Raw genomic sequence first — 182896 nt, forward strand, 5'->3', positions numbered from 1 at the left:
TTACCGGCTCGATCAAGTTCGACCTGACCATCGATCCCGAGCTGCCGGTGCGGGCTGCCGCCCTGCGCGAACAATGGGGCGCCGCTGAGCGTCCGGTGTGGATCGCTGCCAGTACCCACGAAGGCGAAGATGAAGTGGTGCTCGCGGCCCACCGCCAACTGCTCGAAAGCTACCCCAACGCGTTGCTGATCCTGGTGCCGCGTCATCAAGAGCGCTTCGGCCCGATGTTCGAGCTGTGTACGCAACAAGGGTTTACCACTGTGCGTCGCTCAAGTGGCGAGGCCGTTACCGCACAAACGTCGGTGTTGCTCGGCGATACCATGGGCGAACTGCTGTTTCTCTATGCCTTGGCCGACAGCGCCTTTGTCGGCGGCAGCCTGGTGGCGACCGGTGGGCATAACCCGTTGGAACCGGCGGCGCTGGCCAAGCCGGTGATGATGGGGCCCCACGTGTTCAACTTCCTCGACATCACCGCGATGATGCGCGAAGCGGGTGCGTTGCGAGAGGTGGAGGACGCAGAAGGGTTGGCCGAGGCCGTACGACAGCTGTTCGAGCTGCCGCAGGATGCACGCCGGATGGCGCAGGCGGGGCTCAAGGTGATGCAGGCTAATCAGGGGGCGCTTAAGCGCTTGCTGGATGGCTTGGGCCGATTGATCTCTCACTGACCCAACACCGATCCAAATGTGGAGTGTTCAATAGCCCGGGCGGGCCTTGAGTTGCTCGGCGGCCGCCTTGGCCAGGTCCGGTGGCAGAAAGTCACGATCCGGGTTGTAGTCCGCCTTGAGGTAACGCGTCAGGTCTTGCAGGTCCCCTGGGTTCAAGGTGCCCGCTGCCTGCTTCAAGCGCAGGTTATCGAGGATGTAGTCGTAGCGGCTGTTGTTGTAGTTGCGCACCGACGAGTACAGCTGGCGTTGTGAATCCAGCACATCGACGATATTGCGCGTCCCCACCTGATAACCGATTTCCGTGGCTTCTACCGCGCTCTGGTTGGAGATGATCGACTGGCGGCGCGCCTGTACCTGCTCCACATCGGTGTTCACCGCACGGTGCAGGTTGCGCGTATTTTCCACCACCTGACGGCGCAGGCCTTCGCGTTGCTGCTCGGTCTGGCCCAGGCGCGAGTACGACTCACGCACTTGCGAGCTGGTGAGGCCGCCGCTGTAGAGGGGGATGTTCAGGCGCAGGCCGATGGTGCGCTGCTCGACATCGCCACGATACGGCGTGCCAAAGGCATTCGGGTTGCTGAAGCCAAGGGCGTCGTTGTCACCTTTTTCGTACTGCGCGACGGCGTCCAGGGTCGGCGCGTGGCCGGCCTTGCGCTGCTTGAGGGTCTCTTCGGCGGCCGTGACGGCGTAGTTGCTGGCCAGCAGGTTCAGGTTCTGGCGGCCGGCCGTCTCGACCCAGGCCTTGGCGTCGTTGGGCAGCGGCGGCAACACCGGCAGCGTGTGGACAATGCCCTGGATCGAGTTGTACTGGCGGTTGGTCAGGGTAACCAGTGCTTCAAAGGCATCGTCCACCTGACGCTGGGCCAGGATCCGGTTCGCCCGTGCAGTGTCATAGCTGGCCTGGGATTGCAGCACATCGGTCTTGTCCGACAGACCGACGTCGAAGCGCTCGTTGGATTGATCCAGCTGGCGCTTGAAGGCATTTTCCTCGGCCTTGGTGGAGGCCAGGTTGTCCTGGGCGCGCAGCACGGCAAAGTAGCTCTCGGCGCTTTGCAGGATCAGGTTCTGTTCAGTGGCCGAGAGTTGCAGCGCCGCCTGTTCATTGGTGGCCTCGGCGGCTTGCAGTTGGAACCAGCGATCGGCGCGGAACAGCGGCTGGCTCAGGGTCGCGCGCCAGGAGTGGGCGTCGCGGTTGGCAGTCGCCGCCGGTGTGTCGATCTGGGTGCGCACGTTATTGATGTCGGCACCGCCCGACAGGTTCGGCAGCAACCCCGCTCGAGCCTGGGGCACGACTTCTTTCTGCGCGCCGTATTGGGCGCGGGCGGCGGCCAGGTCGGCGTTGTTATCCACTGCTTCCTGATAGACGCTGACCAGGTCAGTTTTGGCGGACAAGGGCGCTTCAGCTGCCCAGACCATTCCGTTGGTCGCACAAGACACGGCGAGAGCCAGTGAAAGTTTGCGCAGCATGAGGCGATCCCTAGTGTGAATATTATGGTGATAATTTAGCGCTCAAGGCTACGGCTGGCCAATCCTGGCGTCAAGCAGTGAGGCGGCTCTCGAGTGTAGTGGCGAGATCCCCGGGCAACAATCCCGCAATCACGCCATTCATCACGCTGAATACACCGCTATTGGCAATTTGCCCGCGGCATGGTCTAGACTGGCCGCGTTCTTGTCGGGGTGCCTTGTTGGAAGGCTGAGATCGGTAAATACCGGATCCCGTTGAACCTGATCAGGTTAACGCCTGCGTAGGGAACAAGATTTCTCGTCACCCGGCGAGTCCTCTTGTGCTTCGTCCGGGATGTTGTTCGACCTTCGAACAACCCTCGTGCACCAAGCACAGCACTGCTTCCAGTGCGTCCATCCGTCACAGGTTCGCTCCGACAAAAATCCACCGCCTGGATAGTTGGAGAGCCCGTGATGAGTACAAAATTAAAAAACACCGTGCACTTGAGTGAATCGGCCAAGGTCGACTCCGGTTCCGTACAGCCGTTTACCCGCTCGCAAAAAATCTACGTGCAAGGCACCCGCCCGGACATTCGCGTGCCGATGCGTGAAATCAGCCTCGACGTGACCCCAACCGACTTCGGCGGTGAAATCAACGCGCCCGTGGTGGTCTACGACACCTCCGGCCCCTACACCGACCCCAACGTCATCATCGACGTACGCAAAGGTCTGGGCGATGTACGCTCGCCGTGGATCGAAGTTCGTGGCGACACCGAACGCCTGAGTGGCCTCAGCTCGCATTTCGGCCAGCAACGCCTGAGCGATGCCGAGCTGACCGCGCTGCGCTTCGCCCACGTGAAAAACCCGCGCCGCGCCAAGGCCGGCGCCAATGTCACGCAGATGCACTACGCGCGCAAAGGCATCATCACCGCCGAGATGGAGTACGTCGCCATCCGCGAAAACATGAAGCTGGAAGAAGCCCGCGCCAGTGGCCTGCTCGACCAGCAACACGCCGGCCACAGCTTCGGCGCCAGCGTGCCGAAAATCATCACCCCTGAATTCGTCCGTGAAGAAATCGCCCGTGGCCGCGCGATCATCCCGGCCAACATCAACCACACCGAACTGGAACCGATGATCATCGGCCGTAACTTCCTGGTGAAGATCAACGGCAACATCGGCAACAGCGCCCTGGGTTCGTCCATCGAAGAAGAAGTGGCGAAACTCACCTGGGGCATTCGCTGGGGCTCGGACACGGTGATGGACCTGTCCACCGGCAAGCACATCCACGAAACCCGTGAGTGGATCATCCGCAACTCGCCGGTGCCGATCGGTACCGTGCCGATCTACCAGGCCCTGGAAAAAGTCGGCGGCGCGGCCGAAGACCTGACCTGGGAGCTGTTCCGCGACACCCTGATCGAACAGGCCGAGCAGGGCGTCGACTATTTCACCATCCACGCCGGTGTGCTGCTGCGCTACGTGCCGCTGACCGCCAAGCGCGTGACCGGCATCGTGTCCCGTGGCGGCTCGATCATGGCTAAGTGGTGCCTGGCGCACCACAAAGAGAACTTCACCTACACGCATTTCGACGAAATCTGCGAAATCATGAAGGCCTATGACGTCAGCTTCTCCCTCGGCGACGGCCTGCGCCCGGGCTCGATTGCCGACGCCAACGACGCCGCGCAGTTCGGCGAGCTGGAAACCCTCGGCGAACTGACCAAGACCGCCTGGAAGCACGACGTGCAAACCATGATCGAAGGCCCTGGCCACGTGCCGATGCAGTTGATCAAGGAGAACATGGACAAGCAGCTCGAATGCTGCGACGAAGCGCCGTTCTACACCCTCGGCCCATTGACCACCGACATCGCGCCGGGCTATGACCACATCACCTCCGGCATCGGTGCAGCGATGATCGGCTGGTTCGGTTGCGCCATGCTCTGCTACGTCACGCCCAAGGAGCACCTGGGCCTGCCGAACAAGGATGACGTGAAGACCGGGATCATCACCTACAAGATCGCCGCCCACGCGGCGGACTTGGCCAAGGGGCATCCGGGCGCGCAGATCCGCGATAACGCCTTGAGCAAGGCGCGCTTCGAGTTCCGTTGGGAAGACCAGTTCAACCTTGGCCTGGACCCGGACACCGCGCGTTCCTACCACGACGAAACCCTGCCGAAAGATTCGGCCAAGGTCGCGCACTTCTGCTCGATGTGCGGGCCGAAGTTCTGCTCGATGAAAATCACCCAGGAAGTGCGCGAGTACGCGGCCAACCAGCGCATTGAAGCGGTGGATGTGGATGTGGCCAAGGGCTTGGCGGAGCAGGCGGAGCGGTTCAAGCAGGAAGGCAGTCAGCTGTACAAGAAGGTCTGATCCAGAGACGGCGGTGCCTGTACCGCCGTCATCGGGGCGGTGCGACGACTCGACAAGCCCCCTCCCACATTTTGACTGAGGTATGCACAGTTTTTGTGTTCACAGCAGATCCAATGTGGGAGGGGGGCTTGCCCCCGATAGCAATCTTTCAAACAAAAAATGCCCCTCAGAGATAACACCCTTGAGCATTCAACCCAGCACCTACTCCCCCGACATCGCGGTGCCTGCTGACAAACGCGTCTTCGGCGCCCGCGACCTGTTCTCCCTGTGGTTCTCCCTCGGCATCGGCCTGATGGTCCTGCAAACCGGCGCCTTGCTCGCGCCGGGCCTGGGCTTGTCCGGTTCATTGCTGGCGATTTTCCTCGGCACCCTGGTCGGCGTGCTGTTGCTGGCTGCCGTCGGCGTGATCGGCAGCGACACCGGCCTGTCCGCCATGGCCGCCCTCAAGCTCAGCCTCGGAGCCAAGGGCGCGAGCCTGCCGGCGTTGCTGAACCTGCTGCAACTGATCGGCTGGGGCTCGTTTGAAATCATCGTGATGCGCGATGCCGCCAGCCTGTTGGGCGCGCGGGCGTTGAGCGACGGCAGCCTATTGGCCAGCCCGTTGTTGTGGACACTGTTCTTCGGTGGCCTGGCGACCTTGCTGGCGGTCAGCGGGCCATTGACGTTCGTACGGCAGATTCTGCGCAAATGGGGGATCTGGCTGCTGCTGGCGGCCTGCCTGTGGCTGACCTGGAACCTGTTCGCCAAGGCTGACCTCGGCGCACTCTGGGCTCGGGCCGGTGACGGTTCGATGCCCTTTGCAGTCGGCTTTGATATCGCCATCGCCATGCCGCTGTCGTGGCTGCCGCTGATTGCCGATTACTCCCGCTTCGGCAAGCGCGCCAAAAACGTATTCGGCGGCACCGCTCTTGGCTTCTTTATCGGTAATTTCTGGCTGATGAGCCTGGGCGTGGCCTACACTCTGGCGTTTGCGCCCAGCGGTGAAGTGAATGCGCTGCTGCTGGCACTGGCCGGGGCCGGCCTGGGGATTCCGCTGCTGCTGATCCTGTTGGACGAGTCGGAAAACGCCTTTGCCGATATTCACTCGGCGGCGGTGTCCAGCGGGATTCTATTGCGCTTGAAGGTCGAGCACCTGGCCCTGGCCATCGGTGTGATCTGCACCCTGATCGCCTGTTTTGCCCCGTTGGCGCAATACCAGAACTTCCTGCTGCTGATCGGCTCAGTGTTTGCGCCGTTGTTCGGCGTGGTGCTGGTGGATCATTTCATCCTGCGCCGTCGTGGTCAGGGTGTGATTGCCAGCCTGCGTTGGCCGGCACTGTTGGCCTGGCTGGGCGGTATCGGCACTTACCACCTGTTGGCCAACCTGTACCCGGATATCGGCGCAACCCTGCCGGCGCTGGCGCTGGCAGGGTTGTTGCAATTCATCCTGGGACGGGCCTTCAGCGGCGCGCGGGCACCAGCTCAGGCTTGAGGATGCCTTCCAGGCGCGAGTAGGGAATCTGCAACTCGACATGGCCCAGGGCGTACGGCGCGATGGTGCTGGTGGGGTACTTGAGGATCACGCCACCATTCGTCAGCGCCACATTCGGGGTTTTCTGGAACGGGTAGGTTTTCACGAACTCCGGTTCCAGGCTCAGGCGGGTGCTGATCAGCCAGCTGTTGTGCGCCACCTGGGCGGCTTTCCAGAACGCGTCTTCCTTGCCGGGCAGCAGCATGTCGCTCAGCCACAGGGCCTTTTGCTGCTGGCGCGAATAGTTGATGAACGCGCGGCCTGGCTCGCCGTGGGTGGCGCCCTGGTCCAGGTAGCTGGACAACTCGATGATTACCAAACCGTCATGCTGCTCCCGTACCTTGGCCTGCAAGTACATGCTGTTGCGTGGGGCTGCGGTGCTGAGGAATTGCTCGCGGTAAGACTCAAGGCTCGACGGCAGCGGGTCGCCCGCGTTGGTACGGGTCATTTCCAGCAGGCGTTGCTCGATCAAGGCATCCAGCTTGGGTTCCTTGGCAAAGTGCACGGTGTCGATATTCACCAGCGGGCAATCGCTGCTGGCGCAGCCTGGCTTGCTCTGCTCGGTGGCGTCGCGGGTGGCTTCCAGTGGAGTGCGATAGCTGGGTTGGAACAGGCTTTGGCAGGCGCCGAGGGTCAAGGCGATGCAGGCCACGGATGCGATTTTTAAAAGCGACATGGATGTCCTTCGTCTATCGATAAGAGCGAAATTTGTGGAGCTTCGACTACCGGCAGGGCAGTCAGTTCGCCACTAAGCTGATTGAGCGTGAGTTTGACCTCCTCCGTCTGGCCCGGCAACCGCAAAGGGGCTGCATCAATGGGCAGGAGCGCGTTAGGATGGCGCGAATTGCACCGGACATGATGAGGAAGGGTATGACGGACATTGCGAAATCGACGCCGAGTACGATCGAGATTGTTCAGCGCGACAATGCCTACAAGGGCTTCTACCAGCTCGATCGCGTGCAACTGCGTCATGAAAAGTTCGATGGCGGTATGAGCCGAGTGATCAATCGCGAAGTGTTCGTGCGCCATGACGCGGTATGCGTGTTGCCCTACGACCCGCAGCGCGATGAAGTGGTGCTGATCGAGCAGTTTCGCGTGGGCGCCATGGGCCGCAGCAATAACCCTTGGCTGGTGGAAATGGTCGCGGGGCTGATCGACAAGGACGAAGAACCGGAGGAGGTTGCACACCGCGAGGCCGAGGAGGAAGCTGGGCTGACGTTCTCCGCACTGTGGCCGATCACCAAGTATTTCCCGTCGCCCGGTGGCAGTACCGAATTTGTCCACTTGTACCTGGGCCGCTGTGACAGCACGGGGGCGGGTGGTGTCCATGGACTGGAAGAAGAAGCAGAGGACATCCGCGTTACGGTCTGGGCATTTGAAGACGCCCTGCAAGCCGTTCGCGATGGCAAAATTTCCAACGCAGCCAGCATTATCGCCCTGCAATGGCTTGCGCTTAATCGCGCGGAAGTGAGGGGGTTATGGCAGTAAAGGCACGGGAACGATATCGAGTCGACCTGATCGGGCTGCAAGCCGCCTGCGAGGCCAACTATGCGCGGCTGATGCGCCTGCTGCCCGACATGCGCCACGCCCCGGAGGCGCGGCGCATCGGCGTGACCCATGGCGACCAGATGCTGGGCGTGCTGGCCCTGGAAGTCATCGTCAATTGCCCGTACACCACCACCCTGCGCGTACGCCAGGAACACAGCCTGCCGTGGCTGCCGGTGCCGCAACTGGAAGTGCAGGTGTACCACGATGCGCGAATGGCCGAAGTGATCAGCGCCGAACATGCGCGGCGCTTTCGCAGCATCTATCCTTACCCGAATGTGTTCATGCACCAGCCCGATGAGAAAGCACAGCTCAATGTGTTCCTCGGTGAATGGTTGAGTCATTGCCTGGCCCTGGGCCATGAGTTCGAAGTCGTGCGATAGATGTGAACTGCGTCGGCTTCCTGGGTTTCCTCTTTGCGTTCTGCCCCAGCATAATCGCTCCAACTCTATATTCCTGTGATTGCCTTGGGAGAGCGCCTTGCCGAGCGTATCCACCTTGAACCCCGATGCGCCGGCGTTGCTGGTGCAGCTGTCCGACAGCCACCTGTTTGCCGAGGCCGACGGCACGCTGTTGGGTATGAACACCTGCGAGAGCCTGCAGCGGGTGATCGAATTGGTGCGCGCGCAGCAGCCTCGGATCGATTTGCTGCTGGCCACAGGAGATTTGTCCCAGGACGGCACGCTTGAGTCTTATCAACAGTTTCGCGATATGACCCGGCAAATCGATGCTCCGGCACGCTGGATTCCCGGCAACCACGACGAACCGCAGATCATGGCGCACGCTGCCGCGCACAGTGACCTGCTGGAGCCCGTAGTGGACGTCGGCAACTGGCGTATCACCCTGCTCGACTCCGCCGTGCCCGGCTCGGTGCCGGGCTACCTGCAGGATTCGCAGCTGCAATTGCTGGCTCAAGCCTTGAGCGAAGCTCCGAACCGCCATCATCTGGTGTGTTTCCACCATCACCCGGTGCCCATCGGCTGTGCGTGGATGGAACCTATCGGCTTGCGCAACCCCGATGCGTTGTTTGCCGTGCTGGACCGTTTTCCGCAGGTGAGGGCAGTGCTCTGGGGCCACGTGCACCAGGAGATCGACCGCGAGCGCAACGGCGTGCGCCTGCTGGCTTCGCCGTCCACCTGCATCCAGTTCGCGCCGGGCAGCGAGGATTTCAAGGTCAGCGAGCAAGCACCGGGCTATCGTTGGTTGCGTCTGCATGCCGACGGACGGTTGGAGACCGGGGTGGAGCGCCTGGTCGGCTTCGCGTTTACGGTGGATTACGGTAGCAACGGCTACTGAGATTTACCTGTAAACTGCGCCTCTTTGGCTGAAGCACGGAGAGCCCGGCATGTCCGCTTCGATCCTGTATATCCACGGTTTCAACAGCGCGCCTGCGTCCAACAAGGCCAGCCAACTTATCACCGTGATGGACACCCTCGGCCTGGCCGATCAACTGCGCGTGCCGGCCCTGCATCACCATCCCCGTCAGGCAATTCCTCAATTGGAGGAAGCCATTGCCCAGCTGGGGCGGCCACTGCTGGTCGGCAGCTCACTCGGCGGCTACTATGCAACCCATCTTGCTGAGCGCCATGGCCTCAAGGCGCTGCTGGTCAACCCGGCCGTCAGCCCTCATCGGATGTTCGACGGTTACCTGGGCACCCAGAAGAACCTCTACACCGATGAAACCTGGGAATTGACCCACGACCACGTCACGGCGCTGGCTGAGCTGGAAGTACCGGCGCCCCAGGACGCCGCGCGTTACCAGGTGTGGTTGCAGACCGGCGATGAAACACTGGATTATCGCCTCGCCCAAGCGTATTACCGTGCCTGTGCCTTGCGCATCCAGGCTGGTGGCGACCATGGTTACCAGGGGTTCGCCCAGCAATTGCCGGCGTTGTTGAGTTTTGCCGGTATTGGCGCAGATCAGTATCAATCCTTCGATTTCTCGGCACTGTAATTGCCTTGGAAATCGCAGGTCACTTTTTAATCGAACGACTCACGACGAGACCCCATGGCCACTCCCAGCGCTAGCTCTTATAACGCCGACGCCATCGAAGTCCTCTCGGGCCTCGACCCGGTGCGCAAACGCCCCGGCATGTACACCGACACCAGTCGGCCGAACCACCTTGCCCAGGAAGTCATCGACAACAGCGTCGACGAAGCCTTGGCGGGGCACGCCAAGTCGGTGCACGTCATTCTCCACGCTGACCACTCGCTGGAAGTGTCCGACGATGGTCGCGGCATGCCGGTGGACATTCACCCGGAAGAGGGCGTGTCGGGCGTTGAGCTGATCCTCACCAAGCTGCACGCCGGCGGCAAGTTCTCCAACAAGAACTACCAGTTCTCCGGTGGCTTGCACGGTGTGGGTATTTCCGTGGTCAACGCCCTGTCCACGCTGGTACGGGTCAAGGTCAAGCGCGACGGCAACGAGTACGAGATGACCTTCGCCGATGGCTACAAAGCCACCGACCTGCAGGTGATCGGCACCGTTGGCAAACGCAACACCGGCACCAGCGTGTACTTCGCGCCGGACCCCAAATACTTCGACTCACCGAAATTTTCCATCAGCCGCCTCAAGCACGTGCTCAAGGCCAAGGCCGTGTTGTGCCCGGGCCTGTTGGTGACCTTTGAAGACAAAGGCACTGGCGAAAAGGTCGAGTGGCACTACGAAGACGGTCTGCGTTCCTACCTGGAAGACTCCGTCAGCGATTTCGAACGCCTGCCCAACGAGCCGTTCTGCGGCAGCCTGGCCGGCAACAAGGAAGCCGTCGACTGGGCGCTGCTGTGGTTGCCCGAAGGCGGCGACAGCGTGCAGGAAAGCTACGTCAACCTGATCCCCACCGCCCAGGGCGGCACCCACGTCAACGGTTTGCGCCAGGGCTTGCTGGATGCCATGCGCGAATTCTGTGAATACCGCAGCCTGCTGCCGCGTGGCGTGAAGCTGGCGCCGGAAGACGTGTGGGAGCGCATTGCGTTCGTACTGTCGATGAAAATGCAGGAGCCGCAGTTCTCCGGCCAGACCAAGGAGCGCCTGTCGTCCCGCGAAGCGGCGGCATTTGTTTCCGGTGTGGTCAAGGATGCCTTCAGCCTGTGGCTCAACGAGCACCCGGAACTGGGCCTGGCCCTGGCGGAACTGGCAATCAACAACGCCGGCCGTCGCCTCAAGGCCAGCAAGAAAGTCGAGCGCAAGCGCATCACCCAGGGTCCGGCATTGCCCGGCAAGCTGGCCGATTGCGCCGGGCAGGACCCGATGCGCTCCGAACTGTTCCTGGTCGAAGGTGACTCCGCCGGTGGTTCCGCCAAGCAGGCGCGGGACAAGGAATTCCAGGCGATCCTGCCGTTGCGCGGCAAGATCCTCAATACCTGGGAAGTCGATGGCAGCGAAGTCCTTGCCAGTCAGGAAGTGCACAACATCGCGGTGGCCATCGGCGTCGACCCGGGCGCGGCGGACATGAGCCAGTTGCGCTACGGCAAGATCTGCATCCTCGCCGACGCCGACTCCGACGGCCTGCACATCGCGACCCTGCTGTGCGCGTTGTTCGTGCAGCACTTCCGCCCGTTGGTGGATGCCGGTCACGTCTACGTCGCCATGCCGCCGCTGTATCGGATCGACCTGGGCAAGGAGATTTTCTACGCCTTGGACGAAGCCGAACGCGATGGCATCCTCGACCGCCTGGTCGCCGAGAAGAAACGCGGCAAGCCGCAGGTCACCCGATTCAAAGGTTTGGGTGAAATGAACCCGCCGCAACTGCGTGAAACCACCATGGACCCCAACACCCGGCGCCTGGTGCAGTTGACCCTGGAAGACTTCGCCGCTACCTCGGAAATGATGGACATGCTGCTGGCGAAGAAACGCGCACCGGACCGCAAGTCCTGGCTGGAATCCAAAGGCAACCTCGCCGAGGTTCTGGGCTGATGCGCACAGGTTTCGCCCTGGCGATCCTGATGTTGAGCGGGCTGGCAGCGACTCAGGTCGCCGCCGCGCCCGTGGCTGAGCTCAAGCTGGTGTCCGAACACCCGGTGGACGGCATGCGCGGCGGTAACCTGTCGGGCCTGGCGCAGTGTGGCAAGGAGTTGTGGACGGTTTCCGATCGTGATGACGACCAGATCTATCGTCTCGATACCCGTGCGCCGACCTGGCAAGCCGAAGCGGTAAGCATCGATGTACCGCCGGTGCCGGAATCCGGGCTGCCCTGGGGGCTGCGTTCGCGCACCAAGGCTGCGTCGTTCATTCGCGGCGGCGACCTGGATTTTGAAGGCATCACCTGCGATGCCGCGGGCAATCGCTATATTGTCAGCGAAGCCCATGCGGCGGTGCTACAAGTGCCGGTGAACGGTGCGCCTGAATGGTTGAAGATCGCCCCGGGCATGGTGCGTGAAGCACGGGCCAGTGGCATGTTGCTGCACTTCAATGCGTTGTTCGAAGGCCTGGCAATCAACCCTGGGGGTAATCAGATCTGGCTGGCTGCGGAGCGTGAGCGGCGCGGCCTCATCTCCATCAAGCGTCCGCAAAGCCTGTGGGATTGCGATGGCCCTTGCGTATTGCTGAGCGAGGCCGGCCAGGAGATGCAGCCGGCCAATTTCATCGGTGCCAAGGCGGTGTCCAAGGATTTCGCCGATCTGTCACTGTTCAGCGGCAAGCTGTTTACCCTGGAACGCAATGCGTTCCAGATCTGCCGGCGCGATGCGGTCACGGCCAAGGTCGAGCTGTGCTGGTCGTTCGCTGACGAAACCCTGACGCCCGAGCGGCGTTACGCCCAGCCCTATGGCCTGGCCGAAGCCCTGGTGGTGGACGCAGACGGTGCCTGGCTGGGCATCGACAATAATTTCGGCCCGCGCGCCGATGGTGAAAAACGCCCCATGGTCTATCGTTTCGCCGCCCCCGCCGGCGGCTGGAGCGCCCAGCCATGAGCCGCTACTTTTTTGAATCGATCCGGTGCGGCGGCATTTCCGCTGCGCCTTACCAAACAATGATGAGGCCCGCATGAGTGACATCCTCGCAGACAGCTTAGATGGCGTAGAACGCCGGTCGCTGGCTGACTTCACCGAAAATGCCTACCTCAACTACTCCATGTACGTGATCATGGACCGTGCCTTGCCGCATATCGGCGACGGCCTCAAGCCCGTACAGCGGCGCATCATCTACGCCATGAGTGAGTTGGGCCTGGACGCCGACTCCAAGCACAAGAAGTCGGCGCGTACCGTCGGTGACGTGCTCGGTAAATTCCACCCCCACGGCGATTCGGCCTGCTACGAAGCCATGGTGCTGATGGCTCAGCCGTTCAGCTACCGCTACACCCTCGTCGATGGCCAGGGCAACTGGGGTGCGCCGGATGATCCCAAGTCCTTCGCTGCCATGCGTTACACCGAGGCGCGCCTGTCGCGCTATTCGGAAGTGTTGCTCAGCGAGCTGGGCCAGGGTACGGCGAACTGGGGGCCGAACTTCGACGGCACTCTCGACGAGCCGCTGGTGTTGCCCGCACGTTTGCCGAATATCCTGCTCAATGGCACCACCGGTATCGCGGTCGGCATGGCCACCGACGTACCGCCGCACAACCTGCGCGAAGTCGCCACCGCCTGCGTGCGCTTGCTGGATGAGCCCAAGGCCACGGTCGAGCAGCTTTGCGAGCATATCCAGGGCCCGGATTACCCGACCGAAGCGGAAATCATCACGCCGCGCGCCGACCTGCTGAAGATGTACGAGACCGGCAAGGGCTCGGTGCGCATGCGTGCCGTGTATCACATCGAAGACGGCGACATTATCGTCACCGCGCTGCCGCACCAGGTGTCCGGTGCCAAGGTGCTGGAGCAGATTGCTGCGCTGATGCAGGCCAAGCCATCGAAATTGCCCCAGGTCGCTGACTTGCGTGACGAGTCCGACCACGAAAACCCATGCCGCATCGTGATCATCCCGACCAACAGCCGGGTCGACCACGAAGTGCTGATGCAGCATCTGTTTGCCAGCACGGAGCTGGAGTCCAGCTACCGGGTCAACGTCAACATCATTGGCCTGGACGGTAAGCCGCAGCTGAAAAACCTGCGCAACCTGCTGGTCGAGTGGCTGGAGTTCCGGATACAAACCGTGCGTCGCCGCCTGCAGTTCCGCCTCGACAAGGTCGAACGCCGCCTGCACCTGTTGGACGGCTTGCTGATTGCCTACCTCAACCTGGATGAAGTGATCCACATCATCCGTACCGCCGAGCATCCGAAAGCCGAACTGATCGCGCGCTTCGAGCTGAGCGAGATCCAGGCCGACTACATCCTCGACACCCGCTTGCGTCAGTTGGCACGCCTGGAAGAAATGAAGCTGCGCGACGAGCAAGACGCGCTGCTCAAGGAGCAAGCCAAGCTGCAGGCCCTGCTGGGCAGCGAAGCCAAGCTGAAGAAGCTGGTGCGCACCGAGTTGATCAAAGACGCCGAAACCTATGGTGACGACCGCCGTTCGCCAATCGTGCAGCGTGCCGAAGCCAAGGCGCTGACAGAGACCGAACTGCTGCCGAACGAGAAAATTACCGTCGTTCTGTCGGAAAAGGGTTGGGTTCGTTCAGCCAAAGGGCATGATATTGACGCCACTGGCCTGTCGTACAAGGCGGGTGATGGCTTCAAGACTGCCGCAGCCGGGCGTTCCAACCAGTTTGCGGTGTTTATTGACTCCACCGGGCGCAGTTATTCGGTGCCGGCCCATACCTTGCCCTCGGCGCGGGGGCAGGGCGAGCCGTTGACCGGTCGCCTGACGCCGCCACCTGGGGCGAATTTTGAATGTGTGCTGCTGCCGGATGACGATTCGCTGTATGTGATCGCTTCCGACGCGGGCTACGGGTTCGTGGTCAAGGGTGAAGACCTGCAGGCCAAGAACAAGGCGGGCAAGGCATTGTTGAGCCTGCCGAACAACGCCAAGGTCATCCTGCCGCGTCCGGTGGAAGACCGCGAAGGCAACTGGCTGGCGTCGGTGACCACCGAAGGGCGCTTGCTGGTGTTCAAGATCAGCGATCTGCCGCAGTTGGGCAAAGGCAAGGGCAACAAGATTATTGGTATTCCCGGCGAGCGGGTGGCCAGTCGCGAAGAGTACGTGACCGACATCGCAGTGATCCCGGAAGGTTCCACCCTGGTGCTCCAGGCCGGCAAGCGCACGTTGTCATTGCGCCCTGACGACCTCGAACACTACAAGGGCGAGCGTGGTCGTCGCGGTAATAAATTGCCTCGCGGCTTCCAGCGTGTGGATGCTTTGCTGGTGGAAACGCCGGTTTAAGGCGTATTAGAGCCCTCGATCTACGATTTAAAGCGTAGATCGACGCTTTGGCGCTGGAGTCATGGCGCATATTCACGGATGATATGGCCTTTCCAGCGCCGGCGTGGCCGAGCGTGTTTAGGTTATTTTTAGTATTACATTGTGGTTCGCCTTGTGGCAGCCACCTGGATGGGATGATGACTGCTCCACGCGTTCCTCTATTTTTGATGCTCGCTGGCCTTTTGGGGTTGGCGGGTTGCAGCACACACAAGCCTGTGTCGCTGTACCAGCTGGACAGCGGAAGTCCAGCTCAGCCAGCCCAAACCGCTGGCATGGCCGTTTTGCTCGGGCCGGTGGTCGTGGCCGACTACCTGCAACGCGAAACCCTGCTGCAACGTCAGAACGATGGAAGCCTGCAAGGTTCCACCGATGGTCGTTGGGCAGGCAGTTTGTCGTCTGACATCAGCCAGTTGATGTTGCGTCAGGTGGCCGGTCAGTTGGACAGCCAGCGTGTGGTCCTGGCGCCCGCGCCCACCGGCTTCAGCCCGGATGTGCAGGTCTTGCTGACCATTACCCGGCTTGATTCCGGTAAATCGCAACCGGCGATCCTCGATGCGCAATGGCGCTTGATCGACCGTCGCGGCCAGGTGCGTGATAACCGCATCGTGCACCTGCAGGAAGAGCACGCCGGCACCACCGCGTCCCAGGTTCAGGCCCAGGGCGTGCTGCTGCAGCAATTGGCGCAGCAGTTGTCGGTGGCCCTCAAGCCATTGGCCAACCAGCCGCCGATTGCCGAGGCGCCACGCAGGCAGGCTCCGGCCCAGGCCAAGCCGGCAGAACCGCAAAAGCCGAAGATGCCGATGGCTACGCCGATCCGTACGGATATGGAAGTGTTCAGGTTCTGATCTGAAAAAGCTCCAACAAAAAAGGCCCGCTGACTCAGCGGGCCTTCTTGTGTGTGGAGATATAAGTCACGGCGCAGATCAAGTGTGGGAGGGGGCTTGCCCCCGATAACGGTGGTTCAGTCAATGATGTGCTGACTGATACTCCGCAATCGGGGGCAAGCCCCCCTCCCACATGTTCTTCAGGGCTTTGCGCGGGTCTCATGCATTCGCGCCAACTGCCGCTCCAGCATCGAGGGATACGGCTCCATCAGCCTTTCCACGCAGCTTGCCCCCTCAGGGCTGGCAATTGGGCGGATACGCGCGCGCTGGCGGATCAGCGTGTCTTCACTGATCTTGCGCTCCACCAGCAGCAGGTTACGGCTGTGTTGGGACAAGGCCAGTGCGTCCTGGGCGTTTTCAGTCAACAGCAGGTCGATCTGGCTCATGCCGAACAGATCATCGCCCACGGTGAGGCCCAGTTGCAGTTGCAGGGTGATGCCGCTGTCGGCGACTTCGATCTGCAATTCATGGCCCAAGGCGCGCAGCAACTCACCGCAGCAAATCGCATTGGTCAGGTAATCTTCGCCGCTGTCTTCGCTGTGGAACAGCATCAGCGTGCTGCCGTCGTTCAGGGTGTGCAGTTCGCTCTGGTACAGCGAGGCGGCCTGGTCGAGGCAGTCACGGTAGCGCTCCAGCAGTTCGGTCAGGCGAGCACGGGGCAGGCGGCGCAATTGGTCCTGGGCACCCAGTTGTACGGCGAGCACAGCGCTGTACTGCGGCTCGCTGCTGCGTACCGGCGGCGCCTTGGGGGCGATTGCGGGGCTGTCGGCTGACGTATCGCGCAGGTCGGCGAAGGGGTCTTCATCGTCCAGGTCGTCTTCTTCGGCCTTGAAGGCATGACGCGGTGCAGGCTTGAGGCCCGCCACCGGCGGACGCTCGTCGAAGCCAGGGTCACGCAGGTTGCGCACTTCGAACTCTGGCTCGTCGTCGTAATCGGTGTCGTCGTATTCAGGCTCTGGCTCGACTTCGGGCACCACCGGTTCCGGGGCGAAGCTGGCGTGCAGCTGGCGGGCAAGGTCGCCGATTTCATCCTGGCGGTCGGTAGCCGGGGTGTGTTCGTCGATGTCCCGCAGCCAGATGCGCAGTTGCATGAGCGGCGTGGAGATATGCCGGCCCAGACGCAAGCTCAGGGCCAGGGCCAACGCCAGCAGGATGGCGCTGAGGATACCCATGCTTTGCAGGCTGATGGTCATCGGCTGCTGGAACTGCTGCATGTCGAGGCTGATACGCAGTTGGCCGGCCTTCACGTCCTGAAACGTGATATTGCTCTGGTACAGGCCTTCGGCTTCGCCCAGCAGGCCGTTTTTCGGGCGCTGCCCGGCTTCGGCCATGATGCGGTTGTCCACGCTGTAGATGGCGGCATGGGCCACGAGCGGGTTCTTTGTCAGGTTGTTGAGCAGCACGTTGAGGCTGAGGATGTCGTTGGACACCAGCAGCTCGGTCGCCGAGGTGGCGGTTTGCGTGGTCAGGCTCTCGCCCAGGGCGTCGGCTTGCTCGTGCATGGCCTGCTTGAATTGCAAACCCATCACGCAGGCGTAGATCACCAGGGCCAGGGCGACCAGGATCACGTTATGGCTGGCGATGCGTAATGCGATCGGTACACGGCGGTGGCGCAGTGCCCGGAAGATCAGCAGGAAGAAGTTGTCGGTTTTTACTGGCGTGGGCCGGTTCACTTGAGCTCGGCTCTTGGTCCGTGAAGTTGACGCGCAGTATAGCGACAGGCCCAAGACCGGCAAAGCGCTGGCTGTGCCCGATGGTCACTGAAAGTGGGTAGAATGCGGTTTTTTTCCAGCCTGGGGGTGCGCCTTGCGCGAAATTGTCCTGATTAACATCACTGGGGAAGACCGCCCGGGTCTTACCGCAGCCATTACCGGCGTTCTGGCCCAGGGTGGTGTGAACATTCTCGACATCGGCCAGGCGGTGATCCACGACACGCTGTCGTTCGGCATCCTGGTGGAAATTCCCAGCACCGAGCAGGCCTCGTCGGTGCTCAAGGACATCCTGTTTACGGCGTACAAGCTCGATCAGCAGGTGCGTTTCACCCCGGTATCCGAAGAGGATTACCAGCAGTGGGTGGCCGGCCAAGGCAAGAAGCGCCATATCGTGACGCTGCTGACCCGCAAGGTCACCGCCGAACAACTGCAGCGCGTCAGCTCCATTACCGCGCAATATGGTTTGAATATTGACCATATCGACCGTCTGTCGGGTCGCATGCCATTGGACACCCCGGCCGACAAGGGCAAGGGCTGCATCGAGTTCTCCGTGCGTGGTGAGCCGGCCGACCCTCAGGCCCTGCGCGCCGAATTCCTCAGCGTGGCCCAGGAACTGAATGTCGATATCGCCTTCCAGGAAGATTCGCTGTTCCGTCGTAACCGTCGCCTGGCGGTGTTTGACATGGACTCCACGCTGATCGAAGCCGAAGTCATCGACGAACTGGCCAAGGCGGCCGGCGTGGGCGAGCAGGTTTCCGCGATCACCGAGCGCGCCATGGCCGGGGAATTGGATTTCCGCGCCAGCTTCAAGGAGCGCCTGGCCTTGCTCAAGGGCCTGGATGTGAGCGTGCTGGACTCCATCGGTGCGTCGCTGCGCTTGACCGAAGGTGCCGAAACCCTGTTCGCCGAACTCAAGCGCCTGGGCTACAAGACGGCGATCTTGTCGGGCGGCTTCACCTACTTCGCCAAGCAGTTGCAGGCCAAGCTGGGCATTGACTATGTGTTCGCCAACGAACTGGAAGTAGTTGATGGCAAGGTGACCGGCGTCGCGGTCGAGCCGATTGTCGACGCGCAGCGCAAGGCGGATCTGCTGAAGGAATTGGCCCATAAGGAAGGTTTGCGTCTGGAACAGACCATTGCGGTCGGTGACGGCGCCAACGACTTGCCGATGCTGGCAATCGCCGGTTTGGGCGTGGCGTTCCGCGCCAAGCCATTGGTCAAGCAATCGGCCAAGCAGGCGATTTCGACCTTGGGGTTGGATGGCGTGCTGTATCTGCTGGGCTTTCGCGACCGCGACGGTCAGCTGTAACTGACTAAATGTGGGAGGGGGTTTGCCCCCGATGGCAGTGGTTCAGTCACTGATGTGTTGACTGATACCCCGCTATCGGGAGCAAGCCCCCTCCCACATTGGGTTCGGCGTCAGGCTTTAGGTAAAGCGATGCCTTGGCCCATCTGCACCGGCGAACCCGCCACCAGTTCCTCAGCCCACTTCACCTGATCCGGCCCGAACAGCACGATCGCAGTGGAGCCCAGCTTGAAGCGACCCAGCTCCGCACCCTTCTCCAGGTGAATCGGCGCGCGGGCGGCTTCGTCATAGCGGAAGGTTTTCAGCTCGCGCTTCGGCGGAGTCACCAGGCCGGCCCATACGGTTTCAATCGACGCGACAATCATCGCCCCCACCAATACCACCGCCATCGGGCCGCGTTCGGTGTCGAACAGGCAGACAACACGCTCGTTACGCGCAAACAATTCCGGCACGTTTTCGGCGGTGGTCTGGTTTACCGAGAAAATCCGCCCAGGCACGTAGACCATCTCACGCAGGGTACCGGCCAGTGGCATATGCACCCGGTGGTAGTCTTTCGGCGACAGGTAGATGGTGGCGAAATCGCCGCCCATGAACGGCGCAGCGACCGCGGCATCACCGCCCAACAGTTCCAGCACGCTGAAGCTGTGGCCTTTGGCCTGGAACACACGACCGTGCTCGATGGGGCCAAGCTGGCTGACTGCGCCATCGGCTGGGCTCAATACTGCGCCAGGGGTCTGGTCCAGTGGGCGGGCGCCGTCTTTCAGGGCGCGGGTGAAGAAGGCGTTGAAGTGCTCGTAAGCGGTCACGTCCTCCACCAGCGCCTGGGACATGTCCACTTCGTAGCGCTTGGCAAACCAGGTGGTGAAGGCATTCTTGAGCCAGCGCACGCGGCACTCGGCGATGCAGCCGGCCAACCGCGACAGCAGGTGGTGCGGCAGCAGGTACTGGCTGAGGATAAACAACTGCTTTTTCATTGACTGTCCTTAAACCTTAAATCTCGACGGGGGTGTCGGGGTGGTTGCCCCATTCGCCCCAGGAACCGGCATAACCTTTGACTCGCGGATAACCGAGCGCCTTGGCCACCAGGTAGGTGAAGCCAGAGCGGTGATGAGTCTGGCAGTGGGTGATGATTTCTTTGTCTTTGGTCAGCCCGAGGCCTTCGAGAATCTGCGGCATGTCACGGCGGATGCGCAGGTTGCGCTCTTTGTCCATGCCGGCCGTCCATTCGAAGTTCACCGCGCCGGGGATATGGCCGCCTTTGGCCGCAAGCACCTTCTCGCCGGAATATTCCAGCGGGCCGCGCGCATCCCAGATCCCCAGGTCGGCAGCGCCGAGACGGCTTTGCAGGTATTCGCGGGTAGCGGTGGGGCCGTCGTGCAGCGTGAGACTGACCGGGCCGCCAGCCGGGGCGGGCACGTCGGTGGAGAGCGGGTGCTTGCCCTCCAGCCACGCCAGCAGGCCGCCGTCCAGGTAGTGGTACTTCTGGTGGCCGATCACGTCGAGCATCCAGATAAAACGCCCGGCCCAGCCACCGCCTTCGTCGTCATAGACCACGTAGGTAGCGTCAGGCGTGTGGCCCAGTTCGCCGAACAGTTTCTCAAGATCGGCCTTGCCGGGCAGCAGACCGGGTGCCGGCGCCTGGCCCAGTTGGGTGCGCTTGGGGTCAACGAAATGCGCGCCGGGGATGTGCCCTTCGGCGTAGCGGGCGGCACTGGTGAGGTCCACCAGAATCAGGTGTTCGGCATCCAGTTGACCGAGCAGGTCACTGGATTCGATCACCAGCGGCAAGCCAGAGAAGTCAGGCATGTGAGGTCTCCTGGGCACAAATGTTGGCGATAAAGGACGGCGATTGTAGCGCAAGCATCAAGCGCTGCGGTTGGTAAAGCTGTGCAGGGCTTTCTCGATGCATTGGGCGGTTTTACCGAAGGCCTGCACGGTGGTTTCCGAGAACGGCCCGCCGCCCTGGTCGGCGACCATTACCATCACCACGCGCCCGTTGCAGCTCATGGAGCGCAACAACAGGTGCTCGCCGGTGAACAGGCGGCGCAGGATCGGCGGCAGCAGTGCCGAGAACTGGGCGTGGTTTTCCGGTGTGAGGCGCACCTGGGCGGACTTTTCCAGCAGGCGCTGCAGCAGCGTGCTGTTGACCACATCCAGGCTCAGGTTGGCGGCGTCCTTCGGCAGGCCGTCGGCCTGATGCACACGCAAGGTGCTCAGGGCACGATCGGCCATGAACAACAGGACGCGCTGCATGCCGCTGGCCACCAGGGCTTCCTTGGCGCACGTAGTCAAATGCATGGCGTTGGCAAAGCGGCTCGGCTCCACCAGCAGTTCGGTACAACGCTTGCGCCAGACGGCCAGGGCTTCGGCGGTGGGCGGTGGTGCGGGCAGCAGGCCGCGATGAATCTTGTGTACATGCCAGGGCCAGATCAGCGACAGCGCCGGGTGCCAGAGATCGGGCATCAAGGTGTCGCGGGCACTGGTGACGGCTTGCTGGTGCACCTGTTGCTGCACGTCGCTCAGGGGCTGTTGCAGGTACAGCGCGGAGAGGTATTGCCAGCGCTCGGTGTGGGGGCAGGTCCAGGATTCCTGGGCCGACATCGCCAGGCCGTTGGCCAGCAGCACCGTATTGGCCGGCTGATTCAGCCAGCGGCGCAGGTTGGGTTCGGCGTCGAGCAATTGCTGGTGGCGCAGGGGGTCGTCTTCGCGGGCGATATGCAGGGCCTTGACCAGCAAGCGCTGCTCGGTCCGCAGCAGGGTATACCCCTGGGACACCCAAATCGGCAGGTGCCAGGTCTCGGTCAGGCCGAGGCACAGGTCCAGCAGGCGCACGCCGAACAATGCCTGTTCGACCTTGCGTGCCGACTCGCCCTTGTGGATGACCCGCAGTTCCCACTCCTCCAAAAGCTTGGGGTAGGCAACGGCCATCGGCCACAGCGGTGAAAGAAACAGTAGGCTGCCCCAATGAATGTCCTGCCACAGCCGCGCCAGGCGGCTGCCGAACAATCCATTGGCTTGTTGCGAGGCGTGCTGGCTGACCAGCAACAACTGGCGCAGCGCTACGGGAATTTCATGGGCCGGCACCGACGGCAGGCGTGCCAGCAGTTCCTCGGCGCGTTTGAGGCCCAGACGGTTAAGCGCCACTTCGAGGTTTTCCGCCGGCGCTGTCAGGCTGCCATGGGTGTGACTGTTGGCCTCGCGCATGACGCTGAGTACGAGGGCCGGGCTGTTTTGCATCAGCTCGGCAATATCTCGCAACGAACTGCGGCTATCGCGGATGGCTTTGCATACGCGGTCATGGCTGGCCTGTGGAACAGGCAGCAGCACCTCGTCCAGGCGCTTGATCCAAGCGGCTAGAGAAGTAGGTTTTGCAGTTGGGACTGTCGTTTCATTAGCCATGATTGGGGCGCGATCATCACTTGCGGTCAACACACCCGGAGCGGGCCGAACTGGCTTTTCGCCTTAACGGGCTATAGTCTGGCGCAGTTTTGCCGATAAGAGGAACAAGAGTTTTTCAGTTCCCCCAAATATGTCCATGAACCCGACGGCGCAAGTACTCATCTCCTATGGCTAAAATTATCGGCATTATCGTCGTCTTCGCGAGCGTGCTCGGCGGCTACGTCCTGTCCCACGGTAAAATTGCGGCACTGATCCAGCCTTTCGAGGTGCTGATTATTGGTGGTGCGGCACTGGGTGCCTTTCTGCAGGCGAACCCCGGCTACATGACCATGCACGTGGTCAAGAAGTCGCTGGCAATGTTCGGTTCGCGTTTCACCCACACCTTCTACCTGGAAGTGTTGGGCCTGGTTTACGAGATCCTCAACAAGAGCCGCCGCGAAGGCATGATGGCCATCGAGGCCGATATCGAAGACGCTGCGGCCAGCCCGATTTTCGCCAAGTACCCGGCCGTGCTCAAGGATGAACGCATGACCGCCTACATCTGCGATTACCTGCGCATCATGTCTTCCGGCAACATGGCCCCCCATGAGCTGGAAGGCCTGTTCGACATGGAATTGTTCAGCCTCAAGGAAGAGCTGGAGCATCCCTCCCATGCAGTCACCGGTATCGCCGACGGCATGCCCGGCTTCGGTATCGTCGCGGCGGTACTGGGTATCGTGGTGACCATGGCCTCCCTGGGCGAAGGTGATCAGGCGGCTATCGGCATGCACGTAGGTGCGGCGCTGGTGGGGACCTTCTTCGGTATTCTCGCGGCTTACGGCTTCTTCGGCCCGCTGGCGACCTCCCTGGCCCATGACGCCAAGGAAGAAATCAACCTGTACGAATCGATCAAGGCCAGCCTGGTGGCATCCGCTTCCGGCATGCCGCCATCGTTGGCGGTGGAGTTCGGTCGCAAGGTCCTGTACCCGAAGCATCGCCCAAGCTTCGCCGAGCTGGAACAAGCGGTTCGCGGTCGCTAAGCCATGGAAAACAACCAGCCGATAATCATCAAGCGCGTCAAGCGCTTCGCTGCGGGGCACCATGGCGGTGCCTGGAAAATCGCCTTCGCCGACTTTGCCACGGCGATGATGGCGTTCTTCCTGGTGCTGTGGCTGATGTCCACGGCCACGCCCGAACAGAAGATCGCCATCGCCGGCTACTTCAAAGACCCGATTGGCTTCTCGGAAAGCGGTACGCCGTTCGTGATCGACCTGGGCGGCTCGCCGCAACTGGCGCCTGAGCGCACCATCAACCCGGAAGTCAAAACCGAAGCGCCGCAGGAAAAAATCCCGATCGAGCGCGATACCGTCGAAGCCATGGCCGAGCAGGTCGAGCACGAACGCCTTGAACTGTTGCTGCAAGAGTTGCAGAACAAGGTCGAGGAAAACCCGCAACTGCTGAAGTTCAAGGATCAGATTTCGTTCGAGATCACTCCGGATGGCTTGCGCATCCAGATCACCGACGCCGCCAACCGGCCGATGTTCGACTCTGGCAGCGCACGCTTGAAACCGTACTTTGAGGACATCTTGTTGGCCATGGCCGACACCATCAAGGCGGTGCCGAACAAGATCAGCATCAGCGGCCACACCGATGCCAAGCCTTACTCGGGCCAGGGTGACTTTGGCAACTGGGAGCTTTCCGCCAACCGCGCCAACGCGGCGCGTCGTGCGCTGGTGGCCGGCAGCTATCCGGACCCGCAAGTGGCGCGGGTGGTGGGTTTTGCGTCCTCGCAACTGTTTGATGCGAAGGATCCGTTCAACCCGATCAACCGTCGCATCGATATCGTTGTGCTGACCAAGAAGGCTCAGCGTGCGATTGAAGGTGATCAGCCCGCGCCACCACCGGTCCCAACTCCGGGAGCGGGTGCGCCAGGTGAGGTGCCGGCCGACCCAAACGCCATTCCGCCCGGCCAGGAGCCATTGCCGGCCCATGAGCTGCGGCAGAAGCTGAACCTGTTTGATGAGGGTGGGGTGAAAGACCCTACGGTGCCTGGGACGGGTTCCTAAGTCACCTACAATAAGGCCGCGATGATCGCGGCCTTATTGTTTCGCAAGTTTAGTAACTACTTTCCGGCAAGCTCGCAATAATCGACCGATAGCTGTTCATGCGCTGCTGCTGCACGCGGCCATCTTCCAGCGCCTTGAGCAGGGCGCAGCCCGGCTCGCGATCGTGTTTGCAATCGCGGAAGCGGCAGGTGCCGATCAGGTCGTTGAATTCGATAAAGCCCGCTTCCACGTCGCTGCGGCTGACGTGGCCGAGGCCGAATTCACGGATACCAGGGGAGTCGATCAACTCACCGCCGCCCGGGAAGTGGAACAGCCGCGCCGTGGTGGTGGTGTGGGTGCCCTGGCCGGACAGCTCCGACAGCGGCCCCACGCGGGTATCGACTTCTGGCAGCAGGCTGTTGACCAGTGAGGATTTGCCTACGCCCGACTGGCCGACAAATACGCTGATACGCCCGTCCAATTGCTGTTGCAGCTGTTCCATGCCGTTGCCGTGGTGGGCCGAGACTTCCAGCACCGGGTAGCCCAGGGTGCGGTAGACCGCCAGCAGCGCGTTGAGCGCCGGGGCATTCTGCTCGTCGATCAGGTCGAATTTGTTCAGCAGCAACAGCGGGCGAATGCCGGCATGCTCGGCCGCCACGAGGTAGCGGTCGATCAGGTTGGCGTGGGGCTCGGGCAGCGGTGCGAACACGATCACGATCATGTCGACGTTGGCCGCTACCGGCTTGAGCTGGCCGCGGCTGTCGGGGCGGCGCAGTTCGGTGGTGCGCGGCAGCTGGGCGACGATCACGCCGATGCCTTGGTTGCCGGCACGCCAGACCACCTTGTCGCCGGTGACCAGCGCAGGCAGGTTGGCACGCAAGTGGCAGCGGAACACCTGGCCCGCGAGTTCGCCTTCCAGCGCCTCGACTTCGACCTGTACACCAAAGTGCGCGATCACCAGGCCCGTCTGTTCGGGGCCCAGGTCGCCGCCCTCGAGCGCGTCCACGGCGGAGGATTCACGTTTGGCGGCGCGTGCAGCGCGTTCACCTTGAATCTTTTCGATGCGCCAGTTTTGGCGACGATTGAGCTGGCGTTTGGCCATTGGTGTTCCGTGTCGATAATGCAAAGGTTAGGTAAAACGGTCGCGAGTCTAGCACGGCCCCGCCTGCTAAACTGCGCAGCTACGCCAAGGTGCCAAGAGAATCAAGCCATGCAAAACCCACAGAACCTGATTTGGATCGATCTGGAAATGACCGGTCTGAACCCTGACACCGACGTCATCATCGAGATGGCGACCATTGTCACCGACAGTAATCTCAATACCTTGGCCGAAGGTCCGGTGATCGCCATCCACCACAGCGATGCCGTGCTCGCCACCATGGACGAGTGGAACACCCGCACCCACGGCAACTCCGGCCTGACCCAGCGTGTGCGTGACAGCCGCATCAGCATGGCCGAAGCCGAAGCCGAAACCATTGCCTTCCTGGAAAAGTGGGTGCCCAAGGGCAAATCGCCGATCTGCGGCAACAGCATCTGCCAGGACCGCCGCTTCCTTTATACCCACATGAAGGCGCTGGAAAGCTACTTCCACTACCGCAACCTGGACGTGTCCACGCTCAAGGAGCTGGCCGCGCGCTGGGCGCCGGAAGTCAAAGACAGCTTCCACAAAGGCAGCACCCATCTGGCGCTGGATGATATTCGCGAGTCGATCGCCGAGCTGGAGCACTACCGCAAGCATTTCATCAAGGCTTGAAACGCAGGCTGCTGACCGGGCGCCTTCGCAGGCAAGCCAGCTCTCACACTTGAATGTATTCCCAGGTCCAAGTGTGGGAGGGGGCTTGCTCCCGATGGCAGGCAACTCGATTTATCGCCAGGCGCCCCCTTTTGGTGCCATCAGCAAATGATTAGACTGCCGGCCTCTTTGCAAGGATCGCCATCATGCTGCTGATGCTCTACCTCATCGCCATCACCGCCGAAGCCATGACCGGCGCCTTGTCCGCCGGCCGGCGCGGCATGGACTGGTTTGGTGTGGTGCTGATCGCCTGCGTGACGGCGCTGGGCGGCGGCTCGGTGCGCGATGTGCTGTTGGGGCATTACCCGTTGACGTGGGTCAAGCATCCGGAATACCTGGTGCTGACCTCCGTCGCGGCGCTGGTGACGATCTTTATCGCACCGTTGATGCGTCACCTGCGCTCGCTGTTCCTCGCGCTGGATGCCGTGGGCCTGGTCGCGTTCACGCTGATCGGCTGCATGACCGCCCTGGAAATGGGCCACGGCATGCTGGTGGCATCGGTCAGCGGGGTGATCACCGGCGTCTTCGGTGGCATTCTGCGGGATATTTTCTGCAACGACATTCCGCTGATCTTCCGCCGTGAACTGTACGCCAGCGTGTCATTCCTCGCCGCCTGGTTCTACCTGCTGTGCCTCTACCTGGAACTGCCCAGCGAGCAGGCAATTCTACTGACGCTGTTCAGCGGCTTTCTATTGCGCCTGCTGGCGATTCGATTTCACTGGGAAATGCCCAAGTTCGTCTACAACGACGACGTGCACTAGCGCGCCGCGTGCTGGTTCAGCGCCCATTCCACATGCTCGCGCACCAGCTCCGACGGATAATCCCGACGCGCCTTCAAGGCTTCCAGTACCGGGATGCTCGACGGCGCGTTGCCCAGGCCCACCGCCAGGTTGCGCAGCCAGCGTTCATAACCGGCACGGCGCAAAGGTGAACCTTCGGTACTGCTGAGGAATTTATCCTCATCCCACAGGAACAGCTCCGCCAGTTCTGCGTTATCCAGGTTGTGCCGTGGCTTGAAATCGCTTTCGGCGGTAGGTCGCGCGAAACGATTCCACGGACAAACGATCTGACAGTCATCGCAGCCGAATACCCGGTTGCCGATCAGCGGGCGCAGGTCTTCAGGGATTGCGCTCTTGAGTTCGATGGTCAGGTAGGAAATGCAGCGCCGGGCGTCCAGCACATAGGGGCCGACAAACGCATTGGTGGGGCAGATATCCAGGCAGGCGGTGCAGCGGCCGCAGTGTTCGGTACTGTGCGGTGGATCGACCGGTAGCGGCAAATCCACAAATAGCTCGCTCAGGAAGAAATAACTGCCGGCCTTGCGATTGAGCACCAGGGTGTTTTTACCGATCCAGCCAAGACCGGCTTGTTCGGCAATGGCTTTTTCCAGCACGGGCGCGCTGTCGACAAAGGCACGAAAGCCGAAAGGCCCGATCTGCGCCTGGATACGGTCGGCCAACTGTTGCACGCGTTTGCGGATCAGCTTGTGGTAGTCGCGGCCCAGGGCGTAGCGCGAGATGTAAGCCTTTTCCGGTTTTGCCAGCAGTTGCGCCATCTGGGTATCGCCGGGCAGGTAGTCCATGCGCAGCGACACCACGCGCAGGGTGCCCGGCACCAGTTCGTCCGGGTGCGAGCGTTTGCTGCCATGGGCGCCCATGTAGTCCATCTCGCCGTGGTAGCCCGCGTCGAGCCAGCGTTGCAGATGGTGTTCATGCTCAGCCAGGTCAAGGCCGCTGATGCCGACTTGTTGAAAGCCCAGCTCGCGCCCCCAGTCTTTGATCGATTGGGCGAGGGCGGGCAGATCGGAGGTAATAGCGGGCATGAGACACGGGAAACCACAGGTTAGATGCGTATAATTCTGCCAGACATCGGAGCTTGAAGACGCATGCCGCAGACAAAACACGAAATAACCGACGTTCAGCCTTTGTTGCATGGCCATTTGCCGCAACTGGCTGCGCGTTCACCGGACGCCCATAAAGGCCAGTTCGGTCACCTGCTGATGATTGGCGGCGACCGGGGCTTTGGCGGCGCCGCGCTGCTCGGCGCCGAAAGCGCCTTGCGCAGTGGTGCGGGCATGGTGTCCCTGGCCACTCGCCTTGAGCATGTGCCGGCCGCGCTGGCCCGTTTGCCGGAAGTCATGACCGTCGGCGTGAGTTCGGCCAACCAGTTGATGGGCTTGCTGGAAAAAATCTCGGTGATCGTCATTGGCCCCGGCCTGGGCGAAGCCGCCTGGGGTAAAAGCCTGTTGTCTGTCGCAGCCAATGCACGGCAGCCGCAGGTCTGGGACGCCGATGCACTCAATCAACTGGCGACTGGCAGCGTGAGCTTGCCAGCCCATTGCGTGATCACCCCGCATCCGGGGGAGGCGGCGCGATTGCTGGGGATTTCGACAGCCGAGGTTCAGGCCGACCGTCTTAAGGTGGCGCGCGCGTTGAGCCAGAAATTCAAGGCAGTGGCCATCCTCAAGGGTGCTGGCAGTTTGATTGCCAGTCCGGACGGGCGCGTTTCGCGCTGCGATCAAGGCCATCCGGCGATGGCGACGGCGGGCCTCGGTGATGTTTTGGCCGGCCTGGTGGGTGCGCTGCTGGCCCAGGGCATGCCGGCCTATGAAGCAAGCTGCCTGGCCGTCTGGTTGCACGCCACGGCAGGGGATCGCCAGGGCAGCTTTGGTCGCGGGCTGGCCGCCAGCGACCTAATACCCGCCATTCGTCAATTGCTGGAGGAACAGTCGCCGTGTCTGAAGTAATCCTTTTCCTGGCCGATGAAGAGGCCATGGTGGCGTTAGGTCAGCGTATTGCGCAGGTCACGGCCGGGTCAGGGCTGATTTTTCTTGAAGGCGACTTGGGGGCAGGCAAGACCACACTGTCCAGGGGCATCATTCGCGGGTTGGGCCACACGGGGGCGGTAAAAAGTCCCACGTTCACTCTGGTTGAACCCTACGAGATCGGCGCAGTGCGGGCTTTCCACTTCGACCTCTATCGCCTGGTGGATCCCGAAGAACTCGAGTTCATGGGCATCCGTGATTACTTCGATGAGGACGCGCTGTGCCTGATTGAGTGGCCAGATAAAGGCACAGGCTTTTTGCCAAAGCCGGACCTGACCATTACCATTACGCCGCATGATCACGGACGTCAGCTGAAGTTGTTGCCCCAGAGTGCGCGCGGTGAGTCGTGGTGCGCTGCTCTGGCTTTGGAATTCAAATAATTGGTGGGGTTAGGTATGCGCTTTCGCGCGTTGGTTGCTGTCGTAGGGGTGTTGCTTGCGGCAATGACTGTCAATGCTCTGGCTGCTTCACAGGTGAAGAGTGTTCGCCTGTGGCGAGCGCCGGATAACACGCGACTGGTGTTCGACCTGTCTGGCCCGGTCCAGCACAGTGTCTTTACCCTAACGGCGCCTGATCGGCTGGTGATCGACATCAACGGTGCGACCCTGGCCGCGCCGTTGAACGTGTCCACCGCCAATACGCCGATTACCGCCATGCGCTCGGCGCAGCGCACGCCGACTGACCTGCGGGTAGTCATCGACCTGAAAAAGGTCGTGACCCCGAAAAGCTTCTCCCTGGCGCCAAACGCCCAATACGGCAACCGGCTGGTAGTCGATCTGTTCGACAACGCCGCCGATGCCGCGCCGCCGCCTGCGCCAACTCCAGCCGTGGCAACAGTGCCGGCAGTACCGGTCAACCCGTCCCAACCCCAGGTCAAGCTGCCACCGCCGCCGCCAGCCCCGGCCGGCAAGCGTGACATCATCGTGGTGATCGATGCCGGCCACGGCGGCGAAGACCCGGGCGCCTCTGGTTCGCGCGGCCAGCATGAGAAAGACGTGGTGCTGGCCATCGCCCGTGAACTGCAGCGCCAGGTCAACGGCATGAAAGGCTACCGCGCCGAACTGACCCGTACCGGCGACTACTTCATTCCGTTGCGCGGTCGTACCGAAATCGCCCGTAAGAAGGGCGCCGACCTGTTTGTCTCGATCCATGCCGACGCCGCACCTTCGGCCGCCGCCTTCGGTGCTTCGGTGTTTGCCCTGTCGGATCGCGGCGCCACGTCCGAGACCGCCCGCTGGCTGGCCGACAGCGAAAACCGTTCCGACTTGATCGGCGGGGCTGGCAACGTGTCCCTCGATGACAAGGACAAGATGCTCGCCGGTGTACTGCTTGATCTGTCGATGACGGCTTCGCTGACCTCCAGCTTGAACGTCGGCCAGAAGGTGTTGAGCAACATCGGCCGTGTGACCTCGTTGCACAAGCAGCGCGTGGAACAAGCCGGGTTCATGGTGTTGAAGTCGCCGGACATCCCATCGATCCTGGTGGAAACCGGGTTTATCTCCAACGTCAACGAAGCCTCGAAGCTGGCCAGTGCCAGGCACCAGCAGGCCTTGGCGCGTTCCATCAGCGCCGGTGTCCGCCAGTTCTTCCAGCAGAACCCGCCGCCGGGCACCTACATTGCCTGGTTGCGCGATTCCGGCAAAATCGCCCAGGGCCCGCGTGATCATCGCGTGCAACCGGGCGATACGCTGGCCATGCTGGCGGTGCGGTTCCAGGTTTCGGCCGCGTCCTTGCGCAGCGCCAACAACCTGAAGACCGATGAGTTGAAGGTCGGCCAGGTGTTGACCATCCCTGGCACTGAATTGGCGGCACAGTAATGAGCGAATCAACCTTGAACAGCGGGTCGCGCATTGAATTGCTCAGCCCGCGCCTCGCCAACCAGATTGCGGCGGGCGAGGTCGTCGAGCGCCCGGCATCGGTGATCAAGGAGTTGCTGGAGAACAGCATCGACTCCGGCGCCAAGCGCATTGATGTCGACGTGGAGCAGGGCGGCGTGAAACTGTTGCGCGTGCGCGACGACGGCAGCGGGATCTCCTCCGATGACCTGCCGCTGGCCCTGGCCCGCCACGCCACCAGCAAGATTCGCGACCTGGAAGACCTTGAGCGCGTGATGAGCCTGGGCTTTCGCGGTGAAGCATTGGCCTCCATCAGCTCCGTGGCGCGCCTGACCCTGACGTCGCGCACCCGTGATGCCGAGCAGGCCTGGCAGGTGGAAACCGAAGGCCGCGACATGGCGCCTCGGGTCCAGCCGGCTGCGCACCCGGTGGGCACCTCGGTGGAAGTGCGCGACCTGTTCTTCAACACCCCGGCGCGGCGCAAATTCCTCAAGGCCGAAAAAACCGAATTCGATCACCTGCAAGAAGTCATCAAGCGTCTGGCCCTGGCGCGTTTCGATGTGGCGTTTCACCTGCGCCACAACGGCAAGACCATCCTCAGCCTGCACGAAGCCCACGACGACGCCGCGCGCGCTCGCCGGGTGTCGGCCATCTGCGGAGCGGGTTTCCTGGAGCAGGCGCTGCCGATTGAGATCGAACGCAATGGCCTGCGCCTTTGGGGTTGGGTGGGCTTGCCGACCTTCTCCCGCAGCCAGGCGGACTTGCAGTATTTCTTTGTGAATGGCCGGGCGGTACGCGACAAACTGGTGGCCCACGCAGTGCGCCAGGCTTATCGCGATGTGCTGTTCAACGGGCGGCATCCGACCTTTGTGCTGTTTTTCGAGGTCGACCCTTCGGTGGTCGACGTCAACGTGCACCCGACCAAACACGAAGTGCGCTTCCGTGACGGGCGCATGGTGCATGACTTCCTCTATGGCACCTTGCACCGTGCCCTGGGCGATGTGCGCCCGGATGACCAGTTGTCTGCGCCCATCGTGACGGCGGTGGTGCGTCCGAGCGGCCCCGAAGCGGGCGAGTTTGGCCCTCAAGGCGAAATGAGCCTGGCGGCAAACCTGCTGCAATCGCCGCAACCCCAGCCGAGCTACACAGCGCCGGGCTCTGGCTCGGGAGCGGGTTATCAGTACCAATACACACCGCGTCCGCAATCGGCTGTGCCGGTCGCCGAAGCGCAGGCTGCCTATCGTGAGTTTTTTGCGCCGTTGCCAGGGGCCGAGCCGGGCGCAGTGGCCTTGCCGGAAGGTGGCGGTGATATTCCACCGCTGGGCTACGCGTTGGCGCAGCTCAAGGGCATCTACATCCTCGCGGAAAATGCCCATGGCCTGGTGCTGGTGGACATGCACGCCGCTCACGAGCGGATCATGTACGAGCGCCTGAAGATCGCCATGGCCAGCGAAGGCCTGAGTGGCCAGCCGTTGCTGGTGCCCGAATCCCTGGCCGTCAGCCAGCGTGAGGCCGATTGCGCCGAAGAGCATCACGCTGTGTTTCAAAAACTGGGCTTCGAGTTGCAGCGCCTGGGTCCGGAAACCCTGGCCATTCGCCAGATTCCCGCACTGCTCAAGCAGGCCGAGGCCAACCGGCTGGTCGCCGATGTGTTGGCTGACCTGATGGAGTACGGCACCAGCGACCGTATCCAGGCACACATCAATGAACTGCTCGGTACCATGGCCTGCCACGGCGCCATCCGCGCCAATCGCCGCCTGGCCTTGCCGGAAATGAACGGCCTGCTGCGCGACATGGAAAACACCGAACGCAGCGGTCAGTGCAACCATGGCCGTCCGACCTGGACCCAGATGGGCCTGGACGATCTGGACAAACTGTTTTTGCGCGGCCGTTGATGAGCGCCTTGCCCCCCGCGATCTTCCTGATGGGCCCCACGGCCGCCGGCAAGACCGACCTGGCCATCGAGCTCACCAAGGTGCTGCCGTGCGAACTGATCAGTGTCGATTCTGCCCTGGTTTACCGGGACATGGACATCGGTACCGCCAAACCCTCAAAAGAGCTGCTGGCGCAGTATCCGCACCGGTTGATCGACATTATCGACCCGGCCGAGAGCTATTCCGCAGCGGATTTCCGCACTGACGCCCTGGCCGCCATGGCAGAGATCACTGCGCGGGGCAACATCCCGTTGCTGGTGGGCGGCACGATGCTCTACTACAAGGCTTTGCAGGAAGGGCTGGCCGACATGCCGCCCGCCGATGCCCAGGTGCGCGCCGAGCTTGAAGAAGAGGCCGCGCGCCTTGGCTGGCAAGCCCTGCACGACCAATTGGCAGTGGTTGACCCGGTATCTGCCGCGCGCATTCACCCCAATGATCCCCAGCGCCTCAGTCGCGCCCTGGAAGTCTGGCGGGTCAGCGGACAGACCATGACTGAACTGAGGCTGAAACAAACTGCGCAAAGTGCTGACGCAGGCGCATCTGGACAGTCACAATTGCCCTATACTGTGGCGAATCTGGCCATCGCTCCGGCAAATCGCCAGGTGCTGCATGAACGAATTGCACAAAGATTCACAATTATGTTGGAACAGGGGTTTGTGGACGAGGTCGTAGCACTGCGTTCAAGAGGTGACCTGCATCCAGGGTTACCTTCGATACGTGCTGTAGGCTACCGCCAAGTCTGGGATCATCTGGATGGCAAGCTGACGTCAGCTGAAATGCAGGAGCGCGGCATCATTGCCACGCGCCAATTGGCGAAGCGCCAGTTCACCTGGCTGCGCAGCTGGAGCGATTTGCACTGGTTGGACAGCCTGGACAGCGACAATCTGTCACGCGCCTTGAAATACTTGGGAACGGTCTCCATATTGAGCTGAGTCCTTGCAATTGCCGTCTATCCTTGGGGGTGTGGCGGCCATAAGCTATCTATTTTCCGATTTTTTATTATTGATCCTTAAAGGAGTGCGGCACATGTCAAAAGGGCATTCGCTACAAGACCCTTACTTGAATACTTTACGTAAAGAGAAAGTGGGGGTTTCCATCTACCTGGTCAACGGTATCAAGCTGCAAGGCACGATCGAGTCGTTCGACCAGTTCGTGATCCTGCTGAAAAACACCGTCAGCCAGATGGTCTACAAGCACGCTATCTCGACAGTGGTTCCAGTTCGTCCAATCCGTCTGCCGAGCGCAGCCGGTGATGATGCAGCTGACGCTGAGCCAGGTAACGCCTGATAGGAGTCTCCTTTGTTCTTTGAGCGCCACGGTGGTGGTGAGCGAGTAATCCTCGTTCACTTGGATGGACAGGACCCTGAGGCGCGCGAAGATCCGCAGGAGTTTCAGGAGTTGGCAAATTCGGCCGGCGCCGAGACCGTTGCGTTTTTTAACGTGCCGCGTCATCGGCCAACCGCCAAATTCCTGATTGGCAGTGGCAAGGTCGAGGAGCTGCGCGACCTGGTCCATGCCGAAGAAGCCGATCTGGTGATCTTCAACCATACCCTCACGCCCAGTCAGGAACGTAACCTCGAACGTGTATTCGAGTGTCGCGTGATCGACCGCACCGGTCTGATTCTCGATATTTTCGCCCAGCGCGCCCGTACCCATGAGGGCAAGCTCCAGGTCGAACTGGCCCAGCTTGACCACATGAGCACCCGGCTGGTTCGCGGTTGGACTCACCTTGAGCGTCAGGGTGGCGGTATTGGCATGCGGGGCCCGGGTGAAACCCAGTTGGAAACCGACCGGCGCCTGCTGCGGGTTCGCCTGCGTCAGATCAAGGGCCGGCTGGAGAAGGTGCGTAGCCAGCGCGAGCAATCGCGACGTGGCCGTTCACGTGCCGATATTCCTACCGTGTCCCTGGTGGGCTATACCAACGCCGGCAAGTCCACGCTGTTCAACAACGTGACGAAATCGGACGTGTATGCGGCTGACCAGCTGTTCGCTACCCTCGACCCGACCTTGCGCCGTCTGGATATTGACGACCTGGGGCCGATTGTCCTGGCCGACACCGTGGGTTTCATTCGTCATCTGCCCCATAAGCTGGTCGAGGCGTTTCGGTCTACGCTCGAAGAGTCGAGCAACTCCGACCTGCTGTTGCACGTGATCGATGCGGCCGAACCGGATCGCATGTTGCAGATTGAACAGGTCATGGTCGTGCTGGGCGAGATTGGCGCCCAGGACTTGCCGATCCTTGAGGTCTATAACAAACTCGATTTGCTTGAAGGCGTTGAGCCACAAATCCAGCGCGACGAGAACGGCAAGCCCCAGCGGGTCTGGCTGTCGGCGCGCGATGGCAGTGGTTTGGAGCTGCTTGAACAAGCCATTGCCGAGTTGCTCGGCAGCGATTTGTTCGTCGGCACCTTGCGCTTGCCTCAGCGTTTTGCTCGACTGCGTGCACAGTTTTTCGAGCTGGGCGCGGTACAGAAAGAAGAACACGACGAAGAAGGTGTCAGCTTGCTGGCCGTTCGGTTGCCGCGCTCGGAGCTCAATCGGCTGGTCAGCCGTGAAGGCGTAGTACCGACAGAGTTCATCGAACAACACACTTTGCAATAAAAGCCTGAGAAAGCGGTTGTGCCGCAGTAGCAGGCATTCTGTAGCATTGGTCGGCGCGCCGTGGGTGCGTCTTTGCTTTATCAGATGGAGAGCGCTATGGCTTGGAATGAGCCGGGTGGCAACTCGAATAATCAGGATCCTTGGGGTGGTAAACGCCGCAATAATGGCGACCGCAAGGGGCCACCAGATCTCGACGAGGCCTTCCGAAAGCTGCAGGAAAGCCTGAATGGGTTGTTCGGTGGTGGAAAAAAACGTGGTGGTGACGAGGGCGGTCGTACGAGCAAGGGCGGCGGCTATGGCCTGCTGGGCCTGGGTCTTGTCGTGCTGGCGGCTGTATGGCTGTACAGCGCCGTATACGTCGTGGACGAGCAGGAGCAAGCCGTGGTGCTGCGCTTCGGTAAGTACTACGAGACTGTCGGTCCTGGCCTGAACATCTATTTCCCGCCGATCGACAAGAAGTACATGGAGAACGTCACGCGTGAGCGTGCCTACACCAAGCAGGGCCAGATGCTGACCGAAGACGAGAACATCGTCGAAGTGCCGCTGACCGTGCAGTACAAGATCAGCAACCTGCAGGACTTCGTGCTGAACGTAGATCAGCCGGAAATCAGCCTGCAACACGCAACCGAAAGCGCCCTGCGCCACGTGGTGGGTTCCACCGCCATGGACCAGGTGCTGACCGAAGGTCGTGAGTTGATGGCCAGCGAAATCAAGGAGCGCCTGCAACGGTTCCTCGATACCTATCGCACCGGTATCACCGTCACCCAGGTGAACGTACAGAGCGCAGCGGCACCGCGTGAAGTGCAGGAAGCCTTCGACGACGTGATCCGCGCCCGTGAAGACGAACAGCGTTCGCGCAACCAGGCTGAAACCTACGCCAACGGCGTCGTGCCGGAAGCCCGTGGCCAGGCTCAGCGTATCCTTGAGGATGCCAACGGTTACCGTGACGAAGTGGTCTCCCGTGCCAAGGGTGAAGCGGATCGCTTTACCAAGCTGGTCGCCGAGTACCGCAAGGCACCTGAAGTGACTCGTGAGCGTCTGTACCTGGACACCATGCAGGAAGTCTTCAGCAATACCAGCAAGGTCCTCGTGACCGGCAGCAAGGGTGGGCAGAACAACCTGCTGTACCTGCCGCTGGACAAGATGATCGAAGGTGGTCGTAGCAGCTCCAATGCACCGTCCACCGGCTCCAATGCCGCTGCCAACGAAGCGAGCGCCCGTGCGGCCGCTGACTTGTTGCAACAGCAAACACGTACCAGGGAGAGTCGTTGATGAGCAATAAATCGCTGACCGCCCTGATTGTGGGCGTCGTCGTGGTCATCGCTGCCTGGAACTGCTTCTACATCGTGGCTCAGACCGAGCGTGCGGTGCTGCTGCAATTCGGTCGTGTGGTCCAGGCGGATGTCCAGCCGGGCCTGCATGTGAAAGTCCCCTACGTCAACCAGGTGCGTAAGTTCGACGGCCGCCTGATGACGCTGGATGCACCGACACAGCGCTTCCTGACCCTGGAAAAGAAAGCCGTGATGGTTGACGCCTACGCCAAGTGGCGCGTCAAGGATGCCGAGCGCTTCTACACCGCCACCTCCGGCCTCAAGCAGATTGCCGACGAGCGTTTGTCGCGTCGTCTGGAATCGGGCCTGCGTGACCAGTTTGGTAAGCGCACCCTGCACGAGGTGGTGTCCGGTGAGCGTGATGCGCTGATGGCGGATATCACACGTTCGTTGAACACGATGGCGGAAAAAGAGCTGGGCATCGAAGTTGTCGATGTTCGGGTCAAGGCCATCGATTTGCCGAAGGAAGTGAACCGCAGCGTGTTCGAGCGTATGAGCACCGAGCGTGAGCGTGAGGCCCGTGAGCACCGTGCCAAGGGTAACGAGTTGGCTGAGGGTATCCGTGCGGATGCCGACCGTCAGCGCCGTGTACTGCTGGCAGAAGCCTATCGCGAGTCTGAAGAGGCCCGTGGTGATGGTGATGCTCAAGCCGCGTCGATCTACGCCAAGGCTTACGGCCAGGACCAGGAGTTCTACGCGTTCTACCGTAGCCTGCGTGCCTACCGTGAAAGTTTCGCGAACAAAACCGACGTCATGGTGCTGGACCCAAGCAGCGACTTCTTCCGCTACCTGGAAAAGTCCAAGTAACCAGCCCGTGATTTTGTAGGGCGCACTCCGTCGGGCGGCTAAAACGCCTGGCGGGGTGATCCTTTCAGAAAACGGGTGTATGATGCGGCAGCCGGGAAATTCCCGGCTTTTTTGCGTCTGCATGTTTGATTCGGCAGGCGTGACAGGTTTTTCGAGGAAAGTGCCCGACGAGGCCGTTAACAGGTCGTTCGTCACGTCGCTCTTGCGCGTGGTTTATGCAGGGGGCGGGTATTTTCTGCTTCACTCAAGGCTCGGCCGAGGGCTGGCCGCCCGGATCATAGGGGAATGGCGTAATGGCAACGGTAGACCGCTGGCTGCTGCCAGATGGCATCGAAGAAGTACTGCCACCAGAAGCTGCGCGCATTGAAGTAGCGCGTCGCCAGGTGTTGGATCTGTTCCAGAGCTGGGGTTACGAGTTTGTCGTGACCCCCCATATCGAGTACCTGGAATCCCTGCTGACCGGCGCGGGCCAGGACCTGGATCTGCGCACCTTCAAGGTCATCGACCCGCAATCGGGCCGGCAAATGGGGTTCCGTGCCGACATCACGCCGCAAGTGGCGCGCATCGATGCGCACACCTTGCGCCGCGAAGGCCCGAGCCGCCTGTGCTACGCCGGCAGCGTGCTGCACGCTCAACCGCGTGCCTTGTCGTCTTCCCGCAGCCCGATCCAATTGGGTGCGGAGTTGTACGGTGATGCCAGCCCGAGCAGCGACGTTGAAGTGATCAGCCTGATGCTGGCCATGCTGCAACTGGCTGATGTCCCAGATGTTCACATGGACCTCGGTCACGTGGGGATCTACCGTGGCCTGGCCCGTGCGGCCGGTTTGTCCGGTGAAGTCGAGCAACAGCTATTCGATGCCCTGCAGCGCAAGGCGATCGATGAAGTCATCGCCCTGACTGCTGGCGTGCCTGCGGATCTGGCCGACATGCTGCGTGCATTGGTCAACTTGTGTGGCGGCCGTGAAGTGCTGGTGGCTGCACGTGAACGCCTGGCCAAGGCACCGGCGCCGGTATTGGCTGCATTGGATGACGTGCTGGCGATTGCTGAGCGGTTGTCGGCGCGCTTCCCGCAGTTGCCGCTGTATTTTGATCTGGGCGAGTTGCGCGGCTACCACTACCACACCGGTGTGGTGTTCGCGGTGTTTGTACCGGGTGTTGGCCAGGCCATCGCCCAAGGTGGTCGTTACGACGACATCGGCGCCGACTTCGGTCGTGCGCGTCCGGCCACCGGCTTTTCCACCGATTTGAAAACCCTGGTGACCCTGGGGCGTGCTGAGGTCGAGCTGCCGTCTGGTGGCATCTGGATGCCCGACAGTACGGACGCAGCACTCTGGCAGCAGGTTTGCCAGTTGCGCAGTGAGGGTCAGCGAGTTGTCCAGGCATTGCCCGGGCAGCCATTGGCCGCCGCCCGTGAAGCGGACTGCGACCGGCAATTGATTCTGCAGAACGGGCTTTGGCAAGTATCGCCACTGGCTTCTTGAGTTTTCCTGCCGGCCATCGCCGGCACCAAGTTTGCGCGAATGAGGACAAGTGTTATGGGTAAGAATGTCGTAGTCCTGGGCACCCAATGGGGTGATGAGGGCAAAGGCAAGATCGTTGATCTGCTGACCGAACATGCTGCCGCCGTAGTGCGCTACCAAGGCGGCCACAACGCTGGCCACACCCTGGTCATCGATGGCGAAAAAACCGTCTTGCACCTGATCCCGTCGGGCGTCCTGCGCGAAGGCGTGCAGTGCCTGATCGGCAATGGCGTCGTGGTTGCACCGGATGCCCTGCTGCGTGAGATCACCAAGCTGGAAGAGAAAGGCGTACCGGTGCGCGAGCGCCTGCGTATCAGCCCGTCCTGCCCGCTGATCCTGTCCTTCCATGTTGCGCTGGACCAGGCCCGTGAAAAGGCCCGTGGCGAGCTGAAGATCGGTACCACCGGTCGCGGCATCGGCCCGGCCTACGAAGACAAGGTCGCGCGTCGCGGCCTGCGTGTGGGCGACCTGCTCAACATGCCGCGCTTTGAAGACAAGCTGCGTGAACTGGTGGATTACCACAACTTTATGCTGGTGGGTTACTACAAAGAGCCGGCCATCGAATTCGACAAGACCCTGGCTGAGTGCAAGGAATACGCTGAGCTGCTCAAGCCGCTGATGCTGGATGTGACCGCAGAGCTGCACGACCTGCGTCGCGCCGGCAAGGACATCATGTTCGAAGGCGCCCAGGGTTCGTTGCTGGACATCGACCACGGTACCTACCCGTACGTGACCAGCTCCAACACCACTGCTGGCGGCGTTGCTACCGGTTCGGGCGTTGGTCCTATGTTCCTGGACTACATCCTCGGCATCACCAAGGCCTACACCACCCGTGTAGGTTCGGGCCCGTTCCCGACTGAACTGTTCGACGAAGTCGGTGCGCACCTGGCCAAGCAAGGTCACGAGTTCGGCGCGACCACCGGCCGTGCTCGTCGTTGTGGCTGGTTCGACGCCGTTATCCTGCGTCGCGCTATCGATGTGAACAGCATCTCGGGCATCTGCTTCACCAAGCTGGATGTACTCGACGGCCTGGAAACCATCAACATCTGCGTCGGCTACAAAGATGCCGAAGGCAAGGACGTTGCCCCGGTCGACGCCGACAGCTACGTGGGCCTGCAGCCAGTGTACGAAGAAGTGCCGGGCTGGAGCGAGTCGACCGTGGGCGCCAAGACCCTGGAAGAGCTGCCAGCTAATGCCCGCGCCTACATCAAGCGTGTCGAAGAGCTGATCGGCGCGCCGATTGACATTATTTCGACGGGCCCGGACCGCAACGAAACCATCGTTCTGCGTCACCCGTTCGCTTAATAAGTTGTTGATGTAAAAAGCAAAGGGCTCCTTCGGGAGCCCTTTGTCGTTTCTACTGCCTGAGCGGCACGACCCTTGCTTCGCTTCTCTCTTTCGCGGTGCTATCAAATTAATGGCACCCGTGGTGGAGGGATTCCCGATGTCTGCCGTTCTCTCATTGTTACAAAGCCGTCTGTTGCGGCCGGTGTTCGTTACCCTAGGTATCGCTCTTTTGGTGCAAGTGCTGGTGGCGGTTGCCCTCACCCGGAGCACAGTCACGGCGCTGGAAGCCGATTTAGGCAGTCGCCTGGGCATCGACAGCCAGAAGCTGTCCGGTGAATTGGCCCAGGCCGGCAAGGAAGTCACGTCGAGCCTGGACAGCTTGTCCAACAGTACCCGTCAGCGTCTGACCGCCGGGCTTTCCGAGCGCCTGCAGGCTGAGCAGAAGCAATTGCGTGCCACGCTGGAAAAAGACCTGCAGGACTCCGCCAATGATATGGCGCAGTTACTCGCCTCGGTGGCGCCCCGTGCCATGTGGGACAGTGACGTGCCGACGCTGTCGGAGTTTGCCCGGCGTGCACAGCGCAATCCCAACGTATTGTTCGTGGTTTATGACGACGCAGCGGGTGAGCACCTGACTCGTTATCTGAATCGCGAAAATCCGATCAACAAGGCGTTGCTGGAAAAAGGCCAGGGCGATCGCGCCCTGGACAAAGTCCTGAACGCTGCGAAGAACGATCCTTCGGTGTTCTACGTCGAGGCTTCCATCAGCCCTAACGGCGTGGAGATTGGCAAGGTGCTCATGGGGGTGTCGACCGCGTCGGTCGAGGCCGATCTGCAAGCGCTGGACAAGCGTTTTGCCGCATTGATTGCCAGCGGCGATCAGTTGGTCGGCGACAGCCTCAAAGGTGCCGCGGCGGATAGCGCGGCGGCCATGGGCGCTCGCCTGCAGTCGGCGCAAGCCACTGCGACCCAGATGACCGTCAACACCACCGGCGCCGTGCAGGAGGCTGCCGGCACCTTGCGTTGGCGCATCGGCATGGGGCTGGCGGGGGTTGGTTTCGGCGTATTGCTGCTGATCGCCGTGGTTCTCGGCCGTCGCGTGGTCAATCGCCTGAAACTGCTTATCGCGGCCATGGATGACCTGGCCGCGGGCGAGGGCGACCTCACCAAGCGCGTTCAAATCAACAGCAAAGACGAAATCGGCGACATGGCCTCGGCGGTCAATCGCTTTGTGGATAAGTTGCAACCCATCGTGCGCGAGGCGGGCGATGTGGCGCAGCGTACCGGCGTGGAAATCGGCGCCATGACCTTGCGCAATGCCGGCGCCGATGCGGCAGCTGGCTTGCAGCGTGATGAGGTGGCGGAGAGTTTGCGCGCGCTGTCGCAAATGGCCGACGAGGCCCAGGCCGAAAGCCACGCCATGCAGGCGGCGTTGCAACAGGTGGTGGATATTCGTCAGGCGACGGACGAGAACTCGCGCACTTCGGCCGAAGTCGGCAGTTTGATCGAGGCACTGGCGGGGCAAGTGCAGGCCGGTTCGCAGGTCATCGAGCGTCTGGCCCAGCAAAGCGAGCAGATCGAAGTGGTGCTGACGGTCATCCATGGCATCGCCGAGCAGACCAACCTGCTGGCGCTCAACGCGGCCATCGAAGCAGCGCGTGCCGGCGAAACGGGGCGTGGCTTTGCGGTGGTGGCGGACGAAGTGCGTGCGTTGGCCAGCAAGACCCAAAGTTCTACTGGCGATATCCAGGCGCATATCGTCGCGTTGCAGCAGGGCGCACGCGAAGCGGTCGAAACCATCGGCAAGGCCGGGCGTCAGGCCAATGAAGGCTTGCTGGTGCTGCGCGACAGCGTGCGCTTGCAGCAGACGGTGCAGGCCTCGGTGGAGCAGGTGCATGCGGCGATTGGCCTGGCTACCCGCGCAGCCGAGCATCAAGCCCAGGGTGCCCATGCGGTGCGAGGCCGGGTCGAGGTGATCCATGCCCAGGCCGAGCGTGCGGCGCAGGCGGTGGTGGAGACTACCGCCAGTGGCAAGGTGCTGGACGGGTTGGCGGCGCAGTTGAAGGCGAGTCTGGGGCAGTTTCGGGCTTAGCGTCGTCTGTTCTGGCCTCATCGGGAACAAGCCCCCTCCCACGGGTTGAAGTGCATTCAAAATGTGGGAGGGGGCTTGTCCCCGATAGCGATCTCAGCGGCTCAAGTACATCCGGGTTGTTAACAGATAGACCGGCAGCCCCGACACCACTATCAACAACGCCGCATAAGGCGCCGCCGCCGCAAACTCCACATTCGAGGTGTGCGCCCACACGGCAGTCGCCAAGGTATTCAGTCCGGTCGGACTGAGCAGCAACGTCGCCGTCAATTCCTTCATGGCGTCCAGGAACACCAGCGCAAATGCCGCCCCCAATGCCGGAAAAATAATCGGCAGCGTCACTCGGCAAAATGCACTGAACGACGATGCCCCCAGCGTGCGTGCAGCCTCTTCCAGTTGCGGTGCGGCTTTGTTCAAGGCTGTGCGGATCGGCGCCTGGGCCAATGGAAGAAACAACAACGCATAGGCGATCAGCAACAACGCCGACGTCTGGTACAGCGCCGGCACGTAATGCAGGGCGAAATACACCAGCGTCAACGCAATCACCAGGCCGGGCAGGGCGTGCAGCAGGTACGGCAGGCGTTCGGCCCAGATCGCCAGTTGGCCTTTGTAGCGCACCACCAGCAGTCCCACCGGTACCGCCAGCACCAGGCATAGTGCCGCGCCACCCAGCGACAGCGTCAGGGAGGACAGCAATGCCTCACCAATCTCGGCCACCGGAAACGCCGCCGAGGAACCTACCGCCAACCAATAGCCGAGCATGCCCAAGGGAATGCCGCTGCCGATGATCGCCAGCGTCAGGCAATACACCTGGCCCAGTGGCGCCCACTTGCCCAGTCGCACCTGCGCCGCATGTCGCGCCGCGCCCTGCCCGATGCGCACATGCCGGCCCTTGCCGCGCACGCGCAGCTCCAGCCATAGCAGGGTCAGGCACATCACCAGCAATACCGCCGAAAGCATCGCGGCATTGGCGTTACTGAATTCCAGTTCGAATTGCTGGTAGATCGCAGTGGTAAAGGTTTGCAGGCCGATGATCGACAGCGCGCCGAACTCCACCAGCATATGCAGCGCGATCAAAAGTGCCCCGGCCAGCAGCGACGGCCACAGCAAGGGCAGGGTGATGCGAAAGAATACGCCCCAGCGATTCAGGCCCAGAGTGCGGGCCGATTCTTCAAGGGAGGGGTCCAGGTTGCGCAAGGTCGCTGCCACCGGCAAAAACACCAGCGGGTATTTGGACAGGGTCATCACCAGGATCGCTCCGCCGAGCCCTTCGAAGTTGGCGCTCAGCGATACCCAGGTGAAGCTGCTGACAAACGCCGGCACCGCGAACGGCAGGCACAGGATTACGCCCCAGATGCGGCGCCCCGGCAGATTGCTGCGTTCCAGCAGCCAGGCCAGGGATAGGCCGATTACGCCGCACGCCACCGTCACACCGATCATCAGCGCCAGGGTGTTGCGCAGCAGTCCGAATACGTAGGGTCGCCAGAGCAGATGCACCGCCTGCGCCCAGCCCGCCTGCCAGGCCTTCAGTCCGACGTACACCAGTGGCAGCAGGCTCAGGCCAACCAGTAGCAGGACGGGGAGCAGTAGCCAGATCGAAGGGCGCTTGCGGCGTGGGCTGAACCCCCCGCGCAAGGCGGGGGTGGGTAGCGATGGGTTCATCAGTTCAAGCCAACCTCACGTTCCAGCTCCAGGGCTTCTTCCGCGTTGCCCAGGTCGGCGGGGGTGACTTTCGGCGGTTGCAGTTCGCTGAAAGGCTTGAGGCCGCGGTTGGATTCCATGCCCTTGCGCAGCGGGTACTCGGCCGAGGTGTTGGTGATCACGCGCTGGCCTTCTTCGCTGGCCATGAACGCCAGCAGTTGCTGGGCTTCTTTTGGATGCTTGCTGGATTTCAGCGCGGCCGCCGAAGACACGGTGATCAGGCCGCCGGCATCGCCGTCGGTGAAGTAGTGCAGTTGGGAGTCCAGGTTGGTTTTTTCTTTCTTCAGGGCAAACCAGTAGTAGTTGTTCACCAGTACGGTGGCGACTTCGCCATTTTCCACGGCTTTAAGGGCAACCATGTTGTTGCTGTACACCTTGCCGAAGGCGCGCAGACCGGTCAGCCATTCTTCAGCGGCTTCGCGACCGTGCAACTTGATAATTGCCACGGCCTGTTCCTGGAACGCGCCGCTGGTGGGTACGAAGCCGACCTTGCCTTGCCACTCGGGGCCGGCGAAATCCAGTACCGACTTGGGCAGGTCTTTCTCGGCAATCAATTTCGGGTTGAAGGCCACGACGCGCGTGCGTGCGGTTACGCCCATCCAGTCGCCTTTGCGGCCGACGTAATCCTTGGGGAGCACGTCGAGCGTGCCAGCGTCGATCTTGGCCAGCAGGCCTTGCTCGCCAAGTTTGTTCAGTGGCGGCGATTCTTCGGTGTAGATCACGTCGGCAGGGGAGCGGTCGCCTTCTTCCACGACCTGGCTGGCCAGTTGGTTGCTGCTGCCTTTGCGTACGTTGACGTGAATGCCTGTCTTGGCTTCGAAGGCATTGGCGAGTTCGTCGCCGACTTCTTTGTGTTGGCCGTTGTACAGGGTCAGGGAGACCTTGTCGGCGGAATAGGCGGCGGGGGAGAGTAGGGTCAGGCCGAGCAGAGTGATGGTCAGGCCGCGCAGAAGGGATGTCTTGAGACGGGTATCGCGGATCATCATCCGGAGGTTTCCTCGCTTGAGTGCAACAAATCATTGCAAGGATAAACGATAAAACTTCTCAAGTGCGGCGCGGGAAGGAAATTGCAGGCGGAGTTTTCAAACCCCTGAAACGAAAAAACCCGCTTTCGCGGGTTTGATCTGAATTTGGTGCCCAGGAGAAGACTCGAACTTCCACGACCTTGCGATCACCAGCACCTGAAGCTGGCGTGTCTACCAATTTCACCACCTGGGCATTATCAAGCAACGTTGCCGCTGTTGATGGGGCGAACTATACGGCGGGCTTTTTAATCTGTAAACCCCTGATTCGAAAAATATAAATCAATTTTCTCGTTAAAAATCAGAAGCCTGAAACGAAAAAACCCGCTTTCGCGGGTTTGATCTGAATTTGGTGCCCAGGAGAAGACTCGAACTTCCACGACCTTGCGATCACCAGCACCTGAAGCTGGCGTGTCTACCAATTTCACCACCTGGGCAGCATCAACAACGTTGCCGTCGTCGATGGCGCGCACTATACGGAGCCGTTTTTTAGCTGTAAACCCCTGCTATGAAAAAAACCTGGAAAATTTCGCCAATGGTCGTGCAAGGTGCGCGGCGAGGGCTGTAAAAGGCTTTTAAACGCTTGTTGATGCCTGAAATTTCCCGTTTCAATACGCGTATGCCAAACTAACCCGCATATAGACAAGGTGAAAAATCTCTAATGGCCGATTGGCAGTCCCTCGATCCCGAGGCCGCTCGTGAAGCGGAAAAATATGAAAACCCTATTCCTAGCCGCGAACTGATCCTGGCGCACCTCGCCGATCGGGGTTCGCCTGCTAGCCGCGAGCAGTTGGTTGAAGAGTTCGGTCTGACCACCGAAGACCAGCTCGAAGCCCTGCGCCGCCGCCTGCGTGCCATGGAGCGCGATGCTCAACTGATCTACACCCGCCGTGGTACCTATGCACCCGTGGATAAGCTCGACCTGATCCTCGGCCGCATTGCCGGCCACCGTGATGGTTTCGGCTTCCTGATCCCGGATGACGGCAGTGATGACCTGTTCATGAGCCCAGCGCAAATGCGCCTGGTGTTCGATGGCGACCGTGCCCTGGCGCGCGTTTCCGGTCTGGACCGCCGCGGTCGCCGTGAAGGCGTGATCGTCGAAGTGGTGTCCCGCGCCCACGAGTCCATCGTCGGCCGTTACTTCGAAGAAGGCGGTATCGGCTTTGTTGTGCCGGATAACCCGAAGGTCCAGCAGGAAGTGCTGATTACCCCGGGCCGCAATGGCGCTGCCAAGGTCGGCCAGTTCGTCGAGGTGAAAATCACCCACTGGCCAACTGCGCGCTTCCAGCCCCAGGGCGATATTGTTGAAGTGGTCGGCAACTACATGGCGCCGGGCATGGAAATCGACGTCGCGCTGCGCACCTACGACATTCCTCACGTCTGGCCTGACGCTGTGCTCAAGGAAGCCGCCAAGCTCAAGCCGGAAGTCGAAGAGAAGGACAAAGAAAAGCGCATCGACCTGCGTCATCTGCCGTTCGTCACCATTGACGGTGAAGATGCCCGCGACTTCGACGATGCGGTCTACTGCGAAGCCAAGCCCGGCAAGCTGCGCCTGTTTTCCGGCGGCTGGAAGTTGTTCGTCGCGATTGCCGACGTCTCCAGCTATGTGAAAATCGGTTCGGCCCTGGATAACGAAGCCCAGGTACGCGGCAACTCCGTGTATTTCCCTGAGCGCGTGATCCCGATGCTGCCTGAGCAGCTGTCCAACGGCCTGTGCTCCCTGAACCCGAAAGTCGACCGTTTGGCCATGGTGTGCGAGATGACTATCTCGAAAACCGGCGAAATGACCGATTACCAGTTCTACGAAGCGGTGATCCACTCCCAGGCGCGCCTGACCTACAACAAGGTCAGTACCATCCTGGAGCAGCCGAAAACCGGCGAAGCCAAGGCGTTGCGTGGTGAGTACGGGCATGTCGTGCCGCACCTCAAGCAGCTCTACGCGTTGTACAAGGTGTTGCTGGGTGCCCGTCATGTGCGTGGCGCGATCGATTTTGAAACCCAGGAAACCCGGATTGTCTTCGGTTCCGAGCGCAAGATCGCCGCGATCACTCCGACCACCCGTAACGATGCGCACAAGCTGATCGAGGAATGCATGCTGGCGGCCAACGTGGCCACCGCTGAATTCCTGAAAAAGCACGAAATCCCTGCGCTCTACCGTGTACACGATGGTCCGCCACCGGAGCGCCTGGAAAAACTGCGCGCGTTCCTCGGAGAGCTGGGCCTGTCCCTGCACAAAGGCAAGGACGGCCCGACGCCGAAGGACTACCAGGCACTCCTGGCCAGCATCAAGGACCGTCCGGATTACCACGTGATCCAGACCGTGATGCTGCGTTCCCTGAGCCAGGCGGTGTACAGCGCCGACAATCAGGGCCACTTCGGCCTGAATTACGAGGCGTACACCCACTTCACCTCACCGATTCGCCGTTATCCGGATTTGCTCACGCACCGCGCAATCCGCAGCGTGATCCATTCCAAGCAGAACACCCCGCACGTCAAGCGTGCCGGTGCCATGACCATTCCAAAGGCGCGGATCTATCCGTACGACGAAGCGGCCCTGGAACAGTTGGGCGAGCAGTGCTCCATGAGCGAGCGCCGCGCCGACGAAGCCACCCGCGACGTGGTGAACTGGCTCAAGTGCGAGTTTATGAAGGACCGCGTGGGCGAGTCGTTCCCGGGCGTGATCACTGCCGTGACCGGCTTTGGCCTGTTTGTCGAGCTGACCGACATCTACGTCGAAGGCCTGGTGCACGTCACTGCCTTGCCGGGCGACTACTACCACTTCGATCCTGTGCACCACCGCTTGGCGGGTGAGCGTACCGGTCGCAGCTTCCGTCTGGGCGATACCGTCGAAGTGCAGGTCATGCGCGTCGATCTCGACGAGCGCAAGATCGACTTCGGTATGCCTGACAAACCTGCCGAGCCGGCGGGCCGTAAAAAACGAGGCAGCGAACCTGCTGCGCCAGCAAGCAAAGGCAAGGGCGTTCCTGCGAAAGCTGCTGCCGCCGAGCCTGCGCCAGCCAAGGCAGGTCGTCGTTCGTCTTCCAAGGACAAGGCTCCCGAAGCCTACCGCCCAAGCGACGCGGCGGCGAAAAATGCCGAATTGCGCAAAAGCCGTGAATTGAAGCAGCAGTTGCTCAACGAAGCCAAAAGCGGTGGTAAAGCGGCGTCTGGGGGAAATTCCCAGGGGGCGGAAAAGCCGTCGAGCAAGCCAAGTAAACACCGTAAAGGCCCGCCAAAAGCGGGTTCGGCCCCCGCGAAAAGCGGCGGGTCGCGCAAACCTAAGGCCAAGTCATGAGTCTGGAAAAAATCTACGGCGTCCACGCCGTAGAAGCACTGCTGCGTCACCACCCTAAGCGCGTCAAGCAAGTGTGGCTGGCCGAAGGCCGCAGCGAGCCGCGCGTGCAGGCGTTGGTCGAGCTGGCCAACCAAAACAAAGTCGCCATCGGTCAGGCCGAGCGTCGTGAAATGGACGTGTGGGTCGAAGGCGTTCACCAGGGTGTGGTGGCGGACGTCAGTCCGAGCCAGGTCTGGGGCGAAGCGATGCTCGATGAGCTGCTCGACCGTACCGAAGGTGCGCCGCTATTACTGGTGCTGGACGGCGTGACCGACCCGCACAACCTCGGCGCGTGCCTGCGTTCGGCCGATGCTGCGGGTGCGCTGGCGGTGATTGTGCCTAAAGACAAGTCGGCTACCTTGACGCCGGTTGTGCGTAAGGTCGCCTGTGGCGCGGCGGAAGTGATTCCGCTGGTGGCCGTGACCAACCTGGCGCGCACCTTGGAGAAACTCCAGCAGCGCGGCCTGTGGGTCGTGGGCACGGCGGGAGAGGCTGAGGTCAGCATTTATGACCAGGACCTCACCGGCCCGACCATCCTGATCATGGGGGCCGAAGGCAAGGGCATGCGTCGCCTGACCCGTGAACATTGCGATTACCTGGTGCACCTGCCGATGGCCGGTAGTGTCAGCAGCCTGAACGTGTCGGTCGCGACCGGCGTGTGCCTGTTTGAGGCCCAGCGTCAGCGTGGGGCCAAGCCCAAGGCGAAGAAGTAGTTCTAAGCCTGGAATAGAACCAACATGTGGGAGGTGGCTTGCCCCCGATAGCGGTGTTTCAGCTACAGATGCTGTGACTGACCCACCGCTATCGGGAGCAAGCACCCTCCCACATTTGCTTTTGAGGTGTTTGGGGAGATTGTTCAAATAATCACCAATCACCTTGCGCCCGTTCTTCCCCTTCTCTACAATTGCGCCCCTTGCCTTCCTGGCAGGCACCGATGTGCCTCCCTGCGGCAAGATCCATAAGTGTCATTCACTCCTTGTCTGACCGTTTTTGAGCGGCAGGCTACAACCCGTAAGGAGCATTCATGCGTCATTACGAAATCATCTTTTTGGTCCACCCGGATCAAAGCGAGCAAGTCGGCGGCATGGTTGAGCGTTACACCAAGCTGATCGAAGAAGACGGCGGCAAAATCCACCGTCTGGAAGATTGGGGTCGTCGTCAACTGGCCTACGCAATCAACAATGTTCACAAGGCTCACTACGTGATGCTGAACGTTGAGTGCACTGGCAAGGCCCTGGCCGAGCTGGAAGACAACTTCCGCTACAACGATGCAGTGATCCGTAACCTGGTCATCCGTCGCGAAGAAGCCGTTACCGGCCAATCCGAGATGCTCAAGGCTGAAGAAAACCGCAGTGAGCGCCGTGAGCGTCGCGACCGTCCTGAGCACGAAGGCGCTGATAGCGCTGATAGTGATGACAGCGACAGCAGCGATAACGCTGACGAGTAATCCACGGACCTTATTAAGGAGCCTATCAAATGGCACGTTTCTTCCGTCGTCGTAAGTTTTGCCGCTTCACCGCTGAAGAAGTGAAGGAGATCGATTACAAAGATCTCAACACTCTGAAAGCCTACGTATCCGAGACCGGCAAAATTGTTCCAAGCCGTATCACCGGTACCAAAGCACGTTATCAGCGTCAGCTGGCCACCGCTATCAAGCGCGCCCGCTTCCTGGCCCTGCTGGCCTACACCGACAGCCACGGCCGCTGAGACCGGGCAGTCGACAAGTAGTAAGGGATTGAATGCATGCGCGCCTTAGCTGAGTTCATCATGCGCGGTCGTGTGCAGGCCACTCTGGTAGTGGCTGGATGTGCGGCATTGCCGTTGCTTTATTGGTTGGGTGCTGCCGCAGGTTGCCTTGTGCTGCTGCGGCGCGGTTTGCAGGATGCCTTTGGCATCCTGGCCCTGGGACTGGTAGCCGCCTTGATCTGGTGGCTGCAATTGGGCGAACCCAAGGTACTTTTGGTGCTGCTGGGGTCGACGAGCCTTGCGTTGGTTTTGCGCGCAAGTGAGTCCTGGGTCCGCACGCTGCTGGTCAGCGTGGCATTGGGGTTGGTGTTTTCGGTGTTGATTGACGCGGCTTTCCGCCCGCAAATCGAGGCGCTGGCGCAGGAGATCGTCAAGATCCTGCCGCTGGCCCTCGGGGAACTCTACCAGCAGCTTTCGGTAGATGAGCGAGCGCATCTTGCGACACTGGTTGCACCGGCCCTGATCGGCCTGATGGCGGTAATGATGCAGATCGTCAGCGTGCTGAGCCTGATGCTTGGGCGTTATTGGCAGGCGTTGTTATACAACCCGGGTGGTTTTGGTCGCGAATTTCGCAGTATCAGAATCCCTGTGGGCCCGGCGATGTTGCTGCTGGCACTCATGGTTGTCGGACCGAACCTCGGTTCGCAGATGGCCTTGACCGTGCTGTTTTGCAGCGTACCGCTGGTGTTTGCCGGGCTGGCCCTGATTCACGGGCTGGTCGCGCAGAAGCGCCTGGCCAGGTTCTGGCTGGTGGGGTTGTACGTAACGATGTTGCTGTTCATGCAGCTGATCTATCCGTTACTCGTGGTTCTGGCCATTGTCGACGGCCTGATTGATTTTCGCGGTCGTCTGGCGCCGAAAGACGCCGATAACGCGAACGGTGAAGGTTAAAAGTTAGAGGATTTTCACATGCAACTGATCCTTCTGGAAAAAGTCGCCAACCTGGGCAACCTGGGCGACAAAGTGAACGTTAAGGCCGGCTACGGTCGTAACTACCTGCTGCCTTACGGCAAAGCCACCGCTGCAACCGCTGCCAACCTGGCTGCGTTTGAAGAGCGTCGTGCTGAGCTGGAAAAAGCAGCAGCAGACAAAAAAGCTTCGGCCGAAACTCGCGCTGCCCAACTGGCTGAGCTGGAAGTGACTATCACTGCCACCGCCGGTGACGAAGGCAAGCTGTTCGGTTCGATCGGCACCCACGACATCGCTGATGCACTGACCGCCTCCGGCGTTGAAGTGCAGAAGAGCGAAGTTCGTCTGCCGAACGGCACCATCCGCAACGTAGGCGAATTCGACGTAGCCGTGCACCTGCACGCCGAAGTTGAAGCCACCGTACGCGTTGTCGTGGTAGCAGCTTAAGCAACACCTAACTGACTGGCACCTCGCGTGTCAGGCAGTTAACATCGGGCACGATCCTGTTTACAGGTCGTGCCTTTTGTTTTTCTACAATCCCCTAATTCCAAGTGGCCATGAACGATATTTCAGCTCCTGAGCAATACGATCTGCAAACCGCTGCCCTGAAGGTGCCGCCGCATTCCATCGAGGCCGAACAGGCCGTGCTCGGTGGCCTGATGCTGGACAACAACGCCTGGGAACGCGTGCTGGATCAAGTCTCGGACGGTGATTTCTATCGTCATGACCACCGCCTGATCTTCCGTGCCATCGCCAAACTGGCCGACCAGAACTCGCCAATCGACGTGGTGACCCTGGCCGAGCAATTGGACAAGGAAGGCCAGACATCCCAGGTCGGTGGCCTGGGCTACCTTGGTGAATTGGCAAAAAACACGCCGTCCGTCGCCAACATCAAGGCCTATGCCCAGATCGTTCGCGAGCGCGCCACCCTGCGCCAACTGATCGGCATCAGCACCGAAATCGCCGACAGCGCCTTCAACCCCGAAGGCCGCACCGCCGCCGAAATCCTCGACGAAGCCGAGCGCCAGATTTTCCAGATCGCCGAGGCGCGCCCGAAAACCGGTGGCCCGGTCAGCGTCAACGACCTGCTGACCAAGGCCATCGACCGCATCGACACCTTGTTCAACACCGACAACGCCATCACCGGTATTTCCACCGGCTACACCGACCTCGACGAGAAGACCAGCGGCCTGCAGCCTTCCGACCTGATCATCGTCGCCGGCCGTCCATCCATGGGTAAGACCACCTTTGCGATGAACCTGGTGGAAAACGCCGTGTTGCGCAGCGACAAGACCGTACTGGTGTACTCCCTCGAGATGCCAGGCGAATCGCTGATCATGCGTATGCTGTCGTCTCTGGGCCGTATCGACCAGACCAAGGTCCGTGCCGGCCGCCTGGAAGACGACGACTGGCCGCGCCTCACTTCGGCTGTCAACCTGCTCAACGACCGCAAGCTGTTTATCGATGACACCGCCGGTATCAGCCCGTCCGAGATGCGCGCACGTACCCGTCGCCTGGTACGTGAGCACGGCGATATCGCCCTGATCATGATCGACTACCTGCAGTTGATGCAGATCCCAGGTTCCAGCGGCGATAACCGCACCAACGAGATTTCCGAGATCTCCCGGTCCCTCAAGGCCCTGGCCAAGGAATTCAACTGCCCGGTAGTTGCCCTGTCCCAGCTCAACCGCTCCCTGGAGCAACGCCCTAACAAGCGTCCGGTGAACTCCGACTTGCGGGAATCCGGAGCGATCGAGCAGGATGCTGACGTGATCATGTTCGTGTACCGCGACGAGGTGTATCACCCCGAGACCGAACACAAAGGCATTGCTGAAATCATCATCGGCAAACAGCGTAACGGTCCGATCGGCTTTATCCGCCTGGCATTCATCGGCAAATACACGCGTTTCGAGAACCTGGCGCCGGGCAGCTACAACTTCGACGACGACGAATAACCCTTCTGTTCAATTCCGACCATTACCGTCGGAATTGGTCAAAATTTGTGCTATATTCCGCGCCCGCGATTTTTCATCTCAACACCGGTCACCGTCATGCAAACAGCCAAGCCGTTATTTGACTATCCCAAGTACTGGGCCGAATGTTTCGGTCCTGCGCCATTCCTGCCGATGAGCAGGGAGGAGATGGATCAGCTTGGCTGGGATTCGTGCGACATCATCATCGTCACCGGTGATGCCTACGTGGACCACCCGTCGTTCGGCATGGCCATCATCGGCCGGCTGCTGGAGTCCCAGGGCTTCCGCGTCGGGATCATTGCGCAGCCGAACTGGCAGTCCAAAGACGACTTCATGAAGCTCGGCGAGCCGAACCTGTTCTTCGGCGTCGCGGCCGGCAACATGGACTCGATGATCAACCGCTACACCGCCGACAAGAAAATCCGTTCCGACGACGCCTACACCCCTGGCGGCATGGCCGGCAAGCGTCCGGACCGCGCCAGCCTGGTGTACAGTCAGCGTTGCAAGGAAGCCTACAAGAACGTGCCGATCGTACTCGGCGGCATCGAAGCGTCCCTGCGCCGTATCGCCCACTACGACTACTGGCAGGACCGCGTGCGCAACTCGATCCTGATCGACGCCACCGCCGATATCCTGCTGTACGGCAACGCCGAGCGGGCCATCGTTGAAGTCGCCCAGCGCCTGTCGTGGGGCCACAAGATCGAAGACATCACCGATGTGCGCGGTACCGCGTTCATTCGCCGTGACACGCCCGAAGGCTGGTACGAGGTGGACTCCACCCGTATCGACCGTCCGGGCAAGATCGACAAGATCATCAACCCGTACGTGAATACCCAGGACACCCAGGCCTGCGCCATCGAGCAGGAAAAGGGCCCGGTTGAAGACCCGGAAGAAGCCAAGGTCGTACAGATCCTGGCCAGCCCGCGCATGACCCGCGACAAGACAGTCATTCGTCTGCCGTCCGTGGAAAAAGTCCGTGGCGACTCAGTGCTGTATGCCCACGCCAACCGCGTACTCCACCTGGAAACCAACCCAGGCAACGCCCGCGCCCTGGTGCAGAAGCACGGTGACGTGGACGTGTGGTTCAACCCGCCGCCCATTCCGATGACCACTGAAGAAATGGACTACGTGTTTGGCATGCCTTACGCCCGTGTTCCGCACCCGGCGTACGGCAAGGAGAAGATCCCGGCCTACGACATGATCCGTTTCTCGGTGAACATCATGCGTGGCTGCTTCGGCGGCTGCACCTTCTGCTCGATCACCGAGCACGAAGGCCGGATCATCCAGAACCGTTCCGAAGAGTCGATCATTCGCGAAATCGAAGAGATCCGCGACAAGGTGCCTGGCTTCACCGGTGTGATCTCCGACCTCGGCGGTCCGACCGCGAACATGTACCGCATCGCCTGCAAGAGCCCGGAAATCGAATCCGCGTGCCGCAAGCCGTCGTGCGTGTTCCCCGGCATCTGCCCGAACCTGAACACCGATCACTCGTCGTTGATCCAGCTGTACCGCAGCGCCCGTGCGTTGCCGGGTGTGAAGAAGATCCTGATCGCTTCCGGCCTGCGTTACGACCTCGCGGTCGAGTCGCCGGAATACGTCAAGGAGCTGGTGACCCACCACGTCGGTGGCTACCTGAAGATCGCCCCGGAACACACCGAGGAAGGTCCGCTCAACCAGATGATGAAGCCGGGCATTGGCAGCTATGACAAGTTCAAGCGCATGTTCGAGAAGTACACCAAGGAGGCGGGCAAGGAGCAGTACCTGATCCCGTACTTCATCGCGGCCCACCCCGGCACCACCGATGAAGACATGATGAACCTGGCCCTGTGGCTCAAGGGCAACGGCTTCCGCGCCGACCAGGTGCAGGCGTTCTATCCGTCGCCGATGGCCACCGCCACCGCGATGTACCACTCGGGCAAGAACCCGCTGCGCAAGGTCACCTACAAGAGCGACGCGGTGACCATCGTCAAGAGCGAGGAGCAGCGCCGCCTGCACAAGGCGTTCCTGCGCTATCACGACCCGAAAGGCTGGCCGATGCTGCGTGAAGCGTTGACTCGCATGGGCCGTGCCGACCTGATTGGGTCGGGCAAGGACCAACTGATCCCGCTGCACCAGCCGACCACCGACAGCTACCAGAGCGCCCGTCGCAAGAACTCGACGCCGGCCGGTAGCCACAAGGTCGCCAAGGAAACCACCACCAGGATCCTTACCCAGCACACCGGCCTGCCGCCCCGTGGCAGCGACGGCAGCAACCCGTGGGACAAGCGCGAACAAGCCAAGGCTGCGGCGCAGGCACGTAACAAGCAGGCAGCTAAAGAACGTAGCGATGCAGCCAAGGGCAAGGGCGGCAAGCCAGCCCGCAAGCCGGTCGTGCCGCGTTGATCGCAGCGTGAATATGCAAGACGCCAGCCTCGTGCTGGCGTTTTGCTTTCTAGGCGGTGGGGAGTCTGTTTGTTAAGGTGGCGCCCATTAAATCGCTATCGGGGGCAAGCCCCCTCCCACATTTTGAATGTATTCACACATCAAGTGTGGGAGGGGGCTTGCCCCCGATAGCATCAGTCCAGTCACCACCCCTTCAAGGATGAACACCCCCATGAGCAACCCCCTGCTCAACATCGGCATGGACTCCAACCGTTCCCAGTTCATGGCCCGCCAGCGCATTGAAAGCCAGATCAACCTGCCGAGCCTGTTCGCCGCCATCGACGCCGACCCCGGCATCGTCGGCGCGGGGGTGGTGTATATCGACGCTGACTTCAATGTCATTACCCTGCGCGAATTCAAGCCGATCTGCAGCATCAAGCCCAAGCGCATCATTTTGCGTGAGGCGCAGAGGTACATTTCGCCGGCGCAGTTTGCCAATCAGGTGGCTAACAACCCGCGTGAGTCCCGGTTGGTGGGCGAAGCAGTCAATACGACCCTGTCTTGTGCGGGCGCAATCCTCGGTTGGATTGTTGTGTTCAGCGGTACAGTCGCCGTGCCTTTCACGGGTGGCGCGAGTCTGGTGGTGGCGGGCATCGGTGCAACGGCTGCAGCGGCCAGCACTGCGCAATGTGTCGTCGGGGGGGTGAGAACTATCAACGAACTCAATGACCCGGCAGCCAACGACGATATGGATAGCGAGGACTGGTATCGCTATGCAATGCCGGTATTGGACGCCGCTTCACTGCTGGGTGCCGGCGCCTCTACTCTGACCACTCTTCGGCTCCTGCAGGCTCGAAAGGTGACCACTGGCAGAAGTTGGTACGAGTTATCCAAGGGGTTGACCCGCCAGCAACGCAAGGCGCTCACCAAAGAGTTGCTGAGCCTGAAAGATCCAAGACTGAGCAATAAACTCTTGAAACTGCGCCAACGCTCCGGTGAGCTGGCCAAGCGCTATTCAGCTAGCGAGATCAATCACGCTACTGTGACGCAGATCAGAGACTCCCTCGGGGCTGCCGTTGGTCTTACCGGGAGCGCTATATCAGGCAACATTCGAACGATTGCAGTTGGCCTCTATGAGGAGGTTGAGTGATGGATCGTCCGGGTTCATTGAGAGCTTTTTTGGCGCAATATTTTCCAGCGTTTATATGCGCGTTCTTCCTTGCCTGCTTCTCTCTCTCCGCCGCTATTTCATTGGCATCAAGTACATTTTTTCGCAGTGACCCAGAGCGGGCGCGTTACTCTTTTCTGGCGGCAGTTTTATTGGGCTTGCTCTTGGCGTTCAGCCATTTCGTCATGATCAGAGGGCGAGAATGGGGGGCTTGGGCTATCGCAGCCTTCTACGTTGTATGTTTGCTGGTCGTGTTGCCAACCTATAGCTATCGGCCACATATGGCAGCGTATGTAATAGGGCTGCTGTTTCCGCTGTTGGGGTTACTGCTGCTCAATAGCAAACGCCACCGCGAAATGCGCAAAAAACTGTCCGAGATACGCCACCTGCGCCAAGCCGTAATCGCAAAGCGCAAAACCCGTTGATTGGGTAGATTCGCCACCCATCCTCACATTAACGCCACAAATATGTGCGGCGCCTGCACCACGACACCACCGTTGGCGCCGTTTTGGTGCTGTACTGCACCGGGTCTTACGATAAAGCGCAATGACCGCCGCTCTGGCATAAGTCTTGCGCGCTTTGTGTCCATGCCCTGGCTCGCAGGAGGCCGCCGTGTCGATTCATGTCGCGTTGCACCACGTTACGCATTACCGCTACGACCGCGCGGTCGAACTCGGCCCGCAGATCGTACGTCTGCGCCCGGCGGCCCACAGCCGCACGCGGATTTTGTCCTATGCACTCAAAGTGCTGCCCGAGCAGCATTTCATCAATTGGCAGCAGGACCCCCAGGGCAATTACCTGGCGCGTCTGGTGTTCCCGGAAAAGACTGACGAGTTGCGCATCGAAGTCGACCTGGTCGCCGAGATGGCGGTGTTCAACCCGTTCGACTTTTTCCTTGAGCCCTACGCCGAAAAAATCCCCTTCAGCTACGCCGCCGATGAGCAGCGCGAGCTGGCGCCGTACCTGGAAACCCTACCGCTGACGCCGAAGTTTGCCGCCTACCTGGCCGGCATCGACCGCACGCCGCTGCCGGCCGTGGATTTCCTGGTGGGCCTCAACCAGCGCCTGGCCGCCGACATCGGCTACCTGATCCGCATGGAACCGGGCGTGCAAACCCCGGAATTCACCCTGGAAAACGCGTCTGGCTCCTGCCGTGATTCGGCCTGGTTGCTGGTGCAATTGCTGCGCAACCTCGGGTTGGCGGCGCGGTTTGTGTCCGGTTATCTGATCCAGCTGACCGCCGACGTCAAAGCCCTCGACGGCCCCTCCGGCACCGATGTCGACTTCACCGACCTGCACGCCTGGTGCGAAGTGTATTTGCCCGGCGCCGGCTGGATCGGCCTGGATGCCACTTCCGGGCTGTTCGCCGGCGAAGGGCATATCCCGTTGGCCTGTAGTCCTGATCCATCGTCTGCTGCACCGATCAGTGGGCTGGTGGAGCCGTGCGAGTGCGAATTTACCCACGAGATGTCGGTTGAGCGCATCTGGGAAGCGCCACGGGTGACCAAGCCCTATACCGAAGAGCAATGGCTGGCGATCCAGGCCCTGGGCCGGCAGATCGATGGCGACTTGCTCAAGGATGATGTGCGCCTGACCATGGGCGGTGAGCCGACCTTCGTTTCCATCGACGACCCTGACGGCGCCGAGTGGAACACCGCTGCCCTCGGCCCGGATAAACGACGCTTGTCCGCCGAACTGTTCCAGCGCATGCGCAAGCACTACGCACCCAAGGGCCTGGTGCACTTCGGCCAGGGCAAGTGGTACCCCGGCGAACAGCTGCCGCGCTGGTCGCTTAACTGCTACTGGCGCCGTGACGGCGTGCCCATCTGGCACAACAGCGCGCTTATTGCCGATGAACAGCAGGACTACGGCGCCGATGGCGTAATGGCCGGGCGCTTCCTGGCCAGCGTCGCCGAACGCCTGAAGTTGCCGGCGCGCTTTGTGTTCCCGGCCTTCGAGGACAACTTCTACTACCTGTGGCGCGAAGGTGCGCTGCCGCAAAACGTCACCGCCCAGGACCCGCGCTTGAGCGACGACCTGGAGCGCGAGCGCTTGCGCAAAGTGTTCAGCCAGGGCCTGGATAAAGTCATCGGCCAGGTGTTGCCGCTGGCACGCACCGCCGCCAATGATCGCTGGCAGAGTGGGCGTTGGTACCTGCGCGATAACCATTGCCGCCTGGTGCCGGGGGATTCGCCGCTGGGCTATCGCCTGCCGTTGGCCTCGCAGCCGTGGGTGACGGCGGCTGAGTATCCGTTCGTGCACCCCACCGACCCTAACCAGGATCAGCCGGAACTGCCGACCAGCACGCAACTGCAAAGCCATGGCGAACCTGCGCCGAGCGACGAGCGTGTGCCCAAGGTCGACGAGTCCGCCGACTGGCTGACCCGCACCGCCCTCTGCGCCGAAGCGCGGGAAGGGCGCCTGTACCTGTTTATGCCGCCGCTGGAGCGCGTCGAGGATTACCTGGAGCTGGTGGCCGCCATCGAAGCCACCGCCGAGGAGCTGCACTGCCCGGTGCTGCTGGAAGGCTACGAACCACCGTTCGATATGCGCCTGAGCAACTTCCGTGTTACGCCGGATCCGGGTGTGATCGAGGTCAACGTGCAGCCGTCTGCGACCTGGGACGAGTTGGTGGAGCGCACCGAATTCCTCTACGAGGAGGCGCGGCAAACCCGGCTGACCACCGAGAAATTCATGATCGACGGCCGCCACACCGGCACCGGCGGCGGTAACCACTTTGTGCTGGGGGGCGCGACGCCCAAGGATTCGCCGTTCCTGCGCCGGCCCGACCTACTGCGCAGCCTGATCAGCTATTGGCACAACCACCCCTCGCTGTCGTACCTGTTTTCCGGCCTGTTTATCGGCCCGACCTCCCAGGCTCCGCGGGTGGACGAAGCCCGTAACGACGCGCTGTATGAGCTGGAAATCGCCTTTGCCCAGATGCCGCAGCCGGGTGAAGAATGCCCGCCGTGGTTGGTGGATCGCCTGCTGCGCAACCTGTTGATCGACGTGACGGGCAACACCCACCGCGCCGAATTCTGTATCGACAAACTCTACTCGCCCGACGGTGCCACTGGCCGCCTGGGCTTGCTCGAGTTGCGCGCCTTCGAAATGCCGCCCCATGCGCGCATGAGCCTGACCCAGCAACTGCTGCTGCGGGCGCTGGTCGCGCGCTTCTGGCGTGAACCCTATGCACCACCGAAATTGGCGCGCTGGGGCACCGAGTTGCATGACCGCTTCCTGTTGCCGCACTTTATCGAGCAGGATTTTGCCGATGTGATCGTCGAGTTGAACGCCGCCGGTTACCCGTTGCGCGCCGAATGGTTCGCCGCGCACCTGGAGTTCCGCTTCCCCAAGGTGGGCGATTACGCCGTCAGCGGGATCGAACTGGAACTGCGCCAGGCCCTGGAGCCTTGGCATGTACTGGGCGAAGAGGGTGCGGTGGGCGGCACGGTGCGTTATGTGGATTCGTCCCTGGAGCGCTTGCAGGTGAAGTTGAGCGGGCTGCCGCCGCAACGCTACCTGTTGACCTGCAATGGCATCCCGGTGCCGCTGCAACCGACCGGGCGCATCGGTGAGTTCGTCGCCGGCGTGCGTTACCGCGCCTGGCAACCGGCCAATTGCCTGCAACCGACTATCCCGGTCCATGCGCCGCTGGTGTTCGACCTGCTGGACACCTGGATGCAGCGCTCGTTGGGCGGCTGCCAGTACCATGTTGCACATCCGGGCGGGCGTAACTACGACAGCTTGCCGGTGAACGCCAATGAGGCTGAGAGTCGGCGCATGGCACGGTTTTTCCGTCTCGGCCACACGCCTGGGAAGCTCACCGTGCCGAGTGTTGTGATCAATGACGAATTCCCGATGACCTTGGATCTACGGCGTCACCCCAATAATAATGACTAAATGCGATCCAAATGTGGGAGGGCGCTTGCTCCCGATTACGGTGAATCAGCCGATACATAGGTTGACTGACCCACCGCGATCGGGAGCAAGCTCCCTCCCACGAGGATTTGCAGTGTTTGTTAGGTTAATCTGAGCCCCTTTGCCTCTGCCGAGCGTTCCATGCCCGACTTGCTCGACCAATACCCGCTGACCGCGGGTACTTATCACGAACTGCTGGACGACAGTGGCGCGGTGCGCGCCCATTGGCAGCGCTTGCTTGATCACCTGCAACGCAGCACGCCCGCGCAACTGGCCCAGCGCCAGGCGCTGCTGACCCGGCAGATCCAGGAAAACGGCGTGACCTATAACGTCTACGCCGACCCCAAGGGCGCCGATCGCCCCTGGGAACTGGACCTGCTGCCCCATGTGCTGGCGGCCGATGAATGGCAGCAGCTGTCAGCCGGTATCGCCCAGCGTGCGCGCTTGCTCAACGCCGTACTGGCGGACCTCTACGGGCCGCAACGTTTGATCAAGGAAGGCCTGCTACCGGCCGAGCTGGTGTTCGGGCATAACAATTTCCTGTGGCCGTGCCAGGGTATCCAACCGCCTGACGGTGCGTTTCTGCACCTGTATGCGGTGGACCTGGCGCGTACCCCGGATGGCCGCTGGTGGGTCACCGCCGACCGGACGCAGGCGCCTTCGGGCGCCGGTTATGCGTTGGAAAACCGCACCATCGTGTCCCGCGCCTTCCCGGACTTGTACCGTGATCTGCAGGTGCAGCACCTCACCGGTTTCTTCCGCACGCTCCAGGAAACCCTGGCCCGCCAGGCACCGAGCGATGACCAGCCACCGCTGATCGTGCTGCTCACCCCTGGGCGTTTCAACGAGAGCTATTTCGAACACCTGTACCTCGCGCGCCAGCTCGGCTACCCGTTGGTGGAAGGCGGCGACCTCACGGTACGCGACAGCACGGTGTTCCTGAAAACCCTGAGTGGCCTGCGTCGGGTGCACGCGATCATGCGTCGCCTTGATGACGACTTCTGCGACCCGCTGGAGCTGCGCACCGACTCCGCTCTCGGCGTACCCGGGCTGCTCGACGCCGCGCGCCAGGGCAATGTGCTGGTGGCCAATGCCCTGGGCAGCGGCGTGCTGGAGTCCCCCGGATTGCTCGGCTTTCTGCCCAAGATCAACCAGTTCCTGTTTGGCGAAGAGTTGATCCTGCCGTCCATCGCCACCTGGTGGTGCGGTGAGGCGCCGGTGCTCGCCGAGGCCCTGGAGAAGCTGCCCGAACTGCTGATCAAACCCGCGTTCCCGTCGCAAAGTTTCACGCCGGTATTCGGTCGCGACTTGAGCGACGAACAACGCCAGGCCCTGGCCGAACGCATGCGTGCTCGGCCGTACGCCTACGTCGCCCAGGAGCTGGCGCAACTGTCCCAGGCACCGGTGTGGCACACCGTGGATGATCACTTGCAACACCGCGCCATCGGCATGCGCGTGTATGCCGTGGCCAGCGCGGAGGGCTACCGTGTACTGCCCGGCGGCCTGACCCGCGTGGCGGCCGATGCCGATGCCGAAGTGGTGTCGATGCAACGCGGCGGCGCCAGCAAGGACACCTGGGTGCTGGGCGAACGTGCCACCGGTGGCGAGCATTGGCGCGCCCAGCGCGCGATTAGTGCGCATGACCTGGTGCGCCGCGACCCTTATCTACCGTCCCGCGTGGTGGAAAACCTGTTCTGGTTCGGCCGTTACTGCGAACGCTGCGACAACAGCGCCCGCTGGCTGCGGATCGTGCTGGCGCGTTATGTCGACGGCGATGACCCACTGGCGTTGCAGGCGGCGGTCGAGTTGGGTGAAAACCTGCGCCTGCTGCCGGAGGAGGGCGAGTTGCCCGAGCGTTTGCAGGCGGCCTTGCTCGGTGATGATTGGCCGTCGAGCCTGCGCGCCAACCTGCAACGCTTGCAGTGGGCGGCGTCCCAGGTGCGCGGCAAGTTGTCCCGTGAGAACTGGCAGGCCCTGGTGGAGCTGCAGCGTGAAGCCCTGGAGCTGGAAAGCGAAAGCCCGGATTTTGGTGAGTTGCTGGATTTCCTCAACCGCCTGGTGATGTCCCTGGCGGCGCTGTCCGGGTTTGCCCTCGACGACATGACCCGCGACGAAGGCTGGCGTTTCCTGATGATGGGCCGGCGCATCGAGCGTCTGCAATTTCTCAGCAGCAGCCTGGCGGCATTCCTGCGCGGCGTGGCGGTGTTCGACCAGGCGGGGCTGGAGTGGTTGCTGGAGCTGGGCAACAGCAGCATCACCTACCGCTCGCGCTACCTGGCGGTGCCGCAGCTGATTCCGGTCCTGGATTTGTTGTTGCTGGATGAACAGAACCCCCACGCGGTGCTGTTCCAGCTGAAACTGGTGAGCCGTACCCTGCGCCGTCTTAACGATGATTTCGGTGTGCCACGGGAGGCCGGCTTGGCGCCGTTGGTGGAGCGCCTGGCGCGTTTCGACCTGAGTTGCCTGGAGAACCCGTTGTTTGGCGAATCCAGCGTGCATGCCGCGCTGGAAGGCCTGGCCGACCTGCTGCAAGCGGTCGCCGATGAGAGTGGGCAAGTGTCGGATCGTCTGGCCTTGCGCCACTTTGCCCATGTGGATGATGTCAGCCAGCAAACGGTGTCGGTGTGATGAGTGCGCGCTACCAGATTTTCCACGATACCCATTACCACTACGACAGCCCGGTGTCCCTGGCCCAGCAGCTGGCGCATTTATGGCCGAGGCCGTGCGCCTGGCAGCGTTGCAGCGACCAGCAACTGGATATCAGCCCGCAGCCGTCTTCACGCCGGGATGAGCTGGACGTGTTCGGCAACCCGATTACCCGCCTGGCGTTCGAACGGCCCCACGATGAATTGCTGGTCAATGCCGGTTTGACTGTGGAAGTACTGGCGCGGCCGGTGCTGGATTTCCAGCACTCGCCCGCCTGGGACCAGACCCGCGACAGCCTGACCTACAGCAGCCAGCCGCTGTCGCCCGAGTTGATTGAAGCCTGCCGTTATCGCTTCGAATCGCCCTACGTGCACCTGAAGAAAACCTTCGTCGAGTTCTCGGAAAGCTGTTTTCCCCCTGGCGCGCCCTTGTTATTGGGTGTGCAGGCCTTGATGGAAAAAATCTTCAGCGAATTCACCTTCGATGCCGAAGCCACCCAGGTTGCCACGCCACTGGTGGAAGTGCTGGAGCGCCGCCGCGGCGTGTGCCAGGACTTCGCCCACCTGATGCTCGCCTGCCTGCGCTCGCGCGGCCTGGCGGCGCGTTACATCAGCGGCTACCTGCTCACCCAGCCACCGCCCGGCCAGCCACGGCTGATCGGCGCCGACGCGTCCCACGCCTGGGTCTCGGTGTATTGCCCGGTATCGGGCTGGGTGGATTTCGATCCGACGAACAATGTGCAGCCGGCACTGGAGCACATCACCTTGGCCTGGGGCCGGGATTTCTCCGATGTGTCGCCGTTGCGTGGGGTAATTCTGGGGGGAGGGAGCCATGACCCTGAGGTACGGGTGACGGTGATGCCGCTGGTGTAGGAGCGAGCAAGCTCGCTCCTACAGTAAATAATTATTCAGCTGGATCTTTTGGTGTTTCAGTCTCGTCGCTCGTTACTTCACCATCAGCATCCGGGTTGAGTGCGCCGGCTTCTTCATCTACCGCGGCTTTCTTGCGTTGCAGCTTTTCCTCTTTCTTCTGTTCCTTGGCCAAGTCTCTCTGACGTTTGGCGAAGGAGTAATTAGGTTTGGCCATGGGCGATCCTCTAGGGTCGAAGGTGAGGGTGGCGGCGCGCAGCTGCCTTGGGACGACATGGTAGCAGCTTCAAGGGGCGCTTGGCCTTCACTTACCGCAGGCGTACGCGGCCAGAAGGCCATTGAACAGTTGGTTGAGGTGCATGGCTCGGACTCCAGTGGGTGATGGGCCGATCATAGGCAGGTGCTGCGACTTTAGCTGGTAGATTGTGTCGATAAGTCTGATAGCCTAAAGTTGTATACAATCTGTTGATTCAGATCATAAGAATTTAAGCCTGCTTGAGGCACCCTTGTCGCAATACGCGTTTTTAAACCCTGCCTTGGAGATTCACATGTTTGCCAAACTCGTTGCTGTTTCCCTGCTGACGCTGGCTAGCGGCCAGTTGCTTGCTGCAGAGTGCAAGGTCACCGTCGACTCCACCGATCAGATGTCCTTCAACACCAAGGAAATCACGATCGACAAGAGCTGCAAGACGTTCACCGTCGAGTTGACTCACTCCGGCAGCTTGCCGAAAAACGTCATGGGTCATAACTGGGTGCTGACCAGCGCCGCCAACATGCAGCCGGTTGCCACTGACGGCATGGCCGCTGGCATCGACAAGAACTACCTGAAAGAGGGTGACGACCGCATCATCGCCCACACCAAGATCATTGGCGCCGGCGAGAAGGATTCGGTGACCTTCGATGTATCGAAACTGGCCGCCGGTACGGATTACGCATTCTTCTGCTCGTTCCCGGGCCACATCTCGATGATGAAAGGCACTGTGGTCGTCAAGTAAGACCGCGTTATCGTTCATCGGGGGCTTGCCCCCGATGACTGCCTGCCAATCAACACACCACTATCTGGCCCACCTCACGGCGCAAACGGCATCACCCGTTTGTGTTCTGTCTTGCGGTACGTCTCGCAAATAATCCGGAACGCTTCCTCACGCACCGGCTCACCGTGCAGGAATGCATCGATCTCGGCATAGGTCACGCCATGTGACGCCTCATCCGGCTTGCCCGGCGACAGGTCTTCCAAGTCGGCCGTCGGCACCTTCTCCACCAACGACTCCGGTGCTCCAAAGAACCGCGCGATGGCGCGTACCTGATTTTTCACCAGCCCGCTCAACGGTGCCAAGTCGCACGCGCCATCACCGAACTTGGTGAAAAAGCCCATCACCGCTTCCGCCGCATGGTCGGTGCCGATCACCAGGCCGCTGGCCGCGCCGGCGATGGTGTACTGCGCCACCATGCGCATGCGCGCCTTGGTGTTGCCGAGCACGAAGTCGCGGGACACCGCTGCCTTGCCTTCAAACGCCGCCACTTCATTGGCCAGGGATTTCACCGCCGGGCCGATGTTCACGGTGTGGCGCTCGTCCGGGTCGATAAAATCCACCGACGCCTGGGCATCGATTTCATCGAACTGGGTTTCGTAGGGCAGGCGTACGGCGATAAAGCGGTAGGCCTCGTCGCCGGTGCTGGCGCGCAGTTCCTGTATCGCACGTTGGGCCAGGAGGCCTGCGGTCAGGGAGTCGACGCCGCCGCTGATGCCCAGCACCAATGTCTTGAGCCCGGAATTGCGCAGGCAGTCCTGGATAAACGCCACGCGCCGGGCAACTTCGGCCTCGAGGGCGGCCTGGTCCTTGAACGGTGCTTGGACCTTGAGCTGCTGCGCAATCTCACGCTGTACGGCTTGCATGATTCACTCCTTGCTGGAAAGGGCAGGTACTTTGAAAACATGACGCAAATAGGCGACAAAATTCGGGTCGGTGCAGTGGGTCTTGCCCGCTTCATCGGAGATCTTCGCGACGGGCTGGCCATTGCAGGCGGTCATTTTAAGCACGATGCTCATCGGTTCCACCCCTGGAATATCGCAGGTCAGGTTGGTGCCGATGCCGAAGCTCACATTAATGCGACCACGCAGCGCCCGGAATATTTCCAGGGCCTTGGGCAGCGACAGGCTGTCGGAGAACACCAGGGTCTTGCTCATCGGCTCGATGCCCAACTTATGGTAGTGGGCGATGGCTTTTTCCGCCCACTGTACCGGGTCGCCGGAGTCATGGCGCAGGCCATCGAACAGCTTGGCGAAGTACAAGTCGAAGTCGCCGAGGAAAGCGTCGGTGGTGATGCAATCGGTCAGGGCGATACCGAGCAGGCCACGGTATTCGCGGACCCAGCAGTCGAGAGCGGCGATCTGGCTGTCGATCAGGCGCGGGCCGAGTTGCTGGTGGGCCATGATCCATTCGTGGGCCATGGTGCCAAGCGGCTTCATATCGAATTCGCGGGCCAGGTGCACGTTGCTGGTGCCGACGAAGCGCCCGGGGAAGTCATGCTTGAGCACGCTGACCACTTCTTCCTGCACGCGGTACGAGAAGCGCCGGCGCGTGCCGAAGTCGGCCACTTGCAGCTCGGACAGCTCTTCGCTGCTGGCGTTGGCGGTCAGCCAGTCGAACTTGCGATACAGCTGCTCGCGTGCCTGTTCGAGGATCACGGTCTGGTAGCGGTAGCGGTTGCGCACCTCGCTGACGATCGCGAGCATCGGCACTTCGAAGAGGATTACATGCAGCCACGGCCCGCGCAGGCGGATAAACAGCTCGCCGTTCTCGATGCCGGTCTGCACATAGCGCAGGTTGAAACGAAACAGTCCAAGGAAGCGCAAAAAATCCGGCTTCATAAAGCTGATGCGTTCCAGGAAGCCCAGTTGGTCCGGGCTCAGGCTCAACTCGGCAAGGCGCTCGATCTGGTAGCGGATCTCCGCCAGGTACGGGCGCAGGTCTTCGCTGTTACGGCAACGAAACTCCCATTCAACTTCCACGTTGGGGTAGTTGTGCAGCACCGCCTGCATCATGGTCAGCTTGTAGAAGTCGGTGTCGAGCAGGTTCTGCACGATGCGATCGGCAAACACACTCTCGCTCATAACGGGAATCTCCAGACGGGTCGGCGATGGGCGCCGGCCTTTACGCACAATTAAGGAAGGGGGCTAGTGGCGCATAGACCTGTAGGGTTTTGCCAGTGATTTTTTTCGGTTAGACCACTGGCCTCATCGGGAGCAAGCCCCCTCCCACACGTGGAATGTGTTTCAAATGTGGGAGGGGGCTTGCTCCCGATAGCGGTATTCCAGGCACTAAAGAACCTGCTCCATCATCCACTTCACAAACTCCCGCACCTTGGGCACTTCCGCCGAATGCTCGGGATAGGCCAGGTAATACGCGTCCTGGCTCGGCATCGCATGCTGCCAGGGGATCACCAGCTTGCCGTCGGCCAGTTCCTCTTCCACCAGGAAGCGCGGCAGCAGCGCCACGCCACAGCCCACCTGCGCCGCACGAATGCACATATAAAAGGTGTCGAAACGCGGGCCGTGGTAGCTGTGCTCGGTGTGATACCCCTGATCGGCAAACCAGTCATGCCAGCCCTGGGGGCGCGAGGCGTTTTGCAGCAGCACCAGGTCGCTCAGTTGCGTGGGGTCGGTGAACGGCTGCGCCGGCAGGCTTTCCGGGGCGCACACCGGCACCAGCTCTTCGCTGAACAGTTTCAGGCTCTCGGTGCCGGGGCGCGAGCCCTGGCCGAAGTAGAAGGCCATGTCGGCCTTGCCTTGCAGCAGTTCGTCCGGCTCCTGTTCGTTGCACAGGTCCAGGTGGATCTGCGGGTGGCGCAGGCGCCAGCCCTTGAGGCGCGGTACCAGCCAGCGCGCGCCAAAGGTGTAGGGCGTGGACACGCGCAACACTTCGGTCTCGCCGCCGTAGGAGCGCAGGTAGTGGGTCGACATCTCCACCTGCGTGAGGATCTTGCGCACTTCCACCAGGTACAGGTCGCCCGCCGGGGTCATCTGCAAGCGGCGGCGTACGCGGCGGAACAGCAGGTGCTGGAGCAGTTCTTCCAGCTGCGCGACCTGTTTGCTCACTGCGCTTTGCGTGAGGTTCAGCTCCTCGGCGGCGCGGGTAAAGCTCAAGTGGCGGGTGGCGGCCTCGAAACACTGCAGGGCGGTGATCGAGGGCAAATGTCTTCTGTTCAGCACGGCACGCCTCTTTTTATTCTTTGCATGAATAAACGGAATGATATCTCGCCTAATCGTCGTTTGTTGGCAAGTCTTGGGCCAGCTACAAATAAGGCCTGGATCGCCGTGCGTGCCGCGGTGCGATTTTTTGTTCGAAGATTAAAGGAGTGACCCATGGTTGCCGCATTGCTTGATCGTCTCGGGGTAAACCCGGCGCTGTACCAGGCGGGTAAACAACCCGTGCATTCGCCGATTGATGGCAGCCGTATCGGCAGTGTGCACTGGGAAGGTGCCGCCGAGGTGGAGCAACAGGTCAGTCGCGCCGAGCATGCATTCGAGGCCTGGCGCAACGTGCCGGCACCGCGTCGCGGCGAGTTGGTGCGCCAGTTCGGCGATGTACTGCGCGAATACAAGGCCGATCTGGGCGAGCTGGTGTCCTGGGAAGCCGGCAAGATCACCCAGGAAGGCCTGGGTGAAGTGCAGGAAATGATCGACATCTGCGATTTCGCCGTGGGTTTGTCCCGCCAGTTGTACGGCTTGACCATCGCCTCCGAGCGCCCAGGCCACCACATGCGTGAAACCTGGCACCCGCTGGGCGTGGTCGGGGTGATCAGCGCCTTCAACTTCCCGGTGGCCGTGTGGGCGTGGAACACCACGCTGGCGCTGGTATGCGGCAACGCGGTGATCTGGAAACCTTCGGAAAAGACCCCGCTCACCGCCCTGGCCTGCCAGGCGTTGTTCGCGCGCGTGCTGAAGAACTTCAAGGACGCCCCCGAGTACTTGAGCCAGGTGATCATCGGCGGCCGCGATGCCGGTGCTGCGCTGGTGGATGACCCCCGCGTGGCGCTGATCAGTGCCACCGGCAGCACCCGCATGGGCCGCGAAGTGGCGCCGAAAGTTGCCGCGCGGTTTGCCCGCAGCATCCTCGAACTGGGCGGCAACAACGCCATGATCCTCGGCCCGAGCGCCGACCTGGACATGGCCGTACGCGCCATCCTGTTCAGCGCCGTCGGCACCGCCGGCCAGCGTTGCACCACCCTGCGTCGGCTGATCGCCCACGAGTCGGTCAAGGAAGAAATCGTCACCCGCCTCAAGGCCGCCTATTCCAAAGTGCGCATCGGCCACCCGCTGGAAGGCAACCTGATCGGCCCGCTGATCGACAAGCATGGCTTCGACAACATGCAGGACGCCCTGGAGCAGGCCTTGAGCGAAGGCGGCAAGGTGTTCGGCGGCAAGCGCCAACAGGAAGACACGTTCCCCAACGCCTACTACGTATCGCCGGCCATCGTGGAAATGCCTGAGCAGAGCGATGTGGTGTGCACCGAAACCTTCGCACCGATTCTGTATGTCGTCGGCTACAAGGACTTTGCCGAAGCCCTGCGCCTGAACAACGCCGTGCCCCAAGGCCTGTCGTCGTGCATCTTCACCACTGACGTGCGCGAGGCCGAGCAATTCATGTCGGCAGTGGGCAGTGACTGCGGGATCGCCAACGTCAACATCGGCCCTAGCGGCGCGGAGATTGGCGGCGCGTTTGGCGGAGAGAAAGAGACCGGTGGCGGTCGTGAGTCAGGTTCGGATGCATGGCGCGGGTATATGCGCCGCCAGACCAACACCGTGAACTACTCGCTGGAATTGCCGCTGGCGCAGGGTATTACCTTCGACTAAATACCTGCCGGAACGCGGAAAAAATGTGGGAGCGGGCTTGCTCGCGAATGCGATGGATCAGCTGTATATCTGTTGACTGATCCACCGCTTTCGCGAGCAAGCCCGCTCCCACAGTTGATTGGATTACCAAGTCAAAACTGAATTTAGATGTTTGTTAGGTCTCATCGGAGTCTGGCAATGGCATTGCGCGAAACATGTTTGTGGGAACACCTAACCCCCGGCCGACCGGAGCGTGCGGCGCTGGCGGGCGAGGTCAAAGTGGATGTGTGTGTGATCGGCGCCGGCATCACCGGATTGTCGGCCGCCATTCACTTGCTGGAACAGGGTAAAAGCGTCGCCGTGCTGGAGGCTCATCGCACCGGTCACGGTGGTTCGGGGCGCAACGTCGGGTTGGTGAATGCCGGCCTGTGGATCCCCCCGGACGAGATCGAAGCCGGTTTCGGCGAAGCGGTGGGCAGCCAGCTCAACCGCATGCTCGGCGCGGCACCGTCGCTGGTGTTCAGCCTGATCGACAAATACACCATCGATTGCCAATTGCGCCGCGAGGGCACCTTGCACATGGCGCATAACGCCCGTGGCGAGGCGGATTTGCGCAGTCGTGAAGAACAATGGAAGCGCCGTGGCGCGCCGGTGGAATTGCTCACCGGCCAGGCCTGCGAGCAAGCCACCGGCACAAAAAAAATCGCCGCCGCCTTGCTGGACCGGCGTGCCGGCACCTTGAACCCGATGGCCTACACCAGTGGCCTGGCGAATGCTGCCGTGGGGCTCGGCGGGCAGTTGTTCGACCATTCGCCGGTCACCCGGTTGGAGCGCCAAGGTGCGAGCTGGTCAGTTCAGACCACCAGCGGTTCGGTGCAGGCTGCACAAGTGGTCATCGCCTCCAACGCCTACACCGAAGGTGAGTGGACCGAGCTGCGACGCAATTTTTTCCCTGGCTACTATTACCAGGTCGCCTCCGCGCCGCTGACCGACGCCGCCGCCGAGCAGATTCTGCCCGGCGGCCAAGGCTCATGGGATACGCGCCAGGTATTGAGCAGCATCCGCCGCGATGCCGATGGCCGCCTGTTGCTCGGCAGCCTGGGCAACGGCAACCAGAAACCGGCGTGGTTTCTCAAGGCCTGGGCCGATCGGGTGCAACAGCATTACTTCCCGTACCTCAAATCGGTGCAATGGGAGTTCACCTGGACCGGCTGCATCGCCTTCACCCCCGATCACCTGATGCGCCTCTTCGAGCCCGCCCCCGGCCTGGTGGCAGTAACGGGCTATAACGGGCGCGGCGTGACCACCGGCAGCGTGGTCGGCAAGGCGTTTGCCGACTATTTGTGTCACCAGAATCCCCAGGCGTTGCCGATTCCGTTTGCACCCATGCAACCGCTGGCCGGGGTGGGCCTGCGCAGCTGCCTGTATGAAGCCGGATTTTCGCTGTATCACGCCGGGCAATGCCTGAGGATCGTGATCTGATCACCGAAATACCGCTCAGAAGCCTGCATTTTCTTAGCCGGCTACTAATCTGTATTGGTGCAGGTCGTAGCAATCGCGCACTGTAAATGTGCAGTTCCGTTACGCAGCCTGTTACAGCTGTAGGAACTGTCGTTTATTGCTTTGGTTGCAGGTGCGACCCGTCAGGGTTGTACTTTTTCGGTCAATGGGTTGCACCTATTGATGCCAGAGGGTTGCACGTCCTGGCGAGCGGAGCCGAAAGGCCTGTAATAACAATGACACCGTGTCTTTTTGAAGAATAAAAACGTAATGGCACGAGGCTTGCTCTGGGCTTTCAGTGAAAAGTTTGAACGCAAGTTGTAGTGCCAAAAATCAAAAATATCGGAGCACCACTCATGTCCCAGACGTTTTACAAGAAAGGTTTTCTGGCCCTCGCCGTTGCAGCGGCGCTGGGTGTTTCTACGTTTGTTCAAGCTGATGTGAAGATTGGCGTTGCGGGGCCGATGACCGGCGCCAACGCGTCGTTCGGTGAGCAGTACATGAAGGGTGCCCAGGCGGCAGCCGAGGTGATCAACAAGGCCGGCGGCATCAACGGCGAGAAAGTTGTGCTGGTGGCAGGCGATGATGCCTGTGAGCCGAAACAGGCCGTGGCCGTGGCCAACCGCCTGGCGGACCAGGACAAAGTGATTGGCGTGGTCGGGCACTTCTGCTCGTCGAACACCATCCCGGCCTCCGAGGTCTACGACGAAGCGGGCATCATTGCGATCACCCCAGGCTCTACCAACCCACAGGTCACCGAGCGCGGCCTGGGCGCCATGTTCCGTATGTGCGGCCGTGATGACCAGCAAGGCATCGTCGCCGGCGATTACATCGTCGATGTGCTCAAGGGCAAGAAAGTCGCCGTCATCAACGACAAGGACACCTACGGCAAAGGCCTGGCCGACGCCACCGCTGCCCAGTTGACCAAGCGCGGCGTCAAGCCAGTGCTGGAAGAAGGCCTGACCCGTGGCGAGAAAGACTTCAGTGCCCTGGTCACCAAAATCCGCTCCCTGGGCGCCGACGTCGTGTACTTCGGCGGCCTGCACCCGGAAGCCGGTCCATTGGTTCGCCAGATTCGTGAAGCCGGCCTGAAAGACGTCAAGTTCATGTCCGATGACGGCGTGGTGACTGATGAACTGGTGGCCACCGCTGGCGGCGCGCAATACGTCGATGGCGTCTACATGACCTTTGGTGCCGACCCGCGCCTGCTGCCTGACAGCAAGGCCGTCGTGGAAGAGTTCCGCAAGGCTGGCTACGAGCCTGAGGGCTACACCCTGTACGCCTACGCTTCGCTGCAGGCCCTGGCCGCCGGCTTCAATGGCGCCAAGTCCAACAAGGGCGAAGACGCGGCCAAATGGCTGAAAGCGCACCCGGTCAAAACCGTGATGGGCGAGAAGACCTGGGACGCGAAGGGCGACCTGAAAGTCTCCGACTACGTGGTTTACCAGTGGGATAAAGACGGCAAATACCACCAGCTGGAAAAGCAGAAGTAATCCAAGTGGGAGGGGGCTTGCTCCCGATGCGGTGGGTCAGATGGACAATTGTTGACTGACACACCGCTATCGGGGGCAAGCCCCCTCCCGCATTGGGACAGTGTTGTTATTGAGATCTGTCTTTTCCTCCAGAAGCGCCGCACACCGATTGGTGTGCAGGTGCTCACCGCGTGAGATTGCGTTATGGATGGTATTTTCCTGCAGCAACTGGTCAACGGCCTGACCCTCGGGTCGGTCTATGGCCTGATCGCCATCGGCTACACAATGGTCTATGGCATCATTGGCATGATCAACTTCGCCCACGGCGAGGTTTATATGATTTCCGCTTACCTCGCGGCGATCAGTCTGGCACTGCTGGCTTACTTCGGCATCGAATCCTTCCCGCTGCTCATTCTCGGCACCCTGATCTTCACCGTAGTCGTCACCGGCGTGTACGGTTGGGTTATCGAACGGGTCGCCTACAAACCGCTGCGCAACTCCACCCGACTGGCTCCGCTGATCAGCGCCATCGGGATTTCCCTGATCCTGCAGAACTACGCGCAGATCGCCCAGGGCGCCAAGCAACAAGGTATTCCAACCCTGCTGGCCGGGGCCTGGCGTGTCGATATCGGCACAGGCTTCGTGCAGCTTACGTACACCAAAGTGTTCATCCTGGTCGCGGCATTCGCCGGCATGGCCTTGCTCACCTACATCATCAAGTACACCAAGCTCGGCCGCATGTGCCGCGCTACCCAGCAAGACCGCAAGATGGCTTCGATCCTGGGGATCAACACCGACCGCGTCATTTCCTACGTATTTGTCATCGGTGCTGCCATGGCGGCCCTGGCCGGCGTGCTGATCACTCTCAATTACGGCACGTTCGACTTCTATGCCGGCTTCATCATCGGCATCAAGGCGTTTACCGCAGCGGTACTCGGCGGCATCGGCTCCCTGCCAGGGGCGATGCTGGGCGGGATCATCCTGGGTATTTCCGAGTCGTTGTTCTCAGGGTTGATCAACTCTGACTACAAAGACGTGTTCAGTTTCTCCCTGCTGGTGGTGATTCTGATTTTCCGTCCTCAGGGCCTGCTTGGTCGCCCACTTGTGGCGAAGGTGTAAACATGTCTGCTGCCAAACCCATCGATATCAAGAAAAGTGTGGTCGATACGGTCCTCGCCGGCCTTATTTCGCTGATCGTGTTCGGTCCGATCGTCGGCGTGGTCCTCGACGGCTACAGCTTCAACCTGGAACCTGCGCGCGTGGCCACGTTGGTCGCCATCGTGATGGCCGGGCGCTTTGCCCTCAGCCTGTTCCTGCAAACCCCCAAGGGCCTGAAGGTTCTGCAAGGCTTCGAAAGGAGCGGCTCCGGCGTTCATGTACTGCCACCGGACTACAAGTCGCGGCTGCGCTGGATCATCCCGGCGCTGATCGTGATCGCCATCGTGTTCCCGATCTTCGCCAACAAGTACCTGCTGACCGTGGTGATCCTCGGGCTGATCTACGTGTTGCTGGGCCTGGGCCTGAACATCGTGGTCGGCCTGGCCGGGCTGCTCGACCTGGGTTACGTGGCGTTCTACGCCATCGGTGCCTACGGCCTGGCGCTGGGTTATCAATACCTCGGCCTGGGCTTCTGGAGCGTGTTGCCGCTGGCAGCCATCGCGGCGGCGCTGGCGGGGTGCATACTCGGCTTCCCGGTGTTGCGAATGCACGGTGACTACCTGGCCATCGTGACCCTGGGCTTCGGTGAAATCATTCGCCTGGTCCTCAACAACTGGCTGTCGTTCACCGGCGGCCCGAACGGTATGCCGGTGCCTTCGCCGACCTTCCTGGGCCTGGAGTTCGGGCGCAGGGCAAAGGAGGGCGGGATTCCGTTCCACGAGTTCTTCGGCATCGATTACAACCCCACCATCAAGTTCGTGTTCATCTACATCGTGCTGTTCCTGGTGGTGCTGGCCGTGCTGTACATCAAGCACCGCCTGACCCGCATGCCGGTCGGCCGCGCCTGGGAAGCCTTGCGCGAAGATGAGATCGCCTGCCGCTCCATGGGCCTGAACCACGTGCTGGTCAAGCTCTCGGCCTTCACCATTGGCGCGTCCACGGCCGGTTTGGCCGGGGTGTTCTTTGCCAGTTACCAGGGCTTCGTCAACCCGTCGTCGTTCACCTTCTTCGAATCGGCGCTGATCCTGGCCATCGTGGTGTTGGGCGGCATGGGCTCGACGGTCGGCGTGGTGATCGCGGCGTTCGTATTGACCGTCGCCCCTGAACTGCTGCGCAGCTTCAGCGAATACCGCGTGCTGCTGTTTGGCGTGTTGATGGTGGTGATGATGATCTGGCGACCGCGCGGCCTGATCCGGATCAGCCGTACCGGTGTGACCCCACGTAAAGGAGTGGCGCCATGAGCAAGGAAGTCGTCCTCTCTGTGGAACACCTGATGATGCACTTCGGTGGCATCAAGGCCCTGAGCGATGTGAGCCTCAAGGTCGAACGCAACTCGATCTTCGCCCTGATCGGCCCCAACGGCGCGGGCAAGACCACCGTGTTCAACTGCCTCACCGGCTTTTACAAAGCCAGCGGCGGCAAGATCGAACTCAATATCCGTGGCAAGCAGACCAACGTGATCCAACTGCTCGGCGAGCGCTTCAAGGCCGTCGACTTCGTGTCGCCGAAGAGCTTCTTCAGTCGCGTCTACTACAAGATGTTCGGCGGCACCCACCTGGTTAACCGCGCCGGCCTGGCGCGGACCTTCCAGAACATTCGCCTGTTCAAGGAAATGTCGGTGCTGGAAAACCTGCTGGTGGCCCAGCACATGTGGGTCAACCGCAACATGCTCGCGGGCATCCTCAACACCAAGGGCTACCGCAAGGCCGAAAGCGATGCCCTCGACCACGCGTTCTACTGGCTCGAAGTGGTGGACCTGGTGGACTGCGCCAACCGCCTGGCCGGTGAGCTTTCCTACGGCCAGCAGCGCCGCCTGGAAATCGCCCGCGCCATGTGCACCCGGCCGCAGATCATCTGCCTGGACGAGCCCGCAGCGGGCCTCAACCCCCAGGAAACCGAAGCCCTCAGCGCGATGATTCGCCTGCTGCGCGACGAACATGACCTTACGGTGGTGCTGATCGAACACGATATGGGCATGGTGATGAGTATTTCCGACCACATTGTGGTGCTGGACCACGGCAACGTAATCGCCGAAGGCGGGCCGGAAGCGATCCGCAACGACCCCAAAGTGATTGCCGCCTACCTGGGCGCAGACGAAGAGGAGCTGGTATGAGTGCGCCTATCCTCGAAATGAAGGACCTGGACGTGTTCTACGGCCCGATCCAGGCCCTGAAAAAAGTCTCGCTGCACATCAACGAAGGCGAAACCGTCAGCTTGATCGGCTCCAACGGCGCGGGTAAATCCACGCTGCTGATGTCGATCTTCGGCCAGCCACGGGCCGAGTCGGGGCAGATCATCTACAACGGCGTCGACATTACCCACAAGTCGTCCCACTACATTGCTTCCAACGGCATTGCGCAGTCGCCGGAAGGGCGGCGGGTGTTCCCTGACATGACCGTCGAGGAAAACCTGCTGATGGGTACCATCCCGATTGGCGATAAGTTCGCCCAGGAAGACATGCAACGCATGTTCGAGCTGTTCCCACGGCTCAAGGAACGGCGTAACCAGCGGGCCATGACCATGTCCGGTGGCGAGCAGCAAATGCTTGCCATCGCCCGCGCGCTGATGAGCCGGCCCAAGCTGTTGCTGCTGGACGAACCGAGCCTGGGCCTGGCGCCGATTGTGGTGAAGCAGATCTTTTCCACCCTGCGCGAGCTGGCCTCCACCGGGATGACCATCTTCCTGGTGGAGCAGAACGCCAACCACGCGCTGCGGTTGTCGGACCGGGCGTATGTGATGGTCAACGGTGAGATTCGCCTTACCGGCACCGGCAAGGAGCTTTTAGTGAACGAGGAAGTGCGCAACGCCTACCTCGGTGGCCACTGATCTAAATAACAACGCAGTACCCCTGTGGGAGGAGGCAAGCCCCCTCCCACATTTGTTTTGTGTCGCCTGCAAGGGGCGATCCCAAATTGTGGAAAACAAATCCAGCCCCCCTCCAAAGCGCGACATATAGCCGCCGCAAATCCCTGTTTTGTCACAGTTTTGACTTGTCCCCATCCACTGTGGAACCGGCTGTGGGTAACGTGGGAGTAGCTGGCTGAACGCCTTTAAAACCGTGGCTTTCAGCTGTGTGGTTGTTTTTTGATCAGTGGCTTTTTCGCGGCCGATCGAGGGGTTTGTCAACCTGTTTAAAGACACAGGTATATGACTGAAATATGTCCCGCCAGCCTGTGGATAAGTCTGTGATTAAACTCTGGAAAGACGGCCGCAGAGGCCGGAATGACTGGCCTGGAGCCATCGTTCGTTTTCCCCCGCTGCCCGTAGGCCTACATACGCCTGTGTCCAGGTCAAGCAAAAAACTTTCTAAAACTGCCTGAAAGCCTTGTACACAGCGGCCTGAAGCGTTTTGCACTTGCCCCCAAAGACTGTGGGCGCAGCTGTGGATAACCTGCGCGCATATGGCTGCAAGCCACGGTTTATAAGGCTTTTATAACTATGGTTAAAAAGTGATCAGGTGTGCGCGACGTTATGTGCATAGCGGTTGCCGCAACCGCAGCGTAAGGGCATTCTGCTGGCTGATTTTTTTCCCGATGCCCGCAAGGAGAACACCATGTCCAACACGCTGTTTATTACTGGCGCTACTTCAGGTTTCGGCGAAGCCTGCGCCCGTCGGTTTGCCGAAGCCGGCTGGAAACTGGTGCTCACCGGTCGTCGTGCCGAGCGTTTGAATGCCTTGGTCGAAGAGCTTTCCAAGCAGACCGAAGTGCACGGCCTGGTGGTCGACGTACGGGATCGCAAAGGCATGGAAGACGCGATCGCCAACCTGCCGCCATCGTTCGCCACCTTGCGCGGGCTGATCAACAACGCCGGCCTGGCCGTGGGCACCGACCCTGCGCCCAAGTGCGACCTTGACGATTGGGAAACCATGGTCGACACCAACATCAAAGGCCTGCTGACCACCACCAGCCTGCTGCTGCCGCGCCTGATCGCCCACGGCCGTGGTGCCGGGATCATCAACCTGGGCTCCATCGCTGGCAGCTACCCGTACCCGGGCAGCCATGTGTATGGCGGTTCCAAAGCGTTCGTGAAGCAGTTCTCCCTGAACCTGCGCTGCGACCTGCAAGGCACCGGCGTACGTGTGACCAACATCGAGCCGGGCCTGTGCGAAAGCGAGTTCTCCCTGGTGCGCTTCGGCGGTGACCAGGCGCGCTACGACGCCACCTACGCCGGCGCCGAGCCGATCCAGCCGCAGGACATCGCCGACACCATCTTCTGGGTGCTGAACACCCCGGCACACGTCAACATCAACCGCCTGGAGCTGATGCCGGTGAGCCAGACCTGGGCTGGGTTTGCGATTGAGCGTGGGGCCAAGTAAGGCTTTAGACCGAGTTGCTGCCATCGGGAGCAAGTCGAATCGTCGCACCGCCCCTCCCACATTGGGTCGTGTTCACACATTCAAATTTGTGAATACGGTCAAATGTGGGAGGGGGCTTGCTCCCGATGAGGCCCTGCAGGTCACCCAAGATGCTGGATCAGCCCCTGGTAGCAGGTTGCCAAATGATAGGGGGTGGTAGAAGGCATATCCCGCCGGCTCACCGCACCCTTGGCATCCAGGCATTCATGCCAGCCTTTTTCATGCAGGAAATGCTGTTGCAGCGCGAGCAATTGGCGCTGCAGCACCGCCTCACTGCCAGGCCGCAAGGTCAGTGCCCGCAGGTATTCCGCCTGGGCCCAGATACGCTGGGTGCCGTCGCGCACGCTGCCGTCGAGTGCCAACATGCCGCTGACCGCTCCGGACGCGTTATCCACACCCTTGTGCTCTGCGTAGGCAAACGCCCGCGTCAGTGACGCATGCAGCGGCGTGCCGCGCAGCACGGGCGAGGATTCGAGCAAAAAGAACCACTCGAACTGGTGCCCCGGCTCAAACCAGTTATCCACAGCGCCCAGCGGTTTTTCCATCATCACGCCGTGCTGGCGGTCGATGAAACGCTGCTGCATGGCCGTCGCCAAGGCCAGCAGGGCTGCTTGCACAGGGGCATCCTCGCGCACCGCGAGGGTAGCGAGGAACGCTTCGGCCAGGTGCATCAACGGGTTTTGCAGCGGGCCGGACTGGAGGGACGACCAGTTGCGTTCCAGCACCGCCTCGTACAGGCCATCCTCGGTGGCGAAGCGCTGGGCGACTACTTCCAGGGCGGCGTTGAGCACCGATTCCACCAGCGGCTCACGCACCTTGGCCCAGTAATGGGCGCAGGCAAAGATGATGAAGGCGTGGGTGTAGAGGTCTTTGCGCTTGTCCAGCGGCTGGCCGGCGGGGTCGATGCTGTAGAACCAGCCGCCGTGTTCCGCATCGTGGAAATGCCGTTGCAGGGAGCGGAACAGCACGGCCGCGCGCGCTTCAGCGAAGGCCGCGCCTGGCTCGCCGATCAGGCTGGCAAACAGGTACAACTGCCGCGCGCAGGCCATGGCGCGATAGCGTTGCGGGGGCAGTGGGCGGTGATCGGCGTCCAGCGCCTCATAGGGCAACGCCAATTCGGCATTCCAGCCCGGGCCCTGCCAGAGCGGCACGATCAGGGTGTGGAAGTGCGTGAGCACGGCATTCAATGAAGGCTGAGGGGCGGAGCTTGGAGCGATGGGCATCGGCTGGCGTCGTCACGGCAGGGGTGTAGGCGCGCATGGTAGCAGAGGGGCAGCGTTAAGTTGTGAGCGGCAAGCTGCAAGTAAGAGCGGTTCGGCGTTTACTTGCAGCTTGTAGCTTGCGACTGTTAGCTGGCGAGCAACCACACCCCAGTCGCCGCCGAAGCCGCTCCGGCAATCCGCACCAACGGTGCCGCCGCAGCCGGCAGCCAGCGCACCAGCGCATACCCGGCAGCGTGCAGTGCAGCGGTGGCGCCGACAAACCCTGCGGCATACGCCCAAGGGCTCGACATCTCCGGCAACTCCAAGCCATGGGCCACACCATGGAACAGCGCAAACAACGCCGTCGCACCCATGGCCATGAACAACGGCGGACGCACCGCCAGTGCCACCGCCAGGCCCAGGGCCAGCACCGAGGCGGCAATCCCGCTTTCCAGCGCGGGCAATTGCAGACCTTCAAAACCGAGGATGCCGCCGATCAGCATGGTGCCGACAAAGGTGCACGGCAGGGCCCAGCGCGCGGCACCTTTTTGCTGAGCGGCCCACAGACCCACCGCAACCATGGCCAGCAGGTGGTCGAGGCCGCCCAGCGGGTGGCTGATACCGGCCACCAGGCCGTTGTCGCCGTGGCCAGGATGAGCGAAGGCCAGGGCGGGCGTGAGCAGCAGGGCGGCGGCTGCGAGGAGTTTGTTGAGGTTCATAAACAGGTTCCTTATGGGTTGATCAGGCGGCGGTCAGCAGGCCTTGGCGTTCGATAAAGGCGACGATTTCTTCCAGGCCTACCCCGGTTTTCTGGTTGCTGAACACGAAAGGCTTGCCGTTGCGCATGCGCTGGGTGTCGCTGTTCATCAGCTCCAGCGAGGCGCCGACCAGCGGCGCCAGGTCGATCTTGTTGATCACCAGCAGGTCGGATTTGCAGATACCCGGCCCGCCTTTGCGCGGCAGCTTGTCGCCGGCGGACACATCGATCACATAGATGGTCAGGTCCGACAGCTCCGGGCTGAAGGTGGCCGACAGATTGTCGCCACCGGATTCCACCAGGATCAGGTCCAGGCCGGGAAAGCGACGGTTGAGTTGGTCCACCGCTTCCAGATTGATCGAGGCGTCCTCGCGAATCGCCGTGTGTGGGCAGCCGCCGGTTTCCACGCCGATGATGCGCTCCGGCGCCAGGGCCTGGTTGCGCACCAGGAAGTCGGCGTCTTCGCGGGTGTAGATGTCGTTGGTGACCACCGCCAGGTTGTAGCGATCGCGCAGCGCGAGGCACAGGGCCAGGGTCAGGGCGGTCTTGCCGGAGCCGACCGGGCCGCCGATACCGACGCGCAGGGGTTGTGTGTTCATCTGATTCTCCAAAATAAAAGGCCCAAAATTTAAAGCCCTAGGAACGGAACAGGCGGCTGTACTGGCGCTCGTGGGCCATGCTCGCCAGGGACAGGCCGAAGGCGGCGCTGCCGAAATGGTGGGGGTCGATGCAGGCGGCGTCCTGCTGGGCTTGTTGCAGCAGGGGCAGCAGCTCGCTGGTGAGGCGTTGCGCGGCTTGTTGGCCCAGGGGCAGGGTTTTCATCAGCACGGCCAATTGGTTTTCCAGCCAGCTCCAGAGCCAGGCGGCGAGGGCGTCGTCGGCGCTGATCGTCCAGGCGCGCGCGGCCAGGGCCCAGCCCAAGGCCAAGTGCGGTTCGCTGCGTTGCTCCAGGAAGCTGTGGGCGTCGCTGTCCAGTTCCGGCAGGCCATTGAGCAACTGCTGCAGGGAATAACCCATCTGCCGACTTTCCTGATACAGCTCCCGGGTTTCGCGGCTGGCTTGATGCGCTTCGCACAGCTGTGCCAACGCTGGCCAGTCCTGCTCTGCGGCGGCGCGACAGTGGGCGAGCAACAACGGGGCTTCGAAGCGCGCAAGGTTGAGCAGCAATTGGTCGCTGATCCAGCGGCGAGCGCTGGCGGCATCGTTGACGCGGCCGTTCTCCACGGCCATTTCCAAACCTTGGGAATAGCTGTAGCCGCCAATCGGCAATTGCGGACTGGCCAGACGCAACAGCGCCCAGGCTGGGTTCATAGACGCACGCCGAACTGATGCAGCTTGGGCGGGTAGTTGAAATCTTCATCGCCATGACGGGAGTGATGGTGGCCACCGCCGTAGGCGCCGTGTTCCGGTTGGAACGGCGCTTCGATGGTTTCGGTGTGGGCGCCCAGTTGCTCAAGCATGGCCTTGAGCACGTAGTCGTCGAGCAGGCGCAACCAGCCATCCCCCACTTGCAAGGCCACATGGCGGTTGCCGAGGTGGTAGGCGGCGCGGGTCAGTTCAAAGGCGTTGCTGCAGGTGACGTGCAGCAGGTGTTCAGGGCGTGCGCACACGCGTACGACACGTCCGTCTTCGGCTTGTAGGAATTCGCCATCGTGCAACGGCGGCTGGCCGCGCTCCAGAAACAGGCCGACGTCTTCACCGTCGGCACTGAAACAGCGCAGGCGGCTCTTGCTGCGTGCTTCGAAATTCAGCAGCAGCTCAGCGGCCCAGAGGGCTTGGGGGGCGATTCGGCGGTGGATCACCAGCATCAGGAAGCTTCCAGCTATGAGCGATGGAAGTGCTACAGCAAGGGGCTTGCCAACCCGGTCAAGCGTAGGAATTGCCTGTAGGCAGGCAAGACGGTGCTACTAAACGGGGCGTGGGAAGGGTTTTTGAGTGGGCCAAAATGGTGCGATTTGCTGTTGTGCGCACTGGTCTCGGGCGTTTTCGGATTTGTCCTACGCGTGATCAGGAATCGGCGTTCAAAACATTACGTGCCGTGTCTTTAGGCTATGCGCCGTGTTTAATCCACTGCGACGTTCATCATGTTCAAGTCATTTTTTTGCTTGGTTATTGTCAGCCTGTCTTTGGCCATTTCATCGGCCTCGGCCAATTTGCAGCCACGTTCAACCTTCACCGTTTCGGTTAAGGAGGCCCCTATCAATGATGTGATCGACCGCGCCCACGAACTGCTGGGCACCCCCTACAAGTGGGGTGGTTCTTCAGCAGAGCAGGGGTTCGATTGCAGCAGCTTCCTGGTTTACCTGTTCAAGACCCAAGCCAATATCCAGATACCGCGCACCACGGTGGCGATGCACCGATCAACGGCCCCGACCATCCAACGCACGGCTTTAAAACCAGGGGATGCGGTGTTTTTCAAAGGCAATGGGCGCGGCCAGGTCAGCCATGTCGGCCTGTATATCGGCGAGGGTAAATTCATTCATTCACCGCGCACCGGCAAAAGCATCCGCATCGATTCACTGAGCAACAGCTATTGGAACAAGCACTACACCACCGCCAAGCGTTTTCACACGGCGGGTTGACGGCTTATTCGGTGCTGCCCAGGCCTTGCCAGTGTTTGAGGCCGATAAAGATAAAGCGCAGTTGCTGGGTGATTTTCGCCTGGGGCGTGAGGTGGGCAGGCAACGCCTGGGCAGGCGGGTCGATGATGTCGGGGAGGGTGGCAAACACGCTCTTGACGATCAGGTCCGCCATCACGTGCAAACCTTCGGCATCCAGGTGCTGCAGTTTGGGCATCAGCGTCAGGTCTGCCGCCAGGTCGCGGGTGATGTCTTCACGCAGGGCTCCGATGGCTTGGCGCACCGCCAGGCAACCGCCGTATTGCTCACGGGCCAGGAACAGGAATTGCGAGCGGTTGGCCGAGACCACATCGAGAAAAATCCGCACTGAGGCATCGATAATGCCGCCCATCACGAATTCGTTGTGGCGCACCAGGCGAATGGTGGCGCGAAAGGTCTGGCCCACCTCACTCACCAATACAAGTCCAAGTTGGTCCATATCGGCAAAGTGGCGATAGAAACCGGTGGGGACAATGCCTGCGGTCTTGGCCACTTCACGCAGGCTCAGGCTGCCAAACCCACGACCACACTCCATCAGATGGCGGGCAGCGTCCATCAGGGCGAGGCGGGTCTGTTGCTTCTGTTCGGCGCGGGGCAGCATGGGCAGGCGGGCTTTGTCGGCGAGTACAGCGACGCACTCTAGCAAAACAGCTTCGTTGACGTCGAACTTGGCGGGGGATAGATGAGGAGGTTGCGTGACAGGCTCTACAAAAAGTCAAAAGCCCGGTCGGTAGATCGGGCTTTTTTGTGGGCCACCACGGGGTCAGCTCTGAGCTTGATGCAGTTCTTGCAGGCGATCAGCACCACCTTCGGCGACACCTTCAGTGTAGGCACGTTCGTTGGCTTGTTCCGCGCCACCTTCAACCAAACCTTTCTGTTCCAGGCGGTTACGGCCGTTTTCGGTCAGGCCTTCGGTGTAGGCGCGTTTGTTGGCTTGTTCCGAACCGTTTTCAGCAACAGCGCCTTTGGCGTAGTCACGGTTCTCGTCTTCTTGCGAACCGCTGCGGGCCAGGGTCTGGTTGAAGTGAACGGCGTCGGCTTTGACTTGTGGGGTAACCTGTTCGGCGGCAGGCAGCGCAAATGCGCTGGAAGCCAGGATGGATAACAGGACGGTAGCGAGTACTTGGCGTTTCATGATGGGTTGCTCCTTGGGAGGGCGATAAAGTGGGTACGGGGCTAATGCTACTCTCGATAAGTCGATATAAAAGTTCATAAACGCAATGGTAATAATCAACAGAATTGATTGTTCCCGGCGGAGGCTCTAGAACAAGCCTCTCAAGCACGCGGTTTTGCACCGTGGTGGGTATTTTCGACACGAACCTGGGTAACAATGGTGCGTCGTTGATGGCCAGAATGTGTCTGGTTGGTCAGGTAAATGGCTTTTTGCGGTTAAATCGGTGATCGGGTTAAACCCCCGGTCGGTTTGCCAGTCGTAGTTTTATAAGCTGTCTTAATGGCTGTAACCCGGCCAGTCGTATTCAGGAGTCCTGTGCAATGACGCGCACTCGTAAAATCGTCACTTGGAGCTGCGCCAGCTTCGTTGTGTTAATCGCTGTGGTGGTGCTGGTCCTGGTGTTCTTCGACTGGAACCGCATCAAGCCCCCGCTCAATGCCAAAGTCTCCGAAGAGCTGCATCGTCCGTTTGCCATTAACGGCAACCTGGCGGTGGTGTGGGCACGTGAGCCCGATGAAGGCGGCTGGCGCGCCTGGGTGCCGTGGCCCCATGTGATTGCCGAGGACCTGACCCTGGGCAACCCCGACTGGTCGAAAAAACCGCAGATGGTCACGCTGAAAAAGGTCGAGCTGCGTATTTCGCCGCTGGCGTTGCTGGTGCAGCGCGTGGTGATCCCGCGTATCGACCTCACCGAGCCCAGTGCCGAGTTGCAGCGCCTGGCCGATGGGCGCGCCAACTGGATGTTCAAGTTCGATCCCAAGGACCCCGACGCCGAACCTTCCAACTGGGTGGTGGACATCGGCGCCATTGGTTTCGACAAGGGCCACGTGACCCTCGACGACCAGACCCTCAAGACTCAGTTGGACGTGATCATCGACCCCCTGGGCAAGCCGATCCCGTTCGGCGAAATCGTCGGTGACGCCGATGCCAGGAAGTCCTTGGAAAAAGGCTCCGCGCCCCAGGACTATGCGTTCGCCCTCAAGGTCAAAGGCCAGTACCACGGGCAGAAGCTCGACGGCAGCGGCAAGATCGGTGGCCTGCTGGCCTTGCAGGACGCGGCCAAGCCGTTTCCGCTGCAAGCCCAGGTCAAGATTGCCGATACCAGCATCGCGCTGGCAGGCACCTTGACCGACCCGTTGAACCTCGGCGCCCTGGACCTGCGCCTGAAACTGTCCGGCAGCAGCCTGGGTAACCTCTACCCGCTGACCGGCGTCACCTTGCCGGATTCACCGGCCTACTCCACTGACGGCCACTTGATCGCCAAAGTGCACGAGGCCAGCGGCGCGTCATTCAGCTACGAAAACTTCAACGGCAAGATCGGCAACAGCGATATTCACGGCAACCTCGCCTATGTCGCCAGCCAGCCACGTCCCAAGCTCAGCGGTGCGTTGGTGTCCAACCAATTGCTGATGACCGACCTTGCCCCCCTGATCGGTGCCGACTCCAACGCCAAGCAAAAAGCGCGTGGCGGTGAGAGCAAACAGCCGGCGACCAAGGTGCTGCCGGTGGAGGAGTTCCGCACCGAGCGCTGGCGCGATATGGATGCCGATGTGGAATTCACCGGCAAACGCATCGTGCACAGTGCCGAATTGCCCTTCAACGACCTGTACACCCACTTGGTGCTCAACGACGGCGAACTGAGCCTGGAACCGCTGCGATTCGGCGTCGCCGGCGGCAAGCTGGATGCGCAGATCCGCTTGAACGGCCGCACCACGCCGATGGAAGGCCGCGCCAAATTCACTGCGCGCAACTTCAAGCTCAAGCAGTTGTTCCCGACCTTCGAACCGATGAAAACCAGCTTTGGTGAACTCAACGGTGATGCCGATATTTCCGGGCGCGGTAACTCCGTCGCGGCGCTGTTGGGCACCTCCAACGGTGACCTGAAGATGTTGATCAACGACGGCGCCATCAGCCGTGGCCTGATGGAAATTGCCGGGCTCAACGTGGGCAACTATGTGGTGGGCCGCCTGTTTGGCGACAAGGAAGTGAAGATCAACTGCGCGGCGGCGGACTTCGGGATCAAGACCGGCCTGGCAACCACACGGTTGTTTGTGTTCGATACCGAGAACGCGATCATCTATATCGATGGCACCGCCAACATGGCCACCGAACAGCTCGACCTGACCATCACCCCCGAGTCCAAGGGCTTCCGCCTGTTTTCCCTGCGTTCGCCGTTGTACGTCAACGGCCCGTTCATCAAACCCAATGCGGGTGTAAAAGCCATCCCCCTGGCTCTGCGTGGCGCGGGTATGGTGGCTCTGGGTGTGATCGCCGGCCCGGCAGCGGGTCTGTTGGCGCTGGTGGCACCAAGCGCCGATGCGCCGAACCAGTGTGCACCGTTGTTGCAGCAGATGAAGGAGGGCAAGGCACCGAAGACGGTGAAAGGCTAGCGGACAGAACACAAACCCAAATGTGGGAGGGGGCTTGCCCCCGATGCGTCGTTTCAGCCACTGCATCCGGTGGCTGACACTCCGTCATCGGGAGCAAGCCCCCTCCCACATTTTTTTGAATTGCGCGGCTTACAGGCTTTCGAGAATATCCGCCATATCGTCCGCATGCTCTTCTTCCTGAGCCAGGATCTCTTCAAACAGACGACGCGTGGTTGGATCCTTATCACCGATGTACTGGATGATTTCACGGTAGCTGTCCACCGCGATCCGCTCGGCCACCAGGTCTTCGTAGACCATTTCCTTCAAGCTGTTACCGGCCACGTATTGGGCGTGGGAGTTTTTCGACAGCAGGTCCGGGTTGAACTCCGGCTCGCCGCCTAACTGCACGATGCGTTCGGCGAGTTTGTCGGCGTGCTCGGCTTCCTGGGTGGCGTGTTCGAGGAACTCCTGCGCGGCGACGGCAGCTTTAACGCCGCTGGCCATGAAGTAGTGGCGCTTGTAGCGCAGCACACACACCAGCTCAGTGGCCAGGGAGCCGTTGAGCAGGCGGATAATCTCTTCGCGGTCGGCGTCATAGCCCTCGGTCACGGCACCGTTTTCGACGTTTTGGCGGGCGCGGCTGCGCAGGGTCGCAACGTCAGTCAAGTTTGCTTCAGTCATCTCAATCTCCTGGGGCTAATCCGGTTTTACGCCACGCTCTGTCGGCGTGATCGCTCCCAGTTGTGAGTCACGGGCGCAGCAAAAAGTTTTATTGGATTTGCCCGGCGTGTCATCAGCGCGTCGCTGGAGTTGCGCTAGCCTGCCATCATCCTTTCTTGATCCAGGGCGTTCGCTACATGTCGCAGTTGTTAGCCACGCGTTACCCCTTGGTGCTGGTGCCTGGCATGCTGGGGTTCGTGCGCCTGGGGTTCTTCCCTTACTGGTACGGCATTGTCCCGGCACTGCGGGCGGGTGGGGCGCAGGTGTTTCCCATCCAGGTGGCGCCGCTGGATTCCAGCGAGGTGCGTGGCGAGCAGTTGCTGGCGCAGATCGAGCGGATTCGCCTTGAGACCGGCGCCGACAAGGTCAACCTGATCGGCCATAGCCAGGGCGCGCTGACCGCCCGTTATGCGGCGGCCATGCACCCGGAGTGGGTAGCATCGGTGACGTCGGTGGCCGGGCCCAATCACGGCTCGGAACTGGCGGACCATATCCACGCGCATTATCCGGCCGACAGCGTGAAGGGGCGGCTCATGAGCGCGCTGTTTCATCTGGTTGCAGCGGTGATGAGCCTGCTGGAAACCGGCTATCGCGGCCCGCGCTTCAAGGCGGACTTGCAGGCGTCCCACCACTCCCTGACCAGTGCAGGCGTGGCGCTGTTCAACCGCGAGTATCCCCAAGGGCTGCCGCACACCTGGGGCGGGCACGGGGCGGAGGTGGTCAATGGCGTGCGCTACTACTCATGGTCCGGCACCTTGCAACCGGGCAAGACCGATCGCGGGCGCAACCTGCTGGACGGGACGAATCGCAGTTGCCGAGTGTTCGCACGCAGCTTCGTGCGCGAGAAGGGCCAGTGCGACGGCATGGTCGGGCGCTGCAGCTCGCACCTGGGGCGGGTGATCGGCGATGACTACGCCCTGGACCACTTCGATATCGTCAACCAGTCCATGGGCCTGGTAGGCAAGGGCGCCGAGCCGATCCGGTTGTTCGTCGAGCATGCCCAGCGCCTGAAGGCCGCCGGGGTTTAAGCCTGGCGGCGCACCGGTGTGGTCCAGCGCTCGGACAAAATCACCCCGCCCAAGGTCAGCAAGCCCCCCACCAGGTGATACAGCGCCAACTCTTCCTTCAACACCACGGCGGCAATCAACGCGGTGATCAACGGCAGCAGGTTGAAAAACAGCGTTGTGCGGCTTGGTCCCAGGGTCTTCACCGAATGCATCCACGCCAGCGGCGCGAGCATCGAAGCCAGCAAGCACGCATAAAGCACCAGTGGAATATTCGCCCAGCCCAGGCCGGCTTTTGCCGAAAACAGAAACAGCGGAAACAGCACCACCACTGCCACCAGCACCTGTAAATACAGAAGCACCAGCGGCGGCAAGCGCAGTTGCCATTTTTTCAGCAGGGTGCTGTAGACCGCATACGCCAGGGTCGCGACCAGCATCATTGCGTCGCCCAGGTTCACGCCGTGCTGCAGCAACGCGCCGAGGCTGCCGGCCGACACCACCACCACAACCCCGGCGAACGACAGCACCGCACCCGTCAGCGCACCAAACGTCAGGCGCTGGCCCAGGCTGATGATGGCCGCCGTCAGGGCCATCAACGGCATCAACGACAGGATGATGCCCATGTTGGTGGCGCTGGTCAGCGAAGCGGCGTAGTACGCCAGGCTCTGGTACACCGCCATGCCCAGCACGCCGAGGATGCAGATCTTGCCCAGGTTCGGGCGGATCAGCGGCCAGTTGGCGATGACCGGTTTGAGCATGAACGGTGTAAACAGCAGTGCTGCCAGCAACCAGCGGTAAAAGCCGATTTCAGCGGGGAAAATCGAACCCACGGCCAGTTTGTTGACCACGGTGTTGCCGGCCCAGATAAAAATGGCCAGCAAGGGATACGCGTATTGCATGACATCGCCGTACAGAGGAATGAGCGGGGATTATCCTCTCTTCGCGGGAATGTGTAACAGGATTTGGCTACACTCTCGGAAGGCTGCGCTCCTCGGCGCGGTAACAGGGAGAAAACTTCATGAAGATGTTGCGTGTTCCGTTGATGATGTTAGGCCTGCTGCTCTGTTCCCAAGGCTTTGCCGCCACCGCGCAGCAAAACAAGATGACCACCTGCAATGCCGAAGCCACCACCAAGACGCTCAAGGGCGACGAGCGCAAGGCATTCATGAAAACCTGCCTGTCGGCTCCGGCGGCCAATGATGCGAAGACGCTCACGCCGCAGCAGCAGAAGATGAAGGATTGCAATGCGTCGGCGAAAACCAAGGCGCTGACCGGCGATGCGCGCAAGACGTTCATGAGCACCTGCCTGAAGAATTGATAGCCCCGGGCCCTAGAAGGCTGCGACACTCGCACACAGCCCACCTGTAGGAGCGAGCTTGCTCGCGAAGAACACAATTACCCCGCGTTTATTCAGAATAAACGCGTTATCGTTGGCGACCTTCGCGAGCAAGCTCGCTCCCACACATCCTTTAATGCCGTTCGTTTTGAGGCTGTATGCCAACGTTTTCTCAGCGTCATGTGTTGTTGCTGGCCAGCTACATCATCATTTTCGGCGGGTTGCTGCTGGTATTGCCGCTGAAATTGCTGCCCAGCCTGTTGGCCGGCCTGTTGGTCTATGAACTGGTCAACATGCTCACCCCCCAACTGCAACGGTTGATCGAAGGGCGCCGCGCGCGCTGGTTGGCGGTGGCCTTGCTCGGCACCCTGATCGTCAGCGTGCTGACCCTGATCTTCGCCGGAGCCATCAGCTTCCTGCTCCACGAAGCGGAAAACCCCGGGGCCTCCCTCGACAAGTTCATGGGTGTGGTCGACCGGGCACGCGGCCAGCTGCCGCCGTTCCTCGATGCCTACCTGCCCGCCAGCGCCGCCGAATTCCGCGTGGCCATCGGCGACTGGCTGAGCAAGCACCTGAGCGAACTGCAACTGGTCGGCAAAGACGCCGCCCACATGTTCGTCACCCTGCTGATCGGCATGGTGCTTGGCGCGATCATCGCCCTGCAGCGCGTGCCGGATCTGACCAAGCGCAAGCCTTTGGCCGCCGCGCTGTTCGACCGCCTGCACCTGCTGGTCCAGGCGTTTCGCAACATCGTTTTTGCACAGATCAAGATCGCCGCGCTCAACACCGTCTTTACCGCCGTGTTCCTCGCCGTGGTATTGCCGTTGTGCGGCATTCACCTGCCGCTGACCAAAACCCTGATCGTGCTGACCTTCCTGCTCGGCCTGCTGCCGGTGATTGGCAACCTGATGTCCAACACCCTGATCACCATCGTCGCGCTGTCGCTGTCGATCTGGGTGGCGGTGGCGGCGCTGGGGTATTTGATCGTGATCCACAAGGTCGAGTACTTCCTCAACGCGCGCATCGTCGGCGGGCAGATCAGTGCCAAGTCGTGGGAATTGCTTCTGGCGATGCTGGTGTTTGAAGCCGCGTTTGGTTTGCCGGGGGTGGTGGCGGGGCCGATTTACTATGCGTATCTGAAGAGTGAGCTGAAGCTCGGCGGGATGGTTTAAGGCGTGTGTTGCCTGGGCGGGCCCCATCGGGGGCAAGCCCCCTCCCACATTTACTGTGTTTACATAGGTCGACTTGTGAACACTGTCAGTGTGGGAGGGGGCTTGCCCCCGATGAAGTCACCACGGTATTTCAGGTGAAACTCAGCAGCCGTAGCGCTTGCTGGCTTCAATCGCCAAACCGCTGCCGATACTGCCGAAGATATTCCCTTCCACATGCCGGGCATTCGGCAGCATTGCCGAGATGCTGTGGCGCAGTGCTGGAATACCGCTTGAACCACCGGTAAAGAACACCGTGTCCACCTGGGCCACCGACACCGAGGCATCGGTGAGCAACTGCGTCACGCTGTTGCGCACGCGTTCCAGCAAGCCATCGATGGCCGACTCGAACAGTGCGCGGCTCAGGTCCACGCTCAACCCCGGCTCAACCCGGTCCAGCAGGACGTGGCGGCTGTCGTCATGGGTGAGTTGGATCTTGGTCTCTTCCACTTCCATGGCCAGCCAGTGCCCGGCGCGCTGTTCGATCAGCTTGAACAGGCGGTCGATGCCGCCGGTGTCTTCGATGTCGTAGCGCATGCTGCCCAGGGCCAGCTGGGATTTCTGCGAGTACACCGAGTTGATGGTGTGCCAGGTCGCCAGGTTCATGTGGTGGCTGGTGGGCATGTAGGCGCCGCTTTTCATGCGGCTGCCGTAGCCGAACAGCGGCATCATGCCGGCCAGGGACAGTTGCTTGTCGAAGTCGGTCCCGCCGATGTGCACGCCGCCGGTGGCGAGGATGTCGTCCTGGCGGTTGTCGTTGTGGCGGCGGTCCGGGGACAGGCGCACCAGCGAGAAGTCGGACGTACCACCGCCGATGTCGACGATCAGTACCAGCTCTTCTTTCTCGATGGTGGACTCGTAGTCGAACGCGGCGGCAATCGGTTCGTACTGGAACGAGATGTCCTTGAAACCGATCTTGCGCGCCACGTCGACCAAGGTGTTTTCGGCTTCCTGGTCGGCCATAGGGTCGTCATCGACGAAGAACACAGGGCGGCCCAGCACCACTTCTTCGAACTCGCGGCCGGCGGTGGCTTCGGCGCGGCTCTTGAGTTGGCCGATAAACAGCGCCAGCAGGTCGGTGAACGGCATCGCCGTGCCCAATACGCTGGTGTCGTGCTTGATCAACTTGGAACCCAGCAGGCTCTTGAGCGAGCGCATCAGCCGGCCTTCGTAGTTTTCCAGGTATTCGTGCAAGGCCAGGCGACCGTAGACCGGGCGGCGCTCCTCGAAGTTGAAGAACACCACCGACGGCAGGGTGATCTTGTCGTCCTCCAGCGCGATAAGCGTTTCCATGCCGGGGCGGATCCAGCCGACGGTGGAGTTGGACGTGCCAAAGTCGATACCGCAGGCACGGGCTGGGGATGGGTTTTTCATGTCTATCGGGTTCCGGTTGAAAAACGGCCGCGCAGTGTATGCCAGTCGAGGGCGGATGCGTAGGCCGACCATCCGTTAAATCGTGCTTGAAAGTTCAGCATTTGCCCCCACATCTGGTGCATACGGCAAGCGCCGATAACACTTTGACGCACCCCCAGGCCACGACACTCTACAGGTGCAAAGCAACGCACGTTGTGCCCCGGGCTGTGCGATCTCGATTAAGGATGGTGAACCGCCGATGGATTTCAAAGACTACTACAAGATTCTGGGTGTCGAGCCGACGGCCGATGACAAGGAAATCAAGGCCGCCTATCGCAAGCTCGCGCGCAAATATCACCCGGACGTGAGCAAGGAAAAAGACGCCGAAGCCAAGTTCAAGGACGCGTCCGAAGCCTATGAAGCGCTTAAAAGCGCCGATAAGCGCGCCGAATACGACGAGCTGCGCAAATACGGCCAGCATGGCCAACCGTTCCAGGGCCCGCCAGGCTGGCAGAGCCGTGGCGGTTTTGGCGGTGGCCAGGGCACCGAAGACTTCTCTGACTTCTTCAGCTCGATCTTTGGCGGTCGTGGCGATGCCTTTGGTGGCGGCCAGCGTCGTCCGACCGGGCGCAAGGGCCAGGACGTGGAGATGCAGCTGTCGGTGTTCCTCGAAGAGACGCTGTCCACCGAGTCCAAGCAGATCAGCTTCCAGGTGCCGCAATACGACGCCTCGGGCCGGCATGTCAGCAATACCACCAAGAGCCTGAACGTGAAGATCCCCGCCGGCGTGGCCGACGGTGAGCGTATCCGCCTCAAAGGGCAGGGCGCACCGGGCATTGGCGGTGGGGCCAATGGTGACCTGTACCTGATCGTCAAGTTTGCGCCGCATCCCAAGTTCGAAGTGGATGGCGAAAACCTGATCATCAACCTGCCGCTGGCGCCGTGGGAATTGGCGCTGGGCGCGGAAGTGGCCGTGCCGACCCTGACTGGCAAGATCAACCTCAAGGTGCCGGCCGGCAGCCAGAACGGCCAGCGCATGCGTGCCAAGGGCCATGGCTTGCTGAACAAGGCCGGGCAGCGTGGCTTCCTGTACGTGCAGCTCAAGGCGGTGATGCCACCGGCAGGCGATGACGACGTGAAAGCCTTGTGGCAGGAGCTGGCAAAAAAAGCCGCGTTCAATCCGCGCGAGCAGTTCTAAGGGGATTTGTGGTGAGGGCACAAGCTCCCTCACCACAGGTTCCAAGTCAGAACAGGAAATACCGCTGCGCCATCGGCAACACATCCGCCGGCTCACACCACAGCAGCACCCCGTCGGCCTTGACCTGATAGGTCTGTGGGTCCACCTCGATATCCGGCAGGTAATCGTTGTGGATCAGGTCGGTTTTCTGCACGTCGCGACACCCTTTCACCACCTCAATCTGTTTCTTCAGGCCCAGCGCTTGCGGCAAGCCTGCGTCCAGGGCTGCCTGGCTGATAAAGGTCAGGCTGGTGGCATGCAGTGAGCTGCCGAAACTGGCGAACATCGGGCGATAGTGCACCGGCTGCGGGGTGGGGATCGACGCATTGGCATCGCCCATCAGGCTGGACGCAATCGCGCCGCCCTTGAGGATCAGGGTCGGCTTGATGCCGAAGAACGCCGGGCGCCACAGCACCAGGTCAGCCCACTTGCCCACTTCGATGGACCCGACGATATGGCTGATGCCATGGGTGATCGCCGGGTTGATGGTGTACTTGGCGATGTAGCGCTTGGCGCGGAAGTTGTCGTTGCCGGGGCCGTCACCGGGCAGGGCGCCACGCTGTTTCTTCATCTTGTCGGCGGTCTGCCAGGTGCGGGTGATCACTTCACCAACGCGGCCCATGGCCTGGCTGTCGGAGCTGATCATCGAGAACGCGCCGAGGTCGTGCAGGATGTCTTCGGCGGCGATGGTCTCGCGGCGGATGCGGCTTTCGGCGAAGGCCACGTCTTCGGCAATGCTTGGGTCCAGGTGATGGCAGACCATCAACATGTCCAGGTGTTCGTCGATGGTGTTGCGCGTGAACGGCCGCGTCGGGTTGGTGGAGCTGGGCAGCACGTTGGGAAAGCCGCAGGCCTTGATGATGTCCGGCGCGTGGCCGCCACCGGCACCTTCAGTGTGGTAGGTGTGGATGGTGCGGCCCTTGAGCGCGGCGAGGGTGGTTTCGACAAAGCCGGATTCGTTGAGGGTGTCGCTGTGGATCGCCACCTGCACGTCGTACTGGTCGGCGACGTTCAGGCAGTTGTCGATGCTGGCGGGCGTGGTGCCCCAGTCTTCGTGCAGCTTCAAGCCGATGGCGCCGGCCTTGACCTGCTCGATCAACGGCTCGGGCAAGCTCGCGTTGCCCTTGCCGGTAAACCCGATGTTCATCGGGAACGAGTCGCTGGCCTGCAGCATGCGCGCCAGGTGCCAAGGCCCGGAGGTGCAGGTGGTGGCGTTGGTGCCGGTGGCCGGCCCGGTGCCGCCGCCGATCATGGTGGTGACGCCGCTGGTCAGCGCCTCTTCGATCTGCTGCGGGCAGATGAAATGCACGTGGGAGTCGATGCCGCCGGCGGTGAGGATCATGCCTTCACCGGCGATCACTTCGGTGCTGGCGCCGATGGCCATGGTTACGCCGGGCTGGATGTCCGGGTTGCCGGCCTTGCCGATCGCGTGAATGCGGCCGTTCTTCAAGCCGACGTCGGCTTTGACGATGCCCCAGTGGTCGATGATCAGCGCGTTGGTGATCAGGGTGTCGACGACTTCATGGGCGAGCAATTGGCTCTGGCCCTGGCCGTCGCGGATGACTTTGCCGCCGCCGAATTTCACTTCTTCGCCATAGACGGTGAAGTCCTGCTCGACTTCGACGAACAGCTCGGTATCGGCCAGGCGGACCTTGTCACCGACGGTGGGGCCGTACATGTCGGCGTAGGCTTGGCGGCTGATTTTCATAGGTGTGTGCCCTGAGAAGAATGTGTTGAATGTGACACCGCTATCGGGAGCAAGCCCCCTCCCACCTTTGATGTGTGAACACGGTCAAAATGTGGGAGGGGCGGTGCGACGATTCGACTTGCTCCCGATGAGGCCCTAAAGGTCGCCCATGATTCGTCCGGCAAACCCGAATACCCGCCGCCCGCCGCTCAAATCAACCAGCTCGACCTCACGGCTCTGCCCCGGCTCAAACCGCACCGCCGTGCCCGCCGGAATATTCAGGCGCATGCCGCGGCTCAATGGACGGTCAAACGTCAGCGCGTCATTGGTCTCGAAAAAATGGTAGTGCGAACCCACCTGGATCGGCCGGTCGCCGCTGTTGGCCACGCTGAGGGTGACGGTGCGCCGGCCGACGTTGAGTTCGATCTCGCCAGGCTGGATCTGATATTCGCCAGGAATCATGCAGGTTGCCCCAGGGTCTTGAAGTAGATGGCGGTCGGGCTGTAGCGCCCGTCCGGGCTTTGGCAGTAGTCGGGCAGTTCACCGAGCTTGGTGTAGCGCAGCGACTGGTAGAAGGCTTCGGCAGGCGAGCCGGCTTCGGTGTCCAGGTACAGCAGGCCGCGCTTGTGCTGGCGCGCGGCGAGCTCCAGGGTGTTCATCAATTGTTGGCCCAGGCCGTGGCGCCGCGCGCTGCTGTGCACCAGCAGCTTTTGCACTTCGGCGCGGTTCAGGCCGTTGGCTTTCTGACACAGTGCCAACTGCACGCTGGCGATCACCTGCTCATCGCGCACCACCACCCACAGCAACAGGCTGGCGTCTTCAATGCTCGCCTGCACGCTTTCCAGATAGACGCGGGCCTGGGCCTCATCGAAGTCGGCCATAAAACCAACCGACGCACCCTGCTTGACCGCATCCAGCAACAGCTCGATCAGGCCCCGGCGGTAGTGGGCAAAACTTTCAGCATTGACTCGACGCAGTTGCGCGGCATTCATCGAACTCACTCCTTGGGCGGTTGCGCGCCCGGATTCAATGTCAGTTGCATAAAGGTCAGGTCCAGCCAGCGGCCGAACTTGATGCCCACTTGGGGCATTTGCCCGGTGGTGACGAACCCCAGGCGTTCATGCAGGCGGATCGACGCCAGGTTGCCGCTTTCGATAGCCGCCACCATCACATGCTTGCCACAGGTTCTGGCGCGTTCGATCAGGGCCTGCATCAGCAGTGGGCCAAGGCCTTTGCCGCGCTGGTCGTTGCGTACATACACCGAGTGCTCGACGCTGTAGCGGTAGCCTTCGAACGCGCGCCAATCGCCAAACGAGGCATAGCCGATCACTTGCTCATTTTCGGTCGCCACCAGAATCGGATAGCCCTGGGCCTGGCGTGCACTGAGCCAGGCCTGGCGGTTGCCGAGATCCACCAGTTGTTCGTTCCAGATCGCCGTGGTGTTGAGTACCGCGTCGTTGTAGATGTCGCGGATCGCCGGCAGGTCCTGCTCGGTTGCATCACGAATCATGGCCGTGCCTCACGCGATGGGTTGGTGGACAGTCACCAGTTTGGTGCCGTCGGGGAAGGTGGCTTCCACCTGGATATCCGGGATCATTTCCGGGATGCCTTCCATCACCTGTTCACGGCTGAGCAGGGTCGTGCCGTAGTGCATCAGGTCGGCCACGGTGCGGCCATCGCGGGCGCCTTCCATCAAGGCTGCGGAGATATAGGCGATGGTTTCCGGGTAGTTGAGCTTCACACCGCGCGCCAGGCGCCGTTCGGCTACTAAGCCGGCGGTGAAGATCAGCAGTTTGTCTTTTTCCCGTGGGGTCAGGTCCATGGTTCAGTCCGTCGTGAAATACATTCGTAAATACAATGGAGATTAAGTGTGGGAGGGGGCTTGCCCCCGATAGGGCAGTGTCAGGCAATACATCTTTCACTGACCCACCGCTATCGGGAGCAAGCCCGCTCCCACATGTTGATCTTCATGTGCTCCAGATTCGTGGTGCGACCGCCTCTCGCCCAAACATGGCGGGGCGTAACAATTTCCATAAATCAATCAACCAGCCCCGCGCCAGCAGCGCTTCGCTGGCCAGGCAGCGGGCGACCAGCAAGCCGGGCAGTTGGGTCAGGTCGCCGCGCACGGCGTGGGGCAGGGCGCGGCAGTGTTCGAGTAATTCAGGTTCTATATCGCCGGTCACCAGCAGTGTGGCGAACACCGGTTGGCCGTCCAGGCCGATGGGCGAGTCGAGCAGACCGTCGGCGCCCACAATGCGCTGGCGCTCGTGCCAGAGCAACTGGCCGTCGCGGCGGATATCCAGGTGCGATTGAAAGTGCCCCAGGTCGAAACGCTCGCCACTGGCCGGGCGTCCCAGGGCGATCACGTCCCAGTAGAACAACCGGGCATCGCCGTGCAGGTCGATGCGGGTGCTGAGTTCGGCCTGGGCGGCGCTGAACACGATGGTTTCCTGGGGCAGCCATTCCAGGGTCGCGCCGGTTTCCACGGTCAGGTCCAACTGCTGAAACGCCGGGCCGCTGGCGCGATACCACTTGGCTGCGCCGGGGCTGGTCAACTGGGCCCAGGCGCCCTCGGCGACATGGGCGCGGATGTCCAGGCGATCACCGCCGGCAATCCCGCCAGGTGGGTGCACGATGATGTGCTGGCACACCTCGGAACCTTCGGCGTACAGGTGCTTTTGCACCCGCAGCGGGCCGAGATGGCGGCGCATCACCGGGCGCGTGGTGTCGCCGAAACGCGCATAGCCGAGTTCCAGCTCGGCGTGCCAGCTGGGCGTGAACAGGGCAGGGGAAACGGGCAGGTTCATGGTTTCTTGTGCTTATCGTCAGGACGCTACAGGTTAGATGGTAACCAAGCCGCGCACACCCTCGCTTTCCATATTTTCACCGCGGCCCTGCTGCACGATTTCACCGCGCGACATCACCAGGTAGTGGTCGGCCAACTCGGCAGCAAAGTCGTAGAACTGCTCCACCAACAGGATCGCCATGTCGCCGCGCGCCGCGAGTTTCTTGATCACTGCACCGATCTCCTTGATTACCGACGGCTGGATGCCTTCGGTGGGCTCATCGAGGATCAACAGGCGCGGACGGCTGGCCAGGGCCCGGCCGATGGCCAGCTGTTGCTGCTGGCCGCCGGACAAATCGCCGCCGCGCCGGTGCTTCATTTGCAGCAAAACCGGGAACAGTTCATAGATAAACGCCGGCACTTCCTTGGCTTCCGAGCCGGGAAAACGCGACAGCCCCATCAGCAGGTTTTCTTCCACCGTCAGCCGCCCGAAAATCTCCCGGCCCTGGGGCACATAGGCGATCCCTGCGTGCACCCGCTGGTGCGGCTTGAAGCCGGTGATGGCCTTGCCTTCCCAATTCACCGCGCCTTCTTTGGCCGGCAGCAGGCCCATCAGGCATTTGAGCAGGGTGGTCTTGCCCACGCCGTTACGGCCGAGCAGGCAGGTGACTTCGCCGATCTTCACGTCGAAGGACAGCCCACGCAGGATGTGGCTACCGCCGTAGTACTGGTGCAGCTTGTCGACTTGCAGCATGTTCAGTTCTCCTTAGCGACCGAGGTACACCTCGATCACCCGCTCATTTTCCTGCACCTGTTCCAGCGACCCTTCGGCCAGCACACTGCCCTGGTGCAACACGGTCACGTGGTCGGCAATCGAGCCGACAAAACCCATGTCGTGTTCCACCACCATCAACGAATGCTTGCCCGCCAGGCGCTTGAACAGTTCGGCGGTGAATTCGGTTTCGGCGTCGGTCATGCCCGCCACCGGTTCGTCCAGCAGCAACAGTTGCGGGTCTTGCATCAGCAGCATGCCGATTTCCAGGAACTGCTTTTGCCCGTGTGAGAGCAGCCCGGCGGGCCGATGCACCGAAGCGGTGAGGCGGATGGTGTCGAGCACTTCATCGATACGATCCTTTTGCTCACCGCTCAGGCGTGCACGCAGGCTGGCCCACACCGACTTGTCGGTCTTCTGCGCCAGCTCCAGGTTTTCGAACACGCTCAGGGCTTCGAACACCGTGGGTTTCTGGAACTTGCGGCCGATGCCGGCCTGGGCGATCTGCACTTCGCTCATGCTGGTCAAGTCGAGGGTTTCGCCAAACCAGGCCTTGCCGTGGCTGGGCCGGGTCTTGCCGGTGATCACGTCCATCAGCGTGGTCTTGCCCGCGCCGTTGGGGCCGATGATGCAGCGCAATTCGCCGACCCCGATGTACAGGTTCAAGTTGTTGAGCGCCTTGAAACCGTCAAAGCTGACGCTGATGTCTTCGAGGGTCAGGATGGTGCCATGGCGGGTGTTCAGGCCGGTGCCTGCGGCCTGGCCGATGCCGATCGCATCGCGGCCGCTGCCCGCATCAAAAATAGGTTCGAGCATGACGTTCCTCATTTCTTCAACAGCCCGATAACGCCCTTGGGCAGGTACAGGGTGACGATGATGAACAGCGCCCCGAGGAAGAACAGCCAGTACTCCGGGAAGGCCACGGTGAACCAGCTCTTCATGCCATTGACCACGCCCGCGCCGAGCAACGGCCCGATCAGCGTGCCACGCCCGCCCAAGGCCACCCATACGGCGGCTTCGATGGAGTTGGTCGGCGACATTTCACTCGGGTTGATGATGCCCACTTGCGGCACGTACAACGCACCTGCCAAGCCGCATAACACCGCGCTCAACACCCATACGAACAGCTTGAAGCCGCGCGGGTCGTAGCCGCAGAACATCAGGCGGTTCTCGGCATCGCGCAGAGCGGTCAGCACCCGGCCGAACTTGCTCTGGGCCAGGCGCCAGCCGATGTACAGGCTCGCCACCAGCAACCCCACTGTTGCCACGAACAGCACGGCACGCGTGCCTGGTTCGGTAATGCCAAAGCCGAGGATGCTGCGGAAGTTGGTGAAGCCGTTGTTGCCACCGAACCCGGTCTCGTTGCGAAAGAACAACAGCATCCCGGCAAAGGTCAGCGCCTGGGTCATGATCGAGAAATACACGCCCTTGATCCGCGAGCGGAACGCGAAGAAGCCGAACACCAGCGCCAGCACCCCCGGCGCCAATACCACCAGGCACAGGGCCCAGAGGAAGTGCTCGGTGCCGACCCAATACCAGGGCAATTCGGTCCACGACAAAAAGGTCATGAACGCCGGCAGCTCATCGCCAGAGGCCTGGCGCATCAGGTACATGCCCATGGCATAACCGCCGAGGGCAAAGAACAGGCCGTGGCCCAGGGACAGCATCCCCGCATAACCCCACACCAGGTCCAAGGCCAGGGCGACGATGGCGTAGCAAAGGATCTTGCCCACCAGTGTCAGGGTGTAGGCCGATACATGCAGCGGGTTTTCCGGCGACAGCAGCGAACACAACGGCAGGGTCAGCAGGAGCAACAGCACCACCGCGCCGACTGCAATCGTCACCTTGGGGCCGGCCTTTTGTGCGGCCGTGAGCATCAATGGCTGGTTCATCAGTCAATCACCCGTCCTTTCAGTGCGAAGAGTCCCTGCGGGCGTTTCTGGATAAACAGAATGATCAGCGCGAGGATCAGGATCTTGCCGAGCACGGCACCGATCTGTGGTTCCAGGATCTTGTTGGCGATACCCAGGCCGAACGCTGCCATCACGCTGCCGGCCAACTGGCCGACACCGCCGAGTACCACCACCAGGAACGAGTCGATGATGTAGCTCTGGCCCAGGTCCGGGCCGACGTTACCGATCTGGCTCAGCGCCACGCCGCCCAGCCCGGCAATGCCGGAGCCCAGGCCAAACGCGAGCATGTCCACACGCCCGGTGGGCACGCCGCAGCAGGCGGCCATGTTGCGGTTCTGGGTGACGGCGCGCACGTTGAGCCCCAGGCGCGTCTTGTTCAGCAGCAGCCAGGTCAGCACCACCACAAACAGCGCGAAAGCGATGATCACGATGCGGTTGTACGGCAGCACCAGGTTGGGCAGCACTTGAATGCCGCCCGACAGCCACTGCGGGTTTGCCACCTCGACGTTCTGCGCACCAAACACCAGGCGCACCAGTTGGATCAGCATCAGGCTGATGCCCCAGGTGGCGAGCAGGGTTTCCAATGGCCGGCCGTACAGGTGACGAATCACCGTGCGCTCCAGGGCCATGCCGATGGCGGCGGTGACGAAAAACGCCACCGGCAGCGCGATCAGCGGGTAGAACTCGATGGCCGCCGGCACGTAGCGCTGCATCAGTAGTTGCACCACGTAGGTGGAGTAGGCGCCGAGCATCAGCATCTCGCCGTGGGCCATGTTGATCACACCGAGCAGGCCGAAGGTGATCGCCAGGCCCAGGGCCGCCAGCAGCAGGATCGATCCCAGGGACATGCCGCTGAAGGCCTGGCCGAGAATTTCACCCATCATCAGTTTGCGTTTGACCTGGGCCAGGCTGGTCTCGGCGGCGGTGTGCACGGCGGCGTCGGTTTCCACACCGGGCGCCAGCAGCGCTTCGAGGCGGGTGCGGGCCAGCGGGTCGCCGGTACTGCCGAGCAGGCGCACCGCAGCGAGGCGCACCACCGGGTCGGTGTCCACCAGTTGCAGGTTGGCCAGGGCCAGGCTGAGGGCGGTGTGCACGTCCTCGTTGGTTTCGGCGGCGACCTGCTGGTCGAGGAATTTGAGTTGCGCAGGTTGCGCGCTTTTTTGCAGGGTTTGCGCAGCGGCCAGGCGCACCTTGGGGTCGGCGGCGAGCAGTTGCTGGCTGGCTTGTACGTTATCGATCAGGCCACGCAGGCGGTTGTTCAGGCGCACGGTCTTGGTTTCACCGTTGAGCGTGAGCTTGCCTTGTTGCAGGGCGTCCACCAACTCGATGCGCGCCGGGTCGGGCTGGGCGGCCCAGTCCTGGAGGAGCTTGGCTTGTTGCATCGGGTTGGCGGCCAGGAAGTCTTCGGCGTCGCCGGCATGTACTGCCAAGGGCAGCAATAGCAGCAATGCCAGGAGATAGCGATTGAGGGCAGCGGGCATAAACAAATGTCCTAGTCATGCGCGGACAGTGTGGGAGGGGGCAAGCCCGCTCCCACAGTTGACCTGTGGTCGGGCTTTAGTTGCTCTTCACCGCATAGTCCGGCTTCTTGTCATTGCCCGGAATGTAAGGGCTCCACGGCTGCGCCCGGATCGGTTCCTGGGTCTGCCACACCACCGAGAACTGCCCATCAGACTGGATCTCGCCGATCATCACCGGCTTGTGCAGGTGGTGGTTGGTCTTGTCCATGGTCAAAGTGAAGCCCGACGGCGCGGCGAAGGTCTGGCCGGCCAGCGCTTCACGCACTTTGTCGACGTCGGTGGACTTGGCTTTTTCCGCCGCCTGCGCCCACATGTGGATGCCCACGTAGGTGGCTTCCATCGGGTCGTTGGTCACGGCTTTGTCCGCGCCCGGCAGGTTGTGTTTCTTGGCATAGGCTTTCCAGTCGGCGACGAACTTGGTGTTCACCGGGTTCTCCACCGACTGGAAGTAGTTCCAGGCCGCCAAGTTGCCCACCAGCGGCTTGGTGTCGATGCCGCGCAGTTCTTCTTCGCCCACGGAGAAGGCCACCACCGGTACGTCGGTGGCTTTCAGGCCCTGGTTGGCCAGCTCTTTGTAGAACGGCACGTTGGAGTCGCCGTTCACGGTGGAGATCACCGCTGTCTTGCCGCCAGCGGAGAACTTCTTGATGTTGGCAACAATGGTCTGGTAATCGGCGTGGCCGAATGGGGTGTAGACCTCTTCGATATCTTTATCCGCTACGCCTTTGGAGTGCAGGAACGAGCGCAGAATCTTGTTGGTGGTGCGCGGGTACACATAGTCGGTGCCGAGCAGGAAGAAACGCTTGGCGCTGCCGCCTTCTTCGCTCATCAGGTATTCCACCGCCGGGATCGCCTGCTGGTTCGGCGCCGCACCGGTGTAGAACACGTTCGGCGACATCTCTTCGCCTTCGTATTGCACCGGGTAGAACAGCAGGCCGTTGAGCTCTTCGAACACCGGCAATACCGATTTGCGCGACACCGAGGTCCAGCAGCCAAACACCACGGCGACCTTGTCCTGGGTCAGCAACTGCCGGCCTTTTTCCGCGAACAACGGCCAGTTCGACGCCGGGTCCACCACGACCGGCTCAAGCATCTTGCCATTCACCCCGCCCTTGGCGTTGATCTCGTCGATGGTCATCAGCGCCATGTCTTTGAGGGACGTTTCGGAGATGGCCATGGTGCCGGACAGCGAGTGCAGGATGCCGACCTTGATGGTCTCGGCGGCCTGCACGGTCCACGTCATGCCCATGGCGACAATGGAGGCGGACAGGGTGAAAGCCTTGATCAAGCTGCGACGCTTCATGGTGCGGTCTCCGTAAACGTTTAGTTTTTTTTGATAGGCCGATGTGAACGCTGAACAGGTACTAGCAAAGGCTGTGCCCGATGGCGAAATGCCCGGTTTTACTGGAGAAAAAGCCCGGCAGCGGTTGTGTGCGCACCAATAGCGGGCAGGCACGCATAGGCGGTGCAGGCGGTGCGCCTAAAGAGTGCTGCGCCCCCAGAGAACTGGATAACTATGCAGTGCCCTCGCTGTGATCCAAGCGAGGACGCTGTTGGGTGGCTGGCGTTCTGCAGGCCCGGTGCGGGTGAGCACCGACAATGAGCGTGATCAAGGAAGTGTCATGGAAGAGTATTTACCCAGAGAAAAACGAGCGGCCGCCTCGGCGGTGAGAGGTATTCAGTACAAGCTCAGTCCTGCATTTATCAGTGCCGACGATGCCGCGCGTTATGTGCACGCGCGCATCGGCAACAAGCGTGACAAGGAATACGGCGGCGTCATTCTCCAGCGCTTGGCGGATAACAAGGTCTTTGCCACCGAGCCGATTCCCGGCAAGGCGGTGACCTTCGATTTTTCATTGCTGCTGGCGCGTGGGGCGCGCAACGAGTTTCTCGCCCCGACGGGTTATAAACTGGTGGGCGGGGTGCACTCCCACCCTGAGCAATTTGCCGATTTGAAGGCGAAGAACCCACGGTTCCGCGATCTTCAGGTGCGTATTTTCAACAGTTTTTTTTCTGAGCGGGACGTTGTCTTCAATCACTATGAAGGGCGCGCGTTTGGCGCTGCCTACCTGTCGGGCCCCAATGGTGTACTGCTCAAGTACCTGCCCAGCTTCTCCGAAGCCGAGCGCAGGTTTGTCGATTGGATCGATAACGTCAGTACCGCCGTGCCTGAGGATGGGCACGACGGCTCGCTGGAAGGTTTCATCAAGAAGGTGGCGTCTTTGGGGCGCCTGTCATTGTTGGTCGCCAACGCGGATTGGGGCGGCGTCAGTGGCGTCATCGATCATCTCTGGCAGCCTTACCTGCCCTTGAAGGCAGGGCGTGAGACGATTGCGTGTGGCGGGCTCTACCCTGATGTGACGCGGGCACTGAATGCTGCGCAGGCCCGCATGAGGCGCACGCCCAACGTGCACCAGATGGCAATGGTGCTCAAACATGAGTTGCGTGATGAGTTCGTCGCTACCCAGGCTTTTTCCCTCAGCAGCGCAGCGCAATTGCCGGTCGATAACCAACTGCCGTTGCTCGCGGGCGGGCCGTTGTTGCCGGAGGGCTTTCACCTGCATGGGTTCTTCTATTTGTCGCGGCCGGTGCCGGCGCTGTTCCCCACGGTAGAACCCTGGCTGTACCAGCAGTTCTTCAGCCCCGAGGAGCTGGCAGCCTACATCGCCACATCCCGTCGCTACCTGCATGCGTCGCCGTCTGTGCTGGGTATCTCGTTGTACCTGCGCACCCGGGACAATGCGCTGTTGCGCTACCGGTTCAGTGGCTCGCCGGCGGAAACCCGATTGCTCGGTACTGAGCAGGCAGACCTTCAGCAGGCGTTGACCCCGCGTCAGTTTGTGGCGCGGGTGGCCGAAGCCGGTGAGTTGAGCGTCGAGCAAACCAGCCCGCTGTGGGATGTGGAAGGTGTGGTCGAGAGTGGCTGGGTACCCTACGCAACCTTCCCGTTCAAAAAACCAACGCTGGGCCAATCGTTTTCGTCGGCCGACAAGGCGGCGCGGTTCGCCCATGCGCAGGTGGGCGCGCGGCGTGAGCGTGAATATGGGGCGCTGATACTCAAGCATCCCGACCAGCATTACGTGTTGACCGAACTGCTGGAAACGGGTGCCAACCCTTTTGGGTTCGAGGGTTTCTTTCCCTGGGATACCTACAGCAAACAACTGGCACTGCCCGATGGTTACCAATTGCAGGGCTGGTTCGGCTCACACAGGGCGGTGTCGTCCGCGGACCTCGATAGCGCGTTCAAGATGAGGTGGACTCAGGACGATATCAGCGTCCACGCCCAGAGTTTCTCGGATGTCGAGGCATACCGTGTTCATCAGTTGCAAGTGCCGGGCTATCTCTCGGGCGCTGTGGACAGCCTGGTCGTGCTGGAACCCCAGGCGCCGGACCAGGCCGAGTTCTCCCGTTTTTTTGCGCCGGCGACCCAAGGCAGCTTGATTTCCAGGCAGTTGGCGGACGGTACCTACAAGCCCGCCGATGTCGTACGCAAGCTGGCAGAGGTCAGCCGATTGCGGGTTGTGCTGGGCAATGGGTTATGGGGGGTGGCCGGCGTTGTCGACCGACACTGGAAACCCTTTGCGGCAGTACCGCCGCCCAAATCCCGGCCGGGCGGCGTCGACAGGGTGGTGGCCCTGCCGACCTTGAGTCCGGCGTTTATTTCGCCGGATGACGCGGCGCTCTGGGCCCACCGACGTATCGGGGCGCGACGCGAACGAGAGTACGGCGGGGTGATTCTGCAAAGCCCTGGCGGCTATTTTTTCGCCACCGAACCGGTGCATGGCAAAGAGCTTGAGTTCGATGTGCGCGAGGTGTTGAGCACCCATGCCGATGGCAGCTTCTTGTCGATCCCTGGGTATCAGCGGGCTGCGCTCTACCATTCCCACCCGGCGGACCATGAGGTGGTAGCGAGCAGCAATCCGAATTTTTCCCCTCAGCAGGTGAAAGCACACCTGAATTTTTTCTCCACGTGGGACGCCGCCGCCGACATCGTCTGGCAAAAAAACTTCGCGCTTTCGTACGTGTCCGGGCCGGATGACTCACTGATTCGCTATCGACCCAGTGGCACATTTGCGGAAAAACAGTACGCCAAGTGGCTGTTGGGAGAAATTGCCGATGGCCCTTTCGGCAGCGATGGGACGCTGGAGGGTTTCATAAAAAAAATGCAGATGCTGGGAGAACTGAGTTTTGTCACCGCCAGCGCCCTGTGGGGCGGTTCTCGAGGCGTGGTGCCGGCAAACTGGCAACCCTACCAGGCATTCGCACACACGCCGACGGGGATGCGGCCTTTGCTGTCTGCCGTATGCACCGCGCCCACCGATGCCATCCAGGCTGCCGTGGAGGGCTTGCCTGCCAGTCAGGACACCTGGCGCATCGGCCTGATCCTCAAGCGTAGTGGCCAGCCGGAATACCTGGCGACCCCAGCGCTGGCCACTCAGCAACCGCGGTTCTCCATGACGGACTTTCTGATGTGGAACCAGGACGGTCGTTATGTACTGCCTGACGGGTTTGTCATCGAAGGGTTTTACTGCGACGCGCCCCCGGCGCGATCCCGGGTACCGGAGGCACAGCCGTGGCTGTATCGCAGCTTTTTCCCGGCGTTGGGGTTGGCGACGGCGGCGCAGCAGGCGCGTCTGATCCCCAGTGAGCAAGTGGCGGAGCAGGGCGTGAGTCTTTATCTACGGGCCCCGGACGACGCGGTGCTTGCGTACCGGTTTTCCTATTCGCAGAAGGAGGCTGGCCTTTATCGCGTCCAAGGCACCACGGTGGACGATCACGGATTTGAAAGCGCGCTGTTGACGGGTGTGCTGACCCCGCAGGCTTACGTCCACAAGGTGGCAATGGCCGGGACGCTGCAGGTGCTCAGTACCAGCCGGATCTGGGACCAGGCCGGGGAGGTGATGGATAACTGGCGGCCTTTTTCGAACATTCCCGAACCGGAGGTCGGCCCCGCCTTTGCCTTGCCCGATGACGCCGCCTACTGGGCTCACACCAGTATTGGCGAGCGGCGGGACAAGGAGTACGGCGGCGCGATCCTCAAGCGCGATAACCACTATTTCGCCACGGTGCCGGTTGCGGGGGACGGGGTGCGGTTCGACTTCCAGCGCATCCTGGCCACCGATGATCAGGGGCACTTCATCGCCCCGGCTTCTTATGAGTGCCAAGGTCTCTATCATTCCCACCCCGCCGACACCGGCGAGGTGAAGCAGCACAATCCCAGCTTCAACCTGGACCAGGTGGCGCTGTTCACCAGTTTCTTCTCGAATGCCGATCAGGTGTTTGCCCTGACCCACCGTGATTTCACTCCGGTGCATTATCTGTCCGGGCCTGACGGCTCGTTGCTCAAGTACACCAGCAGTGGTTCGAACGAAGAGCAAGTGTTATTGCGACAGATGACCGGGGCCGAGCCAGTGGTGCCGTTCACGGCATTTGAAGGTGCCGTGTGGAACCTGGCGCAAGCCGGAGACTTGCGGGTGGTGGTCGCCAACAAAGTGTGGGGCGGGATTCGTGGTCGCGTGGTAAAGGGCTGGACGCTGGGCAGCCCGGTCAGCCGTGAGGCCACGGTACAGGACCAGCCGTTTTTTAGCCCTCAGACCAGCATGGGGCACACCGCTGTGTTGGTTGCCCTGAACAGTCGCGATCTATCGGGGCGTGCCGCCGTGGGGTTTGTACTCAAGCACCGAACGGCCCCGAGTTATATCGCCACGTTGCCGGCGGCTCCGGGCACCACCTTGGGCAGCTTGTTTCCTGTGCGTGAAAACGGCCAGCCGAAGCTGGTATCGAACTACCGCCTGGTGGGGTTCTATTACGCGAACTCGGCCCAGGCACCGCAGAAACTGCCGCCCGAGGACGCGTGGCTGTATAAGCGCTTTGCGTCCCCTGCGCTGCTGGTGGATGTGATGACGCAGTCGCTGGCCACCACAGGTATCCAGATCGCCTCCCTCGGGCTCAAGCTCTACCTGCGAACCGCTGACAATGCCTTGCTGCACTGGCAGGTCCCGAGTGCCGAGTCCGCCCAGGAGCTGTTTACCCTCGACGGCCAAACCGTCACCGACAAAGGCAATGAAGCAGCGTTGCTCGACGGCTCGCTGTCACCCCGGGATTTTGTTCGCCGGGTGGCCCGTGCCGGCGACCTGGTGGTGGTTCAGCGAGGCGGGCTCTGGAGCACGCTGGGGCCGGTGCATGACAGCGAGGCATTACCACTGGGCTCGACTGCAGTGTCACTGAGTGCCGCGTTCCTCACCGCCGATGATGCCGCACGTCATGCCCACGAGAAGATCGGCTTTCGCCGGGGAACCGCCTATGGCGGTTATATCCTCAAGGGCACAACGGGGCGATTTGTGTTCACCGAGCCCATGATCATTCACGGCGATGGATTCGCCACCGACCTGCTGACACCCATCGTGGGCAATGGGGCACTGGTGCCCCCCGCAGGCTACCGGATTCATGCGCGCTATGCCTCCCACGCGGCGTTGTCTGCGGGTGATCGGGAACGCCAGCAGCGATTGAAATGGACGCTGACCGACCTGGAGGTCAACACCACGTTGTTCTCGGATGTGGAGATCCGCTCGGTGATTCAGTCGCGGTTGCCGGCCTATTTGAGCGGTTCGCCCAATAACCTGATCAGCTACACCCCCAGTGGCTCGGACAGGGAGTTGCTGGTACAGAGCAATACCACCCGCGAGCCGGGCAAAAATGGCTATTTCGAGCGGCTGGAGTCGGGCGCGCTAAAACCCGTGGACATCGTTACCCGGCTGGCCGATGCGGGCAGTCTGCAGGTGCTTGTGCAGAGCCCCCTGTGGGGCCCGCGCGGCAGGGTCTACAACGACTGGACGCCGAACTTCGAGTACGCCGCCGCTGCGCCGCAAACCCCGGCGCTGGGTGCGGTGTTCAGCAGCCAGGACGCGGCCGCGATCAATGCCCATGTTCGCGGGTACGGCAGGAACCTGGATGCCCAAGGGTGTACCGCGTACATCCTCAAGCACCCGCAGGCGGATGAGTACGTGGTCAGCGAACTCTTACCCATGAGTACCAACGGGCGTTGGTTGAGCGATGCTTCCAGGGGGAGTGGCTACCTGGGGGGTGGAAGTTTTGTGCAGAATTTCGTGCTGGTGGGGCTGCTCTATTCACAGCAATGGCAACCCTCGGGATTACCGACCCTGGAGGCCTGGCTGACGCAGTTTTTTGTCACGCCCGAGGTGCTGTTGCGTGCCGAAGAAGATGCCCGGTACCTGCCTCGCGCGTCCACCAACGGTGCGCTGCCGGTCTACCTGTCAACCCTGGATGGTGCCCTGTTGCGTTACCAGCCCCAAGCTTCCACCCTGCTCAAGGCGCCAAGCGCTGACGAGGGCGTGACGATTGAAGGCATGAGCCTGCGCAATGGCGCGTTCGATACGCGCCGGTATATTTCACTGGTCGCCCGCGCCGGTGACCTGCGGGTGCTGTACAGCAGCCAGTGCTGGGACCGACGAGGCGCGGTGAGCCCCGGCACCGAACAATGGCGACCGTATGCCAATTTCATCCGCCGTCGTCTGGGCCCGGCGTTCCACGATCAGGACGACGCGGCACGCCATGCGCGCTCGCTGCTCCAGAGTAACGGGTTGATGGGCGGCTTGATTCTCAAGCGTCCGGATGGTTTGTTCGTGACCACCGAACCCCTGAAAGTACCTCGGGAAGACTTTGACCCCAAGTGGATTTTCCCTGACGAAGTGGTCAGTACCGGCGGCTTCCCGGGGGGCCATACCATTGTCGCGCGCTACCGCTCAAGCTCGCCTCGCGACCTGCCGTTTGCGCTGGAAGCCCGGCAGGAGAGCCTCTACCGCAACATGCTGTCCACCCGGGTGATTTCTGCGGCTCTCTCGGGCCAGGATGCCAGCCTGGTCCGCGAGTACCTGTTGGGCTCCGATGGTTGTGTACTGAGCTACACCCGCAGCCATACCACCCTGGAAGAACAACTGAAAAAGGACCTGGTGCCGCTGAACCGGGTCCGCGGGGACCGCTTGGAAAACCGCATCGAACGTCAGATTCGCACAGGCGAATTGACCCCCGCCGAGTTCGTCACCCGCCTGGGCAATGCCGGTGTATTGCGCGTGGTGGAGGGCAGCCAGGCCTGGGGGATCCCACGCAGGATAACCGGGGCGTTCGTGGCGGTTCAGGTCGAGCCGTTGATGATCAGAAACGCGCTGGCAGACCCGGCGTTCAGTCCGATCTTCACCCAGCAGAAGGATGCGGTGCGTTATGCCCATGAGCACCGCAGGCATGGCGAACACCTGCAATTCGGCTACGTCTTCAAGTCGAAGAAAAACGGGCGCTACATGGCCAGCCTGCCCTTGGTACGCCAGAGCTATCGTGACTTTGGGCAAGTCTTTCCCCATGGCCTGCTCCCCCAGGACTATGGACTGGAGGGTTTCTATCTGTGTGCCAGCAACGAAACCCAGGCCCCCGTCGGTGATCCGCTGCGCCAGGCGTTCTTTTCTCCTACGGATATCGACACCGGCATCCGCTTCGCCTTGCAGGGGGTGAAGGACAAGCAACTGGCGTTTTACCTGTCGTGCCAGGACGGAGCCTTGCTTCAGTATCAGTACCAGGGCACCGATGCTCAACTGGACAGTTGGGGGCGACTGGTCGAGCTTCGGCAGCAGTTGCGCGATGGCGTGAGGACGGTGCTCAGTTACGTGCATGACCTTATCGCAATCGGCCAGTTGGACACCCTTGTGCCGGGGCGAATCTGGACCACGCGCAATCGTATCGATCAGTTCTGGCAGCCTGGCGTAGCCGAGATCTTTGTCCCACCGTGGGCGGCGGCCTGTGGGCCGGTGTTTTCCCACGGCGATGACGCCGTGCGCGACCTCAAGCGCCGACTGTCGCCCTATCAGAGTCAGCAGTACCTCTCTGCGGTGCTTGCCAATGGCGGGGGGGCTTCGTTCCTGGCCACGTTGCCGGTCGCCGCAGGGCTTGCCGAGTCGCTGATTCTGCGCTTGTTCTACAGCGGGCCCCAGGGTGCGGTCCAACCGGCGGTGCCACCTGCACCCATGCCGGACTTCCCGTCAGGCTACGCTGTTGCAGGCGTTCACCTGTTGTTCAGCAGCATGCCGGCCACGGACAGCCGTGAAGCCAGGGACCAAGCCCTGATCCGCAACTTTGTGGCACCGTCCTCCGTGAGCTATTTCATTCGCGTATTACGGGGCGGCGCTCGTCAGCCCGCGGCGCTGTACCTGTCGTGTCTGGGCGGTGGGTTATTGAAGTATCTGCCGAGCTTTTCGCCTCAGGAAAGCCAGGTGCTGGTGGCGGGTCCGAACGTGTATCCCAGCGTTTTTCTGAAGGGCTTGGTCAAGGTCGGGAAGCTGTTTGTCCTGGATAAGGATGATTTCTGGATGAACGAAGGGCAGTTGTCTGAACAACAACTGGAGCGTTCCAATGGCCCGGAAATCGAGGGCCCGGAAGAGGATGAACCGCTGAGCATTCGTGACCGCGATGAGCTGTAAGCGTTAGCGCGTCAGGCCGATAAAGCACAGACCACGGGGCGACAGCGAGAGGGTGCTGTCGCCCCGTGGTGTTCAGTGCGAGGGCATCTCACCTGGTTCATGTCGAACCTGTGGTGGGTTGACGTTGCGTAAACAGCCGCGACAACACCAGGCGATCCAGTGCCCAGACCACGATCAACGAGGCGCCCACCAGCGGGAAAATGATCGCCAGCCCGAGCATGATCACCATCGCGGTTTTCCACTTCGGCAGGTCGTGACGCAACGGCGGAACACCCAGGCCGCCCTGGGGACGGCGCTTCCACCAGATCACCACACCGCTTACGGCGCTGAGCAGGATCATCAGGCAGATCAGCAGCACGATCAGTTGGTTCACCCAGCCGAACATCTTGCCCTCGTGCAGCATCACGCCGGTCTCGGTGGCCCGCGCCACGGTGTTGTAGTGAGCCCAGCGCACATCGGCGAGGACTTTGCCGGTGTATTGGTCCACGTGCAGCGTGGCGTCGTTGCGCGGGTCGTCGGCGAACACGGCGATAGTGAACACGCCCTCGGCGGTGGTGGGGACGGTGATGCTGTAGCCGGGCTCGACCTTGCGTGCGGTGGCCAGGTCAACCACGTGTTGCAGGCTGACGGTGGGGGCTGCGGGAGCGGCGTGCATGGCGCCGTGCTTCATGTGTTCGGCATGATCGCCGGACATCGGCATCGGCGTATTTTCCATGGCCCAGGGCACGGTCTGTTGCGTCGCGGTGTTGAGCACGCGCGCCTGTTGGTCGGACTGCGGCACGTTGTTCCACATCGCCGCCGGGAAGGTGTTCCACAGGTCGGCGTATTGCTTGCCCCAGAAGCCGGTCCAAGTCATGCCGCTGAGCAGCATCACCAGCAAAAACGCCGCGCCCCAGAAACCTGCGACGGCATGCAGATCACGCCAGAACACGCGGCCACGGGTATTGAAACGTGGCCACAGCACGCCGGCCGACGTTTTTCCGCGCGGCCACCACAGGTACAGGCCGGACACCACCAGCATCACACCCCAACCGGCAGCGAGTTCCACCAGGCGATCGCCGACGGTGCCGATCATCAACTCGCCGTGCAGGGCGCGGGCAATGGCTTGCAGGTTTTTTTTCGCATCCTGCTCACCGAGTACGGTGCCGCGATAGGGGTCGACGAACACCGTCACTTCGCGACCACCGTCGTGCATCACGAACTGCGCGCTGCTGGTGGCGTCGACGGGTGGCAGGTACTTGTTGATCTTGCCCTGGGGAAAGGCCGCCTGGGCACGTTGCAACTGTTCGTCGGCACTCAGTGCGTGCTCGGCGCTTTGCACCTTGAGCAGGTCGCCGTACATCAGCGGGTCGAGTTGGGGCTTGAACAGGTAAATGATGCCGGTCAGGGCCAGCAGTACCATGAAAGGGGCGACGAAGAGGCCGGCGTAGAAGTGCCAGCGCCAGGCCAGGTTGTAGAAGGAAACTTTTTGAGTGGTCATCAGGGATGCTCCGCAAAGCTTAATTTTTTGTCGTTGGTCAGGCCGCCATCGGGGGCAAGCCCCCTCCCACATGTGGAATGCATTCCAACTGTGGGAGGGGGCTTGCCCCCGATGCTTTTAGAAGCTCATGTCCACCTTGGTCCACAGAGTGCGACCTGGCTCCTTGATGGCCTGCGGGTCGTTGGCCGGGTAGCCGAACCCGGCGTTGCCGGCCAGGTTCAAGTGCTCGGCGTAGGCTTTGCCGAACAGGTTGTCGACGCCGGTGCTGACCTTGAAGTTTTTGTTGATGCGATACGCGCCATTCAGCGAGAACACGCCAAAGCCGCCGCTCTTGTCGTAGTCCTTGCCGACCACGTTGCCCTTGTTCTGGTCGATGCGGTTTTGCGCCGCCACCACCCGCCACAGGGCGCCGACGCTCCAGTCGTCCTCGCTGTAGGTCAGGCCGAAACGTGCATCCAGCGGCGGCATTTGCGGCAGGGCCTTGCCGTCGCTGCTGTTCTTGCCCCAGGCGTAGGCGAGGGTGGCGTCGGCCTTCCAGTGTTGCGTCAGCGTGTAGGCCGCGCCCAGTTCGCCGCCCATGATGCGCGCGTCTACATTGCGCGCCTGGGAGGTGGTGCCCATCATCCCCGGCCGGTAGTCGAACAGGATGAAGTCACGTACCTGGCCGACGTAGCCCGAGGCCCAGGCTTCGAGGTTGTCGGCTTTGTACTGCGCGCCGAAGTCGAGCTGGGTGGTTTTCTCCGGCTTCACGCCGTCGAAGGCGTTGACCGAACCGACTGCACCGGTGTTGGGCGAGAACAGCTCCCAGTAATCCGGAAAGCGTTCCGAGTGGCCCAGGCCGGCATAGAGCGTGGTCGGGCTGTCGGCCAGGTCGTGCTCGTAGCGCATAAAGCCCGAGGGCAGGGTATCGGCGCGGGTGTCGTCGGCGGTCGGGTTGGCGCGTGCGCTCATGCCGGAACCGGTGGTCTGGCGGAAGTCCTTGGCCGAGGCGCGGTCCAGGCGCGCGCCGGTGATCAGGCGGTCACGGTCGGCGGCGTACCAGGTGAGTTCGCCGAACACGCCGTAGTTGTGGAAGTTGGCGTCCTTGACCTTGGGCAAATCCTTGTAGGTGTCGATGCCCATGCTGCTGCGTTGGCGATGCTCGTTGGTCTGTGCATCCAGGCCGCTGATCAGTTGCACGTCGGCCCAACGCCAGGTGGCCTTGATGCGCGCGCCGAGGGTGCGGCGGTCGACGTTGGAGGCCATGGGCCCGGCCATCATCCCGGTGCCCGAGGGCGTGCGCAGGCTGTAGTTGTCCATCACGTGGTCGGCGTAGTTGTAGTAGACCTGGGCTTCGACCTTATCCAGCACTTCGCCGATATTCGATTTCTCGAAGCGCAGGCCCAGGCTTTCGCGCAGGAACTGCGAGCCGTCCATGCCGCGCCCGGCGTAACGCGCTTCGCCGTCGCCACGGCCGGCGGTGAGCTCCAGCAGGGTGTCGGCATCCGGGGTGAAGCCGACGGCAACGTCGCCATTCCACTTGTCGTAACGCGAGGCGACGGTGTCGTTGTTGCCGTCCTTGTAGTCATCGGCATGGGCCTGGTTGCCGATTACCCGCACATAGCCCAGCGGCCCGCCAGCCGCGGCATCGATGACCTTGTCGAAGCGCCCGTTGGAACCGGCCAATACACTGGCATTGAGCCGCGTGCCGAGTTCACCGAAGTGCTCCGGTTCGCGCTCGAACAGGACGGTGCCGGCCGACGCGCCCGGGCCCCAGAGTACGGTCTGCGGGCCTTTGATCACGGTGAGCTTGTCGTAGGTTTCCGGCGAAATGTACGAGGTCGGTGCATCCATCCTGCCGGGGCAGGCGCCGAGCATCATGCTGCCGTTGGTGAGGATGTTCAGGCGTGAGCCGAACATGCCGCGCAGCACCGGGTCGCCATTGGTGCCGCCGTTGCGTACCAGGGCGAAGCCGGGGATGGTCTTGAGGTAGTCGCCGCCATCGCTGGCGGGCACCGGTTGGCGCGGGTCTTTGGGGTTGGTAATCACGGTCAGCGGCGAGCTGGGCGCGATCGCGGTGATCACCGTGGGCGTCAGCTCATGTTCGGCGTGCTCATCGGCCTGAGCGTGGGGGGCGAGCAGGGCGCCGCATAGGGCAGCGAGCACAGAAGTACTTCCCAAACGGGAGTCAGCAGTAAACCTGGACATGACAAATTCCATCAATCAATCGTAAACAACACGGCCAGCAGCCTGCGGCTGTCTGTCTAAAGTCGGCCGGGGTGAAGTAACGGTGTCAGGTGCTTACGAGGCGATGGGCGGGGCGCGGCTGCGCGCGCCGGGGAAAATGCTCTGCCGGGCATGGCCCAGGCGCGGGTTGGGGGTGAGGGCATTGGCCGGCGGCGGGGTACCGATGGCCACGAATGACACGCTGCCAGGCAGGGCCGGGCAACTGTACAGCAGGTCGCAATAACCGCACTTGGACCAGAGCGCGTGATGTTCGTCGGGGGCTTTAGGGTGGTGGCCTTCGCCATGCTCGCCGGGCATGTCCATGGACATGTTCATCGACATACCGGCGTGATGGTCCATCGGCATCGCTTGGGAAATCAGCGGACCGATAAAGATCATCAGCATGGCGAACAGGCTGATCCAACTGCCGCGCATCACGCGGCGGTGTGGAGATAACCTGGCGCGAGGGGCGCCCATCGAGGTTGGCTTACTGAGCGTGCATATGCTCGTGACCGGCCATCGGCGGCGCTTTCTGCACCGACACTTCCACTTCGACCTTGCCGGCTTTTTCGAAGGTCAGGGTCAGTGGGAATTGCTTGCCATCGGCCAGCAAGCTGCGGTCCTTGAGGCCCAGCAACATCACGTGATACGCCATGGGCGCGAAGGTCAGGTCACCCTTGGCCGGTACGGCAACGCTGGGGACTTGCTGCATCTTCATCAAGTCGCCCTGCATCACATGCTCATGCAGCTCGGCCTTGTCCGCCACCGGCGTGTCGGCACTGAGCAGGCGATCCGGGGTCGCGCCGGTGTTATGAATCACGAAATACGCGGCGACGGTCGGCGCATTCGGCGGCAACTCCTGGGACCAGGGATCGCTGACCAGCAGGTCGCCGGCCTTGTAGTCTTCGGCATTGGCAGCACTGAACACCGGCAGCAGCAACGCAGCCAGAAGCAGGGAAGATTTAAGCATGGCAGTTCTCCAGAACGGTTCTAAACGCAGTTCACTTGCGAAGACGATCAAACCGTTGGAGAGGCGCGGGGGTTAAGGCTCGGCCATTGCTGGCGCGGGGTGGGGGTTTGCAATGGGGGGTGTGGTTGACGCTGTACCGTCTCAAATCGCGTGAGATACAACTGCGGCACATGCCCCGGCAACGCCACCAACGGCGCCGAGCCGGAGCAACACCAGCAATGCTGCATGGTGGAATGATCGTCCTGCTGCGGCGCCGGGATTTCCAGCTTGCCCAGGGCAATGGTCTTCAGGCTGGCGCCATTGGACGAACAGAAACTGCCCCACAGCAATTGCTGCACGGGGTCCTTGGATTGTTGCATCGCACTGGCCATCGGCATGGCAAAGGCATTGAACAGCACTGCAAGGCAGGCGATCCAGGCAATTGCAAAGCGTTGACGGGCCATGGCGGACAATCCGTAGGGTTAAACGATCAGGCGGGTATTTAGCCTGATCGGGGGGGATAAGTAAAAAGTAGTGGTGTGGTTTGGTGTCGCAGTGCTGGGTTTGAGGATAGACGGGGAATCGAGGGGATGCCGATCTTCAAGTCAACGCCCCTCCCACATTTTGGATTGTGTTTGGCTATTGCTTGGCGTTGAGCCTGAGAGTCGCGCGGGCAATGTCGGCTCGCGCCACTTTGATCAATGAGCCATCGCCTGGGTCTTCTTCGATACAGGCCTCAAGGAAAGCATCCATATCTTCTTGTGTGTGGAGATGGTCAGCAGCGTCGAAAACTGTGAACGTTGTCTTTCTGTCAGATAGGTATTGGGCTTTTTCCAGCCATTGGTTTAATCGAGCTGCGACTTCGGGTTCATCCAATTTTAGTTCGTCGGCCTCAAGGCTTAGCGCGTGCGCGAACTCTGGGTTCGCGATTATGTGCTCGATAATTGTGCTTTCAGCAGGTCGAGTCAGGTGCTGCGTACGGGGTTTGTTAGTCATGTGAACCTCATGTTTACGCCGTAGGACAAAGCGTCGAGGATCATCGCCAAGGGTATGCGGTTCTAGGTAGTCAGCGGGTTCCGTTACGCATGTAGGTAAATTCTCCTTGATCCGCCGCGCAGCCCGAATATGAATTCGTTCCACAGAAACTTCCGACAACTCTTTGAGGTTGCCGGTAGGAAACTCAATTTCTAGTCTCCGGACACCGCTGAAAACTCAGCGGACGGGCGCCGCGGCCCGGATTGATTAAGCATTGCCTCCTTTCAGTTGACGCTTTTTTATCGTCTACTGTGTGGCGCTATGGTAGCTGTGCGCGGGATACCTTCGGGTATGCCGGCTTCCTTAATCTCCGGTCCGCGAACCTGCGCACAGCTGCCACCCCCATCGCATCGCGGCGATCAGTGGCAGCTCCACTTAGATTAAGGAGCTTCACAATGATCAAACCCACCCCAAATCCCCCCGTCCGGCTGTTCACCGTGACAGATGGCATCAGCACCGAAGACCTGCTGGTCAACCTCAGCGAAACACTCGCCTCGGCCAATGCGCTGAGTTGCGACCTGGCGTTTGACCTGGAAGGTTCGAAACGCGAGGAGTTGCTTGGCGTTGCGCAGTTGATCGAACTGGCGCAGTTGTTGGCTGATCGGGTACACCGCGGCGTTGGGCAGGTGTCCGCCGCGGGCAGCTAACAACGCAGTTCAAAATGAGGGAGGGGGCTTGCCCCCTCCCACATTTGAACTGTGTTGTTCAGGGAGATTGGATGGCCTGTAAGACCGCCGCCACTGTGGCGAACTCCCGATCCACCACAGCCAATACCGGCCGCTTCAACACCAACACCGGCACCCCTCGTTCCCGCGCCACTTCCAGCTTCGGCTCGGTGGCGGTACTGCCACTGTTCTTGCTGATCAGCACATCAATCCCACGCCGTTCAAACAACGCGCGTTCATCTTCAAGCAGAAACGGCCCGCGCGCGCCAATCACTTCGCACCGCTCATTCCCCGGATACACATCCAGCGCGCGCAGCGTCCAGAAGTGCTCGGGCGGGATTTCATCAAGGTGCTGCAACGGCTCGCGGCCCAAGGTGAACAATGGACGCTTGAAGGGTTTCAAGGCCTCGATCAATTCAGCCCAGTCACTGACCTCTCGCCAGTCATCGCCGGCCTGCGGTTGCCACGCGGGGCGACGCAATGCCCAACACGGCACACCGCTCAACCGTGCAGCCTCGGCGGCATTGCGGCTGATCTGCGCCGCATACGGATGGGTCGCGTCGAGGATCAGGCTGACCTGTTCGTCGCGAACAAACTGCGCCAACCCTTCGGCACCACCATAACCGCCGACACGCACCTGGCAGGTGAGATCGGTCGGCACACGCCCCACACCCGCCAGGCTGTAGATATGCGCCGGCCCCAAGGTGCGCGCGATAGCCAGTGCTTCGGTCACACCGCCCAGCAGCAGGATGCGTTTCATCGCGGCTTGACCACTTCCAGCAATGTGATCGGCAGCGCCTGGCGCCATGTATCGAACTCCCCCAACGGCTGCGCCTGGGCCACATGGATGCGCGTCAGTTCGCCGCCGTGTTCCGCGCGCCAGTTCATCAAGGTCATTTCACTTTGCAGGGTGACGGCATTGGCCACCAATCGACCGCCGGGGCGCAGGTGTTGCCAGCAGGTGTCGAGTACGCCGTCGCGGGTGACGCCGCCGCCGATGAAGATGGCGTCGGGTGCTGTAAGGCCGTGCAACGCGTCCGGGGCCTTGCCGCGAATCAGTTGCAAACCGGGCACGCCGAGGGCGTCGCGGTTGTGTTCAATAAGGCCCTGGCGGCCTTCGTCTGCTTCAATCGCCAATGCGCGGCAACTCGGATGGGCGCGCATCCATTCGATACCGATGGAGCCACTGCCCGCGCCCACGTCCCACAGCAGTTCGCCGGGCATCGGGGCGAGGCGGGCTAGGGTCATGGCGCGGACGTCGCGCTTGGTCAATTGGCCGTCGTGCTGGAAGGCGGAATCGGGCAAGCCAGCGAGGCGCGACAGACGTGGTGTGTCGTTGGAAGCCAGGCAGTCGATGGCGACCAGGTTCAAATCGGCGACCGAGGCGTGTTGCCAATCCTCAGCCAAACCGTCGATGCGCCGCTCATCCGCGCCGCCCAGGTGTTCAAACACGGTCAATCGGCTGGGCCCAAACCCGGATTCAGCCAACAACGAAGCAATCAACGCGGGACTGCCGCCGTCATTACTCAGTACCAATAAACGCACACCTGTGGCCAGATGCGCATTGATCGCCGCCGCCGGCCGGGCCACTACGGACAGCGTCACCACCTCCTGCAACGGCCAGCCCAACCGCGCCGCCGCCAATGACACCGACGACGGCGCCGGCAAAATCAGCAGTTCTTCAGCCGCCACCTGCCGCGCCAGGCTGGCGCCCACGCCATAGAACATCGGATCGCCACTGGCCAGCACACACACAGGTTCGCCACGCCGCGCCAGTACCGGCTCCAGGGAGAACGGGCTCGGCCACACCTGGCGCTCACCGCGAATACACACCGGCAACAGGTCCAACTGGCGCTGGCCACCTATAATCCGCGAAGCGCGCAACAGGGCATGCCGGGCATTCCTGCCCAGCCCCTTGAAGCCGTCTTCACCGATGCCTACAACCGTCAGCCAGGGCGACATATCAATTCCTTGAGCGACATCCGACGGGCAGGCTTTTCATGCCGCCGGACAAAGCAGGCATAATACCGCGCCTTTACCCGTCAACCGGTAGCCCCGTGAACCCAACGCCCGCTGTGAATACCTTGCGCCCCTCGGCTTGTCCGGGGTTGCTGCGTATCGTCCAGGCGTTGGATGGCGGCATTTGCCGGATCAAATTGGCCGGTGGCTCGATCAGCGCCGCCCAGGCCCATGCCGTGGCGGATGCGGCCCAGGCCTACGCGGGCGGGGTGATCGAGGCGACCAACCGCGCCAACCTGCAAATACGTGGGATCGGTGCCGAGCAAGACGCCTTGATTGCCATGCTGCTGGCCGCCGACCTGGGCCCGAGTAACGCTGCTGGCGACGACGTACGCAACCTGATGCTCAGCCCCAGCGCCGGTATCGATCCTCAGATGCTGTTCGACACCCGGCCGCTGGCCGAGCAGATCCTCGCCACCTTGCAAAATCATCCGCGTTTCCATGAGCTGTCGGCCAAGTTCGCCGTGCAACTGGATGGCGGCGAAGCCCTGGCGATGCTCGAACATCATCATGATCTGTGGCTGTCGGCGTTCGTACGCAATGGCGAGACGCTCCTCGCGTTCGGCCTGGCAGGGTGTCCAGGGCTGGATGCGCCGTTGGCCGCCGTGCCGCTGGAGCAGGGTCATGGGTTGGTGGTGGCGGTGCTGGAGGCGTTTCTTGACCTCGCCACCCCAGAGCAAACCCGCATGCGCCATCTGGCTGTGGATAAGTTGCTGAGCCGCCTCAGTCTCTCGCTGCTGCCGGTCGACGGCTTCAAACGCCCGCCCAGCGGCGCTTTGCTGCACCTCGGGAGTTATCCACAGGCTCAAAAAAATCAATTCTACGTCGCTGCCATCGCACCCTTGGGGCGCCTGGATTCGACGATGCTCAAGGGCGTCGCGCAACTCGCCAACGAACATGGCGACGGCACATTGCGCTTCACCCCTTGGCAAGGTGTGCTACTGCCCAACGTCGAAAAACCTCACGCCGTGACCCAACGCCTGACGCAATTGGGCTTTCTCTGCTCAGTCGACCAACCCCTGGCGCACATGATCGCCTGCACCGGCTCCAGCGGTTGCGCCAAGGCCCTCGCCGACACCAAGGCCGACGCCGTGCAACTGGCCGCGTTGCATCCCGGCCATGACGTGCACCTGTCCGGCTGCTCGCGCTCCTGCGCCGCCGCGCACGTTGCGCCGGTCACCTTGCTGGCGGTGAGCCCCGGCCACTACGACCTCTATTTTCGCGAGGCAGCCCACCCCGGTTTCGGCCGGCTGCACGCGCGCACTCTTTCCATTGAAGCGGCGGGCGCCTTGCTGCGCGCTCACCCACGGAGCAACACCGATGATTGATTACATCCGCGACGGTCAGGAGATCTATCGCAACTCCTTCGCCATTATTCGCGCGGAAGCCAACTTGGAGCGTATCCCGGCTGATTTGGAGAAACTCGCGGTGCGGGTGATTCATGCGTGCGGCATGGTCGAGGCCATCGACGGCCTGCAGTTCTCCGAAGGTGCGGGTAAGGCCGGGCGCGATGCGTTGGCCGCTGGCGCGCCGATTCTGTGTGATGCGCGGATGGTCTCCGAAGGCGTGACCCGTGCGCGCCTGCCCGCCAATAACCCAGTGATCTGCACCCTGCGCGACGACAGCGTGCCGGAGTTGGCGCGGGAGCTGGGCAACACCCGTTCCGCTGCCGCCCTGGAGTTGTGGCGTCCGCACCTGGCAGGCAGCGTGGTAGTGATCGGCAACGCGCCGACGGCGTTGTTCTACCTGCTCGAGATGCTGGATGCCGGTGCGCCGAAACCGGCGTTGATCCTCGGCTTCCCGGTCGGCTTTGTCGGCGCGGCCGAATCCAAGGCCATGCTGGCGGCGGACAGCCGTGGCGTACCGTTCGTGATCATGCAGGGCCGCCTGGGCGGCAGTGCCATGGCCGCCGCTGCGGTGAATGCGCTCGCCACGGAGGTCGAATAATGCCGGCACGCGGACGTTTGATCGGCCTGGGCGTCGGCCCTGGAGACCCGGAACTGATTACGGTCAAGGCCCTGCGCCTGCTGCGCGAATCACCGGTGGTGGCGTATTTCGTGGCCAAGGGCAAGAAGGGCAACGCCTTCGGCATCATCGAAGACCACCTGGTACCACAGCAAACCCTGATGCCGCTGGTGTACCCGGTGACCACCGAAGCGCTGCCGGCGCCGTTGTCCTATGAGCAAGTGATCAGCGACTTCTACGACACCGCCAGTGTCGATGTGGCTGTGCACCTGGACGCCGGTCGCGACGTGGCGGTGATCTGTGAGGGCGACCCGTTCTTCTACGGCTCCTATATGTATTTGCATGACCGTTTGGCCGAGCGCTACGAAGCCCAGGTCATCCCAGGCGTGTGCTCGATGCTCGGCGGTGCCTCCGTACTCGGCGCGCCGTTGGTGTATCGCAACCAGAGTCTCTCGGTGCTCTCGGGCGTGTTGCCTCACGAAGACCTCAAGCGCCGCCTGGCAGATGCCGACGCTGCGGTGATCATGAAGCTGGGGCGCAATTTCCCCAAGGTGCGCCAGGTACTCGAAGAGCTCGGCCTGGCCGAGCGCGCGCTGTATGTAGAACGCGCGACCATGGCCAACCAGAAAATCGTGCCGCTGGACCAGGTGCAGCCGATGTCTTCGCCGTACTTCTCGCTGATCATCGTGCCGGGTGAAAGGTGGCAAGGTTGATGAACCCGGCGATTGTCATTCTGGGCCAGGGCAGCCTGGCCACCGCGCGCAGGATTCAGCAGGCTTACCCTGGCGCACTGATCCACGGCCTGGCGGGTCGAGTTGAGGGTGCAGACCAGTCTTACAGCGAATTTGGCGCGACCCTGCGTCAGCTGTACCAGCAAGGCACGCCGCTGATTGCCCTGTGTGCGGCCGGCATCGTGATCCGCACACTGGCGCCGCTGCTGCTGGAGAAAGGCGAAGAACCCGCCGTGCTGGCCGTGGCGGAAGACGGCAGCGCCGTGGTGCCGTTGCTCGGTGGCCTGGGTGGTGTGAACGTCATGGCGCGGGACATCGCAGCGGTACTGGGCGTTGCTGCGGCGATCACCACCAGTGGCGAGCTGCGTTTCGGTACCTGCCTGCTCAACCCGCCGGCGGGTTATGAGCTGGCGGACCTGGAGCTGGGCAAGCGCTTCGTGTCCGACCTGCTGGCCGGCGAAAGCGTGCGCATCGAAGGTGCGGCGCCGTGGTTGGATCAGGCGAATTTGCCCCAGGACCAGCAGGCGCATTTAGCCATTCACGTGGGCAGTGCCGAGCGTGTGCCTGCCGCCAACGAGTTGCTGATCTATCCGAAGACTGTGTGCGTGACCTGCAGGCCGGGTGCGCAGTTGGCGGAGCGTGTCCGCACGGCGTTGCACGAGGCGGGCATCGCCGTGCAATCCCTGGCGTGCCTGTTGGCCAGCGATAGGCAGATGGCCGAAGCGTCGCTGCATGAAGCGGCGTTGCAGTTGGGGGTGCCGCTGCGGTTTGCCGACGTGGCGCCAAGTGCAGACATCGTCATCAGTGTTGCCGAGCAGCCTTTGGACCTGGCCCAGGTCGGTCGCCGCCGTGGTCGCCTTGCCGTGATCGGCCTGGGCCCTGGCGCCGCCGAGTTGATGGTGCCGGCGGTAAAGGCCGAACTCGCGCGCTGCACCGATGTGCTGGGCTACGAAACGTATGTGCGCATGGCCGGGCCGTTCCGTAACGACCAGGTGCAGCACTGCACCGATAACCGCGAAGAGATGCAACGCGCCCGCCATGCGTTTGAGCTGGCCGCCCAGGGCCGTTCGGTGGTGGTAGTGTCGTCCGGCGACCCCGGCGTCTTCGCCATGGCGGCGGCGGTGATCGAGGCGTTGCACGAGTCTGGCGATCCGGCGTGGCATCAGGTCGAGCTGGAAATCCTGCCGGGCGTCTCGGCCTCCCTGGCCACCGCCGCCCAGGCCGGTGCGCCGCTGGGCCATGACTTCTGCGTGATGTCGCTGTCGGACAACCTCAAACCCTGGTCGATTATCGAAAAGCGCCTGGACCTTGCGTCCCAGGCCGACCTGGCGCTGGCGTTCTACAACCCGATCTCGCGTTCGCGTCCTTGGCAGCTGGGGCGCGCCCTGGAAATCGTCGCGCAACACCGCACGCCTGAAATCCCGGTGGTGCTGGGCCGCGATATCGGTCGCCCCGGCCAGACCCTGCGCGTCACCACCCTGGGGCACCTCACGCCAGACCAGGTGGACATGCGCACCATGGTGCTGATCGGCTCATCCACCACCTGCACATTCCCTCGCGCCGGTGGCGGTGAATGGGTGTACACCCCGCGCTGGTACGGTGCCAAGCCCGCCTCCTGAAAACGCCTGGGCGGCTGCACGAAAGCTCCGAATGACAATGGGTGGTTGCCTATTGTCGCTCGGGGCTTTTTCTTTTTTTGGCCACGAAAACCGGAGGGGTTCGAGGAGCGCCCCGTCATTGCTGGGCAGGGGTTTTTGCCGTGTGCCGGCAAGCGATGTTTGTGGCATGGAAGAGCCGCCGGTGGCTGGACTAGTGTGGACACAAGCCCCGAGTCGGGGTGTTTGTGGAGAACTGAAAATGGAGCGACATCACAGAAGGATCAACAACACAAAACGGCGCAAGTTGATTGCGGCCTACACATTACCGAGGGCGTCAGGTGCGCAGCCCTCATTGCCCCTCGACACGGAGGACGACTGCAACGCGGCGGTGGTCAACAACGGTGTGATTTCGTTTGCCGAGGGGCTGTCCGGGCTGAACATGGAGTACATCCGTAAAAGCTATCTGCTGGCCAGCAGCTATGTCAGCGATGTATTGAAAATCCACCGAGGTACCGAGGCCTGGTACGACGAATTCATCAAAGTGATGATCGGTTTGGGTTGGCTGCCGGTGCGCAGTCGTTTCGAGCGGGTTTCAAGCTCCGGCAAGGGCCTGACGGTGCAACTTGCGGCGCTGAACATCATCGCCAGCCTGTTGGCGTCGACGTCACTGACCGGGCCGTTGCTCACTGCACTGCCCAAACTGGCCGCTGATGCGCTGGAGGCCCTGAAGCAGCAGCCGGCATCCTTCGAGCTGTTCAAGCGCAATAGCAGCGTGCACGAGGGCGGTGATTTTGGCCTGGCGTCATGCGCCGAAACGGACGGCGAATTGACGATGGTGCTGGTGACTTACAGCACCCATGGCGTGAGCAAGCAGGTTGGGCTGCCTTTTCTGGAATGGGACAGTACCCAGTTCGAGGCTTTCAGCGGGCAGACCTGCCTGGTGCTGAATACCTCGGTGGTCAACGAAAAAACCATCCGACTGATGCGTGAGAGTGCGGGCGACAAGGTGCAGTCGGCGATTGCCAAATACCGCATCTAAGGCACCAGGTAGCCGCGCACCCCAGTAAAGATGATCTGCGCGGCGAGGGCACACACGAACAATCCCATCAAACGACTGACAATCTGCAAGCCCTGGTCACCGAGAATCCGTTCGATACGGTTGGACAGGTACAGCACCACGCCGACCGTGAGGCTGGCCAGGGCGATGCTGAGAATGGCGGTGATCTTGTCATCCCAGTGCGGCTGGCTGACGCCCATGACCAGCAGTGCACCGATGGTGCCGGGGCCGACGGTGAGAGGGATGGTCAGCGGTACGATGGTCACGTCCTGCTGCACGTTGTCGGTCTGCACCGCCGATTTGCCTTGGGCCATGCCCAGGGCGGAGATAAACAGCACACTGCCGGCGCCGATGCGGAAGGCGTCGACGGTGATGCCGAACACGCTGAAGATCACCCGGCCGAACAGGTAGAGCAACACGCTCGACACCAGGGTTGCCAGCGCCACTTTCCAGGCCAGGCGTCGCCGCTCTTTGCTCGAATAACCACGTGTCAGGCTGATAAAGCAGGACAGCACGAAGAACGGGCTGTAGAGCACCAGCATCTTCAGGTAAACGCTGAATAACACTTGGAGCATGGGAGTGGCTCGCGGGCGGGGAAAGTGTGGAGAGTCTATCAGGCGCCAGAGATCAAATGTGGGAGGGGGCTTGCTCCCGATTGCGGTGTAACAGTCAGATTATCTGTAGCCGAACCACCGTCATCGGGGGCAAGCCCCCTCCCACATGGGGACAGCACTTCAAGTCAGGACGGGGCGTGCTCAGGCCGCTGTTGACGCTGCGCCACCCAGAACTCCACCAGCTCACGCAACTGCGACAACTCCACCGGCTTGGCCATATGTCCGTCCATGCCGGCCTGGCGTGCGCGCTCTTTGTGCTCCGAGAGAATATGCGCCGTGAGCGCTACCACGGGTGTGCGAATGCGCTGGTGGCTGACTTCCCACGCCCGCAGTTGCTGGGTGGCCGAGAAACCATCGAGAACCGGCATCTCACAGTCCATCAACACCAGGTCATAACGCTGGGCCTTCATCGCCTCCAGCGCTTCTTCACCATTGCTGGCCGTGTCCGGGTTGAGGTTGAGCTTGCCGAGCATGCCGCGAATCACTTTGGTGGAGATGCTGTTGTCTTCGGCCACCAGGATCCTGAAATCGCTGGGCACGGTCACCGCCGCCGGAACACTGAGGGGCGGACGGGGCTGCGCGCCACCTTTGCTGCGCTGGGTCAACTCGTCGGCCAGGGTGGTCTTGAGGGTGTAACCGGCAACCGGCTTGGCGAGGATGCGTTTGATCCCGCAGTTCCGCGCGATGATCTTGCTCGGCGCATTGCTGATGCCGGTGAGCATGATCAGCAGGATGTCGTGGTTCAGGCTCGGGTCTTCCTTGATCTTCGCCGCCAGTTGCATGCCGGTCATGCCGGGCATGTTCTGGTCCAGCAGCACCACATCGAAGTAATCGCGCAGGTGCGCCTTGGTGCGCAGCAAGGCCAAGGCCTCTTTACCCGACGGTACGGCGCTGACATTCAGGCCCCAGGCCGAGCACTGCTGCACCAGCACTTTGCGGCACGTATCGTTGTCGTCCACGACCAGCACGCGCGCGCCTTTGAGCGGGCCGTCAAGGTCCGAGGTAGGGCGCTCCAGACGTTCCGGGTCCAGCGGCAGGGTCAGCCATAACGTGCTGCCCTGATGGCTGCCGCTCTTGATGCCGAACTCGCCGTTCATCAACAGGATCAGCTGGCGCGCGATCACCAGGCCCAGGTGGCCGCTCAAACGGGTGGCCGAGAGGAAGTTCTTGCTGTGCAGTTCGCTGTGCAGCAGTGCCTCGCGTTCGGTGGCCTCCATTGGCAGGCCGCTGTCCTGCACGGCTATGCGCAGGCGTGGATTGGTGGTGCGGTCGTCCAGGGCGACGACGATCAGCACTTCGCCTTCGTCGGTTTTGTGCAGGGCGTTTTCCAGCAGGCTCAGCAGCGCCTGGCGCAGGCGTGTCGGGTCGCCGCTGATGACGCGGGGTACCTGGGGCTGGATGAAGCTGATCAACTCGACGTTCTGCTGCTCGGCCTTGGCGCGGAAGATGCTCAGGCAATCCTCGATGAGTGCATTGAGGTCGAATTGCACGTCATCCAACTCGATCTGCCCGGATTCGAGCTTGGAGATGTCGAGGATCTCGTTGATCAATGTCAGCAGTTCGTTCCCGGCGCTGTGGATGGTTTGTACGTAGTCGCGCTGCTTCACCGACAGCGGCGTACCCAGCAGCAGTTCGGTCATGCCCAGCACGCCGTTCATGGGGGTGCGGATTTCATGGCTGATCTTGGCCAGGAATTCGGCCTTGGCAGCGATCTCGGCATTGCTGGCGGCTAGGTCGCGGCTGAGGCTGAAGCGGGCCTCGACAATCGCGCGCTGGCGCTCGCCCAGGGCCAGGCTCATCAACAGGCCGCTCAGACAGATAAAGGCCAGCAATGTGACGATCAAATCTTGGGGCGACACCATCGTCAGCCCCAGCAAGGCCGGGAGAATGATCAGCGTGCCGATGTTGAACACCACCATGCCCGCCACGAACAAGCGCGCCGGGCGGTAGCCTTTCTGCCAGTGATACGCCGAGACAAACAGCATGCTCAGGCCCGCCAAGGCCACCAGCGCGTAGGTGATGATGTTCAGCGGCAGGGTACTGACGAACAACAACAGCAGGCCGCACAGCACGATAAACAGGATGTCGGCCATCAACAGTTTGTTCAACGGGTGCGGACCCAGGGGCATGAAGAAGCGATAGGCAAACATCAGCCCGCACGGCGCGGTCAGCAGCAGGGCCAGGTAGGCGCCTGGGGTCTGGACCGCGTGCCAGTTCGGCAGCCATGGGCCTACCAGGTTGAGCAGCAGCGCCAGGCTGAGCATCAGCAGCAGTTCGCAGGCCGCCAGCCACAGGCTGCTGCGCGAGCGGTGGTAAGCGAAGCGCGTGAGGTTGTGCAGGATCAGCATCAGCAGGCAGCCGAACAGCAGGCCGTAGATCAACGTCTGGGTCTGATCGGCGGCGGCCAGCACGGCCGATTCCAAGGTGATATAGGGGCGCAGTTCGTGTTCCGAAACCAGGCGCAGGTAGACGTCGAGGGTCTTTTGGCTCTGGGGCATCGGCAGCATGAAGTCGTTGCTGGGCAGCGGGCGTTCCGCCTGGGGCTGGCGGGTGCCGCTGCTTTGTTGTTCGACCAGGGTGTCGCCGTCCAGCACATAGAGGCTCAGGTGCGCCAGGTCCGGTGCGAATACTCGCAGCACTTGCTCGTGCTTGCCGGGTTGCAGCTTGAAACGTACCCACAACGCGCCGTCCGGTTCCGCGGCGGTAATGCGGTCCAGTTCGATGGGGCTGAATTGATTGGTGTAGCGTGAGGAGCGGATGTCGCTCAGCTGCAGGTCGGCCTGTTCATCAAGCAATACTGCCCAGCCACTGCCTTGCGCGGCGGCCTGGGCCGGGAACAGGCAGAGCAGCGTCAGCAGACTGACAGTGAAACCTATGGCGATCCTGAGCCAGCGCACGGCGAAATCCCTTCGTAGGTTGATGCACGGTTAACTATGCGCGGGGAGGCCTGTATACGGCAAGGGCCAGAAGCCCTTGCCTAACCGAACGGATAGCTAGCGTTACTGGCTTTCGCCACGTTCACGGGCAATGGCGCGGTAGCCGATGTCCGTGCGGTAGAAGCAGCCTTTCCAGTCGATTTTCGCGGCCAGCTTGTACGCCTGTTGCTGTGCAGCGTCGACGCTGGCCCCCATTGCGGTGGCGCACAGCACACGGCCGCCGGCGGTCACGACCTTGCCGTCCTTGAGCGCGGTGCCCGCATGGAACACCTTGCCTTCCAGGGTGGCCGCCGCGTCCAGGCCTTCAATCACATCGCCCTTGGCGTAGTCGGCAGGGTAACCGCCGGCTGCCAGCACGATGCCAACGCTCGGACGTGGATCCCACTGCGCTTCAACTTTGTCCAGGGCCTGGGCGAGGGCGGCTTCCACCAGCAGCACCAGGCTCGATTGCAGGCGCAGCATCACCGGTTGGGTTTCCGGGTCGCCGAAGCGGCAGTTGAACTCGATGACTTTCGGGTTGCCGGCTTTGTCGATCATCAGGCCGGCGTAGAGGAAGCCGGTGTACACATTGCCTTCGTCGGCCATGCCGCGCACGGTCGGCCAGATCACCAGGTCCATCACGCGCTGATGCACGTCGGCAGTGACCACCGGGGCAGGGGAGTAGGCACCCATGCCGCCCGTGTTCGGGCCGCTGTCGCCGTCGCCGACGCGTTTGTGGTCCTGGCTGGTGGCCATCGGCAGGACGTTCTTGCCATCGACCATCACGATAAAGCTGGCTTCTTCGCCGTCGAGGAATTCTTCGATGACCACACGCGAACCGGCATCACCAAAGGCATTGCCGGCGAGCATGTCACGCACGGCGTCTTCGGCTTCCTGCAAGGTCATGGCGACGATCACGCCTTTACCGGCGGCCAGGCCATCGGCCTTGATCACGATCGGCGCACCTTTTTCACGCAGGTAGGCCAGGGCCGGCTCGATCTCGGTGAAGTTCTGGTAGTCGGCCGTCGGGATCTTGTGGCGCGCCAGGAAATCCTTGGTGAAGGCTTTCGAGCCTTCCAGCTGGGCAGCGCCGGCGGTAGGGCCGAAGCAATCCAGGCCGCGGCTGCGGAACAGGTCCACAACACCCGCCACCAATGGCACTTCCGGACCGACGATGGTCAGGGAGACGTTTTTCTCGGCGAAGTCGGCCAGTTGCTCAAGGGCCAGTACGTCGATGGCGACGTTTTCGCACTTGGCTTCGATGGCGGTACCGGCGTTGCCGGGGGCGACGAAGACTTTCTGGACCCGTGGGTCCTGGGCAACTTTCCAGGCCAGGGCGTGTTCACGGCCACCGCTGCCAATGATCAAAACATTCATTTCAAAAACCTCTGTGAAACGCTGTGCTTTCTGTAGGAGCGAGGGGGACGCCTAGTTCTTGCTCGCGAAGATCGTCAACGATAACGGGGGTATCTGACTCCCCGTGGCGTTTTCGGGCTTTTCGCGAGCAAGCTCGCTCCTACAGTAGGAAAGTAGGGGTGTTTAGTGACGGAAGTGGCGCATACCGGTGAAGACCATGGCGATGCCGGCTTCATCAGCAGCGGCAATCACCTCGGCATCACGCATCGAGCCGCCCGGTTGGATCACGGCAGTCACGCCCGCTTTGGCGGCGTTGTCCAGGCCATCACGGAACGGGAAGAATGCATCGGACGCCATCACCGAACCGGCCACCTGCAAACCGGCGTGCTCAGCCTTGATCGCGGCGATACGCGCCGAGTTCACGCGGCTCATCTGGCCAGCGCCGACACCGATGGTCTGGCGGTTCTTGGCGTAGACGATGGCGTTGGATTTAACGTACTTGGCCACTTTCCAGGCGAAGATCAGGTCGTTGATCTCTTGCTCGGTCGGGGCGCGCTTGGTCACCACTTTGAGGTCTGCGCTGCCGATCATGCCGATGTCGCGGCTCTGTACCAGTAAGCCGCCATTGACGCGCTTGTAGTCCCAGGCAGCGGCACGCTCAGCCGACCACTCGCCACAGGCCAGCAGGCGCACATTGGCCTTGGCGGCGACGATGGCGCGGGCCTCTTCGCTGACGGATGGGGCAATGATCACTTCGACGAACTGACGCTCGACGATGGCCTTGGCGGTCTCGGCGTCCAGTTCGCGGTTGAACGCGATGATGCCGCCGAATGCCGATTCGGTGTCGGTGGCGTAGGCCAGCTCGTAGGCCTGGCGGATCCCGCCTTCAGCGTCCGGGCTCACGGCCACGCCGCACGGGTTGGCGTGCTTGACGATCACGCAGGCTGGCTTAACGAAGCTCTTCACACATTCCAGCGCGGCGTCGGTATCAGCCACGTTGTTGTAGGACAGCTCTTTGCCCTGCAGTTGGGTCGCGGTGGCGATCCCCACTTCGGCAGGCTTGGCTTCCACGTAGAACGCCGCGCTCTGGTGCGGGTTCTCGCCGTAGCGCATTTCCTGGGCCTTGATGAACTGGCTGTTGAAGGTGCGCGGGAACTGGCTGCGGCCTTCAGTGCTGAGGGTCTCGGCGGCCTGGTTCACGGTGCCCATGTAGTTGGCGATCATGCCGTCATAGGCCGCCGTGTGTTCGAAGGCCTTGAGCATCAGGTCGAAACGCTGGGCGTAGGTCAGGCCGCCAGCTTTCAGGCTTTCCAATACTTGGGCGTAGTCGCTGGCGTTGACCACAATGGCCACGTCTTTGTGGTTCTTGGCTGCCGAGCGCACCATGGTCGGGCCGCCGATATCAATGTTCTCGATAGCGGTCGGCAGGTCGCAGCCTGGCTTGTTGATGGTGGCTTCGAACGGGTAGAGGTTAACGGCCACCAGATCGATCGGCTTGATGCCGTGCTCGGTCATGATGGCGTCGTCGATGCCGCGACGGCCGAGGATGCCGCCGTGGATTTTCGGGTGCAGGGTCTTGACGCGACCGTCCATCATTTCTGCGAAGCCGGTGTAGTCCGCCACTTCCACTGCGGCCACGCCGTTGTCCTGCAGCAGTTTGAAGGTCCCGCCCGTGGAGAGGATTTCCACACCCAGGGCTTCCAGCTCCCGGGCAAATTCGAGGATCCCGGTCTTGTCGGAGACACTGATCAAGGCGCGGCGGATCGGCAGGCGGGTAGTCTGGTCGGTCATTTCAATTTCCATCAAAAGCAAAGGAGTCAGCAAAAAAGGCGACCGGTTTTACGCGGGCGCCTTTCTGGTTTGATTGAATGCTTACAGCAAATCGTATTGCTTGAGCTTTTTGCGCAAGGTGCCACGGTTGAGGCCCAGCAGCTCACTAGCTTTGGTCTGGTTGCCCTTGACGTAGTTCATCACGCTTTCGAGCAGGGGCGCCTCGACTTCGGAGAGCACCAGGTTGTACACGTCCGTGACGGAAGCGCCCTCAAGGTGGGCGAAATAATTATGCAGCGCCTTCTCGACACTCCCGCGAAGGGTCTGGCCTTCTTCGCTCGGCGTGTTGAGGTGCTGTTTTAAATTGACGTTGTCGCTCACGGGTGTTGTTCCACTCACTAAAGTCTCGGTCATCATCGTCATGCGGCCACCCATTCTCCGTCCCCTGCTCTCAGGCTCTTGTCTCGTTCGGCAAAAAACTCACGAACGGCGGTGACCTGTGCTTGCGTTTCATCCAAACGATTGAAGCCGGCGCGAAACTCCCTGGCGCCCGGCAGGGTTGCGAGATACCAACCCACATGCTTGCGAGCAATACGCACGCCCATCACCTCTCCATAGAAGGTGTGAAGTGCAGCCAGATGCTCTAGCAGAATACGTTCCACTTCGACCAGTTCCGGCGCCGGCAGGACTTCACCCGTACGCAGAAAATGCTCGATCTCACGAAAAATCCACGGTCGCCCCTGTGCGGCCCGGCCAATCAACACACCATCGGCACCGGTGGCTTGCAGCACGCGCCGGGCTTTTTCGGCTGAGTCGATGTCGCCATTGGCAAATACCGGCATCGACACCGCCTGCTTGATCGCGGCGATGGTGTCGTACTCGGCTTCACCGGTGTAAAGGTCGGCGCGGGTGCGGCCATGCACTGCCAGCGCTGTAATGCCTGCCTGTTCGGCGATCTTCGCCACCGTCAGGCCGTTCTTGTTGTCCCGGTCCCAGCCGGTACGAATCTTCAGGGTTACCGGCACATCCACTGCGGCAACAACGGCCTGCAGGATCTCGGCAACCAACTGCTCATCCTTCAACAGCGCGGAACCGGCGGCCTTGTTGCAGACCTTCTTGGCCGGGCAGCCCATGTTGATATCGATGATCTGTGCGCCCAACTCCACGTTGGCTCGGGCCGCATCCGCCAGCATTTGCGCATCACCGCCGGCGATCTGTACCGAGCGGGGCTCGGGATCACCTTCGTGGATCATGCGCATCCGCGATTTGCGGGTGTTCCACAAGCTCATGTCGCTGGTGACCATTTCCGAGACTACTAGACCCGCGCCCAAACGCTTGCACAGCTGACGAAAGGGCTGGTCGGTGACGCCCGCCATCGGGGCGAGAATCAAGCCATTCTGCAATGTATATGGGCCGATGCGTACCGCCGACATAGGACTTCCCTGTTGTGGGGCCGGATCATTAGAGTTCGAAAAAGGGTTGGCATGATACCCGCTCTCGATGACTGGATAAAGGCTGAATTGGATAAAATCTGAACAGTTATTTCTTTATCGCCGCCGGTTTGGATGGGCGGCGCCCAGTCAATAACCCACCGTCAAGCTTCGGTGCGTGAGCCGATTCACTCGGGCGAGTGGAAGCTCAAGCTGTAATTCACGGCTTTATTGCCCGGATCGAGGATGTCCAGGGAGATATGGATCGGGGTCTGTGATGGCATTTCGCTCACCCCGGCCAATTCGCCACTCAGGTATTCGGCGGGCTTGAAGCGACGACTGGCAATCAGGTTGCCGTTGATGTCGGCGAAACGCAGCTCCAGCAGCGGAAAGGGCTGGGAGAACGTCGCGCGGTTATAGATGATCGCATCCACCACCAGCGCCCCGGCGAACTCCGGGTGGCTGCGGACCACCAGGTTGCTGCTCTTGATGTGGGCGATATCGACCCGCGACGGCACCGTGCAGCCCAGTGTGGGGCACAGTTGCTGGAACCACGGGCGGTAAGCGTCCTGGCGGGCCAGATCGTCGAATTGATAGGCAATGTACTGCGCGGCCAGGCCGGCGGCGGCGATGAGTACCAGCAGCATCCAGATCAGGCGGCGTCCCAGGCCCTGCGGGCGTTTTTGCGCGTACAGGTGCAGAGGGTCGTCTTCCAGGTCCTGGAGCAGGTCGTCATGGACGCCGGCCTCGGGGCGTGGGCGCTTGCGACGGGATTGCGCGCGCTCTTCGGGCTGCGCTTCATCCGCTGCTGCTGTCAGGGGCGTGAACGGCGGGTCGGTGTGTTCATCGTCCGGGGTTGAGCGCAGCGCTGGCTCATCGTCGCTGTCGTCGATGTGCAACGACATGGATGGCTCGGTGCGTTGCCTGGTCGCAGGGGCTTTGCTCGGTTCAGGTTCTTCTTCGGAAGCGTTGGCGCGTTCTTCAGCCGGCTCGCTGAACAGGCTGGCGGCCCATTTTTCTTCTTCGGCCTTGACGGTTTCGCGGCTGGCGCTGAGGGCGTCTTCTTTCTGCCGACGGTCGGCGCCGGGCTGGCGGCGTTCCGCGCCCACGGGCTGGGTATGCTGAATCTCGCGGCGTTCCAGCTTGGCCAGTTCCTTGTCCAGGTCCAAGTTGTCCAGGTCCAGCTCTTCGGCGCTCCACTGCTTCTGGCTGATTGCCCGCTGTGGCTCAGGCGCTGCTTCGCGCGCGGGCTCGATCGCGGCCGGTTGCTCCGGCGCAGGCGCCTGGGCGCGCTGCTCCAGCAACTGGCGGGCAGCGTTGAAGACTTGCAGGCACGAGCCGCAGCGAACCACGCCGCGAGCCACGCTCAATTGGGCGTGATTGACGCGAAAGCGGGTTTGGCAATGCGGGCACTGGGTGACGAAACTGTCGGTCATGCGGCCATCCGATTCAGGCAAGCGCTCATTCTAGCGCCGACGTCCGCTGATGCGTACCCAGCCATCACGGTTAGCGATCGGATCCAGCTCGAAATCCTTAGCGTAGGCGGCGGCGACGTCTTCGCCTTGCTCGGCGAGGATGCCCGACAGCGCCAGGCGCCCACCCGGCTTGACCAGGCTCGACAGTTGCGGCGCCAGGGAAACCAGCGGGCCGGCGAGGATATTGGCGACCAGCACGTCGGCCTGCACCTGGGGCAAATCCTGCGGCAGGTAGAGCGGGAATTTGCCTTCAGGAATGTTGTTGCGCCCGGCGTTATCGCGGGAGGCTTCCAGGGCCTGCACGTCGATGTCGGTGCCCACGGCTTCTTTGGCGCCCAGCAACAGGGCGGCAATCGCCAGGATCCCCGAGCCGCAGCCGAAATCCAGCACGTGGCTGTCAGTCAGGTCCTGGCCGTCCAGCCACTCCAGGCACAGCGCGGTGGTGGGGTGGGTACCGGTGCCGAATGCCAGGCCCGGATCCAGCAGCAGGTTGACCGCGTCCGGCTCCGGGGCGGCATGCCAGCTCGGCACGATCCACAGGCGCTGGCCGAAGCGCATCGGCTGGAAGTTGTCCATCCAGCTGCGTTCCCAGTCCTGGTCTTCGATGATTTCGCTGTGATGCTCAGGCAATGGGCTGCCGGTGAGCAACTCCATATGGGCCAGCACGGCGGCGGCATCGGCGCCGTCTTCGAACAGGGCCAGCAGGTGAGTGTGGGACCACAGCGGGGTGGTGTTCAGCTCGGGTTCGAAGATCGGCTGGTCTTCGGCGTCCATGAAGGTGACCGAGACGGCGCCCACTTCGAGGAAAGCGTCTTCGTAGGTTTCGGCTTGTTCTGGGCTGATGGCGAGACGGACTTGCAGCCAAGGCATGGCGGGCACCTTTGAAAAAATGAGTGTGCAGCGGGGTAGGCTGCGAAAGCGCGCAAGTTTACGCGAGCGGCGGGCAGAAGACGACACTACTGACTGCACGCCGGTCAAATGTGGGAGGGGGCTTGCCCCCGATTACAGTGTGTCAGTCTCGGTATCTGTAACTGATCCACCGCTATCGGGGGGCAAGCCCCCTCCCACATTTGGACTGTGTACATCTTCAAAATAGAGGGCCCACAAACAACAAAGCCGCCCGAAGGCGGCTTTGTTGGGTGGAGCACTTACTGGTTGGCCAGCTTGTGTTCCAGGTAGTGAATGTTCACACCACCTTCGCAGAAGCCTTCATCACGAACCAGGTCCCTGTGCAGCGGGATGTTGGTCTTGATGCCGTCAACCACGATTTCGTCCAGGGCATTGCGCATACGGGCCATGGCCTCGTCGCGGGTGGCGCCCCAGGTGATCAGCTTGCCGATCAGCGAGTCGTAGTTGGACGGAACCTTGTAGCCGCTGTACAGGTGCGAATCGACGCGAACGCCGTTGCCGCCCGGAGCATGGAAGTGCTTGACCAGGCCTGGACTTGGGATAAAGGTCTTCGGGTCTTCGGCGTTGATCCGGCACTCCAGGGAGTGGCCATGGATCTTCACGTCGTCCTGGGTGAAGGACAGCACGTTGCCGGCGGCGATGCTGAGCATCTCCTTGACGATGTCGATACCGGTGACCATCTCCGACACCGGGTGCTCTACCTGCACACGAGTATTCATCTCGATGAAGTAGAAGCGGCCGTTCTCGTAGAGGAACTCGAAGGTGCCGGCGCCGCGGTAGTTGATGTCGATGCACGCCTTGACGCAGCGAGCCAGGACTTCCTGGCGAGCGGTTTCGTCCAGGCCCGGTGCCGGTGCTTCTTCCAGCACCTTCTGGTGACGACGTTGCAGCGAGCAATCGCGGTCGCCCAGGTGGATGGCGTGACCCTGGCCGTCGGACAGTACCTGCACTTCCACGTGACGTGGGTTGGTCAGGTACTTCTCGAGGTAGACCATCGGGTTGCCGAACCAGGCAGCCGCTTCGGAGCGAGTCTGCTTGGCCGCTTCGATCAGCTCTTCTTCCTTGTGCACCACGCGCATGCCGCGACCACCACCGCCACCGGCGGCCTTGATGATCACTGGGTAACCGACTTCGCGACCAATGCGCAGTGCGGTTTCCTCGTCTTCAGGCAGTGGGCCGTCGGAGCCCGGAACGGTTGGCACGCCGGCGGCGATCATGGCGTCCTTGGCCGATACCTTGTCGCCCATCAGGCGAATGGTTTCGGCTTTCGGGCCGATGAAGGCAAACCCGGATTTTTCCACCTGTTCGGCGAAATCGGCGTTTTCCGCGAGGAAGCCGTAGCCCGGGTGGATGCCATCAGCGCCGGTCACTTCAGCGGCCGCGATGATGTTCGAGACTTTCAGGTACGAGTTCGTGGCCAGTGGCGGGCCAATGCAGATGCTTTCGTCCGCCAGTTTCACGTGCATCAATTCGGTATCGGCCGTCGAGTAAACAGCGACGGTCTTGATGCCCTCTTCCTTACAGGCGCGCAGGATACGCAGCGCGATCTCGCCGCGGTTGGCGATCAGGACTTTTTGCAGTTTCTTCGCAGGTTTCAACATCGAAGGCGCTCCGCGGTTCAAACGATGGTGAACAGCGGCTGGTCGTACTCAACCGGCTGACCGTTTTCTACCAGGATGGATTCGATGACGCCGGCTTTTTCGGCCGTGATGTGGTTCATCATCTTCATCGCTTCAACGATGCAGATGGTGTCGCCCACTTTCACGGTCTTGCCCACTTCAACGAAGGCTGGCGAGGTCGGTGCCGGGGTGCGGTAGAACGTACCGACCATTGGCGACTTGACCACGAAACCGTTCAGCGCAGGGGCTGCCGGTGCGGCAGGTGCAGCGGCAGCAGCAGGCGCGGCGGCCGGAGCAGCAGCTGGTGCCGGTGCCTGCATCTGTGGCGCGTAGAACTGTTGGGCCGGGGTCTTGCTGTGGCGGCTGATCCGTACGGACTCTTCGCCTTCCTTGATTTCCAGCTCGTCGATACCGGATTCTTCCAGCAGTTCGATCAGTTTCTTAACTTTACGGATATCCATGAATCATCAACTCCCAAGGGTCGGTCAGGGGCGCTTGGCCTGTTCTTCAAGCTGTTCCAGGGCGGCCTCCAGGGCCAGTCGGTAACCGCTGGCGCCAAGGCCGCAGATCACTCCTACCGCAACGTCGGAGAAGTAGGAGTGATGGCGGAAAGGTTCGCGTTTGTGCACGTTCGATAAATGCACTTCGATGAATGGGATGCTCACCGCCAGCAGCGCGTCACGTAATGCAACACTTGTGTGCGTAAAAGCGGCGGGATTGATCAGGATAAAGTCCACGTCTTCGCCACGCGCGGCATGGATGCGATCAATCAATTCATACTCGGCATTGCTTTGCAGGTAGAGCAGATGGTGGCCGGCTTCACGTGCCCGTCGTTCCAGGTCAAGGTTGATCTGATCGAGGGTTACTGCCCCGTAGACGCCCGGTTCACGGGTGCCGAGCAGGTTCAGGTTGGGTCCGTGAAGAACCAGTAAGGTCGCCATCGGCTGTTCCTTGTTATTGATGTGGGCAAGGCAGAACCCGGCGACTATGCCGCAAAGCCTTTGTGACTGTCCAGTTCTATGCAGTAGGCGGCACGATTAGCGAGGATTGCGCAAAATTTGTGACTGGGGGTCGGGATCCGGTCATTGGTAATACGCCCTTGAATCCCGTGGAGATCAAATGTGGGAGGGAGCAAGCCCCTCCCACATTATTTGATTTTGGATCTTCAGGGGGCAGGTCAGACACGGAACGCCTGCACAGCCGTATTAAGCTGCCCACCCAGCACCAGCAAATGCTCACCCTGGCTGCGGCCCTGGCCGATGCGCAGCAGGTTGTCCTCACCCAGCTGATGAATCCGTTCGCTGTTATCGCGAATCTCACTCACGGCGCCACTTTGCTGCGCCGTTACATCGGCAATGCGCACGGCGGTGGCGGAAATGGTCTGGATCGCGCCGACGATTTCATCCAGTGCGCCATCTGCCGCCTGGGCTTGCTGGGCGGTGGCCTCGGCGTGTTCGACCTGGGCGCGCATGCCCTGCACCGATTGGTGTGCAGCGGTTTGCAGGCCGGTGATCAAGCCCTGGATCTCGGCGGTGGCGCCAGCGGTGCGTTGGGCCAGGGTGCGCACTTCGTCGGCGACTACGGCAAAACCGCGCCCGGCCTCACCGGCGCGTGCGGCTTCGATGGCGGCGTTGAGCGCCAGCAGGTTGGTCTGGTCGGCAATCGAGCGAATCACGGTCAATACGCCGCCAATGGTGGCGGACTCTTCGGCAAGTTTCTCGATCATCTGCGCATTTTGCTGCACTTCACCCACCAGCGCGTGCAGGCCGGTCAGGCTCAGGCCGATCACGCGCTGGCCTTGCTCGACCGCCTGGCCCGCGCTGCGGCTGGCGCCGGCCGCCTGGCTGGCATCCCCGGCGACTTGCTGGATGGTGGCTTCCAGTTCGCCCAGGGAATCACGAATCTGCGCGGTATCCCCGGCCTGGCGTTCGGCGCCGTCGTGCAGGCCACTGCTCAGCTCGGCCAGGGCGCGGCTGCTGCCGGCCACTTCTTCGGCATTGCCACGGATGGTACCCACCAGGTCCACCAGGTAGGCGCGCAAGCGGTTAAGGGATGCTTCGATGTCGCGCAGTTCGCGATTGGTCTTGCCCACGATAATCGGCTGGCTGAAATCGCCTTCGCCCCAGGTCGACAAGGCCGGGGCCAGGTTGGTCAGCACCCGCGCCAGGCGTCGTTGCAGGGTGTCGATCAGCAGGGCGATCAGCAGGATCAGGCCGATCATCACGCCTTGTATCAGGCGCACTTCGCCCTGGATCTTGCCGTGTTGTGCACGCACCACCGGCTCCAGGCCGGCGATGGCTTGTTGAACGGCAGCGATTTTCAAATGGGTGGCAGCGGCCAGGTCGGCGCGTTGCTGGATCTGCGTGCGGGTGCGCTGGAGTTCGGCGGGGTAGCGGGCCAGCAGGCCGTTGAGTTCGCGCTTGAGGTCGACGCCGGTGTCCTGGGCTTCGGCTTTTTGCGTATTTTCCAGGCCCATCAAGGCCGAAAAATCATCGGTGTTGGATTCTGCGCTGGCTTTTACCCCAAGCAGTGGCAGTTGTTCGAGCAGATCTGCCTGGCTGCGCATATTGCCGACTTCACGCTCTACATCGTCCGCCAGTTCCGCGCGACCGCTGCTCACCAGTTTGCCGCGGGCCAGGGACAGCTTGCCCAGGTGTTGCGAGGCGGCCAGCAGCGGTGGCAGGTAGCGCGCGGCTTCGGGGGTGTTGACGCCCATTGCGTACTGGCTCAGTTGCTCCAGATTGGCGCCCAGCTCCCGCTCTGCTTGCAGCAACAAGGCTTGCGGGTCGCCCGCCAACTTACCGGCCGCCAGCAGGTCGGTCTTGCTGAAGGTATCCAGGTCCGCGAGGCTGGGGCGCAGGTTTTGCGCGAGGTCGGCTGGCAGTTCATCCAGGTGCTGCAACAGGCTTTCCAGGCTCTGGCTGGCGCTGCTCAAGCGCAATGCATCACCGCTGGCCAGGTAGTCGTCGATATTGCGCGCGGCCTGGTTCTGAAAGGTCTGTGACAGACCGAGGTAGCGTTCCATCAGCAAATAAGGGCGTTCCAGCGCCCGTTGCGACCACCACAGCGTCGCTCCAAGCGCCAGGCAAACGGCCACCAGCAGGAGGGTATTGAGATTGGTCAGCAGCTTCAGGCGCATGCGGGATATCAACCGACGGCAAAAGGTAAGTGCCTGAAGTTATTGCGTTTTCATTACAGGGTTATGACGGAATCACTGGATTCTGGTGAAAAGATGGCACTTTGCCTTGGCGTGCGCGCCGCTTGCACGCGGTTACGTCCGGCATGCTTGGCGCGGTACAGCGCCTCGTCGGCCTGGGCGGCCATCATCAGGCTGTCGGAGTCGTCGCACAGCTCCACCACCCCGGCGCTGAAGGTGCACCACAAGTCCTGGGGCTGGGCCGGGTAGTGAATTTCGGCAAAGCGCCCACGAATTTCATCCAGCACCTTGCAGGCCGATTCCAGGTCGGTGTCGGGCATCACGATGGCGAACTCTTCACCGCCATAGCGGCCGATGTAATCGGTCTTGCGCAGGCGTTGCTTGAGAAACAGCGCCAGGCTCTTGATCACGCGGTCACCCATGGGGTGGCCGTGGCTGTCATTGACCCGCTTGAAGTGGTCGATGTCGAGCATGGCAAAGCTCAACGGCTTGTTCTCGCGGCGCGCGCGGAAGCTGCAGTCTTCGAGCAATTGCAGGATATGGGTGTGGTTGTACAGCCCGGTCAGGCTGTCGCGCACCATCCGCGCCTTGAGGTTACGCGCACGGGCGGCGCGGTTGCGCACCGTGGTGATCAGGTGGCGCGGCTTGATCGGTTTGGTGAGAAAGTCGTCGCCGCCTTCGCTCATGGCGTCCAGCTGCTTGTCCAGGTCGTCTTCGGCCGACAGGTAGATGATCGGCACACTGACGTAACGGTCATTGTGGCGAATGACCTTGGCCAGTTCGGTGCCGGTACAGGCCGGCATGTACATGTCGAGGATAATCAGGTCGGGCTGGAAGTCCGCCAGCTCGGCCATGGCCTGGATCGGCTCGATCAAGGTACGGGTGACGATGCCGGCACTGTTGAGCAACCGCTCAGTGTGCAGCGCCTGGGCCCGCGAGTCATCGATGATCAGCACTTTGTATGGTTCGTACTGGGCGACGCAGGTCAGCACTTCGATCTTTTCCAGCAGGCTGGAGGCTTCCAGCGTGCCGGTGAGGAATTCCTGGCCGCCGGCGCGCACGGCGGCGAGGCGAGTGGGGGTGTCGGTTTCATGCAGGCTGAAAAACAACAGCGGCAGCTTATGCTCCAGGCCTTCCTGGGCCTCGGCCGCGAGCCTGAGGCCCAGACCGGCGCCACAGAAATCCACGTCCATGACAATGACTGAGGGCAGGCGCTCGCTCATCGAGGTGCGAAACGCCGCCACGCTGTCCAGGGAGTGGGCGCTCATGCCAAAGAATTCCAGCTGCTTGGCCAGGCGCTCGGCGCGGTCGTGATCGGCCAGCATCACGTAGATCGGCTTGCGCATCGGCGGCAGGAAGGTTTGTTCCAACTGGTCGCCCTGGCGCAGGCCGGTGCGGGACAAGCGCTGCATCAAGCGGTTGAGTTCGGTGATCAAGTGGCTACTCAAGCGTCCGCGGTTTTCGTCCACCGCCTTGAGTGAGTCACCGATGTGCCGCGCCAACTGGCCGTGCTCGGGTTGTTCGAAGCGCTCGGCAAAGCGCAGCAGGCGCAGGTTGGCTTCGCTGAGTTCGGAGAGGTCGGCGCTTGACCATTCGCTGCGTTGCAGGCGCTGCCAGATCTCAAGAATTTGACGTGCCTGATGAATTACCCGCTGGGCAAAATGCTGCTTGAGACGCTCACGGCTGGGGTCTTCTGGCTCGGTCATATCCTGACTACTAGTTAGGGTGCATGCTGAGGTCGAACTGATGGCTCTATGCTAGCACCTCTTTTCAATGGGATGAGTGTCATATGTCAATTAACTGCGTGTCCCTGATATTCAGTGGGTGACCTGATGGTCGCGCAGCTTAAAAGGCGTGCATCCTTTATAGTCGAATGCTTCCCGTCTGCACGTTTGGTGAAAAGCCCCGCATGGGCGGGCACGATGGGGTAGGGTTGTGGTCGGAGTGTTTGAACGCACGCCCTCAATTCAAGTGCATGAACTCAAGTGATTGAAAGGATATCGCCATGCTGGACTGGAAAAACCGTGCGGGCAGTGCCAAAGGCCCTGCCCCTGAGCCCAAGTCGGCCAACCGCAGCTATTTTCGTACTTTGCTGATGAGCCGAGCCGTGCTCAGCGTGCTCGGCCTGTATCTGTTGGTCACCGGCGCCCTGGGCTGGTACTGGAGCGAAGAGCCGGCGCTGTTCCCGGTCCAGCAGAATGCGCAGCTTGCCGCCGAGAAGGAAGGCAAGCAGATGGTGTTGGGCTATACCACCGTCGAAACCCTCAAGACCGTGGTCGGCACGTTGCTGAACAAGCCCGGTGGCTATATTTCCAACGACCGTTTCCCGCCGGGCCTGTGGATGGACAACATGCCGAGCTGGGAGTACGGCGTGCTGGTGCAGGTGCGCGACCTGACCCGCGCCCTGCGTAAAGACTTCGCCCGCTCCCAGTCGCAGTCGGCCGAAGACGCCGATCTGGCCAAGGCCGAGCCGCGTTTCAACTTCGACAACAAGAGCTGGGTGCTGCCCTCCAGTGAGTCGGAGTACCAGGAAGGCATCAACTCCCTGAACCGCTATGAAGCGCGCCTGTCCGACCCGAATCAGCGTGGCGCCTTGTTCTATGCCCGCGCCGACAACCTGAACAACTGGCTGGGCGATGTGGCCACCCGCCTGGGTTCGCTGTCGCAACGCCTGTCGGCCAGCGTGGGCCGGGTCAAATTGAACACCGCACTGAAAACCGAAACCCTGGCGCCGGGTGAAGTGCCGCAGGTCGACGAAGAAGTGGTGGAAACCCCATGGATGCAGATCGATAACGTGTTCTACGAAGCCCGTGGCCAGGCCTGGGCGCTGTCCCACCTGTTGCGTGCCATCGAAGTCGACTTTGCCGACGTGCTGGCCAAGAAAAACGCCACCGTCAGCGTGCGCCAGATCATTCGTGAGCTGGAGGCTTCGCAAGAGCCGGTATGGAGTCCGATGATCCTCAACGGCAGCGGCTTTGGCGTGTTGGCTAACCATTCGCTGGTCATGGCCAACTACATTTCCCGGGCCAACGCGGCGGTGATCGATTTGCGTCAACTGCTCAACCAGGGTTAATGATGGACGCGACTCAAAAGGAGGCTGCGCACCGCGTAGCCTCCGATGCCGAACTGATCTGCTGGGTCGACGAGCAGGACAACCTGCTCGGCCACCTCGTCAGGTCAGACCTGCGCCAGCGCGGCCTGATCGGCCGCTGCACCTTTATCTTCCTGTTCAATTCCAAGGGTGAGCTGTGTGTGCATCGGCGCACCCTGAGCAAGGCCCTGTACCCGGGTTTCTGGGATACGGCGGCGGGCGGGATGGTCGCGGCGGGCGAATCCTACGCGTTGTCGGCTGCCCGCGAGCTCGAAGAAGAACTGGGTGTCGGCGGGGTGGAATTGATCGAACATGACCATTTCTATTTCGAAGATGGCGACAGCCGACTCTGGTGCAAATCCTATTCCGCGACCTGGGACGGGCCTCTGCGCCTGCAGCCTGAAGAAGTCATGGAAGCGCGCTTTTTGCCCGTTGAAACGGTCCTGCAGGAAGCGCAGCAAAAGCCTTACTGCCCGGACGCCCAAGAGGGGCTGCGGCGCTATCTGGCCTCACGTCGCTAAAGCTGCACAAATTGGCGCCATTTGGCTCTTAGCAAGTCGGCTTTTTGCCGTTACACTGCGCGACTTTTCACCCGAACCGCCTTGGCGGCTCGGTAGCGCTGCCCCTGCCTGAGTGGGGCTTCGCGGTCGGTCGTCCCTTAGCGGAGGCCGATCAGTCTTTGTCCTCCCGAGAGGATTGCCGGTGGCCAAAAAAGCCGCATCCTTCGCCGCCCTCGGCGGCCTGGTATTTTCCACCGACGCAGGTCGACACTGCCCGGACTGTCGTCAGCCCGTGGATTCGTGTACCTGCAAACAGACCCTGATCCCTGAAGGCGACGGTATTGCCCGCGTGCGCCGCGAAAGCAAAGGCCGTGGCGGCAAGACGGTGACCACTATCACCGGCGTGCCCCTGGCTGAAGACGCGCTCAAGGAATTGGCCACCACGCTGAAAAAGCGCTGTGGCACCGGTGGCGCGTTGAAAGACGGGGTTATCGAGATCCAGGGCGATCACGTCGAACTGCTGTTGGCCGAGCTGATCAAGCTCGGTTACAAGGCCAAGAAGTCCGGCGGCTGAAAGCCTCTTCCCAACCTGTGTCTAAACTCTGTCCTGCGAGTGGGGTCTACCTTGCTTACAGGCAAATCGTCATTTTCATTCTTTAGACTGCGCCAGCCTCGAACGCGAGGCGGCGCCTTCGCCTTCATTTATAGGGGACTTCGATGTCCGTACGACGCACACGCAAAGACGATGGCAGCCAATGGACAGTTGCGGACAGCCGCAGTGTTTACGGGATTCGCCATTGGGGGGCCGGGTATTTCGCGATCAATGATGCCGGTCGCGTTGAAGTCCGTCCGAACGGCCCGAACAGCACGCCTGTCGACCTGTACGAACAAGTCGACCAGTTGCGCAAGAGCGGCCTGTCGTTGCCATTGCTGGTGCGCTTCCCCGATATCCTGCAAGACCGTGTCCGCCAGTTGACCGGTGCCTTTGACGCCAACATCGAGCGCCTGGAATACCAGAGCAAGTACACCGCGCTGTACCCGATCAAAGTGAACCAGCAGGAAGCGGTGATCGAAAACATCATCGCCACCCAGAACGTGTCTATCGGCCTGGAAGCCGGTTCCAAGCCTGAGCTGCTGGCCGTACTGGCCCTGGCGCCGAAGGGCGGCACCATCGTCTGCAACGGTTATAAAGACCGCGAGTTCATCCGCCTGGCGCTGATGGGCCAAAAGCTCGGCCACAACGTATTTATCGTGATCGAGAAAGAATCCGAAGTTGAACTGGTGATCGAGGAGGCCGCCAGCCTCAAGGTCAAGCCACAGGTGGGCCTGCGTGTGCGGCTGTCGTCCCTGGCGTCGAGCAAGTGGGCGGACACCGGTGGCGAGAAGTCCAAGTTCGGTTTGTCGGCGGCGCAACTGCTGTCGGTGGTCGAGCGCTTCCGCGCGGCGGGCCTGGACCAGGGCATCCGCCTGCTGCACTTCCACATGGGTTCGCAGATCGCCAACCTGGCCGACTACCAGCATGGGTTCAAGGAAGCCATTCGTTACTACGGCGAATTGCGCAACCTCGGCCTGCCGGTGGACCACATCGACGTGGGCGGCGGCCTGGGCGTGGATTACGACGGTACTCACTCGCGTAACGCCAGCTCGATCAACTACGACATGGACGACTACGCCGGTGTGGTCGTGGGCATGCTCAAGGAATTCTGCGACGCGCAGAGCCTGCCGCACCCGAATATCTTCTCCGAAAGCGGCCGCTCCCTGACCGCCCACCACGCCATGCTGGTGGTGCAGGTGACCGACGTCGAGAAACACAACGACGAAATCCCGGTCATCGAAAACAAGGAAAGCCTGCCTGAAACCGTGCAATGGCTGGTAGACCTGCTCGGCCCGACCGACATCGAAATGGTCACCGAAACCTACTGGCGCGCCACTCACTACATGAGCGACGTGGCCACCCAGTATGCCGACGGCAAACTGACCCTGGCCGAGAAAGCCCTGGCCGAACAGTGCTACTTCGCCGTGTGCCGTCGCCTGCATAACTCGCTCAAAGCCCGCCAGCGCTCGCACCGCCAGGTGCTGGACGAACTCAACGACAAGCTGGCCGACAAGTACATCTGCAACTTCTCCGTGTTCCAGAGCCTGCCGGACACCTGGGCCATCGGCCAGGTCCTGCCGATTTTGCCGCTGCACCGCCTCGACGAAGAACCGCTGCGCCGCGCGGTGCTGCAAGACCTGACCTGCGACTCCGACGGCAAGATCAAGCAATACGTCGACGAGCAGAGCATCGAGACCAGCCTGCCGGTCCACGCCTTGAACGACGGTGAAGACTACCTGCTGGGTATCTTCCTGGTTGGCGCCTATCAGGAAATCCTTGGCGACATGCACAACCTGTTCGGCGACACCGACTCGGTGAACATCTATCAGCGCGAAGACGGCTCGGTGTACAGCGCCGGCATCGAGACCCACGACACCATCGAAGACATGCTGCGCTATGTGCACTTGTCGCCGGAGGAGTTGATGACTCACTACCGTGACAAGTGCGCCAGCGCGAAGATCAGTGCCAGTGAGCGTACGCAGTTCCTCGACGCGTTGCGTCTTGGCTTGACTCGTTCTTCCTACTTGTCCTCGTAAAAAATGTGGAAGGGGGCTTGCCCCCTTCCACATTAGGATTGCATTTCTTCAGTTAACTCCCAGCCACAGCCCCTGCCGATTCAGACGCCAGGCTATCGCCCACAGCGTCAGACTGCGCACTGCCATGAACAGCAGGAAGGTTATCCACAGCCCGTGGTTACCCAACCCCTGTAATGCCCAAGCGATGGGCAGCGTCAGCAATACCGTCAGCAACATTCCATCGCGCATCTCTCGTGCCCGAGTAGCGCCGATAAACAACCCATCCAACAGATAACTCCACACCGCAATCAACGGCAGTACCGCCAGGTATGGCAGGTAGATATCGGCGGTTTCGCGCACGCTGGGGATATCGGTCTGCATGGCGATAAACAGGTGGCCGGCGACAGTGAAGAGCAGGGCGAAGCCGACGCTGGCGATCAATGACCAGCCGCCGGCAACCACCAGGGAGCGGCGTAAGGATTGGCGATCATGGGCGCCGATGGCATGGCCGCATAGGGCCTCGACCGCGTGGGCCAGACCGTCCAACGCATGAGCGGTCAGTAACAAGCCATTGAGCAATAGAGCATTGGCCGCCACAGTGGCATCGCCCAGGCGTGCGCCTTGTACCGTGATCATGAAAAACACCGACTGCAACGCCAGGCTGCGGATAAAAATGTCGCGGTTCACCGCGAGCAACGGGCGCCAGCTTTCCCAAAGCTTCAACGCGGCCCAGGCGATATGCCCGGGGTAGGCGCGCAGGGCTTTTCGCGTGAGGGCCAGACCGAGCAAGGCGCCGGTCCATTCGGCGATCACCGACGCGCGGGCGGAGCCGACCACACCCCAGTCCAGCCCGAGGACGAACCACAGGTTGAGGGCAATATTCACCAAGTTGGTGGTCAATAGAATCGCCAGCGGCGCGCGGGCGTTTTGCGTGCCCAGGAACCAGCCCACCAGCGCATAACTGGCCAGCGCGGCAGGCAGGCCGAACAGGCGGGTGTGGAAGAACTCGCGGGTCAGTTGGTTGAGTTCGGGGGAGGGCTGCATCCACTCCAGGGCTAGATGGCTCAGTGGAATGCCGACGGTGCCGAGCAGCATCGCCAACCCCAGCGCCAGCAACAGGCCTTGCAGCAGGATTTGCCGCAGTGCCGCACCATCACTGCGCCCGGCGGCCTGGGCGGCGAAACCGGTGGAGCCCATGCGCAGAAAACCCATGGCCCAGGCGAGGAAGGTATAGAGGCTGGCGCCGACGGCCACGGCGCCCAGTTGGTGGGCGTGGGGCAGGTGGCCGATGACCATGCTGTCGACCAGTGCCACCAACGGCACGGAGATGTTCGAAAGAATCATCGGTGCAGCCAGAGCCCATACACGGCGATGGGTAGGGCGATCGCGCCAGTCGGTCAGTAAGGTGGACATGCAGGATCCTTGGGGGAGCGGCATTGTAACCGTCCATTGGCACCGCAACAGGGTCAATGTGGAATGGGGCCCCTCCCACATATTAATCTCCAATGTCCGTGGGATTTGGCTGGAACGCGAAACACGCCCAGAACCAAACCACCCTCCGTCGGTCAATGTGACCAGCGCCACATCGGCTTTGCCGACGCTGATATATAGTTCATCCCTCGGTTCCCTCTGACGACGAGTGCCCCATGCTTAACAAAGGATTGTTCCTGGCCTGCGCGCTGGCCCTGCTGAGCGCCTGCGATTCCTCCGATAAACCGGCTGCACCGCCTGCGCCCACCGTGGCGGCAGCGCCGAAACCGGCCAAGGCGGCGGTGGATGTGGCGGCGCTGAAACAGCGTTATGCCGGGCGTGAGCTGAGTGTGGTGGACGTGTCCGAGGTGCAGCTGGACGGGGCCAGTACCTTGTCGGTGAGCTTTTCCATTCCGTTGGATCCGGAGCAGAAATTTGCCGACAAACTTCATCTGGTCGACAGCAAGTCCGGCAAGGTCGACGGCGCCTGGGAGCTGTCGGATAACCTCATGGAACTGCGTCTGCGCCACCTGGAGCCCCAGCGCAAACTGGTGCTGACGGTGGATGCCGGGGTGAAGGCGGTCAACGCCAACACGCTCGCCGCCGAGTACAGCGCGCGCCTTGAGACCCGCGACCTGCAAGCCACCGTCGGCTTCGCCAGCCGTGGCACGCTGTTGCCGACGCGCCTGGCCGAAGGCCTGCCGGTGATCGCGCTAAACGTCGACAAGATCGACGTTGAATTCTTCCGGATCAAGCCCGAATCCCTGCCGTCGTTCCTGGCGCAGTGGGGGCGCAATACCAGCCTGCAAAGTTATGAATCCCGCGAATTGCTGCCGCTGGCTGACCTGGTCTACGGCGGCCGTTTCGACCTGAACCCGGCGCGCAATACCCGCGAAACGCTGTTGCTGCCGATCGCCGGCCTCAAGCAATTGCAACAGCCGGGTGTGTACCTGGCGGTGATGCGCGCCTCGGGCACCTACAACTATTCGCAACCGGCCACGCTGTTTACCTTGAGCGATATTGGCCTGTCGGTGCACCGCTACGCCAATCGCCTGGATGTGTTTACCCAGGCGCTGGAAGGTGGCAAGGCATTGGATGGCGTCGACCTCGAAGTGCTCGATGCCGACGGCCGTGTGTTGGGCCAGGGCAAGACCGAGAAGGGCGGTCACGCTGAACTGCCATTGCCGAAAAAGGCCCAGGTGTTATTGGCCAAACAGGGCGAGCAGACCAGTTTGCTGCGCCTGGACAGCGCCGCCCTTGACCTGGCGGAGTTCGACATTGGCGGCCAACCTTCGCACCCCCTGCAGTTCTTTGTGTTCGGCCCGCGCGACCTGTATCGCCCCGGCGAAACCGTGTTGCTCAACGCCCTGCTGCGCGACAAGGACGGCAACGCCGTCAAGCCGCAACCGGTGAGCGTCGAAGTGCGTCGCCCGGATGAACAGGTGAGCCGCAAGTTCGTATGGGATGCCGACGCCTCCGGCCTCTATCAATATCAACTGCAACTGGCCGGTGAAGCCCCGACCGGGCGCTGGCAGTTGGTGTTCGACCTGGGTGATGGCAAGCCGCAGCTGTATGAATTCCTTGTCGAAGACTTCCTGCCCGAGCGCCTGGCGCTGGAACTCAAGGGCAGCGACACGGCATTGAGCCCGGCGGATAACCCGGTGATTAAGGTCAATGGTCGCTACCTCTATGGTGCGCCGGCGTCGGGCAACCGCGTCAGCGGGCAAGTCTATGTGCGACCGTTGCGCGAAGCGGTCAAGTCGCTGCCGGGCTATCAATTCGGCTCCGTCACCGAAGAAGAACTGAGCCAGGACTTCGAGCTGGACGAAAGCGTACTCGACGCCAAGGGCCAGGAAGAACTGACCCTGGAAAGCAAATGGGCCGACGCCAAATCCCCTCTGCAACTGATCGTGCAAGCCAGCCTGCAAGAGTCCGGCGGTCGGCCGATCACCCGGCGCCTGGTGCAGCCGATCTGGCCGGCCGAGCAATTGCCGGGCCTGCGCGGCCTGTTTGACGGCAAGGAAACCAATGGCGATGGCCCGGCGGAATTCGAAGTGCTGCTGACCAACCAGGACGGGCAAAAACTCGCCGCGCCAAACCTCAAGGTCCGCCTGGTGCGCGAGCGCCGTGACTACTACTGGAATTACTCGGACAGCGATGGCTGGAGCTATCACTACAACGAGAAATTCCTCAACCTCGACGAACAGACCCTGAACATCAAGGCCGGCGATACCGCCAAGGTCAGCTTCCAGGTGGAGTGGGGCCCGTACCGTGTCGAGGTCGAGGACCCGCAGACCGGGCTGGTCAGCAGCCTGCGTTTCTGGGCCGGTTACCAGGCCCAGGACAACACCGAAGGCGGCGCCGTGCGCCCCGACCAGGTCAAGCTGGCGCTGGATAAACCCGCGTATGGCGACGGCGACACCGCCAACGTCACGGTCACGCCGCCGGCTGCCGGTAAAGGTTACCTGCTGGTGGAATCCGCCGAAGGGCCGCTGTGGTGGCAGGAAATCGACGTGCCGGCCGAGGGCAAAAGTTTTGCCGTGAAGCTCGACCCGAAATGGTCGCGCCATGACCTGTACGTCAGCGCCCTGGTGATTCGCCCAGGTGAGCGCAAAGCCAATATCACCCCGAAACGCGCGGTGGGCCTGCTGCACCTGCCGCTGGATCGCACCCAGCGCAAGCTTGGCGTGACCCTGACCGCGCCGGAAAAAATGCGTCCCAAACAACCGCTGACGGTGAAGATTGCCGCCAAGAATGCCGATGGCAGCGTACCGAAACAGGTGCACGTGCTGGTGGCGGCGGTGGACGTGGGCATCCTCAATATCACCGAATACCCGACACCCGACCCTTACTCCAGCCTGTTCGGTCGCAAGGCTTACGGCGTGGACCAGTTCGACATCTACGGCCAATTGATCGAAGCCGGGCAGGGCCGCCTGGCCAGCCTGGCTTTTGGTGGTGACGCCGCGCTGGCCAAGGGTGGCAAGCGCCCGGACACCAGCGTGACCATCGTTGCCCTGCAAAGCGCGCCGGTGACCTTGAATGAGCAGGGCGAGGGTGAAGTCAGCGTCAATATCCCCGACTTCAACGGCGAGCTGCGCCTGATGGCCCAGGCCTGGAGCGATGACCGCTACGGCATGGCCGAAGGCAAGACCGTGATCGCAGCACCGCTGATCGCCGAGCTGTCGGCGCCGCGCTTCCTCGCTGGCGGTGACCAGACGACGTTGGCCCTGGACCTGTCCAACCTGTCGGGCAAGGCGCAGAAACTCGACGTGCAATTGAGTGCTGAAGGGCAGCTGGAGTTGGTCAACGGTGGTGCTCAAACCGTCGAACTCAAGCAAGGCCAGCGCACCACCCTGCGTATCCCGGTGAAAGCCTGGGGGGGCTTGGGTCAAGGCAAGGTGAAGGTCACCGTCAATGGCCTGGACCTGCCCGGTGAGAACCTCCCGCCGTTCAGCCGCGAATGGACCCTGGGTGTGCGCCCGGCGTATCCCGCGTTGCTCAAACATTACCGGGCAGTACTCAAAGGCGAGCCGTGGAGCCTGCCAGTGGGCACACTTGATCAGTTCGATGCCTCTGGGCGTGAGGCGCTGCTGAGCCTGTCGAGCCGGCCACCGCTGAACCTCGGCGCGCAGATCTCGGCACTCAAGGCCTACCCCTATGGTTGCCTGGAGCAGACTGCCAGTGGTCTGTACCCATCGCTGTATGCGGACGATGCGTTGCTCAAGCGCCTGAGTATCAAGGGTGAGCCGGATGCCGAGCGCAAACGCAAGATTGAGCTGGGCATCGAGCGCCTGCTGGGCATGCAACGCTACAACGGCAGCTTCGGTTTGTGGGGCGCGGATGGCGAAGAGGAATATTGGCTGACGGCCTATGTCACCGACTTCCTGTTGCGTGCCCGTGACCAGGGCTTCGCGGTACCGCCCGAAGCGTTGAAGAAAGCCAGCGAGCGCCTGCTGCGTTATGTGCAGGAACGCAACCTGATCGAAGTCGACTACAGCGACAACGCCGACCACACGCGCTTTGCCGTGCAGGCCTACGCTGGCATGGTGCTGGCGCGCAGTCAGCAGGCGCCGTTGGGCGCATTGCGCAGTATTTTCGAGCGACGCAGTGACGCGCGCTCCGGGTTGCCGTTGGTGCAACTGGCCATCGCCTTGCAGAAGATGGGTGACCAGCCGCGCGCGGATCAAGCCTTGCTGGCCGGCCTGGCGGCGCAACGCAGCGCCAAGGAATGGCTGGCCGACTACGGCAGCCCGCTGCGCGACCAGGCGATGATCCTGGCGTTGCTGGAAGAAAACGACTTGGCCAAGGGCAAGCGTGAGGAGCGTTTGTTTACCCTGTCGGACCAATTGGCAGCCAGCCCGTACCTGTCGACCCAGGAGCGCAATTCGCTGTTCCTGGCCGGGCGCCTCGGGTTTGCCAAGCCGGAGTCGGACTGGCAGGTGTCCCTGACCGGCAGTGGCGGTGTGCATGAGTTGAATAATCAGCAATCGACCCTGGAGCTCGAAGGCAAGCTGCTGTCCAGCGACCTGGCCTTGAGCAATCAGGGGGATACGCCGGTGTACCAGCAACTGACAATCTCGGGTTATCCACAGCTGCCGCCGGCGCCGGGCGGCGACAACCTGAGCATCCGCCGTGAATACCTGGGCATGAATGGCCAACCGCTGAACCTGCGCAACCTCAATAGCGGCGACCTGGTGCTGGTGCACCTTGCCGTGAGCGCCAAGCAGCGCGTGCCGGATGCCTTGGTGGTCGACCTGTTGCCTGCGGGCCTGGAGCTGGAAAACCAGAACCTGGCACAAAGCGCGGCCAGCCTGGAAAACGCCAGCAGTCAGGTGAAGGAGTGGCGCGAGTCGATGCAGAACGCGGCGCTCAAGCATCAGGAGTTTCGTGATGACCGTTACGTAGCGGCCATCAACCTTGACGGTGACGGCACCACGCACTTGCTGTATCTGGCCCGTGCCGTGACACCGGGTACTTACCGCGTGCCACCGCCGCAGGTGGAGTCGATGTACCGGCCGAACTGGCAGGCAGTGGGGGAGACGCCGGCAGACCTGGTGATCAAAGGACGCTGATCTCTCAACTTGGAATCGAAACTAATGTGGGAGGGGGCTTGCTCCCGATAGCGGTGGGTCAGTTGCCAGGTGCATTGACTGAAACACTGCTATCGGGAGCAAGCCCCCTCCCACACAGGATTAGGGGCATTCTTGGGTTTAGTGGACGACCCAACTGAGCAGCCACAGGCCAAGTATCAGCCAGATCACCCCGAAGATGATCGAAGCGCGCATGAAGGCGCGTACGGCCGAGTACAGAAACAGCAGGCCGACGATCAGGGTGAGGATGCTGATGATCGAGGTGTCCATGCCCAACGTGCGTGACAGGCCTTCGACAAAGTTGCCGCCGGCGTGGGTCAAGGCTCCGAACAATCCGCTGAGCCCGTCGACGATAAAGCGGATGACGGAACCGAGCGCCTGGCCCAACCATTCGAAAAAGCTCTCTACCTGCATATGTGTGTCCTGATAAGAAGATGGGCGTATCTGTGCCTTTGGTTGTTATTGCAACAGGCTAGTTCCCTACAAGCATAGAGGTTTGCCCGTTTGAATTTGCGTTTAGTTGCCCGTTGGACCCTCGCGAGCCTGTTGCTGGTGATCGCCCTGCTGTGGCTGGCTGATCGCATCTGGCCCGTGCCGTTGCCCAAGGATGATCTGGCACGGGTAGTGCTGGCCGAGGATGGCACGCCGTTGTGGCGGTTTGCCGATGCCAACGGCGTGTGGCGTTACCCGGTGCAAACCAGCGAAGTGTCGCCGTATTACCTCGATGCACTGCTCACCTACGAAGACCGCTGGTTCTACCAGCACCCCGGTGTTAACCCGTTGGCGCTGGTGCGGGCGACGTGGCAGAACCTGACGGGCGCGCGGGTGGTGTCGGGCGGCAGTACGTTGTCGATGCAGGTGGCGCGCCTGCTCGACCCGCACTCGCGTACTTTCCACGGCAAGTTGCGCCAACTGTGGCGCACGGCGCAGTTGGAGTGGCACCTGTCCAAGGAACAGATTCTCAACCTGTACCTGAACCGCGCACCGTTTGGCGGCACATTGCAGGGCGTGGCGGCCGCCAGTTGGGCGTATCTGGGCAAGTCCCCGGCACACCTGACCCACGCCGAAGCGGCCTTACTCGCGGTATTGCCCCAGGCGCCGAGTCGCCTGCGTCCGGATCGGCACCCGCAGCGCGCCCAGGAAGCCCGCGACAAAGTCTTGCGCCGCCTCGCCGAGTTCCAGGTGTGGCCGCAGTCGGCGGTGGATGAAGCCCTCGAAGAACAATTGCTGCTCGCGCCGCGCCTGGAGCCCAGCCTGGCGCCGCTGCTCGCCCGCCGCCTGAACCGTCCCGACAGCCCGCCGCTGATTCGCACCACGCTGGATGCCACCCTGCAACGCCGTCTTGAAGACCTGTTGCTGGGCTGGCGTGCGCGGTTGCCGGAACACACCTCTGCCGCGATCCTGGTGGTGGAAGAAGAAAGCATGGCCGTGCGGGCTTATCTGGGGTCTGTGGACATCAACGACGCCAAGCGTTTTGGCCATGTGGACATGATCAGCGCGCTGCGTTCGCCGGGTTCCACCTTGAAGCCCTTCCTGTATGGCATGGCCCTGGACGAGGGCCTGATTCACTCCGAATCGCTGTTGCAGGACGTGCCCCGGCGTTATGGCGATTATCGGCCGGGCAACTTCTCCATGGGCTTTACCGGCGCAGTGCCAGCGAGCACGGCGCTGTCCAGTTCACTGAACCTGCCGGCGGTGCAGTTGTTGGAAGCCTACGGGCCGAAGCGCTTTGCCGCGCAGATGCGCATCGGTGGCGTGCCATTGGCCCTGCCGGCGTTGGCCGAACCCAATCTGGCGCTGATCCTCGGTGGTGCGGGCAGCCGGCTGGAAGATCTGGTCAGCGGCTACAGTGCCTTCGCCCGTGCCGGCAGGAGCGCAACGATTCGATTGCAACCAGACGACATGCTGAGGGAACGGCCATTGCTGTCGCCAGGGGCCGCGTGGATTGTGCGGCGCATCCTCAGTGGCCAGGCGCGGCCTGATCGCGACCCGCGTGCCGAACTGGTGCAGCGCCCGGTCCTGGCCTGGAAAACCGGGACCAGCTACGGCTTTCGCGATGCCTGGGCGATTGGCGTGGGGCCGCGCTATCTGATCGGTGTGTGGATCGGTCGCCCGGACGGCACGCCGGTGCCCGGGCAGTTCGGTTTGGCCTCGGCGGCACCGCTGATGTTGCAGGTGCACGACGTGCTGACCAATCGCGACAGCCAGCGCGGCATCAGCGCGCAGGTTTTACCGGTGCCGGCCAATGTCGGCGTGGCGGCGATCTGTTGGCCGCTGGGCCAGCCCATGAATCGCAGCGATCCGAATTGCCGCCGCCAGCGCTTTGCCTGGACCCTGGACAACACCACGCCACCGACCTTGCAGGCGCTGGACCAACCGTTGAGCGTCGGTTTGATGGAAAGTGTCTGGGTCAACGCCAAGGGCTTGAGGGTGGATGCTCATTGTCCGGGCGCCGTGCCCAGGAACATCGCCCTGTGGCCCGCACCGCTGGAACCGTGGCTACCGAGGGTCGAGCGCCGTGAAGCGCGGATTCCCGCTGCCGACCCCGATTGCCCACCACCGGCGCTGGCGGCGTCTTCGCCGTTGTCGATTGTCGGCGTGCGCGAAGGCGACCAACTGCGCCTGCCTGCCGCCAGCCAGCAGACCCTGCGCCTGAAACTCTCCGCCCTGGGCGGCAGCGGCCGGCGCTGGTGGTTCCTCAATGGCGCACCACTGGGCGACAGCGCCAACCAGGACTTTATCAACACCAGCTTCGAACGCTTGGGCCGCTATCAGCTCAGTGTGTTGGATGAGGCCGGTCAAACCGCCAGGCTTGAATTCAGCGTGGTGGATTAGGGCCGCCGATGGCGTCGCTGAGCACACCACCGCTATTCACTTGCCTTCACTCTCCATCCCCCTGAAGCTATACCCCTTCAGGAGCCCCCTATGAACCTCGAACACCTCACCGAACGCCTGCACCGCATCCGCGATACCAACAACTGGAAGCAATTCCACAGCCCGAAAAACCTGGCCATGGCCGCCAGCGTGGAAATGGCCGAACTGGTGGAAATATTCCAGTGGCTCAGCGAAGACCAGTCCCGCCAGTTGCCCGCCGACAAACTCGCCCACGCCGGCCAGGAAGTCGGGGATATCGTGCTGTACCTGCTGTTGCTGTGCAGCGAGCTGGGCCTGGACATGAACGAGGTGGTGCGCGCCAAGCTGGCCGACAGCGAGCGGCGGTTTGCCCATGAGTGACCGGCATTTCGACCAGCTGGCCACGCGCTTCGCCGAGAAGATCTACGGCGGCGCAAAAGGTGCCATTCGCCTGGCGGTGCTCCAGGCCGACCTGGCTGAGGCCCTGCCGGAGCGGCCGTTGCGCGTGCTGGATATTGGCGCGGGCCTGGGGCATATGTCGCTGTGGCTGGCCGAGCGCGGCCATCAGGTGACCCTGGCCGAACCCGCCGAGCCGATGCTCGAAGGCGCGCGCCAGCGCTTCGCCGAGGCCGGACAGAGCGCCACCTTCATCCATGCGCCCTGGCAGGACCTGCTCGGCCAGATCACCGAGCCCTACGACCTGGTGCTGTGCCATGCCGTGCTGGAATGGCTGGCCGAACCCCACGCGATCCTGCCGGTACTGCACCAGCTCACGCTGCCCGGTGGCTGGTTGTCGCTGGCGTTCTACAACCGCGATGCGCTGATTTATCGCAACCTGCTCAAAGGCCACTTCCGCAAAATGCGCAAGAATGACATGGCTGGCGAAAAGCAGAGCCTGACCCCGCAACAGCCCCTCGACCCGCGCGAGTTGGCGGCGCAACTCGAAGGGCTTTGGCAGGTCGAAAGCCAAAGTGGCGTGCGGGTATTCCACGACTATATGCCGGTGGAATTCCAGGCCCGCGCGAACCTACCGGACCTTATCGAGATGGAACTCGCTCACCGTCGTCACCCAAGCTTTGCCGGACTTGGGCGTTATTTGCACTGGATCTGCCGTCCGGTATAAGCGGCCCAGTCTGCGGAGGTCGAAATGCGTCGTCTCTGTTTGATCCTGTTATCCCTCGGGCTGGGCGCCTGCTCCAGCCCTAACCCTTACGTGGCGGCGTCTGCGCCCATGCCGCCGGCGCCCGCGCAGGCGGCCACGACCTTCGACGCAAGCGCCTACCCGGCGCCGGTGCGCGACTATGGCGCCTACCGCAATTGGGCCTGGCGCAACGGCCAGTTGCCGGCGGGCACGGCCTGGGCGGATTCTGCGCAAGTCGCCGAAGCGGTCAGCGGCGCCCTCGATCAGCGCGGCCTGCGCCCCTTGCATGACAACCGCCCGGCGGACCTGCTGGTGAGCGCCGATGTGCGCCTGGAGAAACGTCTCAAGCAAGTCCAGGACGATTACGGCTACGGATACGGCGGCTATAACCGCTACGGTCCGGGCTACGGGATGTACAACTCGGTGCCGATCGTGCGCACCTATGAAGTGCAAGTGGTGGTGGTGCGCGTCAACCTGTTCGACGCCCGCAGCGGCCAGCCGGTGTGGAGTGCCAGCGCGGAAACCGGCAGCCAAGGCAGCCTCAGCGAGCGCGCCGATGCGTTGCGCCAGGCCGTGCAAAAGGCGATGACGGCGTATCCTCCGAGTTAACAGCTATTCTCATCTAAAGCCCGGTCGCTTGTTGGAGATCAACCATGTTTCGTCGTATCGCTACGCTAGCTTTTGTTGTGCTGCTGGGCGGTTGCCAGACCAGCCAGGTTAACCATGATTTTGATGCCAGCCGCGACTTCGGCGCCTACCGCAGCTGGGCCTGGAAAGACCCGGCACTGCAATACCGCCCCGATGATCCGCGGATCAAGAGCGACCTCACCGAGCAACGCGTCCGCCAGGCGGTGGGCGAACAACTTGATCAACGCGGCCTGCGCCCGGCATCAGCAGGTACCAAGGCTGACCTGAACGTGCAGGCCTACCTGATCGTCGAAGACCGCCAGCAACAAGTCACCACCAACTATGGCGGCGCCTGGGGCGGGCCGTGGAACGGCTACTGGGGCGGACCGATGTACAACGAAACACGCAACATCACCTACAAGGTGGCGACCCTCCAGATCGACCTGCTTGACGGCAAGGACGGCAAGCTGGTGTGGCGCGGCAGTGATGAACAGATGATGAGCAGCACGCCCAACCCGCAGGATCGTGATAACGCGATCCGCACGACGGTGACCCGCATCCTCTCCAGCTATCCCCCACGCTGACAATCAGTCCGCGCCCGCTTCAGGGGCGGCAAGCGCTGCTATCGGTTGCCATGTGCCTACCATGTGCTCAATATCGCCGGCCCCTTTCAATAACAGCTCTCCGCTGGAACCGGCGGCGCTGGCCAGCAATGTCACCTCACTGGGCAGGCGCACCGGTTTCCTGAATTCGACGTCTATTTCGATATTGGCGGCCGGCAAGTGTTCGCCCAAGGCGGCGAGGGTGTGCGCCTTGTTCCACAGTCCGTGGGCGATGGCCTGGGGGAAGCCGAACAGTCTGGCGGTCAGGGCGCTGAGGTGGATCGGGTTGTAGTCGCCGGATACTCTCGCGTAGCGGCGGCCGATATCGGCTGGGGCCTTCCAGCGAGTCAATTCGCTGATCTCGGCGGGGCTGGGACGGGCATCATCGGTCGCTTCGCCTTCGAGCTTTACACCCCGGCACAGCATACGGCTCTCGGCTTCCCACAGCAGGCCGAGAGAGTCTTCAACCGTGGTGACCACTTCAAAGGTCGCGCCCTTTGGGTGGGGCTTGAGGTTCTGCGTGTGCACGCCGATGGACAATTCGCTGACACCGCCCAGCGGGCGATGGATGCGGATGCGGTTGCTCAGGTGAATCAACCCCAGCAGCGGGAAGGGAAACTTTTTGTCGGTGAGCAACTGCATTTGCAGACCGAACGCGAGGATGTGCGGATAAGTTGCCGGCAGCAGGGGGCTCTCGGTAAACCCGCAGACTTTGCGGTACGCCGCCACCTGCTTGGGGTCGACGCTCACCCGGCAGCGCAACCCTTGCTCGGGCAGCGTGTTGCCGGTGATCTTGCGCTTGAGCGCCGCTCGCCAATACAACGGCGGCAGAAACGGCGTACTGCCTAAGGTTTGCCAATCCATGCTCATGCTCCCAACAGACTTTGGCCACACACCCGCAGCGCTTGGCCGCTGACCGCACCGGACCCCGGCTGGCCCAGCCAGGCCACGGCTTCGGCGACGTCCTGCGGCAAACCGCCCTGGCCCAGCGAGCTCATGCGGCGTCCGGCTTCACGCAGTGCAAATGGAATATGCGCGGTCATCTGGGTTTCGATAAAGCCTGGGGCTACGGCGTTGATACTGATCCCGCGTTCTTCCAATAACGGCGCCCATGCCTGCACCAGGCCGATCAAACCGGCCTTGCTCGCGGCATAGTTGGTTTGCCCACGGTTGCCGGCGATGCCGCTGATGGAGGCCAGCACCACCACGCGGGCGTTGTCGTGCAGGGTGCCGCTGTCGAGGAGTGCCTTGGTCAGCACTTGCGGGGCATTGAGATTGACCGCCAGCACCGCGTCCCAGTATTCCGGGGTCATGTTGGCCAGGGTTTTGTCACGGGTGATCCCGGCGTTGTGCACCAGGATGTCGAGGCCGTCGGGCAGGTGTTCGATCAACTGGCCGGCGGCGTCTGCGGCGCAGATGTCCAGCACGATTGTGCGCGCACCCAGGCGTGCGGCCAGGGCTTCGAGGTCGGACTTGGCCTGGGGCACGTCGAGCAGGATCACTTCGGCGCCGTCGCGGGCCAGGGTTTCGGCGATGGACGCGCCAATGCCACGGGCTGCGCCGGTGACCAATGCCTTGCGCCCGGCGAGGGGGCGGGTCCAGTCTTCGACGGGCGTGGCACAGGCCTTCAGGCGAATCACCTGGCCGGAGATATAGGCGCTTTTCGGTGACAGGAAAAAGCGCAGTGCGCCTTCCAGTTGGTCTTCGGCACCGTCGCCGACGTAGAGCAATTGCAACACGCCGCCGTTGCGCAGCTCCTTGGCCAGGGACCGGCTGAAACCTTCAAGGGCGCGCTGGGCGCTGGCGGCGAACGGGTCGCTGCGACTCTCGGGTGCACGGCCAAGAATCACCAGGTGGGCACTGTTATCCAGGTTTTTCAGCAACGGTTGGAAAAACTCACGCAGTTGCTTGAGCTGGTCGGTGTGGTGGAGGTCGCTGGCATCGAACACCACGGCCTTGAGCTTGGGGCCGTGGCCGGGAATCCACGTCGACGCCTCGGCGCCGTAGGTGTAAATGGCGTCGGTGAACTTGTTGGCAAACGCCTGTACGTTGCTTGCCAGCGCGCCACCTCCCAGCAGCAATGCACCTTCCACCGGACGCAGGCGCCCGGCTTGCCAGCGTTCCAGGCGTACCGGTGACGGCAGGCCAAGGGCGGCGACCAGGCGATGGCCGAGGCTTGAGTTGGCGAAGTCGATATAACGGTCAGACATGGAACGCTCTCCGAAGGCTGGGGTTCAAACGGTTGACCATCCCAGGGTAGCAGTCGTTCGACTAGGCTCAGTTATCCAGACCACAACCGACAGGGAGCTTTCCATGACTCAATTGCGCCGTGTAGCGATCATTGGCGGTAACCGCATTCCCTTCGCCCGCTCCAATGGCCCTTACGCCACGGCAAGCAATCAGGCGATGCTGACCGCGGCCTTGGAGGGCCTGATCGAACGCTACAACCTGCACGGCCTGCGCATGGGCGAGGTGGCCGCCGGCGCGGTGCTCAAGCATTCCCGTGACTTCAACCTCACCCGTGAATGCGTGCTCGGTTCACGCCTGTCGCCGCAAACCCCCGCCTATGACATTCAGCAGGCGTGCGGCACCGGGCTCGAGGCGGCGTTGCTGGTGGCCAACAAGATCGCCCTGGGCCAGATTGAATGCGGGATTGCCGGTGGGGTGGATACCACCTCCGACGCCCCTATCGGCGTGAATGAAGGGCTGCGCAAGATCCTGCTGCAAGCCAATCGCAGTAAATCCATGGCGGATAAGTTAAAAGTCTTGTTACAACTTCGCCCCCATCACCTCAAGCCCGAGCTGCCGCGTAACGGCGAGCCGCGCACCGGTTTGTCCATGGGCCAGCATTGCGAATTGATGGCCCAGACCTGGCAGATTCCCCGTGTCGAGCAGGATCAACTCGCCCTCGAGAGCCACCAGAAAATGGCCGCTGCCTATGCCGAAGGCTGGCATAACGATCTGCTCACGCCGTTTCTGGGCCTGACCCGCGATAACAACCTGCGCCCCGACCTGAGCCTGGAGAAACTCGCCGCACTCAAGCCTGCGTTCGAACGCAGCGAAAAAGGCACGCTCACGGCCGGCAATTCCACACCGCTCACCGACGGCGCATCCCTGGTGCTGTTGGGCAGCGAGGCGTGGGCCCAGGCGCGTGGTTTGCCGATCCTGGCCTACCTGCGCGATGGCGAGGCGGCGGCGGTGGATTTCGTCAACGGCGCCGAAGGCCTGCTGATGGCGCCGGTGTATGCGGTGCCACGTTTGCTGGCGAGGAATGGCCTGACGCTGCAGGACTTTGATTACTACGAAATTCATGAAGCCTTCGCTGCTCAGGTGTTGTGCACGCTCAAGGCGTGGGAGGATGCGGATTACTGCAAGACGCGCCTCGGGCTGGACGCACCGTTAGGGGCCATCGATCGCAGCCGCCTGAACGTCAAAGGCAGTTCGCTGGCGGCCGGTCACCCGTTTGCCGCCACCGGTGGGCGCATTGTCGCCAACCTGGCCAAGCTGCTCGACGCGGCGGGCAAGGGGCGCGGGCTGATTTCGATCTGCGCCGCCGGCGGGCAGGGCGTGACGGCGATCATCGAACGTTGAATTCGCCGAAATTGGCATATTGGATGCATTCTTGAGTGGTCAGAGGTCGGTAGCCCCTCCCACCGGCGAGCCGATTGCCGTATAACGAGTGCCATACGCGTATTTGGTAATAAAGGACCCACAATAAAAGCTGATGAAGACTCCTAAACGCATTGAACCCCTGATCGAAGACGGTCTGGTCGACGAAGTGCTGCGCCCACTCATGAGTGGTAAAGAAGCAGCTGTTTATGTGGTGCGCTGCGGCAATGAATTGCGTTGCGCCAAGGTTTACAAGGAGGCGAACAAACGAAGTTTTCGTCAAGCGTCTGAATACCAGGAAGGCCGTAAGGTCCGTAACAGCCGGCAGGCCCGGGCCATGGCCAAGGGCTCGAAATTCGGCAAGAAAGAAACCGAAGATGCCTGGCAGAACGCCGAAGTAGCGGCGTTGTTCCGTCTGGCCGGTGCGGGCGTTCGCGTGCCCAAGCCGTACGACTTCCTCGAAGGCGTGTTGTTGATGGAACTGGTGGCCGACGAGTACGGCGATGCGGCGCCACGCCTGAATGACGTGACCTTGGAGCCGGACCAGGCGCGTGAATACCACGCCTTCCTGATTTCCCAGATCGTGCTGATGCTGTGTACCGGCCTGGTGCACGGTGACTTGTCCGAGTTCAACGTACTGCTCACGCCGACCGGTCCGGTCATTATCGACCTGCCCCAGGCGGTGGATGCGGCGGGCAACAACCACGCGTTCAACATGCTGGAGCGGGATGTGGGCAACATGGCTTCCTACTTCGGGCGTTTTGCCCCGGAGTTGAAGAAGACCAAGTACGCCAAGGAAATGTGGGCGCTCTACGAAGCCGGCACCTTGCACCCGGCCAGTGTATTGACCGGCGAGTTCGACGAGCCGGAAGAGCTGGCGGACGTGGGCGGTGTGATCCGCGAGATCGAAGCGGCGCGGCTGGATGAAGAACGGCGCCAGGCTGTTCGGGCGGCAGATGATGCGCCACCGAGCAAAGCGTCGGAAGAACCACCACCGCCGCCCTGGATGCAGTGATCTTCGGGTACATGAAGATCAAAATGTGGGAGGGGCGGTGCGACGATTCGACTTGCTCCCGATGGCAGTGTGTCAGTCTCTATATCTGTAACTGACACACCGCTATCGGGAGCAAGTCGAATCGTCGCACCGCCCCTCCCACATTTGGTTTTGCATGCATTCAGATAGATTCCGTCACGCGCAGCAGCTTCCCGACGCCAACTCCTTGAGAATCGGACAATCCGGCCGGTGATCACCCTGGCAGTGTTCGACCAGGTCCTGCAACGTATCGCGCAGTTGCCCCAACTCCAGAATCTTCTGGTTCAGCTCATCGATATGTTGGCGCGCCAAGGCTTTCACATCGGCGCTGGCTCGCTGCCGGTCCTGCCACAGGGTCAGCAGTTTGCCGACCTCTTCCAATGAAAACCCCAGGTCCCGCGAGCGTTTGATAAACGCCAGGGTGTGCAGGTCATCGGCGCCGTAGATGCGGTAGCCGCTGTCGGTGCGATGGGCCGCTTTGAGCAGGCCGATGGATTCGTAGTAGCGAATCATCTTCGCGCTCAGCCCGCTTTGCCGGGCGGCTTGGCCGATGTTCATGGGCGTTGATCCTCCAAATCCGACTGTTTCCAAGTGCTTGGTTTCCAGGTTTTCAACAGCAAGGCATTGCTCACGACGCTGACGCTGGACAAGGCCATGGCCGCGCCCGCGAGCACCGGGTTGAGCAGGCCGAACGCGGCCAGGGGAATGCCGATCAAGTTATACACAAAGGCCCAGAACAGGTTCTGGCGGATTTTGGCGTAGGTCTTGCGGCTTATCTCCAGGGCGGCCGGGACCAGGCGTGGGTCGCCGCGCATCAGGGTGATACCGGCGGCATGCATGGCCACGTCGGTGCCGCCGCCCATGGCGATACCGATATCGGCGGCGGCCAGGGCCGGCGCGTCGTTGATGCCGTCGCCCACCATGGCTACCACGCCGGTTTTTTTCAGTTCGGCGACGGTGGCGGCTTTATCGGCTGGCAGGACTTCGGCGTGTACGTCGTCGATGCCCAACGCTTCGGCGACGACGCGGGCGCTGCCGCGATTGTCGCCGGTGAGCAAGTGACTGCTGATGTGTCGGGCCTTGAGTTGTGCCACCGCTTCCAGCGCGCCAGGCTTGAGCGTGTCACCAAAGGCAAACAGCCCGAGCACACGCGGTTGCGCGCCTTGCTCGATCAGCCAGGACAAGGTGCGGCCCTCGGCTTCCCAGGCAGTGGCGGAGTCGGCCAGCCCACCCGCGTCCAGGCCGCTTTCTTCCAGCAGGCGCCGATTTCCCAACGCCAGTTGGCGCCCGTCGAGGCTACCGGCAATGCCGCGCCCGGTCAGGGATTGGCTGGCACTTACATCCGCCACCGTCAGCCCTTGCTCGCTGCACGCATCCAGCACGGCCTTGGCCAGCGGGTGCTCGCTGCCGCGTTGCAGCGCGCCGGCCTGTTGCAGCAGCAAGGCTTCATTGCCATCCACCGCGACCAAGTGGGCGATTTTTGGCGTGCCGGAGGTGAGGGTGCCGGTCTTGTCGAACACCACGGTGCTCACTTCATGGGCGCGCTCCAGCGCTTCGGCGTCCTTGATCAGGATGCCGTAGCGTGCGGCGACGCCGGTGCCGGCCATGATGGCGGTCGGTGTGGCCAGCCCGAGGGCGCAGGGGCAGGCGATCACCAGCACCGCCACGGCGTTGATGATCGCGGTCTCCAGCGGCGCACCGTATAACCACCACCCCACCAGCGTAATCAACGCCAGCACCAGCACGGTCGGCACGAATACCTGGCTGACTTTATCCACCAGCTTCTGGATCGGTGCCTTGGCGGCCTGGGCGTCTTCCACCAGGCGGATGATGCGTGCCAGTACGCTTTCGGCACCGAGTGCGGTGGTGCGCACCAGCAGGCGGCCTTCGCCATTGATGGCGCCGCCGGTCACGGCGTCGCCAGGTTGTTTCGGCACCGGCAGGCTTTCGCCGCTGATCAGCGCTTCATCGGCATGGCTTTGGCCTTCTACCACTTCGCCGTCCACCGGGAACCGCTCGCCGGGTTTGACCAGCACCCGGTCATCGAGCTTGAGCGCGCTGATGGCGACATCGTCCTCGCGGCCATCCTGTACACGAATGGCGCGTTCAGGGCGCAGGGCTTCAAGGGCGCGGATAGCGCTGGCGGTCTGGCGTTTGGCGCGACTCTCCAGGTATTTACCGAGCAACACCAGGGCGATCACCACGGCCGACGCTTCGAAGTACAGATGGGGCATGGTGCCCACGGGCGCGGTCAGCCATTCATAGAGACTCAAGCCGTAACCGGCGCTGGTGCCGATGGCCACCAGCAGGTCCATATTGCCGGCACCGGCACGCACGGCTTTCCACGCCGCGATATAGAAGCGCGCACCGAAGATGAATTGCACAGGGGTCGCCAGGGCGAATTGCACCCAGGCCGGCAGCATCCAGTGCAGGCCGAAGGGTTGTACCAGCATCGGCAAAACCAGAGGCAATGCCAGCACAATCGCCAGCACCAGCGACCAGCGCTCGCGGTGCAGGCGTTGGGCCTGATCGGCTTCGGTCTTGGTTTCGCTTTGCGGCAGGCTGGCGGTGTAGCCGGCTTTGTCGACGGCGGCGATCAGCACGGCCGGATCGATGTGGCCCAGCACTTCGACGTGCGCGCGCTCGTTGGCCAGGTTGACGCTGACGCTTTGCACCCCCGGCACTTTGCCCAGTGCGCGCTCGACACGCCCGGCACAGCTGGCGCAGGTCATGCCGCCGATGGGCAGATCCAAGGTGGTGGGTCCATTCATGGGGCAGTCCTCCAGAGAAGTTGCCCCTAGGATCAACCTTGACCTGTGGGGAAGGTCAAGCGCCTTCAGTATTCCAGCGCGGCGGGTTTGAGGTACATGCCTTCCGGCCCCTGGGCAATGCGCAGCTTGCGTACGTCACCGGCCTTGAGCGTGATGTTCTGCGCCGGCGGTGCGAGCAGGCCAGGCAAGCAGCCCGGTGACTGGCCCGGCAGCAGTTTCAGGCGCAGCGACACATTGCCGGCGGGCAGGTTGAACGAGGTGGACTGTTCCTGGAACAGGCGCCCGGCCAACTGGTCCTGGATGTACAGACCGATTTCGCAATTAGTCGGTACTTCCAGGCGTTCGCGGGAAATGATCAGCACCGCATAGTCTTCTGCGGCGAGGGCCTGAGGCGCAGCGGCAGATAAGCTCATCAGGCCGACAAGGCCAAAAAACGACCAGCGCATGGCGAATGCTCCGTGGTTTGAATCAAAGATGGGTGAAGCTTGGCCGACGGAGCGGTGTAATACCAGCCCGGCCGAAAGTTTCAGAACTTGACCTTGCCATCGTGGCAAGGTCGAGACTGGGTTCAACCTCATCAAAGGAGTCATGTCATGCAAATATTCAGCGTTGAAGGAATGACCTGCGGCCATTGCGTTCGGGCGGTCACCCAGGCGGTGCAGAGCCAGGACCCCGCGGCCAGCGTGAAGGTCGACCTGGCGGCGAAAGAGGTGGGCGTCGAAAGCCGTCTGTCTGCCGATGAAGTGATCAGCCTGATCACCGAAGAGGGCTACACCGCCAAGCTGGCCTGACCCATTCAAATAGTTAGCGAGCTATCGTATTCAATGCACCCAAGCGCGGCTAAACTGTCGGGCTGCCGACACACTTGGGTGCCTGATGAACCTTCGCATAATCCTGATTCTGGGTGCCTTGAGCGCCTTCGCGCCGTTGGCGATCGACTTCTATCTGCCGGGCTTTCCTGCCATGGCGACGGCCTTCGGGACCGACGAAAAACATATCCAGTTGACCCTGGCGGTGTATTTCGCTGGCTTGGCCATCGGCCAGTTGATCTACGGCCCGCTGGCGGACCGCTTCGGTCGGCGCGGCCCGCTGCTCAGCGGCGTGACCCTGTTTACCCTGGCGTCCTTTGCCTGCGCGTACGCGCCCTCCCTGGAGTGGCTGATTGGCGCACGCTTCGTGCAGGCCCTGGGCGGTTGCGCAGGCATGGTGATTTCCCGTGCAGTGGTCAGTGACAAATGTGATGCGGTGGGCTCGGCCAAGGTGTACTCGCAACTGATGCTGGTGACCGGCCTGGCGCCGATCCTGGCGCCATTGGCGGGTGGTGTGATGGTCGGGTTGTGGGGCTGGCAGTCGATTTTCCTCGCGCTGTCGATCTTCAGCGTGATGGCGGCGATCGCCGTGGCGGTCGGTTTGCCGGAGACCTTTCCGGCCCATCAGCCGCGTCAGCCCTTGTCCGGGTCGCTGCGTCGCTATGGTGCGCTGTTGTCAGACCGGGTCTACCTCGGTTACGCCCTGACCGGGGGCATTTCGATTGCCGGGATGTTTGCCTACATCGCCGGCTCCCCGTTCGTATTTATCAAACTCTATGGCGTGCCCGCTGAGCATTACGGCTGGCTGTTCGGCTCCAACGCCGCCGGCTTCATCCTGGTTGCACAGGTTAACGCGCGGCTGCTGGCCAAACGTGGCCCGGCGTTTCTGCTGTCGCGTACGGTGTGGGTTTATCTGCTGGCAGCGCTGTCACTGCTGGGCATCGCGGCCTTGCGCACCGATGCGCTATGGCCGTTGCTGGTACCGCTGTTCATCTGTATCGCCAGCCTGGGCTGCATTCTGCCCAACACCTCGGCCTGCGCCATGAGCGGGCAGGGCGCCCGGGCCGGCAGTGCGTCGGCCTTGCTCGGTTGCATTCAGTTTGGTGTGGCGGCAGGGGCGGCTTCGTTGGTGGGCGTGCTGCACGACGGCACGGCGATGCCGATGGCGATGGTCATCAGCTTGTGCGGGGTGTTGGCGGTGACGATTGCGATGTTGACCCAGCGCCTGCAACGGGCAAGGGCCACGCAGGCGCAGGGCTGAAATGCAGGTCAGCCAGCGGCGGAGCGTTGCTGGCTGAGTGGGAAACGGTGGGGGGCCCGGATACGGGCTTGCAGGGTATCGGCAAAGGCGCGAGCCTCGGCCTCGCTGCGGAAGGTGAATGCATCGCCGTCGAGACGAACCTGCCATTTGTTGCCTGGGGATTTTGCTAACGCTTTTATCAGGATTTTCATTGCTGACTTCCTCACGTAAAAGAATCGTGGCAAAGGCGGCCAATATAAACCCGAATACGCTCACAAATATGACAAAGATCAACTCTCTGACTAGTGGTGTCGTCCATCACTCACACGAATAACGGACGACACTGACAGACGTTATCTTCAGAACCCTTCCAGCACGATCTTGCCCTTGGCCTTGCCGCTTTCCAGCAGCGCATGGGCACGGCGCAGGTTCGCCGCATTGATCACACCGAAGTGCTCGCCCAGCGTGGTTTTCAAGGTGCCGGCGTCGATCAGTTCGGCCACGCGATTGAGCAGGTTGTGCTGCTCGATCATGTCCGGCGTCTCGAACATCGAGCGCGTGTACATGAACTCCCAATGCAGTGACAGGCTCTTGCGCTTGAGTTTGCTCACGTCCAGCGCCTTGGGGTCGTCGATCAGCGCCAGCTTGCCTTGGGGTTGCAGCGCTTCGACCAGTTGGTCCAGGTGATGCTCGGTTTGGGTCAGGCTGGCGACGTGGGTTACCTGCGGGTGGCCGGCTTGTTTCAACGCTTCGCTCAGCGGTTGGCTGTGGTCGATCACCAGGTCGGCGCCGAGTGCCTTGGTCCATTCCTGGGTTTCCGGGCGCGAGGCGGTGCCGATCACCGTCAGTGCGGTGAGCTGGCTGGCCAGTTGGGTCAGGATCGAACCCACACCACCGGCGGCGCCGACAATGAGCAGGCTCTGACCTTCTGCCTCTTGACCTTCACGCACTTGCAGGCGTTCGAATAGCAGCTCCCAGGCGGTGATGGCGGTCAGCGGCAGCGCGGCGGCTTCGGCAAAGCCCAGGCTCTTGGGCATGTGGCCGACAATGCGCTCATCGACGGTGTGCAGTTCGCTGTTAGCGCCTGGGCGTATCAGGGAACCAGCGTAGAACACTTTGTCGCCGACTTTGAACAGGCTCACTTCGCTGCCGACGGCCTTGACCACACCGGCCACGTCCCAGCCCAGCACTTTGGCCGCGCCGTTTTCGGGGGCGACGTTCTGGCGCACCTTGGTGTCCACCGGGTTGACCGAGATGGCTTTGACTTCCACCAGCAAGTCGCGGGGGCCGGCAACGGGCTCCGGCAGTTGGATGTCTTGCAGGGATTTTTCATCGTTGATCGGCAGTGATGCGTAGTAGGCAATGGCTTTCATGGGGGCTCCGGAAAAAGGCGGTGATCAGGCGAGAAACTTCAGGCGCTTGAGTTCGAAGTGTTCGATGACATCAGCGGCTTTAGCGCGAAAACTTTGGATATGCGCGCTCTGGTCGTGGTCGGCCAGTGCTGCGTCATCGCTCCAGCGTTCGAGCATGTAGAAGGTCTCAGGGTGCTGCAGGTCCTGGTGCAGGTCGTATTGCTCGCAGCCGGCTTCAAGACGCGTGGGTTCCAGCAAGTCGCGCAGCAGCGGCTCCAAGGTGGCCTGTTGGCCAGGTTTGGCGATCAGCGTGGCGATGACGTTAAAGGCTGTGGACATATTCAACTCCAGACACGTGATAACGGGATGGGTAGATGATTGGCCATTTCCCTGCAAGATAAAAGCGGCTAAAACAGCACGCTGTTTCAATAATATTTTGATAATGGGTGGGTGAATGCTGCGTTTTGACGATTTGCAGTTGTTTGTACGCGCGGCGGACCTGGGCAGTTTGTCGGCGGCGGCGCGGGTGATGGACCTGTCGCCCGCCGTGGCCAGTGCGGCGCTCAAGCGCATCGAACAGCAATTGGGCGCGCGTCTGCTGGCGCGCTCCACCCGCAGCCTGCGCCTTACCGCCGAAGGTGAAGGCTTCCTGCAATATGCCCGCGCTGCGCTGAGTTCCCTGGACGAAGGACGGCGCTTATTGGCCAGTGGTCAGGACCATGTCAGCGGGGTATTGCAACTCTCGGCCCCTTCGGATTTCGGCCGCAACCAATTACTGCCCTGGCTGGACGAATTTCAGTACGAGTACCCGCAACTCACCGTACGCCTGCTGTTGGGTGATCGGATTGCCGACCTGTTCCGCCAGCCGGTGGACATTGCCCTGCGCTATGGCGAACCCGAAGACTCGAGTCTGATCGCCCTGCCCGTCGCGCCGCACAACGTTCGTGTGTTATGCGCAGCCCCCAGCTACCTCGCGCGTTATGGCGAGCCGCGACACCTGGAGCAATTGGCCCAGCACAATTGCTTGCTTTACATGCTTGGCAGCCGAGTCCATGACCACTGGACCTTTCACGATGGCAAACGTGAAATCAGCCTCACAGTCAGTGGCGACCGCTTCAGCGATGATGCCGATGTGGTGCGCCGCTGGGCGGTGGCGGGCGTGGGCATTGCCTACAAATCCTGGCTGGATGTGAGCACCGATGTACTGGCCGGGCGCTTGCGCCTGGTCTTGCCTGAGTTGCGTGGCGAGCGCACACCGCTCAATTTGCTGTGCGCCCACCGGGCCCAGTTGAGCAAACCTATCAACCTGCTGCGGGAAATGCTCGTGTCGCGCTGTGCGATATTGACCGCTCAATTGCCGGATCGATTGTGTACGACGTAATAGCCTCCATCAGACAAGGAAATTTCACTCAGCTCCTGTCCCTACTCACGCTGTCAGACACCGCGGAACCGCTGGTTTACGCACCTATACTTTGGCGCCCACCGCATCAGAAAAATAATTCGATAGGGAGTGAATCGATGGAAGAAGCACCATGCATCAGTCAGATCGCCAGCTTGCTCGCCGAGCCCAAACGCACCGCCATGCTCTGGTCCCTGATGGACGGCTCGGCCAAGTCCTCGGAGGAATTGGCAACGCTTGCCGGGCTGTCACCCGCCTCGGCCAATGCTCATCTGGCACGACTGACGGGGAGTGGCTTGCTGCGTACCGAGGGCGGGCGTGGCAAGCGACTGTTCCGCGTGGCGGCTGCCGATGTCAGCGTCGCCATCGATGCCTTGGCCAGTACGACCCTGGCCAGCGCAGCACGTAGCGCACCGCATGCTTCACCGCCGGTGTTGGTGGCGCCGCCACTGTTGCGACATGCGCGGCTGTGCCAGGGCCACCTCGGCGGCGAAGTGGCGGCGCAGCTGTATGAGCGGATGTTGGCGGCGGGGTGGATCGAGCGTCATGAACAACGCATTGAAGTCACGGTCAAGGGCGCACGGCACTTGGCGGGCCTGGGTATTTACACCCAGGCGCTGGCGTCGCCACTGGTGTGCGACTGCTTCGATTGGAGCCAGCGGCAACCGCACCTGGGCGGCGCGCTGGGCGCGGGGCTGTTGCAGTTGTTCCTGCAATCGAACTGGATCAGCCTGGTCAACGAGTCCCGGGCGGTGCAGCTCAACCATAACGGGCTGGCAGAAATCGCCCGATTGGCCATGTCCGAACAACCCTAGCGCCGACGGTTACCGCCGCGTACTCCTTATCATCATCGCCCTGGATTTTTTCGATTCCATGGACCTGGCGATGATGACATTGCGTGCAGTCAGGGTTTTACCAGGCGCGCATCCAGGCTGTTCTGCGCCAGGCGTTTGGCCTGGTCCTGGGTCATGCCCAGCGAGGTGTACAGCGCGTGGAAGTTTTCGGTGACATAGCCGCCGAAGTACGCCGGGTCATCCGAGTTCACCGTTACCTTCACGCCACGTTCGAGCATGTCGAGGATGTTGTGCTGGGCCATGTCGTCGAACACGCAGAGCTTGGTGTTGGACAGCGGGCAAACGGTCAACGGGATCTGCTCGTCGATGATGCGCTGCATCAGGCGCTCGTCTTCGATGGCGCGTACGCCATGGTCGATACGCTGGATTTTCAGCAGGTCGATGGCTTCCCAGATGTACTCGGGCGGACCTTCTTCACCGGCGTGGGCGACGGTGAGGAAGCCTTCGTGTCGGGCACGGTCGAACACACGCTGGAACTTGCTCGGCGGATGACCCATTTCCGAACTGTCCAGGCCCACGGCCACGAACGCGTCACGGAACGGCAGTGCCTGGTCGAGGGTTTTCTCGGCTTCGGCTTCGCTCAGGTGACGCAGGAAGCTGAGGATCAAACCGCTGGTGATGCCCAACTGCTGCTCGCCATCTTTAAGCGCGGCGGCGATGCCGTTGAGCACCACTTCGAACGGCACTCCACGGTCGGTGTGGGTTTGCGGGTCGAAGAAGGGTTCGGTGTGGATCACGTTCTGGGCTTTGCAGCGCAGCAGGTAGGCCCAGGTCAGGTCGTAGAAGTCCTGGGAGGTGCGCAGCACATCGGCGCCCTTGTAATACAGGTCGAGAAACTCTTGCAGGTTGTTGAAGGCATAGGCCTTGCGCAGGGTTTCGACGTCGTTCCACGGCAGCGCGATCTTGTTGCGCTCAGCCAGGGCGAACAGCAGCTCAGGCTCCAGCGAGCCCTCCAGGTGCAGGTGCAATTCAGCCTTGGGCAGGGCGTTGAGCCAATCGTACATTTTCTAAATTCTCATCAGGTGCAATGGCGGCATTCTACAGGCCATGGCTGAAATAATCGGCAAAACCTGACCAGCAGGAGAGTATTCGATTTGTTCACGCAAGGACCGTGTGAACTAAGGTGTAACGAAACGTTAGCGGCTTGGCGCAGTCTGTACCCCATCAATGACTGATTTGCCGTACTAAAAGGCCCGGAATGCTCACATCCCTCAAGCAAGAAAAATTCATGTTGCTGGCGCTGATTGCCGCCATCGCCGCCTACCCGTTGGAGCACTGGATGCTGCACAGCGGGCAAATGGTGGCGCTGTTGGCCGGCGTGGTGTTGATCGGTTTTATCGTGGTGGCATCGATGCGTGTGGCCCACCACGCCGAGCAACTCGCGGAAAAGGTCGGCGACCCCTACGGCACCATGATCCTGACCCTCGCCGCCGTGCTGGTGGAGGTGGTGATCCTGGCGATCATGATGAGCAACGAGCCGTCACCCACCTTGGTGCGCGACACCATTTATTCGGCGGTGATGCTCGATATCAACGGCATCCTCGGTCTGGCAGCGTTGATGGGCGGCATCAAGCATGGCGAACAGTCCTACAATGATGATTCGGCACGTACCTACAGCGTAATGATCCTGACCGCCATGGGCGTGTCGATGGTGGTGCCGGAGTTTATCCCCGAAGCCGACTGGAAGATTTACTCGGCCTTCACCATCGGCGCGATGGTGGTGCTCTACACCTTGTTCCTGCGCATGCAGGTGGGGCCGCACAGTTATTTCTTCAGCTATAGCTACCCGGAAAAGCGCCGCAAGAAACTTCCTGAGGAAGACGCGTCGCCGCCGGTGAACCTGGCGTTTTCCATCGGTACCCTGGTGTTCGGTGTGATTGTGATTGGTGCGCTGGCCGAGGTGATGTCCAAGACCCTCGACCTGGGCCTGGAAGGCACGGGCGCACCGCCGGTGATCACGGCGATCGTGGTGGCGGCTATTTCGGCGGCACCGGAGATTCTGACGGCCTTGCGTGCTGCGCTGGCCAACCGCATGCAGTCGGTGGTGAACATTGCCCTGGGCGCGTCGTTGTCGACGGTGATCCTGACGGTGCCGGTGATGGAAGCCATGGCGCTCTACACCGGCCAGCCGTTCCAGATGGCGATGACGCCGGTGCAAACGGTGATGGTGTTGATCACGTTGATTGTCAGCGCGATCAACCTCAACGACGGCGAAACCAATGCTATCGAGGGGATGACCCATTTTGTGTTGTTTGCGACCTTTATCATGTTGTCGCTGTTGGGTTTGTAAGCACCGCGCACTCCAATGTGGGAGGGGGCAAGCCCTCTCCCACATTTTGACCGGTGTTTGACTCAGGTTCCGGCGATCAGCTGCCGCGCCGCCTGGCTGTGATCGGCGATCAAGCCTTTCAGGTCCAGGCCTTCCACCTGCCCGTCGATGACCCGCCATTTGCCGCCGATCATCACCCGGTCCGCCCGATCCGCGCCGCACAGCAGCAGTGCGGAGATCGGATCATGGCTGCCGGAGAAGCGCAGTTCATCCAGTTTGAACAGCGCCAGGTCGGCCTGTTTGCCTACGGCCAGTTCACCAATATCCGTACGCCCCAGTAGCTGCGCCGATCCTTTGGTCGCCCAGCCCAGCACGCCTTCGGGAGTGATCTTTTCGGCGCCGTAACGCAGGCGCTGGATGTACAGGGCCTGGCGGGTTTCAAGAATCATATTTGACGCATCGTTGGAGGCAGAACCGTCCACACCCAGGCCGATGGGCGCGCCGGCAGCGATCAGGTCCAGGGTCGGGCAGATGCCGGAGGCCAGGCGCATGTTGGAACTTGGGCAATGGCAGATACCCGTACCGGCGGCGCCAAGGCGCGCAATTTCATCCGGGTTGAAGTGAATGCCATGGGCCAGCCAGGTGCGCGGGCCGAGCCAGCCGACGCTGTCCAAGTAATCCACCGTGCGCAGGCCGAAGCGCTGCAGGCAGAAATCTTCTTCGTCGAGGGTTTCGGCCAGGTGGGTGTGCAGGCGCACATCCAGGCTGTTGGCCAGTTCGGCGCTGGCCTGCATGATTTGCGGGGTGACGGAAAACGGTGAGCAGGGTGCCAGGGCAATCTGGATGTGCGCACCGTCGCCGCGCTGGTGGTATTCGCGGATCAGGCGCTGGCTGTCGTCGAGGATGACCTGGCCCTGTTGCACCGTCTGTTGCGGTGGCAGGCCGCCGTCGGCTTCGCCCAGGCTCATGGAACCGCGGGTGAGCATGGCACGCATGCCCAGCTCGCGCACGCTGTCGACTTGCACATCGATGGCGTTTTCCAGGCCGTCGGGGAACAGATAGTGGTGGTCTGCCGCCGTGGTGCAGCCCGAGAGCAGCAACTCCGCGAGTGCCACCTTCGACGCCAGGGCGAGTTTTTCCGGAGTCAGTCGCGCCCAGACCGGGTACAGGGTTTTCAACCAGGGAAACAATGGCTGATTGACTACCGGCGCCCAGGCGCGGGTCAGGGTTTGATAGAAGTGATGGTGGGTGTTGATCAGCCCGGGCAGTAACACATGCTCACGCGCATCGAACACTTGGGCGCAGGGCTGTGCGGGCTCTTGGCCTTGGGCCAGCACTTCGGTGATCACACCGTCTTGCAGCACCAGGCCGCCACGGGCGTCGAGGCCGTTGGCGGTGAAAATCGCGAGGGGGTTTTTTAACCAGATACGGGTCGCAGGCATTGGCCGGCTCCTCTGAATAATGGGTTCAGGTTTGCCAGCTCAGTGATGCCCTGTCTGCTGATCCAGGGTCGCCGGTGAGGGCGAGGTGGGCAGTCTACGCGTGGATCGTTATCGACGGCAATCGCTCGATAACGACCCTGTGCGGCTTACCAGGCGATGGTGTCGCCTTTGTAGTCCACGAAGTGATGGCCGCCCTTACCGGTGTAGGCGTTCACTTGGTCCACCAGGCCGCGCACGCTGGTGTCGACATCAATGTGCGCGTTTTCGCCGCCCATGTCGGTCTTCACCCAGCCAGGGTGCAGCGACAGCACGGTGAGTTTGTGATCGCCCAGTTGGGTAATGAAGCTGTTGGTCATGGAGTTGAGTGCGGCCTTGCTGGCCTTGTACAGCGCCAGGTCCGAGCCGTCGGGGATGGTCACGCTGCCCAGCACCGAACTCATGAACGCCAGCACGCCGCTGTCCTTGCGGATCTGCCCGACGAAGCGCTGGGCCAGGTTGATCGGCGCCACGGCGTTAGTGAAGAACAGCTGGCCGACTTCCGCCAGGGTGGCATGGCCAGGTTCTTGATTGGCGGGGCCCTTGACGCCTGCGTTGACGAACAACAAGTCGAAGGTGCGGTCCTTGAGGCGTTGGTTCAGGGCGATCACGGCCTGCTGATCGTCCATGTCGAGTTTCTCGATCTGCACCGGGCCCACGGCTTTCAGGGCATCGGCCTTGTTCGGGTCACGCACGGTGGCGGTCACGTCCCAGCCGTCCTGGAGCAATTGCTTGACCAGGCCAAGGCCCAGCCCGCGTGAGGCGCCGATGATCAGTGCGGTTTTTGGCGTAGGCATGAAGGCTTCCTTTAAAAGTCGCGGTTCAGGGTGTTCAGCGGACAACATTAGCAGTTTCAGCGTTGCAGCAGGATGCGCCCACGGCTCAGGTCGGCGAGCTGGGTTTGCAGGGTGCCGATGTGGGCTTCGCCCAGGGCCAGTTGTAACTCCACGCCATTGGCGGTGAAGGTTTCTTCCAGCACCAGCCCGCCCAACTCGGCGACGCGCAGTTTGACCAGGTTCAACTCGGAGAAAGCGCAGGCGCAACTCAGCGGCACGCGGCTGATCAGTTCGATGCGCTCGGCATTTTGCAGGCACTTGTTCGCACCGCCACCATAAGCGCGGGCCAGGCCGCCGGTACCGAGTTGTATGCCGCCATACCAGCGAATCACTAGCACTGCGACCTGATCAAAACCTTGGGCTTCGATGGCCGCCAGGATCGGCCGCCCTGCGGTGCCGCCGGGTTCGCCGTCGTCACTGCTGCGGTATTGATCGGCCAGCTTCCAGGCCCAGCAGTTGTGCGTGGCGTTGAGGTCGCTGTGCTGCTCGAAAAATGCCTGGGCTTCTTGCGGGCTGGTGATCGGTGCGGCCAGGGTAATGAAGCGGCTTTTGCGAATTTCTTCGCGGAACTCGCAAAGGCCGGTGAGCGTGAAAGACATAAATAGCTTCGTCTAGAGGGCCGGCTTGATGCCGCAGCCCTTGAGAATGATGTGGATCAGGTTGGTGCCGGCGTCATCCATATCTTGCTTGGTCAGCTTGGTGCGACCGGTGACGCGGCAGATCTGGGTGGCGAAGTCGGCGTAGTGCTGAGTGCTGCCCCACAACAGGAAGATCAGGTGCACGGGGTCGATGGGGTCCATCTTGCCGGCGTCGATCCAGGCCTGGAACACCGCCGCCCGACCACTGAACCAGGCGCGGTAATCCTGGCTGAAGTATTCTGTCAGGCATTCGCCACCGCTGATGATTTCCATGGCGAAAATCCGCGAGGCCTGGGGCTGGCGCCGCGAAAACTCCATCTTGGTGCGGATGTAGCGGGAGAGGGCCACGGCCGGGTCGTCCTCGGCGGTCAGCGTGTTGAAGGTGCTGTCCCACAGTTCGAGGATATTGCTGAGCACTGCGATATACAGGCCCAGCTTGTTCGTGAAGTAGTAGTGCAAGTTGGCTTTGGGCAGCCCGGCGCTGGCAGCAATGGTGTTCATGCTGGTGCCCTTGTAGCCATGGCGCGCGAACTCATCTTCAGCAGCCTGGAGAATCGCTTGTTCGTTCTTTTGCCGGATGCGGCTGGCGGGCTTACCGGCGTGGTTGCTGTGGGCAGGAACTTCGAGGCTCATGGAGGTTTCCGTGCTGATCGATAGAGACGACGTGTGCACAGATAACCCACCCTCAAGCCTCAGACAAGTCCCGATGCAATAAAACCGTCAAAGCGGTTCCAGGGTGTCGCTTTCCTGCGCGTGGTTTGCGGCAGGAGCGGGCACCTTGGATTCCGGCAGTAACAGGCACAACACGATGGCGGTCAGGCCGCCGCTGGTGATGGCTGAGTCGAACAGGTTCTGCACCAGGGTTGGCATCAGGTGCAGCAGGTTCGGTTGTGCGGCGATGCCCAGGCCGACGCCGAACGAGGTGGCGATGATCAGCATGCTGCGACGGTCCAGGGGTGCCTGGGCGAGGATGCGTACGCCGGCGGCGGCCACACTGCCGAACATCACCAGGGTTGCGCCGCCCAACACGGGCTTGGGGATTTGTTGCAGCACGGCACCGATCAACGGGAACAAACCCAGGCAGAACAGCACCACGCCGATGTACAGGCCGACGTAGCGGCTGGCCACGCCGGTCAGTTGGATCACGCCGTTGTTCTGGGCAAAGGTGGTGTTGGGGAAGGCGCTGAACGTGGCGGCGATCATGCAACTGACGCCATCGCCGAGGACGCCGCCTTTGAGTCGGCTTATATAGGAAGCCCCGCTGATGGGCTGGCGCGCGATCATGCAGTTGGCGGTGAGGTCGCCGACGGTTTCGATGCTGCTGATCAGATAAATCAGCGCGATCGGCAGGAAGGCGCTCCAGTCGAAGTTGAAGCCGAATCGAAAGGGGATCGGCAGGCTGACTAAAGGCAAGTCGCCCAGTGCCTGGGGGACCAGCTTGCCACTGAACCAGGCTGCGAGGCTGCCGAGGGCGAGACCGATGATGATCGCCGAGAGGCGCACCCAGGGTGTGTTGGAGCGGTTGAGCAAGATGATTGTCAGCACCACGAACAGGCCCAGGGCAAGGTTGGTCGGTGCGCCGAAGTCCGGTGCGTTGAAACCGCCGCCCAGGTCAGTGATACCGACCTTGATCAGGCTGATGCCGATCAGGGTAATGACAATCCCGGTCACCAGCGGGGTGATCACTCGGCGCAGTTGACCAATAAAGCGGCTGAGAATGACCTGCACTGCTGCGCCGAAAAAGCACACGCCGAAGATCATCGCCATGATGTCTTCCGGGCTGCCGCCGCGTTGCTTGACCAGAAAGCCGGCCGACAGCACTGCGCCCAGAAACGCAAAGCTGGTGCCTTGCAGGCAGATCATCCCGGCGCCGATCCCAAATGGCCTACGGGCCTGAATGAATGTGCCGACGCCGGACACCATTAACGCCATGCTGATCAGGTAGGGCAAGTGTGCGGTCAGGCCCAGGGTGGAGCCGATGATCAGCGGTGGCGTGATGATGCCGACAAAAGCGGCCAGCACATGTTGCAGTGCGGCCAGCAAGGCAGGGGCGGGTTTGGGGCGGTCATTGAGACCGTAGATCAGGTCACTGGGGCTGGAGGATTCTGGTGGCATGGCAAGCAAACTCGAGGCGGACGGTTCTAGGTCCTGGTGTCCTTGCAAAAAGCTGTCCAGGTGCTCAGCTTTTTGCGTAAGGCCCGAGTTAGCGCGTTGCCGCCAGGCTTTCCAGGAAGCTTTCCAGCACCAAATGAGGGCGACGGCCTTTGCGCGTGACCGATGCGAGGCTTAAATCGTAAAAGCGCGTAGCCGGTTTCAGCGCGCGCAGTCGGCCTTGTTGCACCCATAGGCTCGCGTAGTGGTCGGGCAAGTAACCGATGTAGCGACCGGTGAGAATCAGGAATGCCATGCCTTCGCGGTCCGAGGCGCTGGCGGTGCAGTTGAGTGCCTGGTAATGGGCCTGGATCTCGGCGGGCAGGCGGAAGGTGGGGGCGATGGCGTCCTGGGCGTCGATGCGCTCGTCGCCCAGTTGCTTGTCGTCGGCATAAAACAGGGGGTGGCCAACCGCGCAGTAAAGCAGTGAGCGTTCGCTGTACAGCGCCTGGTATTCCAGGCCGGACAGGGCGCTGGCCTGGGGCACCACACCGACATGCAGGCGGCCGTCGAGTACGCCTTGTTCGACTTCATTGGGGGCGATCATGCGGATCTGGATTTGTACGTCCGGTCCACGCTCCTTTAGCTGTGCCAGGGCGTAGGTGATTCGCATGTGGGGCAAGGTGACCAGGTTGTCGGTGAGGCCGATGATCAACTCGCCGCGCAAGTGCTGGTGCAGACCGTTGACCTCGGTGCGGAAACTTTCCAGGGCGCTTAGTAGTTGTAGGGCCGATTGGTAGACCTCGCGGCCTTCTTCGGTCAGCGAGAAACCGGCACGGCCGCGTTGGCAGAGTCTTAATCCGAGCCGCTGCTCAAGATCGCTCATTTGCTGGCTGATGGCGGAGCGGCCGATACCGAGCACAGTTTCCGCCGCCGAGAAGCCGCCGCACTCCACTACGCTGCGAAAGATGCGCAACAGGCGGATATCGAAGTCGCTGACTTGGGCCAGGGGATCGGGTCGACGGCTGCTCATAGTTTAGTGAAGCCCTGACTGAAGGTTAGAAGAGTTGGATTTCACCGACTTTATGCCCGTGGCAATTTAGCTGCAACAACGCTTTTTCAATCCCGACGCTGCCTGTTGCCCTGCGAGGTTTTGCTGATGAACATGCCCGAAAACGCCCCATCGTCCCTGGCCAGCCAATTGAAGTTGGACGCTCACTGGATGCCTTACACCGCCAACCGTAACTTTCAGCGTGACCCGCGTCTGATCGTAGCCGCCGAAGGCAGCTGGTTGACCGATGACAAGGGGCGCAAGGTGTACGACTCGTTGTCGGGCCTGTGGACCTGTGGCGCCGGGCATACGCGCAAGGAAATCCAGGAGGCGGTCGCCAAGCAACTGGGCACGCTTGACTACTCCCCAGGCTTCCAGTACGGCCATCCATTGTCTTTCCAACTGGCGGAAAAGATCACCGATTTGACCCCAGGCAACCTGAATCACGTGTTTTTCACCGACTCCGGTTCCGAGTGCGCCGATACTGCGGTGAAGATGGTGCGTGCCTACTGGCGCCTGAAGGGCCAAGCCACCAAGACCAAGATGATCGGCCGCGCCCGTGGTTATCACGGTGTGAACATCGCGGGTACCAGCCTGGGCGGCGTCAACGGCAACCGTAAGATGTTTGGTCAGGCGATGATGGACGTTGACCATCTGCCTCACACCTTGCTGGCGAGCAATGCTTTCTCTCGCGGCATGCCGGAGCAGGGCGGTATCGCCTTGGCTGATGAGTTGCTCAAGCTGATCGAACTGCACGACGCGTCGAACATCGCCGCTGTGTTTGTCGAACCGATGGCCGGCTCCGCTGGCGTGCTGGTGCCGCCGCAGGGTTACCTCAAGCGCCTGCGTGAGATCTGCGACCAGCACAACATTCTGCTGGTGTTCGACGAAGTGATCACCGGCTTCGGTCGTACCGGCTCGATGTTCGGCGCTGACAGCTTCGGCGTGACCCCGGACCTGATGTGCATCGCCAAGCAAGTCACCAACGGTGCGATCCCAATGGGGGCGGTGATTGCCAGCAGCGAGATTTATCAGACCTTCATGAACCAGGCCACGCCGGAATACGCGGTGGAGTTCCCCCACGGTTACACCTATTCGGCGCACCCGGTTGCCTGCGCGGCGGGCCTGGCGGCATTGGACCTGTTGCAGAAGGAAAACCTGGTGCAGAGCGTGGCCGAAGTCGCGCCGCACTTTGAGAATGCGCTGCACGGTTTGAAGGGCAGCAAGAACGTGATCGACATCCGTAACTACGGCCTGGCCGGTGCGATCCAGATTGCCCCACGTGACGGTGATGCCATCGTGCGTCCATTCGAGGCCGGCATGGCTCTGTGGAAAGCGGGCTTCTATGTGCGCTTTGGCGGTGACACCCTGCAGTTCGGGCCAACCTTCAACAGCAAGCCGCAGGACCTGGATCGCCTGTTCGATGCGGTCGGCGAAGTGCTGAACAAGATCGACTGATTTCTCCTTCTATATAGAACAACTTTTCAGGAGCCCTGCATGAGTCTTATCCAGCATTTGATCAACGGTGAGTTGGTCAGTGAGTCCGGCCGTACTGCCGATGTGTATAACCCGTCCACGGGCCAGGTGATTCACCAAGTGCCACTGGCCAGCCGCGAAACCATTCAACGTGCTATCGACTCGGCCAAGGCGGCCTTTCCGGCTTGGCGTAACACGCCGGCGGCCAAGCGCGCGCAGGTCATGTTCCGGTTCAAGCAATTGCTGGAGCAGAACGAAGCACGTATTTCGCAGCTGATCAGCGAGGAGCATGGCAAGACGCTGGAAGATGCCGCTGGCGAACTGAAGCGCGGGATCGAGAACGTTGAGTATGCGTGCTCGGCGCCGGAGATTCTCAAGGGCGAGTACAGCCGCAATGTCGGGCCGAACATTGATGCCTGGTCGGACTTCCAGCCTTTGGGCGTAGTGGCCGGTATTACCCCGTTCAACTTCCCGGCGATGGTGCCGCTGTGGATGTATCCGCTGGCGATTGTTTGCGGTAACTGCTTCATCCTCAAGCCTTCGGAGCGTGATCCGAGTTCGACGTTGTTGATCGCGCAACTGCTGCAGGAAGCCGGTCTGCCTAAAGGTGTGTTGAGTGTTGTGCACGGCGACAAGGGCGCGGTGGATGCGTTGATCGAGGCGCCGGAAGTCAAGGCGCTGAGTTTTGTGGGGTCGACGCCGATTGCCGAGTACATATATTCCGAAGCGACCAAACGCGGTAAGCGCGTACAGGCACTGGGTGGGGCGAAGAACCATGCTGTGCTGATGCCGGATGCAGACCTGGATAACGCGGTCAGTGCTTTGATGGGCGCGGCCTATGGTTCCTGTGGCGAGCGCTGCATGGCGATCTCGGTGGCGGTGTGCGTAGGTGATCAGGTGGCGGATGCGTTGATCGCCAAGCTGGTGCCACAGATCAAGGCGCTGAAGATCGGTGCGGGCACGACATGTGGACTGGATATGGGGCCACTGGTGACGGGCCAGGCGCGGGATAAGGTCAGCGGCTATATAGAAGACGGTGTTGCGTCTGGTGCGGAGTTGGTGGTTGATGGTCGTGGACTGAGTATTGCCGGGAATGAAGACGGCTTCTTCCTGGGAGGTAGTCTGTTTGACCGTGTGACGCCTGAGATGCGCATCTATAAGGAAGAGATCTTCGGGCCGGTATTGTGCGTGGTCCGGGTGAGCAGCCTGGAAGCGGCGATGCAACTGATCAACGATCACGAGTATGGCAACGGTACGTGCATCTTCACCCGTGACGGTGAAGCGGCGCGCCTGTTCTGTGACGAAATTGAAGTGGGTATGGTCGGTGTGAATGTCCCATTGCCTGTGCCGGTGGCTTATCACAGCTTTGGTGGCTGGAAGCGTTCGTTGTTTGGCGACTTGCACGCCTATGGGCCGGATGGGGTGCGTTTCTACACCCGTCGTAAGGCGATCACCCAGCGTTGGCCGCAGCGGGCCAGCCATGAAGCGTCGCAATTCGCTTTCCCTAGCTTGTAAGCCTCAGTAAGCAGAAAGCCGGCCCCTTGGGGCCGGCTTTTGCGTTTTTGACTTATATGACAGAAAGATGAAAAAGAAGGTTGACGGCAGATCCTAGAAGTCTATAATTCGCCCCACTTCCGGCGCAGTCGAAACGTAAAACTCCTTGGTAAACAAAGAGTTATGCAGGATTAGACGGCGAGTTGCTTCAGTTCATCGAAGCCCAGAAGGCGTTGATAGAGTCGTGTTGTTTGGCGCTATTAACGATTCGATCTTCTCGGTCGAAAGCGGAG

General features: G+C 61.7%; 155 protein-coding genes, 2 tRNA genes and 1 riboswitch (1 of these 158 running past the window's edge). Of the genes, 82 read left to right on the forward strand and 75 right to left on the reverse strand.

Annotation, left to right across the window (positions count from 1 at the left end):
• Positions 1–665 carry the 3' portion of a lipid IV(A) 3-deoxy-D-manno-octulosonic acid transferase gene (gene waaA / locus M2397_RS24775; RefSeq protein WP_259244666.1) on the forward strand. The gene continues 613 nt to the left of window position 1, outside the view, so 665 of the gene's 1278 nt are visible here — the last part of the coding sequence; its start codon lies off the left edge, out of view; the stop codon is at positions 663–665.
• A 27-nt stretch (positions 666–692) separates the two neighbouring features.
• On the opposite strand, the gene M2397_RS24780 is transcribed toward waaA, so the two are convergent.
• Positions 693–2132 carry a TolC family outer membrane protein gene (locus tag M2397_RS24780; RefSeq protein ID WP_131696790.1) on the reverse strand — a complete coding sequence of 480 codons (1440 nt, stop codon included), beginning with the start codon at positions 2130–2132 and terminating at the stop codon, positions 693–695.
• Positions 2133–2328: 196 nt separating this feature from the next.
• A riboswitch (TPP riboswitch) is annotated at positions 2329–2434 on the forward strand.
• A gap of 148 nt (positions 2435–2582) precedes the next feature.
• On the opposite strand from M2397_RS24780, the gene thiC reads away from it, so the two are divergent.
• Together thiC and cytX are read left to right on the forward strand one after the other, a co-directional pair.
• Positions 2583–4472: a phosphomethylpyrimidine synthase ThiC gene (gene thiC, locus M2397_RS24785; RefSeq protein WP_145335998.1), complete on the forward strand. Its 1890-nt coding sequence runs from the start codon at positions 2583–2585 to the stop codon at positions 4470–4472.
• A gap of 181 nt (positions 4473–4653) precedes the next feature.
• A complete protein-coding gene (gene cytX / locus M2397_RS24790) occupies positions 4654–5943 on the forward strand; it encodes a putative hydroxymethylpyrimidine transporter CytX (protein WP_131696788.1) in 1290 nt (429 codons plus the stop codon).
• Here the strand turns inward: cytX and M2397_RS24795 are convergent.
• The gene (locus tag M2397_RS24795; RefSeq protein WP_145336003.1) at positions 5912–6658 is read right to left on the reverse strand and encodes an RsiV family protein; all 747 of its coding nucleotides are present in this window, start codon (positions 6656–6658) and stop codon (positions 5912–5914) included. The genes cytX and M2397_RS24795 overlap by 32 nt on opposite strands.
• A gap of 194 nt (positions 6659–6852) precedes the next feature.
• Between M2397_RS24795 and M2397_RS24800 the strand changes: the two genes are divergently transcribed.
• The 8 genes from M2397_RS24800 (at position 6853) to M2397_RS24835 (ending at position 15657) form a co-directional block, all read left to right on the forward strand.
• The gene (locus tag M2397_RS24800; protein ID WP_131696786.1) at positions 6853–7470 is read left to right on the forward strand and encodes an NUDIX domain-containing protein; all 618 of its coding nucleotides are present in this window, start codon (positions 6853–6855) and stop codon (positions 7468–7470) included.
• Positions 7461–7910, forward strand: coding sequence for a DUF1249 domain-containing protein (locus M2397_RS24805; protein ID WP_003171323.1), 450 nt, complete (start codon positions 7461–7463; stop codon positions 7908–7910). Before M2397_RS24800 ends, M2397_RS24805 begins: the two co-directional genes overlap by 10 nt.
• 97 nt (positions 7911–8007) lie before the next feature.
• Positions 8008–8823, forward strand: a complete 816-nt coding sequence (gene cpdA / locus M2397_RS24810) for a 3',5'-cyclic-AMP phosphodiesterase (RefSeq protein ID WP_167655555.1) — start codon at positions 8008–8010, stop codon at positions 8821–8823.
• A gap of 49 nt (positions 8824–8872) precedes the next feature.
• Complete coding sequence (locus M2397_RS24815) at positions 8873–9481, forward strand: YqiA/YcfP family alpha/beta fold hydrolase (RefSeq protein WP_259244668.1); 609 nt, start codon at positions 8873–8875, stop codon at positions 9479–9481.
• A gap of 54 nt (positions 9482–9535) precedes the next feature.
• Positions 9536–11440 (forward strand): DNA topoisomerase IV subunit B, encoded by a 1905-nt coding sequence (gene parE, locus M2397_RS24820; RefSeq protein ID WP_027604917.1) that lies wholly within the window; start codon positions 9536–9538, stop codon positions 11438–11440.
• The gene (locus M2397_RS24825) at positions 11440–12435 is read left to right on the forward strand and encodes an esterase-like activity of phytase family protein (RefSeq protein ID WP_259244669.1); all 996 of its coding nucleotides are present in this window, start codon (positions 11440–11442) and stop codon (positions 12433–12435) included. The genes parE and M2397_RS24825 overlap by 1 nt, the downstream gene beginning before the upstream one ends.
• A gap of 73 nt (positions 12436–12508) precedes the next feature.
• Entirely contained in the window at positions 12509–14773 is a 2265-nt protein-coding gene (parC, locus tag M2397_RS24830; RefSeq protein WP_131696780.1) for a DNA topoisomerase IV subunit A, read from the forward strand.
• A gap of 173 nt (positions 14774–14946) precedes the next feature.
• On the forward strand, positions 14947–15657 hold the full coding sequence (locus tag M2397_RS24835; protein WP_167655553.1) for a membrane integrity-associated transporter subunit PqiC: 711 nt from the start codon (positions 14947–14949) through the stop codon (positions 15655–15657).
• A 179-nt stretch (positions 15658–15836) separates the two neighbouring features.
• Here M2397_RS24835 and M2397_RS24840 read toward each other — a convergent pair whose 3' ends face one another.
• On the reverse strand, positions 15837–17369 hold the full coding sequence (locus M2397_RS24840) for an AhpA/YtjB family protein (RefSeq protein WP_167655552.1): 1533 nt from the start codon (positions 17367–17369) through the stop codon (positions 15837–15839).
• Between the two features lie 133 nt (positions 17370–17502).
• On the opposite strand from M2397_RS24840, the gene serB reads away from it, so the two are divergent.
• A complete protein-coding gene (gene serB, locus M2397_RS24845) occupies positions 17503–18717 on the forward strand; it encodes a phosphoserine phosphatase SerB (RefSeq protein WP_053139356.1) in 1215 nt (404 codons plus the stop codon).
• A 110-nt stretch (positions 18718–18827) separates the two neighbouring features.
• Here the strand turns inward: serB and asd are convergent, their stop codons facing one another.
• Genes asd through M2397_RS24860 form a run of 3 tightly spaced genes read right to left on the reverse strand, consistent with a single transcriptional unit; the run spans position 18828 to position 22113 of the window.
• Positions 18828–19688, reverse strand: coding sequence for an archaetidylserine decarboxylase (gene asd, locus M2397_RS24850; RefSeq protein WP_259244670.1), 861 nt, complete (start codon positions 19686–19688; stop codon positions 18828–18830).
• Positions 19689–19704: 16 nt separating this feature from the next.
• Positions 19705–20520: a rhodanese-like domain-containing protein gene (locus M2397_RS24855; RefSeq protein ID WP_131696776.1), complete on the reverse strand. Its 816-nt coding sequence runs from the start codon at positions 20518–20520 to the stop codon at positions 19705–19707.
• Between the two features lie 57 nt (positions 20521–20577).
• The gene (locus M2397_RS24860) at positions 20578–22113 is read right to left on the reverse strand and encodes an HDOD domain-containing protein (RefSeq protein ID WP_167655551.1); all 1536 of its coding nucleotides are present in this window, start codon (positions 22111–22113) and stop codon (positions 20578–20580) included.
• Positions 22114–22280: 167 nt separating this feature from the next.
• Here M2397_RS24860 and motA point away from each other — a divergent pair, with 167 nt between their 5' ends.
• Both motA and motB read left to right on the forward strand, forming a co-directional pair.
• Positions 22281–23132, forward strand: a complete 852-nt coding sequence (gene motA / locus M2397_RS24865) for a flagellar motor stator protein MotA (protein WP_099583685.1) — start codon at positions 22281–22283, stop codon at positions 23130–23132.
• A 3-nt stretch (positions 23133–23135) separates the two neighbouring features.
• Positions 23136–24158 (forward strand): flagellar motor protein MotB, encoded by a 1023-nt coding sequence (gene motB / locus M2397_RS24870; RefSeq protein ID WP_167655550.1) that lies wholly within the window; start codon positions 23136–23138, stop codon positions 24156–24158.
• A 49-nt stretch (positions 24159–24207) separates the two neighbouring features.
• On the opposite strand, the gene rsgA is transcribed toward motB, so the two are convergent.
• Entirely contained in the window at positions 24208–25239 is a 1032-nt protein-coding gene (gene rsgA / locus M2397_RS24875; RefSeq protein ID WP_053139368.1) for a small ribosomal subunit biogenesis GTPase RsgA, read from the reverse strand.
• Between the two features lie 108 nt (positions 25240–25347).
• On the opposite strand from rsgA, the gene orn reads away from it, so the two are divergent.
• Together orn and M2397_RS24885 are read left to right on the forward strand one after the other, a co-directional pair.
• A complete protein-coding gene (gene orn / locus M2397_RS24880; RefSeq protein ID WP_259244673.1) occupies positions 25348–25890 on the forward strand; it encodes an oligoribonuclease in 543 nt (180 codons plus the stop codon).
• Positions 25891–26072: 182 nt separating this feature from the next.
• Positions 26073–26690 carry a trimeric intracellular cation channel family protein gene (locus M2397_RS24885; RefSeq protein ID WP_172681530.1) on the forward strand — a complete coding sequence of 206 codons (618 nt, stop codon included), beginning with the start codon at positions 26073–26075 and terminating at the stop codon, positions 26688–26690.
• On the opposite strand, the gene queG is transcribed toward M2397_RS24885, so the two are convergent.
• Positions 26687–27751 carry a tRNA epoxyqueuosine(34) reductase QueG gene (gene queG / locus M2397_RS24890; protein WP_131696773.1) on the reverse strand — a complete coding sequence of 355 codons (1065 nt, stop codon included), beginning with the start codon at positions 27749–27751 and terminating at the stop codon, positions 26687–26689. The two genes, M2397_RS24885 and queG, sit on opposite strands and share 4 nt — an antisense overlap.
• Positions 27752–27814: 63 nt before the next feature.
• Here queG and M2397_RS24895 point away from each other — a divergent pair, with 63 nt between their 5' ends.
• The 12 genes from M2397_RS24895 (at position 27815) to M2397_RS24950 (ending at position 42160) form a co-directional block, all read left to right on the forward strand.
• Positions 27815–28675: an NAD(P)H-hydrate dehydratase gene (locus tag M2397_RS24895; RefSeq protein WP_131696772.1), complete on the forward strand. Its 861-nt coding sequence runs from the start codon at positions 27815–27817 to the stop codon at positions 28673–28675.
• Positions 28663–29133, forward strand: a complete 471-nt coding sequence (gene tsaE / locus M2397_RS24900; RefSeq protein ID WP_131696771.1) for a tRNA (adenosine(37)-N6)-threonylcarbamoyltransferase complex ATPase subunit type 1 TsaE — start codon at positions 28663–28665, stop codon at positions 29131–29133. The genes M2397_RS24895 and tsaE overlap by 13 nt, the downstream gene beginning before the upstream one ends.
• A gap of 15 nt (positions 29134–29148) precedes the next feature.
• Entirely contained in the window at positions 29149–30570 is a 1422-nt protein-coding gene (locus tag M2397_RS24905; protein ID WP_131696770.1) for an N-acetylmuramoyl-L-alanine amidase, read from the forward strand.
• A complete protein-coding gene (gene mutL, locus M2397_RS24910) occupies positions 30570–32483 on the forward strand; it encodes a DNA mismatch repair endonuclease MutL (protein ID WP_131696769.1) in 1914 nt (637 codons plus the stop codon). Before M2397_RS24905 ends, mutL begins: the two co-directional genes overlap by 1 nt.
• Entirely contained in the window at positions 32483–33454 is a 972-nt protein-coding gene (miaA, locus tag M2397_RS24915) for a tRNA (adenosine(37)-N6)-dimethylallyltransferase MiaA (protein ID WP_053139381.1), read from the forward strand. The genes mutL and miaA overlap by 1 nt, the downstream gene beginning before the upstream one ends.
• A 94-nt stretch (positions 33455–33548) precedes the next feature.
• Positions 33549–33809, forward strand: a complete 261-nt coding sequence (gene hfq, locus M2397_RS24920; protein WP_003171355.1) for an RNA chaperone Hfq — start codon at positions 33549–33551, stop codon at positions 33807–33809.
• Between the two features lie 12 nt (positions 33810–33821).
• Positions 33822–35123, forward strand: coding sequence for a ribosome rescue GTPase HflX (gene hflX, locus M2397_RS24925; protein ID WP_027604899.1), 1302 nt, complete (start codon positions 33822–33824; stop codon positions 35121–35123).
• Between the two features lie 96 nt (positions 35124–35219).
• Complete coding sequence (hflK, locus tag M2397_RS24930) at positions 35220–36395, forward strand: FtsH protease activity modulator HflK (protein WP_131696767.1); 1176 nt, start codon at positions 35220–35222, stop codon at positions 36393–36395.
• Complete coding sequence (gene hflC, locus M2397_RS24935) at positions 36395–37261, forward strand: protease modulator HflC (protein WP_122538372.1); 867 nt, start codon at positions 36395–36397, stop codon at positions 37259–37261. The genes hflK and hflC overlap by 1 nt, the downstream gene beginning before the upstream one ends.
• Before the next feature lie 293 nt (positions 37262–37554).
• A complete protein-coding gene (locus M2397_RS24940; RefSeq protein WP_053139387.1) occupies positions 37555–38742 on the forward strand; it encodes an ATP phosphoribosyltransferase regulatory subunit in 1188 nt (395 codons plus the stop codon).
• A 54-nt stretch (positions 38743–38796) separates the two neighbouring features.
• Complete coding sequence (locus M2397_RS24945) at positions 38797–40086, forward strand: adenylosuccinate synthase (protein ID WP_027604896.1); 1290 nt, start codon at positions 38797–38799, stop codon at positions 40084–40086.
• 139 nt (positions 40087–40225) lie between these two features.
• Positions 40226–42160 carry a methyl-accepting chemotaxis protein gene (locus tag M2397_RS24950; RefSeq protein WP_259244674.1) on the forward strand — a complete coding sequence of 645 codons (1935 nt, stop codon included), beginning with the start codon at positions 40226–40228 and terminating at the stop codon, positions 42158–42160.
• Positions 42161–42253: 93 nt separating this feature from the next.
• On the opposite strand, the gene M2397_RS24955 is transcribed toward M2397_RS24950, so the two are convergent.
• From M2397_RS24955 to M2397_RS24970, 4 genes are all read right to left on the reverse strand, one after another.
• Positions 42254–43819, reverse strand: a complete 1566-nt coding sequence (locus tag M2397_RS24955) for an iron ABC transporter permease (RefSeq protein WP_259244676.1) — start codon at positions 43817–43819, stop codon at positions 42254–42256.
• Positions 43819–44844 carry an extracellular solute-binding protein gene (locus M2397_RS24960; protein ID WP_259244677.1) on the reverse strand — a complete coding sequence of 342 codons (1026 nt, stop codon included), beginning with the start codon at positions 44842–44844 and terminating at the stop codon, positions 43819–43821. The genes M2397_RS24955 and M2397_RS24960 overlap by 1 nt, the downstream gene beginning before the upstream one ends.
• Positions 44845–44989: 145 nt before the next feature.
• Positions 44990–45076, reverse strand: a tRNA-Leu gene (locus tag M2397_RS24965).
• Between the two features lie 154 nt (positions 45077–45230).
• Positions 45231–45317: transfer RNA gene (locus M2397_RS24970), tRNA-Leu, on the reverse strand.
• Between the two features lie 224 nt (positions 45318–45541).
• On the opposite strand from M2397_RS24970, the gene rnr reads away from it, so the two are divergent.
• The 13 genes from rnr to M2397_RS25035 all read left to right on the forward strand — a co-directional run bounded on the left by rnr (position 45542) and on the right by M2397_RS25035 (position 63810).
• Positions 45542–48175 carry a ribonuclease R gene (rnr, locus tag M2397_RS24975; protein WP_259244678.1) on the forward strand — a complete coding sequence of 878 codons (2634 nt, stop codon included), beginning with the start codon at positions 45542–45544 and terminating at the stop codon, positions 48173–48175.
• The gene (rlmB, locus tag M2397_RS24980; protein ID WP_131696761.1) at positions 48172–48927 is read left to right on the forward strand and encodes a 23S rRNA (guanosine(2251)-2'-O)-methyltransferase RlmB; all 756 of its coding nucleotides are present in this window, start codon (positions 48172–48174) and stop codon (positions 48925–48927) included. Before rnr ends, rlmB begins: the two co-directional genes overlap by 4 nt.
• A 311-nt stretch (positions 48928–49238) precedes the next feature.
• Complete coding sequence (gene rpsF / locus M2397_RS24985; RefSeq protein ID WP_003171371.1) at positions 49239–49661, forward strand: 30S ribosomal protein S6; 423 nt, start codon at positions 49239–49241, stop codon at positions 49659–49661.
• Between the two features lie 29 nt (positions 49662–49690).
• Positions 49691–49921, forward strand: a complete 231-nt coding sequence (gene rpsR / locus M2397_RS24990; protein WP_003171373.1) for a 30S ribosomal protein S18 — start codon at positions 49691–49693, stop codon at positions 49919–49921.
• Positions 49922–49957: 36 nt separating this feature from the next.
• Positions 49958–50851 (forward strand): hypothetical protein, encoded by an 894-nt coding sequence (locus M2397_RS24995; RefSeq protein WP_259244680.1) that lies wholly within the window; start codon positions 49958–49960, stop codon positions 50849–50851.
• Positions 50852–50869: 18 nt separating this feature from the next.
• The gene (rplI, locus tag M2397_RS25000; protein ID WP_003171376.1) at positions 50870–51316 is read left to right on the forward strand and encodes a 50S ribosomal protein L9; all 447 of its coding nucleotides are present in this window, start codon (positions 50870–50872) and stop codon (positions 51314–51316) included.
• A 110-nt stretch (positions 51317–51426) separates the two neighbouring features.
• Positions 51427–52824: a replicative DNA helicase gene (gene dnaB, locus M2397_RS25005; RefSeq protein ID WP_017526410.1), complete on the forward strand. Its 1398-nt coding sequence runs from the start codon at positions 51427–51429 to the stop codon at positions 52822–52824.
• A gap of 96 nt (positions 52825–52920) precedes the next feature.
• The gene (locus M2397_RS25010) at positions 52921–55224 is read left to right on the forward strand and encodes a YgiQ family radical SAM protein (RefSeq protein WP_131696759.1); all 2304 of its coding nucleotides are present in this window, start codon (positions 52921–52923) and stop codon (positions 55222–55224) included.
• Between the two features lie 211 nt (positions 55225–55435).
• Positions 55436–56353: an NAD synthetase gene (locus M2397_RS25015; RefSeq protein ID WP_131696758.1), complete on the forward strand. Its 918-nt coding sequence runs from the start codon at positions 55436–55438 to the stop codon at positions 56351–56353.
• The gene (locus M2397_RS25020; protein ID WP_145336021.1) at positions 56353–56796 is read left to right on the forward strand and encodes a hypothetical protein; all 444 of its coding nucleotides are present in this window, start codon (positions 56353–56355) and stop codon (positions 56794–56796) included. The genes M2397_RS25015 and M2397_RS25020 overlap by 1 nt, the downstream gene beginning before the upstream one ends.
• 187 nt (positions 56797–56983) lie before the next feature.
• Positions 56984–60274 (forward strand): DUF2126 domain-containing protein, encoded by a 3291-nt coding sequence (locus M2397_RS25025; protein ID WP_145336023.1) that lies wholly within the window; start codon positions 56984–56986, stop codon positions 60272–60274.
• A gap of 159 nt (positions 60275–60433) precedes the next feature.
• Positions 60434–62920: a circularly permuted type 2 ATP-grasp protein gene (locus M2397_RS25030; RefSeq protein ID WP_131696755.1), complete on the forward strand. Its 2487-nt coding sequence runs from the start codon at positions 60434–60436 to the stop codon at positions 62918–62920.
• The gene (locus M2397_RS25035; protein WP_131696754.1) at positions 62920–63810 is read left to right on the forward strand and encodes a transglutaminase family protein; all 891 of its coding nucleotides are present in this window, start codon (positions 62920–62922) and stop codon (positions 63808–63810) included. Before M2397_RS25030 ends, M2397_RS25035 begins: the two co-directional genes overlap by 1 nt.
• 31 nt (positions 63811–63841) lie before the next feature.
• Here the strand turns inward: M2397_RS25035 and M2397_RS25040 are convergent, their stop codons facing one another.
• The gene (locus M2397_RS25040) at positions 63842–64024 is read right to left on the reverse strand and encodes a hypothetical protein (protein WP_092490350.1); all 183 of its coding nucleotides are present in this window, start codon (positions 64022–64024) and stop codon (positions 63842–63844) included.
• A 331-nt stretch (positions 64025–64355) separates the two neighbouring features.
• On the opposite strand from M2397_RS25040, the gene azu reads away from it, so the two are divergent.
• A complete protein-coding gene (gene azu / locus M2397_RS25045) occupies positions 64356–64802 on the forward strand; it encodes an azurin (protein ID WP_090400850.1) in 447 nt (148 codons plus the stop codon).
• A gap of 74 nt (positions 64803–64876) precedes the next feature.
• Here the strand turns inward: azu and nadE are convergent, their stop codons facing one another.
• The 3 genes from nadE to M2397_RS25060 all read right to left on the reverse strand — a co-directional run bounded on the left by nadE (position 64877) and on the right by M2397_RS25060 (position 68020).
• Complete coding sequence (gene nadE, locus M2397_RS25050; RefSeq protein ID WP_131696753.1) at positions 64877–65704, reverse strand: ammonia-dependent NAD(+) synthetase; 828 nt, start codon at positions 65702–65704, stop codon at positions 64877–64879.
• A gap of 3 nt (positions 65705–65707) precedes the next feature.
• Positions 65708–66922 carry a nicotinate phosphoribosyltransferase gene (pncB, locus tag M2397_RS25055; protein ID WP_116627318.1) on the reverse strand — a complete coding sequence of 405 codons (1215 nt, stop codon included), beginning with the start codon at positions 66920–66922 and terminating at the stop codon, positions 65708–65710.
• A gap of 207 nt (positions 66923–67129) precedes the next feature.
• On the reverse strand, positions 67130–68020 hold the full coding sequence (locus M2397_RS25060) for a LysR family transcriptional regulator (protein WP_131696752.1): 891 nt from the start codon (positions 68018–68020) through the stop codon (positions 67130–67132).
• Positions 68021–68173: 153 nt separating this feature from the next.
• On the opposite strand from M2397_RS25060, the gene M2397_RS25065 reads away from it, so the two are divergent.
• From M2397_RS25065 to M2397_RS25100, 8 genes are all read left to right on the forward strand, one after another.
• Positions 68174–69664: an aldehyde dehydrogenase family protein gene (locus tag M2397_RS25065; RefSeq protein ID WP_259244681.1), complete on the forward strand. Its 1491-nt coding sequence runs from the start codon at positions 68174–68176 to the stop codon at positions 69662–69664.
• A 177-nt stretch (positions 69665–69841) separates the two neighbouring features.
• A complete protein-coding gene (locus M2397_RS25070; RefSeq protein WP_145336027.1) occupies positions 69842–71125 on the forward strand; it encodes an FAD-binding oxidoreductase in 1284 nt (427 codons plus the stop codon).
• 374 nt (positions 71126–71499) lie between these two features.
• Positions 71500–72636 carry a branched-chain amino acid ABC transporter substrate-binding protein gene (locus M2397_RS25075; RefSeq protein WP_027607701.1) on the forward strand — a complete coding sequence of 379 codons (1137 nt, stop codon included), beginning with the start codon at positions 71500–71502 and terminating at the stop codon, positions 72634–72636.
• Positions 72637–72819: 183 nt separating this feature from the next.
• Positions 72820–73734 carry an ABC transporter permease subunit gene (locus M2397_RS25080; RefSeq protein WP_003188099.1) on the forward strand — a complete coding sequence of 305 codons (915 nt, stop codon included), beginning with the start codon at positions 72820–72822 and terminating at the stop codon, positions 73732–73734.
• A 2-nt stretch (positions 73735–73736) separates the two neighbouring features.
• Entirely contained in the window at positions 73737–75014 is a 1278-nt protein-coding gene (gene livM, locus M2397_RS25085; RefSeq protein WP_145336029.1) for a high-affinity branched-chain amino acid ABC transporter permease LivM, read from the forward strand.
• Positions 75011–75886, forward strand: a complete 876-nt coding sequence (locus M2397_RS25090; RefSeq protein WP_053134493.1) for an ABC transporter ATP-binding protein — start codon at positions 75011–75013, stop codon at positions 75884–75886. Before livM ends, M2397_RS25090 begins: the two co-directional genes overlap by 4 nt.
• A complete protein-coding gene (locus M2397_RS25095; RefSeq protein ID WP_025857339.1) occupies positions 75883–76599 on the forward strand; it encodes an ABC transporter ATP-binding protein in 717 nt (238 codons plus the stop codon). Before M2397_RS25090 ends, M2397_RS25095 begins: the two co-directional genes overlap by 4 nt.
• Positions 76600–77326: 727 nt before the next feature.
• On the forward strand, positions 77327–78091 hold the full coding sequence (locus M2397_RS25100; RefSeq protein WP_053134501.1) for an SDR family oxidoreductase: 765 nt from the start codon (positions 77327–77329) through the stop codon (positions 78089–78091).
• 140 nt (positions 78092–78231) lie between these two features.
• Here M2397_RS25100 and M2397_RS25105 read toward each other — a convergent pair whose 3' ends face one another.
• From M2397_RS25105 to ureE, 5 genes are all read right to left on the reverse strand, one after another.
• Positions 78232–79353: an AGE family epimerase/isomerase gene (locus M2397_RS25105; RefSeq protein ID WP_131696747.1), complete on the reverse strand. Its 1122-nt coding sequence runs from the start codon at positions 79351–79353 to the stop codon at positions 78232–78234.
• 125 nt (positions 79354–79478) lie between these two features.
• A complete protein-coding gene (locus M2397_RS25110) occupies positions 79479–80051 on the reverse strand; it encodes a HupE/UreJ family protein (protein WP_131696746.1) in 573 nt (190 codons plus the stop codon).
• A gap of 22 nt (positions 80052–80073) precedes the next feature.
• Positions 80074–80688 carry an urease accessory protein UreG gene (gene ureG, locus M2397_RS25115; protein ID WP_012721947.1) on the reverse strand — a complete coding sequence of 205 codons (615 nt, stop codon included), beginning with the start codon at positions 80686–80688 and terminating at the stop codon, positions 80074–80076.
• Positions 80689–80725: 37 nt separating this feature from the next.
• The gene (locus tag M2397_RS25120) at positions 80726–81400 is read right to left on the reverse strand and encodes an urease accessory protein UreF (RefSeq protein WP_259244682.1); all 675 of its coding nucleotides are present in this window, start codon (positions 81398–81400) and stop codon (positions 80726–80728) included.
• Positions 81397–81897 carry an urease accessory protein UreE gene (gene ureE, locus M2397_RS25125; RefSeq protein WP_065947138.1) on the reverse strand — a complete coding sequence of 167 codons (501 nt, stop codon included), beginning with the start codon at positions 81895–81897 and terminating at the stop codon, positions 81397–81399. Before ureE ends, M2397_RS25120 begins: the two co-directional genes overlap by 4 nt.
• A gap of 276 nt (positions 81898–82173) precedes the next feature.
• On the opposite strand from ureE, the gene M2397_RS25130 reads away from it, so the two are divergent.
• A complete protein-coding gene (locus M2397_RS25130) occupies positions 82174–82671 on the forward strand; it encodes a C40 family peptidase (RefSeq protein WP_131696744.1) in 498 nt (165 codons plus the stop codon).
• Between the two features lie 4 nt (positions 82672–82675).
• Here M2397_RS25130 and M2397_RS25135 read toward each other — a convergent pair whose 3' ends face one another.
• Positions 82676–83308, reverse strand: coding sequence for a TetR family transcriptional regulator (locus tag M2397_RS25135; protein ID WP_065900186.1), 633 nt, complete (start codon positions 83306–83308; stop codon positions 82676–82678).
• Between the two features lie 162 nt (positions 83309–83470).
• Complete coding sequence (locus M2397_RS25140; protein ID WP_131696743.1) at positions 83471–83842, reverse strand: hypothetical protein; 372 nt, start codon at positions 83840–83842, stop codon at positions 83471–83473.
• 359 nt (positions 83843–84201) lie between these two features.
• Here M2397_RS25140 and M2397_RS25145 point away from each other — a divergent pair, with 359 nt between their 5' ends.
• Complete coding sequence (locus tag M2397_RS25145) at positions 84202–86271, forward strand: AsmA family protein (protein WP_259244684.1); 2070 nt, start codon at positions 84202–84204, stop codon at positions 86269–86271.
• 129 nt (positions 86272–86400) lie between these two features.
• Here M2397_RS25145 and M2397_RS25150 read toward each other — a convergent pair whose 3' ends face one another.
• The gene (locus tag M2397_RS25150) at positions 86401–86931 is read right to left on the reverse strand and encodes a bacterioferritin (RefSeq protein WP_027607715.1); all 531 of its coding nucleotides are present in this window, start codon (positions 86929–86931) and stop codon (positions 86401–86403) included.
• A 176-nt stretch (positions 86932–87107) separates the two neighbouring features.
• On the opposite strand from M2397_RS25150, the gene M2397_RS25155 reads away from it, so the two are divergent.
• The gene (locus tag M2397_RS25155) at positions 87108–87998 is read left to right on the forward strand and encodes a triacylglycerol lipase (RefSeq protein ID WP_184745386.1); all 891 of its coding nucleotides are present in this window, start codon (positions 87108–87110) and stop codon (positions 87996–87998) included.
• On the opposite strand, the gene M2397_RS25160 is transcribed toward M2397_RS25155, so the two are convergent.
• Positions 87995–88873 (reverse strand): DMT family transporter, encoded by an 879-nt coding sequence (locus tag M2397_RS25160; RefSeq protein ID WP_131696740.1) that lies wholly within the window; start codon positions 88871–88873, stop codon positions 87995–87997. The genes M2397_RS25155 and M2397_RS25160 overlap by 4 nt on opposite strands.
• A 119-nt stretch (positions 88874–88992) precedes the next feature.
• On the opposite strand from M2397_RS25160, the gene M2397_RS25165 reads away from it, so the two are divergent.
• Positions 88993–89292 (forward strand): PsiF family protein, encoded by a 300-nt coding sequence (locus M2397_RS25165; protein WP_131696739.1) that lies wholly within the window; start codon positions 88993–88995, stop codon positions 89290–89292.
• Between the two features lie 176 nt (positions 89293–89468).
• The gene (locus M2397_RS25170; RefSeq protein WP_131696738.1) at positions 89469–90482 is read left to right on the forward strand and encodes an AI-2E family transporter; all 1014 of its coding nucleotides are present in this window, start codon (positions 89469–89471) and stop codon (positions 90480–90482) included.
• A 141-nt stretch (positions 90483–90623) separates the two neighbouring features.
• Here the strand turns inward: M2397_RS25170 and M2397_RS25175 are convergent, their stop codons facing one another.
• Positions 90624–91892: an Hsp70 family protein gene (locus M2397_RS25175; protein WP_131696737.1), complete on the reverse strand. Its 1269-nt coding sequence runs from the start codon at positions 91890–91892 to the stop codon at positions 90624–90626.
• A 238-nt stretch (positions 91893–92130) separates the two neighbouring features.
• Here M2397_RS25175 and M2397_RS25180 point away from each other — a divergent pair, with 238 nt between their 5' ends.
• Positions 92131–93069 carry a DnaJ C-terminal domain-containing protein gene (locus M2397_RS25180; RefSeq protein WP_131696736.1) on the forward strand — a complete coding sequence of 313 codons (939 nt, stop codon included), beginning with the start codon at positions 92131–92133 and terminating at the stop codon, positions 93067–93069.
• Between the two features lie 46 nt (positions 93070–93115).
• Here the strand turns inward: M2397_RS25180 and ureC are convergent, their stop codons facing one another.
• The 11 genes from ureC to urtA all read right to left on the reverse strand — a co-directional run bounded on the left by ureC (position 93116) and on the right by urtA (position 103088).
• Complete coding sequence (gene ureC / locus M2397_RS25185; protein WP_259244685.1) at positions 93116–94816, reverse strand: urease subunit alpha; 1701 nt, start codon at positions 94814–94816, stop codon at positions 93116–93118.
• Positions 94817–94951: 135 nt separating this feature from the next.
• Entirely contained in the window at positions 94952–95257 is a 306-nt protein-coding gene (locus tag M2397_RS25190; RefSeq protein WP_027607724.1) for an urease subunit beta, read from the reverse strand.
• A complete protein-coding gene (locus M2397_RS25195; RefSeq protein ID WP_131696734.1) occupies positions 95254–95787 on the reverse strand; it encodes a GNAT family N-acetyltransferase in 534 nt (177 codons plus the stop codon). Before M2397_RS25195 ends, M2397_RS25190 begins: the two co-directional genes overlap by 4 nt.
• 5 nt (positions 95788–95792) lie before the next feature.
• Positions 95793–96305: a GNAT family N-acetyltransferase gene (locus M2397_RS25200; RefSeq protein WP_090400824.1), complete on the reverse strand. Its 513-nt coding sequence runs from the start codon at positions 96303–96305 to the stop codon at positions 95793–95795.
• Between the two features lie 9 nt (positions 96306–96314).
• Complete coding sequence (gene ureA / locus M2397_RS25205; RefSeq protein WP_003171437.1) at positions 96315–96617, reverse strand: urease subunit gamma; 303 nt, start codon at positions 96615–96617, stop codon at positions 96315–96317.
• 145 nt (positions 96618–96762) lie between these two features.
• Positions 96763–97602 (reverse strand): urease accessory protein UreD, encoded by an 840-nt coding sequence (locus tag M2397_RS25210; RefSeq protein WP_259244686.1) that lies wholly within the window; start codon positions 97600–97602, stop codon positions 96763–96765.
• 33 nt (positions 97603–97635) lie between these two features.
• A complete protein-coding gene (gene urtE / locus M2397_RS25215; protein ID WP_122538470.1) occupies positions 97636–98334 on the reverse strand; it encodes an urea ABC transporter ATP-binding subunit UrtE in 699 nt (232 codons plus the stop codon).
• Between the two features lie 12 nt (positions 98335–98346).
• On the reverse strand, positions 98347–99180 hold the full coding sequence (gene urtD / locus M2397_RS25220; protein WP_178116730.1) for an urea ABC transporter ATP-binding protein UrtD: 834 nt from the start codon (positions 99178–99180) through the stop codon (positions 98347–98349).
• Entirely contained in the window at positions 99177–100244 is a 1068-nt protein-coding gene (urtC, locus tag M2397_RS25225; protein ID WP_184745382.1) for an urea ABC transporter permease subunit UrtC, read from the reverse strand. The genes urtD and urtC overlap by 4 nt, the downstream gene beginning before the upstream one ends.
• Positions 100244–101746, reverse strand: a complete 1503-nt coding sequence (urtB, locus tag M2397_RS25230) for an urea ABC transporter permease subunit UrtB (protein ID WP_145336045.1) — start codon at positions 101744–101746, stop codon at positions 100244–100246. The genes urtC and urtB overlap by 1 nt, the downstream gene beginning before the upstream one ends.
• A 76-nt stretch (positions 101747–101822) precedes the next feature.
• The gene (gene urtA, locus M2397_RS25235; protein WP_259244687.1) at positions 101823–103088 is read right to left on the reverse strand and encodes an urea ABC transporter substrate-binding protein; all 1266 of its coding nucleotides are present in this window, start codon (positions 103086–103088) and stop codon (positions 101823–101825) included.
• A gap of 319 nt (positions 103089–103407) precedes the next feature.
• Between urtA and M2397_RS25240 the strand changes: the two genes are divergently transcribed.
• On the forward strand, positions 103408–111270 hold the full coding sequence (locus M2397_RS25240) for a DUF4329 domain-containing protein (protein ID WP_259244688.1): 7863 nt from the start codon (positions 103408–103410) through the stop codon (positions 111268–111270).
• A gap of 97 nt (positions 111271–111367) precedes the next feature.
• On the opposite strand, the gene M2397_RS25245 is transcribed toward M2397_RS25240, so the two are convergent.
• The 6 genes from M2397_RS25245 to M2397_RS25270 form a co-directional block, all read right to left on the reverse strand.
• The gene (locus M2397_RS25245) at positions 111368–112750 is read right to left on the reverse strand and encodes a PepSY domain-containing protein (protein ID WP_259244689.1); all 1383 of its coding nucleotides are present in this window, start codon (positions 112748–112750) and stop codon (positions 111368–111370) included.
• 117 nt (positions 112751–112867) lie between these two features.
• Positions 112868–114937: a TonB-dependent copper receptor gene (locus M2397_RS25250; RefSeq protein ID WP_131696726.1), complete on the reverse strand. Its 2070-nt coding sequence runs from the start codon at positions 114935–114937 to the stop codon at positions 112868–112870.
• A 93-nt stretch (positions 114938–115030) separates the two neighbouring features.
• Positions 115031–115432, reverse strand: coding sequence for a DUF2946 domain-containing protein (locus M2397_RS25255; RefSeq protein WP_167655533.1), 402 nt, complete (start codon positions 115430–115432; stop codon positions 115031–115033).
• A gap of 10 nt (positions 115433–115442) precedes the next feature.
• The gene (locus M2397_RS25260) at positions 115443–115925 is read right to left on the reverse strand and encodes a copper chaperone PCu(A)C (protein ID WP_259244690.1); all 483 of its coding nucleotides are present in this window, start codon (positions 115923–115925) and stop codon (positions 115443–115445) included.
• 47 nt (positions 115926–115972) lie between these two features.
• Positions 115973–116368 carry a DUF2946 domain-containing protein gene (locus M2397_RS25265; RefSeq protein WP_184745370.1) on the reverse strand — a complete coding sequence of 132 codons (396 nt, stop codon included), beginning with the start codon at positions 116366–116368 and terminating at the stop codon, positions 115973–115975.
• A 175-nt stretch (positions 116369–116543) separates the two neighbouring features.
• On the reverse strand, positions 116544–116900 hold the full coding sequence (locus M2397_RS25270) for a DNA-binding protein (protein ID WP_122309255.1): 357 nt from the start codon (positions 116898–116900) through the stop codon (positions 116544–116546).
• A gap of 434 nt (positions 116901–117334) precedes the next feature.
• On the opposite strand from M2397_RS25270, the gene M2397_RS25275 reads away from it, so the two are divergent.
• On the forward strand, positions 117335–117586 hold the full coding sequence (locus M2397_RS25275) for a DUF6124 family protein (RefSeq protein WP_259244691.1): 252 nt from the start codon (positions 117335–117337) through the stop codon (positions 117584–117586).
• Between the two features lie 58 nt (positions 117587–117644).
• Here M2397_RS25275 and M2397_RS25280 read toward each other — a convergent pair whose 3' ends face one another.
• Together M2397_RS25280 and cbiE are read right to left on the reverse strand one after the other, a co-directional pair.
• Complete coding sequence (locus M2397_RS25280) at positions 117645–118364, reverse strand: cobalt-precorrin-6A reductase (RefSeq protein ID WP_131696722.1); 720 nt, start codon at positions 118362–118364, stop codon at positions 117645–117647.
• A complete protein-coding gene (gene cbiE / locus M2397_RS25285; RefSeq protein ID WP_145336065.1) occupies positions 118361–119566 on the reverse strand; it encodes a precorrin-6y C5,15-methyltransferase (decarboxylating) subunit CbiE in 1206 nt (401 codons plus the stop codon). Before cbiE ends, M2397_RS25280 begins: the two co-directional genes overlap by 4 nt.
• Before the next feature lie 38 nt (positions 119567–119604).
• Between cbiE and cobG the strand changes: the two genes are divergently transcribed.
• The 5 genes from cobG to M2397_RS25310 all read left to right on the forward strand — a co-directional run bounded on the left by cobG (position 119605) and on the right by M2397_RS25310 (position 124956).
• Positions 119605–120951, forward strand: a complete 1347-nt coding sequence (cobG, locus tag M2397_RS25290) for a precorrin-3B synthase (protein ID WP_131696720.1) — start codon at positions 119605–119607, stop codon at positions 120949–120951.
• The gene (locus tag M2397_RS25295; protein WP_131696719.1) at positions 120944–121570 is read left to right on the forward strand and encodes a precorrin-8X methylmutase; all 627 of its coding nucleotides are present in this window, start codon (positions 120944–120946) and stop codon (positions 121568–121570) included. Before cobG ends, M2397_RS25295 begins: the two co-directional genes overlap by 8 nt.
• Positions 121570–122301, forward strand: a complete 732-nt coding sequence (locus M2397_RS25300; RefSeq protein ID WP_131696718.1) for a precorrin-2 C(20)-methyltransferase — start codon at positions 121570–121572, stop codon at positions 122299–122301. The genes M2397_RS25295 and M2397_RS25300 overlap by 1 nt, the downstream gene beginning before the upstream one ends.
• Positions 122301–123938: a precorrin-3B C(17)-methyltransferase gene (cobJ, locus tag M2397_RS25305; protein WP_259244692.1), complete on the forward strand. Its 1638-nt coding sequence runs from the start codon at positions 122301–122303 to the stop codon at positions 123936–123938. The genes M2397_RS25300 and cobJ overlap by 1 nt, the downstream gene beginning before the upstream one ends.
• A 238-nt stretch (positions 123939–124176) precedes the next feature.
• Positions 124177–124956 (forward strand): hypothetical protein, encoded by a 780-nt coding sequence (locus M2397_RS25310; RefSeq protein WP_131696716.1) that lies wholly within the window; start codon positions 124177–124179, stop codon positions 124954–124956.
• Here M2397_RS25310 and M2397_RS25315 read toward each other — a convergent pair.
• The 13 genes from M2397_RS25315 to M2397_RS25375 form a co-directional block, all read right to left on the reverse strand.
• Positions 124953–125549: a MarC family protein gene (locus tag M2397_RS25315; protein WP_259244693.1), complete on the reverse strand. Its 597-nt coding sequence runs from the start codon at positions 125547–125549 to the stop codon at positions 124953–124955. The genes M2397_RS25310 and M2397_RS25315 overlap by 4 nt on opposite strands.
• A gap of 164 nt (positions 125550–125713) precedes the next feature.
• The gene (locus tag M2397_RS25320; RefSeq protein ID WP_131696715.1) at positions 125714–128485 is read right to left on the reverse strand and encodes a hybrid sensor histidine kinase/response regulator; all 2772 of its coding nucleotides are present in this window, start codon (positions 128483–128485) and stop codon (positions 125714–125716) included.
• 102 nt (positions 128486–128587) lie between these two features.
• The gene (gene purD, locus M2397_RS25325; protein WP_053134606.1) at positions 128588–129880 is read right to left on the reverse strand and encodes a phosphoribosylamine--glycine ligase; all 1293 of its coding nucleotides are present in this window, start codon (positions 129878–129880) and stop codon (positions 128588–128590) included.
• Between the two features lie 162 nt (positions 129881–130042).
• Positions 130043–131650, reverse strand: a complete 1608-nt coding sequence (purH, locus tag M2397_RS25330; RefSeq protein ID WP_053134609.1) for a bifunctional phosphoribosylaminoimidazolecarboxamide formyltransferase/IMP cyclohydrolase — start codon at positions 131648–131650, stop codon at positions 130043–130045.
• Between the two features lie 81 nt (positions 131651–131731).
• A complete protein-coding gene (gene fis / locus M2397_RS25335) occupies positions 131732–132052 on the reverse strand; it encodes a DNA-binding transcriptional regulator Fis (RefSeq protein WP_002555375.1) in 321 nt (106 codons plus the stop codon).
• Positions 132049–133062: a tRNA dihydrouridine synthase DusB gene (dusB, locus tag M2397_RS25340; RefSeq protein ID WP_131696713.1), complete on the reverse strand. Its 1014-nt coding sequence runs from the start codon at positions 133060–133062 to the stop codon at positions 132049–132051. The genes fis and dusB overlap by 4 nt, the downstream gene beginning before the upstream one ends.
• 185 nt (positions 133063–133247) lie before the next feature.
• The gene (locus M2397_RS25345) at positions 133248–134495 is read right to left on the reverse strand and encodes a DUF3426 domain-containing protein (RefSeq protein WP_167656901.1); all 1248 of its coding nucleotides are present in this window, start codon (positions 134493–134495) and stop codon (positions 133248–133250) included.
• Positions 134496–134525: 30 nt separating this feature from the next.
• Positions 134526–135404, reverse strand: a complete 879-nt coding sequence (prmA, locus tag M2397_RS25350; RefSeq protein WP_131696711.1) for a 50S ribosomal protein L11 methyltransferase — start codon at positions 135402–135404, stop codon at positions 134526–134528.
• A 278-nt stretch (positions 135405–135682) separates the two neighbouring features.
• Positions 135683–137044, reverse strand: coding sequence for an acetyl-CoA carboxylase biotin carboxylase subunit (gene accC / locus M2397_RS25355; RefSeq protein WP_131696710.1), 1362 nt, complete (start codon positions 137042–137044; stop codon positions 135683–135685).
• 17 nt (positions 137045–137061) lie between these two features.
• Entirely contained in the window at positions 137062–137523 is a 462-nt protein-coding gene (accB, locus tag M2397_RS25360; RefSeq protein ID WP_027607997.1) for an acetyl-CoA carboxylase biotin carboxyl carrier protein, read from the reverse strand.
• A 24-nt stretch (positions 137524–137547) separates the two neighbouring features.
• Positions 137548–138003 carry a type II 3-dehydroquinate dehydratase gene (gene aroQ / locus M2397_RS25365; protein WP_259244694.1) on the reverse strand — a complete coding sequence of 152 codons (456 nt, stop codon included), beginning with the start codon at positions 138001–138003 and terminating at the stop codon, positions 137548–137550.
• A gap of 236 nt (positions 138004–138239) precedes the next feature.
• Positions 138240–140201 carry a methyl-accepting chemotaxis protein gene (locus M2397_RS25370; RefSeq protein WP_259244695.1) on the reverse strand — a complete coding sequence of 654 codons (1962 nt, stop codon included), beginning with the start codon at positions 140199–140201 and terminating at the stop codon, positions 138240–138242.
• Positions 140202–140254: 53 nt separating this feature from the next.
• A complete protein-coding gene (locus M2397_RS25375; RefSeq protein ID WP_184745356.1) occupies positions 140255–141925 on the reverse strand; it encodes a PleD family two-component system response regulator in 1671 nt (556 codons plus the stop codon).
• 389 nt (positions 141926–142314) lie between these two features.
• Between M2397_RS25375 and M2397_RS25380 the strand changes: the two genes are divergently transcribed.
• The 4 genes from M2397_RS25380 to speA all read left to right on the forward strand — a co-directional run bounded on the left by M2397_RS25380 (position 142315) and on the right by speA (position 146441).
• Positions 142315–143292: a DUF2333 family protein gene (locus M2397_RS25380; RefSeq protein WP_405046500.1), complete on the forward strand. Its 978-nt coding sequence runs from the start codon at positions 142315–142317 to the stop codon at positions 143290–143292.
• 2 nt (positions 143293–143294) lie between these two features.
• Entirely contained in the window at positions 143295–143831 is a 537-nt protein-coding gene (locus M2397_RS25385; RefSeq protein WP_131696706.1) for an NUDIX hydrolase, read from the forward strand.
• A gap of 181 nt (positions 143832–144012) precedes the next feature.
• A complete protein-coding gene (locus tag M2397_RS25390; RefSeq protein WP_005784408.1) occupies positions 144013–144384 on the forward strand; it encodes a translation initiation factor Sui1 in 372 nt (123 codons plus the stop codon).
• Positions 144385–144527: 143 nt separating this feature from the next.
• The gene (speA, locus tag M2397_RS25395) at positions 144528–146441 is read left to right on the forward strand and encodes an arginine decarboxylase (protein ID WP_131696705.1); all 1914 of its coding nucleotides are present in this window, start codon (positions 144528–144530) and stop codon (positions 146439–146441) included.
• A 48-nt stretch (positions 146442–146489) separates the two neighbouring features.
• On the opposite strand, the gene M2397_RS25400 is transcribed toward speA, so the two are convergent.
• Positions 146490–147833, reverse strand: a complete 1344-nt coding sequence (locus tag M2397_RS25400) for an MATE family efflux transporter (protein ID WP_184745352.1) — start codon at positions 147831–147833, stop codon at positions 146490–146492.
• A gap of 233 nt (positions 147834–148066) precedes the next feature.
• Here M2397_RS25400 and M2397_RS25405 point away from each other — a divergent pair, with 233 nt between their 5' ends.
• Positions 148067–152962, forward strand: a complete 4896-nt coding sequence (locus M2397_RS25405) for an alpha-2-macroglobulin (protein ID WP_259244696.1) — start codon at positions 148067–148069, stop codon at positions 152960–152962.
• 138 nt (positions 152963–153100) lie between these two features.
• Here the strand turns inward: M2397_RS25405 and M2397_RS25410 are convergent, their stop codons facing one another.
• Positions 153101–153394 carry a hypothetical protein gene (locus tag M2397_RS25410; RefSeq protein ID WP_027607987.1) on the reverse strand — a complete coding sequence of 98 codons (294 nt, stop codon included), beginning with the start codon at positions 153392–153394 and terminating at the stop codon, positions 153101–153103.
• Positions 153395–153484: 90 nt separating this feature from the next.
• Between M2397_RS25410 and pbpC the strand changes: the two genes are divergently transcribed.
• The 5 genes from pbpC (at position 153485) to M2397_RS25435 (ending at position 158185) form a co-directional block, all read left to right on the forward strand.
• On the forward strand, positions 153485–155815 hold the full coding sequence (gene pbpC, locus M2397_RS25415) for a peptidoglycan glycosyltransferase PbpC (protein ID WP_259244697.1): 2331 nt from the start codon (positions 153485–153487) through the stop codon (positions 155813–155815).
• Between the two features lie 90 nt (positions 155816–155905).
• Positions 155906–156214: a MazG-like family protein gene (locus tag M2397_RS25420; protein ID WP_131696700.1), complete on the forward strand. Its 309-nt coding sequence runs from the start codon at positions 155906–155908 to the stop codon at positions 156212–156214.
• Positions 156207–156956, forward strand: coding sequence for a methyltransferase domain-containing protein (locus M2397_RS25425; RefSeq protein WP_259244698.1), 750 nt, complete (start codon positions 156207–156209; stop codon positions 156954–156956). The genes M2397_RS25420 and M2397_RS25425 overlap by 8 nt, the downstream gene beginning before the upstream one ends.
• Positions 156957–156980: 24 nt before the next feature.
• Positions 156981–157583, forward strand: coding sequence for a DUF4136 domain-containing protein (locus M2397_RS25430; RefSeq protein WP_027607983.1), 603 nt, complete (start codon positions 156981–156983; stop codon positions 157581–157583).
• A gap of 44 nt (positions 157584–157627) precedes the next feature.
• Positions 157628–158185, forward strand: coding sequence for a DUF4136 domain-containing protein (locus tag M2397_RS25435; RefSeq protein WP_259244699.1), 558 nt, complete (start codon positions 157628–157630; stop codon positions 158183–158185).
• Between the two features lie 3 nt (positions 158186–158188).
• On the opposite strand, the gene M2397_RS25440 is transcribed toward M2397_RS25435, so the two are convergent.
• Together M2397_RS25440 and M2397_RS25445 are read right to left on the reverse strand one after the other, a co-directional pair.
• The gene (locus M2397_RS25440; protein WP_145336093.1) at positions 158189–159067 is read right to left on the reverse strand and encodes a MaoC family dehydratase; all 879 of its coding nucleotides are present in this window, start codon (positions 159065–159067) and stop codon (positions 158189–158191) included.
• Positions 159068–159069: 2 nt separating this feature from the next.
• Positions 159070–160413, reverse strand: coding sequence for a 3-oxoacyl-ACP reductase (locus M2397_RS25445; RefSeq protein ID WP_259244700.1), 1344 nt, complete (start codon positions 160411–160413; stop codon positions 159070–159072).
• Between the two features lie 103 nt (positions 160414–160516).
• On the opposite strand from M2397_RS25445, the gene M2397_RS25450 reads away from it, so the two are divergent.
• Together M2397_RS25450 and M2397_RS25455 are read left to right on the forward strand one after the other, a co-directional pair.
• The gene (locus tag M2397_RS25450) at positions 160517–161794 is read left to right on the forward strand and encodes an acetyl-CoA C-acetyltransferase (RefSeq protein ID WP_167656892.1); all 1278 of its coding nucleotides are present in this window, start codon (positions 160517–160519) and stop codon (positions 161792–161794) included.
• 133 nt (positions 161795–161927) lie between these two features.
• Complete coding sequence (locus tag M2397_RS25455) at positions 161928–162827, forward strand: PA4780 family RIO1-like protein kinase (RefSeq protein ID WP_131696677.1); 900 nt, start codon at positions 161928–161930, stop codon at positions 162825–162827.
• Between the two features lie 174 nt (positions 162828–163001).
• Here M2397_RS25455 and cueR read toward each other — a convergent pair whose 3' ends face one another.
• The 3 genes from cueR to M2397_RS25470 all read right to left on the reverse strand — a co-directional run bounded on the left by cueR (position 163002) and on the right by M2397_RS25470 (position 166062).
• A complete protein-coding gene (gene cueR / locus M2397_RS25460) occupies positions 163002–163403 on the reverse strand; it encodes a Cu(I)-responsive transcriptional regulator (protein WP_131696676.1) in 402 nt (133 codons plus the stop codon).
• Positions 163400–165616, reverse strand: coding sequence for a cation-translocating P-type ATPase (locus M2397_RS25465; RefSeq protein WP_259244701.1), 2217 nt, complete (start codon positions 165614–165616; stop codon positions 163400–163402). The genes cueR and M2397_RS25465 overlap by 4 nt, the downstream gene beginning before the upstream one ends.
• A gap of 65 nt (positions 165617–165681) precedes the next feature.
• Complete coding sequence (locus M2397_RS25470) at positions 165682–166062, reverse strand: hypothetical protein (RefSeq protein ID WP_027607958.1); 381 nt, start codon at positions 166060–166062, stop codon at positions 165682–165684.
• A gap of 147 nt (positions 166063–166209) precedes the next feature.
• On the opposite strand from M2397_RS25470, the gene M2397_RS25475 reads away from it, so the two are divergent.
• Both M2397_RS25475 and M2397_RS25480 read left to right on the forward strand, forming a co-directional pair.
• Positions 166210–166407 carry a heavy-metal-associated domain-containing protein gene (locus tag M2397_RS25475; protein WP_053134724.1) on the forward strand — a complete coding sequence of 66 codons (198 nt, stop codon included), beginning with the start codon at positions 166210–166212 and terminating at the stop codon, positions 166405–166407.
• 85 nt (positions 166408–166492) lie between these two features.
• Positions 166493–167686 (forward strand): multidrug effflux MFS transporter, encoded by a 1194-nt coding sequence (locus M2397_RS25480; RefSeq protein WP_131696674.1) that lies wholly within the window; start codon positions 166493–166495, stop codon positions 167684–167686.
• Positions 167687–167694: 8 nt separating this feature from the next.
• On the opposite strand, the gene M2397_RS25485 is transcribed toward M2397_RS25480, so the two are convergent.
• The 3 genes from M2397_RS25485 to M2397_RS25495 form a co-directional block, all read right to left on the reverse strand.
• Complete coding sequence (locus M2397_RS25485) at positions 167695–167877, reverse strand: hypothetical protein (protein ID WP_131696673.1); 183 nt, start codon at positions 167875–167877, stop codon at positions 167695–167697.
• Positions 167878–168024: 147 nt separating this feature from the next.
• Positions 168025–169038: a zinc-binding alcohol dehydrogenase family protein gene (locus tag M2397_RS25490; protein WP_259244702.1), complete on the reverse strand. Its 1014-nt coding sequence runs from the start codon at positions 169036–169038 to the stop codon at positions 168025–168027.
• Positions 169039–169062: 24 nt separating this feature from the next.
• Positions 169063–169356, reverse strand: a complete 294-nt coding sequence (locus M2397_RS25495) for a putative quinol monooxygenase (RefSeq protein WP_131696671.1) — start codon at positions 169354–169356, stop codon at positions 169063–169065.
• Positions 169357–169471: 115 nt separating this feature from the next.
• Between M2397_RS25495 and M2397_RS25500 the strand changes: the two genes are divergently transcribed.
• A complete protein-coding gene (locus tag M2397_RS25500; RefSeq protein WP_145336103.1) occupies positions 169472–170398 on the forward strand; it encodes a LysR family transcriptional regulator in 927 nt (308 codons plus the stop codon).
• Between the two features lie 137 nt (positions 170399–170535).
• Entirely contained in the window at positions 170536–171231 is a 696-nt protein-coding gene (locus M2397_RS25505; RefSeq protein ID WP_131696669.1) for a helix-turn-helix transcriptional regulator, read from the forward strand.
• 89 nt (positions 171232–171320) lie between these two features.
• Here the strand turns inward: M2397_RS25505 and M2397_RS25510 are convergent, their stop codons facing one another.
• Positions 171321–172274 (reverse strand): adenosine deaminase, encoded by a 954-nt coding sequence (locus M2397_RS25510; protein ID WP_043051475.1) that lies wholly within the window; start codon positions 172272–172274, stop codon positions 171321–171323.
• 194 nt (positions 172275–172468) lie between these two features.
• Here M2397_RS25510 and M2397_RS25515 point away from each other — a divergent pair, with 194 nt between their 5' ends.
• Positions 172469–173560 carry a calcium:proton antiporter gene (locus tag M2397_RS25515; RefSeq protein ID WP_145336105.1) on the forward strand — a complete coding sequence of 364 codons (1092 nt, stop codon included), beginning with the start codon at positions 172469–172471 and terminating at the stop codon, positions 173558–173560.
• 62 nt (positions 173561–173622) lie between these two features.
• Here M2397_RS25515 and M2397_RS25520 read toward each other — a convergent pair whose 3' ends face one another.
• From M2397_RS25520 to M2397_RS25545, 6 genes are all read right to left on the reverse strand, one after another.
• A complete protein-coding gene (locus M2397_RS25520; RefSeq protein WP_259244705.1) occupies positions 173623–174981 on the reverse strand; it encodes an 8-oxoguanine deaminase in 1359 nt (452 codons plus the stop codon).
• A 146-nt stretch (positions 174982–175127) separates the two neighbouring features.
• Positions 175128–175814, reverse strand: a complete 687-nt coding sequence (locus M2397_RS25525; RefSeq protein ID WP_131696666.1) for an SDR family oxidoreductase — start codon at positions 175812–175814, stop codon at positions 175128–175130.
• Between the two features lie 56 nt (positions 175815–175870).
• Positions 175871–176452, reverse strand: coding sequence for a YigZ family protein (locus M2397_RS25530; RefSeq protein WP_145336109.1), 582 nt, complete (start codon positions 176450–176452; stop codon positions 175871–175873).
• 12 nt (positions 176453–176464) lie between these two features.
• Positions 176465–177124 (reverse strand): TetR/AcrR family transcriptional regulator, encoded by a 660-nt coding sequence (locus M2397_RS25535; protein ID WP_131696664.1) that lies wholly within the window; start codon positions 177122–177124, stop codon positions 176465–176467.
• Between the two features lie 87 nt (positions 177125–177211).
• Positions 177212–178606 carry a uracil-xanthine permease family protein gene (locus M2397_RS25540; RefSeq protein ID WP_131696663.1) on the reverse strand — a complete coding sequence of 465 codons (1395 nt, stop codon included), beginning with the start codon at positions 178604–178606 and terminating at the stop codon, positions 177212–177214.
• A gap of 88 nt (positions 178607–178694) precedes the next feature.
• Positions 178695–179615 carry a LysR family transcriptional regulator gene (locus M2397_RS25545; RefSeq protein ID WP_259244706.1) on the reverse strand — a complete coding sequence of 307 codons (921 nt, stop codon included), beginning with the start codon at positions 179613–179615 and terminating at the stop codon, positions 178695–178697.
• A 126-nt stretch (positions 179616–179741) separates the two neighbouring features.
• Between M2397_RS25545 and M2397_RS25550 the strand changes: the two genes are divergently transcribed.
• Both M2397_RS25550 and M2397_RS25555 read left to right on the forward strand, forming a co-directional pair.
• Positions 179742–181091 (forward strand): aspartate aminotransferase family protein, encoded by a 1350-nt coding sequence (locus M2397_RS25550; RefSeq protein ID WP_027607942.1) that lies wholly within the window; start codon positions 179742–179744, stop codon positions 181089–181091.
• Positions 181092–181130: 39 nt separating this feature from the next.
• Positions 181131–182624: a CoA-acylating methylmalonate-semialdehyde dehydrogenase gene (locus M2397_RS25555; protein ID WP_167656884.1), complete on the forward strand. Its 1494-nt coding sequence runs from the start codon at positions 181131–181133 to the stop codon at positions 182622–182624.
• Positions 182625–182896 lie beyond the last annotated feature (272 nt).

It is taken from the genome of Pseudomonas sp. BIGb0381, from assembly GCF_024809815.1.
GTDB lineage: Bacteria > Pseudomonadota > Gammaproteobacteria > Pseudomonadales > Pseudomonadaceae > Aquipseudomonas.

Excerpts from the sequence above, each read along its gene's own strand:
- mutL (WP_131696769.1), top strand. The coding sequence starts at position 30,570 with ATGAGCGAATCAACCTTGAACAGCGGGTCGCGCATTGAATTGCTCAGC.
- M2397_RS24835 (WP_167655553.1), top strand. The coding sequence starts at position 14,947 with ATGATGACTGCTCCACGCGTTCCTCTATTTTTGATGCTCGCTGGCCTT.
- M2397_RS25190 (WP_027607724.1), bottom strand. The coding sequence starts at position 95,257 with ATGATTCCTGGCGAATATCAGATCCAGCCTGGCGAGATCGAACTCAAC.
- M2397_RS25090 (WP_053134493.1), top strand. The coding sequence starts at position 75,011 with ATGAGCAAGGAAGTCGTCCTCTCTGTGGAACACCTGATGATGCACTTC.
- M2397_RS25195 (WP_131696734.1), bottom strand. The coding sequence starts at position 95,787 with ATGAATGCCGCGCAACTGCGTCGAGTCAATGCTGAAAGTTTTGCCCAC.
- M2397_RS25500 (WP_145336103.1), top strand. The coding sequence starts at position 169,472 with ATGCTGCGTTTTGACGATTTGCAGTTGTTTGTACGCGCGGCGGACCTG.
- M2397_RS25010 (WP_131696759.1), top strand. The coding sequence starts at position 52,921 with ATGCAAACAGCCAAGCCGTTATTTGACTATCCCAAGTACTGGGCCGAA.
- urtD (WP_178116730.1), bottom strand. The coding sequence starts at position 99,180 with ATGAGGAACGTCATGCTCGAACCTATTTTTGATGCGGGCAGCGGCCGC.
- M2397_RS24955 (WP_259244676.1), bottom strand. The coding sequence starts at position 43,819 with ATGAACCCATCGCTACCCACCCCCGCCTTGCGCGGGGGGTTCAGCCCA.
- M2397_RS25385 (WP_131696706.1), top strand. The coding sequence starts at position 143,295 with ATGGACGCGACTCAAAAGGAGGCTGCGCACCGCGTAGCCTCCGATGCC.
- M2397_RS25170 (WP_131696738.1), top strand. The coding sequence starts at position 89,469 with ATGCCAACGTTTTCTCAGCGTCATGTGTTGTTGCTGGCCAGCTACATC.
- M2397_RS25425 (WP_259244698.1), top strand. The coding sequence starts at position 156,207 with ATGAGTGACCGGCATTTCGACCAGCTGGCCACGCGCTTCGCCGAGAAG.
- M2397_RS25160 (WP_131696740.1), bottom strand. The coding sequence starts at position 88,873 with ATGCAATACGCGTATCCCTTGCTGGCCATTTTTATCTGGGCCGGCAAC.
- cobG (WP_131696720.1), top strand. The coding sequence starts at position 119,605 with ATGCCGCCGGACAAAGCAGGCATAATACCGCGCCTTTACCCGTCAACC.
- nadE (WP_131696753.1), bottom strand. The coding sequence starts at position 65,704 with ATGCAAGCCGTACAGCGTGAGATTGCGCAGCAGCTCAAGGTCCAAGCA.
- speA (WP_131696705.1), top strand. The coding sequence starts at position 144,528 with ATGTCCGTACGACGCACACGCAAAGACGATGGCAGCCAATGGACAGTT.
- M2397_RS25490 (WP_259244702.1), bottom strand. The coding sequence starts at position 169,038 with ATGAAAGCCATTGCCTACTACGCATCACTGCCGATCAACGATGAAAAA.
- urtE (WP_122538470.1), bottom strand. The coding sequence starts at position 98,334 with ATGCTGCAAGTCGACAAGCTGCACCAGTACTACGGCGGTAGCCACATC.
- thiC (WP_145335998.1), top strand. The coding sequence starts at position 2,583 with ATGAGTACAAAATTAAAAAACACCGTGCACTTGAGTGAATCGGCCAAG.
- ureC (WP_259244685.1), bottom strand. The coding sequence starts at position 94,816 with ATGAAAATCAGCCGCCAAGCCTACGCCGACATGTACGGCCCCACCGTC.
- M2397_RS24825 (WP_259244669.1), top strand. The coding sequence starts at position 11,440 with ATGCGCACAGGTTTCGCCCTGGCGATCCTGATGTTGAGCGGGCTGGCA.
- M2397_RS25240 (WP_259244688.1), top strand. The coding sequence starts at position 103,408 with ATGGAAGAGTATTTACCCAGAGAAAAACGAGCGGCCGCCTCGGCGGTG.
- M2397_RS25410 (WP_027607987.1), bottom strand. The coding sequence starts at position 153,394 with ATGCAGGTAGAGAGCTTTTTCGAATGGTTGGGCCAGGCGCTCGGTTCC.
- purD (WP_053134606.1), bottom strand. The coding sequence starts at position 129,880 with ATGAATGTTTTGATCATTGGCAGCGGTGGCCGTGAACACGCCCTGGCC.
- M2397_RS25505 (WP_131696669.1), top strand. The coding sequence starts at position 170,536 with ATGGAAGAAGCACCATGCATCAGTCAGATCGCCAGCTTGCTCGCCGAG.
- pncB (WP_116627318.1), bottom strand. The coding sequence starts at position 66,922 with ATGAGCGAGAGTGTGTTTGCCGATCGCATCGTGCAGAACCTGCTCGAC.
- M2397_RS25260 (WP_259244690.1), bottom strand. The coding sequence starts at position 115,925 with ATGCTTAAATCTTCCCTGCTTCTGGCTGCGTTGCTGCTGCCGGTGTTC.
- M2397_RS25070 (WP_145336027.1), top strand. The coding sequence starts at position 69,842 with ATGGCATTGCGCGAAACATGTTTGTGGGAACACCTAACCCCCGGCCGA.
- M2397_RS25455 (WP_131696677.1), top strand. The coding sequence starts at position 161,928 with ATGAAGACTCCTAAACGCATTGAACCCCTGATCGAAGACGGTCTGGTC.
- rsgA (WP_053139368.1), bottom strand. The coding sequence starts at position 25,239 with ATGGCCAAACGCCAGCTCAATCGTCGCCAAAACTGGCGCATCGAAAAG.
- M2397_RS25540 (WP_131696663.1), bottom strand. The coding sequence starts at position 178,606 with ATGCCACCAGAATCCTCCAGCCCCAGTGACCTGATCTACGGTCTCAAT.
- M2397_RS25515 (WP_145336105.1), top strand. The coding sequence starts at position 172,469 with ATGCTCACATCCCTCAAGCAAGAAAAATTCATGTTGCTGGCGCTGATT.
- hfq (WP_003171355.1), top strand. The coding sequence starts at position 33,549 with ATGTCAAAAGGGCATTCGCTACAAGACCCTTACTTGAATACTTTACGT.
- urtA (WP_259244687.1), bottom strand. The coding sequence starts at position 103,088 with ATGAAGCGTCGCAGCTTGATCAAGGCTTTCACCCTGTCCGCCTCCATT.
- M2397_RS25030 (WP_131696755.1), top strand. The coding sequence starts at position 60,434 with ATGCCCGACTTGCTCGACCAATACCCGCTGACCGCGGGTACTTATCAC.
- M2397_RS25105 (WP_131696747.1), bottom strand. The coding sequence starts at position 79,353 with ATGCCCATCGCTCCAAGCTCCGCCCCTCAGCCTTCATTGAATGCCGTG.
- M2397_RS25470 (WP_027607958.1), bottom strand. The coding sequence starts at position 166,062 with ATGCGCTGGTCGTTTTTTGGCCTTGTCGGCCTGATGAGCTTATCTGCC.
- M2397_RS25520 (WP_259244705.1), bottom strand. The coding sequence starts at position 174,981 with ATGCCTGCGACCCGTATCTGGTTAAAAAACCCCCTCGCGATTTTCACC.
- hflC (WP_122538372.1), top strand. The coding sequence starts at position 36,395 with ATGAGCAATAAATCGCTGACCGCCCTGATTGTGGGCGTCGTCGTGGTC.
- M2397_RS25080 (WP_003188099.1), top strand. The coding sequence starts at position 72,820 with ATGGATGGTATTTTCCTGCAGCAACTGGTCAACGGCCTGACCCTCGGG.
- azu (WP_090400850.1), top strand. The coding sequence starts at position 64,356 with ATGTTTGCCAAACTCGTTGCTGTTTCCCTGCTGACGCTGGCTAGCGGC.
- M2397_RS25100 (WP_053134501.1), top strand. The coding sequence starts at position 77,327 with ATGTCCAACACGCTGTTTATTACTGGCGCTACTTCAGGTTTCGGCGAA.
- prmA (WP_131696711.1), bottom strand. The coding sequence starts at position 135,404 with ATGCCTTGGCTGCAAGTCCGTCTCGCCATCAGCCCAGAACAAGCCGAA.
- M2397_RS25300 (WP_131696718.1), top strand. The coding sequence starts at position 121,570 with ATGCCGGCACGCGGACGTTTGATCGGCCTGGGCGTCGGCCCTGGAGAC.
- urtC (WP_184745382.1), bottom strand. The coding sequence starts at position 100,244 with ATGAACCAGCCATTGATGCTCACGGCCGCACAAAAGGCCGGCCCCAAG.
- M2397_RS25555 (WP_167656884.1), top strand. The coding sequence starts at position 181,131 with ATGAGTCTTATCCAGCATTTGATCAACGGTGAGTTGGTCAGTGAGTCC.
- M2397_RS25245 (WP_259244689.1), bottom strand. The coding sequence starts at position 112,750 with ATGACCACTCAAAAAGTTTCCTTCTACAACCTGGCCTGGCGCTGGCAC.
- rpsR (WP_003171373.1), top strand. The coding sequence starts at position 49,691 with ATGGCACGTTTCTTCCGTCGTCGTAAGTTTTGCCGCTTCACCGCTGAA.
- M2397_RS24995 (WP_259244680.1), top strand. The coding sequence starts at position 49,958 with ATGCGCGCCTTAGCTGAGTTCATCATGCGCGGTCGTGTGCAGGCCACT.
- M2397_RS25485 (WP_131696673.1), bottom strand. The coding sequence starts at position 167,877 with ATGAAAATCCTGATAAAAGCGTTAGCAAAATCCCCAGGCAACAAATGG.
- accB (WP_027607997.1), bottom strand. The coding sequence starts at position 137,523 with ATGGATATCCGTAAAGTTAAGAAACTGATCGAACTGCTGGAAGAATCC.
- M2397_RS25110 (WP_131696746.1), bottom strand. The coding sequence starts at position 80,051 with ATGAACCTCAACAAACTCCTCGCAGCCGCCGCCCTGCTGCTCACGCCC.
- dusB (WP_131696713.1), bottom strand. The coding sequence starts at position 133,062 with ATGTCGGCGGTACGCATCGGCCCATATACATTGCAGAATGGCTTGATT.
- hflK (WP_131696767.1), top strand. The coding sequence starts at position 35,220 with ATGGCTTGGAATGAGCCGGGTGGCAACTCGAATAATCAGGATCCTTGG.
- M2397_RS25165 (WP_131696739.1), top strand. The coding sequence starts at position 88,993 with ATGAAGATGTTGCGTGTTCCGTTGATGATGTTAGGCCTGCTGCTCTGT.
- dnaB (WP_017526410.1), top strand. The coding sequence starts at position 51,427 with ATGAACGATATTTCAGCTCCTGAGCAATACGATCTGCAAACCGCTGCC.
- M2397_RS25345 (WP_167656901.1), bottom strand. The coding sequence starts at position 134,495 with ATGACCGACAGTTTCGTCACCCAGTGCCCGCATTGCCAAACCCGCTTT.
- M2397_RS25275 (WP_259244691.1), top strand. The coding sequence starts at position 117,335 with ATGATCAAACCCACCCCAAATCCCCCCGTCCGGCTGTTCACCGTGACA.
- M2397_RS24950 (WP_259244674.1), top strand. The coding sequence starts at position 40,226 with ATGTCTGCCGTTCTCTCATTGTTACAAAGCCGTCTGTTGCGGCCGGTG.
- M2397_RS25150 (WP_027607715.1), bottom strand. The coding sequence starts at position 86,931 with ATGACTGAAGCAAACTTGACTGACGTTGCGACCCTGCGCAGCCGCGCC.
- M2397_RS24895 (WP_131696772.1), top strand. The coding sequence starts at position 27,815 with ATGCCGCAGACAAAACACGAAATAACCGACGTTCAGCCTTTGTTGCAT.
- M2397_RS25140 (WP_131696743.1), bottom strand. The coding sequence starts at position 83,842 with ATGAAACGCCAAGTACTCGCTACCGTCCTGTTATCCATCCTGGCTTCC.
- M2397_RS25310 (WP_131696716.1), top strand. The coding sequence starts at position 124,177 with ATGGAGCGACATCACAGAAGGATCAACAACACAAAACGGCGCAAGTTG.
- M2397_RS25280 (WP_131696722.1), bottom strand. The coding sequence starts at position 118,364 with ATGAAACGCATCCTGCTGCTGGGCGGTGTGACCGAAGCACTGGCTATC.
- M2397_RS25535 (WP_131696664.1), bottom strand. The coding sequence starts at position 177,124 with ATGAGCCTCGAAGTTCCTGCCCACAGCAACCACGCCGGTAAGCCCGCC.
- M2397_RS25430 (WP_027607983.1), top strand. The coding sequence starts at position 156,981 with ATGCGTCGTCTCTGTTTGATCCTGTTATCCCTCGGGCTGGGCGCCTGC.
- M2397_RS25450 (WP_167656892.1), top strand. The coding sequence starts at position 160,517 with ATGACTCAATTGCGCCGTGTAGCGATCATTGGCGGTAACCGCATTCCC.
- M2397_RS25295 (WP_131696719.1), top strand. The coding sequence starts at position 120,944 with ATGATTGATTACATCCGCGACGGTCAGGAGATCTATCGCAACTCCTTC.
- M2397_RS25270 (WP_122309255.1), bottom strand. The coding sequence starts at position 116,900 with ATGACTAACAAACCCCGTACGCAGCACCTGACTCGACCTGCTGAAAGC.
- M2397_RS25435 (WP_259244699.1), top strand. The coding sequence starts at position 157,628 with ATGTTTCGTCGTATCGCTACGCTAGCTTTTGTTGTGCTGCTGGGCGGT.
- M2397_RS25380 (WP_405046500.1), top strand. The coding sequence starts at position 142,315 with ATGAGCCGAGCCGTGCTCAGCGTGCTCGGCCTGTATCTGTTGGTCACC.
- cueR (WP_131696676.1), bottom strand. The coding sequence starts at position 163,403 with ATGAACATCGGCCAAGCCGCCCGGCAAAGCGGGCTGAGCGCGAAGATG.
- M2397_RS25120 (WP_259244682.1), bottom strand. The coding sequence starts at position 81,400 with ATGAACCCAGCCTGGGCGCTGTTGCGTCTGGCCAGTCCGCAATTGCCG.
- M2397_RS25400 (WP_184745352.1), bottom strand. The coding sequence starts at position 147,833 with ATGTCCACCTTACTGACCGACTGGCGCGATCGCCCTACCCATCGCCGT.
- M2397_RS25480 (WP_131696674.1), top strand. The coding sequence starts at position 166,493 with ATGAACCTTCGCATAATCCTGATTCTGGGTGCCTTGAGCGCCTTCGCG.
- livM (WP_145336029.1), top strand. The coding sequence starts at position 73,737 with ATGTCTGCTGCCAAACCCATCGATATCAAGAAAAGTGTGGTCGATACG.
- motA (WP_099583685.1), top strand. The coding sequence starts at position 22,281 with ATGGCTAAAATTATCGGCATTATCGTCGTCTTCGCGAGCGTGCTCGGC.
- accC (WP_131696710.1), bottom strand. The coding sequence starts at position 137,044 with ATGTTGAAACCTGCGAAGAAACTGCAAAAAGTCCTGATCGCCAACCGC.
- parC (WP_131696780.1), top strand. The coding sequence starts at position 12,509 with ATGAGTGACATCCTCGCAGACAGCTTAGATGGCGTAGAACGCCGGTCG.
- rpsF (WP_003171371.1), top strand. The coding sequence starts at position 49,239 with ATGCGTCATTACGAAATCATCTTTTTGGTCCACCCGGATCAAAGCGAG.
- M2397_RS25375 (WP_184745356.1), bottom strand. The coding sequence starts at position 141,925 with ATGACCGAGCCAGAAGACCCCAGCCGTGAGCGTCTCAAGCAGCATTTT.
- M2397_RS25495 (WP_131696671.1), bottom strand. The coding sequence starts at position 169,356 with ATGTCCACAGCCTTTAACGTCATCGCCACGCTGATCGCCAAACCTGGC.
- M2397_RS25315 (WP_259244693.1), bottom strand. The coding sequence starts at position 125,549 with ATGCTCCAAGTGTTATTCAGCGTTTACCTGAAGATGCTGGTGCTCTAC.
- M2397_RS25145 (WP_259244684.1), top strand. The coding sequence starts at position 84,202 with ATGACGCGCACTCGTAAAATCGTCACTTGGAGCTGCGCCAGCTTCGTT.
- M2397_RS24800 (WP_131696786.1), top strand. The coding sequence starts at position 6,853 with ATGACGGACATTGCGAAATCGACGCCGAGTACGATCGAGATTGTTCAG.
- asd (WP_259244670.1), bottom strand. The coding sequence starts at position 19,688 with ATGAAAAAGCAGTTGTTTATCCTCAGCCAGTACCTGCTGCCGCACCAC.
- M2397_RS24855 (WP_131696776.1), bottom strand. The coding sequence starts at position 20,520 with ATGCCTGACTTCTCTGGCTTGCCGCTGGTGATCGAATCCAGTGACCTG.
- M2397_RS24940 (WP_053139387.1), top strand. The coding sequence starts at position 37,555 with ATGGCAACGGTAGACCGCTGGCTGCTGCCAGATGGCATCGAAGAAGTA.
- M2397_RS25135 (WP_065900186.1), bottom strand. The coding sequence starts at position 83,308 with ATGCTGCCCCGCGCCGAACAGAAGCAACAGACCCGCCTCGCCCTGATG.
- M2397_RS25545 (WP_259244706.1), bottom strand. The coding sequence starts at position 179,615 with ATGAGCAGCCGTCGACCCGATCCCCTGGCCCAAGTCAGCGACTTCGAT.
- purH (WP_053134609.1), bottom strand. The coding sequence starts at position 131,650 with ATGACCGACCAGACTACCCGCCTGCCGATCCGCCGCGCCTTGATCAGT.
- M2397_RS24960 (WP_259244677.1), bottom strand. The coding sequence starts at position 44,844 with ATGATGATCCGCGATACCCGTCTCAAGACATCCCTTCTGCGCGGCCTG.
- M2397_RS25550 (WP_027607942.1), top strand. The coding sequence starts at position 179,742 with ATGAACATGCCCGAAAACGCCCCATCGTCCCTGGCCAGCCAATTGAAG.
- M2397_RS25440 (WP_145336093.1), bottom strand. The coding sequence starts at position 159,067 with ATGGATTGGCAAACCTTAGGCAGTACGCCGTTTCTGCCGCCGTTGTAT.
- rlmB (WP_131696761.1), top strand. The coding sequence starts at position 48,172 with ATGAGTCTGGAAAAAATCTACGGCGTCCACGCCGTAGAAGCACTGCTG.
- cbiE (WP_145336065.1), bottom strand. The coding sequence starts at position 119,566 with ATGTCGCCCTGGCTGACGGTTGTAGGCATCGGTGAAGACGGCTTCAAG.
- urtB (WP_145336045.1), bottom strand. The coding sequence starts at position 101,746 with ATGCCCGCTGCCCTCAATCGCTATCTCCTGGCATTGCTGCTATTGCTG.
- M2397_RS25130 (WP_131696744.1), top strand. The coding sequence starts at position 82,174 with ATGTTCAAGTCATTTTTTTGCTTGGTTATTGTCAGCCTGTCTTTGGCC.
- queG (WP_131696773.1), bottom strand. The coding sequence starts at position 27,751 with ATGCCCGCTATTACCTCCGATCTGCCCGCCCTCGCCCAATCGATCAAA.
- M2397_RS25370 (WP_259244695.1), bottom strand. The coding sequence starts at position 140,201 with ATGCGCCTGAAGCTGCTGACCAATCTCAATACCCTCCTGCTGGTGGCC.
- ureG (WP_012721947.1), bottom strand. The coding sequence starts at position 80,688 with ATGAACACACAACCCCTGCGCGTCGGTATCGGCGGCCCGGTCGGCTCC.
- M2397_RS25255 (WP_167655533.1), bottom strand. The coding sequence starts at position 115,432 with ATGGGCGCCCCTCGCGCCAGGTTATCTCCACACCGCCGCGTGATGCGC.
- orn (WP_259244673.1), top strand. The coding sequence starts at position 25,348 with ATGCAAAACCCACAGAACCTGATTTGGATCGATCTGGAAATGACCGGT.
- M2397_RS25475 (WP_053134724.1), top strand. The coding sequence starts at position 166,210 with ATGCAAATATTCAGCGTTGAAGGAATGACCTGCGGCCATTGCGTTCGG.
- M2397_RS24780 (WP_131696790.1), bottom strand. The coding sequence starts at position 2,132 with ATGCTGCGCAAACTTTCACTGGCTCTCGCCGTGTCTTGTGCGACCAAC.
- M2397_RS25095 (WP_025857339.1), top strand. The coding sequence starts at position 75,883 with ATGAGTGCGCCTATCCTCGAAATGAAGGACCTGGACGTGTTCTACGGC.
- M2397_RS25405 (WP_259244696.1), top strand. The coding sequence starts at position 148,067 with ATGCTTAACAAAGGATTGTTCCTGGCCTGCGCGCTGGCCCTGCTGAGC.
- ureE (WP_065947138.1), bottom strand. The coding sequence starts at position 81,897 with ATGCTGGTGATCCACCGCCGAATCGCCCCCCAAGCCCTCTGGGCCGCT.
- M2397_RS24905 (WP_131696770.1), top strand. The coding sequence starts at position 29,149 with ATGCGCTTTCGCGCGTTGGTTGCTGTCGTAGGGGTGTTGCTTGCGGCA.
- ureA (WP_003171437.1), bottom strand. The coding sequence starts at position 96,617 with ATGGACCTGACCCCACGGGAAAAAGACAAACTGCTGATCTTCACCGCC.
- M2397_RS25210 (WP_259244686.1), bottom strand. The coding sequence starts at position 97,602 with ATGAACCTGCCCGTTTCCCCTGCCCTGTTCACGCCCAGCTGGCACGCC.
- M2397_RS25035 (WP_131696754.1), top strand. The coding sequence starts at position 62,920 with ATGAGTGCGCGCTACCAGATTTTCCACGATACCCATTACCACTACGAC.
- M2397_RS24795 (WP_145336003.1), bottom strand. The coding sequence starts at position 6,658 with ATGTCGCTTTTAAAAATCGCATCCGTGGCCTGCATCGCCTTGACCCTC.
- aroQ (WP_259244694.1), bottom strand. The coding sequence starts at position 138,003 with ATGGCGACCTTACTGGTTCTTCACGGACCCAACCTGAACCTGCTCGGC.
- M2397_RS25200 (WP_090400824.1), bottom strand. The coding sequence starts at position 96,305 with ATGATTCGTGATGCAACCGAGCAGGACCTGCCGGCGATCCGCGACATC.
- rnr (WP_259244678.1), top strand. The coding sequence starts at position 45,542 with ATGGCCGATTGGCAGTCCCTCGATCCCGAGGCCGCTCGTGAAGCGGAA.
- miaA (WP_053139381.1), top strand. The coding sequence starts at position 32,483 with ATGAGCGCCTTGCCCCCCGCGATCTTCCTGATGGGCCCCACGGCCGCC.
- M2397_RS24815 (WP_259244668.1), top strand. The coding sequence starts at position 8,873 with ATGTCCGCTTCGATCCTGTATATCCACGGTTTCAACAGCGCGCCTGCG.
- M2397_RS25465 (WP_259244701.1), bottom strand. The coding sequence starts at position 165,616 with ATGAATGGACCCACCACCTTGGATCTGCCCATCGGCGGCATGACCTGC.
- rplI (WP_003171376.1), top strand. The coding sequence starts at position 50,870 with ATGCAACTGATCCTTCTGGAAAAAGTCGCCAACCTGGGCAACCTGGGC.
- cobJ (WP_259244692.1), top strand. The coding sequence starts at position 122,301 with ATGAACCCGGCGATTGTCATTCTGGGCCAGGGCAGCCTGGCCACCGCG.
- M2397_RS25175 (WP_131696737.1), bottom strand. The coding sequence starts at position 91,892 with ATGAAAAACCCATCCCCAGCCCGTGCCTGCGGTATCGACTTTGGCACG.
- M2397_RS25250 (WP_131696726.1), bottom strand. The coding sequence starts at position 114,937 with ATGTCCAGGTTTACTGCTGACTCCCGTTTGGGAAGTACTTCTGTGCTC.
- motB (WP_167655550.1), top strand. The coding sequence starts at position 23,136 with ATGGAAAACAACCAGCCGATAATCATCAAGCGCGTCAAGCGCTTCGCT.
- M2397_RS24860 (WP_167655551.1), bottom strand. The coding sequence starts at position 22,113 with ATGGCTAATGAAACGACAGTCCCAACTGCAAAACCTACTTCTCTAGCC.
- fis (WP_002555375.1), bottom strand. The coding sequence starts at position 132,052 with ATGACGATGATGACCGAGACTTTAGTGAGTGGAACAACACCCGTGAGC.
- M2397_RS25040 (WP_092490350.1), bottom strand. The coding sequence starts at position 64,024 with ATGGCCAAACCTAATTACTCCTTCGCCAAACGTCAGAGAGACTTGGCC.
- M2397_RS25525 (WP_131696666.1), bottom strand. The coding sequence starts at position 175,814 with ATGCCTACGCCAAAAACCGCACTGATCATCGGCGCCTCACGCGGGCTG.
- M2397_RS25015 (WP_131696758.1), top strand. The coding sequence starts at position 55,436 with ATGAGCAACCCCCTGCTCAACATCGGCATGGACTCCAACCGTTCCCAG.
- M2397_RS25510 (WP_043051475.1), bottom strand. The coding sequence starts at position 172,274 with ATGTACGATTGGCTCAACGCCCTGCCCAAGGCTGAATTGCACCTGCAC.
- M2397_RS24945 (WP_027604896.1), top strand. The coding sequence starts at position 38,797 with ATGGGTAAGAATGTCGTAGTCCTGGGCACCCAATGGGGTGATGAGGGC.
- M2397_RS25180 (WP_131696736.1), top strand. The coding sequence starts at position 92,131 with ATGGATTTCAAAGACTACTACAAGATTCTGGGTGTCGAGCCGACGGCC.
- M2397_RS25420 (WP_131696700.1), top strand. The coding sequence starts at position 155,906 with ATGAACCTCGAACACCTCACCGAACGCCTGCACCGCATCCGCGATACC.
- M2397_RS25065 (WP_259244681.1), top strand. The coding sequence starts at position 68,174 with ATGGTTGCCGCATTGCTTGATCGTCTCGGGGTAAACCCGGCGCTGTAC.
- M2397_RS25530 (WP_145336109.1), bottom strand. The coding sequence starts at position 176,452 with ATGTCTTTCACGCTCACCGGCCTTTGCGAGTTCCGCGAAGAAATTCGC.
- M2397_RS25155 (WP_184745386.1), top strand. The coding sequence starts at position 87,108 with ATGTCGCAGTTGTTAGCCACGCGTTACCCCTTGGTGCTGGTGCCTGGC.
- parE (WP_027604917.1), top strand. The coding sequence starts at position 9,536 with ATGGCCACTCCCAGCGCTAGCTCTTATAACGCCGACGCCATCGAAGTC.
- M2397_RS24805 (WP_003171323.1), top strand. The coding sequence starts at position 7,461 with ATGGCAGTAAAGGCACGGGAACGATATCGAGTCGACCTGATCGGGCTG.
- M2397_RS25265 (WP_184745370.1), bottom strand. The coding sequence starts at position 116,368 with ATGGCCCGTCAACGCTTTGCAATTGCCTGGATCGCCTGCCTTGCAGTG.
- M2397_RS25075 (WP_027607701.1), top strand. The coding sequence starts at position 71,500 with ATGTCCCAGACGTTTTACAAGAAAGGTTTTCTGGCCCTCGCCGTTGCA.
- M2397_RS25020 (WP_145336021.1), top strand. The coding sequence starts at position 56,353 with ATGGATCGTCCGGGTTCATTGAGAGCTTTTTTGGCGCAATATTTTCCA.
- M2397_RS25445 (WP_259244700.1), bottom strand. The coding sequence starts at position 160,413 with ATGTCTGACCGTTATATCGACTTCGCCAACTCAAGCCTCGGCCATCGC.